The organism is Azospirillum halopraeferens DSM 3675 (assembly GCF_000429625.1).
Taxonomy (GTDB): Bacteria; Pseudomonadota; Alphaproteobacteria; order Azospirillales; family Azospirillaceae; genus Azospirillum; species Azospirillum halopraeferens.
In genome coordinates this window covers 340543-571228 of sequence record NZ_AUCF01000004.1, presented here as the reverse complement: position 1 = coordinate 571228, position 230686 = coordinate 340543, and the positions used below count along the sequence as shown (strand labels likewise).

Below are 230686 nucleotides of genomic sequence, written 5' to 3'. Positions count from 1 at the left end.
ACCTTCAGGGAGTTCGGGCCGGCGAAGGCGGCCAGGGTCACCGCGACGCCGCCCCCGGCGGTGATGGCGGCCACCACGTCGGGGTCGCGGAACGCCGCGGCGTGCCCGCGCAACTGGAATTCCAGCGCGCCCGTGGAGATGCTGGCCGAGCCGTCGACCAGCATCACCAGCTCCAGCGCCACCGTCGGGGCGGGCGCGGCCCTGCGAGGCGTATCGGCCACCGCCGTCCAAGCCGGAAGGAAAAGGAACACGAGGGCGAGGACGGCGGAACGCAGGAGCATGGCAGGCACCGGAAGGTTGGGTCAGGCGTGGGCCAGCGCGTGCCGGACGACCTTGCGCATGACCGACGGCAGCGCCTGCTCGCCCAGCCGGTCGAGCGGCACCCAGAATCCATCGGCTGCCCGCCAGTCCGCTCCGGTGCGCGCCGCCATCACCTCAAGTTCCAGGTGAAAATGGCTGAAAGTGTGGCGAACCGCACCCGGAAGGCAGCGCCAGCCGGTGGCCTGCGGCGCCGTGCCGCCGTCCCAGCCGGTGGACGGGATCTCGGCCATGCCGCCCAGCAGCCCCGACTCGGCACGGCGGCGCAGCAGCACCGCCCCCTCCGGATTGAGCAGCCAGTAGGCGGTGCCGCGCCGCGTCGGCTTGTCGGCCTTGGGGGCTTTGCGCGGCAGTCCCTCGGCGATACCGGCCGCCCGGGCGGCGCAGCCCGCGGCCAGGGGGCAGAGCATGCACCGCGGCTTGCGCGGCGTGCAGACGCCGGAGCCGAGGTCCATCATCGCCTGGGCATAGTCGCCGGGCCGCTGCGGCGGCGTTAGCGTGGCGGCCAGCCGGCGCAGCGTCGCCTTGGCGCCGGGCAGCGGCTCCTCCACCGCGAAGAGGCGGGCGACGACCCGTTCCACGTTGCCATCCACCACCGTGGCGGGGCGGCCGAAGGCGATGGCGGCGATGGCCGCCGCGGTGTAGGCGCCGACTCCCGGCAGGTCGAGGAGGGCCGACTCGGTGTCGGGAAACCGCCCGCCGTGTTCCGCCGCCACCGCACGGGCGCATTTCAGCAGGTTGCGGGCGCGGGCGTAGTAGCCGAGCCCGGCCCATGCCGCCATCACCGCGTCGGTATCGGCGGCGGCCAGGTCCTCCACCCGCGGCCAGCGCTCCACGAAGGCGCGGAAGTAGGGGGCGGCGGCGGGCACTGTCGTCTGCTGGAGCATGATCTCCGACAGCCAGACGCGGTAGGGGTCGGCGCGCTCTCCCGGCGGGCTGCGCCAGGGCAGGTCGCGGCGATGGCGGTCGTACCAGGCAAGCAGGCGGTCGGCGACGGGGCTGTCTTTGGTCATGGCCGCATTGACATAGGGCGCCTCGGCCGTTGACGGAAGTGTGATGCGCACCCCCCTGGCGGGCGGCGCGCCGACTGCGCTAACGTCCCGCCACATTTGCCGGGGAGAGTGTACGCCATGGCAGGACCGCGACTCATCGGCCGCACCGTGCCGGAGGTTGCCGGCAAGGCACTGGGCAAGAAGGGGCTGGCCTTCGGCGCGCTCATCACCGAGTGGCCGAGCGTCGTCGGCCACCAGCTCGCTCAGCGCACCCAGCCCGACCGGCTGAGCTTCCCCCGCGGCAAGCGCGAGGACGCCACCCTGCACATCCGCGCCATGGGCGCCATCGCCCTGGAACTGCAGCATCTGGAACCGCTGATCATCGAGAAGATCAACGGCTTCTTCGGCTACCGCGCGGTGGCCCGCATCAAGCTGGTGCACGCGGCCCCGGCGGTCCCGCCGCCGCGCCGGCCGCCGCCGCCGCGCCCCTTGTCGATGGACGAGGAGATCGCCGTCATCAACGCCACCGCCGCCGTCGAAGACGCCGACCTGCGCGCCGTGCTGGAGCGCTTCGGCCGTTCGCTGCTGGCCCGTCCGGCACCGTCGACCCGGCGACGTCCGGGCTGAGGAACCGGGCCGGGAGGGCCGATTCCGGGCCCTTGCCCGCACCGCAGCGGCACCGCTATAGTAACAACATCTAGGTAGGAGGGGTTCGTGAACCGCAATCTTTTGGGAATCATCGTCGTCGCGGTCGCGGCGTTGGCAGCCGTGGTGTGGATCTCCACCGCGCAGGCGGCCGAGTCGACCGCGGACCGCGCCGCCGAGCGGGTGCTCGGCCGGGCCGACGCGCCGGTGACCATCGTCGACTACTCGTCCCTCACCTGCCCGCACTGCGCCACCTTCCACGTGGAAACGCTGCCGCGGATCAAGGAGCAGTACATCGACACCGGCAAGGCCAAGCTGGTGTTCCGCGACTTCCCCTTCGACCAGTGGGCCCTGCGCGCCTCCATGCTGGCCCGCTGCGCCCCGGCGGAGCGCTACTTCGCCGTGCTCGACGTGCTGTTCAAGACGCAGGCCCAGTGGTCGCGCGCCGCCGACCCGGCCAAGGCCCTGACCCAGATCGGCAAGCTGGCCGGCCTGAGCGATGAGACCATCACCGCCTGCTGGAACGACCAGCAGCTTGCCGACGCCATCCTGTCCATGCGCCTGAAGGGCCAGAACGAGGACAACATCCAGTCCACGCCGACCTTCGTCCTCAACGACGGCGCCGCCCGCATCGAGGGCGCCCAGCCGTTCGAGCGCTTCGCCGAGGCCATCGAGAAGCTGGCCCGGTAACGCCGGCGCCGCCACGACCGGGAGTCGTCCGTTGCACTTCACGCGCCTCCGCCTGTCCGGCTTCAAGTCGTTCGTCGATCCGACCGACCTGGTGATCGAGCCCGGTGTCACCGGCATCGTCGGCCCCAACGGCTGCGGCAAGTCGAACCTGGTGGAGGCGCTGCGCTGGGTGATGGGCGAGACGTCCGCCCGCAAGCTGCGCGGCGGCGACATGGACGACGTCATCTTCGGCGGCACGTCCAGCCGGCCGGCGCGCAACCTGGCCGAGGTGGCCATGGTGGTGGACAACCGCGCCCGCACAGCCCCGGCCGGCTTCAACGAGGCGGACGAGCTGGAGATCGTCCGGCGGATCGAACGGGGCTCCGGCTCCGACTACCGCATCAACGGCAAGCCGGTGCGGGCCCGCGACGTCCAGCTCCTGTTCGCCGACAACGCGTCGGGCGCCAACTCCCCGGCCCTGGTCAGCCAGGGCAAGGTGGGGCAGATCATCGCCGCCAAGCCGCAGGACCGCCGCGTCCTGCTGGAGGAGGCGGCGGGGATCACCGGCCTGCACTCCCGCCGCCACGAGGCGGAGCTGCGCCTGAAGGCCGCGGAAGGCAACCTGACGCGGCTGGAGGACGTCATCGGGGCGATGGACACCCAGCTCCAGAGCCTGAAGAAGCAGGCGCGCCAGGCGGCGCGCTACCGGTCCCTGTCGGAACACATCCGCCGCGCCGAGGCCATCCTGTGGCACCTGCGCTGGATCGCCGCGGAGCGCGACGTCGCTCGCGCCCGCGCCGCCCACGCCGCCGCGGAGGAAACGGTGCGCTCCCTGATGCTCGCGGTGCAGGGGTTCGAGCGCAAGCGCACCGCCGATGCCGCCGGCCTGCCCGCCCTGCGCCAGGCGGAGGCCGCGGCCGCGGCGGCCCTGCAACGGCTCGTCCTGGCGCGCGAGCAGCTCGACGCCGAGGAGCGGCGCGTCGCCGAGCAGCAGCGCGCCCTCGCCGCCCGGCTTCAGCAGGTGGCCGGCGACCTCGGCCGTGAACAGGCGCTGGCCGCCGACGCCGACGCCGCCCTGGACCGCCTGCGGGCCGAGCGCGACCGCCTGCGGGCCGAACAGGATGACGAGGAGATCCTGGAGGAGGCGGCCCGCGAGGCGCTGGTGGAGGCGCGCGACGCCGTCGACGAGCTGGACCGCGCCCTCACCCGCCTCACCGAACAGGTGGCCGCCGACGACGCCCGCCGCACCGCCCTGCAACGCCAGGTGCAGGAGATCGAGGGGCGGGCCGCCGGCCTGACCCGGCGCATCGCCGAACAGCAGGCGCAGCGCGCCCGGCTGGAGCAGGAGATCGCCGCCTGCGGCGACGTGGCCGACGCCGAACTGGCCGTGGCCATGGCCGAACAGCGCCTGGACGACGCCCGCGAGGCAGCGGAGGAGGCGGAACGCGCCAGGGCCGACGCCGAGCCCGCCCAGGCCCGCGCCCGCGACGCCCTGCACGGGGCGGAGGCGGCGCGCACCCGCCTGAAGGCGGAGGAGAAGGCGCTGGCGGAACTGCTGGCCGCCGGCTCCGGCGACCTGTTCCCGCCGCTGATCGACGCCGTCACCGTGACCCCCGGCTATGAAGGGGCGCTGGCGGCGGCGCTGGGCGACCACCTCACCGCCCCGCTGGACGAGGCGGCCCCCGTGCACTGGCGCACCCTGCCCGCCCTGGACGGCGCCACCCGGCCGCCCGACGGTGCGGAGCCGCTGGCCGCCGCGGTCCGCGGGCCGCAGGCGCTGGACCGGGCACTGGCCCACATCGCCGTGGTCGGGGACGCCGACACCGGCGCCGCCCTGGCGCCGGCGCTGGGCCCCGGGCAGATCCTGGTGAGCCTCGACGGAGGGGCGTGGCGCTGGGACGGGCTGACCGTCCGGGCCGGCGCCCCCACCGCGGCGGCCGTCCGCCTGAAGCAGCGCAACCGGCTGCGCGAGGTGCAGGCCGAACTGGAGGAGGCGGAGGACCGGGTGGAGCTGGCGCGGGCCGCGCTGGACGAGGCGCGCCGCGCCGCCGAGGAGGCGTCCGCCCGCGACCGTCGGGCCCGCGACGCGGTGCGGGAGGCGTTCGCCGCCACCAACGCCGCCCGCGACCGCCACGCCCGGCTCGCCCGCGAAGCCGACGCCGCCCGCTCCCGCCTCGCCGCCCTGCTGGAAGGGGTGGAGCGGCTGGAGGCCGACCGCCGCGAGACCGAAGCCGGTCTCGGCGCGGTCCGCGAGGCGCTGGACGCCCTGCCCGACCCGCGCGACGGCCATGACCGCCGCAACGAGCTGCGGGCGGCGGTGGCCGAGCGGCGCAGCGTGCTGGCGGAGAAGCAGAACGCCGTCGATCGGCTGCTGCGCGAAGCGCAGAGCCGCCGCCAGCGCATCGCCGCCATCGACCGGGAGGAGGCGTCCTGGTCCACCCGCCAGCAAGGCGCCGGCGGACGGGTCGAGGAGCTGCAGGCGCGCGCCGCCGAGGCGGAGGCCGAACTGGAGCGGCTGGCGTCGCGCCCCGCCGCCATCGCCGAAGACCGCCGCGACCTGCTGGATCGCATCGCCGGGGCGGAGCGGGAGCGCACGCGCGCCGCCGCGGCGCTGGCCGCCGGCGAGGCGACGGTGGCGGAGGCGGAGGCGCAGCTTCGCGACGCCGAAGCCGGCCTGGCCGACGCGCGCGAGGCCCGCGCCCGCGCCGAGGCGGCGGTGGGCGCCGCGGTGCAGCAGGAGCGCACGCTGGCCGAACGCATCGGCGAACGTCTGTCCTGCCGCCCCGACCAATGCCTGGAGGCGGCCGGCATCGCCGCCGACGAGGAACTACCCGACGCCGCCGCGGTGGAATCGCGCCTGGACAAGCTGACGCGGGAGCGCGAGGCCATGGGCCCGGTCAACCTGCGTGCCGAGATCGAGGTGGCTGAGCTGGAGCAGCAGATCACGTCGTTGCAGGGCGAGCGCGAGGACCTGATCGCCGCCATCGCCCGCCTGCGCCAGGGCATCGCCTCCCTGAACCGGGAGGCGCGGGAGCGGCTGGTGGCGTCCTTCGAAACGGTGAACCGCAACTTCCAGGAGCTGTTCCAGCGCCTGTTCGGCGGCGGCAAGGCCCATCTGGAGCTGGTGAACGCCGAGGACCCGCTGAACGCCGGCCTGGAGATCTACGCCAGCCCGCCGGGCAAGAAGCTGCAGAACCTGTCGCTGCTGTCGGGCGGGGAGCAGGCGCTGACCGCCCTGGCCCTGCTGTTCGCCGTCTTCCGGTCCAACCCCGCGCCGGTTTGCGTGCTGGACGAGGTGGACGCGCCGCTGGACGAGGCCAACGTCGGCCGCTTCTGCGATCTGGTGGAGGATATGGCGCGCGACGGCGGCACGCGCTTCCTGATCGTCACCCACCACCGCCTGACCATGGCCCGCGTCGACCGCCTGTTCGGCGTCACCATGGCCGAGCGCGGCGTGTCCCGGCTGGTCAGCGTCGACCTGCGCGGGGTGGAGGAGCTGCGCGGGGTGGCGTAAGCACCCCGCGCGCCGCCCTGGGGTCAGGCGGGGATTCGCCCGCCGATGGCGAAGGGCCGGGCGGCCTGAGACGCATAGCGCTCCAGCCCCAACCCTTCGGTGTCGATGTCCGCGGTGCGGCCGCAGACGAGGTCGGCCAGCACCCGGCCCGATCCGACCGCCATGGTCCAGCCCAGCGTGCCGTGACCGGTGTTCAGGAACAGGTTGGCGATGGGCGTCCCGCCGACCACCGGCGGGCCGTCGGGAGTCATCGGCCGCAGCCCGGTCCAGAACTCGGCCCGCGCCACGTCGCCGCCGTGCGGGAACAGGTCGGTGACCACATGCTCCAGCGTGCGCCGCCGGGCCGGCCGCAGGGTCAGGTCGTAGCCGGCCAGCTCGGCGGTGCCGCCGACGCGGATGCGGTCGCCCAGGCGCGTGATCGCCACCTTGTGGGTCTCGTCCATCACAGTGGATTCCGGTGCACCCGTGGCGTCGGTGATGGGCACGGTGATCGAATAGCCCTTGACCGGGTAGATCGGCAGGCCGAGTCCCAGCGGCTTCAGCAGATGGGGCGAATAGCTCCCCAGCGCCACCACGTAGGCGTCCGCGGTCATCTCTCCGGCGTCGGTCACCACGGCGGTGATGCGCCGCCCGTCGTGGGCAAGGTGCCGGATGCCCGTACCGTAGCGGAACTCGACGCCGGCTTCGGCGGCCAGCTTTGCCAGCGCCCCGGTGAACAGGAAGCAGTCGCCGGTCTCGTCGCCGGGCAGCCGCAGGCCGCCGGCGATCTTGTCGCGCACCGCCGCCAGGCCGGGTTCGGCGCCGATGCAGCCGTCGCGATCGAGGAGTTCGTACACCACGCCGAAGCGGTCGAGCACCGCCGTGTCGCTGCCCACCGCGTCCAGTTGCGCCTGCTTGCGGAAGAGCTGCAAGGTGCCGCGGGCCCGCTCGTCATAGGCGATGCCGGTGGCCGCGCGCAGGTCGCGCAGGCAGTCGCGGCTGTACTCGGCCAGCCGGACCATGCGGCCCTTGTTGATCTCATAGCGTTCGGCGGTGGCGTTGGCGAGAAGGCGCAGAGCCCACGCCCACATGGCGGGGTCGAGCCGCGGACGGATCACCAGCGGCCGATGGGTCATGGCCAGCCACTTCACGGCCTTCAGCAGCAGGCCGGGCGCCGCCCACGGCGCGGAGTATCCGGGCGACACCTCGCCGGCGTTGGCGTAACTGGTTTCCAGCGCCGGACCCGGCTGGCGGTCGATGACGGTAACCTCGTGCCCCGCCCGCGCCAGGTAATAGGCCGACGACACGCCGATCACGCCACTGCCCAGAACGATGACTTTCACAAGGGATCTCCCGCCATTCGGTCCACGCCCGTTCCCCTGATCGCAAGGCCCGTGCCAGCCTCCGGAAAGGGCGCGAATCCACGTTCCCGCGCGTCTGCCACTGTAAACGATTGTGTACGGCCACCCGGCGGGACGCCTCCGGAAGCGGATAAAACCCCGTTCCGACAAGTCGTTGGCCGATGTGTACACGATCGTGTACGCTGTAACGGATAACGTACAGCCCCGTCGGGAGATCCCGTCCCCATGCGCATCGCCATCGTCTTCGCCGACCGGGTCGGCATCGCCCACGAGGTATTGGCCGTCCTGGCCCGCCGGCGGCTGAACGTGGTGGCGGTGGAGGTGGAGCCGCCGCACATGTACGTCGACGCGCCGGAGCTGGACCCGGCGTCGCTCGCGCCCTTGCGCGCGGATCTCACCGGGGTGCCCGGCGTGCGGGACGCGGTGGCCATCGACCTGCTTCCGGGGGCGCGGCGGCGGCTCCACCTCGACGCCGTTCTGGCCGCCCTGGCCGACCCGGTGCTGGCCGTCGATGCGCAAGGCGCCATCGTGCTGGCCAACCCCGCCGCTGCCGCCGCCGCGGTCGGCAGTGGTGGTGGCGGTGCCGACCCGGCGGATCTGCGGGGGACGTGCGTCGGCACCCTGTTCGGCGACGCCGCGCTGCGGGCGGAGCTGATCGCCACCGGCTTCCGGGCGCCGGCGCGCGAGGTGGTGCTGGGGGGTCGGCCCTATCTTCTCGACGTCCGGCCGATCGCCGAATCCGCCGCCGGCGGGCCGGCCCGGGCGGCGGGTGGGGTGGTGATCCTGAACGCCCCCAGCCGGCTGGGTGAACGGCTGCACGCGCTGCGCAACTTCGACGAGGGCGGGTTCGAGCGCATCCTCGGCGACTCGCCGCCCATCCGCGAGTTGAAGGCGCGGGCGGCGCGGGTTGCGGCGGTCGACGCGCCGCTGCTGATCCTGGGCGAAACGGGGACGGGCAAGGAACTGATCGCCCATGCCTGCCACCGCGCCAGCGCGCGGGCGGAGCGGCCCTTCCTGGCGCTCAACTGCGCCGCCCTGCCGGAGAACCTGGCGGAAAGCGAACTGTTCGGCTACGCCCCCGGTGCCTTCACCGGCGCCCGGCGCGGCGGCAAGCCCGGCCTGCTGGAACTGGCCGACCGGGGCTCGGTGTTCCTCGACGAGATCGGCGAGATGTCCCCCTATCTCCAGGCGAAGCTGCTGCGCTTCCTGAACGACGGCAGCTTTCGCCGGGTCGGCGCCGAGGCGGAGCAGCGTGTCGACGTACGCATCATCAGCGCCACCCACCGCAACCTGGACCAGATGGTGGCCGAGCGCGCCTTCCGCGAGGACCTGTTCTACCGCCTCAACGTGCTGACCCTGCGCGTGCCCCCCTTGCGGGCGCGCGGCGACGACATCCTGCTGCTGGCCCGCCATTTCATCGACCGGGCCTGCGCCCAGACCCGCGGGCCGACCCGCCGGCTCACCGCGGGGGCCAGTGCCGCGCTGCTGGCCAACGCCTGGTCGGGCAACGTGCGCCAACTCGAGAACATGATCTTCCGCGCCGTCACCATGAGTGACGGTCCGGATCTGGACGTCGCGGATCTGGAGATCGCCACCTCCCGCATGGCCGCCGGCGAGCCCGGCGCCCTGGCCGACCGGTGGGAGGACGCGGTGGCCGAGTTCGAAAAGGCGCTGCTGAACCGGCTGTTCCCCGCCTATCCGTCCAGCCGGAAGCTGGCCGCCCGGCTGAAGACCTCCCACACGATGATTGCCAACAAGCTGCGCAAGTACGGCATCGCCCGCGGGTGAGGAGGGGCGGAAGACGGCACCGCGCCGGAGTCGTCCCACACATCTCCGGCGCGGTGCCGTTCCTGTCCCGCCCGTGCATGCCGCACACCGGCGGGACCGTCCACCACCACCCCGCCACACTGCCGCTCCCCCGTCATGGCCGCAACGGCGCGTTGGAGACGGGCCGACCGCCACGCAAGCGCACCGCCTGCCGCTTCCGGATGGAAGCATACCCCGTTGCGCGGCCCATCGGGTGCGCCCCGGCCGGGTGGCGAGGCCTCCGGGACGGCCGCAACCGGGGGCTGGACGCAGAGTTCCCGTGACAACGGGTGGTGTTTCGCGGCACTTCGCGTCGGTTCCCGGCCCGGTCGCCGCACTCCCTTCGGGTCACCCCTCCCAACGCCCTGCCCACCCGGATTTTCTTCCATCGGTCTTTTTATTCGAAGGAGTATCGCCAACGGATTTCCGTCCACCAAAGATTTCTTGATGGTTTTCCGCCCGCCTCCTAAGTCGCTGCCTGCACCGGGACTGCCACGCTCCCACAGCATCGGCCGGATTTATGCGGCCATGATTATGGAAGATGGCACGAGAGAGATGTTCCGGCACGACAAGTCGGCAAACGGATGCAGCCCGCCCGAAAGCGGACGCGGCGGCTGCGACGGAACCATGCGGGGCTAAGCGATGAGCAAATCGGATCCGGAAGTGGTCTACGATCTGGCAGCCGACCGGAGGTCGGCGCTGCCGTCGGTGGGGCTCGGGCTGCTCCTCGCCCTGGCCGACGGCACGGCCCTGGCGGTGATGGGCTGGCTGGTGCTGTACACCGGCGCCACCACCGCCCTGTCTGCGGACCATGACCTGGCGCAACGGGCCCTGCTGACGGGGCTGATGCTGGTGCCGCTCATCAAGTCGGTGTTCGGCATCTACGCTCTGGGGCGCTTCGACTATGCGGAGCGGGCCCGGCGCACCTTCCAGGCCGCCGTCCTGTGCACGGCGGTGCTGATCGTTCCCTTCATCGTGATGGAGGGCTTCCGGTCCTTCTTCGGCCTGTCGCTGGCGGTGGCGCTGGGCGGTTTCGCGCTGACCTTCGCGGTCGACATGCTGCTGGTCCACGGCGTGCTCGCCTTCGCCCACCAGTGGCGGGTACCGGTGGTGATCGTCGGCGCCGGCCCCCAGGGGGCGGCACTGGCCGAGAAGCTGCAGCGGCTGCCGTGGCTGGGTATGCGGCCGGTGTGCTTCGTCGACGAGGACGAGGCCCTGTGGCACCGCCGGGTCGCCGACCTGCCGGTGATCGGCCCGCCGTCCACCCTGCGCACGTTCCCGGCCTACGCCGCGCAGGCCCGGGCCGCCATCGTCGCCGACATCGGCCGGCACGGCTCCGACCTTACGGCGCTGATGCGCTCCCTGCCCTTCCGTCAGGTCTATTGCGTGCTGGGTGAAGGCAACGTCAGCAGCCTGGACGCCAGCTTCCACAACCTGCACGGCTCCCTGTCCCTGCGCGTCAGCCTGCGGCCGCGCACCACGTACCTGCGCATCCGCCGCACCATGGACATCGTGCTGGCCGGGCTGGCGCTGCTGGTCTTCGCCCCGCTGATGCTGGCGATCGGCATCCTGATCAAGCTGGACAGCCGCGGGCCGGTGCTGTTCCGGCAGGAGCGCTGGGCCGGCGGCAACCGGACCTTCAAGCTGCTGAAGTTCCGCACCATGCACGTGGACGCCGAGGAGCAGCTTCAACGCCTGCTGGAATCCGATCCCGAGGCCCGGCGGGAGTACGAGATCTTCCACAAGCTGACCTTCGACCCGCGCATCACCCCCTTCGGCCGCTTCCTGCGCAAAACGTCGCTGGACGAGCTGCCGCAGCTCTGGAACGTGCTGACCGGTGAAATGAGCCTTATCGGACCGCGCGCCTACATGCCCCGCGAACTGCCGGAGGTGGGTGAGTCCGCCGCCATCATCGGCACCGTCACCCCCGGCGTCACCGGGTACTGGCAGGTGTCGGGGCGCCATCGCACCAGCTTCCAGGAACGTGTGCGCATGGACGTCTTCTACGTCCGCAACTGCGGCCTGCTGTTCGACTTCTACATCCTGGTGAAGACCGTGTTCGTGGTGCTGCGCGGCGAAGGAAGCTGAGCGGTCCGCCATCGGCGGGCGGAATACCGGAGGCGGGCCGGCGCTGCGGCCCGCCTCATGCTTTCCAGAAGGGCTTCGCCGCCTCCGCCCGGGCGGTCGTTTCGTCCAGGCCGATGTCGGCCAGCAGATGGGCGTCCATGCGCGCCAGTGCACGCCGATAGGCGCTGCGCTCCCGCCACATCCGGGGCCGGTCCAGCCAGCGCGCCAGCCAGTGCCGGGACCGCTGCGGGGGCCCGGCCGGACGCTCCCGTGCGTGCGCTGTGCTCATGCAGGCCATGACACTCCCCCCTCGCCACCATCGCCGGTCGGGGGCCAGAATCAACCGCACGGCGCCTTGTCGACAAACCATGCTTTCTCATAGCATGGATGATCGACGCTCATTCATGACCACCCCATGCGCCGCCACCTTCCGCCGCTCCACGCCCTGCGCGCCTTCGAGGCGGCGGCGCGCCACCTCAGCTTCTCCCGGGCCGCGGACGAGTTGTGCGTGACCCAGGGTGCGATCAGCCGTCAGGTGCAAAGCCTGGAGGAATGGTTGGGCGCGCCCCTGTTCCGGCGGCTGACCCGGCGCGTCGAACTGACCGAGGAGGGCCGGTTGCTGCTGCCGGTGCTGTCCCGCTCCTTCGACCACATGGCCGAGACGATGGCGCGCCTGACCGCGCGGGGGCGGGACCTGCGCATCCGGGTGGCGTTCTCCTTCGGTATCCGCTGGCTGATGCCGCGCCTGGGCCATTTTCAGGCCCGCCACCCCGATGTGCAGGTGCGTGTCACGGTGGGCTGGACCAACCACACCGACGTCGACCCGCAGGAGTTCGATGCGGCCATCACCTTCAGCCCCGCGCAGCCCGGGGCGGCCGCGGTGGAGGTGCTGCCGGAGCGCCTCACGGTGATCTGCGCCCCCGCCCTGGCGGCCGGCCTGCGTACGCCCGCCGATCTTGCCGGGATCCCCCTGCTGCACGGCTGTTCGGAAGGGCGGGATTGGGACCTCTGGCTTGCCGCGGCCGGCCTGCCGACCCCCGACGCCCTGCGCCGGGGCGCGGTGTTTGACGCCATGGACCCGGCGTTGCAGGCCGCCGCCTCCGGTCTCGGAGCGACGGTCGCCGACCGTGTGCTGGCGGCGGCGGACGTGGCGGCGGGCCGGCTCGCCCTGCCGTTTCCCGGGATCGAGGCGACCTCGGGCAGTTACTGGTTCGTCTGCCCCGAAGGCACGGCGGACCGCCCGGCCATCGCTGCCTTTCGCGATTGGTTGCTGGCCGAGGCGCGCAACCGGCCGGAGTGATCGGAGGTCCGCATCCGGCCTCCCGGACGGAGCGGCGGCGCGGCCGTTGGCCGTACACCGTCCGCGCGGCTTACATCGCCTGTGTGTGCCTTGGCACTCTGTGCATCCGGCCGGAGCCGGCTCCGTGTCGGGTGTGGCACTCCCCTGGAAGGAAACATAATTCGCAAGTCATACATAAGCTTCAGTGTGTAACCCCCTCGCTCCGTTGCCGTCCTGACGCACCGTTCTTATCTCGGTTCCAAGTCTTACGGCGAGCAGAACGGAACTATTAGTACACTATTTAATCCGGCTTCACCAGCCGACCGGAGGGAGGACGGGAATGCGGAAGGATGCTCTGGGCGGGTTGGTTCGCTGGTCGGGACTCGGCTGGGGATTGCGCGCCCTGTTCGCCCGGCGGCGGGTCACCATCGTGGTCTACCACGATCCCGATCCGTCGGTGCTGGAAGAGCATCTCGCCTTCTACGCCCGCCATTACACCTTCACCACCATGGACGCCGTGGCGGATGCCCTGGAGAACGGTGACTGGGACGCCCTGCCCGCCTATCCACTGGTGCTGACCTTCGATGACGGCCACCGGGGCAACGCCGCCCTGGCCGACCTGTTCCGCACCTATGGGGTGCGGCCCACCATCTTCCTGTGCAGCCGCATCGTCGGAACCCACCGGCCCTACTGGTGGAAGACCGGGGCGGCGGCGCGCCTGGGCGCCGAGGCGTTGAAGCTGGTTCCCGATGCGGAGCGCCGCCGGCGCCTGGCCGAAGCCGGCGACGACCCCGACGCCGACGCGACCGCCCCGCAGGCCATGGGCTGGGACGACGTGCGCCGCCTGGCGGATTGCGCCGACTTCGGCGCCCACACCCGCACGCACCCGATCCTGCCCCGCTGCAACGACCAGCAGGCCGAAGAGGAGATCGCGCTGTGCCGGCAGGAGCTTGAGGAAGGGATGGGGGGCACGCCGTGCCGCCACTTCGCCTTCCCCAACGGTGACTACGGGGAGCGCGACCTGGCGATCCTGCGCCACGCCGGCTACCGCACCGCCCGCACCATCGAACCGGGCTGGAACGGCCCCGACACCGATCCCATGCGCCTGAAGGGCTTCATCGTCTCCGACGATGCGACCGTCCCGTGGCTGGAGGTGCAACTGACGGGGATACCCCGCCTGCTGCGTGTCCTGCGCCGGGCGTTGCGCGGCGCCCGGGCGGCGGCAACGGCCGGCACGCCGCCGCCGACCCGCACCGCCGGCGGACCGGCCAGCGCATGAACCGGTACGGCCGAAGCAACTCGCAAGTATTACCCAAACAAGGATGCCTACCCCTTCCTAGAGGATTTCAATATCCACGAATTTCGAGGGATTACCGTCCTTACGCCGTTTCAACGCTTCACCGGGACGTGCAATATAACCACAGACCACGTTCACCAATTTGCGGCTGTCCGCCCAGACGTCCGCGCCACCCAGTCCCCGAACGGAGGTGTCTTCGCAATGCTGACCGCCACCAACACCGAGCCGAAGGTCGACACCATGATCACTCAGCAGATCCGCTCCTTCATCGTCGAGAACTTCCTGCTGGGGAAGGACTCCGGCTTCGACAACGGCGATTCCCTGCTGGAGACGGGAATCATCGACTCCACCGGGATCATGCACGTGGTCGCGTTTCTTGAGGAGAACTTCGGCATCGCCATCGACGACGACGACCTCGTGGCCGACAACCTCGACTCCGTCGCGCGCATCGCCGCCTTCGTGCGCAGCAAGCAGGCGCTCAAGGACGCCGCCTGACCGGGGGATACGCCAACCCGGTCCGGGCCGCCCACGCCCGGACCGGCGCCCCTGCTCCACCGACGGGACATGCCCATGGCCTATCTGGTTCACCATTTCCTGCGCGACACCGCCCGGCGCCTGCCGGACAAGACCGCGCTGATCGCCGGCAAGGTCCGGCGCAGCTTCGCCGACCTGGACCGCGACAGCGACGCCATCGCCGTCGCGCTGCGCGAACGCGGGGTGCGGCGCGGCGACCGCGTGGCGATCATGCTGGAAAACTCCGCCGAGTACGTCACCGCCTTCTTCGGCGCCAGCAAGGCCGGCGCGGTCTATGTCCCCGTCAACCCCTCCACCAAGGCCGACAAGCTCGCCTACATCCTGAACGACTGCACGGTGACGGCGCTGGTCGCACCGACGGCGCTGGCCCGCACCGTCCTGCCGGCGCTGGCGGAGGCTCCTTCGGTCACCTCCACCCTGTGGGTCGGCCCGGTGGTGCCGGACTGCGCCGGGGCCGCCTCCTTCGCCGAGGCCCTGGCCGGAGCGGCCACCCCCGGTGACGCCGGCCTGATCGATCATGACCTGGCCGCCATCCTCTACACCTCCGGCACCACGGGCAAGCCCAAGGGGGTGATGCTCACCCACGCCAACCTCTGCGCCGTCAACCGGTCGATCGCCGAGTATCTCGCCAACACCGCCGACGATGTGGTGATGTGCGTTCTGCCCGTCACCTTCGGCTATGGCCTTTCCCAGGTGGTGACCTCGGCGCTGGTCGGCTTCACACTGGTGCTGGAACGCTCCTTCGCCTTCCCGGCCGACACGCTGGCGCGCATGGTGGAGCATCGGATCACCGGCCTGGCCGGGGTGCCGACGCTGTTTGCCACCCTGTTGCAGATGGAGACGGCGCGCACCGCCGACCTCTCCTCCCTGCGCTACCTGACCAACGCCGCGGCCCCCATGCCGGTGGCCCACATCCGGCGGGTGCGCGAACTGTTCCCGCACGCTGCCTTCTTCTCCATGTACGGCTGCACGGAATGCTCGACCCGGGTCGCCTATCTGGAGCCGGAGCGGCTGGACGACAAGATCGCCTCGGTCGGCCGCGCCATCCCCAACTGCGAGGCGATGGTGCTGGACGAGGACGGCAACCCCGCCGCCCCCGGCGTGGTGGGCGAACTGGTGGTGCGCGGCGCCAACGTCATGCGCGGCTACTGGAACCGGCCGGAGGCGACGGCGGACAAGCTGCGCGACGACCCGCGCGGCGGCAAGCGCTACCACACCGGCGACCTGTTCTACGCCGATGCCGAGGGATTCCTGCACTTCGTCGCCCGCAAGGACGACGTGTTCAAGTGCCGCGGCGAGAAGGTCAGTCCCAAGGAGGTGGAGGCGGTCCTGTGCGAGCTGGACTGCATCGCCGAGGCGGGCGTGGCCGGCGTCCCCGACCCGGTCGACGGCATGGCGGTCAAGGCGTTCCTGGTCCCGCGCGAGGGTGCGACGGTCAACGAGGCGGAGGTGCGCCAGCACTGCCGTGCCCGGCTGGAGAGCCACATGGTCCCCCGGTTCATCGAACTGCACGCCGAACTGCCGAAGACGGAGTCCGGCAAGCTCAAGCGGGCGGTGCTGGCGGGCACCGCCTGATCCGTTCCGGCACCGTCACCCAACGAGGAGTGCACCCCATGTGTGGTGTCGCTGGTATTCTCGCCGGCCCGCGCGCCGAGCCCCCCGACCTGGAAGAGCTGCGGCGGATGATCGCCATGCTGGGGCACCGCGGGCCCGACGGGTATGGCCTCTACCGCGACGACCGCGTCGGGCTGGCCCACGCCCGTCTCAGCATCGTCGGCCTGGCCGGCGGCTTCCAGCCCATCCGCAACGAGGACGGCAGCGTCTGGATCTCGTTCAACGGCGAGATCTTCAACCACGTCGAACTGCGGCGGGAACTTGAGGCGCGCGGCCACCGGTTCTACACCCGCACCGACACCGAGGTGATCGTCCACGCCTTCGAGGAGTGGGGACCCGCCGCCTGGGCCCGCCTGAACGGCCAGTACGCCTTCGCCCTGTGGGAGGCGGCGGAGCGCCGCCTGTGGCTGGTGCGCGACCGCATGGGCATCCTGCCCATGCATTACGCCCGCGTCGGCGACCACATCGTCTTCGGCTCGGAGGTCAAGGCGCTGGTGGCCGGCGGCCGGGTGGCGCCGCGGTTCGACGGGTCGCGCCTGGCGCGGGTCTTCGCCCACTGGTCGGTGGCCCCCCACGGCAGCGTCTTCGCCGGGGTCGAGGCGGTGCCGGCGGCGACCGCCCTGTGCATCGACGAGACGCTCGCCATCCGGGCCGAGCGCTACTGGACGCCCCGGGTGGAATGCGATCCCGCCCTGGCCGGGCTGTCGGTGGACGAGGCGGCGGACGCGCTGGGCGAACGGCTCGGCGAGGCGGTCCGCCTGCGCCTGCGCGCCGACGTGCCGGTCGGCGTCTACATCTCCGGCGGCCTGGACAGCTCGGTCATCGCCGGGCTGGTGCGCCGGGGCAAAGACGGCGGCGTGCACAGCTTCGGCGTCCGCTTCGCCGACCCCGCCTTCGACGAGACCGAACAGCAGCGCAGGGTCGCCGGCTTCGTCGGGACCGAGCACCACGAGATCCTCGTCGGCCCCCGCGAGATCCAGGAGGCCCTGCCCGACGTGGTGTGGCACGCCGAGACGCCGCTGCTGCGCACGGCCCCGGCCCCCATGTTCATGCTGTCCCGCCTGGTGCAGGACAACGGCATCCGCGTCGTCCTGTCCGGCGAGGGAGCGGACGAGCTGCTGTCGGGCTACGACGTCTTCAAGGAGGACCGGGTGCGCCGCTTCTGGGCGCGCCGACCGGACTCGGCGGCGCGTGCCCGGCTGATGAGCCGCGTCCACGCCTTCACCGCCATGGGCGGCAACAAGGCGAGCCCGCTGTGGCAGAGCTTCTTCCGCCGTGGCCTTCAGGACACGGATGACCCCTTCTACGGCCACCGCATCCGCTGGACCAACACGGCATGGACGCAGCGCCTGCTGTCGCCCGACGTGCGCGCCGCCTTCGACGGGCCGGCGGCCGAGCGGGCCATCCTCGACCGCCTGCCCGAGGGCTACGCCGGCTGGTCGCCGCTGGCCCGGGCGCAGGCGGTGGAGATGGACACCTTCCTCACCCCCTATCTGCTGGCCAGCCAGGGCGACCGCGTCGCCATGGCCAACAGCATCGAGGTCCGCTACCCCTTCCTCGATCCCGACGTGGTGGAGCTGTGCAATGCCCTGCCGGACCGGGTGAAGATGCTGGGGCTGCGCGACAAGCTGGCCCTGCGCCGGCTGGCCGGCCGACTCCTGCCGCGGGAGGTCGGTCATCGTCCCAAGCGCCCATACCGGGCGCCCATGACCACCTCCCTGTTCGGGCCGCAGGCGCCGGACTATGTCCACGAGCTTCTCAGCGAACGGGCGCTCGACGGGTTCGGCCTGGTGGACGCCGCCGGGGTCGCCCAACTGGCGGCCCGCGCCCACCGGCAGGAAGGCCGCATGGCCGGCGAGCGCGAGGAGATGGCGCTGGTCGGCGTGCTGACCCTGCAGATGCTCGCCCACGCCTACCGGGAGGATTTCCGCGACCGCGCCACGCGCGCGCGGGGTCGGCTGGAAGCCGCCACCCTGCACGTTCTGGAAGACCACGCCGGTGCCCGGCCCGCCGTTCGGCACGCCGTACGCGCCGGCTGATCCGCACTGACGACACCACACACACCACCGCACACGCGAACCGGGGAACCACACCACATGCTGAACGACCTGCATCCGTTCGATAGCCGCGTGCTCGACCTCGACTGCGCCGCCGCGGCCCGCGAGATCGAGCAATCCATCCGCGACACCGTTGCGGTCGACCTGCGCCGCCAGGGCATCGTGCTGGGCGTGTCCGGCGGCATCGACTCCTCGGTCTGCGCCGCACTGGCGGTCCGCGCGCTGGGGCCGGATCGGGTGCGCCTGCTGCTGATGCCGGAAAAGGAGTCCTCCGACAGCAGCACGCAGCGCGGCCGCCTGCTGTGCCACCAGCTCGGCGTCGAGCCGGTTATGGAGAACATCACCGCCCCGCTCACCGCGCTGGGCTGCTACGAGCGCCGCGACGCGGCGATCCGCCGTCTGATCCCCGGCTTCGGGCCGGGCTGGAAGCAGAAGATCGGCCTGGCCGGCGGCCTGCTCGACCATGACCGGGTCAACTACTTCACGATCACCGTGCAGTCGCCGGACGGCGACATGAAAACGGTGCGCATGCCGGTCGACGTCTATCTGGAGGTGGTCGCCGCCACCAACCTGAAGCAGCGCGTTCGCAAGACCATGGAATACACCCACGCCGATGCGCTGAACTACGCCGTGCTGGGAACGCCCAACCGGCTGGAGTACGAACTGGGCTTCTTCGTGCGCGGCGGTGACGGCCTGGCCGACCTCAAGCCGATCGCCCACCTCTACAAGACGCAGGTCTACCGGATGGCCGCCTGGCTGGGCCTGCCGGACGAAATCCGGAACCAGACCCCCAGCACCGACACCTACACGCTGCCGCAGACGCAGGAGGAGTTCTACTACGCCCTGCCCTACGACAAGCTGGACCTTGCCCTGTTCGCCTTCGGCAACGGCGTCTCGGACGAGGCGGCCGCGCGCGGCCTGGGGATCGAGCCGGCGCAGGTGCGCCGCGTCTACCAGGACATTGTGCGCAAGCGCCGCACCTCCGCCCGCATCCTGCGCGACGCCATCCTGGTGCAGAAGGTCGACATGGAAGGGGCCACGGCATGAGTGTGGTCGCCTGGGCCCAGAGGGGCATCGGGCGGTTCGAACCGGACGACGGCCCGGCGCTCGCGGCGTTCCACCGGGAGTTCTTCGGCGCGGACTCCATCCAGGCGGATCCGGCGTACTTCCGCTGGATCTACCGGGAGGTGCCCCACCCCGATCCGGAGGGGCTCCAGCTCTGGCTGTGCAAGCGCAACGGCGCCATCGTCGGCCAGCAGTCGGGCATCCCGTTCCGCCTGAAGACGGGAGACCGGACGGTCGCCGCCTCGTGGGGGATCGACCTGATGGTGGCTCCGGAATGGCGCCTGCGCGGAGTCGGCCCGGCGCTGACCGAGACGCACGCCAACACCGGCGCGGTGACGGTGTCGCTGGGCATGACGGATCCGGCGTACAAGTCCTACATCCGCTCGGGCTGGTGCGACCTAGGCTCCATGCCGACCTTCGTGCGGGTGATCGACCCGGCCGCCAGCCTGCGGGCGGCCGGCCGGGGCGGTACGGCGGTGCGGCTGGCCGCCGGTGCTGCCCGCCCGGTGCTGACCGCCGCCGCCATGGCCATGGCGGCGGCGGCCAGCCTGCGCGGCGCCCGCCCGGTGGAGGTGGACGGCTTCGACGGCCGGTCCGACGCCTTGTGGGAGGCGGCGGCGCCCCAATACCCGGTGCTTGCGCGGCGTGACCGGGCGTTCCTGAACTGGCGCTTCGACCGCTGCCCGGCCGCCGCCCGCTTCCGGCGCTTCTACGTAATGCGCCGGGGCGAGCCGATGGCCTACGCGGTGGTACGCCTGGACCGCTGGAAGGGCGCCACGGTGGCGGTCGTGGTGGATTATCTGGCCCGTCCCGGCTGGCTGCGGCCGACCTTCGCGCTGCTGGTCGACCAGGCGCGCCACGACGGGGCGGCGGCCCTGCTCTGCCGCACCATGAACCGGGACGCCGCCGGGGCGCTGACCCCGCTGGGCTTCCTGTGCCTGAAGAACGGGCTGAACAAGGCGACCCGCGTGGTCGCCCGTCCCGGCCCCGGCTACGAGGAGCTGAAGCCCCTCCTGGCCGATCCGCGGAACTGGTTCCTCACCACGGCCGACAGCGACATCGGCTTCCGCGAACTGGCTGACGGATAGAACGGAGGGCCCCTTGCGCCGCAACGGCGGGAGGGGCACCCCCGTTGCGCCGCCTGTCCGGACGGCGGCGCCGAATGCGGCAGAACCTCAACCTTCAGAAAGAATACGTCTCTTCCGCGAAAGCATACTCCCGCGCCGTGGCCGGCTCCGCTTGCGCTTTTTAGATTGGTCGAGGGTTCGCCCGAGACGCGACGAGCCCGCGGAGCGAACCATTGCGCCCGGCGCGGGGCCTGGACATTGCAACATGGCGGTGAATCCGATGACGACACGTGCGCCCGACTCTCTCACCATCTATTCGACATGCCCGCAGTCGAAGGACGTGCCGCAGGCCGAGTACCTGCGCACGGCCGTCCGGCACGCGCAGTGGAGCGAGGAGGCGGGCTGTGCCGGCATGCTGCTCTACACCGACAACGGTCTGGTCGATCCCTGGCACCTGGCCCATGCGGTGATGGCACACACCGACCGGCTGGCGCCGCTGGTGGCGGTGCAGCCGATCTACATGCACCCCTACTGGGTGGCCAAGCAGATCGCCTCGCTGGCCTTCCTGCACGGCCGCAAGGTCGCGCTGAACATGCTGGCCGGCGGCTTCCGCAACGACCTGCTGGCCCTGGGCGACGACACGCCCCACGACGACCGCTACGTCCGCACCGCCGAATACACCCGCATCATCACCGGCCTGCTGGAAGGGCGCGCGCCGGTGACGCTGGACGGTCGCTACTACCGCGTCACCAACCTGACGCTGGCGCCGGCTCTGCCGGAGTCGCTGTTCCCGGACATCCTGATCTCCGGCTCCTCCGACGCCGGGCTGGAGGCGGCCCGCACCATCGGCGCCACCGCCATCCGCTATCCCAAGCCGGCGGAGCAGGAGGTCGGCGAGGCCGATCTGGCCGGAGTGGCCTGTGGGGTACGGGTGGGCATCATCGCCCGCGACACCGCCGACCGCGCCTGGCGCGTCGCGGCGGAGCGCTTTCCCGCCACCCGCCAGGGGGCGGTCCTGCACCGGCTGGCCACCGCCGTGTCCGACAGCGTGTGGCACCGCCAGCTCTCCGACCTGGAGGAGCGGCCGGCCGGCCCCGACAGCCCCTACTGGCTGGGTCCGTTCCGCAACTACAAGACCTTCTGCCCCTATCTGGTCGGTACCTACGAGGATGTGGCCACTGAACTGGCGCGCTACATCGCCAAGGGGCACCGCACCGTCATCCTCGACATCTCGCCCTCCGCGGCGGAGTTCGAACACATCAACACCGCCTTCGATCTCGCACTCAACAAGGTGAGCCATGCCCAAGCTGCTGCATGACCTGGTCAGCGCCAGCGCCGACCGCCACCCGACGGCCACCGCCGTCGTCATGCGCGACCGGCGGCTGACCTACCGCCAGCTCGACGACGCCGCGACGCGGCTGGCGCACTGCCTGCGCGACGCCGGCTGCCGCGACGGCGACCGGGTCGGCCTGATGCTGCCCAAGTCACCCGACGCGGTGGTCGCCATGCTGGGCGTGCTCAAGGCCCGCTGCCTGTACGTCCCCATCGACGTGCAGAACCCGGCGCCGCGCGCCGCGCGCATCGTCGACGCCTGCCGTCCCCGCGTGCTGCTGGCCGCCAAGCCGGCCGGCACGCTGCTGGAGAACGTCCGCGCCGTCAGCGAGGCCGCCCGGGCGGCGGCCGTGGGCTGGCTGGAGGGCGACGCGCCGGCGGAGATCGCCCCGGCGTTCGGCCGGGACGACGTGGACGCCCGGCCGGCGACGCCGCTCGACCTCCCCGGCGCGCCGCAGGCCAACGCCCACATCCTGTTCACCTCGGGCTCCACCGGGCTGCCCAAGGGCGTGGTGATCCCCCACGCCGCCGCCGTCACCTTCGTGGAGTGGGCGACCGACTACTTCGGCTACCAGCCGGGCGACCGGGTGTCGGGGCACGCCCCCTTCCATTTCGACCTCTCCACCTTCGACATCTACGGCGCGCTCAGCACCGGCGCGGAGCTGCACCTGGTGCCGCCGGAGCTGAACCTGCTCCCGGCCAAGCTGGCCGCCTTCATCCGCGAGCACGAGCTGACCCAGTGGTTCTCCGTGCCGTCGGTGATGAACTTCATGGCGCGCATGGACGCGGTAAAGCCGAACGACTTCCCGTCCCTGACCCGCGTCCTGTGGTGCGGCGAGGTGCTGCCGACGCCGGCGCTGATCCACTGGATGGAACGGCTGCCCCACGTGCGCTTCACCAACCTTTATGGTCCCACCGAGGCGACCATCGCCTCCAGCTTCTACACCGTGCCGTCGGTTCCCGCCGACCCGGCGCTGCCCATCCCCATCGGCACGCCCTGCGCGGGGGAGCGGATGTTCGTCCTGGACGACGCCGGCCGGCCGGCACCGGCCGGCGAGATCGGGCACCTGTTCATCGCCGGGGCCGGCCTCGCCGACGGTTACTGGGAAGACCCGGAGAAGACCGCCGCCGCCTTCGTGCCGGCGGCGGACGGGGACGGGCTGATGTACCGCACCGGCGACCTGGCCAAGCGAGGGGAGGATGGGCTGATCCACTTCGTCGGCCGCGCCGACACCCAGATCAAGAGCCGCGGCTACCGCATCGAGCTGGGCGAGATCGAAGCCGCCCTGGGCGCCGTCGAGCGGCTGAAGGAATACGCCGTGGTCGCCGTGGATCGCGACGCCTTCGAAGGTGCCACCATCTGCTGCGCCTACGCCCCGAACGAGGGCACGGAGCTGCCGCCGGCCGAGCTGCGCACCCTGCTGGCGGCCCGCCTGCCCGGCTACATGCTGCCGACCCGCTGGGCGGTGATGGACCCGCTGCCGAAGAACGCCAACGGCAAGATCGACCGGCGCCGTCTTCAGGACGAGACGTTCGCCACCCCGGCGGCCGGGCGGGGTGCCGCATGACGGCGCCCGCCAAACCGCTGTCGATCCTGCTGGCCGGCGAGGAGGCGGCCGGGCTCCAGCTTCTCCAGGCGCTGGCGAAAACCGGCCACCGCATCGTCGGCGTGCTGGCCTCGCCCGACGGCACCCCGTCGGGCGGTCCCGGCGTGTGGCAGGCGGCGCAGCGCCTCGGCCTGGCCACCTGGCCGGCCGATTTCGTGCGACGGCCGGAGTTCGCCGAGGCGATCCGGGCGGCCGGGGTGGACCTGCTGCTGAACGCCCATTCCCTGCACATCATCTGTCCCGAGGTGCTGGACGCGCCGCGGCTGGGCGCCTTCAACCTGCATCCCGGCCCGCTGCCCCGCTACGCCGGGCTGAACGCGCCGAGTTGGGCCATCGTCAACGGCGAAACCGAACACGCGGTGACGGTCCATCGCATGGTCCCGCGCGTCGACGCCGGCCCGGTCGCCTACACCCACCGTTTCCCGATCGCCCCCGGCGACAGCGCGCTGAACCTGTACGTGAAATGCACCCGCTACGGCGTGCCGCTGATGCTGCGGGTGGCCGAGACACTGGCCACCGACCCCGCCTCGCTGCCGGCCGTGCCGCCGGGCGACGCGGGCCGGCGGGTCTACGGCCGCCGGCCGCCCGACGACGGCTGGGTCGATTGGAGCGGTCCGGCGGCCCGCATCGCCGCACTGGTGCGCGCCTGCGACTTCGGCCCCTTCCCCAGCCCGTGGGGGACGGCCCGGGCGTCGCTGGCCAGCCGCGTCCTGGCGCTGATCCGGGTGCGCACGACCGGCCGGCCGGCCGGGGCGCCGCCCGGCAGCGTCGTGTGGGTGGACGGCAGCGGTGCCCGCGTCGCCTGCGGCGACGAGGAGCTGTTGATCGAGAAGCTGTCCGTCGATGGCCGCCGCATGGCCGCCGCCGACCGTCTGGCACCGGGCGATCTTCTGTCGGGCAAGCCCGCCGACCTCACCCTTCCTTCCCAGGCTGCATAGGTGTCGACGATGACCTCGCCGAACTCCTTCGAAACCACGCTGATGAACATCTTCGCGACGGATCTGAACGTCGCGGTTCCGGATCCGGAGACCGACCTGATCGAAACCGGGCTGATCAACTCCGTCACCTTCGTGGAACTGGTGATGATCCTGGAAGAGCGATTCCAGGTCACCGTCCCGCTGGACGAGATGGAGCTGGACCAGCTCCGGACCGTGGATCGGATCGCCGCCCTGGTGGCCGATCTCGCCCGCAAGCCGGACACGGCGGCGGCCTGAGCCGGCCGCCACCGGCACCATGCGCCCGCCCCGGACGGGGCGGGCGGCGGTGCCTATTCGCCGCCGGGGATCACCGGCTTGGCGCCCCAGATCTCCTCGGCGTACTCGCGGATCGTGCGGTCGGACGAGAACCAGCCCATCCCGGCGGTGTTGAGCACGGCCTTGCGCGCCCATTCCTCCTGATCGCGGTAGAGGGCGGTGGCCGCCTCGTGGGCCCGGCAGTAGTCGGCGAAATCGGCGGTCACCAGGAAATGGTCGCCGCCGTCGGTCAGCGCCTGGATGATCGGGTGGTAGCGGTGGGGATCGTCGGGTGAGAAGACGCCGGTGGAGATCATGTCCAGCGCCCGCTTCAGGCTGGGGTTGGCGGCAATCACCTGGCGGGGATTGTAGGCACCGCCCTGGCGCAGGGCGTTCGCCTCGTCCACCGTCAGGCCGAAGATGAAGATGTTCTCGTCGCCGACCGCGTCCTTGATCTCCACGTTGGCGCCGTCGAGCGTGCCGATGGTCAGCGCCCCGTTCAGCGACAGCTTCATGTTGCCGGTGCCCGACGCCTCCATGCCGGCGGTGGAGATCTGCTCCGACAGGTCGGCCGCGGGCATGATGATCTCGGCGGCGGTGACGTTGTAGTTGGGCAGGTAGACCACCTTCAGCAGGTCGTGCAGCGCCGGGTCGTGGTTCACCACCTTGCCGACGTCGTTGATCAACTTGATGATCAGCTTCGCCATCTGGTAGGCCGGAGCGGCCTTGCCGGCGAAGATCTTGGTCACCGGCACCCAGGTGACGGTGGGGTTGTCGCGCATCTCGTTGTAGAGCGCCACCGTCTGGAGGATGTTGAGGAGTTGGCGCTTGTACTCGTGCATGCGCTTGACCTGCACGTCGAACAGGCTGTCCACCGGCACCTCGACACCGGTCTGGCGCGCGATGTAGGCGGCCAGGCGCTTCTTGTTGGCGCGCTTGGCGCGGCGGAACTCCTCGCGGAAGACCGGGTCGTCCGCCTTCGGCGCGATGGCTTCGATCAGGCTGAGGTCGGACACCCAGCCCTTGCCGATCCGGCTGGTGATCAGTTCGGCCAGGGGGCGGTTCGCCTGGTGCAGCCAGCGCCGCGGCGTGATGCCGTTGGTCTTGTTGTTGATGCGGTCCGGGAACTCGGCGTGCATGTCGGCGAACACCGTCTGCTTCATCAGATCGGTGTGGAGGGCGGACACGCCGTTCACCTTGTGCGAGCCGACGAAGGCGAGATTGCCCATGCGCACGCGGCGCTCGCCCCGCTCGTCGATCAGCGACAGGCGCGACAGGCGGGCGTTGTCGCCGGAGGAGCGGGCGCGCGAGCGGTTCAGGAAGCGGGCGTTGATCTCGTAGATGATCTGCATGTGGCGGGGCAGCACACGCTCCACCATGCGCACCGGCCAGGCTTCCAGCGCCTCGGGCAGCAGGGTGTGGTTGGTGTAGGAGAAGCAGCCCCGCGTCAGCTCCCAGGCCTTTTCCCACTGGACCGCGTGCTGATCCACCAGCAGGCGCATCATTTCGGCAATGCCGATGGACGGGTGGGTATCGTTGAGCTGGATCGCCGCCTTGTCCGGCAGGCTGTCGAAGTCGGAATGGTGCTGCAGGTACCGGCGCAGAATGTCCTGCAACGAGGCGGACGTGAAGAAATACTCCTGCTTCAGGCGCAGCTCGCGCCCGGTCTCGGTCGCGTCGTTGGGGTAGAGGACGCGGCTGAGGTTCTCCGACATCACCTTCTGCTCGACCGCCTTCATGTAGGCGCCGTCGTTGAAGTGGCCGAAGTTGAAGTCGCGGGTGGCGCGCGCCGACCACAGGCGCAGCGTGTTGATGGTCCGGCCGCCGTAGCCGACCACCGGCGTGTCGTAGGCCATGGCCAGCACGCGGTCGGCGTCCACCCAGCGGTAGGCCCGTTCACCCACCGAGTCGCGGAACTCCTCGACCCGGCCGTAGAACTGCACGGGGTACAGGACTTCCGGCCGCGGGAATTCCCAGGGGTTGCCGAACTGGAGCCATTGCTCGGGATACTCGACCTGCCAGCCGTTTTCGAAGCGCTGCTCGAACAGGCCGAACTCGTACCGGATGCCGTAGCCGTAGCCCGGATAGCCCTGCGACGCCATGCTGTCGAGGAAGCAGGCGGCCAGCCGCCCCAGGCCGCCGTTGCCCAGCGCGGCGTCCGGCTCGGCGTCGACCACGTCCTCCAGGGTCAGGCCGATGCGGTCCAGCGCCTCCCGGCAACTGTCCATGATGCCGAGATTCGCCAGGCTGTTCGTCAGCAGCCGGCCGATCAGGAACTCCAGCGACATGTAGTAGACGCGCTTGGCATCCTCGTCGTAATAGGTGCGCGTGGTGTCCATCCACCGGTCGACCAGGCGGTCGCGCACGGCCAGAGCCACGGTGTGAAACCAGTCGCGCCGGGTCGCCGAGCGCGGGTCCTTGCCGACGGAATAGGTGAGCCACTCCAGAAAGGACCGCTGCAACCCGTCGACGTCGAGGCTGCGCCGTTCGATTTCGCGGGTCTTGAAACGAGCGTCCATGCGTCTTGACTTCCTTGCTCAGGCCGGCCGGCAGATGGGGGAGTGGGAACCGAAGGTTTCCCGAACCGGGCCAGTTTCGATCGCTGTTGGTTAAGCATGATTTAAGGCTTGCCGATCAACGATGCGGCTGCCCCTTAATTGCAGTCAAGTATATTGCCGCTGTGACCGACGGGCGACGGTGGCTGCCACCTCTTTCCCACCGCGGCGAAGCGCGTATGATGGCGCCGCCGCTTCCGCCCGGATCCGCTCCATGCCGAATGACGCCGACATTCTGACCGCCGCCGGTAGCGTGGAGCAGCGCCGGGCCGACCCCGCGGACATACCGGCGCTGCTGGCCATCGAGCAGCGCTGCTTCACCACCGACCGGCTGACGCGGCGCAGCTTCAACTACCTGCTGACCCGCGCCAACGCCGCCGCCCTGGTGGAGGTGCAAACGGGTACCGTCGCCGGCTATGCGCTCGTCCTGTTCCATGCCGGCACCTCGCTTGCCCGGCTCTATTCCTTTGCCGTGGACCCGGCCTTCCGCGGCCGGGGGGTCGGCCGGCGGCTGCTGGCCGCCGCGGAACGGGAAGCGCGCGCCCACGACTGCCTTTATGTACGCCTTGAGGTGCGTCGCGACAACGCCGCCGCCATCGCCCTGTACAAAAGTGCAGGCTACCGTGAGTTCGGCGTCTACGACGACTACTACGAAGACCACATGGAGGCGCTGCGGCTGGAAAAGCGCCTGGGCACCGGCGGCACGGTGGTCCCGCCGGTGCCTCACCCGGTTCCCTACTACCAGCAGACCACCGATTTCACCTGCGGTGCCGCCTCGCTGATGATGGCGATGAAGGCGCTGGACCCGGCGGTGGAGCTGACACGGCGGCTGGAGGTGCGGATCTGGCGCGAGGCGACCACGGTGTTCATGACCTCCGGCCATGGCGGCTGCGGCCCTTACGGCCTGGCCCTGTCGGCATGGCGGCGCGGCTTCGCGGTGGAGATCTTCGTCAAGGACGAGGGCGTGCCGTTCGTGGACAGCGTGCGCGACGCCGACAAGAAGGAGGTGATGCGCGTCGTCCATGAGGACTTCCTGGACGAGCTGGCGCACACCGACATCGCCCTGCACCAGCGCACCCTGTCGGCGGCGGACATGGCGCAGGCGGTGCACGACGGGGCGATCCCCATCGTGCTGATCAGCAGCTATCGCATCTATCGGGAGAAGTTTCCCCACTGGGTGGTGGTGTCGGGCGCCGACGACCGCTTCCTCTACGTCCACGATCCTCTGGTCTACGACCGTCACCACGCCGAGCTGGACCGCACCGCCATGCCCATCCCCAAACACGACTTCGAGCGCATGGCCCGCTACGGCAAGGCCCAGCTCAAGGCGACGGTGCTGCTGCGCGCCCGTCCCGCCCACACCCCAACCCGGCCGGGGGCCTGATGCCCGCGTATCTCGTCGTCGTCGACCGCCGCTCCGCCTTTCCCTGGACGAAGCCGAACCTGCACGTGGTGACGGCGCGGGACTTTGTCACCAACGCCATACCCGCCAAGCTGCGCGACCCGCGGATCATCAATCTCAGCCGCAGCCACGAATACCTCGGCACCGGCTATTACTGCTCGCTGCTGGCCGAGGCGCGGGGCGACCGGGTGATCCCCACCGTCAAGACGATCCTCGACCTCAGCCGCCGCACCCTCTACCGCGCCGCCCTGCCGGAAGTGGAGGAGGCCCTGCGCCGCAAGATCAAACGCCTCGCCGACCCGCCGGAGACGTCCTTCAACCTCACCGTCTTCTTCGGGCGAGCTGACGACCGCCGGTTCCAGGACATCGCCCGGCAGATCTTCGACCTGTTCCGCTGCCCCATCCTGAAGGTGCAGGTCCGCCTGAAGGAGACCTGGGTCGTCCACGCGGTGGAGCCCCTGGCGCTGGAGGACCTGAAGGAGGACCAGAAGCCGCAGTTCGAGGCGGCGCTCGACGCCTACACCCGCACCACCTGGCGCGAGCCGACGGCACGGCCGGGCATGCGCTGGTCGCTGGCGATCCTGCACGACCCGAAGGAGGCGCTGCCTCCGTCCGGTCCGCGGGCTTTGCAGAAGTTCATCCGGGCCGGCGAGAGCCTGGGCGTCGAGGTGGATCTGATCGAGAAGCGGGACTTCCTGCGGCTGGCGGAATACGACGCCCTGTTCATCCGCGAGGGCACGGCGCTGGACAACCACACCTACCGTTTCGCCACCAAGGCGGAGGCGGAGGGCATGCCGGTGATCGACGATCCCAACTCGATCCTGAAGTGCACCAACAAGGTCTATCTGGCGGAACTGCTGAAGGCCAACCGGATTCCCGCCCCCCGCACGGTGATCCTGGACAAGCGCGGCCTGGCCGGGCTGGAGCGCGAGATCCCCTTCCCCATCGTGCTGAAGATCCCCGACGGCTCGTTCTCCCGCGGCATCTTCAAGGTGGGGACGCGCGCCGAACTGGAAGCCACCGCCGAGGGTCTGTTCGAGGAATCGGACCTGATCCTGGCCCAGGAGTTCATGTACACCGAGTTCGACTGGCGGGTGGGCGTGCTGAACCGCAAGCCGATCTACGTCTGCCAGTACCTGATGGCGCGCAAGCACTGGCAGATCGTCAAGCACGGCCAGAACGGCCGGGCCGAGCAGGGTGCCTCGCGCACCCTGCTGGTCGAGGAGGCCCCGCCGGAGGTGGTGGAGACGGCGGTGAAGGCGGCGGCGCTGATCGGCGACGGCCTCTACGGCGTCGACCTCAAGCAGAACGACCGCGGCATCCACGTCATCGAAATCAACGACAACCCCTCCCTCGACCAGGGCGTCGAGGACGCGCGGCTGAAGGACGAGCTGTACCTCACCGTCATGCGCGAGTTCCTGCGCCGGCTGGAGGGCCGTTGAGCGCCGTTTTTCCCGTTACGGCCAAGCCTATGCCGGCGGCGGCCTGACCTAGGCCGTAATAGGCGTCTCTCTGCCCGATGGCCGATCTTCGCATCGGCCGCGGCGGAACAACCCCCCGTGCCTCGCGTTATGACCCACGACGTCACTTCGAACGGGAGCACTCCGGAAGATAACCCGTCCCGGAATGCTTGCCTCTTTGAGGAAACGGGGAGACGAGCGATGACGAGAACCGTACACCCGCCCGAAGCCGACAGGGCCGGACCGGCCGAATAGCAGCGACACGACCAAAACCGACATTCCGACGATCAAGTTCTTGCCGGAGCCGCGCCGTTCGGCGCGCCGGAAGGAATTCGTCGTCTTCAGACCGGGCGGTCGGCGCCACATCCGGGCAGCCGCCGCCGAATGGAACCGCGGAGGAAAAGAGACCATGGCGTATTCGTTCGAGGCCGAGCTTGTCCGCTGCATGCCGAACCTTCAGCGCTATGCGTGCAAGCTGACGCGCGACGCGTCCGCCGCCGAAGACCTCACCCAGGACTGCCTCGCCCGCGCCCTCTCGCGCTCCCACCGCTTCGAGCCGGGCACCAACATGCAGGCGTGGCTCACCACCATGCTCAAGAACCTTCATTTCAACAATTTGCAGCGCGACAAGCACGTCACCAAGGTGGAACTGTGGGACGGGGCCATGTCGGTCGAGGCGTCCCAGCTCTCCCGCCTGGTCTTCCGCGACGTCGACCGCGCCTTCGGCGCCCTCACCCCCAGCCAGCGCAAGGTCGTGAAGCTGGTCGCCATCGAGGGCCGCCCCTATCAGGAAGCCGCGGAGAAGCTGAACGTGTCCATCGGCACCATCCGGTCCCGCCTGTGCCGCGCCCGTGAACGCCTCAACAACCTGATGGCCGCCTGACCGATCCTCCGCATTCCGATTGCGGCGCAAAGGCCGGGGCATCACTGCCCCGGCCTTTGCGTTGTTCGGGTCACCCGTTGATGACGCTGCCGCCGTTGGGATGCAGGACCTGGCCGCTCATGTAGCTGGAATCGTTCCCGGCCAGGAAGACGTAGGCGGGCGCCACCTCGTCGGGCTGACCGGGACGCCCCAGCGGCACGTCGGTCCCGAAGCTCTCCACCTTCTCCGGAGGAAAGGTGGAGGGGATCAGCGGCGTCCAGATCGGCCCCGGCGCCACGGCGTTGACGCGGATGCCCCGTTCGGCAAGCTGGAGCGCCAGCGACCGGGTGAAGGCCACGATGGCGCCCTTGGTCGAGGAATAGTCGACCAGCGTCGGGTTTCCCTTGTACGCCGTCACCGACGTGGTGTTGACGATCGTTGCGCCTTCCTTCATGTGCGGCAGTGCCGCCCGGGTCAGGTAGAAATAGGCGAAGATGTTGGTGCGGAAGGTGCGTTCGAGCTGTTCGGCGGTGATGTCCTCGAACCGCTCCTGCGGGTGCTGCTCGGCGGCGTTGTTCACCAGGATGTCGAGGCGGCCGTGCTCTTCGATCATCTGCGCCACGGCCCGGCGGCAGATGTCCTCGTTTCCGACGTCGCCGCGGATCAGGGTGCAGGTTTGCCCCTCTGCCCGGACCAGCTCCGCCGTGTCCCGGGCGTCCTCGTCCTCCTCCAGGTAGACGATGCCCACCCGCGCTCCTTCGCGGGCGAACAGCACCGCCACCGCACGGCCGATACCGCTGTCGCCGCCGGTGATCAGCGCCACCTTGCCCTCCAGCTTGCCGCTGCCGCGATAGCCGGGTCGGGTTTCCGACGGGTGAGGCCTCATCGGGCCTTCGCGGCCGGGCTGCACGTCCTGATGCTGGGCCGGCTGCCCGCCCTCCTGCTGCGCCATGGAGATCTCCTTGTGATTCCAACGGGTGTGGCCGGCGCGGCACGGTGCCGCGCCACGCGCCATCCTCTGGAACAAGCGATCCGAGCCGCTGTTACATCGGGCGACACGAAAGCACGGCGGCGGGGCGGGAAAATCGACGGCAGGCACGTCGGCGGGTGGAACCGGGACCGTACCCAACCGTTGTTCGAATGCACCTCATAATAAGGGGTACGGGCACTCCCGCCCCCTTACGGGATGGATTATAGTGCCGGACGGGTCGCCGACCGCTAAAGCCGGTCTTGGCAAGGGCTTGGAGACGCTCCGGGATCGTATGGACATGAAGCGCGTGACCATGAGCCACATCAACGCTTACCTGGACGGCGCCCTCAGCGAGCAGGAACGCCGCGACTTCGAAGACCGCGTCGAATCCGACGCGGACGCCAAGGCGCTGCTGGCCCTGCACCGCCAGCACGTGCAGGAACTGCACCGGCTCTATGATCCCGTGCTGGAAGAGCCGGTGCCCGAACGGATGCTGGAGGTGCTGCGCAAGCGGCGACCCAAGGGGTGATCCCCCGCCGCGCGGGGGAAAACCGGTGCCTAACCGGCGGGTGTCTCCAGCACGAACACCCAGCCGGCGACGGGAACCTGCTTTTCGCGGCGCGGTGAGCAGGGCTCCAGGAGACGCACCGTGAGGCCGGCCGCCGCGGCCGCCTGCTCGATGTGGCCGCGGGTGTGGGCGTAGCGACGCGCCGGTCCCAGCGCGAAACCCTCCGCCCCGTCCAGCCGTTCCGCCGTGGCGGCGAACCGGCCGCCCGGGCGCAGCGCGGCGGCGGCGGCGGCGAACAGCGGCGTCAGGTCGCCCACATAGACCAGCACGTCGGCCGCGGCCAGCACGTCCCAGGAGCCGGGCGTCGCCCACAGCGCGGCGCCGATGTCGCAGACCCGCACCTCGTCGTAGAGGCCCCGCGCGGCGGCCTTCTCCACCATGCGCGGCGCCAGGTCGACGCCGGCCAGCCAGTCCGCCCACGGCCGCAGTTCCACCCCTGCCAGGCCGGTGCCGCAGCCGAGGTCGAGGATGCGCAGCCCCGACGGGGTGCCCCCGACGCGCTCCAGCGCCTCGCGCACCAGCGCCGGACCCCGGTAGTCCAGCTTCCCCACGAGATCGGCATCGAACCGGTCGGCGTAACGGTCGAACAGGGCGCGCACGTAGGCCGGCGTCAGGTCCGCCAGCGCCCCGCCCTCCAGCGCCGCGATCAGCTCCGCGGCACCGCAGACGTCCGCCTCGTCCAGCGCGCGGGCCCGGCGCAGGGCGGCCAACGCCTTGCCGGCCTCCCGCAGTTCGATCCAGGCACGCCCCACCTCCAGGTGCAGGCGGGCCTCATCCGGACAGCGGCGGACCAGCGGTTGCAGCAGCTCCAGGGCGGCCGGCGCCTCGCCGGCGGCAGTCAGCAGGGCGCCCAGCTCAATGGCCGTCGCCACGTCGTCGGGGCGCAGGAACACAGCCTCCCGGTACTCCCCCACCGCCTCCGCCGGACGGCCGGCGCGGACCAGCGCGCGGGCCAGTCCGCGGCGCACCGCCGCGGCGTCGGGCCGCTCGGCCGCAAGGTCTCGGAACGCCGCCACCGCCGCATCGGGCGCGCCGGCTTCGGCCAGCGCCTCGGCACGGCCGAATCGCCAGGGCCAGGGGGACGAATCGCGGGCCAGAGCCTCGGCGAAGGCTTGCGCCGCCTCGCCGGGGCGGCCGGCCGCGCTCAGCGCCTCCGCCAGGGCGGCGCGGGCCTCGGCGCTGTCGGGGGCAAGCGCCACGGCGGTACGGAACGCCGCCTCGGCCGCCGCGGAATCGCCGGCGTAGAGCCGCTGGAATCCGGTCTCGAAACAGGCCTCCAGGGTGGTCGCCCCGGCGTCGCCGCCGGCCGGCGGGCTATCACCAAAGCCATAGAGTGAGGGAGCGATGGACACCGTGTCGCACGTCCGGATCCGGAGAAAGAGCAATGCTCTGCACTGCCGCGCCGCAAAAATCAAGATCCCTTTGAAAACAGGTGTCTATTGTGGATTTTTCGCCACGCACCGCCGCACCTGCACAAAACTGCAACACAGCCGGCCCGCGACAAGGGAATCCCGGTGAATCAAGGCGCTGCCGCACCCGGTCGAAAGTTTTAGTGCGAAGGAGATGAGTGGGCGCCGAACCGGCCGGAATCGGCGATTGTGGTATTACCGGGAATCAATTGGGTTGACGCTGGTACAAATTTCGGAAAATGATCGGCCCGCGTCCGATTGGGAGACGCGGTCATTCTTGTAGGAGGCGGTCGCCGTACAGAGACTCGGCGGCCGGGAGTCAAATCCGTGCCACGGCACGGTCCCCGCGGGCAGGCGGGACAGCAAAAGGGGGACGGAGAGATGCGTGGTCGGGTTCGACGCATGCGCAGAACGCTCGGAGGGCTTGCGGCCCTCGCCATCGGCATGGCCCTGGCACCCCTCGACGCAAAGCCCGCAGCCGCAGGCCAGGACGCCTGCGTATCCCACGCCGTGGAGGCGGAGCGGGCGCTGAACATCCCCGCCGGTCTTCTGGTCTCGATCGCCCTGGTGGAAAGCGGCGTCGGCGGCACCCCCCATCCCTATGCCATGAGCGTCAACGGCCGGGCGGTTTTCGCCAAGGGCACCGAGGACGCCGCCCGGCATCTGCGCGATGCCAAGGGCCGCCTGCGCGACAACGTCTACGTCGGCTGCATGCAGGTGTCGCTGAGCGTCCACCGCGGCAAGTTCCAGCCGCTGGAACGCATCGTCGACCCGCGGGACAACGTCTGGTTCGCCGGCCGCCTGCTGGTCCGCCTGCACGGTGAGTTCGGAAGCTGGCGCTCCGCCGTCGCCCGCTACAACGGCGGCTCCCTGCGCCGGGCGGAGGGGTACGTCTGCAAGGTGTGGCAGCACCTGGCCGCCCTCGACACCGACAGCGCGAAGCTGCTGGAGTCCTCCGCCTGCGACGACGAGCGCACACCGGCCATCGCGCCGCGCACCCGCCGCACCTTCCACAACAGCCAGGTCGCCGCAATCAACTGATCGGGCCGGGGCCGCACCGGACGGGATGACGGCGGCCCCACGGGTGCGCTACACCGCGGGTCATGAATTACCGTCACGCCTTTCACGCCGGCAACTTCGCCGACGTCCTGAAGCACGCCGTGGTCGCGGCGATCCTCGACCGGCTGCGGGCCAAGCCGGCGCCCTTCTGCGTGCTGGACACGCACGCCGGCATCGGCCGCTATGACCTGGCCTCGGACCCGGCGCAGCGCACCGGGGAGTATGTCGGCGGCATCGCCGCGCTGTTCGGCCGGCCGCCGCCGCACCCGGCCCTCGCCCCCTATCTGGACGCGGTGCAGGACCTCAACCCCGACGGCTCCTTGCGCTGGTATCCCGGCTCACCACTGCTGGCGCGCGCCCTGATGCGGCCACAGGACCGGCTGGTGGCGGTGGAACTGCACCCGGAGGACGCCGGGACCCTGAAGCGGGAGTTCGCCGGCGACCCCGCGGTGGCGGTGCACCGCGGCGACGCCTACGCCGCGCTGAAAGCCCATCTGCCGCCGCGCGAGCGCCGCGGTCTCGTCCTCATGGACCCGCCGTTCGAGGAGCCGGACGAGTTCACCCGCCTCGCCGACGGCCTGGCCCGCGCCCACCGGCGCTGGCCGACCGGCATCTACGCCCTGTGGTACCCGATCAAGGAGCGCCCGGCGGTCTGGCGCTTCCACGAGGCGCTGGAGGCCACCGGCATCCGCCGCATCCTGCTGGCCGAACTGACCATCCACCCCGAGGACACGCACCTGCGGCTCAACGGCTGCGGGATGGCGATCGTCAATCCGCCCTGGACACTCGACACCGCGCTCGGCGAGGCGCTGCCGGCGCTGCACGCCGCCCTGCCCGCCACCGGCGGCGGTGCGGGCGTGAGCTGGCTCGTGCCCGAGTGACGGCGCCCGCCGCACCCCCTACATTATTGCAGCGGGTGCTCGGGCCCCATCGCAGCGGAGGTGTTTCGATGCTCATCGGCGTGCCACGGGAAATCAAGAATCACGAGTACCGGGTGGGGCTGACACCGGCCTCGGTCCGCGAACTGGTCCATCACGGCCACCGCGTCGTCGTGGAAGCCGGGGCCGGCGCCGCCATCGGTCTCGACGACGACCGCTACGCCGCCGCCGGGGCGGAGATCCTGCCCGACGCCCCGTCCGTGTTCGCGCAGGCGGAGATGATCGTCAAGGTCAAGGAGCCGCAGCCGGCGGAATGCCGCATGCTGCGCGAGGGGCAGGTGCTGTTCACCTATCTCCACCTCGCCCCCGATCCGCAGCAGACGGCGCTGCTCGTGGACTCCGGCGCGGTGGCCATCGCCTACGAGACGGTGACCGACCGGTTCGGCGGCCTGCCTCTCCTCGCCCCCATGAGCGAGGTGGCCGGCCGCATGGCCGTGCAGGCGGGCGCCCACTGCCTGGAAAAGGCGCAGGGCGGGCGCGGCGTGCTGCTGGGCGGCGTGCCGGGAGTGGTGGCCGCCAAGGTGGTGGTGCTGGGCGGCGGCGTCGTCGGCACCAACGCCGCCCGCATGGCCATGGGTCTGGAAGCGAAGGTGATCGTCCTCGACCGCTCGCTGCCGCGCCTGAAGGAACTCGACCTTCAGTTCGGCGCCAAGCTGCAGACCATCTACTCCACCGTCGACGCCATCGAGGAGCATGTGCTGGAAGCCGACCTGGTGATCGGCGCGGTGCTGCTGCCGGGTGCCGCCGCTCCCAAGCTGGTGACCCGCGACATGGTCGCCCGCATGCAGCGCGGCGCCGTGGTCGTCGACGTGGCCATCGACCAGGGCGGCTGCTTCGAGACGTCCCGCCCCACCACCCACGCCGATCCCACCTATGTGGTCGACGACGTGGTGCATTACTGCGTCGCCAACATGCCCGGCGGCGTCGCACGCACCTCCACCTTCGCGCTGAACAACGCCACCCTGCCCTTCGTGCTGGCGCTGGCCGACCGGGGCTACCGCGCGGCCCTGGCCGAGGACCCGCACCTGCGCGCCGGCCTGAACGTCCATCACGGCCGCGTCACCTTCAAGGCGGTGGCGGAGGCGCAGAGCCTGGACTACCAGCCGGCCGAGGACGCGCTGCGGCTGTAGTCCGCGGCCGCGGAGCCGGGGTCGCCTTGCATGAGGTCAACCATGAATGTGCGTGGCATTCTGTACCGTCCCGGCCGAAAGGCGGTGTCCTTGCAAGAGATGCAGGATGTCGTTGAGAAGGGCGAGTATCCGTGAGGATTGCTGCCGACACGATCCGCCGGGCCATTTCCGATCCCGGTTGATGCCGTCCGGAAGGACTTGGCCTCAGCCGGCATCCGGGTAGCGGATCTCCACCACCTCGATGGTTTCGGGTCCGGCGGGGGTGCGCAGGATCACCTCGTCGCCCTCCTGCGCCTTGAGCAGGGCGCGGGCGATGGGGGAGATCCAGCTCACCCGGCCGCAGTCGGTATCCACCTCGTCGACGCCGACGATGGTGACGGTGTTCTCCTCGCCGCCGGCACGGGCGTAGGTGACGGTGGCTCCGAAGAAGACGCGGTCGCGGGTCTTCTGCTGCGCGGGGTCCACCACCTCGGCGCTTTCCAGGCGCTTGTTCAGGAACCGGATGCGCCGATCGATCTCGCGCAGCCGCTTCTTGCCGTACAGGTAGTCCCCGTTTTCCGAGCGGTCGCCGTTGCCGGCGGCCCAGGCGACGACCTCCACCACCTTCGGCCGTTCCACCCGCAGCAGGTGGCGCAGCTCCTCGCGCATGCGCTCGAACCCGGCCGGTGTCATGTAATTCTTGGTGCCGCGCGGCAGGCGTGCGCCTTCCGGCGCGTCGTCCTCGTCGTCGCCGTCGCTTTCCCTGACGAATGCCTTGCTCATGCTCGGGGACCCCATGGGCGTGGTGCCGGAGCGGCCCGTTATCCCGGATCGGACCGCCGCTTGGCAACCCCCGGACGCACCCCGTCGTCAGAGGCCGAGCTTTCCCCGCGTCCAGGACACCAGCGCGTTGGCGGGCATGGCGCCGCTGGTGCGCGCCACCTCCTGTCCGCGGTGCAGCAGGACCAGCGTCGGGATCCCCTGGATGCGGAAGCGGCCGGCGAGGCGCTGTTCCTCGTCGGTGTTCACCTTGACGAGACGGACGTGCGGCTCCAGCGCCCGCGCCGCCTGCTCGAAGGCCGGCGCCATCATGCGACAGGGGCCGCACCATTCCGCCCAGAAGTCGATCAGCAGCGGCAGGTCGCCCTTCTCCGCATGATGGGCGAAGCGCTCGGCGGTCAGCGCCACGGGATGGCCCTCGAACAGGGCGGCGTGACAGTGGCCGCACTTGCCCGCCAGTGCCGGCTTGTCCGGCGGCAGGCGGTTGACGGTGTCGCAACGGGGGCAGACGACGTGCATGGGCGTGGCTCCGTTGGGGGTCATTCCGGAACGAACAGGTGGTCGTCGATCAGCGCCTTCACCGTGCGGCCACTGACCACCGCGACGATCACCGTGGCGGCGGCCAGGAACAGGCCGGCCATGACCGCGCTCACCGTCCCGCCCACCGCCTGGTGGTAGCCGATGGCGGCGATCGCCATGGCCGCCGAGGGGAAGGTGAAGGCCCACCACGACACAGCGAACGGCACCTTGAGGAACAGTCCGGACAGGCGCACCAGCAGCAGCGCCGTGAACAGGGCCGTGAAGAACAGGAGCCGCGCCCCCGCATCCAGAACCCCGCCGTTGAGCTGCATCCACGACAGGAACCCGACGGCGGGCGGAGCCAGGAAGATCACCAGCGTCGGAACCAGCCGGGCCGGCATCATGTCATGGAAGATGACGCGGTAGAGAAGTATGGGAAACAGCGCCAGCCAGAACACCAGGCCGACGGAGAAGAAGAACCAGGACACCTCGACGTGGCCGAGCTTCACCCCGACCAGCGGCGCCAGCACGTTCCCCACCACGGGGATGAACCAGGCGGGGTTGAAGGCGTGCAGTTCCAGGTTCCGGCTGATCCAGCGCCCCATGATGGCCAGCGCGAACCCCAGGTGCAGGGCCACCGCCGCCACCCACAGCACCTCCGCCGCAGCCGGTGCGTGGGGCAGCGCGCCGCCGGCCAGGATCATCAGGCCGATCGACATGGCCGGGAAGAAGTTGGTGCGGACGGGATGGTCGAACTCGTGCCGCACGGCAGCGGGATGCTTCACCGCCTTCGTCAGGTACAGGGCGGCGACGGCGACGAAGGCCAGGGCCGCCAGCGCCAGGATCGCCTCGCCCGCCGCCGCCGGCAGGCCCAGCACCTCATGGGCCCGCCGCCACGCCAGCCCCAGGCCGCCGATGCCCATGACCGTGGCGAACAGCGGGACCGGCACATGCATCAGCCACGTTCCGGGTTCGGCTGCTTTCGCCGCATCGGGTCCCGCCGCGGCCGGGGTGCCCACAGGAAGGTTCACAGCCATGCCGTCACTCCCGTCTCATTTTAGAGCTTGCTTATGTACACCCGCGCCGCAGCGCCGTTCAAGACAGGGGATGGAGCATCGGCGTCATGCCGGGCATGCATTCACGGTACCGCGCGGCCCTCCCTTTGCCGGCGGTGGCAACTCCGCCGCCGAGCATCGTGATCGACGAAGAATACAAACAACGGAGACGGAGCATGATCTTCGACACATGGACCGGACTGCTGCGGGTGGTCCTCGTCGGCGTACCGGCCTATGCGGCACTGGTGCTGCTGCTGCGCGCATCGGGAAAGCGGACGCTGTCCAAGATGAACGCGTTCGACTTCATCGTCACGGTGGCGCTGGGATCCACCCTGGCGACGGTGCTGCTGTCCCGGGACGTGGCGCTGGTCGAGGGGGTCGCGGCGTTCGCGGTGCTGATCGGCCTGCAATACGCCATCACCTGGCTGTCGGTTCGCTCCGACCGGGTACGGCGAATCGTCAAGGCGGAGCCGAGCCTGCTCCTGCACGACGGCCGTCCCCTGGACGGCGCCCTGAAGGCGGCGCGGGTTACCCGCGAGGAACTGGAAGCGGCCGTCCGGTCCGGCGGCTACACCGACCTCGACGGGGTCGGCGCGGTGGTCCTGGAAACCGACGGGACTTTCACCGTCCTGCAGCGCCCGGGGCCCGTCGGCGTCGACCGACGGCCGGAAACCTGAGAAGATCGGGGTGGCAGCTCAGGGCGCCCGGTTGAAATGGGCCATGACCGCGGCACGGGCGAGCTGCTCCAGGTCCACCGGGCGCCGCAGGACGAAAAAGCTGTAGGCGCTGCCCAGCCGGTCCGCGGCATCGTCGGCGGCGTCCCCCAGCAGGGCCATGGGCACGCCGAGAAAGTGACGGTAGAGGGTCTCCACGGCCTCGGTTCCGGTCGGGCCGCGGGAAAAGCTGCAGCTTGCGATCACCAGATGCACATCGCCAACCTTTGATGGCGGATATTGAAGCGCCTGATCGCAGTCAGAGTAGCGGATGACGGAGAAGCCCATGGACGTCAAGCCTTCCTCCACATTGCGGGGCTCTCGTCCGTTTTCGTCGCAAACAAACACGACCAGGCTGCGAGAGAACACCGCCGCCATCATGAGATCGTCCTCCTTACCCCACATAGGGTAAGATTTCATAAGGCACGCCTAATCAGTCAATCAAAAATTGGTTCTAGTTCCGAGGGCGTGCAGCGCAGCCGGAGAGCACCGAACGGGCTAGACAACCAACGTTGTTATCGTGTCTGTGATAAAAATCAGACCGCACCGCACACATTGTTTTTATCTGACTTCCTCTGAATTTTCCATTTTTTGGCCAGGTTTCGGCCTTCGCCGGGCACCGCTTCGGCAGCGGAGCCCGGCCGGCCGCCGATCATTCCGCGGCGGCGAGATAGTACCGCGTGGCGCTGCGGTCCGGCTCCCCGGTGCCGGCGCCGACGCCGAGCGTGCGCCCGACCTCCTCGATCGTCGGGTGGCGGCGGTAGGAGGCGGCGTAGCGGTCCAGCGCCGCGAGGCAGCCGGCCAGGTCGCCGGAGCCGACGGCCCGGCAGTCCTCGAACGCCAGCGGCTCCGGGCGGAACCAATGGGTGATGTAGCAGTCCTCGCGCCCGTCGAGCGTGAGGGTGAGGGCGAAGCGGCCCTCGTGCCCGATGCGGGCGTGCGCCGCCCGCAGCCGGGCCTGGACCTCCTCGATGGTCATGATGCTGTGTTCCTTCACGGGTGAATTGCTTCAATCAGGCAGCCGCATCCATGGCGGTACCGGGCGGCGGCCGGTCGGCGATGCGCCGGGCCCAGGCGACGTCGCGGGCCAGCACCCCGATCAGGGTGCGGGCCGGCCCGGCCACCTCGGCGGCGGTGTCACCGCGCAGATGCCGGCCCAACTGCATGGCCAGCCCCTCGGCTTCCGCCTCGACCCACAGGGCGAAGCGGCGGGCCCGTTCCGCATCGTTCCGGTACCAGCGCGGCAGGTGCGCGTGGCTGCGCTCCATGTCGCCTTCCCAGACGCTCATACGGAACAGGCCGCTGGGCGAGCGTTCCGCGGCCATGGCGCTCAGGCGGCCTCCCGCCCGTCCGTGTCCTCCCGCCGCAGGATTTCCGCCTTCTTGCGGGCGAACAGGCCGGTGATCCGGTTGCGGGCCGCGGGGTCCACGGTGCCGATCTCGCGCAGCCGGACGCCCACTCCGGCCCGCCACACCTCCTCCAGATCGTCCAGGTCGAGGCAGCCGGCGAGCCGGGTCGTCACCTCCGCCTCGAACGCCTCGATGGCGGCCGGCTGCAGGTCCGGGTTGGCCTTCGCGGCGAAGAACGCCTCCGATTCCTCCCGGTACTTGCTGTCGTCGAACTTCCCCATATAGACGTCGGCGGCCAGGCCGAGCTGGAGCAGGCATTTGCCCACGGCGTCGGTCATCGACATCTTGAAGCACTCGTCATCCGGCGCCTCGATGCCGTTGCGCCGGCGCACCATCTCGGTGCCTCCCCACTGCGGGCCGGTCCAACACCGTTCGCCCGTTTCCGGGTCCAGGTACCAGACGCGGGCGCAGATGAAAATCATGCGCTCGGCGATGGTCCAGTCCATCTGCTCGTACCCCCAACCCTTGCCGATGGGACCGAAGACCTCGGTCATCATCTGGAAGCGCCAGGTCGGGTCGATCTGGGTGCCGCGGAAGCCGCCGCCGCGGGTGAAGGGCTTGGTCGCTCCGGGATCCGTCCGCTTCAGCCGGTTCCACAGGTGCAGATGGTCCATCGCCGCCGCCGCGGGCTTGGTCTCGGCGGCCCTGGTTTCCGGCGCGGCGGTCTCGGCGACGGTGTCGGTCTTGCTCATGCGTCCCATAGTCGGGTCCTTTACACCAGCGTTTCGTTTCTCCCCGCTCCCCAGCCTGCTGCCAGCACGGCGTGCAGATCGGGCTCCGGACCGGGGTCAGGAGGGGGAGCGGGCTCCCAGGGTTCCGCGCACTCCAGCGCCCGGCGCGGCGGCGGGCCATAGTTGAGGCTGAGGCGTCCGTCGCGGCTGCGGGCCACATAAACCCCCTGACCGGCGCCGGCTACGAAAGCGACGCGCGCATCGGCGGGCATCAGGGCCTTCAGCGCCGCCTCGGCCTCGCGCACCGCCAGGGCCGCCGGCCGCCGCTCCGCCAGCTCCGCCGCCAGCGCGGCGAACCGATTGTGGCGCGCCATATCGACGACCCGGCGGGATTCAAGGCGTGGCGCCGGCACCGGTATGCCGTCGCCCGGCTCCACATCGTTGGCGACATGCCACTGGAACGCCTCCAGCGTCGCCAGCAGCCGCGCCGCGTCGGCCGGACGGGCTTCGACCCGCAGCAGGGAATGACCGCCCGGCCGCAGGATCGACAACACGCCACGGTGCAGGCCGGTGACCAGGAACTGGTGCTGGAGCTGCCAGTGGTAGCGCTCCGCCAGCTCCGCATCCGATGCGAAGCCGCCGGAAAACTTCGCCTCCACCAGGGTGTCCGGGTCCCCGACCGCCGACGCGTCGCTCCACGTCAGGAAGTCGGGGTGGGCGATCAGCCAGGGGTGGCGGGGGTGCACCCGGGTGTCCCCGGCGGCCACGCAGGCAATACCGGTGGCACGCGTGACGAAGCGGGGGTGCAGCGGCTCCGTGGCAATGCCGATCTGCACCGCCGCGATATGGTCCAGATCCGCCGGCGCCGCCCGGCCGGTCTTCTCCCGCCACAGCGCCGTCCAGTCGCCGGCCATCACCCGCCCGGCATCCGAAGAGCCCAGCCGCCCCGCCCGAAAGTCCCTCTGTTCCCGCGTGATCGCCATCCGCCCACAGTCCTGATGCGGTTTCGCACCATTGACCGCCGCAACACCGCGACGGCCCTAACATATGGGTGCGAACCTGCACAATTCAAGAACAAAAAGAGAACCTTGGACGTAGCCATAAGCAACGGCGGACCGCTGTTGCAGGGATTTGCAGAAAACACCGGGTATCGCGCCGGGCTTCGTGAGGGGAACAGCGCCCGATTACGCGGCGGCGGCCGTCATCACCTTTTTCAGATCATTGGGGAACACCGGCTTGTGCAGGACGCGGAAGCCGTTGCGCTCCGCTTCGGCGAGACGCTCGGGCGTGGTGTCGCCGGTGAGGATGATGCCGGGCACCTCGCGGCCGACCACGCCCTGGATGGCGACCAATGCCTGGGGTCCCGTCCGGCCGTGCTGGAGCTGGTAGTCGGCGAGCAGCAACCGGGGCCGCCGCCCGTCCTTGCGCAGCATGGCCATGGCCTGATCGCCGGAGCACGCGGCGATCACATCGTAGCCCCAGCCCTCCAGCATGGCCTTGAGGCCGAGCAGCACGATCGCCTCGTCGTCGATGACCAGCACCATGCCCTTGGCGGGATCGTCGGCGGCGACCGCGCGAACCTCGCGCGGGTTGGCCGGGGCCGCCAGGCTTGGCAGCGTCACCGCGAAGGTGGAGCCGCGGCCGGGAACGGAGCGCACGGTCACCGGATGGCCCAGCAGGCGGGCCAGCCGCTTGACGATGGCCAGCCCCAGGCCGAGACCGCGCTCGTTGCGCGATTCGTCGAGCTGGGTGAACTCCTCGAAGATGCGGTCGATCTGGTGGGCGGGAATGCCCACGCCGGTGTCCCACACCTCCAGCCGCACCGTGCCCTTGCCGCGGCGCGCCCCCACCAGGACGCGGCCCGCGGGGGTGTAGCGCAGGGCATTCTCGATGAGGTTGCGCAGGATGCGCTCCAGCAGGGCCGGGTCGCTGCGGACCCAGGCGCCGGTGCGCACGGCGCGCAGCTCCAGACCCTTCTCCCGGGCCCGCGGCGCGTACTCCGCCGCCAGCCGGCCCAGCACGTCATCCAGCCGCACCGCCGCCGGCGTCGCGACAATCTTGCCGGATTCCAGGCGCGACATGTCCAGCAGGCTGTCGAGCAGCGTCTTCAACGTGCCCAGCGCCTCGCGCAGGTTCTCCAGCAGCGGCATCGACGGATGGTCGCGCAGCCGATCGCCCAGCGCCGCCGCGAACAGCAGCAGCGACTGGACCGGCTGGCGCAGGTCATGGCTGGCGGCGGCCAGGAACTTGGACTTGGCGATGTTGGCGGCGTCCGCCTCCTCGCGGGCGGCGCGCACGGCGTCCGCGTCGCGGCGGCGGTCGGTGACGTCGACGGCGGCGCAGGTGATGCCGACCACCGCACCCGCGGGGTCGCGCAGCGGCTCCACCGTCAGGTCATAGTAGCGGTGTTCACCCCCCACCCGAGCGCACACCTCGCCGCTCTCGCCCTCGCCGGTGGCCAGGACACGCCGCTTCATGGCGATGATGCGCTTCACGTCCTCGGGCGGGCTGCCGCCCAGGACCTCACGGTCGGTCCGTCCGATCACCGCCGCGGCGTCGGCCGGGCCGTTGTGGATCCAGGTGTAACGCAGGTCGCGGTCCTGGTTGGAGACGATGACACCGGAGTTCTTGAGGGCCGTGCGGAAGCGCGCTTCGGCGACGCGCAGGGCCTCTTCGGTGCGCGTCCGCTCGGTGATGTCGATGCCCGATGCGATGAGGTGGGTGATCCGGCCGGCGCCGTCGGTCATCGGTGCCAGGGTGAAGTCGATGATCCGCAGGCCACCGGCGGCGCCGCACAGGGCGGTGTCGAAGCGCGAAGGCCGGCCGCGCGCCGCCGATTCCACGGCGTTGCGCAGGCGGGCGCGGTCGGCGTCGCCGCACCACCAGGCGATGGCGTCGAAACGCTGCCCGAGAGCGTCGGCGATGGCCAGCCCGGACATGTCCAGGGCCGCGCGGTTGGACTGGAGCACGACGCCCTCGGGGTTCAGCACGACGGTGAAGGCCGGCAGGGAGTCGAGCACGTCGGCGAGGTGGCGCTCCTTGGCCCGCAGCTCCCGCTCGCGCGCCTCCAGCGCCTCGGCCATGCTGTCGAAGGCCTGGCCCAGCAGGGTGATCTCCGACCGGCGGTCGCCCAGTCCGGCGCGGGCCGACCAACGGCCGTCGCGCCAGTCGCGCGCGGCGTCCACCAGCGCCTGCACCGGCCGGCGGATGAACAGGGTGCCGCCGATCCACGCCGCCAGTGCCGCCACCACCAGACCCAGCAGCGTCATCGCCAGGCCGCGCAGGGTGGTCTCCTCCACCTCGGCCATGGCCCGCGCATGGTCGAGCCCGACGCTGATGAACAGTTGGTGGTCGTTGTCGGCCGCCGGCGTGAAGGCCAGAACGCGCATGGTCCCGTCGAGGCCGGGGGCAACGGTTACCCCGGTGCGCGGATAGCGCTTGTCGCCCTGCCGCAAGGCCGTGTCGAGATCGAGATCGAGGCGCAGATGACTCTCGGGGAGGCGCGTCCCCACACCGCCGGCGTTGTCCGGCAGACGCACCAGGATGATCCCGTTGCGGTCGGCCACGGTCAGGCTGGCCCCTTCGGGCAGCGTGCGGTCCGACAGGATGTCGGCCAACCACGGAAGGTCGAGCGTCACCGCCACGACGCCGGCCCGCTTGCCGTCCGGCCCGGCATAGGGAACGGCGAACGGCAGCACGGGCCGCCCGTCGGGCGGCCAGCGGGTGAAGGCGCCGATGGTGAAGGCACCGGTCTCCATGGCGCGCGCGAACAGCGCGCCGTCGACCGGGCTTCCCACCGCGTCCGGCGCACCGCTGCACAGGATGCGGCCGTGGGCGTCGGACACGTACACCGTCTGGTGTCCCGGAGTCAGCGCGGCCAGCCGCTCCAGGTAGACCTGGCAGCGATCCAGCTCCGCCGCCCGCAGGAAGGAGGACTCGGCAACCACCGTCGCCGCCTGCCGCGCCCCTTCGATCAGGCGCGCCTGCTCACCCTCCACCAGGCGCAGAAGCCGTTCCGCCTGGTCGGCGACCACCGACTCACGCTGCTCGCGCAGTTCGGCGACGCCGTAGGCCTGGATCGCCAGCGCCGGCAGCACGGCCAGCAGGATCAGAAGGAAAAGGCGCGTCAGCAGGGTCATGTGCGGGTGCGACCTGTCGCGGTAAGAACGGCGAAATCCTCGCTAACGCCCGCATGCTCACGTACGCATGGTTAATTCGCAGTTAATAGTGCTGACGAAATAGCATCGACTTCGGAGTAGTACCAGAAGTTCGCCAATCGAAAGAGGTATGTCTTGCGCCGGGGCGTTTCGTCATTATTTCGGCATTTGGAAGATTTTTTAAATAAACATTTTGAAGAATGGCGATCCTCCGGTGGCGCTCCGAACGGCGCGACGGCGGACGAAACGGTGCAGCCGCGTATGGGGAGACCGGCACTCGACGGTTGCCGGTGTCTGCCACCCCTTCTATGATGCGCCGCCCGGCGCCGGTGCACGGCGGCGGGTGTATCGCATTTTCCGAACCTCGGGTCCCATGCTCCAGTCCATCCGCAGCTTCGCCGGTTCGTGGGTCATCAAGATCCTGTTCGCGCTCCTGATCGCCAGCTTCGCCGTGTGGGGCATCGGCGACGTGTTCCGGGGGGCCGGGCCGTCCGAAACCGTCGTCTCCATCGGACCGGTCGACATCGGCCGGGGCGAGCTGGACCGCGAGGTGCGCCGCCAGATGGAACGGCTGCGCCCGCTGTTCGGCGGCTCCCTGACGCTGGGGCAGGCACAGCAGTTCGGCCTGGTCGACCAGGCGGTGTCCGGACTGGTCCAGCGCACCCTCTACGATCTGGCGGCGCGCGACGCCGGCATCCACGTGGGAACCGACGTGGTGCGCCGGCGAATCGCCGAGGAACCGGCCTTCCGCAACGAATTCGGCCAGTTCGACCCCAACGTCTTCCGTGCCGTGCTGCGCCAGAACAATCTGGGCGAGGACGAGTACATCGCCATCCTGCGCCAGGAGATCGCCCGCGGGCTGGTGGCCGGCGCGGTGGCCGGCGGCGCCGTCGCCCCGCAGCCTCTGGTCGCCGACCTGTACCGCCACCGCGAGGAGCGGCGGGTGGCCGAGGTGATCACCCTGCCCAACGCCGTGGCCGGTGACGTCGGCCAGCCCGACGAGGCGGCGGTGCAGGCTTATTACGAGGCCCATCCCGTCCGCTTCACCGCGCCGGAGTACCGGGCCATCACCATCGCCCGCCTGGAGCTGGACGACCTGGCGCGCGAGATCACCGTCTCCGACAACGACCTGCGCGCCGAGTACGAAGACCAGGCCCACGAGTTCCGGACGCCCGAACGCCGGTCGCTGGAGATCGTCCTGCTGGAGGACGAGGCGGCCGCCACCGCCATGGCGGAAGCCGTGGCCGCCGGCACCCCGTTCGACGAAGCGGCCCGCGCCGCCGGTACGGAGCCGCTGCCGCTTGACGGCGTGACGCGGGACGAGCTGCCGGAGATCGGTGACGCCGCGTTCGCCCTGGCCGAAGGCGCGGTGAGCGCCCCGGTGCGCAGCGGTCTGGGCTGGCACCTCATCCGGGTCACCGGTGTGCGCGAAGGCAGCACCCGCTCCTTCGAGGAGGTGCGCGAGGAGCTTCTCACCCGCATCCGGCGCGAGCGCGCGGCCGACCTGATGTTCGAGGTGTCCAACCGGCTTGAGGACGCGCTCGCCGGCGGCCGCCCGCTGGAGGAGACGGCCCGCGCCGAAGGGCTGACGCTGACGCGCGTTGAGGCGGTGGACGCCACCGGCCGGTCCCCGGCCGGGGAGCCGGTCGGCGGGATCGACGAGTTGCAGGACATCCTGCAGGTCGCCTTCCGCCAGCCGGCCGGCCAGACCTCCGGCCTGACCGAGACGCGCAGCCGCAACTTCTTCGCGGTGCGGACCGACAGCGTGACCCCGCCGGCCCTGCGGCCCCTGGACGCCGTGCGCGACGAGGTGGTGGCCGGCTGGCAGGCCGAGGAGCAGGCCCGCCGCGCCGCCGCCATCGCCGACGGCATCGCGGAGCAACTGCGGGCCGGAACCGGCGCGGACGTCCGCCAACTGGCCGAAGAGGCCGGTGGCAGCGTCGCCGTGACCGCGCCCTTTACCCGCCAGGCGCAGTCAGTGGAAGGGTTGACCCCCAACCTGATCGCCCAGCTCTTCACCGTCGATCCCGGCGCGGTGGTGGTGGGCACGGCGGACGACGCCCGGGTCGTGGCCCGCCTCACCGGGGTGACGCCGGCGGATCCGGCCGCTGCGGGCACCGCGCTGGCCCCGGTGGAGGACGACGTGGCCCGCGCCATCGAAGGCGACCTGATGGTCCAGTTCGCCGAGGCTCTGCGCGTCGATTACCCCGTCTCGATGTTCCCCGACCGCATCCGTCAGATGTACCCCGCGGACTGATCCCGCCCCACACCCCTGCCCCTTGCCCCGCCCGCCACGACCGAGAGCCGGAGTTGACCCCGTGAAGGTTCTGCCCGACGCCGCCGCCTTCGCCGCCGCTTACGAGGAAGGCCGTCCGCGGGTGGTCTGGACCACCCTGGTGAGCGACCTGGAGACACCCGTCTCGGCCTACCTGAAGCTGGCGGAGGGGCGGCCCTTCGGCTTCCTGCTGGAGTCGGCGGAGCGTGGGGCCGGGTCCCGCCGCGACCGGTATTCCATCATCGGCTTCAAGCCCGACCTGGTGTGGCGCTGCCGGCGCGACCGGGCGGAGGTGAACCGCCGCGCCCTCTCCGACGCCGGCGCGTACGAGCCGTGCGACGGCACGCCGCTGGCCTCCCTGAAGGCGCTGCTGGCCGAAAGCCGCATCGATCTGCCGGCGGAGCTGCCGCCCATGGCGGCCGGCCTGTTCGGCTACCTCACCTACGACATGGTGCGGCTGATGGAGCGGCTGCCCGACGCCAACCCGGACGAGCTGGGCATCCCCGACGCCATCCTGACCCGCCCGTCCATCGTCGCCATCTTCGACAGCGTGACCGACTCGGTGACGCTGGTGACCCCGGTGTGGCCGGCGGCCGGCGTCAGCGCCACCGCGGCCTATGACCGTGCGTGCGAGCGTCTGGCCGACGCGGTGGCCGATCTGGAGCGGCCCCTGCCCTACCGCCGCGAGCCGCGGGCCGAAGCCGGGCTGCCGCTGGAGTGGACCAGCAACACCACGCGCGCGGAGTATCACGCCATCGTCGAGCGGGCGAAGGAATACATCCGCGCCGGCGACATCTTCCAGGTCGTGCCGTCCCAGCGCATCCGCATCCCGTTCCGCCTGTCACCGCTGGCCCTCTACCGGGCATTGCGCCGTCTCAACCCGTCGCCCTTCCTGTTCCACCTGGATTTCGGCGAACTGGCCATCGTCGGGTCAAGCCCGGAGGTGCTGGTGCGGGTGCGCGACGGCAAGATCACCATCCGGCCCATCGCCGGCACCCGCAAGCGCGGCGCCACGGCGGCGGAGGACGCGGCCCTGGCCGAGGACCTTCTGTCGGACCCCAAGGAGCTGGCCGAGCACCTGATGCTGCTGGATCTCGGCCGCAACGACGTGGGCCGGGTCGCCCGCACCGGCACCGTGCGCGTCACCCAGAAGATGATCGTCGAACTGTACAGCCACGTCATGCACATCGTCTCCAACGTGGAGGGTGAGCTGGACCCCGGCTGCGACGCGCTGGACTCGCTGATCGCCGGCTTCCCCGCCGGCACCGTTTCCGGCGCCCCCAAAGTGCGCGCCATGGAGATCATCGACGAGCTGGAGAAGGCCCGGCGCGGCGTCTACGCCGGGTGCGTCGGCTATTTCGGCGCGTCCGGCGCCATGGACACCTGCATCGCCCTGCGCACGGCGGTGGTCAAGGATGGTACCGTCTATGTGCAGGCCGGTGGCGGCGTCGTCGCCGACAGCGACCCGGAGGCGGAGTACCAGGAGACGGTCAACAAGGCGCAGGCGCTGATCCGCGCCGCCGAGGAAGCGGTGCGCGAATCGGCGCGCCGCTGATCCCGGACTGCCCACCCCCATGTCCGCACTGCCCGTCTGGCTGCCGCTGCTGACCAAGGCGACGGCGACCGCCCTGATCGTCGTGATCGCGGCGCGCGCCGCGGAACGGGTCGGCCCGTTCTTCGGCGGTCTGATTGCCAGCCTGCCCCTGTCGGCCGGACCGGCCTACCTGTTCGTGGCCCTGGCCAACGACGACCGCTTCGTCGCGGCCAGCGCCCTGTCCAGCATCGTTACCAACGCCGCCACCATCGCCTTCCTGGCCCTGCTGGTGCTGCTGGCTCCGCGCGTCCGCCTGACAGTCGCCTTCGGCACGGCGCTGGCAGTGTGGCTGGGCACGTCGGTGGGACTGTCGGGGGTCGCCTGGACCGCGCCGCAGGCCCTGGCCCTGAACGCCGCCGTGTTCGCCGCGGCCGGCCTGGCGGTGTGGCGGGTGCGGCCACCGGAGCGGGTGCCGCCGGCCCGGTCGCGCTGGTACGACACGCCGGTGCGCGCCGCGCTGGTGGCGGGGCTGGTGGCGGTGGTCGCCACGCTCAGCGGCCTGATCGGGCCGGCGGCCACGGGCATCGCCGCGGTGTTTCCCGTCGTGTTGTGCAGCGTCGGCGTCATCGTCCACCGCCGCCAGGGCGGCGCCACGGCGGCAGCGGCCATGAAGGGAGCCCTGGCTGCCAACCCCGGCTTCCTCCTGGGCGTGCTGACCGTGCACGCGCTGGCGGAACCGGCCGGGCGGGGGCTGGCGCTGATCGCGGCGCTGGCGGTTATGCTGGCGTGGTCGGCCGGTTTGCTGGTATGGCGGTGGCGGACATCGTAACGAAGCATTCCGCTGGCTGTTCATTGCGCAAGCGGTCCGAAATCCGACGTGACTCCGCCATGGACATCCATGTCATGGGGGTCGGCGACGCCGCCGATCCGGACCATTCCAACACCGCCATCGCCGCTGCCGCCGCGGGTTACCGGGTGCTGGTCGACTGCGGTCATTCGGTGCCGCCGGTGCTGTGGCGCAAGATGCCGGCGCCCGACGCGGTCGATGCCATCATTCTCACCGCTCCGCAGCCGGACCGTTGTTTCGGCCTCGTACCGATCCTTCTGCGCTGGGCCGAGGACGGACGCCGCAAACCCGTGGACCTGGCGGTCCCCGCAGCCGCGGCGGACGTGCCGGCGGGGATGCTGGCGGCCGGCGGGGTGCCGGAGGGGCGCGGCCTGCCCTTCCCGCTGCGCCTGCATGACCTTGCCGCCCTCCCCCGCCTCGGCCCCTTCGCGTTGGCCGCCACCCCCGGCGGGGCGGTCGGACTGGAGTGGGGCGGCCGTCGCTGCGTTTATGGCACGTCCGGCACCCCGGGTCCGGCGATGACGACCCTCGCGGCCGGCTGCGATCTGCTGTTCCACGCCTGCAATGGCGGCCGGGATGCGGCGGACGAACTGGAGGCGCTGTCCGCCTTTGCGGTGGAGCGGCAAATTGCCGCGGTCCGGCTCGTCCGCGTCCATTGCGACCGGCACGACGCTGTCGCCGCCCTTGCCGCACGCCATCCCCGCCTGTCCCTGGCCCTCCCGGGCCAGCTCATCCGGCTCGATCGAATGGTCGAGGGGGCTGATCATCGGTGATGGCAGCGTTTCAACGTGGACGCCGCTGTGATATAAGCATTTCCTAATGAAAGACGGACGAAGGTCCAGTGTTCCGCTATGGTCCGGGTGCGGTACGATGGGGCTGCCGTTCGGCCGGACACACCCCCGGCGCGCCGTCCCGGAGGAGGATGCCACCCCACCTATGAAGACGATCGACATCGTTGTTGCCGACAAGAGTCCGCTGGTGCTGCGGGCGATGGTCAAGCTGTTCGAGGACGACGAACGCTTCAACCTGCTCGCCACGGCGAGCGACGGGGAGCGGTTCCTGGAGGCTGTGCGCCGTTTCCCCTTCGACGTCGGCGTGATCGGCTGGGAGATGCCGTTCCTGAGCGGCCGCGGCGCGCTGGAGCGGCTGAAGGGGCGCCCCGGCGCGCCGCGCATCGTGGTCTACACCGGGTCCAGCGATCCCACGGCGTCGCGCTCCGCGATGATGCTGGGGGCCGCCGGCTTCTGCAACAAGTCGGAACCGCCGGAACGCCTGCTGGACATCTGCGCCGCCGTCGCCGCCGGCCGCATGGCCTTTCCCTTCGTGGACGTCTCCAGCCTGTCCGACGACCCCTTGGGCCGCCTGACCGCGCGCGAGCGCACGCTGCTGGAATCCCTCACCACCGGGCGCACCAACGCCCAGCTTGCCCGCGAGCTGGGAATCTCCGTCCACACCGTGAAGTTCCACCTGAAGAACCTCTACGACAAGCTGGGCGTCGGCAACCGCGCCCAGGCCGTGGCCCTGTCCATGTCCCGCCGGCGCGCGGTCTGAACCGTCCCGCCGGCCCTTCTGCCGGCCGGTCCACGGCCGTCCTTCCTACCGGCCGGTCCACGGCCGTTCGCCCCGACGGGCCCGCACCGAGTCGACCCGCACCCCGTCGGGCGTGAGGTAGAGAGCGTGTGCACCGTTTCGCCACCGGTCCCATCGGTCGACGACCACCGGCGCCGCACACCGCCCGGCCGGCTCCACGCTCACCACCGCGTCGGCGCGCGCGCAATCCTCCGCCAGCGCCTCGGGCGCCCGCACCAGGGCGACCGTCCGTTCCGCGGTGCGGTAGACGCAGCCCAGGGCGTCGCAGGCCAGGCGGCCGTCGGCGCTGCGCCCGGCGGCGGGCCAGACGCCGTCGCGCTCCGGCCGGCCGTCGCGCCGCATCCAGACCCCGGCCGTGAAGCGCTGGCTGCGCGCCGACGACAGCAGCAGGCCGCCGTCGGCCGTGCGCACCGCCATCAACTCACCCTCTCCCGAAACGAGCACGTCCGGCCGCCGCTCCAGCGCCGGCGAGGCGAGGCCGGCGGCGACGGCGACGACGCCGGCGAAGCGCCACGGCCGGCGCCACAGGGACAGCCACAGCCCGCCCAAAGTCACCGCCGCCAGCCCCCACACGGGCATGGCCGGCACCGGCGCGGTGGCGCCGGGCAGCGCGCTGACCGCCTGCGCCGTCCACAGGATGACCGAAACGCCCCACCCCATGACCGTCAGCGCCGGACCGTCCAGCCCGACCGGCATCAGGGCATAGGCGACCAGCCCCGCCGGCATGACCCAGAAGGCGGTCACCGGCACCGCCAGCATGTTGGCCAGCACGCCGTAGAAGGCGACGGTCTGGAAATGGAACAGCGCGTAGGGAGTCGTCGCGGCGGACGCCACGACGCTGGTCAGTGCGACACCGCCCGCGTAGAGCGCCACCCGACCCGCCCACCCCTGGCCGCTGCGCCAGCGGGCGATCACCGGCGCGGCCACCTCGTAGACGGCGATCAGCGCCACCACGGCGGCGAAGGACATCTGAAAGCTGGGGCCCAGCATGCCGTCCGGCAGCGCCAGCAGCACCGCCACCGCCGCAAAGGCAACCAGCCGCATGCTGAGCGGATCCCGGTCGAGCATGATGGCCACCATCACCACGCCGGTCATCAGCAGGGCGCGCAGCGTCGGCACCGGCGCCCCGACCATCAGGGTGTAGGCGACCGCCGCCAGAAGGCCGCACAGGGCCGCCATCTTCTTGATGGGCAGGCGCAGGGCCACCGGCTCCGCCAGGGCCAGAAGGGCGCGCACGGCGAAGAAGACCAGCCCCGCCACCAGCCCGATGTGCAGGCCGGAGATCGACAGCAGGTGGGCCAGACCGCTGTCGCGCATGGCCTGCAGGGCCGCCTCGGGCGTGCCGCTGCGCTCTCCGTTCAGCAGGGCGGCGGTGATGCCGCCCTCCGCCCCGCCACCCACCACCACCGCGACGCGGGCGGCGATGGCGTCCCGCGCCGCCTCCAGGGCCACCTCCACCGCCCGGAGCCCGCCGGGCGGCGGGGCCTCGACGATGGCCGTCGCCCCCACGGCGAAGCCGACGCCGCCGATCCCGTCGAAGAAGGCATGGCGGCGGAAATCGAAGGCTCCCGGTTCGGCGGGGGCCGGTGTCGGGCTGAGGGAGGCACGCAGACGCACCACCGCTCCCGGCAGCGGCAGGGGGGTGCGGGCGGCGATGCGCACCCGCACGCGCCGCGGCGTCGCCGCGGGGGCCAGCCGCTCGATCACCGGATCGGCCAGCACCACCCGGCCGCCGCCGCGGTCCTGCCGCTCCAGCCCGACCACGCGGCCGGTCACCGTGACCATGCCGGTCGGACGCTCCAGCGCCGGTGCCGCGACGAGGGCGGTGCGCGCCTGCCCGGCGGCGAAACCCACCGCCGGCGCCAGCAGCGCCAGCACGGCGAGCAGGACCGCCGGCCGGCGGCGGACCGCCGCGGCGAGCACCGCGCACAGGATCGCCGCCACCGCACCGGCCCAGCCCGGCGGCTCCGCCGGCAGGGCGAAATAGGCGGCGATGCCGCACCCGATGCCCACCGGTGTCCACAGCGGCCAGCGTTCGCGATCCGCCGCCGCCGCATCGCGCAGCCGCTCCGCCACCGCCGCCCCGCCGCCCCGCATGGAAAGGCTCCCTCCGACCACCGAATGTGATACAGAACCCGGATTACCTTAGCAGGGCCACTGAGCGGAATTGAATCAGCGATGAGCGTCGTCACCCGGTTCGCCCCCTCCCCCACCGGCTTTCTCCATATCGGCGGTGCCCGCACGGCCCTGTTCAACTGGCTGTTCGCCCGCCACCACGGCGGCCAATTCCTGTTGCGCATCGAGGACACCGACCGCGCGCGGTCCACGCAGGCGGCGGTCGACGCCATCCTGGACGGCCTATCGTGGCTGGGGCTGACCTGGGACGGCGACGCCGTGTCCCAGTTCGGGCGCAAGGAGCGCCATGCCGAGGTGGCGCAGCGGATGCTGGAGGCCGGCAAGGCCTATTACTGCTACGCCAGCCCGGCGGAGCTGGAGGAGATGCGGGCCGCCCAGAAGGCGGCCGGGCAGCCCGTGCGCTATGACGGCCGCTGGCGCGACCGCGACCCGTCGGACGCACCGGCCGGTGTGCCGCCGGTGATCCGCCTGAAGGCCCCGCAGGAGGGCGAGACCCTGCTGAAGGACCGCGTCCAGGGCGAAGTGCGGGTGCAGAACGCCCAGCTCGACGACCTGATCCTGCTGCGCGCCGACGGCACCCCCACCTATCTGCTGGCGGTCGTGGTGGACGATCACGACATGGGCGTGACCCACGTGGTGCGCGGCGACGACCATCTGACCAACACCTTCCGCCAGATCCAGATCTACAACGCCATGGGCTGGGACCTGCCGGAGTTCGCGCACATCCCCCTGATCCACGGCCCCGACGGCGCCAAGCTGTCGAAGCGTCACGGGGCGCTGGGCGTCGACGCCTACCGCGACATGGGCTACCTGCCCGAAGCGGTGCGCAACTATCTGCTGCGGCTGGGCTGGGCCCACGGCGACGACGAGATCATCTCCACCGAGCAGGCCATCGCGTGGTTCGGCCTGGAGGGCATCGGCCGCTCCCCGTCCCGCTTCGACTTCGCCAAGCTGGAGAGCCTGAACGCCCACTATCTGCGCCAGGCCGACGACGCCCGCCTGGCCGACCTGGTCGTCCCCCGGCTGGCGGAAGCCGTCGGCCGCCCCCTCGCCGCGGCGGAGCGCGACCTGCTGGTGCGTGCCATGCCCGGTCTGAAGGCGCGGGCGCGCACGCTGGTCGACCTGGCCGACAGCGCGCGATTCTACGTGGCGACTCGCCCTATGGTGTATGACGCAAAGGCAGGAGGCTTGCTGGATGCCGGGGCGCGCGCCATGCTGAAGGATCTGGCCGCCGTGTTCGCCGCGGAACCGGAGTGGACCGCGGCGGCGCTGGAAGATCGGGTGAGGGGCTTTGCGGAATCGCGCGGCGAGAAGCTGGGAAAGGTGGCACAGCCGCTGCGCGCGGCGCTCAGCGGGTCGACCGTGTCGCCCCCCATCTTCGAAGTGGCCGAACTTCTGGGCCGGGAGGAGGCGCTGGCCCGCATCGCGGATGCAGCAAACGGTTCACCCGGATAACTTCAGTGCGTTGCACTCCGTCTCCCGTGGAACTATGCTGCGCCGATTCTTGAAGGGCGCGAAGGCCCCCAACCCATAAAAAGGACGTGCCGAGATGACCCAGACTGCGTCGTCCGCCAGCGACACCGTCACCCTGATCGACAATCGGACGGGCAAGCAGATCACCCTGCCCGTGATGCATGGCTCGACGGGCCCGAGCGTGATCGACATCCGCAAGCTCTACGCGGAAACCGATTATTTCACGTACGATCCGGGCTTCACCTCGACGGGGAGCTGCGAGTCCAAGATCACCTACATCGACGGCGACCAGGGCGTTCTCCTGCATCGCGGCTACGCCATCGACGACCTCGCGGAAAATTGCGACTTCCCCGAGGTGTGCTTCCTGCTGCTCAACAACCACCTGCCCAACGCGGCCGAGAAGCAGGAATTCGAGAGCATCATCCGCCGTCACACCATGGTGCATGAGCAGCTGACCCGCTTCTACAGCGGCTTCCGGCGCGATGCGCACCCCATGGCGGTGCTGTGCGGCGTCACCGGCGCCCTCTCGGCCTTCTATCACGACTCCACCGACATCGACGATCCGGTGCAGCGCAAGATCGCCGCGCACCGTCTGGTCGCCAAGATGCCGACCATCGCCGCCATGGCGTACAAGTATTCGGTGGGCCAGCCCTTCATGTATCCGCGCAACGACCTGTCGTACGCGGAGAACTTCCTGTACATGACCTTCGGTACGCCGTGCGAGCCGTTCAAGGTCAACCCGGTCCTGTCCAAGGCCATGGACAAGATCTTCATCCTGCACGCCGACCACGAGCAGAACGCCTCGACCTCGACGGTCCGCCTGGCCGGCTCCTCGGGCGCCAACCCGTTCGCCTGCATCGCCGCCGGCATCGCGTCCCTGTGGGGTCCGGCCCACGGCGGCGCCAACGAGGCGGTGCTGAAGATGCTCCAGGAGATCGGCTCGGTCGATCGCATCCCGGAGATCGTCCGCCGCGCCAAGGACAAGAACGACAACTTCCGCCTGATGGGCTTCGGCCACCGGGTCTACAAGAACTACGACCCGCGCGCCCAGGTCATGCGCCAGACCTGCCACGAGGTTCTCGCCGAACTGGGCATCAAGGACGAGCCGCTTCTCGACATCGCCATGGAGCTGGAGAAGATCGCCCTTGAGGATGAGTACTTCATCGAGAAGAAGCTGTACCCGAACGTCGACTTCTACTCGGGCATCATCCTGAAGGCGATGGGCTTCCCGACCAGCATGTTCACCGTGCTGTTCGCCGTGGCGCGCACCGTCGGCTGGATCTCCCAGTGGAAGGAGATGATCGAGGATCCCGTCCAGAAGATCGGCCGGCCGCGCCAGCTCTACACCGGCGAGACGAAGCGGGCCTTCATCCCGCTGGCCGAGCGTGGCTAACGGAACGACACCACAAGTCGGAACGGGTGGCTCCGGGGGAGCCACCCGCCCTCCGTCTGCATCCATACAGCCGGCCCGCCGGCTGCGCCTCCCCCCCGCCGTCAACGACAACCGGGCGCCGCTGCGGCACCGGTTGATTCGCGCGGCAATGACGACCGCCCTGCTGGCCGCCTTCGGCGCCGCCGGGCTCTGGTTCTTCGGCTGATCGCTCCGGCCTCACCCGCGGGTGATGGGAATATGGCGATCCAGGTCGGTGATGCGGTCGATCCAGGCACGCACCCGCGGATAGCCGCCCAGGTCGAACCCCCCTTCATGGGCCACATGGGTGTAGGCGTAGAGCGCCACGTCGGCGATCGTCATCCCGCCGCCCACGAAGTAATCCCGCCCTTCCAGGTGCCCCTCCATGACACCCAGGGCGTCGTAGCCCTGCTTGCGCTTGGTGGGAAGGGCCAGCGTGCGCTCCTCCGTCATCGGCACGTGATGGGTGATCCAGAAGCGCACGGTGGCGATGTTGGGCTCGTGGCTGTACTGCTCGAAGAACATCCATTGCAGGACTTGCGCCCGGCCCAGCCGGTCATCGGGCAGAAACGGCGTCCCTTCCGCCAGGTACCACAGGATGGCGTTGGATTCGGGCAGCACCGTGCCGTCCTCCAGTTCCAGCGCCGGGATGCGGCCGTTGGGATTGCGGGCCAGGAAGGCCGGAGTGCGCGTCTCCCCGCGGTCGATGTCCAGTTCGATCCGCTCGTAGGGAATATCCAGCTTGTGAAGCAGCAGGCGGCACTTATAACCGTTTCCCGAAGACAGGTTGTCGTAGAGACGCAGCATCGCGGTCGCTCCGGTGATTCATCCGACAGCGGATGAGACCATGGATCGGCGTGCCGCGCCAGACCGATTGCAGAGGACGGTGGATGACGGAACGCCCGGCCGATTTCCTGGCTCCCTTCTGGCGGAGGCTCGACGCGGCACCGGTGGTGGATACGGTGGCCGCCGCGGACTTGCCGGCCGGCTTCCGTGCCCTGCTCGACCACACCGCCGGCATGACCGGCACTCTGGCGGACCATTGGGGCGTCCCCTTGCGGGTGCGGCGCCTGGCCCAGTGGGAGGAGGACCGGCGCCTCGCCCGGCTGGTGGCACTGGAAAGCGGAGCGGTGACCGCCGCCATCGCGGCGATCCGCGTCGAGCTGGACGCCCTGCCCGCCAGCGTCCACGCGGGCATGGTCGGCTCCACGGCACCCTTCGGCCGTCTGCTCGACGAGGCCGGTGTGCGTCACCGGGCGGAGCCCCTGGCCTTCCTGCGCGCCGACGCCGATGCCGCGCTGGCCGGTGTGGCGGGGGTGGCGGCGGGGGCCGTGCTGTGGGGCCGCTACGGCAGCCTGCTGGGCGAGGACGGGCGCGTGCTGTGCCGGGCCCTCGAACTGCTGCCGCGGGCATGACGCCGGGCGGCTTCGCCGTCCCTCACCCTGGCCCGCCGCCGGAGCGCTGCGCCAGGAACTCCTGAAAGTTGGCGCAGAGGCCGGCGCGGAAGGCGTCGTCGTAGGCGGCGTTGAGCGCCCGCTTGCGGTCGATGGCGGCGGCGAACCGTTGGCGCAGGCCGGCATCCGCGATCCCCAGCCCGTCGCCGGCCAGTCGCGCCAGGACGTGGCGGTAGCAGCGCTCCGCCCGCTCTCCGGCGTCGGCGGCAAAGGTGATGGAGCCCTCGCGCTGGCGGTACTCGTAGAGGGGTCGACGCACCAGCGCCATCGGCCCGGCGCGGTCGAGGACCTGCACGTTGAACACCACGTCGTCGCAGAAGGTGACGTCCTCCGCCCAGCCGGGACAAAGAGCGCGGCGGACCACGGGAAACATGGGAACCGACGTGGCCAGGAATGCGTCGGCGTCCAGCGCCCCCACCCCGTCGCACCGGGGAAACAGGGTCGACAGCGGCGCGCCGTCGGCGTCACGGACGACGGCCACGTTGTCCACCGCGGCCCCCCGCGCCGCGGCGAGGGGGGCCAGGACGGCCAGCCGCTCCGGTTCGTAGCGGTCGTCGGCGTCCAGGGGCGCGATGAGGGTGCCGGTGGCCGCCCGGAGTCCGGCGTTGCGCGCCGCCGGTGCACCCGAGCCGACGCGCCCGGTGGCGGTGAAGCGCAGGCGCGGGTCGGCGAGTCCCCCGGCGCGCAGCACGGCGGCGTAATCGGTGCCGTCGTCGGACACGACCACCGCCTCCCAGCCGGCCAGGGTCTGGTCCAGCAGGCTGCGCACGGCGCGACCGATCGTCGCCTCCGCCCGGAAGGCCGGCACGATCACCGAAACCGTATCCATGAAAAACCGTCCCTGCCGTTTCGCCGGCCGGCATCAGGCGGCAGCGGAGGATGGCTTGTCAACGCTTCCGCCCCGCCGAATGATCCGGCAGCCGTTGAACACGGGGGCAATACGGGCTATGTGGAGAAGCGACGTGCGTTCGCCGCACGAGACTGATACCAGGGAGTTCGACAACGATGGCGCACGCCGGACACTACCGGTTCGACGACGAGGACCCGAACGAACCGGGCACCGAGGAAAAGAAGGAAAGCGCCCCGCCCCCCTTCGCCGCGATCCAGCAGAGCCTGTTCAAGTCGCGCACCGTGCTGATCTTCGGCCAGATCGACATGAAGCTGGCGCAGGGCATCACCGCGCAGCTCCTGGCGCTGGCCCATGAGAGCGACGATCCCATCCGGGTGGTCGTCAACTCGCCGGGCGGCCACGTCGAGGCGGGCGACACCATCCACGACATGATCCGCTTCGTGAAGGCCCCGGTGAAGATGCTGGGGACGGGCTGGGTTGCGTCGGCCGGCTGCCACATCTTCCTGGCCGCCAAGCGGGAGAACCGCTACTGCCTGCCCAACACCCGCTTCCTGATCCACCAGCCGCTGGGCGGCGCCGGCGGCCGCGCCACCGACATCGCCATCGAGGCGAAGGAGATCATCCAGATGCGGGAGCGCCTGAACCGCATCATCGCCCGCGAGACCGGCCAGCCCTACGAGCGGGTGGCCAAGGACACCGACCGGAACTTCTGGATGCAGGCCGAGGCCGCGCGTGAGTACGGCATCGTCACCCACATCACCGAGGACTGGTCGGCCATCTACTGATGCGGCCGGAAAAAATCCATTCCATTGGTTTCCGGCCGTAAAACCCGACAGATCAATGCTTTGCATTGATCGATAGGGTCATACCGACAGCATCATTCTGATGCTGTCGGTATGACCGTCCGTCCCGCCGTCGCATCGGCCCCTCCTCCCCGCCCGCGGGAGGAGGGGCTTTTTTGTTGCGGTTGCGTCGGCCATATTCCGGGACACCCCACCCCAGAGGATCGCATGACCGAGAACCCGTTCTTCGAGACCTGGACCACCCCCCACGGCCTGCCCCCCTTCGACCGCATCCGTCCCGAGCATTTCCCGCCCGCCTTCGAGCGCGGCATGGCCGAACACACCGCCGAGGTCGAGGCGATCGCGCGCAGCGCCGAGGTGCCGACCTTCGCCAACACGGTGGAGGCGATGGAGCGCAGCGGGCGGCTGCTGAACCGGGTCTCACGGGTCTTCTACAACCTGAATTCCAGCCACACCAACGACGCGCTGGAGGCGGTGGCGCGGGACATGGCGCCGCGGCTGGCGCAGCATTACATGCGCATCGCCCTGGACGCCGACCTGTTCGCCCGCATCGACGCCCTCTACGAACGCCGCGCCGCGCTGGGACTCGATCCCGACCGGATGCGCCTGCTGGAGCGCGAGCACCTGGGCTTCGTGCGCAGCGGCGCGCGCCTGTCCTCCGATGCCAAGGCCCGCATGTCCGCCATCTCGGAACGGCTGGCCACGCTGCACACGCTGTTCGGGCAGAACGTCCTGCACGACGAGAAGGAGTGGCAGCTCGTGCTGGACGAGGGCGACCTGGACGGTCTGCCCGACTTCGCCCGTGCGGCGGCAGCACAGGCGGCGCGCGAGCGCGGGCTGGAGGGACGCTATGTCATCACCCTCGCCCGCTCCTCGGTCGAGCCGTTCCTGACCTTCTCCGCCCGCCGCGATCTCCGCCGCGCCGCCTTCGAGGCGTGGACCGAGCGCGGCGGCAATCCGGGCGAGCACGACAACACCCCCCTGATCCGCGAGATCGTCGCCCTGCGCGCCGAGCAGGCGCGGCTGCTGGGCTACGCCACCTACGCCGACTACCGCCTGGACGACACCATGGCGAAGACCACCGAGGCGGTCGCCGGCCTGCTGCACCGGGTGTGGGAGCCGGCCACGCGCAAGGCCGCGGCGGAACGGGCGGAGCTTCAGGAGGCCGCCCGCGCCGAGGGGATGAACGAGGCCATCGCCCCCTGGGACTGGCGCTATTATGCGGAAAAGGTCCGCAAGGCCCGCTACGACCTGGACGAAGCGGAGGTGAAGCCGTACTTCGTGCTGGAGAACATGGTGCAGGCCGCCTTCGACTGCGCCGGCCGGCTGTTCGGCATCACCTTCACCGAACGCACCGACCTGCCGCTCTACCACCCGGACGTGCGCGCCTACGAGGTGCGCGAGACCGACGGCGGGCGCCTGGTGGGGCTGTTCCTGCACGACAATTTCGCCCGGCCCGCCAAGCGCTCCGGCGCCTGGATGAGCAGCTACCGCGACCAGGAATCCTTCGACGGCGAGGTCACCCCCATCGTCGTCAACAACAACAACTTCGCGCGCGGCGAACCGACCCTGCTGTCTTTCGACGACGCCGAGACACTGTTCCACGAGTTCGGCCACGGCCTGCACGGTCTGCTGAGCCGGGCGCGCTATCCGTCCCAGTCCGGCACGGCGGTGCGCCGCGACTTCGTGGAGTTCCCGTCGCAGGTGTTCGAGCACTGGCTGGCGGCGCCGGAGACCCTGCGCACCTACGCCCGCCATCACGCGACCGGCGAGCCGATCCCGGACGCCCTGCTGGAGCGGCTGCTGGCGGCCCGCACCTTCAACCAGGGCTTCGCCACGGTGGAATACACCGCCGCCGCCCTGCTGGACCTGGAGTTCCACACGGTGCCCGACGGTCAGGTCCCGGACGTGGCGGCGTTCGAGCGCGACGTCCTGGAGCGCATCGGCATGCCGCCCGAGATCGTGGTGCGCCACCGCCCCGCCCATTTCCAGCACCTGTTCGCCGGCAGCGGCTACGCCGCGGGCTATTACGCCTATCTATGGGCGGAGGTGCTGGACGCCGACGGGTTCGCGGCGTTCACGCAGGCCGGCGACGTGTTCGAGCCGACGCTGGCCGCCGGCCTGAAGGCGATCTATTCCGCCGGGGACACCCGCGATCCCATGGAGCTGTACGTCGCTTTCCGGGGCCGCGAGCCGACCACCGATGCGCTCCTGGAGCAGCGGGGACTCGTGGCCGCCTGACCCCGGGGAACTCTTCGCAGGTGCAGCATGTTGACGGGGGAGAACCATCGCAGGGGCTCCCCCATGAAACCGACCCCCGCCGGCCTGTGGCTGTCCTGGGCCAACCGCGCCGCAGCCATCTGGATGCAGACCGCCATGGCGGTCGCCCGCCAGCAGCAGGCTGCGTTCCTCACCGCGGCGCGCAAGCCGCCGCCGGGCAAGGCGCGCCCGGCGGCGCGGCGCAAGCGCCCGTCCTGACGACCGGCGCCCGTCCTAACCGCGAGCGGTCCCCGACCGCTGGGCTTCCTGGTCCTCGATCTTCATGTGCGCGACCAGGCGCGTCTCCACCCAGCGTTCCAGGGCATCGGCCGCTTGCGCCGGCCGGTCCGCGACGTCGTCGGCCGCCAGGGCGTTCAGCTCCCGCAGAAGAGTGCCGTGCTCGCGCCGGTGCGCATCGAGAAGCGGGCTACCGATCTGCGCGAAGTGGGCTTCCTCGTCGCGGAAATGAGTGTTGGTGTAGAGACGCAGGGCGTTGAAGGCGTTCATCACCACCGCCCGGCCCTTCCCCCGGCGGATCGCGTCGCACAGGAGATTGGCGAGGTCGAGCAGCATGCGGTGCTGCCCGTCGATGCGCTCGTCCCCCAATCCATACTCGGGCTTCCAGGGAAATCGCACCGGCACGCCCGGCGACGCGACGGGAGCCGGGGAGGCCGGTGCGGCCGGGGGTGCAGCCGCCGGTCCCGGTGCAGCCGCCCGCGGCGCCAGACGAGCCCCGCGGGGCAGTGGTGTACGGACACCGTTCGTGTCGTTCGATCCCATGCTTCGGCTCTTGCCATTCCACCCGGGGCCAATCCTTCCGGGAAATTGAATCGCACCTTCACGTTAAGAAACGGTAATCATCCGCCCCCGAGCTGATACCGCCTCTCCGGCAAGCAGAAATTTTCTGAACAATCCGCGATCATTGCTTTCGTCTCCGTAATTTCCCCGGGGGCGTGGGGAAGCAAGCCGAAATATTCTCCGGCCTTGCAAAGACTCTCTTAACCGGCATTCGCCAATAATGCAGCGGATTGGACTTCGGTCCATATGACATTTCCATCGGTGGTGCGGGGATGAGCAACCCAGCGGAGAAGCCGGATACCGCTGCGGCTCCGGCAACAACGGGCCAGGGGTCCGAGGGGATCGGTGCCGCCATCCCGACGTCGGACGCCGACCAGCGGCTGATCCGCATGTCCTATTTCGACCCGGTAACAGGGCTGTACAACCGCCAGCTTCTGGCCGGTATCCTGACGGAAGCGGTCCGCCGCTGCCATTCCGAGGGGGCGCCGCTGACCGTCGTTGCGCTGGACATCGACCGGTTCCGCATGATCAACGAGGCCTTCGGGCAGCCGTTCGGCGACGATGTGCTGCGCGAGGTGGCGCGACGGCTGTCGGAGTGTCTGCGTCCGCAGGATTCCCTGGCGCGGGTGGCCAGCGACGAGTTCGCGGTGATCCTGCCGGGGGTCAACGGCGAGCACCCCGTCCATGTAGACCGTCTGCTGCGCGCCGTGGATCGCCCGTTCGATGGCGGCGACGTGCGCATCAGCCTGTCCGCCAGCGCGGGCACCGCCAGCTTTCCCGACGCCGGAGACACGGCGGAGGATCTGCTGGAGCATGCCGGCTCCGTGCTGGCCCGCGTGAAGGCCCGCCATCTTCGCAGGATCGACCGCCAGCCCTACAGCGGGCGCGACGGCGCGCGCGAACGGCTGTTGCTGGAAGGCCGGCTGCGCGACGCTCTGGAGCGGCGCGACCTGGTCATTCACCTGCAACCCCAGGTCTGCCTGGAGTCCGGCCGCCTGTGCGGGGCAGAGGCGCTGGTGCGCTGGACCGACCCCGATGACGGGCCGGTGCCCCCCGACCGCTTCGTGCCGCTGGCCGAGGAGTCCGGACTGATCGGCGTTCTCGGCGAACAGGTGCTGCGGGCCGTGGTGGAAACGGCCGCCCATTGGCAGATGTGCGACGGCCAGCCGGTGCCGCTGGCGGTCAACCTGTCGGCGGTCCAGATGGCCGGCTTCGACGTCGAGACCCTGCTGACCCGGCTGCTGGCCGAACACGCGCTCGACCCCGCCTGGCTCAAGCTGGAGCTGACCGAAACGGCGCTGCTCGACAGCACCGATCACACCCGGACCCTGATGGAACGGCTGCGCCGCCACGGGCTCAGCTTCTCGCTGGACGATTTCGGCACCGGCTTCTCGTCGCTCAGCCATCTCCACCAGTTCCCGATCGACGAGATCAAGATCGACCGGTCCTTCGTCACCCTCATCACCACCAGCGAGACCCATCGCCGGATCGTGCGGGCCGTCATCAACCTCGCCCACGAACTGGGCAAGACGGTGGTCGCCGAAGGCATCGAAACGCCGCAGCAGCGCGACGACCTCCGGTCCTTCGGCTGCGACTTCGGCCAGGGCTACCTGTTCGACCGCGCCCTGCCCCCGGCCCAATTCGCCGAGCGCTGGCTGGCCGGCAATGGAAGGGGAGCGGCGGTCTGATCCGGCTTCCGGCAGATCCGTAGGATCTGTTGGAAGCCGTCGAACCGGACAGATGAAGGCCGCAGGCCTTCATTGAAAGGGGCATGCGGTTGAAGCCGTCAGGCGGAAACCGTATGACTCAGTGCCCGCCTTCGAACGAGGGGGCCTTGAGGCCGGATCGTTCGAGCTGTTCGACGACCATGCCCTTCAGGCGCTCCAGCCCCTCCTCGTCGCGCGCCTCGCAGCGGGCCACCAGGACGTCCTGGGTGTTTGAGGCGCGCAGCAGCCACCAGCCGTCCGGCGTCGAGACCCGCACGCCGTCGATGGCGTTGACGTCCGCTCCGGCGGCGGCAAGACGCTCCCGCACTTCGGTGATCACGGCGAACTTACGCTCCTCGTCCACCTGGAATCGCGTCTCCGGGGTGTTGACGAACTGCGGCAGCCGGTCGCGCAGATCGGCCAGCGTGACGCCGGAGCGCGACACCAGCCCCAGCAGCCGGATCGCGCAATAGAGCGCGTCGTCGAAGCCGTACCAGCGGTCGGCGAAGAAGATGTGGCCCGACATCTCGCCGGCCAGGGGGGAGCCGACCTCCGCCATCTTGGCCTTCAGCAGCGAATGGCCGGTCTTCCACATCAGGGGCGTGCCGCCGTGGCGGGCGATCTCGTCGAACAGGGCCTGGCTGGCCTTGACGTCGGCGATGATGGTGGCGCCGGGATGGGCGGGCAGCACATCGGCGGCGTAGATGGCGACGAGCTGGTCGCCCCACACCACCCGGCCCTTGTGGTCGATGGCGCCGATGCGGTCGCCGTCGCCGTCGAAGCCGATCCCCAGGTCGCAGCCCTTCTCCGCGACCGTCCGCTTCAGGTCGATCAGGTTGGCCTCGACGGTCGGATCGGGGTGGTGGTTGGGGAAATCGCCGTCGATGGTGTCGAACAGCCGATGGTGCGTGCCCGGCAGGCGGGCGGTAAGGCGGCGCAGGATCTCGCCGGTGGCGCCGTTGCCGGCGTCCCAGGCCACCGTCAGGTCCCGGGCGCCGTCATAGTCCCGGAACAGGCGGTCCACGTACGCGTCACGCACGTCCACGCCCTCGTGCCCGCCGGTCCCGTCGGCGTACGCCCCGGCGGCGGCGATGCGGCCGATCTCCTGAATGGCGTCGCCGTACACCGGGCCTTTGCCCAGCACCATCTTGATCCCGTTGTACTCCGGCGGGTTGTGGGAGCCGGTGATCATCACGCCGGCGTCGGCGTTCAGGTGGCGCGCCGCGAAGTACAGCATGGGCGTCGGCCCCAGCCCGACGCGCAGCACGTGCAGGCCGGTGGCGGCCAGTCCCTCGACCATCGCCGCCTCCAGGGCGGGCGAGCTGTGGCGGCCATCATAGCCGACGCAGGCGCTGGTGCCGCCGGACCGCACCACCATGGTGCCGAAGGCGCGGCCGACGGCGCGGGCATCGTCCTCGGACAGGGTCCGCCCGACGATGCCGCGGATGTCGTACTCGCGCAGGACGGTGGAATGGAAACGATGGGCCCGGGACATGGGGCGCTCCGGCCTTGGGTTGGTGGTGCGGGGCGGGACGCGCACGGGCCGGACCGCCCCGAGGCGGCCCGGCCCGTGCGGTCAAATCGGATCAGAGGAGCTTCTTCAGGGCGTCCCTGACCGTGTCGGCCATGTCCGGCCGCGTCAGCGCGTGGGCCACCGTCGCCTCGATGAAGCCGACCTTGTCGCCGCAGTCGAACCGCCGCCCCTCGAATCGCAGGCCGTGGAACGGCTGCCGACCGATCAGGGTCGCCATGGCGTCGGTGAGCTGGATCTCGTTGCCGGCCCCGCGCACGCCGCGCTCCAGGTGGTCGAACACCTCGGGCTGCAGGATATAGCGGCCGATGATGGACAGGGTGGACGGCGCATCCTCGGGCTTCGGCTTCTCCACCAGGCCGCGGACGGTGGCCAGACGGCCGTCGTCCTTCTCCACGTCCAGGATGCCGTAACGGCGTGTGTGCTCGCGCGGGACGTCGACGACGGCGACGACATTGCCGCCCACCTCGTCGTACGCCTCCACCATCTGCTTCAGGCAGGGCTTGTCGGCCAGCACGAAATCATCGGGCAGGATGATGGCGAAGGGGTCGTTGCCGATCACCGCGCGGGCGCACCACACCGCGTGGCCAAGGCCCAGCGGCTGCTGCTGGCGGGTGTAGAAGCAGCGCCCGGGCGCCAATTCGCTGTGCCGTACCTCTTCCAGGGCGGCGGCGTTGCCGCGCTCTTCCAGCGTCCGGTTCAGCTCCGTATCGGCGTCGAAATGATCCTCGATGGCGCGCTTGCTGCGGCCCGTAACGAAAACGAAATCCTCGATCCCCGCGGCGCGCGCCTCCTCGACCGCGTGCTGGAGCAGGGGGCGGTCGACCAGCGGCAGCATTTCCTTGGGAATGGCTTTGGTGGCCGGCAGGAAGCGCGTACCCAGACCAGCGACGGGGAACACCACCTTGCGCACGGGTTTCCGCATTGGGCTCTCTTTTCTTCGTTCGGATCGGACGTTCCGGGCCGGCCGCGGATCGGTCGGCCCCTGAGCGGCGTTTCTGCCACAGGCATCTTCGGTAAGCAACTCGCCCTTACGGTGCGCTGCGAAAGGTCATGCGTGTAATAACAAGTCTTTCGCTTGATTGATCTTCGCGGCCAGATAGGTCGAACCGCCATGGTCGGGATGGACCTTCATCATCAGCCGTCGGTGGGCTTCCTTGATCTGCTCGGCCGTGGCGCCGGGAGATACCCCCAGAATCTCATAAGCCTCCTCGACGGACATGCCGGATCCGGGCGGCGGACGACGCCGGCGGTCGTCGGTGCGGTTTTCCGCCCCGGCTCCGGCCCGCGCCTCCGGCTCCGCCTCGCGCCAGTCCGCATGGGTGCGGTCGAGCCAGGCTTCCAGCACGGCCGCCGATTTCGGATCGTCGCGCCGGCATTCGTCCAGCAGGTCCAGCGCCTCGTCGCGGGTCAGCGTCTCCAACTCCCGGCCGCGCAGGGTGCCGTGCAGCACCGTGCCGGTCATGGCGCCGCTGTCGTGGTCCAGCGTCATGCGCACGAAGAGCGTTTCCACGGTCGACGTGCGGCCTGCCGTCGGCCCCTGTGCCGCCTTCGCCTGGCGCCGGGCCGTGCGCCAGTAGTGGATGATGGGAAAGAGGAATCCGGCGATGGCCATGGCGATGCCGAGCCGGCCGAGCAGCGTGAGGATCACCAGCACGACCCCGGCCAGGGCCACGCCGCCGTAGCGCACGGTCTGCGCCAGGGTGCGCGGGTCGGCCGCGACGAAGCCGCGCACGGCGAGGAACAGCCCGACCGCCAGCGCGATCCCCAGCAGAACGAGAGGCACCATCCCGATCCCTCCCTCAGGCGCCGGAGCGCGCCCGGCCGACCTGCGAGGTCAGCAGGCGGACCGACTCGCTGCCGGTGCGGCTGTAGTCCTCCAGCGCCGCCCGCCCGCCCGCCGCGAACACGGCGACCGCGTTCAGCAGGTCGCGAAGCTGGCCGGCCGACGACCGGTCGAAGGAACAGTAGGCGCCGCCGGTCAGGCGTGCGATCGTCTGGAAAGCCCGCCGCGCCGCGGGATCGCCGCCCTCGTGGAAGATGAAGGCGGGAACGCCCAGCAGCCCCAGCTCCCCGGCCAGGTTCGCCAGGTGGTCGATGTCCTCTTCCATGGAGTCGCCGACGAAGACCAGGGCGTTGACCCGATTGGCCGTCGCCTCCTTCAGGCAGTGCTTCAGCACGCGGCCGATCTGCGTTTGCCCGGCCAGGCAGCGCACCGCCGTCATCCGCGCCAGCAGGTCGCGGGCGCTGCCCACCCAGGGGCTCGCCTTGCACTCCCGGAAGCCGCGGTAGAACACGAGCTGGACGTCGATGCCGCCCAACGCCGCCGCCGTCTCGAACATCTCGCCCTGAAGCTGGCAGGCGCGGTCCCAGGTGGGCTCGCGGCTGGCCGTGGCGTCCATGGCGAAGACCAGCCGCCCCCGCCGACCCGCTTCCCGGCGCGGCGGCGGCACTACGGCCACCTGCCGCAGGAAGGCGTCCACATCCGCCTGCGACGACCGCTGCACCGGCAGGTGATCGTCGTCCGCCATCGCAAGTCTCCCTGTCCATCGTCCCGGTCTTGTGGAGATAGGACGACAGGGCGCCACCAACCAGTGCGGCGCGGGGACACAATGCCCGATGACCGCGCCGCTCAGGTCGCCGGTGGCAGGATCACCCGGACGCGGAAGCCCCGGCCTTCCCGGTTCTCGGCATGGATGGAGCCGCCCAGCGCCTCGACGTTGCGGCGCACGATCCACAGGCCGATGCCGAAATGGGTGCCCTCCGCCGTCCGCCCGTCAGGGTCGGTGTCCGGCATGCCGTGGCCGGGCTGGCGCTGGGAGAAATAGCGCTCGAAAATGCGCGGCAGGTTGGCGGGGTCCACCCCCGGCCCCTCGTCCTCGATCGTCAATACCGCGCGGCCATCGTGCCGCGCCAGGCGGACGTGCACGGTGCCACCGGCCGGGGAGAAGCTGACGGCGTTCTCCACCAGGTTCTCGACCACCGTCTCCAGGATGTCGTCGCTGGCCCGCACCACCACGCCGGGATCGATGGAGGAGCGCACGTGCAGCCGCCGTTCGGTCAGCAGGCCGGTGTAGCCGCCGGCCATGCGGTCCACCAGCGCCGACAGGTCGACGCGGCGGCGCGGCGGGGCCAGCAGGTCGGCCGTCGCCTCGTCCATGCGCCGGGCAAAGGACACCAGCCCGTCCAGCTTGTCCAGCGACGCCTCGATCATGGTCAGGGCGCGCCGGCAGCGCGCGTCCTCCGCCGGCAGGGAGCGGCGCAGCGGCTCCACCGACTGGCGGATGACGGCAATGGGCGTCTTGAAGGCGTGGGCGTTGTCCTCCGCCGCCCGGCGCAGCACCGCCGACGATCGGCGCAGGGTGTCGACGAGGCGGTCGAAATCCTCGGCCACACCGGCCAGTTCCGGCACCGCGTTGCGCTCGGCGAAGGACTCCGCCGGGGCTTCGCCGCCGACGATGTCGCGGGCCAGGGCCCGGAAGCGGTGCAGGTTGCGCCACAGCTCGACGAACACCGCCAGCACCAGCAGGGCCATCACCACATAGATGGCCGCGGCGGCCTGCACCGAGGCGGTGCGCCAGTAGGGCTGTCCCAGGGAGCTGCCGACGTAGGCGTCGGTGTTGTGGCTGGTCACCAGCGCCCAGCAGCCGAAGCGGGTGTGGACGGGGGTGACGGAGGTCACCACCTCCTCCCCGCCCGACGAGCGCGGCACGCGCGTCGCCAGCGGCAGGCCACCGGCGCAGCTCCGCCCGAGTTGGTCGAGCACCCCCTGCTCCAGGAGCTGGCGCCGCTCGTTGTCGAGATAGGCGGTGGACACCGCCGGGGCGGCGCCCACATAGAAGAACCCGTCCTCACCACCCATGGCGCTGGGACGGACCAGCAGGCGCAGCCGCACCCCGTCGCCGGCGAAGCGATCGAGAAGCCCGCCGACCTGCGGCAGGTCACCGCGGCCGGCCTCCGCCAGGTCCGGTTCCAGGGCGCGGGCGATCAGGGACCCTCGCTGCTGCGCGCTTTGCAGCAGCAGGGCCCGGTTCGCCTCGTCCGCCCGCTGAAGCTGGTCGTAGATCAGCACCGGCACCGCGAGGAAGACGAGGGTCAGCAGCACCAGCCGGCCGGCCAGCGAACGCCACAGCCATCGCCCGCGGCCCTCACTGCGCCGCAGCGGCAGCGCCATCGTCCGGGCCAACGCCATCATCCTCCGTCCGGCCCGCCGGATTTGCCCCGTTGCCCCAGCGGTAGCCGAAGCCCGGATAGTTCTCGATGCAATCGAACGCTTCGTCGATGGCGCGGAACTTCTGCCGGATGCGCTTGATGAAGGCGCGGACGTTGGCGCGATAGCCCGACGGACCGTAGCCGGCCATGAAGCCCTTGCCGTGCACCAGGTCGTAGATGTCGCGGTAGGACACGTCCTCGTCGGGGCGGGTCGCCATCAGGCGGACGATGTTGAACTCGGTGAGCGTCAGGTCGACCCGGACACCGTCCCACAGGGCACGGCTGTTCTCCAGGCGCAGCTCCAGCTTGCCCAGGCGGTAGACCGTGGCCGCGGCGGCCGTGTCGGCGGCGGCCTCCGCCGTCTCCTCGTTGGCGCCCTTGGCGCCGTCCAGGATCAGGCTCATGCGGCGCAGCAGGATGGGCAGGCTGCGCGACTTCTCCACGAAGTCCAGGGCGCCGCCGGCCAGGGCCGCCTCCTCATAGATCTGGTCGGACAGGACGGTGAGGAAGATCACCGGCAGGTCGATGCCGCGGGCCCGCATCTGGCGCAGCACCTCGATGCCGTCCATCTTGGGCATGCGCCAGTCCAGCAGGACGATGTCGACGCTGCCGCCGCGGGCGAAGAAGTCGAGCGCCGGTTCGCCGCGGTCAAAGGAGACGACGTCGAATCCCTCGTCCGTCAGGTTGAGGCCGAGCGACTCCCGGAACAGGTCGTCGTCATCGACGAGAGCCACGCGCACGGCCGGCGTGCCGAGGGCGGTGTCGTCAGCGGGAATCGCCCCAGGCCTGGGCGAGGATGCGGGCGAAGCATCGGTCATCAGCATCACGGACATTGTCGCTGCTCTTCATGTCGTAGGAGAGGGCACGGAAGTCCTGGGAATTGACATCCATGTAGAAGAACACCCGCAGCGTGCAGCTTGCGTCGGCATACCGCCAGACGCGGGCGGGTGTTTCCTCCTCGGTCGATGAGGGGGCTCCCAGAAGACGCCGGGTCTGGCCCTGGTCCAGGCCGACGATGGCGTCGGGTGCGACGGCCCCCGCGGCCGCCATGGCGACAGCGGGGACCGGACGGACAGGGGCTTCCGCCGCCTTGGCCGCCGGCTTGACGGATGGCTTGGGCGCTTCCCGCGTCGCGGTGCGGGCCGGCGGCGGCGGACTGGCCGCCTGCAGGGTCCGGCCGTCGGGGCCGGTCACCGTTCCGGGGCATCCGGTCAGCAGAAGCATGCCGAGAACGAGCCCCAACCCGCGTCCCCCGACGCGCGGCCACAGTCCATTCGCGGTGCGGGTGCAACCCGTCATGGTCATGGAAACGGACATGGCCCAGGGCCCTTCAAAGAATTTCTTCCGCCCCGGTCGCGGGAGCCTGCGAAGCGCTGTTCGCCACCCCCGCGACCGGTCGGCCAAAAGTCAGTCTTTCCTGGTTAATGTCGGGTTAAATGCCGTGGCCTTACCACCTTTTTGCGGGCGTTTGGGGACATTTTTCTGTCAGAAGCCGGACCACGAGCGGACATAGAAGAGACATTGCGTAATTTAGATTGGCTTTTTGCCTTCGAAGACAACCGAATTTATGTGAGTTTTGTCTTATATCCCGCGTCCGGCGAACCCCTGCGACCATCTGCGCACGCCCTGCACAAGGGGGTGAAGACCGCGCGGGCACGGACGATCACGACCGATCCGACCATCGTCTTAGGGGGAAAAAGCATTCGGCGGCGGAACCACCCGGGTATGGTTCCGCCGCCGCGCAGTCGGATGGGCAACGTCTATGGTGGCCGTCGGCGAAGGGTGTACCGCCAGGGGCGGGTCCCCGTGCCTGTAACGGCCGGGCGGTTGCCGCGAGCAATCCGACCGGTCATCCGGCCGGCCCTACGGCCGGTCGGCGTGGTGTGTCCGATGCTGTCTGTGCACCGTCTTCACACGCAAAATCATGCGCCCGCCGCGCCCCCTCGTCAAGACGGTAATGGCGCAAAAAACGGCAGGTGACGCTTGCCGGAGCACTCCGGACGGGCGTATGTCCACCCCATCGGAGCGCAGCGCCCGCCGGCAGCCCGACAACAACAAAATGAACGCCCGAGGACGATCTTGACCAGCCCTGTGACCGCACGGGACGTCGCCATACGGGACGTCGGTGTGCCCCAACGCATCCTGACGGTTTTCCTGCCGTTCGCGCTGGGGTACTTCCTGTCCTATCTCTACCGGACGGTGAACGCCGTCATCGCGGACGAGCTGACGGCCACCCTCGGCCTGACGGCCGCCGGCCTCGGGCTGCTGACCAGCGCCTATTTCATCGCCTTCGGTCTGTTCCAGGCGCCCCTGGGCATTCTGCTCGACCGCTACGGCCCGCGGCGGGTGGAGGCGGCCCTGCTGCTGGTCGCCGCGGCCGGTGCGGCGATTTTCGCGGCGGGCGAGAGCATCGCGGTTCTGGCGGTCGGGCGCACGCTGATCGGGCTCGGCGTGTCCGCCTGCCTGATGGCCGCCCTGACGGCGAACGTGGCGTGGTGGCCGGCCGACCGGCTGCCGCTGGTCAACGGCCTGTTCATGGCCTGCGGCGGCCTGGGGGCGGTGTTCGCCACGACGCCGGTCCAGGCCCTGCTGACGCTGACCGACTGGCGGGGCGTCTTCCTCGGCCTGGCGGTGGCGACGGTGGCGGTGGCGGCGGTGATCCTGCTGGTGGTTCCCGACCGTCCCCGTCCCGGCGCCCCCGGTCCGGCGGCATCATGGGGGGCGCTGCTGCGGGGCACCGCGGCGGTGTTCGCCAGCCCCGCCTTCCGGCGCTACGCGCCGCTGACGGTCGCCGTGCAGGCGGGATTCATGTCCTACATCAGTCTGTGGGCCGGCCCGTGGCTGCGCGACGTCGAGGGGCTGGACCGTGCCGCCGTAGCCACGCATCTGCAATACGCGGCGATGGCCATGGCCGCCGGATTCGCCGGCATCGGCGTGATCGCCGACACCCTGGCCCGGCGCGGCGTGCCGCCCATCGTCGTGGCCACCACCGGCATGACCGTGGCCATGGCCATGCAGGCGGTGCTGGTGAGCGGCCTTCCGGTGCCGCCGGCGGTGGCCTGGACGCTGTATGCGTTCTCGACCGCCGGGTCGATGATCGTCTACGCCGTCCTCGCCCGGTCCTTCGCGCCGGACATGGCCGGGCGCGTCAACACCGCCGTCAACCTGCTGGTGTTCGCCGCCGCCTTCACCCTGCAGGCCGGCATCGGCGCCGTCATCGCCTGGTTCCCGCCGGTCGGTGACGGCTTCGCACCGCAGGGGCACCGCATGGCCCTGGCGGGGGTGCTGGCGCTCCAGCTCGCTGCCCTGGCCTGGCAGGTGCGGCCGCGCCGGTAGCCCGTAGCGTCGGCATTCCCGACAAAGCCATGCGAAAGTCCAATATCGCCATGCCTTCGGCTCCGCCACACTTCCCCTGAATGAATCAACGAACAACAACCGTCCGGGGGAGGACACCATGCGGGAGCGAGCGTTGGTTCGCCGCCTTCTCGGCGCCCTCGCGGCGTGCGCGGCCCTGCTGGCCGGCACGCTGATCGCCGCGCTGCCGGCGGCGGCCGATCCGTCCACGGTGCGCATCGGTCTTCTGAAGTTCGGCACCGTATCGTGGGAGATCGAGACCCTGCGGGCGCACGGCATGGATCGTGCCCGCGGCTTCACGCTGGAGGTCGTCGACCTCGCCAACCCGGAGGCGGGCAAGATCGGCCTCCTCGGCAACAGCGTCGACGTGATCGTCAGCGATTGGCTGTGGACCGCGCGCCAGCGCGCCGACGGCGAGGCGCTGGCCTTCCTGCCCTATTCCTCCGCCGTCGGCTCGGTGATGGTGCCGGCGGACTCGCCCGTGCGCACGCTGGCCGACCTGAAGGGCCGCAAACTGGGGGTTGCCGGCGGGCCGTTGGACAAGGGCTGGCTGCTGATCCGCGCCCTGGCCCTGCGCGACCACGGCATCGACCTGCCGTCCGCCGCCACACCGGTGTTCGCCGCCCCGCCGCTGCTGAACCAGCAGGCCCTGACGGGCGGGCTGGACGCCGTGCTCACCTACTGGCACTTCGCCGCCCGGCTGGAGGCGCGCGGTTTCCGCTCCATCGCCGGGGTGGAGCAGGCGGCCACCGCCCTGACCGACGGGGCCGTGGCGGTGCCGTCCATCGGCTTCGTCTTTCGCGAAGCGTGGGCGCAGCGCAACCCGGCGCTGGTCGACGCCTTTTTCGCTGCGAGCCTGGAGGCGAAGGCCCTGCTGCAAACCTCCGACACCGCGTGGGACGCGGTGCGGCCGCTGATGCGGGCCGAGGACGAGGCGACCTTCGAGGCGCTGCGCGCCGGCTACCGGGCCGGCATCCCGCAGCGCTGGGGCGCGGCGGAAAAGGCGGCGGCGGCAAAGGTGTTCGCGCTGATGGCCGATCTCGGCGGCAAGGACCTCGTGGGTCCGGCCGTCGATCTGCCGGACGGTACCTTCTGGCCGGGGCCCACCGTTCCGCCCGGCAGCCGGTAGGCGGCGGCGATGATCGTGCGGCTGTGGCAGCACGGGGTGTCGCTGGCCCTGCTGATCGCCGTGTGGCAGCTCGCGGCGAGCTTCGCGGATCTGCGCGAACTGCCGCCGCCGCTGTCGGTCGCCCGTGCCATGGTCGACGGGCTCGCCGCCGGGGAGATGCTGCACCACGTGGCCGTGACGCTGGCAAGGGTCGCCGCCAGCTTCGCCCTGGCCATGGTCGTCGGCACCGCGGTCGGGCTGGCGCTCGGCCGCTCCGCCCTGCTCGACCGGCTGTTCGGCGGCTGGCTGCTGTTCTTCCTGAACCTGCCGGCGCTGGTGGTGATCATCCTGTGCTACGTGTGGTTCGGGCTGGGGGAGACGGCGGCGCTGACCGCGGTGGCCGCCAGCAAGATCCCCAACGTGGCGGTGGTGATGCGCGAAGGAGCGCGCACCCTCGACGAGGATCTGCGCGACATGGCCCGGGTGTTCCGCTTCGGGCCGTGGCGCCTGTTCCGCCACGTCGTGATGCCGCAGCTCGCCCCCTTCCTGCTGGCGGCCGCCCGGTCCGGCCTGTCGCTGATCTGGAAAATCGTCCTGGTGGTCGAGTTGCTCGGCCGCAGCAACGGCGTTGGGTTCCAGCTCCATGTCTATTTCCAGCTATTCGACGTCACTGCGATCCTGGCCTATGCGATGGCCTTCATCCTGGTGGTCCAGGCGATCGAGTGGGGCATCCTCCAGCCCGCCGAACGGCGCCTTGCCCGCTGGCGGCGATAGCCTGCGCATCGCGGTGGACGCCAAGGACTATCCCGGCCGGCCGCCGAAGGCGGTGCTCCGCGCCATCCGGCTGGAGGTGCCGCGCCACCAGGTGGTCGCCCTGGTCGGGCCGTCCGGATGCGGCAAGACGACGCTGCTGAACCTGGTCGCGGGCCTGGACGACCGGTTCACCGGCACCATCCACCGCCCGCCGGGGCGCCTGGCCGTGGTGTTCCAGAACCCGCGCCTGCTGCCCTGGCGCACGGTGGCGCAGAATCTGGCCCTGGCCCTGCCGCCCGACACCCCGGACCTCGACGGCCGCATCGACGCCATGCTGGAGGCGGTGGGGCTGGCCGGCCAGCGCGACGTCTTCCCCAACCACCTGTCGGTGGGCATGCAGCGCCGCGTGGCGGTGGCCCGCGCCTTTCTGGTGGAACCGGCGCTGCTGCTGCTGGACGAACCCTTCGTGTCCCTGGACGCCGCGACGGCGGAACGGCTGCGCGACCTGCTGCGCGACCTGCTGGCCCGCCGGCCGGCCACCGTGCTGCTGGTCACCCATGATCTGCGGGAGGCGATTGCGCTGGCCGACCGGCTCGTCTTCCTGGGGGGAAGCCCGGCGGGCATCATCCGCGACGTTGCGGTGGACCTGCCCCGCCGCGACGCGGCGGCGGTCGAGGCGTTTCACCGCAGCATGGCCTGAAGCCGGTGGCGCAGCGCAGTCCCCAGCACGCGGGTCAGCCGGACGCCGTAGTAGAGCCCGCCCAGCCCGGCCGGCAGAGCCAGCAGGGCCCGGTCGGTATCGGTCGGCCGCAGCCGCTCCACCAGCAGCCCGCGCCGCGCGGACCAGCGCCGGCACAGCGCGAGCTCGGCGCGCAGCACGCGCACGCTGCCGGCGCGGCGGACTCCCTCCCGGTCATCGACGGGCGGCAGGGCCAGGATCGCCGGCAGGATGGCCTCCGCCCGGCGGAGTGCGGCGGCGGTGGGCGCGTCCGGCGGCGGGGCGGCGGCCGGCGCGCGGCCCAGCAGCACCGTCGACAGGCGCGCCGCCAGGGCCAGGTGCCGTTCGGTGCCGGTGCGCCGCGCCAGGTCCGCGGCCTCCCGCCAGTCGACGGCGGGGTGGTCCGCCGCCGCCGCCACGTCGGCCAGCCAGTAGAGGCGCGACCAGTGGTGCTTAGCCCCGTGCCACGCGCCATAGACCAGGGCCGCGGCGGGCGACAGGGTGCGCACGGGCATCCCGCCGACGGTGACGGTGACGGCCGTCCCGAAGGGGTCGACCGCCGCCATCGGCAGCAGGCGGTCGTCGTCGGCCAACCGGTCGTGCAATTCCACCGGAGCGGCGGCGGCGGCGGCGTGATGCAAGGTCAGGGCGTTGGGGCCGGCCGCCACCATGTCCGGCGCGACGCCATAGCCGAGCGCTGCCAGCGCCGCGCGCGCCGCGGCGGCCGCCTCCGGCCGCACCAGCAGGTCGATGTCGCGGCACGACCGGCGCGTCGGGTCACCGTGGAGCTGCACCGCCAGCGCCGGCCCTTTGAGCACCAGCACCTCCACGCCCGCCGCTTCCAGCGCCGGCACGATGCGCGCCACCTCCGCCGTCAGCCGCAGGGCGCGCATCGCGGCCTGCCGCCGCAGGTCGGACAGGTGCCGCCGCGCGTCCCCGGGAACGGGCAGATCGGGCGCAAGGGCGGGTCCCAGCCACGGCTCCAGCCGGTGGTGCCGCACCGCTGCCACCACGTCGGCCCGGTTCATCCCCGGCTCCGGCCGCGGCGGCTGCCCGCCGAATCCGGCCGCGACGACGCCGAGCAGGAAGCGGACCTCGGCCGGCAGCACGGCGGGGGTGAACGGTTCGGTCACGGCAGGATTCGGTCCGGTGGTGATCGGCGCAAGCGGGGCAACCTTACCCGGGAACACGCGCCGGCGGGAACGGAAAACGATGCATCGGGCGGGGGCCGGGACGGAGGGGAGTGCCTCCGTCATCCCACCGCAAATCCCCGCGGCGGTTCGCCGGCGGTATGACGGGTCCACATGGTGGCGTAGGCGCGTTCCAGGCCGCGGGCGAAGCGGTCGGTGTCGAACAGGGGCGCGGAGGTGCGCGCGGTCGCCAGGCGGGCGCGCAGGGCGGCCGTGGCGGCGGGGTCGGCGGAAAGGTGCAGCGCCGCCGCCTCGTAGGCGGCCGGGCTCCCGGTCACCAGTTCGGGCAGGCCCACGGCGTGCAGCAGGCTGGCCCCGACCCGCCCGGCGAAGGAGCGGCCGGTCAGCGTCAGCACCGGCAGGCCCGCCCACAGGGCGTCGCTGGCCGTGGTGTGGGCGCCCACCGGTGCGGTGTCCAGGAACAGATCGGCCAGGCGGTGGCGCGCCAGGTGCTGCGGCAACGGGGCACGGGGTGCGAAGACCAGGCGGGCAGGATCGACCCCGGACCCTGCCGCGGCGCGGCGCAGGTTGCTCGCGGCCTCCGGCCGGCCCTCCAGCAGCCACAGCACGCTGGCCGGGCGGGCGGCCAGCAGGCGCATCCACACGGCGAACAGGGCCGGCGTGATCTTGTAGGCGGCGTTGAAGCAGCAGAACACGAACCCGGCCTCCGGCAGGCCGCACCCGGCACGGGACGGGGTGTCCGGGGCGATGGGGCGCATCCGGTCGTTGGGTTGGTAGCAGCCGGGCAGGTGGACGATGCGTTCGGCGTACCATGGCTGGTGGCCGGCGGGCGCGACCACCGCGTCGGCGAGGATGTAGTCGATGAAGCCGGCGCCCATGGTGCCGGGATAGCCCAGCCATTGCGCCTGCACCGGGGCCGGCCGGCGGGCCGCGATCTCCGGCCGCGCCCCGCGGGTGTGGCCCTTGAGGTCCACCAGGATGTCGACGCCGTCGGCGCGGATGCGGTCCGCCGCCGCCGCGTGGTCCAGGGCGGCCAGATCGACGAAGCGGTCGAACCCCCGCGTCAGCCGGGCGCGCAGCGGTCCTCCGTCGTCGGGGCCGTAGGAATAGCCGGTCACATGCACCGCGGTACGGTCATGGCGCTCGATCAGTTCGGCGATCAGCACGGCGGTGGCGTGCTCGTGGAAGTCGGCGGAGAGATAGCCGATGCGCACGGGGTCGCCGGCCGCGCGCGGGGCCGCCGGCGGCAGCGGGTGCAGCCCTTGCGTGCGCCACGCGGTGTAGGCGGCGGCGCAACGCCCCTCCAGTTCAGGCCCGGCGTCCTCGCCCAGGAAGATCCAGGGGTTGGCCTGGCGGGTGGCACCGTCGCGCACAAGGGCGGTGAGGCGTTCGGACAGGGGGGCCAGCCCCTCCCACCGGCACAGGTGGCGGTGCTCCTGGACCAACTGCGACAGCACGCCGCCGGCATCCGGCAGGCCGAGGCGCAGGGCGCGGACGAGGCCGGGCAGGGCCGCCGGGTCCTCCCCCACCTCCTTCAGCGTCAGGGAGAGGTTGGCGTACGCCTCCGCCAGGTCGGGGCCGAGCGCCACCGCGGTGCGGAAGCAGCGCAGGGCCGCCTCCGCCCCCCCGCGCTCCTTCAGCACGGCGCCCAGGTTGAGGCGGGCGGCGGCCAGGTCGGGGGCGAGGCGTACGGCTGTGCGCAGGGCCGCCTCGGCTTCCGCCAGCCGACCCAGGGCGCGGCGCAGGGCGCCGAGGTTGCTGTGGGCCGGGGCGAAGGCGGGCATCAGCCGGGCGGCCTCGGCGTACGCGTCCGCCGCCTCGGCCGTACGTCCGTGCGCCTGAAGGAAGACACCCCAGTTGAACCACACGCCGCCGAACCCGGGCAGCCACGCCAGGGCGGCGCGGTGAGCGGCCTCCGCCGCCTCCGGATGGCCACGGCGGCGCAGCGCCTCGCCAAGGTTCGAGCGGGCCACCGCCTCCTCCGGCGTGCCCGGCCGGCCCAGCGCGTCGAGTGCCGCGAACAGCCCGTCCAGCGCCCCGCCATGGCCGGGGGCGAGCGCCAGCGCACGGCGGAAGCCCGCCACCGCCGCCTCGTTCCGGCCGGCGCGGCGGTCGGATTCGGCCGCCGCCAGCAGGTCGGCGAGGGCGGTCATGGGCAGGGCCCTACTTGCGCGCCCAGGCGCCGCCGGGCGTCATGATGAACTGGCCGGGCGGGGTGCGGCCGATCAGTTCCTGCCCCGCGATGGCCTGCACCTTGTCGACCGAGGTGCCGTTGGCCCGGGCGATCTGGTTGTAGCGGTCCATGCGCTGGGCGTTCACTTGCTGCACCAGCGCCTGGACATCGCCGGGGGCACCGGGCAGCGCGCCGACCAGCCCGTCCGGCCGCTCCCCCGCCTGCCCCGCCGCCTTGGCCGCGGCCAGGGGGTCCTGCGCCAGGGCGGTGAAGGGCATGGCCGCCGGCAGGGCCAGCGCCAGGGCCAGCATGAGAATCGTGAGCCGACGCGTCATGACGCACCTCCCTTCGCCGGCGGCAGGGATGCCGGCGGCAGACCGAACAGGGACGGATCCTCCAGGATCGCCCGCTCCAGGTCGCGTTCGACCCTCACCCTCACCTCCTGTTCGATACGGATGTTCAGGTTGATCTCGATCGGCCGGTCGGGCGCCTCGATCTTCACGGTCGGGGCGCAGGCCGCAACCACGAGGGCCAGGACAACCACCGCCGGCCGCCATCTCACCGATGCCATGGTGCTCCTACTGGTCGAACTGCAACATGCGGTCGCGCACCGCATCGGGGATGCGGTAGGCGTCGAGACTCTGGCGCAGGATGCGGTCCAGCGCACCGCTCACCTTAAGATTAAGCGCCACCGGATATCCATCGTAGAATCCGGGGTTGGAGCCGCGGATCGCCAGCCCGACCGTCAGCTCGCCGCCGGCCAGGCCGTTGATGGTCATGGTCAGGCTGTCGTAGCGGAAGTCGGTCAGCGCCCCCATCAGCAGCGCCGTCGGGCTGCCGGCGTCGCCGTCGCGCAGGAAATCCGGCGGAGTCGCCGGGTCGTAGCGCAGGGTGCCGCCCCCCTCCGCCGCCAGTTCCGCCCCCGCGATTCGCACCGCCGTTCCCGCCAGCCACACGGGGATGGTCCCCGACAGGCGGCCGGTGGCCGCCAGCCCTTCCAGTTCCACGAGGTCGAGCACGGCGCCGAGGTCCAGCCCCGCCGCCTCCAGCTCCAGCACGCCGTGGGGATCGGCCAGGGACAGGCGGAAGGGCCTGGCGCTCACGCGCCCGCCGGCCCAGCGCCACTCCGCCCGCTCGACCCCGATGACGCCGGCCGAATCGAGGCCGAAGCGCAGCACCCCGTCGGTCAGCGGCAGCCCGACGTCCAGCAGCTTGACCGCCACCTCCTGCCCCGGCGCCACCGCCGGCGGCAGCAGGCTCGCCAGCCGCAGCACCCCGTTCACCCCGGCCACCGCCACCGGCCCCGCCGTGGCCGCCAGGTCGGTCAGCAGCAACCGCCCGCCGGTGGTCAGCCCCTTTGCTCCCCACGCGAGGTCACCGCGCACCGCCACCGTGCCGGCCACCGCACCGACCAGGCCGGACAGGCGCGGCGACAGGGCGCCCGGCTGCGCCCCGGCGGGACTGAACGTCACCGGGCGCAGGCGCAGCTCCGCCCGGCCCTCGCCGCTGGCCACATCGTGGCGTCCGGTGGCGTCGATGCGCAGCCCCTGCCCGCCCTGCACCGTGGCCGACAGGGCCAACGCGCCGCCCGCCGGCCCCTCGGCCCGCGCCGTCAGCGCCGCCGGTGCGAACAGGGCCGGTGCGGCGGTGCTGCGCAGCCGCCCGGCCGTCAGCGCGGCGACCAGCCGCCCGCCCTCCAACGTGGCGTCGACGCGCACCCCGTCCAGCGCCAGCTCCTGCCCCGGCACGGTCAGGCGCGGCGCCTCCGCCGCCAGCCGGACGGCCGGGGGACCGCCGGCCAGCGGCAGGACCAGCGCATCCCCTTGCGCCGGGGCACCGAGGCAGAGACCTTCGGGCAGATCGGTGCGCTCGCCCGCCGGCGCCAACCCCTGCGCGGTGACGGCCAGGCACCCGTCGGGCGAGAGGCGCAACACCCCCTCGGCCAGCCGCCCCGACACCGGCCCGTCGATCCGCAGCCGCCCGGCCACGGCCGGCGCGAGTCGCCCCACGTCGTCGATCCCGCCGGCGACGGTGGCGGTGAACCGGCCGTCCCCCAGCGGCCGGACCACGGCGCCGAAGTCGGCCCCCGCCTCCTCTCCCCGCAGGTCGGCCCGCAGCTCCGGCTCCGGGCCGCCGGTGTAGGTCATGGCGACGGAGAGCGTCTGCACCCCGCCGGCCCCGATCAGGGTCAGCCGCGACCCGGTGACCGCCAGCGCCCCAACCGGCGGCACCGGAATCTCCCCCCATTCCGCAGCACCGCCACCGTCGCCGTCCGGGCCGGGCGTCAGGTCCAGGGTCAGGGCGGCGCCGCTCACCACCACCCGTTCGATGTGGCCGTCCAGCAGACTTCGCCAGGGGTGCAGCACGGTGACGATGCCCAGGTCCAGCGCCTCGTCCAGGCGCACCGCGGCGCGCGTCCAGTCGACGCCGGCGCGCACCACGGTCACCCGCGCGTCGGGATAGCCGGCACGGCGCAGCGCCAGCGTCGCCCCGCCCTCCAGCAGGTCCGACCACGTGGCGGCCACCAGCCCCGCCCCCGCCGCCAGGATCACCAGCCACGCAACCAGCCGCCGCACCCCGCCCTCCTCCTTCATCCGCGCGGTTTGCTTCGGCGCGCGTTTCCCCTAAGGTCGGGCCCTGCGGACTCGACACATCGGAGCACTTCGAATGTTGCGGTTTACGCGCATGCTGGCAACGGCGCTGCTGGGCGCCCTCTTTTTCATTGGGGAGGCAATGGCCTTGGATCCGGAAAACACCCTCTATCTCGACCTCAAGGACGGCCGCGTCGTCATCGAGCTGCGCCCCGACCTCGCCCCCAACCACGTGGCGCGAATCAAGGAACTGACCCGCCAGGGCTTCTACGACGGCATCGTCTTCCACCGGGTGATCGACGGCTTCATGGCCCAGACCGGCGACCCCACCGGTACCGGCGCCGGCGGCTCCGGGCAGAAGCTGAAGGCCGAGTTTTCGGCCGAGCCGCACGTGCGCGGCACTCTGTCCATGGCCCGCGCCGCTGATCCCAACAGCGCCGACAGCCAGTTCTTCATCGTCTTCCAGGAAGCCCCGCACCTGAACCGCCAGTACACCGTCTGGGGCAAGGTGGTGGAAGGCATGGAGCACGTGGACGCCATCAAGAAGGGCAGCTCCGCCCGCAACGGCCAGGTCAACGATCCCGACCGCATCGTGAAGATGCAGGTGGCGGCGGACGCGCAGTAAGGCGTCGGCAACGGCTCCCACCCGACCCTCCCCTGGCGTCGACGGGGGAGGGTTCAGGTTGGCTGACGGTTGATCCGCCCCACCGCTTCCAGCGCCACCGCGGCGTGGTCGGCCTTGTCGGCGCGGACCAGCAGGTAGTCGGTGTCGTAGGTGGACAGGGCAAAGACGGGTATCGCCGCCTCGGCCAGCGGTGCGGTCAGGCGGGCGAGGATGCCGGTCAGGGCGAAGTCCAGCGGCCCTTCCACCTTGAAGGCGCGCCAGCCGCGCTCGGCCTGCACCCCGTCGGGCACGCGGGCGTCGGCGCAGACCACCGACACTTCGTCCGCCGTCCGGATTACCGCCACCAGCGGGTCGCCCCAGTTCACCCAGGCGGGCACGCCGCCGCCGGGCGGCAGCCGGCAGACGGCCAGCGTGCCGGGCAGCAGCGTCAGGGTCAGCGGCATCGGCGGCTCCGCCGGCTTCAGCACGGCGTCGAGCATCTGCCGGTCCACCCGCAGCGGCTTGAGGATGCGCCGCGCCCGCGCCGCCAGGGACGGCACCCCCGAATCGAGCGCCCGGCGCATCATCTCCGCCGCCACGTCGCGCAAGGGGCCGTAGCCGTCCGCCAGGTCCACCATGGCCTGCAGAGCCGAGGTCCGCACGATCCGGCTCTCCGCCCGCTCGAACCATTGCGTCATCAGGCCGGCGGCGCGCCAGCGCCGCGCCTCGTCCAGGGTCAGGCGCGGCAGGATCTGCGCCAGATGCCAGCGCACCTCCGCCTGCTCCGCCACCGCCGCCTCGTCCAGCAGGCGGTCGACGAAGGGGTCGACGGCGCGGGGATCGGTGCGCGTCACCCGCTCCAGCGCGTCGGCGGCCCGCATGCGCACACCCGCGTCGGGATGGACGAGGCACTCCACCAGTTCCGGCAACAGGGCGGGCTCGGCGGCGACGTCGTCGGCCACCGTGGGCGAATCGCCGACGGTGCGGCGGTCGCCGCGCAGCAGCCGCGCCGCGAGATCGCTCACCGCCGGCCCGGGCGGCCGGGAATGTGCCGCCCGAACTTCGAGCCGGCCTTGAGCGCGGAGGGCCGCGGCGGCGGCGGTGGCGGCGGGGGCGGTGGTGCCTCCCCCTTCACGTCGGCGCCCGCGGCCATGTCGGCCAGGTCCTTCATCAGGCGTTTCACGCCGGTGACGCGCAGGCTCTCGTCGTCCCACATCCGGGTGTGGACCAGCTTATGGTCGGGGCGCAGCTTCATCAGCCCGCCCTGCCCGGCGATGTAAGCGATCAGCTTGTCGGGCCGGGCGAAGACGTTGCCGCGGAAGGTGAGAACGGCGCCCTTCGGCCCGGCGTCCACCCGCTCCACCCCCGCCTGGCGGCACATCTGCTTGATGGTGACCACATCCAACAGGTTTTCCACCTCGGCCGGCAGCTTGCCGAAGCGGTCGATCAGCTCGGCCGCGAAGCCCTCCACCTCCGGCCGGTCGACCAGTTCGGCGATGCGGCGGTAGAGCGTCAGGCGGACGGTGAGGTCGGCCACGTAGCTTTCCGGGATCAGCACGGGGGTGCCCAGGTTGATCTGCGGCGTCCACTCCGCCGCGTCCGCCCCGCCGCCATCGTCCCGGCCGAGACCGGCGCGGGCGTTGGCCACCGCCTCCTCCAGCATGTGCTGGTACAGCTCGACGCCGACTTCGCGGACGTGGCCCGACTGCTCCTCGCCCAGCAGGTTGCCGGCGCCGCGGATGTCCATGTCGTGGCTGGCGAGCTGGAAGCCGGCGCCCAGGCTGTCCAGCGTCTCGATCACGTGCAGGCGCTGCTGCGCCGTGGCGGTCAGTGTCTTGTTCGGCGTGTAGGTCAGGTAGGCGTAGCCGCGCACCTTGGACCGGCCGACGCGGCCGCGGATCTGGTAGAGCTGGGCCAGGCCGAACAGGTCGGCGCGGTGGACGATCATCGTGTTGGCCGTGGGGATGTCGAGGCCGCTCTCGATGATGTTGGTGGCCAGAAGCACCTCGTACCGGCCTTCGTCGAAGGCGGTCATGACGTCCTCCAGCTCCGACGCCGCCATCTGGCCGTGCGCCGTGATCACCTTGACCTCCGGCACCAGCTCACGCAGGCGCTCGGCCACCCTGGGCAGGTCCTCCAGGCGCGGGCAGACGTAGAAGGTCTGGCCGCCGCGGTAATGCTCGCGCAGGATCGCCTCGCGGATCACCACGGGGTCGTAGGGCAGGACGAAGGTCCGCACCGCCAGCCGGTCGACCGGCGGGGTGGCGATCAGCGACAGCTCCCGCACGCCCGACAGGGCCATCTGGAGCGTGCGCGGGATCGGCGTGGCGGTCAGGGTCAGCACATGCACGTCGGCGCGCAGTTCCTTCAGCCGCTCCTTCTGCTTGACGCCGAAGTGCTGCTCCTCGTCGACGATGACCATGCCCAGGCGCCGGAAGTCGATGCCCTTGCCCAGCAGCGCGTGGGTGCCGATGATGATGTCGGCGGTGCCCTCCGACACCTCCCGCTTGACCTTCGTCGCCTCCTTCGCCGTCACCAGGCGGGACAACTGGACGATGCGCAGCGGCAGGCCGGCGAAGCGGGCGGAGAAGGTCCTGAAGTGCTGGCGGGCCAGCAGCGTGGTGGGCACCACCACGGCCACCTGCTTGCCGGTCATCGCCACGGCGAAGGCGGCGCGCAGCGCCACCTCGGTCTTGCCGAAACCGACGTCGCCGCACACCAGCCGGTCCATGGGCCGGCCGGAGCCGAGGTCGGTGAACACCTCCTCGATCGCCTTGAGCTGGTCGTCGGTCTCCGGGAAGGGGAAGCGGGCGGCGAACTCCTGATACAGCCCTTCCGGCGCCGTCACCGCCTCGGCGCGTTTCAGCTCGCGCTCGGCGGCGATCCTCAGCAGCGCCTCCGCCATGTCCTTCAGGCGCTTCTTGACGCGCGCCTTGCGGCCCTGCCATCCCGCCCCGCCCAGCTTGTCGAGCTGGGCGCCCGCCTCTTCGCTGCCGTAGCGGGACAGCACCTCGATGTTCTCGACCGGCACGTACAGCTTGTCGCCGCCCTCGTACACCAGGCGCAGGCAGTCGTGCGGTGCGCCGGAAACGGTCAGCGTCTCCAGCCCGTCGTAGCGGCCGATGCCATGGTCCATATGGACGACCAGGTCACCCTCGTTCAGCGCCGTGTACTCGGCGATGAAGTTGGCGGCCTTGCGCTTGCGTTTGGCGCCGGGGCGGACCAGCCGGTCGCCCAGGATGTCCTGCTCGGTGATGACGGCCAGGTCGGGGGCGGTGAAGCCGTGCTCTATCCCCAGCACCATCATGCCGGTGACGTTGCGGTCGAAGCGGCGCGTGTCCTCGATCGTGTCCACCGGCTCCAGCCCCTGGATGCCGTGGTCGGCCAGCACGCTCATCAACCGGTCGCGGGAGCCCGCGGAGTAGCCGGCCACCAGCACCCGCCGCCCGTCGCCGCGCAGGCGCCCGATGAGGTCGCGCACGGCGTCGAAGACATTGACGTCGGGCCGCGCCCGCTCCTCGGCGAAATCGTGACCGCGCCGCCCGCCGGCGTCCAGGGTGCCCATGATGCCGGGCGGCGTGGCAAAGGGCTGGAGCTGCACCACCGCGTGCACCCCCAGCAGCGCGCCCCATTGGGACTTGTCCAGGAACAGCAGCCCCGGCGGGATCGGCTTGTAGACGGGCTGGCCCGCCTTCTTCTCCACCGACGCCATGGTGGCGCGGGCGGTGTGGAAGTCGTCGATCTGCGCCAGGCGGCCGTCGCGCGACTCCTCCGCCTGGTGGTCCAGCGACACGATTGCCCGGGGCATGTAGGACAGCACGCTGTCCATGCCCTCATGGAACAGGGGCAGCCAATGTTCCATGCCGCCGTACTTGCGCCCGGCACTGATCGCCTCGTACAGCGGATCGTCGTCGGTGACGGCCCCGAACAGCTCCCGGTAGCCGGAGCGGAAGCGGGCGATGGCCGGCTCGTCCAGGAAGACCTCGGACACCGGCTTCAGCACCACGCCGTCGCGCTTCTCGGTGGTGCGCTGGGTCATCGGATCGAAGGCGCGCACGCCGTCCAGCTCGTCGCCGAACAGGTCCAGGCGCAGCGGCTCCTCGGTGCCCGGCGGGAACAGGTCGACGATGCCGCCGCGCACCGCGAACTCGCCGGGCTCGCGCACGGTCTGGGCGCGGGTGTAGCCGTTCTGCGCCAGATAGCGCTGCAGCCTCTCCAGGTCGATGCGGTCGCCGATGCGGGCGGTGAAGGTGGCGTGGCGGAAGGCGCCGCGCGCCGGCACCTTCTGAAGCAGGGCGTTGACCGTGGTGATGACCACCAGGGGTGCCGCACCGTCCCGCCGGTCCAGCAGCCGCGTCAGGGTGTCGATGCGTCGCGCCACGATCTCGCCGTTGGGCGACACGCGGTCGTAGGGCAGGCAGTCCCAGGCGGGGAAGGTCAGCACCTCCAGCCCCGGCGCGAAGAAGGCCAGCGCCTCGGCCAGGCGCGCCGTGCGCGTGTCGTCCAGGGCCACGTGCAGCACGCCGGCGGCACCGGCGCGGCGGGCGAGGTCTGCGAGGATGCGGGCGTCGTGCCCCTCGGGAGCGCCGCCGACCAGCAGGCGCGCCGCCCGGCCGGGCTGAAGGTCGAACTTGATCAAGGCGGTACGGAAACTCAGGAGCCCTGGCGGGGCGTGAAACGGAACCGGGTGAGCAGGCGCATCACATCGGACTCGTGCTCCGCCGGCACCGGCTCGCGGCCGTTCATCCAGTTATAGAGATCCGGGTCGCTGAGTTCCAGGAGCGCCTCGAAGCGGTCGAGCTGCGGCGTGTCGAACTCCGGCACGTGGGCATCGGCGAAGCTACCCATCAGCAGATCCATCTCGCGCGTGCCGCGGTGCCAGGCGCGGAAGCGCAGCCGCCGGCGCCGGACCTCGATGGTTTCGGTTGAGGTGGTCAAGACCCTGGCTCCCTGCCCGCACATTCCCGATGGGCGAGACCTAGCGCAACCCCGCCGCCGCGGCAAGGACCCTGTCCCTGCGCCGCGTCCCACAGGCCCCGCCCCGACGGACAGGCGGGGGAACCGAACGGCATGCCTCCATGTTGGTCCGCCCGGACATCGTTCAACCAAAGCGGAGGAGGGACATATGCCGGGGTATCGGCTGTCGGTCGTGGCGGGGCTCGCCGGAGTGTTGATCATTGCGAATGCCGCCCCATCCGGCGCTACCCCCATCGACCCCGGCGACTGCCCCGACACGGCGCAGGACTGCTCCGCCGACGCCCGGCCCTTCATCGACACGGGCATCGCCTCGTGGTACGGCCCCGGCTTCCACGGACGCAAGACCGCCAGCGGCGAGGTGTTCGACCAGAACGCCATGACCGCGGCCCACAAGACACTGCCCCTGGGCACCCGCGTGCGCGTCGTGCGCATCGAGGACGGCCGCTCGGTCGAGGTGGACATCAACGACCGCGGTCCCTTCATCGACGGCCGCGTCATCGACCTGTCGCGCCGCGCCGCCGAACGGCTGGGCATGAAGGAGGAGGGGATCGTCCCCGTCCGCGTCTTCGTGGTGGGCGACCCGCCCCTGCTCATCGCCGACAACGACGCCCTGCCCGCCCCCGTGGGCGCCGACCCGGAGCCGGCGCCTCTGCCGGTGACGGACGTCCTGCTGGTCGCCGAAACGCCGGCCGACGATGCGGGGGACGAGGACATGGCCGAGGCGGAGACGACGGTGCTGCCGTGACACCGTGATCCCATGCCGGGGTGGGCGTCAGAACTGGGCGATGCCCACCGCGGCGTGGATGAACAGGGTGATCGACACGCCGGCGACGATGGATTCGGCGACGGCATAGTTGATGGCCACGACCGAGGTCTTCTTGCGCAGGCCGATCAGCACGCCGGCCAGCCCGGCGAACCCGGCGCTGAGCACCGTCTTGATCAGCACGTACATCAGGTCGCGGTAGACCTGCGCCTCGCCCGACAGGAAGGTGCGGAAGAAGTTCTCCCGCCACAGCTCCGATGCCTGTCCGGGGAACAGCAGGTGCCAGGTCTGCAGCGACGCCCAGCCCGCCGTGGCCATGGCCACCGCCATCAGCACCACCGAGCCCAGCACCATGTTCAGCAGCACCGAGCCGATGAGATAGACGTTGGACGGGACGCGCAGGTTGTGCATCGCCCGGAACTGGCTGGACAGCACGCGGTTGCCCAGGTCGGCGGCGATGATGGCGTTGTTGCGCGCCACCACCAGGATCGAGGTGATGAGCGGCACCGCCACCGTCACCTGGATGAAGCCCAGCCCCACCAGCGTCTCGTCGTGCAGCAGCGACTTCAGATAGCCGCCGAACGAGTGGTAGTTGAAGCCGAACCAGATCTCCACGAAGCCGACGATGGCGCCGCCGAGCGCCACGTACATCAGCATCAGCGGCGAGGCGCACAGCACCCAGAAATACTCGCCGAAGTACCGGGCGAACCAGTGCAGCCGGCCGGCGCGCGGCAGCCGGCCGGCCCACGCGCCATCGGGTTCCTCGTCCCCCTCGGCAACGGAGCGCGCGGCACCGGGCGCCAGCCCCATCATCTCGCGCTGGATCACGTCCGCATCGGGCGCCACGGCGCGCAGCTCCCGCGTGCGGGTGTCCAGCAGCAGCACACGGTCGGCCATGGGAAGCAGGTCTTCCACATGGTGGGCGACGATCACCGCCGGCTTGCCCATGCGCCGGCAGATGTCGCGCACCATGCTGGCCAGGGCGCGGGACGACCGGATGTCCAGGCCGGAGTTGGGCTCGTCCAGGAACAGCACCGGCCGGTTGGCCAGCAGCGTGCGCGCGATGGCAACGCGCTGGCGCTGGCCGCCGCTGCACGAACTCACCAGCTTGTCCGGCCCCACGTCGGGCAGCAGGGAGACGGCGCAGTCGCGCATCTCCGTGTCCTGCGGCGGCGCGTGGTCGGCGGCGATGCGCAGGTTCTCACCGGTGGACAGGTCGTCGAACAGGGCGTTCTGCTGGAACACCAGACCGCCGATCTCGCTGCGGTCGGACGCCAGGTCGAAGTCGCGCCCCTCGCACCGCATGGTGCCGGTGACCTTCCAACCACCCGACAGGGCGTCGGGCAGCCCGCTCAACAGGTTGATGATGGTGGTCTTGCCCGACCCCGACGGGCCGACCAGCAGCACAATCTCCCCCGGACCGATGTCGAAGCTGGCATCCTCGACCAGCACCGCACCGCCCGGCGCGGTGATGGTGAGGTTGCGGATCGACAGCGTCGGCTCGACGGGCGGGGCCGACGGGGCGTCGACGGCGGCAACGGCGCTCACGACGCACCTCCCGCGGCGGCGGGGGTGACGGTGCCCAGGGTGACGGGCGCCAGCGGGTCGATGGCGGCGATGCGGTCGCGCTGCTCGGGGGTCATGTAGATGATCACGTATCCGCTGAGGCCGCGCGCCTGGGACTTGAAGATGTCGGCGGCGAGAGAGTTGAGATCGGCCTTCTCCTCCAGCCGGGCCAGCGTGCGGGGGGCGGCCCGCGCAAGCTGCAGGGCCGGCGGACCGACCGGCGCCAGATAGGCGGAGAACCGGCTGTCGCCGAACAGGTTGCCCAGCGTGGTGGTGAACAGGTCGTCGGTGCGCAGGCGGTGCACCAATTCGGTCGCCATCACCTCGGCCAGGTGCCGGGCCTGGGGTGTGGCGGCGAGGGCGGCCACCGCATCGGTCGCGCCCTTGCGCACCCGCTCGTCCGCCAGCGCGCCGGCCACCGCCTCCTCCAGCGGAACGAGGTCCAGGGTGAAGCCGCGTGAGAAGACCTCCAGCAGGTTGGCGGCGCTACCCCGCGCCGCCTCCCAGATCGCCGGGGTCAGGCGTTCCAGCAGCGCCGGACGCAAATCATCCGCGACCACGCCGCGGAACATCGGCTGGCCGATGCGCAGCACCGCCGCCGCCGCGTCGCGGGTCGCCGGGGCGTTCCACGCCTCGCTGAAGGCGCGGGCGACGGAATCCTCCAGCACCGGCTTGTACTCCCGCGCGAAGACCGGGGACGCCAGGGCTCCCTCGATCGCCACGCGGGCCGCCGCGACGAACTCGGCCGCGGTTTCCCGCAGTTCCGCCCGGTCGGCGTCGGTGGCCAGCACCCACAGGGTGCGCACGTTGGCGGCCAGCAGCACCGGTTCCGGCCGGTCGGCCGGCGTTTCGGTGCGGTCGTAGCGGGCGACGCGGATGTATCCGCCCTCATCCATGCTGGCGATGCCGCTGCGCCGCGTGCGCACCTCGCCCAGCAGATCGTAGACGGGGATTCCCTTGTCGGGCAGCAGGCCGGTGACCGGCTGCGGCGGACGATAGACGCCGGTGTTCTCCGGCATGCCCGTGGCGAAGGGAAACACGGAAGCCCCGGCGGCGCCGAAAGCGACCAGGAGGGCGGCCGACGCGCCGTAGGCGAGCGCGCGGGAACGGGCGAGACGGTTCAGCGCCGAAAGGGTCACGAGGGGTCCGTCCATCGGTTCGGGCCGGGTGGTGGGCGGTGCACAACGGCACCGCGGCCGCCGCAGAGGAAACCGAAGCCCTCCACGGCTGTCCAGAGAAAATGCGGCTGCGGCGCGCTCAGCGCTTCCATTCCCGGCTCGACTTGATGAAGTCGGTCAGGGTGACGCCGATCTTGTCGTCGACGATCACCACCTCGCCGCGGGCGACCAGCACCCCTTCGACGTACACGTCGGTCGGGTCCTTGAGATGGCGGTCCAGCTCCACCACGGCGCCGCGGCCCAGCTTCAGCAGGTCACGCACGCGCAGCATGGCGGTGCCGATCACCACCTTGATCTCCACCGGCGCGTCGCCGATGGCGAACTGGTCGGGATCGTCCCCGTCGGAGCCGGAGGAACCCAGCAGATCGTCGATGTTGGCCATGGCGTGTCGTTCGCCCTCGTCGCTTCTGCAATAGGTGTACCCCGACCGGGAACGGTTCGGCAACGCCAACGGCCGCCGCGGCCCGGGACAACGGGTGGTCAGGTCGGCCCGGCACCCCCGCCCCGCCGCCGCAGCCGCGTCAGGTCGCTGCGCCGCAGCAGGCCCAGCAGGACCGCCAGCCCGCCGTAGCCCGCCGCCCCCGCCAGGACCAGCAACGCCAGCCCGCCGACGCGCGACACCAGGTCGCCGGCGAACAGCCAGGGCGCCAGCACCTCCTGCAAGCCCCGGAGCCCGGCCCCCAGGAGCACCGCGGCCGCGGCCATGCGCGGCAGGTTGCGGCGCAGCCGCGCGTCGGCGGCGAACAGGGCGCGCCGGTGCAGCATCCACGCCAGCAGCCCGGCGTTGACCCAGGCGGAGGCGGAGGTGGCGAGCGCCAGCCCGACCACGCCCAGCGGCGCCATCAGCGCCACCTTCAGCCCGACGTTGACCAGCATGGCCGCCACGGCGAGGCGCACCGGCGTCGCCGTGTCCTGGCGGGCGTGGAAGCCGGCCACCAGGCTGCGGATCACCACGAAGGCCGGCAGCCCCACGGCGTAGGCTTGCAGCACGGCCGCCGCCGCCGCCGCGTCCTCCGGCCCGAAGCGGCCGTGCTGGAACAGCACGGAGATCAGCGGCAGGCCGGCGATGAGAAAGGCCGCGGCGGCCGGCAGGGTCAGCACCAGCGCCAGCTCGATCGCCCGGTTCTGGCTTTCCACCGCGCCGGGCTCGTCACCGCCTTTGATGCGCCGCGCCATCTCGGGCAGCAGCACGGTGCCGACCGCAATGCCGATGACCCCCAGCGGCAACTGGTTCAGCCGGTCGGCGTAGTAAAGGTACGACACCGACCCCGTGGGCAGCAGCGAGGCGATGAGGGTGTCGACGAACAGGTTGATCTGCACCAACCCGGCCCCCAGCGCCGCCGGCCCCAGCACGGTGAGGAAGCGCTTCACGCCCGCCGTCCAGCGGGGCGCCACCAGGCGCAGCCCCATGCCGGCGCGCTCCGCCTCGCGGGCGAGGTAGAGGAACTGGAGGACGCCCGCGGCGAACACGCCCCAGGCCAGTGCGTGGCCTGCGGTCGGCAGGAAGGGGGCGGCGGCCAGCAGCGCGGTGATCAGGCAGAGGTTCAGCAGGATCGGCGCCGCCGCCGCCGCGCCGAACCGCCCCACGCTGTTGAGCACGCCCGCCAGCAGCGATTCCAGCGCCATGAACAGCAGGTAGGGGAAGGTGATGCGGGTGAACAGCACCGCCAGGTCGAAGCGTTCGGGATCGTCGGCGAAGCCGGGGGCGAAGACCAGCATGAACCACGGCATCACCGCCAGGAACGCCACGAGCATCACCGCCTGCACCGCCAGCAGCAGGGCCATGACCTCTTCGGCGAAGCGCCGCGCCGACTCCTGCCCGTCGCGCACCAGCCGCTCCGAGAACAGCGGCACGAACGCCGAGGCGAAGGCGCCTTCGGCGAACAGGGCGCGGAAGTGGTTGGGCAGGCGCAGGGCGACGAAGAAGGCATCGGCCACCGGCCCCGCGCCGAGGATCGCCGCGGTGAGGATGTCGCGCACGAAGCCGAGCGCACGGCTGACCAGCGTCAGCCCGCCGACGGACAGGATGTTGCGAAGCACGGTGGAGGATCCCCGGGACAACGAGCGGCGCGCATCCTACGGACAAGCACCGGCGGGCGCCAGTTCGGCGACGCCGCCGCCGTCGGGCGGCGTCGGGGCACCGCCGCGGCACCTTGCACCCCGCGGCGGCGTTGCGTTAGATGCGCCGTGCCCTTGCGGCTGCGACGAAACGAACAGGCGGACCAGGACCATGCCCTCCGACGCGGAGCCCCGGGGACTTCCCCTCACCTATCTCGAAGCCGGCGAGCAGGTCGGCGGCACGCCGCTTCTCGTGCTGCACGGGCTGTTCGGCTCGGCGCGCAACTGGCAGACCATCGCGCGCCGGCTGGGCGAGCGCCACCACGTCTACGCGCTCGACCTGCGCAACCATGGCGGCTCGCCCTGGGCGCCGACCATGAGCTATCCGGAGATGGCGGCCGACCTGCTGCGCTTTCTCGACGACCGCGGCTTCGCGCGGGCCGCGGTGGTCGGCCACAGCATGGGCGGCAAGGCGGCGATGATGCTGGCCCTGGCCCACCCGGGGCGGGTGGAGCGGCTGGTGGTCGCCGACATCGCCCCCGTCGCCTACACCCACTCCCACGCCCCCTATGTGGCGGCCATGAAGGCGGCGCGGCTGGAGGGGTGCAGCCGCCGGTCGGAGGTGGACGCCCAGCTCGCCGCCGGCGTCCCCGACCCGTCGCTGCGCGCCTTCCTGATGCAGAACCTGGTGCAGGAGAACGGCCGCTTCCACTGGCGCATCAACCTGGACGCCCTGGCCGCCGGCATGGACGCGTTGATCGGGTTCCCGGACGTCGGCACCGCGCGCTACGACGGCCCCACCCTGTTCATCGGCGGCGGGCGGTCCGACTACATCACCCCGGACCACGCGCCGGCCATCGCCCGCCACTTCCCGTCTGCGCGCACCGAGATGGTCGCCGACGCCGGCCACTGGGTTCACGCCGAACGGCCGGAGGCGTTCGTGACGCTCCTGGAAGGCTTCCTCTGATCGCGCGTTGCCGGTCGGCCGGACCGGCGGCATCGCGCATGATGGTGCCGACGGGGAGCCCCGGACGGCGTTGGGATTATGCGGAGATCATCGTGTTTGCCCTCCCCCCGGGGAGAGGGGAGAGTTCGGCAGGCACCGGCCCCCTCTCCCCGATGGGGAGAGGGTAACGGTTCTTGCTGCTTACGGGCGTCGCGACACCCCCTCACCCGGTGCTGCGCACCGCCCTCTCCCCGAGAGAAGAGGTGAGTTGGCAAGGACGATCTGTGATCAGCGCACCGGCGCGGCGGTCTTGCCGCCGGCGGGTGCGGTCTGGCGGAAGGCGTCGACCAGATAGGGCGCCAGCGCCTGACGCATGGTGCGCAGCCATTCGTGGATCACGATCAGCGAGCGCGACGCCACCGGCGGCGTCATGCCGAGCTTGGCCAGGTCCTCGCGCGTCATGGTGGCCACCTGGTCCAGACGGTGACCCGTCAGGCGGGCCCAGGCCGGCGCCGTGCAGGGCGGCATGGAGAGCACCTGAACCCCCTCGCGCTCCACCAGTTCGGCCTTGCGGCGGCCGTACTGGGAATCCTCGAGCTGGCTGAAGGGGCCGGACACGCCGTTCTCCACCAGCACGCGCTTGGCGCGGGGGGCGATGGCGGCGATGCGGTCCAGCGTGGCCATGCCGGTGGACAGGGACGCCAGATCGACGGTCACCGGCACCATGAAGGTCAGCCGCTCGCCGTCGCCGACGTAATAGTCGAAGCCCGACACCTCGGCCCAGTTGAAGAACCACTGGCTGATGTTGCCGCCGAAGTCGAAGAGGCGGCCGCCCCGCTGCAGCTCCGGACCGATCTGGTCCCAGAACTCGTAGAAGCCGTCGCCCGACCCCATCAGGTTCATGAAGTCCTGCGAGATGCGGCGGTGCTCGACGATCTCCGGGCCGAACAGGCGGGCCAAGCGCTCGTTGACTTCATACTCGACGACCCGGAGTTGGAGGCCCTCAAGCATGGCGGTCGCCATCAGGTGGTGCGACAGCAGCGTCTTGCCGACGCCGCCGCGGTCATTGAGGACGAAGATCGTACCCAGCATGAAATCGCCTTTCCAAAGCTCGTTCGTCGTAACGGGTGGGGTCGGTTGCGGTGCGGCAGGTGTTGGTGGGGCAGCGGCCGGGACGGGCGCCGGCGGGTCCGCGGGCGGCAGCGACTCGCCTGGTGCCGGCCCGGCAGGCTCCGGCTCCGGAGCGGGAGGTTCGGGTTGCACCGGTTCGGGAGGCGGCGCCGGGGCGAGCAGGGATACGGGGGCGGCGGGCGCTTCGGCGACCGGGGCGGCCACCGCTGCGGCCCTGTCGCCGCCGGCGGGCGGTGACGGGGCGGCAGGCTGGCCGGCGGCCAGGGCGGCGCGGTGGACGGCCGCCAGCGTCGCCGCGTCGGCCGTGCCGTCCGCGGTGGCATCGTCAGGCTCCCCGCCCCCCTGGCGCATTTCCGCGCCGACCAGGAAGAACGCCGACCGCAGCGTCACCGGCGCGATGGGCTGGGAGTCGCGGGCGGTGATGCCGAGCTTCGCCAGCACATCGGAAATGTCGGCCCAGGACAGGCCGCGTTCCCGCATGAGGCTGATGTCGTCATAACTGTCCCTGACCGCCTGCATCGCGCTGCGGTTGCCGGTCGGACGATCGGCAAGGAGCCGTTCGAGTTCCGTGCGATCAATCGTCACCGTGACAACTCGGAAGGAAAGCGTTGCGAAACCGGCTGAGGTGCCCGTGCACAGCCGAAGGAATCCATTTCACCGGCGGGCAAAAAATAGTACAAGCCATATCAGGGCGCAAACGGTTTCCAACGGCACACAACGACGCCTAACGTGCGAAAGGTGTGACCGGGCGCCTCACGTATTCGAAGGTTGGCGACGATGCCCCAGGACTTCCGGTCGCTGCGCGATGCGGCGCAGACCATCGGCTTCCATGAGTTGCGCCAGGCTTGCGAGATCTCCACCCTGCGCCAGGACCTGGAGCGGGCGCAGCGGCAGGCCGACGCGCTGCGCGGCCACATCGACGCCACGGTGGAGCAGGTGCGGGCCCGTGTCGCGTCCCTCACCACAGCGGATCTCGCGGACGCCGCCACCATGGCACCGCTGCTCCAGTACGCGGTATCCCAGCTCATCGGCATCCGCGACGCCGCCCGGCGGCCGGAATCGGTTCCGGCCGCCGGCGCGGCGCCGATCACCGGGGACCCTGCCGCCCCCCCGTCCCCCGCCGCCGATCCGTTCGCACCGCCGCCGCCGCCCCCGCCCGCCATGGCCCCGCCCCCCGTTCCCCCTCTCACGGCGGCACCGGCGGCACCGGTCGTGCCGGCCCCGTCCTGGCTGCTGCCGCCCGGGGAAACCCGGCCACCCCGTCCGGCCCTGACGGCCCGGCCCGCCGCCAACACCCCCGGCTCCATCGACTGGCTGAAGCCGGCACGCCGCTGACCCCGGTGCCGGGGCAGCCTGCTCCCCTCCCCCGCAACGGAGGCGGCCATCGGCATGCCTGCGTTGTCTTTCGGCTAAATTGTCACTTGATTTCCACAGGAGCGCCCGCTACCTCTATCGATAGGTAACCAATCGTTAACCACGCCACATCCCGAGGTGCCCGATGGTGGTGCGGAGCGTTCAACATGACCGGAACGGCGACCGCGCGGAGCACGGGCGCCGGGGGCCGCGGGTCCTGCGGGTGATCGTCGTCGAGGACGACGCCCGCATGGCCCTGGCGATCCGCGACACGGTCGAGGATCTCGGCCATACGGTCTGCGGGGTCGCCGGCACGGAGGCGGAAGCCTTTGCCCTCGCCGGTCGGGAGCGCCCCGACGTGGCCCTGATGGACGTTCGGCTGGGCGGCGACGGCGACGGGATCGCCACGGCGCGGCATCTGTCCGCCGGTTTCGGGGTGCGCTCCATCTTCCTGTCCGGCTCCGCCGATCACGCCACCATGCGGCGGATCACCGAAACCTATCCGCTGGGCATCATCCACAAACCGTTCTCGACCGCCCGACTCAAGGCCGTTCTGGATCTGGCCGCCCGCCGCGTCCGGCCGGCCATCGCCTGAACGCGGCCGGCGATCCGGGGCTCCGTCACGCCATCTCCTCGGCGTAGTGGCAGGCGACGAGGCGCTCGTCGACCGGCCGCAGCGCCGGAACGTCGACCGCGCAGTTCTCGCGTGCAGCGGGGCAGCGCTTGTGGAACGGGCAGCCCGGCGGCGGGTTCAGGGGCGACGGCAGCTCTCCTTTGGGCACGATGCGCTCGGCCCGCTCCGCCGCCCTGACGCGCGGAGTCGCGGCCAGCAGAATGCGGGTGTAGGGGTGGCGCGGGCGGGCGAAGACCACGTCCTTGGGCCCGTGCTCCACCGGACGCCCCAGATACATGACCATCACCGCGTCGGCGATGTGGCGCACCACGCTGAGGTCGTGGGAGATGAAGAGGTAGGCGAGGTTCAGCTCCTCCTGAAGGTCCATCATCAGGTTGAGCACCTGCGCCTGGATCGAGATGTCCAGGGCCGACACCGGCTCGTCCGCCACCACCACGCGGGGGTTCAGCATCAGGGCGCGGGCGATGGCGATGCGCTGGCGCTGGCCGCCGGAGAACATGTGCGGGTAGCGGTCGATCTGGTCGGACCGCAGCCCCACCTTCGCCATCATGGCCAGCGCCCGCTCCCGCCGCTCGGCACGACTCGCCTTGGTGTTGATGACCAGCGGTTCGCCGAGGATGGCGTTCACGGTCTTGCGCGGGTTGAGGGAGCCGTAGGGATTCTGGAACACCATCTGGACGGTGCGCCGCAGTTCCTTCAGCTCGGCCCGGCTGTGCCCGGCAACGTCGCGGCCGTCGTAGAACAGGTGCCCGGCGCTGGGCGGCTCGATCAATGTGACCGCGCGGGCCAGCGTCGACTTGCCGCAGCCGGACTCGCCGACCACCGCCAGGGTGCGCCCGGCCGGCAGTTGGAACGAGACGCCGTCCAGCGCCCGCACCGTCGCCGCCCCCCGCAGGAAGCCGCGGCTGACGGAATAGCGCTTCTCAAGCCCGCGGGCTTCCAGAACGATGGCTTCGTCGGTCACGGCGTCACCTCCCGGTGGGCGGGCAGCGGGAAGAAACAGCGGGTGGCGCCGGTGTCGTCCGGCTCCAGCTCCGGGCGCAGGCCGCAGCAGCGCGTCGCGGTGAAGCGGCAGCGCGGGTTGAACAGGCAGCCCCCCGGCCGGTCGGCGATGCCGGGAACCACGCCGGGGATGGTCGGCAGGCGCCGCCGCCCGACGGCCCGCTCCGGCAGGGCGTCCAGCAGGGCGGCGGTATAAGGGTGGCGGGGCCGCTCGAACAGGTCGGCGGCGGGCCGCGTCTCCACCACCTGGCCGGCGTACATGACGGCGACGCGCCGGGCGGTTTCCGCCACCACCCCCATGTCGTGGGTGATGAGGATCAGGGCCATGCCGCGCTCGCGCTGGAGACGGGCCAGAAGGTCCAGGATCTGCTTCTGGATGGTGACGTCCAGCGCGGTCGTCGGCTCGTCGGCGATCAGCAGGCGCGGGTTGCAGGCGATGGCCATGGCGATCATCACCCGCTGGTTCATGCCGCCCGAAAGCTGGTGCGGGAAGGCGCGCAGCCGGCTTTCCGGCGCGGGGATGCCGACCTGGTCCAGCAGCTCCACCGTGCGGTCGCGCAGCGCCCGTCCCGTCAGCCCCTCGTGCACCTTCAGCGCCTCCATGATCTGGAAGCCCACGGTGAAGCACGGGTTGAGGGAGGTCATCGGCTCCTGGAACACCATGGCGATGTCCTTGCCGACGATGCGGCGGCGCTCGCTGCCGCTGATCGACCGCAGGTCGCGGCCGGCGAAGCTCAGGCGGTCGGCGACGACGCGGCCGGGCTCGGGGATCAGCCCCATGACGGCCAGCGACGTCACCGACTTGCCCGACCCGGACTCGCCGACGATGCCGACGACCTCGCCCTCGTCCACGGTGAGGTCGATGCCGTCCACGGCGCGGAAGGTGCCGGCGCGGGTCGTGAACTCGACCGACAGGTTGCGGATGTCGAGAAGGGCCATGGCGGCTACCGCTTCAGCTTCGGGTCCAGCGCGTCGCGCAGCCCGTCGCCCAACAGGTTGAAGGCAAGCACGGTGACCAGGATCGCCACGCCCGGCCAGGTGACCACCCAAGGGGCGCGCTGCAGGAATTGCAGCGACGAGGCGAGCATGGTTCCCCATTCCGGCGTCGGCGGCTGCGCCCCCAGGCCCAGGAAGCCCAGGGCGGCGGCGTCGAGGATGGCGGTGGAGAAACCCAGCGTCGCCTGCACGATCAGCGGCGCCATGCAGTTGGGCAGGATGGTGACCAGCATCAGCCGCAGCGGTCCGGCGCCGGCCACGCGCGAGGCGATCACATAGTCCTTCGACACCTCGGCCAGCACGGCGGCGCGGATCAGGCGGGCGTAGTGCGGCACCACCACGATGGCCACCGACAGCATGGCGTTGAACAGGCCCGGCCCCAGGATGGCCGCGACCACCACCGCCAGCAGCAGGCTGGGCATGGCCAGCATGATGTCGATCAGGCGCATGATGGCGACGTCGACGACACCGCCGAAGAAGCCGGACACCATGCCCAGCGTCAGCCCCACCGCCAGCGACAGCGTCACCACGATCAGGCCGACCAGCATCGACAGGCGCGCCCCGTGGATGACGCGGGACAGGATGTCGCGGCCGATGTCGTCGGTGCCCAGGACGTAGCTCCAGCTCCCGCCGTCGTGCCAGACGGGCGGCTGAAGGATGGCGGCGCGGTTCTGGACGAGGGGATCGTGGGGGGCGATCCACGGCGCCAGCACCGCCACCGTGGCGATGATCAGGATGACGGCAAGGCCGGCGACGGCGCCCTTGTTGCGCCGGAAATGATACCAGAATTCCACCAGCGGCCGGGGCGGCCGGGAGGCGTCCGCCGGCCCGCCGGGAATGGCGCGCACGTCCATGCTCATGTCACACCTATCGCGCGTGCCGGATGCGGGGGTTCAGCACCCCGTACAGCAGGTCGACCAGCAGGTTCACCGCGATCACCGTGGTGGCGATCAGCAGGATGCCGCCCTGGAGCGCCGGGTAGTCGCGCCGGTTGATGGATTCCACCAGCCATTTGCCGATGCCGGGCCAGGAGAAGATCGTCTCGGTCAGAATGGCGCCACCCAGCAGCGTGCCCGCCTGCAAGCCGATGACCGTGACCACGGGGATCAGGGCGTTGCGCAGGGCGTGCAGGCCGATCACCCGCTTCTCGCGCAGGCCCTTGGCGCGGGCGGTGCGGATGTAGTCCTCGCCCAGCACCTCCAGCATGGCGGAGCGCGTCATGCGCGCGATCACCGCCAGCGGAATCGTGCCCAGCACCACCGCCGGCAGCACCAGATGGCGCAGGGCGGAGCGGAAGGCGTCGGTATCGCCGGCCAGCAGCGTGTCGATCAGCATGAAGCCGGTCTCCGGCTCCACGTAATACAGCAGGTCGAGGCGCCCCGATACCGGCGTCCAGCCGAGGTTGACCGAGAACAGCAGGATCAGCAGCAGGCCCCACCAGAAGATTGGCATGGAATAGCCGGTCAGGCTCAGCCCCATCACGGTGTGGTCGACCACGCTGCCCCGCCGCACCGCCGCCAGCACGCCGGCCGGCAGCCCGACAACGACGGCGAACAGGATGGCGGCGGCCGCCAGTTCGATGGTGGCGGGGAAGAGCGACAGGAACTCGTCGATGACGGCGTTGCGGGTGACCAGGGACACGCCGAAGTCGCCGGTCAGCACGTTGCCGAGGTAATCGGCGTACTGCTTCCACAGGGGCTGGTCCAGCCCCATGGCGTGGCGCAGTTCGGCCAGCCGTTCGGGGGCGATGCCGCGCTCGCCCACGCGCACCTCGATGGGGTCGCCGGGCACCAGCCGGATCAGAAAGAAGGCAAGCACGGTGATGCCGAGGAACGTCGGCACCACCAGACCCGCCCGGGTCAGCAGAAATCGCAGCATCGGGGGATACGGTATCGGAAACGGAAGGCGGATCGCCGCCGCCCCGCAGCGGGGCGGCGGCGGCACCTTACTCCTTCATGTCCACGCCGTGGAAGCGGTGGATGCCGAACGGGTCCATCTTGTAGCCGACGACCTTCGGGCTCAGCGCCATGTGGACCAGGGAATGGGCGACCGGCAGCCAGGGCGCCTCCTCCTTGAAGATCACCTGAGCCTGCTGGTACAGCTTGGTGCGCGCGGCGATGTCGGTGGTCCGCTTGGCCTGCAGGACGAGGTTGTTGAATTCCTCGTTGCACCATTTCGCGACGTTGGAGCCGCCGGCCCGCGCCGCCTCGCAGCCCAGCAGGACGTGCAGGAAGTTGTCGGGATCGCCGTTGTCGCCGGTCCAGCCGAACAGGGCGGTCTGGTGGTCGCCCTGCTGCAGGCGCTTGCGGTACTCACCCCACTCCATGGTGACGATCTTCGCCCGCACGCCGACCTTGGCCAGGTCGGCCTGGATCATCTCCGCCATGCGCTTGGCGTTGGGGTTGTAGGGCCGCTGCACCGGCATCGCCCACAGGTCGGTCTCGAAGCCGTTGGGGAATCCGGCCTCGGCCAGCAGACGCTTCGCCTTCTCGGGATCGTAGGGATAGTCCTGGATGGTGTCGTTGTAGGACCACATGGTCGGCGGGATCGGGTTCTTGGCCGGCTTGCCCGCCCCCTGGAACACCGCCTCGATGATCGCCTTCTTGTCCACCGCCATGTTCAGGGCACGGCGCACGCGGACGTCGTCGTAGGGCGCCTTCGTGGTGTTGAAGGCGAAGTAGCCGACGTTCAGCCCCTCCTGCTCCATCACCGTGATGGCGGGATCCTGCTGCATGGCCGCGATGTCGGCGGGGTTCGGATAAGGCACCACATGGCACTCGCCCGCCTTCAGCTTGGCGTAGCGGACGGCGGCATCGGGGGTGATGGCGAACACCAGGTTGTCGATGGGCTGCTTGCCGTCCCAATACTGCTCGAACGCCTTGTAGCGGATCACCGCATCCTTCTGGTAGGCGACGAACTGGAACGGGCCGGTGCCGATCGGGGCGTGATCCAGACGCTCCGGCGTGCCCTTCTTCAGCAGGGCGTCAGCGTACTCGGCCGAGAAGATCGCCGCGAACGGCATGGCCAGGTTGGCGATGAAGGGCGCCTCGACCGTGTTCAGCGTGATGCGGATCGTCAGGTCATCGACCTTTTCGATCGACTTCAGCAGCTCCGGCATGGCCATGTCGTTGAAATAATCGTACTCGCCGCCGGAGACGGCGTGGTACGGGTGGTCCTTCAGCCACATGCGGTTGAAGGAAAAGAGCACGTCGTCGGCGTTGAAGTCACGGCTCGGGCTGAAATCCCTCCCGGCGTGGAACTTGACACCGGACCGCAGCTTGAAAGTATAGACAAGGCCGTCGTCGGACACCGTCCAGGATTCCGCCAGGGCGGGAATCACCTTGGTGCCGCCGCGCTCGAACTGCACCAGGTTGTTGTAGACCGGCAGAGCCACGTCGAAGCTGGTGCCCGTCGTGTTCATCTGCGGATTGAAATTCTCCGGGCTGCCCTCCGAGCAGTAGACCAGCGTCTTGGCCGCGTTCGCCGGGGCGGCCATCACCATGGCCGCAACCAACCCCAGCCCGGCACCCAGAAGGATGCGCTTCATTCCCAAAAGCCTCCCGCAATCCGGTTGCTTGAATCGCCGCACGCACCATCGCGCCGCAGCTAAGACTCTGATCCCATTAGGCGCGCGCCACCCATGCGAGTCAATCCGGTTCGCACGCCCCTGCCCCTGCCGCAGGGCACCTCACCGAAGGCGAGCCCTGCGTCCGGCGCGGGGCCCGTCTGTTCCGGCAGCCTGCCGTGCCCGCGCCCGGACGTGATAAGGTCACGCGTCCTTCCGTTTTTTCCCCTTGTCCCGGATGACCATGACCGCAGCCCCGCACCGGGGCCCCTATGCCGGCTATGCGCTGTTCTTCCTCGCTTCCGCCTTCATGGCCTCCAACGTGGTGCTCGGCCGTGCCGCGGCCGATACGGTTCCGCCGGTGGGGCTGGCCTTCTGGCGCTGGCTGGTGGCGTTCGCGCTGATTCTGCCCTTCGCCCTGCCCGGCCTGCGCGAACACCGTCGGAACCTGCTGGCGGACTGGCGCCGGCTGCTGGTGCTGGGGGCGCTGGGCATGGGCGTGTGCGGCGCCTTCGTCTATGTCGGGCTGGAGCGGACGACGGCGACCAACGCCGGCCTGATCTACGCGTCCAGCCCGGTGCTGATCCTGCTGATCGCGGCGGTGACGACGGGCGAACGGGTGCGGCCCGTGCAGGTCGCGGGCATCGCGCTGGCCATGGCGGGTGTGCTGACGATCCTGGCACGGGGCGATCCCGGCGTGCTGCTGGGCCTGTCGTTCAACACCGGCGACGTGTGGATCCTGGCCGCCGCCACGGCCTGGGCGGTTTACACCATCCTGCTGCGGCGTTCGCGCACGCCCTTTCCGGTGGTCACCCTGTTCGCCGCCAACGCCCTGTCCGGCGTGCTGATCCTGGCCCCGTTCTACGCCTGGGAAACCCTGTCCGGCCGCCCCGTGGTGCCGACGGCGGAGGCCGCCCTCAGCGTGCTCGGCGTGGCGGTGATCGCGTCGGTCCTGGCCTTCCTAACCTACCAGATGACCATCGCCCGCATCGGTCCGGCGCGGGCGGGAACCACGCTGTACGTGATGCCCCTGTGGGCGGCGCTGCTGGCCTGGGCGACGCTGGGCGAGACGTTGCAGAGCTTCCACCTCGCCGGGGCCGCCCTGATCCTGCCCGGTGTGCTGATGGCGACGCGCCCGGCGCGCTGAGCACCGTTGCGCCCGCCGGCGGGTTGGGCTTAAGTCGCGCCATGCCCCACCGCCGCCCAACCGCCTCCGTCATCCTGTGCGCCGACGATTACGGGCTGGCCCCCGGCGTCGGCGTCGCCATCCGCGACCTGATCGGGCGGGGCCGGCTGACGGCAACGTCCTGCATGACCGTCTGCCCCTTCTGGCCGGAGGAGGCGGAGCGGCTGAAGCCGCTGGCCGGGCTGGCCGACGTCGGGCTGCACCTGACGCTGACCGACCAGGCGCCGCTGGGCCCGATGCCGGTGCTGGCGCCGCGGGGCCGACTGCCGCCGCTGGCGGTGCTGATGCGCCGGGCGTTCGCCGGCCGGCTCGACGCGGCGGAGATCGCGGCCGAGGTCGACCGCCAGGTCGCCGCCTTCACCGCCGCCTTCGGCGCCCCACCCGCCTACATCGACGGGCACCAGCACGTCCACCAGCTTCCCGTGGTGCGGGAGGCGGTGGTGGCGGCCCTGGCCCGCCTGCCCGGCGCCTATGTGCGCCTGTGCCGGGAGCCCCGCACGGCGGTGGTACGCCGCGGCGTGGCGGTGGCGAAGACGCTGCTGATCTCGGAACTGGGCGGCGGTCTGGCGGCCCTGGCGCGCGCCGCGGGCATTCCCGCCAACGATGGTTTCCGCGGCGTCTACGATTTCGGCGGGCGCGCCGGCCTGGCGGAGCTGATGCCGCGGTTCCTGGATCGTCCGCAGGGCCGCACCCTGGTCATGGTGCATCCCGGCATCCCCGACGACGCCCTGCGCGCCGCCGACACCCTGGTCGAGCCGCGGGCCGCGGAGTACGACTATCTCGGCGGTTCCGCGTTCGGTGCGCTGCTGGACGGGGCGGGCATCCGGCCGGCACGGTTCGCCTGACAGCCGGTCCCCCGGCCCCTCGTACGGTCGGCAATTGATCACTTCCATCAATTGCCGACCATAAAACCCGGCAGATCAATGCCTTGGCATTGATCGAGAGGATGATACCGGCGGCATCCTTCAGATGCCGCCGGTATCATCCCACGCGCGATGCCTCCTCCAGGCGGGCGTCCTCCTGGATGCGGCGGCATTCCCGGTCGCGCAGCTTGTAGCGCTGGATCTTGCCCGTCTCGGTGCGCGGCAACGCCTCCAGGAACTCCACCGCGCGGGGGTACTTGTAGGGGGCGATGCGGCGCTTGACGAACTCCTGCAGGTCCTCGGTCAGGCCGGGGCCCGGATGCACGCCGTGGCGGATGACCACGAACGCCTTCGGGATGGTGCCGCGCATGGGGTCCGGTGCGGCGACGACGGCGCATTCCTCCACCGCGTCGTGGTGGAGCAGCACGTCCTCGATCTCCAGGCCGGAGATCTTGTAGCCGCCCGACACGATCAGGTCGTCGGTGCGGCCGTGGTACCAGAAATACCCGTCCTCATCCATGTGGAAGGCGTCGCCGGTGAGATTCCAGCCGTCCTGGACGTAGGCGCGCTGGCGCGGGTCGTCGAGGTAGCGGCAGCCGGTGGGGCCGCGCACCGCCAGGCGTCCGATCTGGCCGGCCGGCACGGGGTGTCCGTCCTCGTCGACCACCCGGCATTCATAGCCGGCGACCGGCTTGCCGGTGGCGCCGGGGCGGACGGCGTCCGGCGGCGTGGCGAGGACGCAGTTGAGCATCTCCGTGGTGCCCAGCGTGTCCAGGATGGTCAGGCCGGTGAACCGGTACCAGGCGTCGAAGGCGGTCACCGGCAGCGGCTCGCCGGCGGAGATGCAGGCGCGCAGCGACGCGAAGCTGGCGGCTTCCAGCGTTCCCTCGTCCAGGCGCGCCAGCATGGCGCGGTAGACGGTGGGAACGGTGAAACACAGGGTGGCCCGGTGGCGGACGATGGCGGTGGCCAGCCGCTCCGGCGTCGGACGGTCCAGCAGCACCGTCGCCGCCCCCACCCGCAGCGGGAACAGCAGCAGCCCGCCCAGCCCGTAGGCGAAGGCGATGGAGGGCGTGCCGCAGAACACGTCGTCGCCGGTGGTGGACAGTTGCGACCGCGGCGACAGGTCGGCCACGGCCAGAAGGTCGCGGTGGAAATGGGCGGTGGCTTTGGGGTGCCCGGTGGTGCCGGACGTGAAGGCGATCACCGCCACGTCGTCGGCCGCGGTGTCCACCGCGGTGAAGCCCGGCTCCTTGGCGGCGATGCGCGCCTCCAGCCCCTGCGGGTCGTCGGCGCGGTTGAACGGCACCACGGTCAGCGGCCCGTTCACGTCCTCCGCCGCCCGCTCCATGTCCTCCAGATAGGCGCCGTCACACAGGGCGATGCGGATCCTGACGCGGTCGACGATGAACGCCAGCTCGGCCGAGCGCAGCAGCGGCATGGTCGCCACCGCGATGCCGCCGGCCTTGATTACGGCCAGCCAGCACGCCGCCAGCATCGGCGTGTTGGGGCCGCGCAGCAGCACCCGGTTGCCGGGAACCAGCCCGTGATCCTCGGTGAGCAGCCGGGCGATGCGGTCCACCGTGTCGGCCAGGCGGGCGTAGCTCCAGTCCCCGTCCCGGTGCAGCAGGCAGGGACGCTCGCCGCGTCCCGCGGCAATCCAGGTGTCCACCAACTCGGCCGCCGCATTGAGACGGGCGGGGTAGCTGATCTCCGGCCGGTTCAGGAGAAACTCCGGCCACAGCCCCGACGGCGGCAGCCGGTCGCGGGCGAAGGTGTCGATATGTGCGGTCCCGACCATCCTGTCACTCCTCCCCGACGCCGGCCCGAGCGGAGCGCTTGAGGCGATCCAGCAGCGCCAGCAGCGCCGCCATCTCCTCCCGCCCCAGCCCCTTGAAGAGGTCTGTAAGCCAGCGTTCATGCGACTGCGCCATGGCGCGGTAAGCGTCTGCCCCTTCGGGCGTGAGACGGACGTACCCGGTGCGGCGATCGTTGGGGGCGGTGCGGCGCACCGCCAGCCCGTCGCGCACCAGACGCTCGACGATTCCCGTCACGTTTCCGTTGGTGACCATCAGACGTTTCGACAACTCACCCATCGTCAGCCCCCCTTCGGGAGCCTTGTCCAAAATCGCCATCACATCGAAGCGGGCCGGCGTGACGCCATGCGCCGCGTTGAGGCGACTGCGCAATCGTGCATTGACGATCCCCGTGGTCGCCTGCAAGCGCAACCACAGCCTGACTTCCGCCGGGGCCGCCAGATCGGCCGCAGCCTCGACATCGACCGGAACGCCGTCGGGCGCGGCGGCCATTTCGTCGGTCACAGCACTGACGGCTGCTTTCACCGATTGTCTCCATTTCGCCCGAAATCGGGCGTCCAACCCTGAAGACAGCCTACAGGTTGGGCAGGGTGGCGGGGAAGGACCGGCCCATGCGCCCAGCGAATGGTGGGATGGCCATCAATCGACGTTTCCGGAGGGGCTCGGTGCAAAAGTGGTAGAACAAGCCCTTTACGCGCTGCCAAGGTACAGGTCGATCTCGTCCTGCTCCATGACATGCGCCGTGCCATGGATGATTCCGTTTGCCACCTGAATGATCCGATGGATCATCTGTACGGACTGCTGACAATCCAGACGCAGCCGCTCGGGATCGCCACCGTCCATGTTGGCGGCGATGCGGTCCAGCGTGTGGTGGACCACCTGGTTCATCTGCTGGATGGTGTCCTCGAACGGCCGGCGGAATTTCGACGGCACATGCTCGTACGCCTCGATGGCGAGGTCGCGGTCGGAAAAGCCGCTGTTGCGGAAATGCTCCTGATACGACTTGGGTTGCCAGGCCCGGCAGTCCTCCAGCATGTCCGGCATGTCCGGGATCATCTCGATCAACATGACGATTTCGTTGAAGTGATTGAGATAATCGGTCGCCAGCAGGGTCTTGTCCGAGATGTTCGTTCCCCGTACCCGCTGCCGCCATTCCCGGAAATCGTCCAGCTCCCGCGGCGGGACGCCGTCGGTGAGCACCTGTTCCTGATCGTTCTCGTCCATTGCCGAGCCGGCACTCCTCCCGGGGCGCCGCGATCTGGCGGCGGATGGCGGCCACTCTACGCGGGGAAGCCGACGCGTGTCACCAGGGATCCCGGAGCAAAACCGGAGACCAAAAAAAGGGCCGTCGGCAAAGCCGACGGCGCCCGAGTGACTGGCGGTTCAGGGAGGAATCACACCATTGCCCGTCACAACACGCCCAATGCCCGATTGTTCCGCGCCGGCATCCCCGTTGTTGCGCAGCGGCGCGACGCGGGTCCCGCCGGCGGCCACGGGAGACCGCGCCCCTTAGGGGTAACACGGCGAGCCTATCTCCAGTAAACCGGTCGAACTCCCCACGAAACTCCCCAGATAATGCCTTATCCCCGGTTCCATTGTGCACGGGGAAAGCCGACATTCGTCCGCAGACATGGCTGAGGCGGGGCCGTTGCCCCGCCCCTGAGGAGAACGGGGAAGAACATGGAGGAACGCACCCGGCACCTGATGGCCCAGCTGCCCTACCTGCGCCGATACGCCCGGGCGCTGGCGGGCTCTCCGGCCGACGGCGACGCCCTGGTGACGCGTGCCCTGGAGTGGTACCTCGACCGGGAGGGAGAGGACGCCGGGGAGCACGGCGGAACGGTGCCGTTGCGCATGACGCTGTACCGTCACCTCAACACCCTGCAGGATGACCGCGACGCGCCCGCTGCGACCTCCGCCCACCCGGTGGAGGCGGCGCTCGGTGCCCTGGGGGAGACCGACCGCAGGCTGTACCTGCTCGTCAACCTCGAGGATCTCGCCGCCGCCGACGCCGCCGCCGTCCTGGACCTGCCGGCCGGCGAGGGGGTGGAACGGCTGGCGCGGGCGCGTGAAGCGGTGCGGGCGCGCCTGGCCGCGACCATCCTGATCGTCGAGGATGACGCCATCATCGCCTTCGACCTGGCCGAGACCGTGCGTTCCATGGGACACATCGTCTGCGGCACCGCCGCCACCATGGACGAGGCGCTGGGCCTGGCGGCGGAACACACGCCGACCCTGGCCCTGATGGACATCCGGCTGGCCGAAGGCGACAACGGCATCGAAGTGGCGCGCGAGTTGCGCCGCCAGCGCTTCCTGCCGGTCATCTTCGTGACGGCCTTTCCAGAAGACGTGGTCCGGCGGGGGGTGGAGTATCTGGGTCCGGTGATCCCGAAACCCTTCACCCGCGAACAGATCGAACAGGCGATCACCCGCGCCGTGTTTACGCCGGCCCCGGAAGAGGGACGCGCCATGGTGCCCCCGGTCGCCTGATCGGGGCACCGCCTGCGCTCTCGGCAGATCGCCCGCTCAGTGGGCAAATCCGTGAATTGTGCGTTGCAGCAATCGCCTATGAGATAGGCTGCCCCCGGAACGGCGCCGGTGGCAGCCTATTTTTTAGGCAATGACGTCCGCGAATCTGCGTTTTGTTTGATTTAAGGCAATGGCCACCGGCGTGAGCGTGGCCATGATGCCGACGGCACGCCGCATGCCAGCGCATCGCGGAATCCGCCGACAACGCACCGAACGGAGCGGCGGCGGGCACGCCACGGGAAGGGAACGGGACGAATCGGCGGAGCGCTGGCACGGCCTTTGCGTCGAGTCGGCTGCGTACCGCCTCCCCCCTTCCACCCGTGGAGTGTCGTCCATGACCGACGTTGCCGCCGACGCCTTCGCCGCCCACCGTGGTACCATTCCCACCGTCCTGCGCAGCCACCCCCGCGATGCCGCCGGGCGGCTGTCGCTCGCCTCCCAGCGCTATCTGCTGCTGCTGCGTTTCTCGGTGGTCAACGGGGCCGGCTTCGCGCTGCTGGCCGCGGCGTGGGCGGAGGGGTTGATCGATCCGATCATCGCGGCCGACACGACACGCCTGTGCCTGCTGATCTTCCTGGTGTTCCTGGCCGGGCTCGGGCTGTCGGCGGACCGCATCCGGCGCATCAGCCGCGAGATGAACCTGGCCAAGGAGTATGATCCCGCCCTGCCCTCGCGCGCCGCCCGGTATCTGGCGGAGGTTCAGGGGCGCGACTCCGGTGCCCGCGCCATCGCCGCCTCGGCGCTGAAGTTCAAGCTGTCGGCGCGGGTGGGCACGGTCCGCCACATCTCCTCCGCCCTGGTGGTGCTGGGGCTGATCGGCACGGTGATCGGCTTCATCATGGCCCTGTCGGGCGTCGATCCCGAGAACGCCGGCGACGTCGCCGCCATCACGCCGATGGTGTCGAAGCTGATCGAGGGTATGGCCGTCGCCCTCTACACCACGCTGGTCGGCGGGGTCCTGAACATCTGGCTGAACATCAATGCCGCTATGCTGGCCGGCGCCACCGTGAACCTGATCACCGAGATCGTCGCCCTGGGAGAGCGCCATGCAGTCGCTTGACCATTTCGACGAGGACGACGCCGGCACCGTCTTCCGCGACGTCATCACGCTGGCCCTGTGCGGCTTCGTGGCGGTGGTGATCCTGATCCTTCCCCACGTGCGGCCGGAGGCCCGGCAGACCGCCGAGTCCGAGACGGTCGCCCCCGGCAACGTCATGGTTGAGGCGCGCTGGCCCGACGAGCTGGACGCCGACGTCGACCTGTGGGTGCGCGCGCCCGGCGACGTGCCGGTCGGTTACTCCAACAAGGCGGGGGTGATCTTCAACCTGCTGCGCGACGACCTCGGCCGCAACGCCGACCCGACGAAGCTGAACTACGAGGTCACCTACTCGCGCGGCATCCCGCCCGGCGAGTACGTGGTGAACCTTCACCTGTACCGCAACAAGTCGCTGGTCACGCCGGTGCCCGTGACCGTCGTCACCTCGGTCAAGTCACCGACCGGCGACGTGACGCGCCAGATTCTGTCCACCACCGTCGACCTGTCGCGCGAGGGGCAGGAGACGACCGTCTACCGCTTCAAGCTGTCCGAAGCCGGCGCGCTGGAGGAAGGCAGCGTGCACAGCCTGCCGGCGGCCCTGCGCAGTTGGAGGAAAAAGTGATGTCCCAGCTTCTCGAACTCCAGGCGGTCGCCGTGGTTCTGGCCGGCGCGCTCGCCACCATCGCCATCTGGTCGCCGCGCCGGGCCCTGATCAAGACCGCGGCGGTGGTCGTCTCCATCGGCTTCATGCCCGTCGCCTACGCCGGCATGGCCGACCTGCTGAGCAAGCCCAAACCGATCCGGCTGGAATGGTACAACGCCAACGCCGAAGAGGCGCTGGTGCTGGCCGCCCAACTGCGCGAGAAGGAAGGGGTCTACCTCTGGCTTCAGCTCGAAGGTTCGCCGGAGCCGCGCTACTACAAGCTTCCCTGGGACGAGGAGCTGGCCAAGGAATTGCAAAAAGCCATGCAGGATGCGGAGAAAAACAAGTCCGGCCTGGCCATGAAGCTGCCCTTCGAGGACTCCCTGGACACCGACGGCCCGCGCTTCTACCCGCTGCCCCAGCCGAAGATGCCGGACAAGGGCGGCGCCCCCGTCGACCAGCCCATGCAGTACCGGCATCCGGGAATGGACGCCTGACCGGACGCCCTCCGTCGCCGCCCTCCTCGCCACCGCCGGCGGTGACGGAGGGCGACGCACCGGCCGGCCCTCACAGGTCCGCCACCTCCACCACCCCCGGCACCGCCTTCAGCGCCGCGCGGCTCTGTGCGTTGATGAAGTAGGAACCGGGGAGCTGGATCTCGATCTCCTTCAGCGGCTCCACCTCCACCAGCACATGGACGCGGCCGCGGCCCTTGGAGAAGCGCTCCAGCGTGCCCTTGAGGCCGGGCAGCGGGCGGTCGTCGCGCAGCACCACCCGCAGCCCGTCGGAGACGGAAGCCACCGCCTCCTCCAGGGGTTTCACCTCCTGGCAGGTCAGGCGCACCTCTTCGCCGTTCATCTGGGCGTCGACGGTCAGCAGCACCGGCGTGCCCGGCTCCAGCAGGTCCCGCGACGACGACAGCACTTCGGAGAAGCAGGTCACCTCGTAGCCGCCGCCGGCATCGGACAGTTCGACGAAGGCAAAGCGGCTGCCGGACTTGGCCGTCTTCTCCTTCTTCGACACGACGATGCCGGCCATCTTGTAGCGGGTCGAGCCGCCCCTGGCGACGGCCCCGGCAATCTCGGCCGAGCGCAGCACCTTCATGCGCCCCAGGGCGCGGGCGAAGGCGTCCAGCGGGTGGGCGGAGAGGTAGAAGCCGATGGCCTGGAACTCGTGCTTCAGCTTCTCCAGCGGCTCCCAGTCCGCCACCTTGGGCAGGTTGGGCTCGCTGAGCCCGCCGCCGCCGCCGCCGAACAGGTTGCCGATGCCGCTCTGGCGCTCCGCCGCCTCGGCCCTGGCGTAGCGGATCAGCGTCTCCAGCGCGCCGTGAACGCGGGCGCGGTTGGCGTCGATGCCGTCGAAGGCGCCGGCGCAGGTCAGGTTCTCCAACTGGCGCTTGTTGATGGTCTCCAGGTCCAGGCGGCGGGCGAAGTCGAACAGGCTGCGGAACGGGCCGTTCTTCCGGCGCTCATCCACCACTGCCTTCATGGCCTGAAGGCCCACGCCCTTGACCGCGGCCAGGGCGTAGCGGATGGCCTTGGTGCCGTCGGGCAGCACCTCCACCCCGAAGATGGAATCGGACCGGTTGATGTCCGGCGTCAGCAGACGGATGCCCAGCCGGCTCAACTCCTGCCGGAAGACGTTCAGCTTGTCCGTGTTGCCCAGGTCCAGCGTCATCGACGCGGCCATGAACTCCACGGGGTAGTTGGCCTTGAGATAGGCGGTGTGATAGGCGACCAGGGCGTAGGCGGCAGCGTGGCTCTTGTTGAAGCCGTAGCCCGCGAACTTCATGACCTGGTCGAAGATCAGGCTGGCCTGGCCGGCGTCGACGCCGCGCCCTTCGGCCCCCTTGCAGAAAATGGCGCGCTGGGCGTCCATCTCCTCCTTGATCTTCTTGCCCATGGCGCGGCGCAGCAGATCGGCGCCGCCCAGCGTGTAGCCGGACAGCACCTGCGCGATCTGCATCACCTGTTCCTGGTAGATCATGATCCCGAAGGTTTCCTTAAGGATTCCCTCCAGGGACGGGTGCATGTAGTCGGGGGGCTCGTCACCGTTCTTGACCCGGATGTACTTGGGGATGTTGTCCATCGGGCCGGGACGGTAGAGCGACACCAGGGCGATGATGTCCTCCAGCCGGTTGGGCTTGAGGCGGCGCAGGACGTCACGCATGCCCGAACTTTCGAGCTGGAACACGCCGGTCGATTCCGCCCGGCCCAGCATCTGGTAGCTCTTCTCGTCGTCCAGGGATACCCGCGACAGGTCGGGCTTCTCCGGGATCAGGTTGACCGCGGTCTGCAGAACCGTCAGCGTCTTCAGGCCGAGGAAGTCGAACTTCACCAGCCCGGCCTGCTCCACGAACTTCATGTTGAACTGGGTGACCGGCATGTCGGAGCGCGGGTCGCGGTAGAGCGGCACCAGCTCGTCCAGGCGCCGGTCGCCGATCACCACGCCGGCGGCGTGGGTCGAGGCATGGCGGTAGAGGCCTTCCAGCTTCAGCGCGATGTCCACCAGGCGGGCCACCGTCTCGTCGCCGTCGCGGGCCTGGCGCAGCGGCTCCTCGCTGTCCAGCGCCTGCTGCAGGGTGACCGGGTTGGCCGGGTTGTTGGGCACCATCTTGCAGATCTTGTCGACCTGCCCGTAGGGCATTTGCAGCACGCGCCCGACGTCGCGCAGCACGGCGCGCGCCTGCAGCTTACCGAAGGTGATGATCTGGGCGACGCGGTCGTAGCCGTACTTGTCCTGGACGTAGCGGATCACCTCTTCGCGGCGGTCCTGGCAGAAGTCGATGTCGAAGTCGGGCATCGACACGCGCTCGGGGTTCAGGAACCGCTCGAACAGCAGACCGAAGCGCAGCGGGTCCAGGTCGGTGATGGTCAGCGCCCAGGCGACGACCGAGCCGGCCCCCGACCCGCGCCCCGGCCCCACGGGGATGCCCTGCGCCTTGGCCCACTTGATGAAGTCCGACACGATCAGGAAGTAGCCGGGGAACTTCATGGAGACGATGACGTCCAGCTCGAACTCCAGCCGGTCGCCGTACTCCTTGCGCACCTCGGCGCGGCGCGCCTCGTCCATGTCGGGGGTGAAGACGACGGTCTCCAGGCGCATCTCCAGCCCGGCGCGGGACTGGGCGCGCAGTTCGTCGTCCTCGCTGCGGCCCGCCTCGGTGGGGAAGGCCGGCAGGATCGGCTTGATGGGCTTCAGCAGGAAGGAGCAGCGCCGGGCGATGACCAGCGTGTTGTCCACCGCCTCCGGCAGGTCGGCGAACAGCTCGCGCATCTCCGCCGCCGACTTGAAGCGGTGGTCGGGCGTGAGGCGGCGCCGCTCCTCCTGGCTGATGTAGGCGCCCTCGGCGATGCACAGCAGGGCGTCGTGCGCCTCGTACATGTCGGCGGTGGCGAAATAGCAGTCGTTGGTGGCGACCAGCGGCAGGTCGTGGGCATAGGCCAGATCGACCAGCGCCGGTTCGATGGCGTCCTCGATGGCGGTGAAGCGGCCGCCGTGGCGCTGGAGTTCCACATAGAGGCGGCCGGGGAACAGGGCTTTCAGCCGCTCCAGCACCTCCAGGGCATGGGCTCCCTGCCCTTCGCCCAGCAGCCGGCCCACCGTCCCCTGCGGCCCGCCGGTCAGCGCGATCAGGCCGGCGGTGTGCCCCTCCAGCGCGTCCAGGGGCACCTGCGGCCCGGCCATGGGGTCGGATTCCAGGAAGGCCCTGGACACCAGCTTCATCAGGTTGCGGTAGCCTTCCGCGGTCTGGCAGAGCAGGACGAGCTGGTCGGGCTGTGTCGCCGCCTTGCCCGGCAGGCCGGGCCGGACCGCCGCCGGCGCCACCCGGGTGATGCCCAGCACGGTGCCGATGATCGGCTGCACGCCGGCGTCCGACGCGGCCAGGGCGAACTCCAGCGCGCCGAACAGGTTGCCGGTGTCGGTGACGGCCACCGCCGGCATCCCCTGCTTCTGGCAGAGCTTCACCAGTTCCTTGACCTTGATGGCGCCCTCCGACAGGGAATAGGCGGAGTGCACGCGCAGGTGGATGAAATCGGCGTGGGGCATGATGTCTGCGTTCGGCGGCGGGAGCCCTATAGGTGGCCCGGGAGGCGCCCCCCGATCAAGCCGGACCTTCGGCAAGCCGCCGTCAGGGCGAGGAGCGCCGGTGCGGGCGCAGGGGCACCGGGCCGGTGCCCTCGCCGCCGCGGGTGGTGTCGGCCAGCAGCACCTTCAGCGGCACGCCGAGGATCTCCTGCTGGTTGGCCTCGGCCGCCTCCAGAAGCTGGGCGGTGCGTTCCTGCCAGGGCAGTTCCAGGCCGCCGAGCCCGCGGACCGAACCGCGCAGGCCGATCCCCAGCGCCTTCATCAGGTCGTACAGCGTCGACTCGCCGAGATCGCGGGTCACCACCCACGACTCGCGCGTGGTGTGGGCGGCCCAGTGGGCGTCGCGAAGCTGCTCCAGGATGCCGTCGATCAGCACCGCGCCCACCGGTACCCGCTGCACCAGCGTGCGCCGGCGCAGGCCCACACCCAGGCGGCTGGCGTCCATCAGTTCGTGCAGCACCGCCAGCGCCAGCGCCAGGCGCTGGGCCGGCAGCAGCCCCTCCGGCCCGTGGCGGGTGATCCGGCCGGCCCGCCATTCCGGCAGGGCGGCGGTGACCACCGCGCCGAACAGCACCGTCGACCAGGCGATGTACAGCCAGAACAGGAAGATGGGGATGGTCGACATGGCGCCGTAGATCGTCTGGTACGCCGGGTAGGTCCGCAGGTACCAGCCGAATCCGGCCTTGGACAGTTCCAGCAGCAGCGACCCCACGGCCCCGCCACAGGCGGCGTCCAGCCAGCTCACCGGCCGGTTGGGAATGGCCAGATAGAGGAAGGTGCAGCCCGCCATCTGGAGCACGTAAGGCAGGATCGCCCCGAAGCCGACCAGGGGATAGGCGAAGTCCTCCAGATGCGCGACCTGGAGCGTCGTCCAAAGGGTGCTGGACAGGGACAGGCTGGCCCCGAAGAACAGCGGCGCCAGCGTCAGGATGGCCCAGAAGGACAGGATGCGGGTGACCATCGAGCGCGGTTCATAGATGCGCCAGATCGCGGCGAACGACCCCTCGATGGTCCACATCAGCAAGATCGCCGAGAACGCCAGGCCGATCACGCCGAACACCGTCATCTGCCCGGCATTGGCCATGAAATGGCCGAGGTACTCCAGGATGGCGTCGCCGATCTCCGGCACCATGTTGCGGAAGATCACCTCCTGCACGCGCGTTTGCAGCGCCCCGAAGGCGGGGAACGCCGTGAAGATGGCGAACCCGATGGTCATCAGCGGCACGATGGCCAGCAGCGTCGTGTAGGTCAGCGACGCCGCGGTCTGGAAACAGTTGTCGTTGTAGAAGCGCATGGCGGAGTGGGCGGTGAAGGCACTCACCTCGCTCACCGCGGACCGCGCCCGCCGCCAGGCTCCGACAACGCCCTTCAGGGCCGGCATGGGGACCTCCCGCTCCGGTTTGACCGGGCACGTCTTTGGTGTAGGATGCGCCCCACTTTTTTCATGTCCCGAAGAACACTATGGATAACGAGGTCCGGATGTCCAACCCGAAGCCGCTGATGGAAGGCAAGCGCGGCCTGATCATGGGCGTGGCCAACGATCGGTCGATCGCCTGGGGCATCGCCACCGCGCTGGCGCAGCACGGTGCCGAGCTTGCCTTCACCTACCAGGGCGACGCGCTCGCCAAGCGCGTGCGGCCGCTGGCGGATTCGGTCGGCGCGCGCCTCGTGGTGCCCTGCGACGTCAGCGACGAGGCGAGCATCGACGCTGCGTTCGCGGCGATCGAGGCGGAATGGGGCAAGATCGACTTCGTGGTCCATGCCATTGCCTTTTCCGACAAGAACGAGCTGGACGGCAAGTACCTCAACACATCGCGCGACAATTTCCTCCGCACGATGGACATCTCCTGCTACTCGTTCACCGCGGTGGCCCGGCGCGCCGTGCCGCTGATGCGGGAGGGCGGCAGCCTGCTGACCCTATCCTATTATGGCGCGGAGCGCGTCATGCCCCACTACAATGTGATGGGCGTGGCCAAGGCGGCGCTGGAGGCCAGCGTGCGCTACCTGGCCGTCGACCTGGGCGGCGACAACATCCGCGTCAACGCCATCTCCGCCGGCCCCATCAAGACCCTGGCGGCCAGCGGCATCGGCGATTTCCGCTACATTCTGAAGTGGAATGAGCTGAACGCCCCGCTGAAGCGCAACGTCACCATCGGCGAAGTCGGCAACGCCGGCCTGTTCCTGCTGAGCGATCTCGGCACCGGCGTCACCGGCGAGGTGATGCACGTGGACAGCGGCTATCACACCGTCGGCATGGTGGCGGTGGACGCCGCCCCGCAGGTGGCCCAGCTCCTCAACGGCCTGAGCGGCGGCGCCAAGGCGGATTGATCGTTCCGCCCCTCCCCCGCCGGCAGCGGGGGAGGGTGCGGGACCCGGCGACGTTCGAAGGGAATCCATCATGGCCGGCAACAGCTTCGGCACCGCCTTCCGTTTCACCACCTGGGGCGAGAGCCACGGGCCGGCCATCGGCGTCGTGGTGGACGGCTGCCCGTCGCTGCTGGACCTGAGCGAGGAGGACATCCAGCCCTGGCTGGACAAGCGGCGGCCCGGCCAGTCGCGCTACACCACCCAGCGTCAGGAGCCCGACCGGGTCCGCATCCTGTCGGGCGTGTTCGAGGGCAAAACGACGGGCACGCCGCTGTCGCTGATGATCGAGAACACCGACCAGCGCTCCAAGGACTACGGCGACATCGTCGGCAAGTTCCGGCCGGGCCACGCGGACTACGCGTACGAGCGCAAGTACGGCATCCGCGATCACCGCGGCGGCGGCCGCTCCTCGGCGCGCGAGACCGCATGCCGGGTCGCCGCCGGCGCCGTTGCGCGCAAGGTGCTGGGCGACACCATCACGGTCCGCGGCGCGCTGGTGCAGATCGGCCCCCACGCGGTGGACCGCTCCCGCTGGGACTGGGACGCGGTGCACGCCAACCCCTTCTTCTGCCCCGACCCGGAAGCGGCCGCGCGGTGGGCCGACTACCTCGACGGCATCCGCAAGGCCGGATCGTCGGTGGGTGCGGTGGTGGAGGTGGTGGCGTCCGGGGTGCCGGCCGGCCTGGGCGAACCGCTGTACGACAAGCTGGACGGCGACCTCGCACGGGCGATGATGACCATCAACGCCGTCAAGGGCGTGGAGATCGGCGACGGATTCGCCGCCGCCGCCCTGACCGGCGAGGAGAATGCCGACGAGATGCGCCGGGGGCCCGACGGCCGGCCGCTGTTCCTGGCCAATCACGCCGGCGGCATCCTCGGCGGCATCTCCACCGGGCAGGACGTGGTGGTGCGTTTCGCCGTGAAGCCCACCAGCTCCATCCTGGTGCCGCGCCGCACCATCGACCGGGACGGCAACGACACGGAGATCGTCACCAGGGGCCGCCACGACCCCTGCGTCGGCATCCGCGCCGTGCCGGTCGGCGAGGCGATGATGGCCTGCGTGCTGGCCGATCACCTGCTGCGGCAGCGCGCCTACACCGTACGTTGAACGACCGGCCGGCGGCGGCCGGCCGATTCGTTGCTCCCGGCACCCGCATTGGGGTATCGTCCGGTCGCGTACGAGGACAGCGGGACGGACGGACATGACGCGACGCCGACGCTCGGGAGCCCTTGCCGGCGGCCTGTTGACGGCGCTGGCCGCGGCCGGCTTCGCCGGCACCGTGTCCGCCGGTGACCCCGCGGCGAGCAGCGCCACCCTCCTGTCCAGGATGGCCGCGGCGCCGGCGTTCCGGGAATACGCGGAAACCCATCAGAACTGGAAACTCTACTGCCAGGTGTGGAGCGAGCCGCGCCGGGTGGAGTGCGAACTGGGCACACGCCGCGCCTCCGGTCCGCGCAAGGCGTCGCGCCTGGTGTGGCTGCGCTCCAGCGAACGCTGGATGGAAGGGCTGCGATTCCGCCTGGAGGACCAGTCGATCGACATCGACAAGGGCGTACGCCTGTGGGTCGACCAATCGCTGTTCCGCCCCGAATTCCCCTGCACCCGCTTTCCCTACGAACCCGGCACCTGCGCCGTCAGCGACCGGGCGGTCAACGACCGTCTGGTGGAGCGCATGCGCAGCGCCGACAAGGTCTCGGCGGTGGGCCTGTCGCCGGCCGGTGAGAAGGTAGAAATCTTCTTCTATCTCAAAGGTTTCCGGGCCGCTCTGGAGCGCATGGAGGAACTGCGCCGGCAGGCCGGCGTCGACGCCTGGATGTAGCGGCGCCCGCCCGATGGTGGGGCTTGCGCCGGCCGCCGGTGCCGCTACCCTGGGCGCCCGATCCCGGAGGACACCCACCATGCCGCAACCCGATCACATCATGGCCCTGCCCGTTCCCGATCCGGAAACGCTGGACGAGGACCTGCAGGCCTATTTCGCCAAATGCACGGAGAAGCTGGGGTTCGTCCCCAATGTCCTGCGCGCCTACGCCGCCCGCCCGAAGAAGCTGCGCACCTTCGCCGCCTTCTACAACGAACTGATGCTGGGCGAGAGCGGCCTGAGCAAGCTGGAGCGGGAGATGATCGCGGTCGTCGTCTCCTCGGCCAACCATTGCTATTACTGCCTGGTGGCCCACGGGCAGGCTGTGCGCAAGCTGTCGGGCGATCCCGAACTGGGCGAGATGCTGGCCGCCAATTACCGGGTGGCGCCGCTGGAGCCGCGCCACCGCGCCATGCTCGACTTCGCCTGGAAGCTGACGACGCAGCCCATGGCCATCGGCGAGGCGGACCGCCGGGCCCTGCGCGACGCCGGCTTCACGGCGGAGGAGATCTTCGACATCGCCGATGTCGCCGGCTTCTACAACATGTCGAACCGCGTCGCCTCCGCGGTGGACATGATCCCCAACCGCGAGTACCACGCTCTGGACCGCTGACCGCCCGCCCTGCCCCGCAACCGCCGGAGACCCGCCGGGATGATCACCTTCATCGTGCGTCTGTTCGCCCTGGTCGGTTTCCTGGTGATCGCCGGGATCGCGGTACTGGTGTACGTGCTGCTGAACCGCGGCGCGCCCGCCCTGCCCGACACCGTGGTGCTGGAGTTGAACCTCGACCGGCCGCTGGCCGACGCGCCGCCGACGGGATCGCTGGCCTTCCTGGAGGAGAGCACGACCCTGCGCGACGTGCTGGCGACGCTGGAGCGGGCGCGCACGGATCCCCGCGTGAAGGGCCTGGTCGCCCGCATGGGCAGCGACGACCTCGGCTTTGCGCAGGTGCAGGAACTGCGCACCGCCGTGCAGCGCTTCCGGGAGAGCGGGCGCTTCGCGTACGCCTTCGCCACCAGCTTCGGCGGCGGCGGGCCGGGCAACCGCGCCTATCTGCTGGCGACCGCTTTCGACGAGGTGTGGCTGCAACCGCTCGGCGTCGTCGGGCTGACCGGCCTGTCGGCCGAGGTGCCCTTCGCCGGCAAGGCGCTGGAGGATCTGGGCATCCGGCCCCAGGTGGTGCAGCGCGAGGCGTACAAGACCCTGGCCGAGAGCTTCACCCGCACCGACTTCTCCCCCGCCCACCGGGAGATGATGGAAAGCTTGGTCGCCGACCTGTCGGGGCAGCTCGTGTCCGGCGTCGCTGAGGGCCGCGGTCTGGCACCGGACATGGTGCGGGCGCTGATCGACCGCGCGCCCCTGCTGGACGCGGAGGCGCTGGACAACGGCCTGGTCGACCGGCTGGGCTACCGGGACGAGGCGATGGCGGCGGCGCTGGCTCAGGCCGGACCGGGTGCGCACCCGGTGGAGGTGCCCGATTACCGCGACTCCGCCGGCGACGCCCACGAACAGGGGCCGACGGTGGCGCTGATCCATGTGCAGGGCACCATCGTCGACGGCCGCAGCGAGGTCGACCCGCTGATGGGCAGCCTGACCGCCGGATCGGAAACCGTGGTGAAGGCGTTCGAGGATGCGCTGGAAGACCCGGACGTGGTGGCCATCGTGCTGCGCGTCGACAGCGGTGGCGGCTCGGTCACCGCGTCGGAGGCGATCCGGCGCGCCGTGGTCAACGCCCGCACCACGGGCGGGCGCCCGGTGATCGTGTCCATGGGCGACGCCGCCGCGTCCGGCGGCTATTGGGTCGCCATGGACGCCGACCGCATCGTCACCGGCCCGGCGACGCTCACCGGCTCCATCGGCGTCGTCGCGGGCAAGCCGGTGGCGGAGGAACTGTCGCGCCGCATCGGCGTGTCCTGGGGGGTGGTGCAATCCGGCCGCAACGCCGGCATGTGGTCGCCCGTGCGCCCGTTCGACGACAGCGGGCTGGAACGGCTGAACGCGCTGGTCGACCGCTCCTACACCACGTTCCTCGAGCGGGTGGCCGCGGCACGCCGCATGACGCCGGAGGCGGTGCGGGCCGCGGCGCAGGGGCGGGTGTGGACCGGCGCGGAGGCCGCCGCCCTGGGTCTGGTCGACGAGTTGGGCGGGCTGGAGCAGGCGCTGATCCGCGCCCGCGAGGCGGCCGGGCTGGCCGCCGACGCGGCGATCACCGTGGCCGTCTTCCCCCGTCCCAAGTCTCCTCTGGAACGGGCCATGGACTTCGTCTCCGGCCGCGGCGAGATCGTGGAGAGCGGTGCCGCCCTGGCCGCTCTGCGCGACGCCCTGCCCCTGGCAACCCACCTGCGCCCGCTGGTGGAAGCGTCCCGCCCCGGCGTCCTGGCCGTGATGCCCCCCACCGGCCTGCTGCCGCCGCGCTAGATGGCAAGAACAAAGCCATGGAGCCACAGGCGTTCGCCAGAGCAACATGCATTTTATGTGAAATGCATGTTGCTCTGGCATTTTGGGAAGCGATCGGACTCACGCGTCAAATCGGTTCCGATTTAACCCGATCCGATCTAACGACGCCTGTGGCTCCCGGGACGCGGATCACTCGGTGATGACCACCCTGCCCATCGGGCTCTTTTCCAGTTCCTTCAGGCGCAGGATGAAGGCATCCGGATCGGACAGCGACGTAGCCAGTTCGGCAACCTTCTTTGCCTTGTACTCCGCCGCCCTGGTCTTCGCCGCGTCGGAGTACTGATAGCCGTCTTTTTCACTGTAACTGACGTCGCCCATCTCGATCTTGGTTCCGTCGTACTTGTCTTCCAGGCCGCAGATGGTGATGACCTGGACGTCACCGGAAACGTAACGGTTGTAAGAGCGGACGACGGTCGGAAACTCGACCTTGTTCTCCCGATCGGTCTTGATGAGCGGCCAGGTTTTCTCGATGTGGGCTGCATATTTCCGCACGGCGGCGGGAATGCTGTCCGTGACGTAGCCCGATTTGGTCGGGTCGAACAGGCCCGACACCGGGTCGCGCGGGCCGGTGGGATCGACCATCGCCATTTCCTGGTACAGCGCCAGCTTCTGGGTCACGCCCAGCATGAACACCGGCAGGGCTGCCTTGGCAACGTCCTCACGCATGAGGTATTCGATGCCGCCGTTCTGCGACTGGATGTCCTCATACCCCTTCAGGAGGTCGAACAGGAGCTTGCGATTGTCGAGTTTCTGCACCTGCGGGTCGGTGTCCGCCGCCCCGGTCAGCCCCATGAATTCCTTTCTCTTCGCGATATACTCGACCGCGATGTTGGTGTTCACCTGGCTGATGGCGCTGGATATCTGATCGACCGTATTCTGGCGGACCGTCTGCTCGACGATCTTCTGGAACATCTCCTCCAGATCTTTGAGGTAATCCTCATCATCGGACGAGAAGATCAGGTCGACGACCCCGCCGAGAATTGCGCCGAGGATGCCGCCGGCGATGCCGCCCGCCAGGGTCGACAGCCCAGACACCAGATACCCCGCCAGCTTCGCCTCAAGCTGCTGCTTGACCAGTTCCTCCACCATGGAGGAGGCCGCGTCGGTGGCGACGCTGACCCATTCGCTGTCGGCGCGCAGCAGCGGCGGCTGCGCCGGCACCGCGGCGAAGACCGGCGTGGTGACCACCCGGCCACCGGCGGTGACCCGCACCCCCGGAAGGAGAAAGTACGTGTCGGCAAGACCGGTGCGCTGGACGTACACCGCCGTTCCCGCGGGATGGTCACCGACGTCGGCGGTCAGGAGGCTGAAGTGGGCGCTTTCCAGGGTCTCGCCGTCCGTCAGCAGGTTGTAACCCGACAGCGTGCCGAGGGCGCACCCCTTGCGGATGCCCAGCACGGTGCGCGCCGCGGCGGTGTAGCTGTCCTCCAGAGCCGGATCGGCGAGGGGCAGCGTGTCCCCGCCGTCGGCGATGAAGCGATCGTGCCACTCCTCTTGCGGCGCACCGTCCCCCACGATGCGCGCCAGCTTGGCACGCCGGTAATCCTCCTCCGAACCGGGACCGCGGTAGCGCCCGATCCGAATGGAAACCGAAACCCTGCAATTCGACGTCATGTCTGGCCCCCGCTCCATTTCCGGCTGCACCACGCCATACCGGACGCTTCGGGCCTATAACAGACAACATGCGGGCGTCTACAGGATCGTATCCGTACGTCCGAATTAAACCATAGAGTGTCTTTCGTTAATGATGATCAACCGGATTGCGTGATTCAGAGTGTCCGCCGGAACAGGCCGGGATAGGTGACGACGAGGCCCTGTCCGTCCACGTCGATGTCGGCGGCGAAATCGCTTCCGAGGGACTCGAAGCGGTAGCGGGCGTCGGTGTCAGGGCGGGTGTAGCGCTGCCGCGCGCACTCCACACTCAGGTCGGGGACGTGAACGTAGGCCACGGCGATCTCGGTGCCCGCCCCGGCGGCCAGGTCGAGACGGCGGATGGGCAACGTGTTGGTGAAGGGGCTCACCGACAGATCGACGTCGATCGCGCCGGCCAGTCCCGGCAGGGGCTCACCCGCGGCGGTGGCCCAGGATCCGGCACCGTCGGCGACCAGCACCAGACCGCACCCCGCACCGACGACGTCCACCGACAGGGACCGCACCCGCCAACCACCGTCGCAGGTCAGCCGGTACCGGGCGGCGAAGGGCAGACCGTCGTCGGTGGCGCCGACGACCACCCCGTCGGCCGTGACCGCGTCGGCGGTGACGTTCAGCTCCAGGTGTTCCAGCCCTTCGCCCGACCATGGACCCCAGCGTGCAACGATCATCTCCATCTCCCTGTGCGCGTCTATCCTTCCCGCACCGCGCCGATCAGGAATTCCGTGTTCCCCTCCGGCCCCTTGATGGGGCTCTCCTCGACGCCCAGCACGCGCCAGCCCGGCAAGCCGGCCAGCCAGGCGCGGATGCGCTCGCACACCTCGGCGTGCAGGGCGGGGTCGCGGACGACACCCCCCTTGCCGACGCGGCCCTTGCCCACCTCGAACTGCGGCTTGATCAGGGCGACCAGGCGTGCCCCCGGCACGGTGAGGGCGAGAGCGGCCGGCAGCACCACCTCCAACCCGATGAAGCTGGCGTCGCACACCACCAGGTCGACGGGATCGGGGATCTCGGCGCGGGTCAGGCGGCGGGCGTTGGTCTTTTCCAGCACCACCACCCGCGGGTCCCCGCGCAGCTTCCAGGCGAGTTGCCCGTGCCCCACGTCGACGGCGTAGACACGCGCCGCGCCGCGGCTCAGCAGCACGTCGGTGAAACCACCGGTCGATGCGCCCACGTCCACCGCCGTCAGGCCGGCAGGGTCGATGGCGAAGCTGTCCAGCCCCTTGACCAGCTTCAGCCCGCCGCGCGACACCCAGGGATGATCCTGTCCCTTGACCGACAGGGGCGCCTCTTCGGCGATCTGATCGCCCGCCTTGTCGATGCGCCGCGTGTCGGAATAGACCAGCCCCGCAAGGATCAACGCCTGCGCCCTGGCCCGGCTTTCCGCGAGGCCCCGTTCCACCAGCGCCACATCGACCCGTACCCGTGCCATCCCCGCACCCTCGCCCTGCTCCGTCCCGCCCCCAGGAGTGCCCCGGATCGGGGGCACGGGGCAAGCGGAAGCGGTCAGAGGGTCGGCAGATCGAGGACGAAGCGCGCGCCGGAGCCGGTCGGCTCGGTGTGCAGCTTGCCTCGGAGCTGGCCGGAAAAGGCCCGCACCACCTTCATGCCGAGTCCATCGGCCCGCGCCACGTCGAAGCCGGCGGGAAGCCCGCGGCCGCGGTCGGTGACGGTGAGACGATAGCCGCCTTCCGGCAGCGCCCGGAAGGTGACCACGACATCGCCGGGTTCCCCCGGCCCGTAGGCGTACTTCAGGGCGTTGGTCACCAGTTCGTTGACGATGAGGGCCAGGGGGACGACGCAGTCCGCCGGCAGTTCGGCGTCTTCGGCGTCGACCAGAACGGTGCGGCCCTGCCCGCCCCCCACCGGGCCGGCTGCCAGTTCGGTGCACAGGTCGCGCAGATAGCCGGCGATCGATAGCACGCGGAACCGGCTGCCGGCGTGCAGCCGATGGTGGACCTGCGCCACCGCGCCGACGCGCCCGCAGGCGTCCTGGAACTGCGCCCGCACACCGGGGTCCTTGTTGGTCAGGCCCTGCAGCGTCAGCAGGCTGGACACCAACTGCAAGCTGTTCTTGACCCGGTGGTTGACCTCCTTCAGCAGGCTGTCCTTCTCCTGCAACGCCTCCGCCAGGGCCGACTCCGACTGCCGGCGCCGCGTGATGTCGACGGCCAGCCCGACGGCGCCGATCACCGTGCCGTCGTCCCGGCGCATCGGTTCCACGCGGGTCTCGAACACGCATCCGTGCCGATCGATCTCGAAGCGGACGCTTTCACCGCCCAGAGCCCGGCGGACCGCCGCGATCGGCGGGAAGGAATCGTCGGTGGTCTCGAACCGCTCGAACAGGGTTCGGCCGATCAGGGCCGCAGGATCGAGGTCGAGCATCCCCAGCCCTCCACCCCGCACCGCGGTGATCCGCAGGTCACAGTCCACCGACCACAGGATGGCGGGCATGGCATCCACCAGAGCGTCCGCCGCCGGTCGGCGATGATTGATGCACTCCTCATCGACCTTTTCACATTCCACCCGTATCGCCGACATGATGGCCCGATCCTGTACTTTCCAACCGGGAAGAAGCTTGCTTGAACAAAGTAATCGACTCGTCCCCGTCCATCCACCGAAACCGGCCTTTCGACCGGCCACCAATTCGGTCTATGCTCTTGGATACTTGTTGGGATTACAGATAAAAAAAAGAGCCGCCTCCCCCTTCGGAAGGCGGCCCCATGGCAGCGTTCGGCGTAAGCCGTTTTCCTCAGGCGCGGGCGGCGGCGGTCTCCATACCCAGCGCGGTCAGGGCGGTGGCCACGATGTGGCGGGCGGACAGGCCGGCCGTCTCGTACTGGCGGGCCGGGGAGTCATGATCCAGAAAGCGATCGGGCAGCACCATCGGCCGCACCTTCAGCCCGTGGTCGAGCAGGCCGGCGGTGGCCAGATGGTGCAACACGAAGCTGCCGAACCCGCCGACCGAGCCCTCCTCGATGGTGATCAGCACCTCGTGGTTCAGGGCCAGGCGGCGCACCAGATCCTCGTCCAGCGGTTTGGCGAAGCGGGCGTCGGCCACGGTGGTGGACAGGCCGCGCGCCGCCAGGTCCTGGGCCGCGCGACGGGCCTCCTCCAGGCGGGCGCCGTAGCTGAGGATGGCGACCTTGGTGCCCTCCTGCACGATGCGGCCCTTGCCCAGCGGCAGCACGGTGCCGCGCTCCGGCAGGGACATGCCGACGCCTTCGCCGCGGGGGTAGCGCAGGGCCGACGCGCGGTCGTCGATGGCCGCCTGGGTGGCGACCATGTGCATCAGGTCCTCTTCGTCGGCGGCGGCCATCAGCACGATGTCGGGCAGGCAGCCCAGATAGGCGACGTCGAAGGACCCGGCGTGGGTCGCTCCGTCGGCGCCCACCAGGCCCGCGCGGTCCAGCGCGAAGCGCACCGGCAGGTGCTGGAGCACCACGTCGTGCACCACCTGATCGTAGGCCCGCTGGAGGAAGGTGGAATAGATGGCACAGAAGGGCTTGAACCCCTCGGTCGCCAGGCCGGCGGCGAATGTCACGGCGTGCTGCTCGGCAATGCCCACATCGAAGCAGCGGTCGGGGAACCGCCGGGCGAACAGGTCCAGACCGGTCCCCGACGGCATGGCCGCGTTGATCGCCACCACCCGCTCGTCGGCCTCCGCCTCGCGGATCAGGGCGTCGGCGAAGACGCGGGTGTAGGTGGGGGCGTTGGACTTGGCCTTGGTCTGGGTCCCGGTGATGACGTCGAAGCGGGCCACGGCGTGCAGCTTGTCGGCCGACGCCTCCGCCGGCGGGTAACCGTGGCCCTTGCGGGTGACCACGTGCACCAGCACGGGCTTCGCGTCTTCGGCGTCGCGCACGTTCTGGAGCACCGGCAGCAGGTGGTCCAGATTGTGCCCGTCGATGGGACCGACGTAGTAGAACCCCAGCTCCTCGAACAGGGTGCCGCCGGTGACCAGGCCGCGGGCGTACTCCTCCGCCTTGCGGGCGGCGTCGCGCAGGGGGCGCGGCAACTGTTCGGCGATGTCCTTGGCGAGGTGACGCAGCGACAGGTAGGGCTTGGACGAGATCAGCCGCGACAGGTAGGCGCTCATGGCCCCCACCGGCGGGGCGATGGACATGTCGTTGTCGTTGAGGACGACGATCAGCTTGCTGTCGGTGGACCCTGCGTTGTTCATGGCCTCATAGGCCATGCCGGCGCTCATGGCGCCGTCGCCGATGACGCAGACCACGTGGTTGGAGCCGCCCTTCAGGTCGCGGGCCACCGCCATGCCCAGCCCGGCCGAGATGGAGGTGGAGCTGTGGCCGGCGCCGAAGGGGTCGTAGACACTCTCCGTCCGCTTGGTGAAGCCGGACAGCCCGCCGCCCTGGCGCAGGGTGCGGATGCGGTCGCGCCGCCCGGTGAGGATCTTGTGCGGGTAGCACTGGTGCCCGACGTCCCAGATCAGCCGGTCGGCGGGCGTTTCGAAGACATAGTGCAACGCCACCGTCAGCTCCACCACGCCGAGCCCGGCGCCGAGATGGCCGCCGGTGACGGATACGGCGTCGATGGTCTCGGTCCGCAGCTCGTCGGCCACCTGGCGGAGCTGGTCGGGCCGCAGGCCGCGGAGGTCGGCCGGCACGCGCACCCGGTCGAGAAGCGGAGTCTTGCTGGTGGATGTCACGTCTCAGCGTCCTTCCTTCACACGCGCCGCTCAACCACGAACGCCGCCACGGCCGCAAGCATGTCGGCGCGACCGTCGAAGATGTCCAGATGCGCCACGCACTGGCGGGCCAGCATCTCGGCCTGGGCGCGGGCGCGCTGGCGGCCGAGGATAGAGACGAAGGTGGCCTTGCCCGCGGCGGCGTCCCGCCCGACGGTCTTGCCCGTCTCGGCCTCCGACCCCTCGACGTCCAGAAGGTCGTCGACGATCTGGAACGCCAGCCCCAGGTCGTGGGCGTAGGCACGCAGCGCCTGATGCTGCGGCGCCCCGGCCTTGCCGAGAATGGCACCGGCCTCGCATGCAAACGCGATCATGTCACCCGTCTTCATGCGCTGCAAACGGGTGATCGTGCCGATGTCGAAGGTTTCGTGCTCGGCGATGAGGTCCAGCATCTGGCCGCCGACCATGCCGTGCCCGCCCGCTGCCTTCGCCAGCGCCGCCACGAGCTGGCAGCGCACCTTGGGGTCCTCGTGGGTGGCCGGGTCGGCCAGCACCTCGAAGGCCAGGGTCAGCAGGGCGTCGCCGGCCAGGATGGCGGTCGCCTCGTCGAACTGCCGGTGCACCGTCGGTCGGCCGCGGCGCAGCGCGCCGTCGTCCATGGCCGGCAGGTCGTCGTGGATCAGCGAGTAGCAGTGGACGAACTCCACCGCCACGGCGGTGCGCAGCGCGCACTCCAGGTTGACGCCGAACAGGCGGGCGGCCGACAGCACCAGGAAGGGGCGCAGCCGCTTGCCGCCGCCCAGGCAGCCGTAGCGCATCGCCTCGAACAGCCGGGCCTCGGCAAGGTCGGTGGAGGGGATGAGGGCGTTGATGGCCTGCTCGACCATCTCGGCGGACTCCGCCATGGCGGACTTCAGCGCGTCGTTCACGTCAGTCGATCCGGGCCGGTTCGGTGGTGATGCCGCCATCGGCGGTGATGGTGATGCGGTCGACCTTGGCCCGGGCCTCCCGCAGCTTGGCCTCGCAGTGGCACTTGAGGGCCGTGCCGCGCTCGTACGAGGCGATGGCGTCGTCCAGCTTGCCGCGCCCCTCCTCCAGTTGGCGAACGATGCGCTCCAGCTCCGCCAGCGCATCCTCGAAGCTCATGGCGGCGATGTCGGGCGGCAGGGGCGAGGCAGGGGTATTCGGTGAATCGGACATTATGAATCCGTGGTGTGATACGGCCGGAAAACGATCATTTCCATCTCCTTCCGGCCGTGAAACCCGACAGATCAATGCCGCAGCATTGATCGAGAGGGTCACGCCGGCGCCATCGGGGTGATGCCGCCGGCGTGACCCGTCCCCGAAAGTAGGGCCGTCCCGGGGTCGGGTGCAAGCGCCGACGGCATGCCTATGTCGGCATGCCGCCATCCCGGGACGTTGGGGGTACCAACTCAGGCTGCCATCAGTTCGCGCACATGGGCGGCACAGGCCGAGGCCAGAGCGCGCAGGTTGTACCCTCCCTCCAGCACCGACACGATGCGCGCGCCGCAGTGGGTGCGCGCCAGATCCCCCAGCTTGCGGGTGGCCCAGACGAAATCGTCGTCGGTCAGGTGCAGGCCGGCCAGCGGATCGCGCGAATGGGCGTCGAAGCCGGCGGAGATCATGATCAGGTCGGGCTTGAAATGGTCGATCGCCGGCAGGATGGTGTGGGTCATGGCGTGGCGGAACTCCGGGCTGCCGGCCATGGCGGGCAGCGTGGCGTTCACGCAGTTGCCGTATTCCCCCTTCTCCGCCGGATCACCCGTGCCGGGATAGAGCGGCGACTGGTGGGTCGAGCAATAGAGCATGTCCGGGTCGGACTGGAAGATGTCCTGGGTACCGTTGCCGTGGTGGACGTCGAAGTCCATCACCGCCACCCGTTGCAGCCCGTGCACCGCGCGGGCGTGATAGGCACCCACCGCCACGTTGTTGAACAGACAGAAGCCCATGGCACGCGCCCGTTCGGCGTGGTGCCCCGGCGGCCGCACGGCACAGAAGGCGTTGCGCGACTCCCCGCGGGCGACGGCGTCCACCGCGGCCACCACGGCACCGGCCGCGTACAGCGCCGCATCGCCCGAACCGGGGGACAGCACGGTGTCGGCGTCCACCCCGGCGTGGCCACTCTGCGGCACCATGGCCAGCACGTTTTCGATATGGGACAGCGGGTGGACGCGCGCGATCTGGGCGATTTCGGCGCGCGGCGCCTCCTGCCGGTCCAGCAGAAAGAAATCCTCCGACTCCATGGCCGCAAGAACCGCCTTCAGGCGGTCGGAACATTCGGGGTGGCCGAGCCCGGTGTCGTGCTCCAGGCAGGCGGGGTGCGTGAACAGGGAGGTGTGCATTGTTTTGTATCGTTATCGTTGGAATCGGGTCGTTTCCGCCTGCCATTGTTCCCGGATCGACCCGCAAAGTACAGGCCGATTGCAGGCCGAATGGTCACACCCGGGCGGGGCCGGTTCAGGCCGTCCGCTCGATCTCCAGACGGAAGACGCCGCCCTCTTCACCGCTCGCCAGCAGTCGGTTGCCGGTGGTTTCGCAGAACGCGGCGAAGTCCTTCGGAGCGGCGGGATCCGTCGCCTCCACCTCCAGCACGTCGCCTGGAGCCAGCGCCCTGAGCGCCTTGCGTGCACGCAATACGGGCAGCGGGCAGACGAGCCCGCGTGCGTCGAGCCGATGTCGGGCCATGGCAATACCTCCAAGTCGCTCCTGACAATTCACAGCACCGTTGATCAGCGGCACCGGGATATCCACCATGGTAGAAGTCGCCGGTTCTATGTACAATGGGTGAGCTTCCACAGTGGACAAACCGGCAAATTTCCCCATAATCATTGCGACGGCCCGCATCCCCACGAGAAGGCCGGCCCTTCCAGCGCATCCGGGCCCCCGACAGGGGCGGTAGAGACGGTGAAGACGAACCCCATGGAAATCGCGGACCTCCAGGCGAATGCCCGCAAGGCGAGTACCTTGCTGAAGGCCATGAGCAACGAGCGCCGCCTTCTCATCCTGTGCCATCTGTCGATGGGCGAGAAGTCGGTCGGTGAACTCGAGGATCTGGTGGGATTGAGCCAGTCGGCCCTGTCCCAGCACCTGGCGCGGCTGCGCCGGGACAAGCTCGTGCGGACCCGGCGCAGCGCCCAGAACATCTACTATTCGCTGAGCGGCGGCGAGGCCAAGGCGATCATGGGCACGCTGCACAGCCTCTACTGCGCGGTGCCGGCCTCCGCCAACACCCATGCCGGTGCCCACGCCAACGGCGCCGACAGCGACGGGCACGCCGCCCCGCCGTCGGCCGCCTGACCCCGCCACCCTCCGCCTCCCGCCCCGGCGTCAGCGGACGCCGGCGCCGGACGGTTCTTCCGGCCGGTGCCAGCCCGGCAGCACCGCGGCCAGCGCCGCCGCCAGCCAGCCGAGAATGAGGGCGCTGCCGCCCAGCGGCGCCGTCATCGGCACCGGCAGCGGACCGACGAACGCCTGTAGATAGAGCGTCCCGCAGAACAGCAGCGTCCCGGCCACCACCAGCCAGCCGAAGGTGCGCACCGCCAGCCCCGCCGGTCCGCTGCCGCGCGCCTCCAGCACCGCCGCGCCGACCAGCGCCAGGGCGTGCCAGAGCTGGTACTGACCGGCCAACTCCACCCATTGCTGCGCCCGCGCCAGTTCCGGCGCGGCCATGCCGTGGCTGGCGTAGGCGCCCGCCGCCACCGCCACCGCACCGTTGAGCCCGGCCAGCACCAGCCAGATCCGTCCGACGTTCCCCATCATTCCACCCGATCGTTCCTGTCACCCTTGAGATGATCGGGACATTCTAGACGCTCCGCCCCGGCTTGTTGAGAGGTGATGCTTCGCAGGCGCAACATCGGACACTGGCCCGTGAATTGCTGGACAGCAAACGGCAGGACATCTGCGGCGTCCGACCGGTCCCGGCCACCGGACGATATGCAAGTTGCTTTGCATTCTGCATCGCCAACCACAGCGACTCGAGCCATGATTGTCCTTTCGCACGGTGCACCGCAGCGGACTGCCATGGCAGCCGCGGCGGCCAAAACGGATCCGGAGGCCGGCCCCGGACCGGAGTGCCTGCGCTGGGCGGGCGCATTCCACCATTCTCCCTTCCCGGTCGGCGTCTATGCCATGGACGGCGGGTGCATGCTGCAGAATCCCGCGTCGCGGCGGGACCGCGGCCCGGACCCCGCCCTGCTCGGCCATATGGAGGATGCCGGGGAAGCCGCGCGGGCGCGGGCAGCCCTGGCCGACGGCAAGGCGCTGTCGCTGACGGCCCGTGTGGTCACCAGCCATGGCCGCCGCTGGCACGACATCCACCTGCAGCCCTTCCCCGATCCGGCCAGCGGCCACACCGTCGCCCTGGTGCAGGAGGTCGACGTGACCGAACGGCACCGCATGGAAGGTGACCTTCACGCCGCCAGGGAGGCGGCCGGAGCGGCGACCCGGGCGAAGTCGGAGTTCCTGGCGACGGCGAGTCACGAGCTGCGCACCCCCCTGCACGGCATCCTCAGCGGTCTCGACCTGTTGCGCGAATGGGTCACGGGGGACGAACAGGCCGGCGTCGTCACCGCCGTCCGCCGGTCCGCCGAGTCCCTGGCGGAACTGATCGACGGCATCCTGGACCTGGCCGCCCTCGACGCACCGCCAGCCGGACCGGCGGCGGAGTCCTTCGATCCCGCCGGGCTGACGCGGCGGATCGCCACGGATCTGGCCGAACGGGCCGCCGAGAAGGGGGTGCGGCTCCACTGCGCCACCGGGCCGGAGGTCCCGCCGCTGGTGCACGGCGACGAGCGCCGGATCGCGCGCATCCTCAACGCCCTGGCGGTCCACGCCCTGTTGCGGACCGACGGCGGCCCTCTCGCCCTGTCGGTGGAGGGGAGCGCCGCGGATCCCGGGCGCACGACGCTGACCTTCGCGGTGCGCAGCACCGGTGCCGCCGCCTTCGCGGCAACGGAGGACGGCCTGCGTCTGGCGCTCGCCCGTCACCTGGCCGCCGCCGTCGGCGGCCGGATCGGCGACGATCCGCCACCGGCCGGGCGACTGTGGTTCGCCGTCGATGTCACGGTGCCGGCGGTCGCCCCGCCCGCTCCCGCGCCCGCCGCCGTCCCCGGTGACGGGGCCGAGGCGGGGCCGCTGCGCGACGCGCGGCTTCAGGCTTGGGCCCGGCGCCGCGGCGGGCGCATCCTGGTGGTTGATGACAGCGCGACCAACCGGCTCGTCCTGGCCGCGGTCCTGCGCAAAGCGGGGTTCACCGTCTTCCTCGCCGGTGACGGGATCGAGGCGGTGCAGCTCATCGCCCGCGCCACGGAACCGCCGGAGCTGGTGCTGATGGACCTGTCCATGCCGGACATGGACGGGTTTGCCGCCACCGCCGCCATCCGCGCGCTGCCCGACGGTCGCGGCGGCCTGCCGGTTGTCGCCCTGACCGCCCACGCCTATCCGGAAGACCGCAGCCGCTGTCTCGCCGCCGGCATGAACGACCATGTGCCCAAACCGGTGCGCAAGCCCGACCTGCTGGCCGCCCTGGCCCGCTGGCTGCCCTGAACGGACCGCGTCACCGGGCGACGTAACGATCCGCTCCGCCGTCGTCCGGGCGGTGCCGGTGCAACGCGCCGCGGTGGACCAGGTGGTTCAGGTGGGCCAGCGTCTCGCCCACCGCGAAGCGCATCTGGTGGGGGTCGAGATCGCGGGTGAACAGGGCCCGTGTCACCTCCCAGGCGGTGTGCGGCCGGTCGCACGCGGCGCGGCAGGTGTTCAGGCGTTCGGCGTGGTGGGCGGCCAGCGCCGCCAGGCGGGCGTGCAGGCCGGTGAACGGCACACCGTGGGAGGGCAGGATCAGCACGTCGTCGGGGATCGTCGCCGTCAGCGCGGCGATGCTGTCGAGAAAGTCGCCCAGCGGGTCGGCGTCCGGCTCGTTCGGCCAGACGCTGACATTGGGGCTGATGCGTTCCAGCACCTGGTCGCCGGCGATCAACACGCGGCGGTCGGCAGCGTGCAGGCAGACTTGCTCCGGCGCATGGCCGCGCCCCACCACGACGCGCCAGGGCACCCCGCCGATCATCGGGCGGTCGCCGTCCCGCAGACGGTGCAGCACGGCCGGGATCGGCGAGACGCTGGCCCGATAGGCGGTGGCCCACACCGCCAGCCGCTCCATCACCGCCTCCGGCGCGCCGGCGCGGCGGTAGAAGGACAGGGTCGGCGGCACCGCCAGCTCCGACGTGTCCAGGCTCAGCGCCCGGCCATAGAGCCATTCGGTCAGGCTCGTGGCAAAGGTGGCGCCGGTGCGCCCCACCAGCCAGCCGGCCAGCCCCATGTGGTCGGGATGGAAATGGGTGCACAGCACCCGATGCACCGGCCGGCCGGCCAGGACGCCGTCGAACAGCCGCAGCCAGAGGGCGCGCGTCGCCTCGCTGTTGTAGCCGGTGTCGGCGATCGTCCAGCCGTCCCCGTCCTCCAGCAACCACAGATTGATGTGGTCGAGCGCGAACGGCAGCGGCATCCGCACCCAATGCACCCCCGGCGCCACCGCGACGGCGCCGCCTTCGGGCGGCAGCGCGACACGGGCGGCGGCGGGCGACGGGTCGGCGGGCATGGCGGCGGGCCTTCATACGGTGGCGTATCGTCGGCCAGCCTAACGGTCCCGCGGCGCGAACGGAAGCCCCGCAGCCCGGTCAGGACCGTCCGGCCGCCGCAGGGCGCGGTGCGACGCCGTCGTAACCGGCGGCGGCATCGCCCACCCGCAGGTCGTCGATGTAGAGGGTCCGGCTGGAGGGGCCGGTGTCGCGGCGATCCTTCCAGTCGAACTTGTAGAGGCCCAGCTTCAGATAGGGTCCGGTGCGGTCGTTGAAGCTGTTGCCGCCGGCCACGTCGGCGACCAGCCGGCCGTTGCGGTAGAGGCGCAGGAAGCCGTTGCCGTCGTGGTTCCAGCGGATGTTCCACACCCAGTCGGTCCAGGTCCCGACGGCGGAGTCGATGGGGCCGAGGTCGATGGAGTCGGAGCGGTCGTAGCGCGCCTCGCCGGAGCCCGTGGTATAGCGGCTGGAATCGGAGCGGACGTGCAGCATGAAGTGGGTGCGCCCGTCCCTGAGCGCGGTGCGCAGGGAGACGGGCGGGTTGCGCCACGCCTCCCCCGGGTCGGGCGCGGAGTGGAACTGCACCAGGATGGTGGTGCTGCGGTCGCGCACCCGCCAGTCCTCCGGCATGTAGAGACGCATGCCGTACCAGTATTCCTTGCCGATCCGGGCGAACATGCCCTGGTCGAACGCCGGCGCCGGCAGCGCCACCGGCTGGATCTCGCTGCGGTAGCCGTTGCCGCCCGCCGCCAGCCGGTCGAGGTGGACGCGCACCGCCCGCTCGCCCGCCACGCGGGCGATGGCGGAAGGGTTGCCGGAATGGCGGAACCCCAGGGCGGCGAGGTCGGAGCCGCGCTCGAAGTCGGCTTCGAACAGAAGGCCCCGTCGGTCGCCGGCGGCGGCCACACTGCACTCCACCAGGATCGCCAGCACCGGCAGGGTGGCCAGCATGGCCTTTCGCATGGATGTGCGGCGGTTGCTCATGGGCGCGGTCTCCCCCTAAGGACGGCGGCGGATGCGGTGATGCTAACCGCTACCGCCGCCGCGCGAGACAGGGGCAAGCCGGCGACCCCGATTGGCCCGTCCCGGCACCCGACGGGCGACCCCGCGCAGCAGCCGGAGGATACGCCGTTGGTGGAGGGCGGCCACCGCCGCGGCACCGGCCCCGGCGGCCACGCCCAGCAGACTGGCCAGGCCGTCGGTGAGCGACGGCGACCGTCCCGGCACCAGGGCCTGCGCCCCCTCGATCCCGAAGGACATCAGGGCCAGCAGCAGCCACCCCGCGAAAAGCTGGCGGCGGCTGCCGGCGGCAAGCGCCACCCCGAACGCCAGGGCGGCGAAGGCGCCGGCGTGGAACAGCTTGTCGATGCCCCGCGTGCCCGGCGGTGCGAGCTGGGGCACGATGGCACCGGCCACCACGACCACCAGCAGCGGCACCAGCAGGCGGCGGGCGGTGCGGCGCAACGCCGGGGTGAACGCCGTCACCGGCGCCCCAACAGCACCGCCAGGGCCGACAGCACCCCCGTCGCCGCCCACAGCAGGGCACCCGGCCCCACCCACAGGCCGAAGAAGACCGCCGCGGCGGCCAGCGACGCCGCCAGCAGCAGCACCCGCAGCGGCAGCGAGCGGACGGCCAGCGCCCCCACCGGCGGCACCATCAGGCTCGCGGCCGCGATCAGCGCACGTTGCATGTCCTCTCTCCTCGCTCAACGGCCGCTTCAGGTCTTCGCCAGCCCGGCCGGGCCCTTCAGGTGGTCGGCCAGACGCATGGTCAGGGCGATCAGCATCATCGTCGGCCCGGAATAGCCGGCGGTCGGAAAGACGGAGCTTCCCGTCACGTACAGGTTGTCGATCCCGTGCACCCTGAGATCCGCGTCCACCACGCCGTCTTCGGGCCGTTCGCTCATGCGCGTCGTGCCGATGTGGTGGAAGTGGCCGCGCACCCCGCGCTCGACGATCTCGGGCGTGAAGGGCTCCAACTGGAAGCGGCCGAGCCCCAGGGCGCTCATCTCCGCCGCGACCACCTCCGCCCCCTCGCGGAAGGTGCGGTAGTCCAGGTCGTTGAGGCGCCAGTCCAGGTGGGCCGGCCGGTTGCCCAGGGCATCGCGGCGCTCCGACAGCACGATGCGGGAGTCCGGGTTCGGGGCCTGCTCGATGCGGTGGTCCAGCACGTAATAGGGGGCGTCGCCCCGCGGCGGCCGCAGCTTGCCGACCACGGCGTCGACCGCGCTCGGCAGGTTGGCCATGACCTCGGCCAGATCCTCCAGGAAGTCGGGATCGAACGGCTCCCAGAAGGCGTCCTTGATGCGGCCCATGGCGGCGCGCACCGCCTCGTTGTCCTCCGGCGTGCGGAATCGGCAGTAGTATTGCAGGATGCCGCGCTCGCGCATCGCCTCGGCGGTCAGGCTGATGTTGGCGTTGACATTGATGGAGCCCATGTAGCCGGCGTCGTAGATCGCCGGGAACCGCCCCTTCGCCGGGATGAAGACGCCGGAGATGACGTGGGCGTGCTCCATGAAGTAGCGGCCCACGTGCCCGTGGGCGTTGCCCACGCCCTGCGGCATGACGTCGTCGGAATCGAGCAGCAGGCGCGCGTTCTCGATGGCGTGGCAGGCCAGCACGATGACGCGGGCCCGCACCTCGGCGGTCGCCCCGCCCAGGGTCTTCACGGTCAGGCGCTCTACCCGGCGCCCGTCGGGGCCGAGGCCGACGTTGGTGACGTTGGCGTTGAGCACCACCTCCAGATTGGCCTGGCCGGCCAGGGCGTCGCGGAACAGCGAGCGGAAGCGCACCTGCTGGCTGATCTGGAACACCTTGGTTTCCAGGCGGCGGGAATGGCGCTCGATCAGCGCGTCATCGGGCAGGCCGCGGGCGCGGAGCTGGTGGGCGGGGTCCCAGCCCTCCGGCTTCAGGCCCAGCATGGCGGCGGCGCGCGCGATGTGGGGACCCAGCGCGTCGAGGCTGACCGGCCAGGCGGGAACACCCAGGTCGGGCCGCCCCTCGTGGTCGATGGGGTCGTTGGCCCGGCAGTACCCGCCCCAATGGTTGGTGGTGCCGCCGAAGTAGCGCAGCCGGCAGGACGTCAGGTCGAAGTACGGCAGCCCCAGGTTGGAGCCGCGGTACAGACCCTGGGTCTGGCCGTCGATATCCATGCCGCCGCTTTCCAGCAGAAGGACCCGCACGTCGGCATCGGCGAGCTGCATGGCCAGCGTCATTCCGGAGGCACCGGCGCCGACGATGCAGACGTCGGCGTCCAGGGTCTCGGGCAGGCCGTCGGTCAGGGCGTCGCGGAACGGGCTCATGCGATGGGCACCTCGGTCACGGTCCGGGAGTCGGGGCGGTGGACGGCGTCGGGCCAGCGCAGGGCGGCGGCCAGGCACAGGGCGCTCTCCAGCTCCGACAGGCGCAGCCCGTCCACGTTGACGGTGCGGGCGGCGAAGAAGTCCTCGGCGATGAGAAGGCGCACCGCCTCCGCCGGGTTGCCGAGGCGCTGCGCCGTCAGCCGCGCCAGACGGCCTTCCTGGGCGTCCATCAGCGCGTCGGCGGCGGCGGCACCCATGCGGGTGCGCAGCCACGCCCCGAACGAGGCGAAGGCACGCCCACCGCCCAGGGCGGCGGCGGTGGAGGGTAGCCGCGCGCCCACGGCGAAGGCCACCCGCGGCCGCACGCCGCACAGCACGACACCGGCCGCCGCGCCCACCAGGGACGTCAGCAGGCGCCGGCGCGACAGGGTCGGGTCATCGGTCATGCGCCTCACTCCCGGCTGATGAGATACTGGACGAGGGCTTCGGCATCTTCGGGCCGGTAACCTTCGATGGCCATGTTGGTGCCCGGCAGGAACGCCTCCGGGTCGTGCAGGAAACGGCGCAGGGCCTCGGCATCCCACCGCAGATCGGCCTCGGCCAGGGCCTCGGAGTAGGGATAGCCACGGGCGCGCCCGGCCTCGCGCCCGACGATGCGCACCAGGTGCGGCCCGACGCCGTTGGTGCGCTTGCGGATGTCGTGGCACGCCGCGCAGGAATGGAAGAGGTTGCGTCCCCTTTCGATCTTTGCCGGGTCGAGCGCCACCTCCGGCTCGCGGGAGCAGGCGGCGGCGCCCAGCAGCAGCGCGCCCAGCAGCACCGCCCGGCGCAGGGGACCGGTGCGGCGCCGCGCGGATGAGGTGTTCGGCATGGTCGGTCGGTCCTTCGTGTCGGCATGGGTTTCCCCGCACCGTCAGGTTCTGGGAACCCGCGGGCCGGGCATCAACGAAGCGGAGAGGGTGCCCCGCCGGTGCGGCCGGGGTACGCCGGCCGGGCGCGACCCGGCCGGCCGAACGGTCAGGCGGCGGCCGGCAGCGCGCCGGCCGCCCCCGGGGCGCCGGGCCGGGAGGCGCCGGCCATGGCCTCGTAGCGGCCGCGGCAGCGGTAGTACCAGGCGAGGTAGAAGACGAAGGCGCCGAAATGGATCGACGTGCTCATGGTGAAGGCGTTGAGCTGCACCGGCACGCACATCCATCCCAGGAAATAGGCGCCCAGCAGCGCCGGCATCCACGCCTCGTCCTGTGGCAGCCGGCGTGCGGTGCGCAGGCTGTAGTAGATCACGAAGCCGGTCAGCAGCACCGCCAGCGAGCCGCCGACGATGCCGAACTGCATGAACGAGCCGTAGAGGCCGAGGTCGGTGATGTTGACGTGCATGGACAGGCTTTCCGCCAGCACGTTGTTGCGCGTCCCCGTCGCCGACATCATCCCGAAGCCCAGCCCGTGCGTGACGTGGAAGTAGTGGGAATAGTGGTCGAAGGTGTGGAAGCGCACGGCGACGTTCAGCTCGCGGGAATCGAGCAGGTCGTCGCGGAACAGCATCTCCACGTAATCCCACATCAGCAGCGGCACGACCATGGCGCCGATGACCAGCATGGTGGCGCGCACCAGGAAGGGTTTGGTGTGGAAGCTGCGGCGGTCCACAGCCAGCATCACCAGCATCCCCACGCCGGTCGCCAGCATGCCCTGGCGGCTCTGCACCACCTCGATCTGCAGGGCCATGCAGACGGCCAGGGCGACGGCGGCGGCCACCTTGCCCGCGAAGGGCACCGACGGCGCCAGCAGGACCGCGAACATCGCCAGCGACGCGAAGAAGAACTCGTGCTTCATGATGACGATGCGCGACACGTCCAGGCCGAAGATCGACCGCCGGGCGTAGTGGGACAGGACATCCCACAGACCGAAGCGGTAGACGACCATGAGCACCGCGGCCACCAGCCCGGCGAACGCCAATCCCCAGATGACCTCCCGGTCGGTGAAGCGCAGCGCCATCAGGATGTAGAGCTGCATCACCGGCAGATACACATAGTGAGCCGGCAGCCAGTCCTTGAGCGGCTTGGGAAAGAAGATGGTGTTGGAGAACAGCGACACCATCAGCATCACCGCAACCAGCACCAGCGGCCACAGAGCGAAGGGATGGCGGAACAGCTCCCCCCGCCAGGCCAGCCAGCCGATGCTGGCAAAGCCCGCCCCGCCCACCGACAGCGCCACGAGCTGGCGGAACAGGATGTCGTCCATCCCGATGATCACCGCGATCAGCTCGGCGTAGAGGAAGGCCATGCCGGCGACCAAGGCAACCCGCCAGAGGGTCACCCGCTCCCGGTCGAAGCGGCGCGGCGGCCCGGCGGCGGCCGGCCCGCCGACGGCGGTGGCCAGAGGCACGGCGGGAGTCCCGTCGGCAGGAGGCAGCGGCGGCAGCGGCATCGGATGCCCTCCCCGTCAGACCGGCGCCGGAGCGGGCCGGCCGCCGATCTGGCGGATGTCGTAGCGGACGGACGGACGCGGCGGCACCAGCAGGCCGGCCAGCACCAGCCAGGGCGCGAACAGCCGGGTGCCGGCCCATTGCTGGCCCTTGCCGCGCAGCAGGTTGCGTGCGGCGTCGGCGCCGAACAGGGCGAGTGCGCCGACGGCCAGCAGCGGCTGCCCGGCCGCCAGCGCCAGCAGGGCCAGCCATTGCAGGGCGCCGCCCATGAACACCCCGCGCTCCCGGTTCACCACGGCCAGCAGGCCCGCCGGGCTGCCCAGGTGCTTGCGCACCATGCGCCCCAGGGCGCGCGGCCGCATGTCCCGGTAGAAGTCAAGTCGGCGCTGCGGCGAGAAGTAGTGATGGGTCAGGTGCAGCGCCATGCAGTCGGGCACCCGCAGCAGGCGGCGGCGGCGGCTGAGGCGCAGGGCGAAGTCCCAGTCCTCGCAGATCCGCTGCCCCTCGTCATAGCGCAGCGCCATCTCGCGGGCCGGCGGCCCCAGCAGGATGGCGCCGCCGGCCAGGCGCACCAATGCCGGCCCGCCGGGCGGATGGCGCCACACCTCCTCGCCGTCCGGCCGGTTGTCGGCGTCGAAATGCTGCTCGCGCAGGGCACCCACCACCGCATCGGCCTCGCCGTTGCGGATGCGGCCGACGGCGGCGGCGACGAAGGCCGGGTTGAGCACCATGTCGCCGTCCAGCAGCATCAGAAAGCCGGCGGGGGCGTGCTCCAGCACGACGTTGCGCGCGGCGGCGGCGTTGACCGATCCCTCGATGCGGTAGACGCGGGCGTCGCGCCGCGCCGCGGCGAAGGCGGTCATGGTCTCGGTGGTGCCGTCGCTGGAGTCGCTGTCGACCAGCACGATCGCCAGTTCCCCGGCGAACGTCCCCTCCGGCGGCAGGGAGGCGAGGCAGGCCCGCAGGAACGGCAGGCCATTGCGGGCGATCACGCCGATGGTCAGGCGCGCCCCGGCGGGAACGCTGGCCGACACCGCCGCCCATTCGACCTCCGGTCCGGCGGTCCAGCGGCCCGCATCCCAATCTCCGCTGCCGCCGGTTGCGGAGGCGGCTGCGGCGGCCCCGGGGGTGGCCCCGGGGGCGACCTCGCGGATGCCGTTCACGCGGTCTTTCACTGCGTTCATGGTCTTCCCTGTCGGATTGTCCCTGGTCGGGCCGTCAGCTCGTGTAGTAGCGGTAGGACGTGCGGTGCGAGACGGCGGAGTCGCCGTAGCCGTACAGGGCGTGCCGCTTCGCCTCGACCTGCGACAGGACGACGCCGGTGACCCGGGCGCCCGCGTCGTGGAGCTGGTCCAGAGCGAAGCGCACGATCCGCGGCGCCGTCTTGCGCCAGCGCACGACGAACACGCAATGGTCGACCACCATCGCCAGCGCCCGCGCGTCGGCCACGGGAACGACCGGCGGCGTGTCGATGAGGATCAGGTCGTAGTGCTGCTGCACCGTCGCCAGCATGGAGGTGAGGACGTTCGGCCGCAGGATGTACGGCGCCTGGTTCATCTCCTTCAGCATGGCCGACAGGCGGGAGGCGGACACGATGTGGGCGCCCGACGCGCTGTCCTCCTGCACCACCGGCGCCAGCGGGTTGTCCTCGGGCAGCGGATGGCTCTTCGGATCGATCAGATAGCGGTGGCCGACCAGCGTCTCCACGTTCGGCCGCCGCAGGTCCGCGTCGATCACCAGCACCCGCTGCCCCTGGGCGGCCACCTGGCGGGCCAGCGAGACGACCAGGGTCGACTTGCCTTCCTTGGGCACCGAGGACGTGATCATGACCGACTTGCCGTCGCCGGTGCGCTGCTGTTCGATCTGCAGGGCGGTGTAGATGCTGCGCAGGGACTCGGCAAAGGCCGATACCGGTTTGTCCACCACGTAGCGGGCACGGGCCGCCGGCCCCGCCAGCTTGCCCGGCACGCGCGGCACCAGCCCCAGCGGCACGGCGTTGAGCGAGGACTTCACCTCGTCGGTGCTCATGACGCCGTTTTCCAGCAGTTCGGCGATCACCACCATGACCAGCCACAGGGCGCCGACCAGAACCAGGGTGCCGACACCCAGCAGCTTGCGGTTGGGGCCCGACGGCATGGACGGCACCGCCGCCTTCGACAGCACCCAGGCGTCCGGCTGCTCGACCGCCATGCGCTCCTGGGCGTTGAGCTGCTCCAGGTACTGGGCCAGCAGCGCGGTGTCGGCTTCCGCCTGGCGCTGCATGCCGCGCATCTCCACCTCGGCGTTCTTCATGCGCGCCAGCTCACCCTGCAACTCGTTCAGGGAGCCGGCCAGCGTCGCCGCCCGGCGGGCCGCCACCTCGGCCTCGCTGCGCGCCGCCGACACCGCATTGGCGGCGTCGCTGCGGATGCGGCCGGCCAGTTCGTTCACCTCGGCGCGGCGGTTGACCACCGTCGGGTGCTGGTCGCCGTAGTTGCCGCGCGCCTCGGCCAGACGCTGGCGGGCGCCGTTATCCCGCTCCAGCAGGCCGGCGCTGGCACCGCCCAACATCTCCAGCACGGCGCGGGGGCCGCGCTCGTTCATGGCCCGCTCGAACTCGCGCAGGCGCGCAGCCGCGGTCTCGGCCTCGGCGCGGGCGGAGATCAGCTCGGTGCTGACGGTGGAAATCTGTTCGGCCACCAGGGACGCGGTGCGGGCCTCAATGATGCCGGAACCGGCGCGGTACTCCTCGATCTGGTGCTCCAGGCCGGCGACGCGGTCGCGCAGTTCGGTCACCCGGTCGCGCAGCCAGGCGGTGGCGAGGTCCTTCGCCTCCATCTTCGATTCAAGCTGCTGGGTCAGGTAGAGCGCCGACAGCTCGTTGACCACGTTGGCCGCCACCGTCGGGCTTTCGGAGCGGAACTGCACCGTCAGCACCCGCGACTCCCGCAACGGCGCCACCATCAGGCGCTGCTGGAAGTTGGGCAGCACCTCCGCCTCCATGACGTCGGCGGCCCCCGCCGCCGGCGCCTCCGCCGCGGTGAGCGGGGCGAAGCCCAGCATCTCCGCCACGGGCGAGGCGAGCGCGCGCCAGTCCGGCAGGCTCGGCAGATCGAAAGGAAGGATGCCGGAGGTCTCGGTCGCCATGGCCGGGTTGAACTCCGGCAGCTCGGCCAGGCCCAGATTGCCGATCGCCCGGCGGGCCAGACGGTCGGACGTCAGGATCTGCATCTCCGTCTGCAGCGTCTGGACGTCCGTCATCACGTTCATCGCCGTCTCGACGGGCTTGACGACGATCGTGCCCTGGGCGGTGTAGTGGGGCTTCATGCCGGCGATCATCAGGATGGCCGGCACCAGGACGAACAGGACGGGAATGATCGCCAGCCACAGCCGGCGGCGCAGGATCAGCAGCAGTTCGCGGAACGTGATGGTGCGGGACCCGCTCCACAGCCAGGGCTCCTGGCTGTCGGTGTAGGTCGCGGTGCGACGTGTCACGTGGTTCATATTCAGATTCCCATCCGATGGGTCGAATGAAGCTCGGCGCCGCGGCAATGCGGTAGCGTGCCCGTAGCGGCACAATGGGGACGCGGCGGGTCGGTGCCGAGTGCGCTGACGGCTACCCGCTCTCCCGGGGTGGGCGCACTCCGGAGGGGGTATCCCGCAGCGCAGCGGACACCCCCTCCGGGTGCGCCGGCGGCCGGCGGCGCCATGGTCACACCCCTCCCGACGCGCGCGGCCGGCGGCCGATCATGCGGACGATCGCCTCGCGCTCGACCACGCTGAACGGCCACAGGAGCAGGGCCAGCACCCCGAACAGCAGCACCGGCACCGCCGCGGCGGCGATCTCCTCCAGCGTCGTCTCGCCGAAGCCGGGGAGAATCACCAGCGTCGCCACCAGCGTCAGCCCGGCCGCCGCGAACAGGCGGGCGAAGCCGCCGACGTCGAACCGGTACGGGTAACCGCGGCGGTAGAGGGCGGCGATGATGACCGCGTGGGAGAGCACTTCGCCCACCAGCAGTGCCACCACCAGCCCGTTGGCACCGAAGCCGAAGGCCAGCAGAATGAAGGCCAGCGGCAGCGCCACCGTGCTGGCGACGGAGCCGACGGTGGTCAGTTCCGGGCAGCCGAGGATGTTGGTGACCAGCGACAGCACCACCCGGTGGCTCTGGGCCACCAGGAACAGGGCGAAGCCCACGGCCACGCCCCAGGAGTCGCCGTACTTGCCGCCGGAGATCAGCTCCAGGATGGCGTCGCCGTAGGCGATGGTGAGGATCACCACCGGCAGCAGCACGATGAGGTTGGCCTTGTAGAGGAACTGCACCCGCTCCAGCAGGCGGTCGAACCGGTTGTCCATGCTGTAGGCCGCCACGATCGACGGCCGCGCCACGGTGAACAGCAGGGCGATCGGCAGGTAACGGCGGATCTGCTCGGCGAAGGTGCGGCAGAAGCCGAAGCCCGCCACCGCCGCCGGGTTCAGCATCGAGGTGCCGATCAGCATCAGCGTGTTGGCGCTGGCCAGGCTGGAGACGAGCTGGGCGGCGTAGTTGTGGCCGGCGATGGCGAACACCTCGCGCAGGGGCGGCGGCGTCCACCCCTCGGCCGCGGCATGGGTGCCGAGATGGCGCACCGCGTAGGCGGCGAGCTGGACCAGCGCCAGCCCCAGCGCCACCGCCGAGGCGACGATCTCGACCATCACCACCTCGTGCAGGGTGAGGCCGTCCTGCATGGTGTAGAGGACCAGCCCGCAGAACAGGGCGCCGCGCACCGCGGCGTTGACCTGCGAATGGCCCTGGAGCAGCAGCGGCTCGAAGATCTCGCCGCGCAGGGAGCGCACCAGCCCCTCCATGAAGAGGACCAGCAGGTACAGCTCCAGGATGTCGATCCATTCGGGGATGCCCAGCAGGTCGGCTTCCAGCCCCAGCAGCGCATAGCCCGCCAGCACCAGGACGGCGAACGACAGCGCCCGCCCGCCCAGCAGCGCCAGGATCAGCCGGCCGAGGTCGCGGGCCCCGGCGTGGATGCGGAACTCCGGCAGGTACTTGGCGCTCACCCAGTCGAGCCCCAGGCTGGTGTAGGTGATGGCCAGGCTGAGGGCCGACAGCAGCAGGGCGTACACGCCGAACTCCGCCACCCCCAGACCGCGGGCGATCAGGATCATCGCCGCCATGGTCAATCCGGCGGACACGAACCGCCCGCACACCAGGGATACGAATCCCCGGCGCACCGCCTTCAGCGAATAGAACTCAGCGCGCACCGTTGCCTCGTCTTGCCGTGGATCCGAAAACCGCCCCCGCCCCCCGGTTCAGTGGGCGATCAGAACCTCCTCCAGCGGCTTGCGCAGGGAATGCGCGACCGACAGGGTTTCGGGCAGGTGGCCGACGGCGATCATCATGATCACCACCTCGTTGTCAGGGATGCCGGCGGTCGCGCGCATGGCGCGGTCGGTCTCCTTCACAACGCTCCAGTTCAGCATGCAGGTGCCGAGTCCCAGGGCGTGCAGCGCATAGACCAGCGACATGGCGAACAGCCCGCCGTCGATCCAGCACTGGAACCGCTCGCCGACGCTGGTGAAGTGCTGCAGGTCGGAGGTCACCACCAGAACCTTCGACGCCTGGTCGCCGAAGCCGCGGTTGCCGTTCTGGAAGGACAGCACCCGGCGCTTCTGCTCGGCGTCCGAGAAGACGTGCACCTTCCAGGACTGGCGGTTGCACACGGACGGCGTGCGCTGCGCCATGCGGACCGCGCGGGCGATGGTGTCCATGTCCACCTCCGCGTCGGCGAACTGGCGCACGCTGTGGCGGGTCGCGAAGAAGGCCTCGGGATCGGCGGGGGCCGCGGCGGCCACCGTCGCCCGGTCGACCGGAATGGTGCCGCCGCACGGCGGTACCCCGTCCGCCCGGCTGCCGCCCAGCCGGGCGATGGCGGCGTCCACCTCGGGATGGTTCAGGCCGTGGGTCCGGCCGAAGGCGCGGTAGGCGTCCAGCGTGTCGATGCCCGCCCGCGCGGTGTCGTCGACGCCGTAGCGCGCGACGTAGCGGTCGAGCAGCGACATCAGCAGCCGCACCGCGTCCTGCCCGAAGCCGGGCCGCGGCGTCTTCAGCGCCAGGCCCTTCTCCAGCCGGTGGTAATTGAGGGTGACCAGCGCCGCAAGCTGGGCCTGCGACAGCTCCTCCCGCCCGGCCGAGGACCAGCGCAGGTAGCGGCGCAGGTCGTACAGGCCGTTGCCGGCCAGCGCCAGGATGGTGCGGGTGCGGCGGTGGGTCTCGATCAGGCGCCGCAGCACCCCGGCGGGCAGCACGCGGGAGAGCGCCGCCCGCTTCCGGGACATCGGCGGCGACAGCGCGGTCACGGTGACGACGTTCTGCGACATGGGCTCCTCGAACGGGACGGAAAACGGCAGCCGGACCGGGATGCGCAAAGCGGCGGCGGGCCCGCGGCCCCGCGGCGCCTCCGCCCGCGTCCGCCGGTCCCGGCTCGTGGAAGAGGATAGGGATTGCGGCCCGCCGGCGGCGGACGGCTTCGGTGGTAGCGCGGGCGATCATGGGCGGTAGCGGGGCGCCCCGTTCGGCTGCCCCTCGGCCGCATCGCCACGAACGATCGGTCGGTATCCCCCCACCAATGGGCGGGAGGTTCGCCGTTCCGGCGGTGGAGCGACCCATGGGGTGATGCTTCTTCCGGGCGCTTCGTAGAGGGGTTCCCGTTGGCTACGCTGCCCGCCACGTTCACCGGCGACCCACCACCAGCGAAGAGGAAGACGGGTGACTGCTCCCACGCCGTTCCGCATCTATCTGACCGGCCACCGCTCCTTCGCCAACCACGGGTGCGAGGCGCTGGTGCGCTCCGCCGTGGCGCTGTTCCGGACGGCCCTCGGCCCGGTCGAATTCCTTGTCCCGTCGGTCGATCCGGCGCAGGACGCCCGCTTCTGGCCCGACGCCGCGGCGTCGGGCGTGCGCTTCGTGCCGGTGGTCGACCCGCCGTCGCTGTTCCGCTGGTGGCACCGCGCCGCCCGCGTGGCGCCGGGATGGAACCGGCTGCCCTGGCCGGCGATGCCGATCCCGCCGGCCGGCCGCGACGCGCTGGCCGCGGCGGACCTGGTGATCTCCACCGGCGGCGACAACTACACCCTCGACTACGGGCCGGTGTCGCTCTACGCCCAGTCGGGACTGGACGGTGCCGCCATGGACCGCGGTATTCCCGCCGTGCTGTGGGGCGCCTCCGTCGGGCCGTTCGACGGCTATCCCGGCGCCGCCGAGGCCATGCGGCGCCACCTCAACCGCTTCGACGCGGTGGTGGTGCGCGAGACGGTCACCCGCGACTACCTGCACCGGCTGGGTGTGCAGGAGCGGCTGTCGCTCAGCGTCGACCCCGCCTTCCTGATGACGCCCGAACCGGTGGCGGTAACCGACTTCTGGCCCAAGGAAGGCGAGAGCGGCACCGTGGCGCTGAACCTCAGCCCGATCATCCGGCGCTACCATGCAGAGCGCAACCCCGGCGTCTCCATGGAGGAGGACGTCGGCGCCTTCGTCCACGACCTGGTGGCCAGGGGCTACGGGGTGCTGCTGCTGCCCCATGTGGTCAGCCCCGACGGCAGCAACCCCGCCAAGTGCGACCATGCCTTCCTGGCCAAGCTGCTGGAGCACACCGGGACCCGGGGCGGGCGCATCGCGCTGGCGCCGCGCACCCTGAACGCGCCGCAGCTCAAGCACGTACTGTCGCGCTGCCGCTTCATGATGGGCGGGCGGACCCACGCCACCATCGGCGCCCTGTCCACGGGCGTGCCCACCATCTCCATCGCCTATTCGGTGAAGGCCAAGGGCATCAACCGCGACCTGTTCGGCGACGAGCGCTACGTGCTCGACGGCGCCGACCTCGGCCGCACCAGCCTGCACGCGGCGTTCGCCCGCCTGGTGGACGAGGAGGGCGAGATCCGCCGCACGCTTGCGGCGCGCAAGCCGCACTGGCCCGAGGCGCTGGAGCAGGCGGTGGCGCGGGTGTGCGCGGCGGTGGAACGCCGCCGCCCGTCGGTGGCTGTGGCGGCGGAGTAAGGCGGCCCGGTCCTGCCCGGTTCCGCTCCCGGTCGTCGGCGGACGGCCGGGAGGGGGCCGGTTGTGCCCGCTTCCGGCCGATCTCCGCAAGCATTACCCCGCTCAAACCACCGCAGCAGTACTTTTAAGTTCATCGTTTTTCTTTCGATAGCGGACGTCACCTTCGACATCTCCGAAGATGCATTGCAGTGTCATTGGCACCTCCCAAGTACGGTGACGCCGACGGCGCCTGCGATCGAACCGGCGACGGACTCAACCGCGGCAACGGTCGCCACAACCGGTGGAGAGCTTGGATGAAAGTGTTGATCGTCTTCGGCACCCGGCCGGAGGCCATCAAGATGGCCCCCCTTCTGAAGCGGATCGAACGCGAACCGGGGGTCGAACCGCTGGTCTGCGTGACGGCACAGCACCGCCAGATGCTCGATCAGGTGCTGGCCCTGTTCGACATCAAGCCGCACTACGACCTGGACGTCATGCGCGACGGCCAGGGGCTCGGCTACATCACTTCCGCGGTCCTGAACGGCATCGGCGATGTGATCCGGGACTGCGCGCCCGACCGGGTGCTGGTCCAGGGCGACACCACCACGACCATGGCCGCGGCACTGGGCGCCTTCTATGCCCGCGTGCCCGTGGGGCACGTGGAGGCGGGGCTGCGCACCGGCAACCTGATGTCGCCCTGGCCGGAGGAGCTGAACCGCAAGCTGGCCAGCAACATCGCCGATCTTCATTTCGCCCCCACCACCGTGTCGCGCGACAACCTGCTGCGCGAGGGCATCGACCCCGGGCGGGTGGAAGTCACGGGCAACACGGTGATCGACGCCCTGCTCTACGCCGTCGACCTGATCAAGGGCGACGCGGCCCTGCGCGCCGACCTGGACGCCCGCTTCCCCTTCCTCAACGAGGCGGAGGCGCAGGGGCGGCGCATCGTGCTGACCACCGGCCACCGCCGCGAGAACTTCGACGGCGGGCTGGAGCAGGTGTTCACCGCCCTGTCCTGGCTGGCGGAGCGGCCGGACGTCTCGGTCGTCTTCCCGGTGCACCTGAACCCCAACGTCCAGAAGGCGGCGCAGGCCGTTCTGAAGGGCCGCGACAACGTGCACCTGATCCCGCCGCAGGAATACCTGCCCTTCGTCTACCTGATGATGCGCTCCCACCTGATCGTCACCGACAGCGGCGGCGTGCAGGAGGAGGCCCCGTCGCTGGGCAAGCCGGTGCTGGTCACCCGCGACACCACCGAGCGGCCGGAGGCGGTGACCGCCGGCACGGTCGAGCTGGTCGGCCCCGACGCCGAGGCCGTGGTGTCCCGCGCCACGCGCCTGCTCGACGATGCCGAGGCGTACCGCCGCATGAGCCGCGCCCACAATCCCTATGGCGATGGTCGCGCCTGCGACCGCATCGTTGCGAGGTTGCTCCATGAAGTCCGTCAATAAGGTCTCCGTCATCGGTCTCGGCTACATCGGCCTGCCCACGGCTGCGGTGTTCGCCGACCGCGGTGTCGAGGTCACCGGCACCGACGTCAACCCGTCCGTGGTGGACAGCATCAACGCCGGCGAGCCCCACATCGTCGAGCCGAACCTGGGCGCCCTGCTGCGCCGCGTCGTCGAGGCCGGCAAGCTGAAGGCGTCCACCGCGGTGGAGGCGGCCGATGCCTTCATCATCGCCGTCCCCACCCCGTTCCAGGAGGTGGAGGGCAAGCACTGGCCCGACCTGACCTACGTGGAGCAGGCGGCGCGCGCGGTCGCCCGGGTGCTGAAGGCCGGCGACCTGGTGATCCTGGAATCCACCTCCCCCGTCGGCACCACCGAGCGCATGTGCACGTGGATGTCGGAGGAGCGCCCCGACCTCTCCTTCCCGACCCAGAAGGGGGAGATGTCGGACATCCGCGTCGCCCACTGCCCGGAGCGCGTGCTGCCCGGCAAGATCCTGGACGAGGTGGTGAACAACGCCCGCGTCATCGGCGGCATCACCCGCAAGTGCGCCCAGCAGGCGCTCCAGCTCTACAAGATCATCTGCGAGGGCGAGTGCCGGCCGACCAACGCCCGCACGGCCGAGCTGGCGAAGCTGACCGAGAACGCCTACCGCGACGTCAACATCGCCTTCGCCAACGAGCTGTCGATCATCTGCGACAGCCTGAAGATCAACGTGTGGGAGCTGATCAAGCTGGCCAACCTGCACCCGCGCGTCGACATCCTGCGCCCCGGCCCCGGCGTCGGCGGCCACTGCATCGCCGTCGATCCCTGGTTCATCGTCGACAGCGCCCCCGATCGCACGCCGCTGATCCAGGCCGCCCGCAAGGTCAACGACGGCAAGCCCGACTTCGTCTGCGCCAAGGTGGCCGAGCGCGCCCGCCTGCTGAAGGAGCCGGTCATCGCCTGCCTCGGCCTGTCCTACAAGAAGGACGTGGACGACCTGCGCGAAAGCCCGGCGGTGCACATCGTCGAATGCCTGGCCAGGGAGAAGGTCGGCAAGCTGCTGGTGGTGGAGCCGCACATCTCCAAACTGCCCCCGCACCTGGCCGAGCTGGGGCTGGAGCTGACCGACTTCGATGCGGCGCTGGAGCAGGCCAACCTGGTGGTGCTGCTGGTCGACCACATGAGCTTCACCTACGTCGACCGCGACCTGCTGAAGGACAAGTTCGTCATCGACACGGTCGGCGTGTGGTGACGGACGCACGAAGGAAGCGAGGTTGAGCATGGCGAACGACAGCGGGTGCCGGACGCTCCTGGAGCGCCACGGGGTGTATGACCGGCGCGTCGAGTTCCTCGGCGTGCCCATGGACCCCCTCGACATGGACGAGACGGTGCGCATCATCGACGCGGCGATCGCCGAGGGCGTCTGCCTGAAGCACGTCGTCGTCAACGTCTCCAAGCTGGTGCAGATGCGCTCCGACGCGGGGCTGCACGCCGACGTCGTCGACAGCGACCTCATCAACATCGACGGCATGGGCGTGGTGTGGGGGGCGCGGCTGGCCGGCCGCACCGTCCCCGCCCGCGTCGCCGGCATCGACCTGATGGACCGGGTGCTGGCGCTGTGTGCGAAGCGCGGCTACCGCCCCTACATCCTGGGGGCGAAGCAGGAGGTGCTGGAGCGCGCCGTTGCCAACATCCGGGCGCGCTACCCGGACCTCACGTTCGCCGGCTTCCGCAACGGCTACTTCAAGCGCGAGGACGAGCCGGCGATCGTCGAGGAGATCCGGGCGTCGGGAGCCGATTGCCTGTTCGTTGCCATCTCCAGCCCCACCAAGGAGCGCTTCACCCAGCAGTACCGCGATCGGCTGGGGGTGAAGTTCCTGATGGGGGTCGGCGGGTCGGTCGACGTGATGGCCGGCATCACCCGCCGCGCCCCGGACTGGATGCAGCGGGCCGGGCTGGAATGGCTCTACCGCGTGCTTCAGGAGCCGCGGCGGATGTGGAAGCGCTATCTCATCACCAACTGCCTGTACGCCGGGCTGCTGGCCCGCGAACTGGCCCGGCCCCGGCGTCCCGCCGCCCGGCCGGGGGTGGACGCGGGGCGGGCCTGACGCGGACGGTCAGGCCGTCCGGCCCGTCAGCCGCTTCAGTTCGTCCAGCGCCTTGCTGATGAGGATGGCACCGGGATCGGTGCGTGCGCCGTCGACCACCGCCTGAAGCCCGACGGAGGCGGCGGCGACGGCCGCCGTCGCCCGGGCGAGATCGGCGGTGTTGATCTGCGCCTTGCTGTCCTGCAGATCGGACAGGGCCTGCTCCAGCGACGCCCGGCGGTCGGGGTCCGTGGTGGCGGCGATCGTCTGCGCCAGCCCCTGCATGGCCCGGCTGACGGCGGCGGCGGCGGCGTTGACGTCCGGGCCGGTCAGCGCCGGGACGGCCGGCGTCGATGCCGGGTTGGCGGCGGGCGTGTCGTTGCTCATGTCCTTGGTCTCCGGCAATGGTGTCAGCGGCCGTCGCGGCGCAGGGCGGCGTAGGCGCGCCGCCAGGCGCGGGCATCGGCGCCCAGGGTTGCCGATCGCTGCGCCAGGTTGGACAGGGTGGCGGGGGCGGCCGGCGTGCGGTAGCCGGCCACCAGCGCGTCCAGGGCCTCCGACACCCGGTCGAGCAGCACGACATAATCGGACAGCGCCACGCGCAGGCCGTCGATGCGCGCCGCGGCGGTGGCGGCCGCGGCGCGGTCGGTGGCGATGTCGAAGGCGTTCGACGCATCGTAGGACAGGGTGCGGAACATGGCGGCGGAGCCGTCGCGCAGGGCGGCGATCACCGCCTTGACCTGCGGGGCGCCGTCCAGCACCAGCCGCTGCAACTCCTCGGCGTTGGCCGCGCCCAGCGCCGCGTCGATGACCCCCTTCAGTTCGGCGAAGGCGGCGCTCACGCCGGTCAGCGCGGGGGTGCCGACCCCGGCCAGACCGAGCAGGCCGGTGCCGATCGTCGCCAGTTCCCCCCGCGCCTCGTCGACGTTGCCGTCCTCGGCCAGCAGCCTGAGCACCCCGGCGTAGGAACGCACCGCCGAGAGGCCGCCGCGCAGGGCCAGCACCGCCTGCGTGTCGCTGAGGGTGGAGAAGTAATAGGCGGAATTCGCGTCAAACCCCTCCACCCGGCTGGCCCCGTAGCCGGTCAGCAGCAGGTTGCGCGCCTTCGCGTCGGCCCGGTAGGCCCGCTGCCCCTGCACCTTGTCAGCGGCCGACAGGTCGTCCAGCAGCGGCTCGCTGGCGGTCTCCAGCGCCTCCACCGCCTGCGCGAACATCCTCACCTCCGCCACCGGCCGGTCGGTAGCGCACCCCGCCACGACCAGGCTCATCCCCAGGGCCGCCCCGGCGGCCCATCGCCTCGCATTCATTGCATTCCCCCGGTGACCTGTCCCTCACAGGCCTGATCATTGGAGGAAAAGCAACCGATAAGAGCAAATCTTTTCTGAATAGTTCGTATAACGCATGCATCTGCATGCGTTTCGCCGCAGCCGTAGACCTGCATGCCCGCCGCGCCTACGAAAAAGCCCCCCGGCGGGCGCCGGGGGGCACAGTTCGTTTCCGAACTCACATCGGAGACCCGATAGCGTCGGCTGTCCGGGCTGACCGAATGAAGTCAACGCCATTCTACCCGAACCATCGTTATGCGCAAGTACACATAACGACCGTGGGTGATCCCGGCGAACGCGTCAGCCCGTGAGGAACCAGGTGTCGGCGACGTCGCGGGCGGCGATGCCGGTGAGCGTCACCGTGTCACCGGAGCTGAAGGTGACCACCGCCCCGGCACCGCCGTCGGCCACTGTCCAGGTGAGGCCGTCCACCACCCGCATGCGGTCGCCCTCGGCCGCGCTGAAATCGCCGATGACGTCATGCCCGCCGCCGATGCCGAACACGAAGGTGTCGGCGCCCTCGCCGCCGAAGAGGGTGTCGTTGCCGCGGTTGCCCGCCAGCACGTCGTTGCCGATGTTGCCGTACAGGACGTCATCGCCCTGGCCGCCGAACATGGTGTCGTCGCCCTGTCCGCCGAACAGCGTGTCGTCGCCCAACTGGCCGTAGACCAGGTCGTTGCCGATCTGGCCGTACAGCAGATCGCGGTCCTGCCCGCCGAACAGGGTGTCGTCGTCCTGCCCGCCGAACAGCGTGTCGTTGCCCTGGTTGCCGTACAGCAGGTCGGCACCGCGGTTGCCGAACACCTGATCATGCTCGGACCCGGCATAGACCGTGTCGTTGCCCAGCCCGCCGACGATGGTGTCGTTACCCTGGTGCCCGATCAGCAGGTCGTCGCCGGAACCGCCGAAGAGCTTGTCGTCACCGTGGTTGCCCAGCAGGGTGTCGTTGCCCCAGTGGCCGTAGAGGTGGTCGTCCTCGCTGCCGCCGTCGATCCAGTCGGCGCCCTCGCCCCCTTCCAGGGTGTCTGCGCCGGGCCCGCCGTACAGCGTGTCGTCGCCGCCGTGGCCCCAGAAGAAGTCGTTGCCGGTTTCCCCTTCGGCCAGGGTCGTCTTGCCGATGAAGAGGTCGTTGCCCTCGCTGCCCTCGATCAGGTCGACGCGGACGATCACGTCGCCGGCGGCATGCCCCCGGCTGTTGGCCGGGTTCTCCAGATCGAGCACGATCCCTTCCAGCCCCGCCGAGGCGTAGGTCACCCGGTCGAAGGCGTTGTCGAAGCCGCCGTCCATGTAGTCGGCGCCCGGACCGCCGTCCAGGGTGTCGGACCCTTCGCCACCATAGAGCGTGTCGTTGCCCGCACCGCCGTACAGATAGTCCGCCCCCAGCAGGCCATAGAGAACGTTGTCGCCGTCGTCGCCGATCAGCGTGTCGTCGCCGTTGGACGGCGTGCCGCTGATCGCCAGCAGGTGGGGCCAGCCCTCATGCCCTGTGAACGGCGCGGCGGTCGCGACCGGCCCGGTGGCGCGGTCGAGCGTCCAGGACCCGCCCTGCGCCGCATCACCCACCGGCCCCGACGACGCGGCGACGGTCGCCCCGGTCGCCGCCGCCAGCCGATCGAGGAACAGCCGGCCGGCCGCGCCATCGCCGGTGCGGCAGGCGTGGATCAGAAGTTCGGTCCCCGGCGCCAACGGCCAGTGACGGTCCAGGATGGAGGCGGAGTCGATGGCGGCCGCGCCGATGCGCACAGCGCCCGGGGCGCCATGGCCCAGCAGGTGGATGGCGCCCGGGCGGGCGGCCAGCGCACCGGACAGTGCGGCGAACGCATCCCCGTCCCGCGGCACCAGGACCGTCCGGATGCCGTCCCTTTGCCGTTCGAGAAGATAGGCCAGATCCTCGAGTGCGGCGTCCGCAATCAAAATCTCTCGCACCGCTTGCCCCCTGCCTTTCATGTTGCCGCTTCCCGGCCGTCAACTCCGTCACCGCGCCGGGCGGACCCGCACGCCGACAGGCGGACCCTCCTCGAACGACGGCCATGACCGGGACAGACAGGAGTGTGGCGGGCCGGGGCGCGGCGCAAAACCCGGAATAGGGGGTATACCCCTGAAGCTTCCGGTGAGCCGTCCAACGGATCGTTCACCCGATTTTTGGTTCTATGACGCTCCGTTGCGGGATCGGGGGCAATCCGACCGTTTCGTTTCGCGGGATGGTCGATCTCGACACTGGACGTGAGGCGTACGGAGGATCATCATCCCGCGCAACGGGCGAGAGCCCGGTTGGGGCTGGGAACGCAGCGGGGGACCGGATCGCATGACGAAATCGGAGATGGCATTCGCCGAACGCAAGCTGTTCGTCGAACGGTGGGTCAAGTCACCGCTGAAGGTGGCATCGGTAACGCCGAGCGGCGCCGATCTCTGCCGCGCCATGGCCGAGGGTGCCGGCGCCGCGGCCGGCCGCCGCGTGATCGAACTGGGTCCGGGCACCGGTCCGATCACCGCCGCCCTCCTCCACGCCGGCGTAGCGCCCTCCGACCTGCTGCTGCTGGAACTGGACGACGTCTTCGCCCACCACCTGCGCACCCGTCATCCCGGCGTCACGGTGGTGGAGGGCGACGCCCGCCGAATCGGCCGCGCCGCGGCCGCACACGGCTGGACCGGGTGCGACGCCGTTGTATCGGGCCTGCCGCTGATCGCCATGCCCCTATCGGCGCAGGTGCGCATCGCCGGCGGCGCGTTCGAGGCGATGGGGCCGGGGGGCGTGTTCGTCCAGCTCACCTACGGCCCGTTCTCGCCGCTGAACCCGGCGCTGGTGCGTCGCCTCGGCCTCGTCGGGCGACGGTTCCGCTGGATCGCCCGCAACCTGCCGCCGGCCTCCGTGTGGGTCTACCGTCGCCGCACCGCGGTGAACTGATACGACCGCGATCCGCCGCGCCGCTGCACCGCCGCCACTGCGATCGATCAATGGCGCAGGCGGCGGAACGGGGCACACTGCTGCGGTCCGCGACACTGTGCGACGGCCGACCGAGCGACAACCGATGCAGCCCTACGCCCGCCCTGCCCTGCTCTTCCTCGCCCGCCATCTCGCCGCCGGCCTGCTGGCGGGCCTGAGCTTCTGCACGGGCATGCTGTGGTTCGACGTCGCCGGCCTGGGCACCCTGCTGCTGGAGTCGGAGCACATGGCCGTCGGCCTCTACCTGTTCTTCGGGTCGGTCTGCGGCACCTTCGGCGGGGTCGCCATGGCGGTGGGCGTGATGAACCTGGGCGATCACGCCGACCGTCCCGACCGCAAACACTGATGGCCTAAAGCGGCCGGCCGGGCTCCCAGCCCTCCGGGGCCAGGCGGAAGCCCTCGAACCGGAAGGCCGGGGCGACGGTGCAGCCCACCAGCGTCCAGGCGCCGAGCGGCCGGGCCGCCTGCCAGGCGCCCTCGGGCACCACGGCCTGCGGGCGCTCGCCCGCCGCCAGGTCCATGCCCAGGCGCAGCGTGCGCACCGTCGCGCCGTCGTGATCGGCGATGGCCAGTTCCAGCGGGCCGCCGCCGTACCAGTGCCACATCTCCACCGCGTCGACCGTGTGCCAGTGGGACCGCTCGCCTGCCCGCAGCAGGAAATAGATACCGGTCATGACGCCCCGCCCGCCGTCCGCGACGGTGCCGGCGTGCCGGTAGGTCTCGACGAAATGGCCGCCCTCGGGGTGCGGCTGCATGCCCAGCAGGGCGATGATGCGATCCGGATCCATGGTGTCCTCCCTGCGACCGGTGGCGCTCATGGCCGGAAGCAGCGGGCCATGGTGCGGTCCTTGTCGATGTACTGGCAGGTGTAGCCGTTGTTGAAGTTGAATCGGGTGCCCCGGCTGTCCATCCGGCGGACCGACACCAACACCGTATCCCCCTGCTTGAAATGGGCCCAGGCTGACGAATCCAGGTGAATGCGAATACCGTTGGAGAACACCACGTCGCGCGATGGCGTGACGGTGACGGTGACCCCGTTGTTGAAGGCCATGCCGCCGCCCTTCGTCGGGACGGCGGCCATTCCGCTGGTGCAGTTCACGCCTTCCGGCTGCACCGCGACGCACTCGAACGCCCGGGGCTGGGCCGCGGTCAGGACCATCGCGTAGACGGCAACCTCGAGAACGCTGAGAGCCATGGCACACCTCCTGCCGCTCTATCCCGGTGCTACGCCCGAAACGTTGCCAAAAGGATAATTCGCAGACGTTTGAAACCTCCGCATCGCCCATCCGTGCATCCGCGCGGAACTCTGCCGCGGCAACCCGTGTTGCCGCATCGCAAACCGCTGGTGGGTGCCCCATGGACAAACCGCTCCCTTCCCGGACGTCCGACACGGCGGCGGGTCCGGTGCCGAAGATCCTGGATGCCGTCGGCATGCTGGCTGCGGCCGGCGGCGGGTTGGGCGCGGTGCTCCTGCTGGTGGAGGCGCCGTTCGATGGCCCGTGGGCGGTGATCGCGGCGGTGGCGGCGGTGTTCGCCGGCATCTACGCCGGTTTCCTGATGATGGGGTTCGCCGCCACCCTCCGCCTGCCCGGCCCCATTCGCCGGCGGCTCGACCAACCCACGGAACCCGAATGATCCCTCCTCCCCTGGACTGCGTGGTGGTCGGCGGCGGCCCGGCCGGCCTGACCGCGGCCATCTACCTGGCACGCTACCGCCGCCGTTTCCTGGTCGTCGATGCCGGCGAGAGTCGGGCCGCCTGGATTCCCGTGTCCCACAACCACGCGGGCTTTCCCGAGGGCATCGCCGGCACCGACCTGCTGGCCCGCATGCGCGACCAGGCCCGCCGCTACGGCGCCCGCATCGAGCGCGGCCGGGTGGAATCCCTGCACCGCAACGACGACGGCACCTTCACGGTGCACCGCGAGGGCGCCGGCGCCCTGTCCGCCCGCACCGTGTTGATGGCCACCGGCGTCATCGACGTGGAGCCGGTGCTGCCGGACGTCCACCGCGCGGTGCAGCGCGGCCTCGTCCGGCATTGCCCGATCTGCGACGGCTACGAGGTCATCGGGCAGAGCATCGGCGTCATCGGCCACGGCGCCGCCGGGCTGGGCGAGGCGCTGTTCCTGCGCACCTGGAGCGACCGCATCACCCTGCTGACGCTGGGCGAGACCATGGGGCTGCGCGACGCCGACCGGCATCGCCTGGCCGCCGCCGGCATCCGTTCGGTGGAGGAGCCCGTGGTGGAGGTCCACACCGAGAACGACCGCATCGCCGCGCTCACCACGGCGTCGGGGGAACGGTTGACCTTCGACACCCTCTACTCCGCCCTGGGGGCGGTGCCGCGCGCCGATGCCGCCAAGCCGCTGCACCCGGACCGCGCCGCCGACGGCCGGCTGCGCATCGGTGAACGCCAGGCCACCAGCGTCGACGGGCTGTACGCCGCGGGCGACGTGGCGGACGGGCTGAACCAGATCGCCGTCGCCATGGGTGACGCCGCCCGGGCGGCGACCGCCATCCACCGCCGCCTGCTGGTGGCAGACGGGCAACTCTACACGGCGCAACCGGAGGGCGGGGCTCGCCCTGCGGAATGAGCCCGCCCGGCGTATTCCCCTTGCATCCTTGCCCAGAACTGCGACCTTAGCAAGAGTCCATCCCGGAGCTTCGACGACCTTTCGTTGTCGATCCGCTCGCTTTTCAAGCAGCGTCCGAGGGAGGACCGAATGCGCGACGCCCATCCCGCCGATGGCGACACCACCAACCCGGCCGCGCCGACCGTCATCGTCATCAACCACGGCACCCATATGGAGTACCGCGGCACCGACGGCGACGACCTGATCATCGGCACCAACGGCCCCGACGTCCTGTACGGTGGTCCCGGCAATGACACCCTCTCCGGCGGCGACGACGACGACACCCTGGAAGGCGGACCCGGCGCCGACCGTCTGGACGGCGGCGACGGCTTCGACGAGGTGTCCTACAGCGGTGCCGCGGCGGGGGTAGTGGTCGACCTGGCCACGCCGGCGAACAACACCGGCGACGCCGCGGGCGACACCCTGGTGTCGATCGAGGTGGTCAGCGGCTCGCGCCACGCCGACCGGCTGATCGGTGACGACGGCGCCAACATCTTCCTGGCCGACGAAGGCGACGACCTGGTGAGCGGCGGCGGCGGCGATGACTTCCTGGTCGGCGACCTCGGCAGCGACACCCTCTACGGCGGCGACGGTGACGACGAACTGGACGGTCACCGCCCGGGAGACACCGGTCGGGACCTGCTGATCGGCGGTGCCGGTAACGACACGCTGAACGGTGGCGACGGCGCCGACACGATGATCGGCGGCTCCGGGGCCGACGTGTTCCGCCTGCTCGTCTCCGGCGGGCAGACGGGCACGCCGCTGATCGCCGACTTCGGCGACGGGGATGACCGGATCGTCATCGGCTGGGTCCCGCTGAGCGGTCCGGTGACGGCGGGAGACGGAAGCGGCCTCGGCTACGGCAGCATCGCCGCGCAGGCCGGTCCGGGCGGCACCACGCTGCTGCACATCGGCACCGACACGGTGCCCGGCGCCGACTACACCGTCGCCCTGACCGGCTCCCTGCCCGCCTCCCGCTTTGTGGTGGAGGGGATGGAGATCCGCCTTGCCCCCGACACCGGCGCCGACCCCGGCACGCCTCCCCCTGCCACCGGCACCGGTACCGGCACCGTCGACGACACGGGTGGCGGATCGGACGGCGGGTCGAACGGTGGCTCGGATGGTGGCTCGGATGGTGGCTCGGACCGCGATACGCCCCCGCCGGCCGTCTCGGCGACGCCGGGTGACGATGACCTGCGCGGGACCGACGGGGACGACGTCCTGAGCGGGGGCGACGGCAACGACACGCTGTGGGGCGACGCCGGTGCCGACGCGCTGTACGGCAACCGCGGGGCGGACGTCCTCTATGGCAACGTCGGCGACGACAGCCTGTTCGGCGGCCAGGACGAGGACAGCCTGTTCGGCGGGCAGGGCGACGACCAGCTCTACGGCCAGATCGCGGCCGACGTGCTGTACGGCCAGATGGGCGCCGACAGCCTGTTCGGCGGTCAGGGGGCGGACACCCTGTTCGGCGGGCAGGGCGACGACGTGCTGTACGGCAACCGCGGCGATGACGTGTTGGCCGGCAACCTGGGCAACGACACGCTGTTCGGCGGTGAGGGCGCCGACACCTTCGTCTTCGGGGCCGGCGGCGGGCACGACGTGATCGGTGACTTCAATGCGGCCGCGGGCGACCGCATGCAGGTGGCGGGCGGCCTGACCTGGACGGTGGCCGACGGCGGTGCCGGGGCGGTGGTCACCTTCACCTCCGGCGATACGGTGACGCTGGCCGGAATCGCCGCCCGCGACGTGGCCGACGGCTGGTTCCAGACCTGACCGACGGACCGGAACGGCGACGAGACGGAAACTTTGCCGCAGCCGTTGAACTTTCCTGCACGTCGCGTGTTGCACCCGGCAAAGGCAAGGGTTCCGTCCCGACCGGAACCCGGCCGCCGGAGGCATAAGGGGGAATCCATGAAACACGCGAAGGCGACCGCGCTCGCCTGTCTCGCGGCGCTTTGTTCGCCATTCACCGCTCTGGCCCAGACGGGAGACGGACCGATCGTCGACGAACCGGCGTGGCAATTGTGGCATCCGCCGGCCGTCACGCCGGTGATGGAGCAGATGGACGCCTTCCACCAGCTTCTTCTGTGGATCATGGTTGCGGTCTGTCTGCTGGTGGTGGCGCTGCTCGCCTATGTCACGATCCGCTTCCGCGCGAGCGCCAACCCGACGCCGTCGCGCACCTCGCACAACACGCTGATCGAGGTGATCTGGACCACCGTCCCGGTGATCATCCTGGTCATCATCGCGGTGCCGTCGTTCCGTGTCCTCTACTTCGCCGACCGGGCGGTGGAAGCGGACATGACCATCAAGGCGACGGGGCGGCAGTGGTACTGGGATTACACCTATCCCGACCACGGCGACTTCACCTTCAGCTCCATCATGATCCCGGAGGATGAGATCCAGCCGGGCCAGAAGCGGCTGCTGGAGGTCGACAACCGGGTGGTCGTGCCGGTGAACAGCACCGTGCGCCTGCTCACCACCGGCGGCGACGTCATCCATTCCTGGACGATCCCGGCCTTCGGCATCAAGAAGGACTCCATTCCCGGCCGCATCAACGAGACCTGGTTCCGGGCCGAGGTCGAAGGGGTCTACTACGGCCAGTGCTCGGAAATCTGCGGCACCGGCCATGCCTACATGCCCATCGCCGTGGAGGTCGTCTCCCCCGAACGCTTCGAAGCCTGGGTCGAGCAGGCCCGGCAGGAGTTCGCCGCCTCCGCTCCCGCGCCGGAGGCCGGGGCCACCCGCGTCGCCGCCCGCTGATCAGCCCGTTCGAGTGAGGTTCCATCCGATGGCCGAACAGAGCACGCCCGCCCACGACGGGGCGGACCATCACGACCACACGCCGGGCTTCGTCCAGCGCTGGTTCTTTTCCACCAACCACAAGGACATCGGGACGCTGTACATGATCTTCGCCGTGGTCGCGGCGTTGATCGGCATCGGCTTCTCCGCCATCATGCGGGCGGAGTTGCACAGCCCCGGTCTCCAGGTCGTCGAGGACGGCCAGTTCTGGAACGTCATCATCACGGCCCATGGCCTGATCATGGTGTTCTTCGTCGTCATGCCCGCACTGATCGGCGGCTTCGGCAACTGGTTCGTGCCGATCATGATCGGCGCCCCCGACATGGCCTTCCCGCGGCTCAACAACATCAGCTTCTGGCTGCTGGTGCCGGCCTTCCTGCTGCTGCTGGCCTCACCCTTCGTCGGGCAAGGGGCGGGAACGGGCTGGACCATCTACCCGCCGCTGTCCAACCAATCCCATCCGGGGCCGGCGGTGGACCTGGCGATCTTCTCCCTGCACCTGGCAGGCGCCTCGTCGATCCTGGGTGCCGCGAACTTCATCACCACCATCTTCAACATGCGCGCGCCGGGCATGACGCTGCACAAGATGCCGCTGTTCGTGTGGGGCATGCTGGTGACCGCATTCCTGCTGCTGCTGGCCGTGCCGGTGCTGGGCGGCGCCATCACCATGCTGCTGACCGACCGCAACTTCGGCACCTCCTTCTTCGACCCGGAGGGCGGCGGCGACCCGGTGCTGTTCCAGCACCTGTTCTGGTTCTTCGGCCACCCCGAAGTCTACATCATGATCCTGCCGGGGTTCGGCATCATCTCGCAGGTGGTGTCCACCTTCTCGCGCAAGCCGGTGTTCGGCTATCTCGGCATGGCCTACGCCATGGTGGCCATCGGCGTGGTCGGCTTCGTGGTGTGGGCGCACCACATGTACACGGTGGGCCTGGACGTCGACACCCGCGCCTATTTCACCGCCGCCACCATGATCATCGCGGTGCCCACGGGCATCAAGATCTTCTCGTGGATCGCCACCATGTGGGGCGGCTCCATCGAGTTCAAGACGCCGATGCTGTTCGCCATCGGCTTCATCTTCCTGTTCACCGTCGGCGGTGTCAGCGGCGTGGTGCTCGCCAACGGCGGCCTCGACCAGACGCTGCACGACACCTACTATGTCGTCGCCCACTTCCACTACGTGCTGTCGCTGGGCGCGGTGTTTTCGATCTTCGCCGGCTGGTACTACTGGATCGGCAAGATGTCGGGGCGCCAGTACCCGGAGTTCTGGGGCAAGGTGCACTTCTGGATGACCTTCGTCGGCGCCAACCTCACCTTCTTCCCGCAACACTTCCTGGGCACCGCCGGGATGCCGCGCCGGATCCCCGATTACCCGGACATGTACGCGGGGTGGAACATGGTGTCCTCGTTCGGCTCGTACCTGGCGTTCAGCGGCCACCTCGTGTTCATCGCGCTGGCCATCTACACGGTGTTCCGCGGCGCCCGGGTGGGGGCCAACTACTGGGGGCCCGGCGCCACGACCCTGGAATGGACCCTCAGCTCGCCGCCGCCCTACCACCAGTTCGAACGGCTGCCGACGGTGAAGTGACGGGCTGAACCGGCAACCGATCTAACGGCGGCGCCGCAGCACGTCCCCGCTGGCGAGCACGGCACCGCCCACGATCAGGGCACAGGCGGCCCAGACGGTCCAGCCGCCGATGGCATGGCCGATCAGGATCAGCAGCAACGTCGACATCAGCGGCGCGGCGTAGCTCATCGCCCCCAGCGCCCGGATGTCGCCGTGCTTCACCCCGTGGTCCCAGGTGAAGAAGGATAGGCCCACCGGGGCCAGGCCCATCAGCAGCACCGCCAGCCACTCGCCCCCCGCGGGCACCACGGTCTCCTCGAAGAGCAGGTGACACACCGCCGCCAGGAGGGACGTGGCCAGGCAGAACCAGCCCACCGCCTCGGTCGGGACATGGCCGAAGCGGCGCGACGCCACGGAATAACCGCCCCATGTCAACGCCGCGGCGATCGCCGCGAGATAGCCCGGCAGATTGGCCGCCTCCAGCGTCACCCCGCCCGCCGATCCGCGCCCGGTGACCAGGATCGCCGTGCCGGCCAGCCCGGCCAAAGCGCCCAGCACATGGGTGCGGCGCAGGCTCTCCCCCGGAAGCAGGGCCGAGAACAGGACGATCAGCAGCGGCCACAGATAGTTCAGCAGGTTCACCTCGACCGCCGCATCGGGCGCCAGGCGGAAGGCGAGGAAGTAGAAGAAGTGATAGCCGAACAGCCCGCCGACGCCGAGCGCCCACACCGGCCATGGCTGGCGCAGCACCCCCACCGCGTCGCGGCCGAGCGCCAGGGCGCCGCCCGTGCCCACGAGAAAGGCGATGAGGAAGGCCATGGCGACGAGCTGGAACGGCGGAATCACCCCCGACAGCGTCGTCAGCGGCGCCAGCGTCGCCCACATCACGATGGCCGTGCCGCCGATCGCGGTGGCACGGCGGACGTCGTGGCCGGGGCGGCCGGGAAGAGCGGCGGAGGTCATCGGGGCTCCGATTGGATTGGCGTCGGGACCCGCCGTGCATACCGCACCCGCGGGGTCGGACTCAACGCTGCCGGCCCGGACGCCCGGATCAGAATGACGACCCCGGCTCCTTAAGGAACGCCTCCTCCTCCGGTGTGCTCGGCCGGCCGAGGACGGCGTTGCGGTGAGGGAAGCGGCCGAAGCGCTCGATGATCGCCAGGTGGCGTTCGGCATAGTCCACCGCCTCCGCCAGGCCGACCCGTTCGCGGAACAGGGCCACCGCCAGACGCTGGTCCTCCATGTCCTCGCTGTGCTCCAGCGGCAGGTAGAGGAACATGCGCTCGTCGGCGGTGCACTCCAGGTCGAAGCCTTCGGCCAGCGCATGGCGGGTGACGGCGCGCGCCGCGGCGTCGGTGGCGAAGGACCGCGGGCTGCCGCGGAACACGTTGCGCGGCACCTGGTCCAGCAGGATGCACAGGGCCAGACAGCCGTCCACGTCCTCCTTCCAATGATCAAGGCGCCCGGCGGCGGCGGCCTCGTGGTGCTCCAGCAGCGTGTCGCGGACCGCCCGGTCGAAGCTGTCGGAGCGGCGGAACCAATAGGACTTCACCGCGTCGTCGAACCAGAAGTCCACGATCTCGTCGATCAGCGTGTCGGCCATCGGTCCCCCCTGCCATTCGTTCCGGGCCTTCGGTTCACCGGGCCCGAAAACAGAACAGGGCGCCCGGAGGCGCCCTGTCCAGCGAAAACGTCAGGCCGCCACCGGATCAATGGTGGACGTTGCTCCAGAGCTGGCGCTTCACCGCGTACATCATGCCGGCGAAGACGATCAGGAACAGGATCACCTTAACGCCCGTCTGCTTGCGGGTGTCCATGTGGGGTTCCGCCACGAAGGTCAGGAACGTGGACACGTCGCGCGCCTGCTGCTCCACCGTCGCCTCCGTGCCGTCGGCGTAGGTGACGCCATCCGGCATCAGGATGTTGGGCATGCCGACCTGATGGCCGGGGAAGTACTCGTTGTAGTACATGCCGTCCATCAGGGTGACGCCCTCGGGCGGCTCCTTGAAGCCGGTGAGGAAGGCGTAGAGGTAGTCTTCGCCGCCGACCCGGGCCTTGGCCATCAGCGACAGGTCCGGCGGCAGGGCGCCGTTGTTGGACGCGCGGGCCGCCTGGTCGTTGGGGAACGGGCTGGGGAAGCGGTCGGCCGGGATGCCCGGGCGGTCGAACATGTCGCCCGCGTCGTTCGGCCCGTCCTCGATGGTATAATCGGCAGCGATCGCCCGGATCTGGTCCTCGTTGTAACCGATGCCGACCAGCGTGCGGATCGGCACCAGCTCCAGCGAGTGGCAGCTCGCGCAGACGTCACGGTAGACCTGGAAGCCGCGCTGGGCGGCCGCCCGGTCGATCGTCCCAAAGACGCCCGAATGGGGCCAGCTCTGCGCCGGGATAGCCACGCCCTCGGCCGCCACGGCCGTGCCGGCCAGCCCCAGCGCCAGGGCCGCGGAGAGGAAAGCAGTCTTCAGCGCGCGCATTAGGCCTTCTCCATCGGGCTGGCGTGGGCGCCGGCAGCGACGCGGCCACCGCCCTTGAGAACCGGTTCGCTGATGCTGGCCGGCAGCGGAAGCGGACGCTCCAGCTTGCCCAGGACCGGCAGCAGGATCAGGAAGTGGAAGAAGTAGTAGGCAGTGGCGATGCGGCCGATGGTCAGCCAGATGCCTTCGGCCGGCATGGCGCCGGCGTAGCCCAGCACCAGGCAGCAGAGCACCAGGACCCAGAAGAACTGGCGGTAGATCGGACGGAACTTGCAGCTCCGCACCTTCGAGGTGTCGAGCCAGGGCAGGACGAACAGCACGGCGATGGCGCCGAACATCGCGATGACGCCGCCCAGCTTGTCCGGAATGGCGCGCAGGATGGCGTAGAACGGCAGGAAGTACCACTCCGGCACGATGTGCGCCGGCGTCACCAGCGGGTTGGCCGGGATGTAGTTGTCCGGGTGGCCCAGGTAGTTCGGCATGAAGAAGACGAACGCGCAGTAGAAGATCAGGAAGACCACCACCGCGAACAGGTCCTTCACCGTGACGTAGGGGTTGAACGGAACGGTGTCCTGCGGACCCTTGGCGTCGATGCCCAGCGGGTTGTTGGAGCCGGAGACGTGCAGGGCGGCGGTGTGGAGGATGACCACCGCGAAGATCACGAACGGCAGCAGGAAGTGCAGAGCAAAGAAGCGGTTCAGCGTCGGGTTGTCGACCGAGAAGCCGCCCCACAGCCAGGTCACGATCGGGTCGCCGACGATCGGGAAGGCCGAGAACAGGTTGGTGATGACGGTGGCACCCCAGAAGCTCATCTGGCCCCACGGCAGCACGTAGCCCATGAAGGCGGTGGCCATCATCAGAAGCAGGATCACCACCCCCAGCATCCACAGGATCTCGCGCGGGGCCTTGTACGAGCCGTAGTAAAGGCCGCGGAACATGTGGATGTAGACGGCGATGAAGAACATCGACGCGCCGTTGGCGTGCATGTAGCGCAGCAGCCAGCCGTAGTTCACGTCACGCATGATGCGCTCGACCGATTCGAAGGCGATCGAGGTGTGCGCGGCGTACTGCATGGCCAGCACCAGGCCGGTCGCGATCATGATCACGAGCATGACACCCGCGATGGCACCGAACGCCCACAGATAGTTGACGTTCCGGGGCATCGGGTATTCGTTGTACTCGTGATGCATCATCGTGAAGATCGGTAGACGGCTGTCGACCCACTTCACGACGGGATTCTTGAATGTAGAGGCGTGTCCCTGAGCCATATCGTCTGGTCTCCCGATACCGAGGGCCGCTTAGCCGAGCTTGACCGCGGTGTCACTGATGAAGGCGTATTCCGGCACGACCAGGTTGGCCGGCGCCGGGCCCCTGCGGATGCGGCCCGAGGTGTCGTAGTGCGACCCGTGGCACGGGCAGAACCAGCCGTCGAAGTCGCCGCGCGGGTCGGTCGGCTTCTGCCCCAGCGGCACGCAGCCCAGGTGCGTGCAGACGCCGATCACCACCAGCCACTGGGCCCGCTGCACGCGGGCGTCGTCGGCCTGCGGATCCGGAAGCTCGCGGATGTTGACCTGGGTCGCCTCGGCGATCTCCCGTTCGGTGCGGTAGCGGATGAACACCGGCTTGCCGCGCCAGGTGACGGTGATCGCCTGGCCTTCCTGGATGGGGGAGAGATCCACCTCGATCGAGGCGAGCGCCAGGGTGTCGGCCGCCGGATTCATGCTGTCGATGAACGGCCAGGCAGCCGCCGCGACACCGACGGCACCCACGGCACCGGTGGCGAGATAGAGGAAATCACGGCGGGAAGTCCCCTCGCCGCCGGGGGCCGCGTGGGCACCCGTGCCGGACGGATGCGTGGTCTCAGCCATAAGCGTCATTCTCCTCAGAACTGCACAGCGCGCGAGGGCCGCTGGGGGAAGCGTCGGACGTTCTTAGCATGACTCGGCTGTCCTTCTCCGCCGGTCGGGTAAGACCCGGTCATGCGGCTTCGACCGGAAGGGGGGTAAGCAGCCATTGGGGTGCGGTATAGCGTCGCGTCGCGCCGTTGAAAAGTCCTATCCTCCGGACATTATGTCGCGCGCATATAACGAACATTAGAAGCCACGAACGGATTGAGGGCATGCGGCTGGTCCTTTTCGAACCCGACATCCCCCAGAACGCGGGAACCCTGATGCGGCTGTGCGCCGCGTTGGGCGTCCCGCTGGACGTGATCGAGCCCTGCGGCTTCCTGTTCGACGACCGCAAGCTGCGGCGCGCCGGCATGGATTACCTGACCCACCTGGATCTGACCCGCCACATCTCGTGGAACGCGTACCGCGCAACGCCCGCGGCGGGGCGACTCGTGCTGTTGACGACCCGCGCCGCCCTGCCCTACACCGCCTTCGCCTTCCGCCCGGACGACCGGATCATGGTCGGTCGCGAGAGCGAGGGCGTGCCCGACGCGGTGCACGACGCGGCCGACGCGCGCCTGCTGATCCCCCTGAAGCCTCCCGCGCGCTCCCTCAACGTTGCCCTGGCGGCGGCGATGGTGTTGGGTGAGGCCATGCGACAGACCGCCGCACCTTCCGGAGCCCCCCGATGACGCCGACACCCCCGCCGACCCCGACCGTGCCGACCGAGGATCAGAAGGCCCGTGCCGCCGCCTGGTTCGCCACGTTGCGCGACCGCATCTGCGCCGCCTTCGAGGCGCTGGAGGACGAACTGGAGGGCGGCCCGCACGCCGCACTGCCGCCCGGGCGATTCGAGCGGCGGAACTGGCAGCGCCCCGACCACGGCGGTGACGAGGGTGGCGGCGGCACCATGGCGATCATGCGCGGGCGCGTGTTCGAAAAGGTGGGGGTCAACATTTCCACCGTGCACGGCACCTTCAGCCCGGAGTTCCGCGACAACATTCCCGGTGCGGCCGGCGACGGCCGGTTCTGGGCAGCGGGGATCAGCCTGGTGGCGCACATGCGCTCGCCGCTGGTGCCGGCGACGCACATGAACACCCGCCACATCGCCACCCGCTTCGGCTGGTTCGGCGGCGGCGCCGACCTCACCCCCACCGTCCCCGACGACGCGGACACCGCCGCCTTCCACGGGGCCCTGAAGGCCGCCTGCGATCGCCACGACCCGGCCTACTATCCGAAGTACAAGGAGTGGTGCGACCGCTACTTCTTCCTGCCCCACCGCAACGAGACGCGCGGTGTCGGCGGCATCTTCTACGACGGCCTGGACAGCGGCGACTGGGAGGCCGACTTCGCCTTCACCCGCGACGTCGGCCTGGCCTTTCTGGAGGTCTATCCCGCGCTGGTCCGCCGCCACATGCACACGCCCTGGACCGCCGAACAGCGCGAGGCCCTGCTGGTCAAGCGCGGCCGCTACGTGGAGTTCAACCTGCTCTACGACCGCGGCACCACTTTCGGGCTGAAGACCGGCGGCAACACCGAGGCCATCCTGATGAGCCTGCCGCCCGAGGTGAAATGGCCCTGAGGACGCGGCCGGCGCCGCGCCGTCAGACCCGCCGCCGCAGTTCCTCCAGGCACTCCGCGCGGCCCGGCCGGAAGTCCGCGGCGATCCACCACGCCTCGACCTGCCGGAGCAGGGCGCCGACACGCGGCCCGTGCGGCACGCCCAGCGCCAGCGCATCGCGGCCGGCCAGCGGAAAGCGCAGATCCTCCAGGTCGCCGGCGCTGGCCAGCGCCCTGCGGACGGTGGCCAGCGGCAGCGGGCCCGGCGCCTGCACCGCCACCAGGCGCACCAGGTCGCACCAGCGCCCGGCATCCCCCAGGCGGTAGAGGGCCCGCCGCCACGCCGCCGGATCGTCGCCGGGCGGCATCGCCACCGGCGGTTCGGCCATGGCGGCCAGACGGTCGCGGTCGGCGTTGGACAGGCGCAGCCGATCCGCCACCGCCCGGGTCCCCTCCGGCCCGCCGTTGAGCACCGCCCCCAGCCGCAGCAGGGAGTCCGGCGCCTCTCCCAGGGCGTGCTGCAACCGGACCATGCGATCCAGCCGGTCCCCGTCGGTGGGTGACGGCAGCAGGGGTGCGAGCACGCCGTGCGTCTCCATCAGCCGCCACACCGCCGCCGGATCGGGGGCCGACAGCAGCCGGAACAGCTCCCCCTGCACCCGCTCGCCGGACAGGGCGGGCAGCAGCGGCGCCAGTTCGGCGGCGGCCTCCAGCGCCTCGGCGTCGGGGGCGCCGCGGCCGTAGTGGGCGTAGAAGCGGAAGAAGCGCAGCAGCCGCAGCACGTCCTCGCGGATGCGCAGGCGGGCCGCTCCAACGAAGCGCACCCGCCCCGCCGCCATGTCCGCCAGCCCGCCGAAGGGATCATAGACCGCGCCGTCCGGGGTGCAGGACAGCGCGTTCATGGTCAGGTCGCGGCGCGCCGCGTCCTCCTTCCAGTCGTCGGTGAACTCCACCCGGGCGTGGCGGCCGAACGTCTCCACGTCGCGCCGCAGCGTCGTGATCTCGTAATGCTGCCGGTTCACCACCGCCGTCACGGTGCCGTGGGCGATGCCCGTGGGCACCGCGGTGAGGCCGGCCGCCCGCAGCACCTCCATCACCCGCTCCGGCGGGGCATGGGTGGCGATGTCGATGTCCTTGACCGGCCGCCCCAGCCAGGCGTCCCGCACGCAGCCACCGACGAACCGCGCGTCGACGCCGCCCGCCGCCAGCGCGTCGAGCACCGCCCGCGTTTCCGGCGCGGTCATCCAGGGCTGCGGCGCCAGCCGGGCGGCGGGGGATTGCATGGGATGGAGAACTCCGTCTTGCCGCCCGGCACGGGAACGACGCAGGGCGGCGGCTGCCCGCATCATACGGCTTGCCGGCGCGGCGTCCATCCCCGCTCAGCGCGGGTCCACCGCCTCCCCGCCGATGACGCGTCCGCCCTCCATGCGGGCCGGGACGTAGGCGGTGCCGGGCGGCGCACCGCCGGACAGGGCCCAGGCCCCCAGCACGAGCACCAGCAGGGCCACGCCGCTGCCCGCGAGCCACGGCCAGGGAAGCCGGGACAGATCGAGCGGCGGACCGCCGTTGCGCGCCCGCCAGGCCAGCCAGGCGACGAACAGGACGGTGGGCAGCAGCAGCGGCAGGACGAACGTCAGGAAGGCCCTCACGGCGACTCGCCCAGCACGTCGCGGAGGTTGACCAGCATGCCCGCGGTGGCGCCCCAGATGTAACGCTCCCCGTAGGGGAAGGCGTAGAAGAAGCGCTGGGCACCCATGAACATGCGGCTGTGGCGCTGCGGGTTGGTGGGGTCGAGGATCACGGTCAGCGGCACCTCGAACACCTCCGCCACCTCAGTCGGGTCGGGTACGATGGCGAAGGGAGGGCGCACGCACCCGACGATCGGCGTGACGCGGAAACCGGTGCGGGTGACGTAGGTGTCCAGCCGGCCGACGATCTCCACCAGGTCACGGTCCAGGCCGATCTCCTCCTGCGTCTCGCGCAGGGCGGTGTCCTCGGGCGAGCGGTCCTCCGGCTCCCGCCGGCCGCCGGGGAAGCTGATCTGTCCCGCATGGGCCGACAGGTGGGCGGTGCGCTGGGTGAAGATCACCGTGGCGCCGCCCGGCCGGTCGACCAGGGGAATCAGCACCGCCGCCTCGCGCAGGGCGGACGGCGGCCCGAATCCGGGATTCAGGTCATGGTCGCCGCGCACCTTCAGGGGCCGCAGCGAGGCCGCCGCGCTGCCCGGAAAGCGCCGGCGGACGTCATCCAGCGTCACTCGCCAGGCCACCTGCCCAGCACGAAGAAGACTCCTTTGCTCCATAGGCCGACCTCGCCCTCCCTGGCCTGGCCGATCGACACGCACCGTTCCACCAGTTCGTAATACACGGACCGGGCTATGCGCGCCTCCAGCCGGTTTCTTATGACAACGTAAGGCACGGACTCGTCCGTTTCCCGGCTCTGCTCCACCCGGATCGGGTGTTCGGGTCCGGCCTCCACCCATTCGTCCAGGTTGGTGCGGAACGACAGCACCTGATCGGTGCCGCTTCCGCTTACCGACATCTCCACCGCGACGAACGGAGCATCCTCGACAACTATGCGCCCTCTCTCGACGGGGGTGATCAGCCAATAATCACCCGCGTCATCCCGCCGCAACACGCTGGCAAACAGCTTCACCAGCTCCATGCGCCGGATGGGACCGTCATTGTGGTACCAGGTGCCGTCCCTGGCAATGCGTATGCCGAACTCCTCTTCCTTTTGGAGAGGTGCTCCGCCGTCGGGGGCATGCGCGGTCATCGCATTCCCCCGCTTGTTTTCGGCGGCCGCGGAGCCGACTTTGTTCATCGCGTCCTGCGCAACCTATTTTCGCCACACTCGTCACATAGGTCTGCCGACCGGGAATGTGAACAGGGAGACACGATTTGAGCGCCCCGAACGCCCTGCCAGCCTCCGCCGGTCCCGAAAACCCCCATCAGCTGCTGGCCGAGGTTGAGACGCTGGGCGTCCGGCTGGCCATGGTACGCGACCGCATCGGCCGCGTCATCTTCGGCCAGCGGGAGGTGGTGGACCTGACCCTGATCACCCTGCTGGCCGGCGGCCACGTGCTGCTGATCGGCGTGCCCGGCCTGGCCAAGACGCGCCTGGTGGAAACCCTGGGCACCGTTCTGGGCCTGGAGGAGAAGCGCATCCAGTGCACGCCGGACCTGATGCCGGCGGACATTCTGGGCTCCGAGGTGCTGGAGGAGTCCGAGGACGGGCGCCGCTCCTTCCGCTTCGTCCCCGGCCCGGTGTTCAGCCAGTTGCTGATGGCCGACGAGATCAACCGCGCCAGCCCGCGCACCCAGTCGGCCCTGTTGCAGGCCATGCAGGAGCGCCGGGTGTCGGTGGCCGGCCACTATCACCCCCTGCCCGCCCCCTTCCACGTCCTGGCCACCCAGAACCCGCTGGAGCAGGAGGGCACCTATCCGCTGCCCGAGGCGCAGCTCGACCGCTTCCTGATGCAGGTCGACGTCACCTATCCCGATCGGGAGGCGGAGCGGCGCATGGTCGTCGCCACCACCGGCGTGGAGCAGGAGAGTGCCGTCACCGTCATCACCCCGACCGAGCTGCAGGCCGCCCAGCGGCTGGTCCGTCGCATCCCCGTGGGCGAAAGCGTGGTGGAGGGCATCCTGGACCTGGTGCGCGCCGGCCGTCCGGAGACCTCCGACGTGGCCGAGGTGACGCGCCACGTCGCCTGGGGCCCCGGCCCCCGCGCCTCGCAGGCGCTGATGCTGGCGGCGCGCGCGCGGGCCGTCCTGGACGGCCGCCTGGCGCCGTCCCTGGACGACGTGGTGGCGCTGGCCAAGCCGGTGCTGCGCCACCGCATGGCGCTGAGCTTCGCGGCGCGCGCCGACGGCGTCACCCTGGATGCGGTCATCGACCGTCTCTGCGAACCGCTGCTCTAGGGCCGCCGCCGTGGCCGCCGCGCCCCCCACCCTCGGCGCCGACGCCCTGCGCGCCCAGCAGCGGGCGGAGACGCTGGCCGCCCGCCTGCCGCCCCTGCTGGTGGAGGCGGAGCGGGTCGCCGCCACCGTCGCCCAGGGCGTCCACGGCCGCCGCCGCGTCGGTCCGGGCGAAACCTTCTGGCAGTTCCGCCGCTACATGCCCGGCGATTCCCCGCAGATGATCGACTGGCGCCAGTCGGCGCGCACACAGCCCGTCTACGTGCGCGAGAACGAGTGGGAGGCGGCGCAGACCGTCTGGCTGTGGCACGACCGCACGCCCAGCATGGGCTACCGCTCCGCCCCCGCCCTGCCGCTCAAGCGCGAGCGGGCGGAGCTGCTGCTGCTGGCGCTGACCGTCCTGCTGATCCGCGGCGGCGAGCGGGTGGCGCTGCTCAACACCGGCCAGCGCCCCGACCACGGGCGCGGCGCCCTGAACCGCATGGCGTCGCGCCTGGCCGATCCCCGGGCGTGGAGCGACGCGCCGGCCGGCCTGCCCCGCATCGAACCCCTGCCCCGGCACGCCCGCGTCGTCCTGTTCGGCGATCTGCTGTCACCGCTGGACGAAATCCACGCCACCGTCGCCGGGCTGACCGGACGGGGGGTGCGCGGCCACCTCATGCAGGTGCTGGACCCCGCGGAGGAGACGCTGCCCTTCGCCGGCCGCGTCGAGTTCGAGGGGCTGGAGGGCGAGGAGGAGCTGCTGGTGCCGCGGGTGGAGGGGGTGCGCGACGCCTATCTGGCGCGCCTGAAGGCCCACCGGGAAGGGCTGGCGGCGCTCGCCCGCACCGCCGGATGGACCTTCGCCGTCCACCGCACCGACCATCCGCCGACGGCCGCCCTCCTGTCGCTGTGGGGCGCCCTGGCGCAGGAGCCTGTCTGAGGCCGCGGCCATCCCCGCGGGAGTGAGAGAACGCAGAGCATGCTGGGTTTCGGGTCCCTCGCCTTCGCCGCCCCCTGGGCGCTCGCCGCCCTGGTGACGCTGCCCGTCCTGTGGTGGCTCCTGCGGGTCACGCCGCCGGCGCCGCGGGTGGTGCGCTTTCCGGCCATCCGCCTGCTGCGCGACCTGGCCGCGCGGGAGGAGACGCCGGCGCGCACGCCCTGGTGGCTTCTGCTGCTGCGCCTGCTGGTCGCCGCCCTGATCATCCTGGCGCTGGCCGGGCCGCTGCTGAACCCGCGCGCGGCCCTGCCCGGCGGCGGCCCCCTGGTGCTGCTGGTCGACAACGGCTGGGCCGCCGGCCGCGACTGGCCGGCCCGGCGCGCGGCGCTGGACGGGCTGGTCACGCAGGCCGAGCGCCAGGACCGCCCGGTGGTGGTGCTGGCCACCGCCCCCGGCCCCGGCGGCGAGGCGCCGGCCGCCACCGCCCCCCTGCCGCCGGTGGAGGCGCGGCGCGCCGTGCAGGCGCTGGAGCCGCGCCCCTGGCCGGCGGATCGCGCCGCGGCGCTGGAGGCGGTGCGTCGCCTGTCCTTCGCCGGCTCCGCCCACAGCGTCTGGCTGAGCGACGGCGTGGCCGCCGCCGAGGGCGTCGACCGGGCGCTGGCCTCGGCGCTCCAGCGCCTGGGCTCCCTGGAGGTGCGCGACGACGGCGCGGCCCGGCCACCCTACCTGCTGATGCCACCGACATCCGACGGGGCGGCCCTGGTGGCCGAGGTGGTGCGCGGCGCCGCCGACCGGCCGGACGTGGTGACCGTGCGCATGACCGCCGCCGACGGCCGCCTGCTGCACCGGGAAACCGTCGCCTTCGAGGCGGGGCAGGCGCGCCGGTCCGTGCGGTTCGACGTGCCGGGCGAGCTGCGCAACGAGGCCGCGGCCCTGCGCATCGAGAACCAGACCACCGCCGCCGCCACCGTTCTGCTGGACGAGCGCTGGCGCCGCCGCCCGGTCGGCCTGGTGTCCGGCCGGCCGGAGGGCGAGAACCAGCCGCTGCTGTCCGACCTGCACTATCTCAGCCGGGCGCTGGAGCCCTACAACGAGGTGCGCCGCGGCGACACGGCGGAGCTGATGCGGCGCGACCTGGCGGTGCTGATCCTGTCCGACGTCGGCGCGCTCACCGGGTCGGAAGCGGAATCCCTGGAGCGGTGGGTGGGCGACGGCGGGGTGCTGGTGCGCTTCGCCGGGCCGCGGCTGGCGCAGAACGCCGACCGCCTGGTGCCGGTGCGCCTGCGCCTGGGCGATCGGGCGCTGGGCGGCGCGCTGTCCTGGTCGGAGCCGGCGACCCTTCAGCCCTTCGCCGCCACAGGACCGTTCCACGGCCTGGCCATCCCGCGCGACGTGGTGGTCAACCGGCAGGTGCTGGCGGAGCCATCGGTCGACCTGGCCGACCGGACCTGGGCGCGCCTGGCCGACGGCACCCCCCTGGTCACCGCCGAGAAGCGCGGCGACGGCTGGGTGGTGCTGGTGCACACCACGGCCAGCCCCGACTGGTCCAACCTGTCCCTGTCCGGCCTGTTCGTCGACATGCTCCGGCGCATCGTGGCGCTGAGCGAGGGCGTCGCCGGCACCGGGCCCGGCGGCACGCTGGAGCCGCAGGAGGTGCTGGACGGCTACGGCCGGCTGCTGGCGCCGGGCGCCACGGTCTTTCCCGTGGAGGCGGAAGCGTTCGGCGCCGCCGCCATCGGCCCGCGCCACCCGCCGGGCCTGTACGGCCGGGAGGACGCGCGCGTCGCCCTGAACCTGACCACCGCGGTCACCGCCCTGGCGCCGCCGGGGGCGCTGCCGCCCGGCGTCGGCCGCGGCGGCTTCGGCGACGGTGGCGAGGTGGCGCTGAAGCCCTATCTGCTGGCGGCGGCGCTGGCGCTGGGCATCCTCGACCTGCTGGTGGCGCTGGCCCTGCGCGGGCTGCTGGGCCGCCGCATCCGACCGCGCCGGGCCGCGGCGACGGCGGCGCTGGCGGCGCTGCTGGCGGCGGGTGTGCCGGTCGCCGGGACGCCCCGGCCGGCGGCGGCGCTGGACGTGGAACGCGCCGTGCGGGCGACGGAGGAGACCTTCCTCGCCCATGTGCGCACCGGCGACGGCGGTGTCGACGCGACGGCGCGCGCCGGGCTGGAGGGGCTGGTGGAGGTGCTGGGCCGCCGCACCGCCGCGGAGGCGGCGGGCGCCATGGCCGTCGATGTGGAGACGGACGAGCTGGCCTTCTTCCCGCTGCTGTACTGGCCGGTCACGCCGACCCAGCCGGCCCTGTCGGACACGGCGCGGGCGCGGGTGAACGATTACCTGCGCAACGGCGGCGTCATCCTGTTCGACACCCGCGACCAGGCGCGCTCGCTGATGCCCGGGGCCGGTCCGGGGGCGCAGGCGCTGCGGCGGCTGACCGACGGGCTGGACATCCCGGCGCTGGCCCCCGTGCCGCCCGACCATGTGCTGACCAAGGCGTTCTACCTGCTCCAGGACTTCCCCGGCCGCTACACCGGCGGCGAGGTTTGGGTGGAGGCGCGCGAGGGCCGCCTGAACGACGGCGTCTCCTCGGTCGTCATCGGCGCCAATGACTGGGCGTCGGCCTGGGCGGTGGAGCCCAACACCGGCCAGCCCCTCTACCCCGCGGTGCCCGGCGGCGAGCGCCAGCGGGAGATGGCCTACCGCTTCGGGGTCAACGTCGTGATGTACGCCCTGACCGGCAACTACAAGGCCGATCAGGTCCATGTGCCCGCCATTCTGGAAAGGCTCGGTCAATGACGACCGGCGGTTTCGTCGACGCCACCTCCATCGCCTTCGATCCGCTGCTGCCGTGGGAGGCTCTGGCCGTCCTGTTCGGTGCGGCGGCCCTGGTGCTGCTGCTGGGCCTGGTCCGGCGCGCCCGCGGCATCGCCTGGCGGCTGCTGGCCTTTGCCGTGCTGGCCGCGGCGCTGCTCAACCCGTCACTGGTGCACGAGGAGCGCGAGCCCATCCGGGACGTCGCCGTCATCGTCGTCGACGATTCCCCCAGCCAGGCGGTCGGCGACCGGCGGGCGCGGGCGGAGCGGGCACTGAGCGACCTGACGGAGCGGCTGGAGCGCTTCGACGACCTGGAGGTGCGCGTGGTGCGGGCCGGCCACGGTGCCGGCGGCGAGGGGGCGATCAACGAGACGCGCCTGTTCGAGGCGCTGAACGGCGCCGTCGCCGACGTGCCGCGCCGCCGCCTGGCGGGGGCGGTGCTGATCACCGACGGGCAGGTGCACGACATTCCCGACTCCCCGGGCCGGCTGGCCGAAGGCGGCCCGATCCACACCCTGCTGACCGGCGACCGGGACGAGCGCGACCGCCGCCTCACGATCGTTCAGGCGCCGGGCTACGGCATCGTCGGCCGGCCGGTGGAGGTGACGATCCGGGTGGACGACCTGCCGCAGCGCCAGTCCGCCACCGCGGCGGTGACGCTGCGCCGCGACGGCGGGCCGCCGCGGGTGGTGCAGGTGCCGGTGGGCCGCGACCACGTGCTGGAGATGCCGGTCGACCACGGCGGCCAGAACGTGCTGGAGCTGGAGGTGGCGGCGGCACGCGAGGAGCTGACGCTGGCCAACAACCGGGCCGCGGTGGTGGTGAACGGCGTGCGCGACCGGCTGCGGGTGCTGCTGGTGTCGGGCGAGCCCCACGCGGGCGAGCGGACGTGGCGCAACCTGCTGAAGGCCGACCCCTCGGTGGACCTGGTGCACTTCACCATCCTGCGCCCGCCGGAGAAGCAGGACGGCACGCCGATCCGCGAGCTGTCGCTGATCGCCTTCCCCATCCGCGAGCTGTTCGAGATCAAGCTGGACGAGTTCGACCTGATCATCTTCGACCGCTACCGGCGGCGCGGCGTGCTGCCGCAGATGTACCTGGAGAACATCGCCCGCTACGTGCAGGAGGGCGGCGCGCTGCTGGAAACCAGCGGACAGGGCTATGCCACGCCCCTGTCGCTGTTCCGCACGCCGCTGGGCGAGGTGCTGCCGGCGGAGCCGACCGGCCGCACCATCGGCCAGCCCTTCCGCCCGGTGGTGACCGAGTTGGGCCGCCGCCACCCGGTGACCGCGGGGCTGCCCGGTGACCGCGCCGACGGCGAGCCGGAGTGGGGTCGCTGGTTCCACCAGGTGGAGGTGCAGCCGGCCGGCGGATCGGTGGTGATGACCGGCGCCGAGGACCGTCCGCTGCTGATCCTGGACCGCGTCGGCGAAGGCCGGGTGGCGCAGCTCGCGTCCGACCAGATCTGGTTGTGGAGCCGCGGCTTCGAGGGCGGCGGCCCGCAGGCGGAGCTGCTGCGCCGGCTCGCCCACTGGCTGATGAAGGAGCCGGAGCTGGAGGAGAACGACCTGCGCACCATCGTCGACGGCAACCGCATCACGGTGGAGCGCCGCTCCCTGGAGCCCGACCCGCGCTCGGTGACGCTGACGGCGCCCTCGGACGAGACGCGCACCCTGGACATGCAGGCCGCCCCCGGCGGGCGCACGGTGGCGACGGTGGTGGCGGACGCGCCCGGCATCTACCGCGTCACCGACGGCGAGCGCACGGCCCTGGCGGTGGTGGGCACCGTCAACCCGCCGGAACTGGCCGACCTGCGCTCCACCGGCGAGCGGCTGGCTCCGGTGGCCGAAGCGACGGGGGGCGGCATCCACTGGATCGCCGATCAGGGCCAGGGCGGCATCCCCGTGCGCCGCACCCGCCCCGACCGCGACCAGTCCGGCGACGACTGGATCGGCCTGCGCGCCAACGGCGACCACGTGGTGACCGGCGTCACCGACGTGCCCCTGCTGCCCGTCGCCGCGGTGCTGGCCCTGGCGCTCGCCACCCTGCTGCTGGCCTGGCGCCGCGAGGGCCGCTGAGGACGGGTTCGGACGCGAAACACCCTGTTGCACCGGGGCCGGATTGCCGTTATGGTGCCGGCCCTTCCCGACGCGTTGGGGCGTCGCCAAGCGGTAAGGCAGCGGTTTTTGGTACCGCCATTCCCAGGTTCGAATCCTGGCGCCCCAGCCATTCCCAGCTGCATCCCCGCGGAAATCCTTGGCTTTTCGGGCCCCCGTCCACCGACCGGCCGGTCGGCGACGGGCGCTGTCATCCGGCGTGTCGCCCCGCTGTCGCACAGACTGTGCACCGGAGCGCGTCGACCGGGGCGCCGCCCCCGTCGCCCGGCCAAGCGAGGGAAGATGTCCGCGAGCCCGCATCTCTACCGCCGCGGCACCGCCTACTGGTGGCGCCGGCGCGTTCCCAAACGCGTCCAGGCGGCCTTCAGCCGCCGTGTTTTTGCTTTTTCGCTACGAACCCACATCCCCTGCGAGGCGCGGAGCCGCGCCGCCCGACTGCGGGCGGCCACCGATGCGCTGTTCGACGGGGTTTGGCAGGCGATGGCACTCGGACTGGCGCTGACCAGGGAGCAAATGGACGCGGTCATCGTCGATCTCATCCGCCATGAGATCGACGCGGCCGAGTACGCCCGTGCCCTGTCCCAGGCCCGCACCCCCGAGGAGGCCGATGCCGCGGCGGCCCGCGCCCGCGCCATGCGCGCCGAACTGCAGACCGCCCTGCGCCTCAACCAACTCGAGGGCGTGCGCGGTCCCCTCGATGCCGCCCTGGGCCGATTCCAGCTGACGCTGCCGCCGGAGACCCCGGACTATCGCGTGCTCCTGCGGCAGGCGGCCTGGGGCCTGACTCGGGTGGCCACGGTCAACGAGCAGCGCGAGAAGGGCCTCTATGAGGAGGACGCTTTCTTCACCATGCCGCCGAACGGGGGTGGTCCGTCCCGGATCGATCCGCCGATGGGCGGGATGGCAGGAGTGGCCGCGCCGCCGCCCGCCACCGTGCCCACGCCGCCGTCCGGTGACAGCCCCGCCCCGTCGGCGGGCGCGATCGGCACATCGGGCGGAGCGCGGACGACCGTGGGACCGGCTCCGCAGGGCGGGGGTATCACGGTGAAGCAGGCCTTCGAGCGGCTGATCGCTGAGAAGTCATCCAGCTCTTCCTGGGTGAAGAACATGCGCCGCAAGGTCGAGGCCTCCTGCCGCCTGGTGCTGGAGACGATGGGGGACATCCCGCTCTCCGCGGTGAGCAAGGACCAAGTCGAGGAGTTCCGGACGCTGGTGGCACAGCTCCCCGCCGATCACGGCAAGCGCCCCCGCGACACCCGCACAATCCGAGAGCTTGTGGACGACATCAATGCCGAGGAACAGGACCGCCTCGACGAACTGCGGGAGCGGGTGGATCTCGGTCTGTTGAGCCGCACCGATTTCGTCGATCTCCGCGAGCGTACGGGCGTCCGACGCCTGACATCGACAACGATCAACCTGCACATGGACCGTCTGTCGAGCGTCTTCCAATGGGCGATCGACAACGACCTGTTCTTCGGCCGCAATCCCTGCAGCGGCAAGCGCCTCGACGCCGGGGAATGCGACGCGCGCGACCGCGAGGTGCCCCGCACCGAGCGCATGGCGTGGGGGCGGGAAGGCTTGCGGGCGCTGTTCACCTCGCCGGCCTTCCGTGGCGAGGGCCTGCGCACGGACGCTCTGTTCTGGGCTCCTCTGATCGCCGCCCATGCCGGCCTCCGGTCGGAGGAAGTGCTGCAACTTCAGTTGGAGGACATCCGTCAACGCGACGGAGTCTGGTGCCTGCGGATTTGGGACGGCCCGGGCCGGACCGTCAAGAACAAGGCTTCCGTCCGGGAGGTGCCGCTCCACGCCACGCTGATCGCGCTGGGGATACTGGATTTGGTCGCAATACGGCGCCGGGAGGGTTGCAAGCGCCTGTTCGCCGACCTGGAACGGGGGGCGGTGACCGAGACCTTCACCGAGCTTTTCTCCAAGCGCTTCGGGCGCTACACGCGTGAACACGGGCTGTGGGCGCCCGAACATGACTTCCATTCGCTGCGCAAGGACTTCAACGTCCGGCTGCGCGAGGGAAAAGTGCCGGTGGGCGCCCGCAAACGCCTGATCGGCCATGTCATCAAGGACATGACCGATGGCACGTACGACCCCTTGGGCGAGTCGATGATCACGCTTCGCGAGTATGTCGACAGGATCGACCACGGTATCCGCGTCGGGCCCAACCGCGAGCTCCTGCTGGACGCCGGCGCGAGCAGTCCCGTCGCCCAAGCCCAAACCGGCGTCGAGACCTTCGCCATCAAGGTCAGGGCCTAAGACCGCGGGGGCGCCCCGTCGAAACGACCGACGGGGTGCCGACACCGCCGCGTTGGTGGCCTCAGGCCGCCCTGCCCCAAAGGCGTCGCCTCCGATCGTCCGATCCGAGCGGGGATCCACACCGGCCGTCTGCGTTTCCGAAATGGACACACGATCCATGCTGTGACTTTAGTCACATTTCGGTGTTGCGCTCTGGCTTCTGATCACATAAAGTAAATGCGTCGAGCAACCACCTGACGCTCTACGCGACGCTCGCGTGCAGAGGCAAATGAACTCTCGTGGAGATCTGCGCCAACACGGCCGCCCGCAGTGTGAATTCAGATACTGAATTTCATCGCCCCGTTTATGATCAAGACGAGCGTTGTTACCACGGATGCGGTGATGCTGACTGTTTTTGCTTTGTATCCTGGCCTTCGCCAGCGGTGCCCGCATGAGCTCGGGGCGTCATCGCGTCGGGCCGAAGCCCTCCGCTCCAGACTGCGCGATGGGGGCAGGAGCTCAAGAGCACTGCCCTCGGTTGTTGTGCGTGGTCGTCGTCCCGGGGGGCCGCAGGCATCCGGCCGGCAGGTCCTAGGATCTTGGTCCGCTGCACCACCCCTATGACGCGGAAAGGCCGCCTCCGAAGCGGTCATCACATTCGCCTCGTGGCGGCATGGGCCAGCCCGGGCAAACCACGTTCACAAGTGCCCTGCTGTCGACACCCATTGGAAAACAGGAGAATACAGTGACTGAGGTGGAGCAATTGCTGCGCGATCTGGTGGAAGCCGATGGCCTTGGGCCCTACGCGTACTCCAGATTTCAGCAGTACCAGGACGAGGTCGACCGCCTGCGGGCGCGCCTGGCCTCCGCACCGGACGATGTCCGCTTCGGTGATTACCGGACGGCTATTCTGCAGGCCGGGCCGGCCGGCAGCCCCTTGTACAACGTCGTGTTGGAGGCCGTTGGACACGCCCTGAGGGAGGACGAGGCCGACAGAAGCGCGAAGCCGTGAAGGCATTGTCCGCTCCCGCGGGCGCTGCCGACGCGGCACGGCGGGCGCCGCGCCGCCATCACCGCGGTTCGGTCGGCCGCCGCCTGCTCCTGCAGACCGTGCGCGAGAGGGGCGGGGCCGGTTGCCCCCCAACCGTTGTTGACGCTCGGTTCAGCCGTGCTCACGCGCTCGGCACGCCGGAGCGGCCGATGTCGATGCCACGCGGATGCGCCCCCGCAACGCCCGCAGGTCCGGTCGCCGTGGCCGTGGCGCTGGTGTCCTCCCCTTCGGGAGGCACGCGGCGCGGCACCGCTCTCCCGCACCGACAGCCCAGCGGAACTCCCTTGCCTGAACCGCAGGTCATGCGAACCCAGGAGTCAAACTGCGCCATGCCCCGTATTGCCGTGTTTTCGGACTTGCATCTGGAGTTCGGAGATCTCCCCAACCCGAACGTGACTGCCGACGTCGTCGTTTTGGCAGGCGATGTCTACACCAAGAATCGCGCCTGGAAGGGGGACAGCGCCGAGGCCTTCTTTGGCTGCCCGGTCGTCGCCGTGGCCGGCAACCATGAGTTTTACTCAGGGCACATCGACACGGCGCTTGCCAAGACCAAAGCGGCGGCCGCCGCCAAAGGCATCACGCTCCTCGAGCGCGAGGAACTGGTCCTCGCCGGCACGCGGTTCCTGGGCTGCACCTTGTGGAGCGACTTTCGACTTTTCGCCGCCGACGACCTGACGCGTGTGAAGGCCGACGCCAGCCTGTGCGTCGGCGACCGGTACAGTGGCGGGCTAAATGACTTCCGTTGCATCCGCGTCGCCAAGGACGGCTACCGGCGCTTCCGCCCCCTGGACGCCGCGACGTTGCACGCGGCTTCGGTGGCGTGGCTGGACGCCCGCTTGGCCGAGCCGTTCGACGGCCCCACGGTGGTGGTCACCCACCACGCGCCATCGCTCAAGTGCGTGCCGGAGGCGTGGCTGGATGATTGCCGCACGGCGGCCTACGCCTCCGATCTCGGCTGGCTCATCGACAAGCACCAGCCCGCGGCATGGTGTTACGGGCACATCCACGAAAACGTACCGGCCTTCCAGTTGGGAAAAACCGTTATGGTGTCAAACCCACGGGGCTATTACCCGCGCCATTTGAACCCGAATTTCAGACCGGATCTTGTGATCGAGGTGTCGTAATGCGCCGCCGTGCGCATGAAACGACCAGGGCACCGATGACGGATACAACCTTTTATCTGCGCGTCCGGGATGGCCGCCACGATCATGAATGTGACTGAAGTCACATTACCCTGTTGCGTCCAGGCTCGGGATCGCCTATTCTCAATGTGTCGCGCCACGCCTCCACATCCGGGAGACGTTCGCTTGTCCGGGCGAAACGCCCGCTTGAAGGACTGAGACCAATCCGCTGTCCGCAGCATGACTTTGGTCCTATCCCTCACCATGCCTCGGCATGGGCAAGACGAACCTCGGTTGTATGGAGGCCACGATGCCCGATACCAACAGCAAGGCCCTACTTCTGGCGCAATGCGCCCGCGTCGGACTGGATCTCACCGTTGAGCGCGGTGGCTTCGGTTTTCCGAAGGTGTCGTTCTGTTTCCTCCGCAAGATGCAGGAAAGCTATTTCGGCCTGCGCGAGGCCGGAAAATGCGTCGCCTCCCCCCGAACGCATCCCAACGATCCGGTCCGGGTTGCCGAGGAGCAGCAGGACTTCGAGCTCGACGCAGCCGCGTCGCTCGCGCCCATAATCGACGCTGTGGAGGCGTGCGGTGTGACCCTGCACGTCCGGGTCGCGACGAACCGGTCCACAGGAGCCAACGTCGCGCGAGTCACGATCGCCGGCCCGCATCAGCGGATCGTCTGAGCAGACCCGCCGAGGGGGGCCTCGCGCCCCCTCATCTGCCATCTCCCATAGGACCGGTCCATCATGAGCATTCCCGTCTGCATGCGGAAGGCCGCCGGCTTGGGGGCGCTGCCGACCGAAGCCCTGGACTCCGGCGCATCTGAAGCCCCCCTGTCCGAGCCGCTCCGGCGTCTGCAGGAACACGCCGCCGCCGCCCGCGGCGCCTTCGCCCCAGCCACGGAGCGCGCCGTCCGCAGCGACATCAGCGCCTTCCGACGCTGGTGCGTCGGCATGGGCGCCGCGTTCTTCCCGGCGGCCCCGGCCACCGTCGCGGCCTACGTGGACGCCACGGCCCCCCGGTACGCCGTCGCGACGCTGCGGCGACACCTGTCCAGCGTCGCCCGGTTGCACCGGGCCGGCGGGCTCGACGATCCGACCAAGGCGGAAGCCGTCCGGCTGGCCCTACGACGAGCCGCCCGCGCCAAGCGGACCCGACCACGACAGGCGGCCGCGATCACCGAACGGGTTCTGGACAGGCTGTTCGAGGCCATTCCCATGGCAACCCTGGCGGACCTGCGCGACCGCGCCCTGCTGCTGGCAGGCCGCGATCTCCTGGCCCGCCGCTCCGAACTGGTGTCCCTCGACGTCGAGAACGTGCAGCCGCAGGACGACGGCAGCGCGCTGGTGCTCATCGCCCGCTCGAAGACCGACCAGGAGGGCCAGGGCGTCCTGCTCTGGCTGTCGCCGCCCACCGTGGAGGCTCTGTTCACCTGGTTGGAAGCCGCCGGCATCACCTCCGGCGCCCTCTTCCGCCGGGTGCACAAAGGCGGCCGGTCCGTGGGCAACCGGCTGTCGGGCGACGCCGTCGCCGCGATCTGCAAGCGACGGGCTCGGGCGGCTGGCCTCGATCCCGGCGGCTTCTCAGGCCATAGCTGTCGCGTCGGCATGGCGCACGACCTCGCCGCCGCCGGCGTCGAGTTGCCGGCTTTGATGCAGGCGGGCCGTTGGCGCAGCCCGGACATGCCCGCCCGCTACATCGAACGGGTCACCGCGGGACGGGGGGCGGTGGCCCGCTACCACCGCCAGCAGCCCCCGAGCGCTCGAACCGCGCGGCCAACTCCGCCATGAGGGCCTCGCTCAGGGTGTCGCCGACCCGCAGGGAACGCAGCACCGACACCAGCGGGTCCGATCCGCGGGATGGCGGCGGGCCGGCTACCGTGGGCCGGTTGGCCAACGCATGGCCCGCCAGCGCGGCACAGCACTCGTTGTGGGTGCGGATGCCCACCCGGTGAAGAACCCGCAACCGAAACTGTTCGAACATGCCGCTGCGTTCACCGAAACCGCGCGCCTCCGCGTAGATCGCGTTGATCTCCCGGTTCAAGGCCTCCGTGGCGGCGTTGGTGGGCCGCCGTCCGCCGTCCTTCCGGACGTCCGCGTGGAAATAGGCGACCACGTCCGGCAGGCGGCTCTCCACATGCCTGGCACTCGGGCCGTACACCTCCCGGGTCACCGCCGGCGCCCCGGGGCTGGACACCCAGGTGTGGATCCAGCTTTTGATCGCCTCGGCTGCCTCCTCGGGATCGCTGCAGGTCTGGAACAGGCCGTACCAAGCCTCCTTCGCCCAATAGACGCTGCGCAGCCCGCCGTGGTCGAGGATCTGTTCAAGCCGCACGCGCTCCTCTTCGGAAAGCTGCCCCTCGCGCTGGTTCATCAAGTGGAAGGCGTTGGCAAGCGGATCGCCACCGTCGCGTCGGCGCTCGCGCTTGACCGTGTTCATGTAGGCCAGCATGCGCTGGCGAAAGGGTTCCAGGACGTGGCGTTTGTCCACCACGATCCTTGCCTGGGGCAGACAGCGCCGCACGGCGCTCGCATAGGCGTTGGCGTAGTCGAGAGAGACGACGCGCACGCGCTCTCGTCCGCGGAATCCCATCAGGCATTCGACGACGGCTTCGGCCGTAAGGCCCGGAAAGATTTCGACCACCGCCCCTCGATCGAGATCGGTCAGCTGCGTGAAGTGGCGCCCGCCCACCTTCACGTCATCCAGTCCCAGACGCTCGGGCAGGACCCGGGGGAGAGCCGCATCGACACGCTGTGCGTAGTTGCAGAACATCGCGGCAACCGTGCGTTCGCTCGCTCCCGTCTCCCGGGCAATCTCCGCAAACGAACGCCGATGGCTCTGACGCTCGATCCAGCGGACGAGCCGGCGCGTCATGCGGCGGTGTGGATCGATCGCGCGATTGCGAAGGGTTTCGGTCCTCGTACCGTTCTTGCGCCGGCCGCCGTCCCGCTTTCCCGGTTCCCCAACCGACACCGATGGGTCGGATGGCGCCTCCGGCGCGACACGGTACGTCGCCCGGGTCAGGACCAACTCCACGGGCCCTCTGGCGTTCGGAACGTCCAGCAGGCGGACGTCGTAGAACCGCACCGGTGAACGCCCCGCCGGCACCGCTTCCTCCGCGTGAACCACCGTCCAGCGCTGACCGGCTCCCAAGACGTCATCGAACTGGCCGTAGTCGAAGCCATCCACCTCATTCACGTCGAGATCGCCCGGCTCGATCGCCACCTCACCGTCGCTCCCCCGGTCGTGCGGTCGCCGCCAGCCGCCCGGACGGGTGATCTCGTGAATCGCCGTGCAGATGGTGCCGGGCAGCGGCGCCCACCCGGACACGGCGCAGGAACGCTCTTCCGAGGTCCGCCGCATGTGGGGCCCCTCTACAGATCGAACAGCGTCGGCTGCGCCAACGGTGGTCGGGGCGGCGACCGCCGACCCGATGACCTGCTTCTCACCCCGGACAGGGTGTCGAACTCGGTGCGGAGTTGCTCCAGCGTGTCGCTGATTCGCCGCAGCTCGGAAAACACCTCCGCGGAAACTCCGCCCTCGGCGTCCGTTGGGGATGGCAGCCAGGCAGGTTCGCCCCGGCGCACCCTTTCGGCCGCCTGCCTGAACGCCGCCTTGTGCTCCGGCGGTATCCAGAGGTTGCATTGCTCATATTTTTTTCTGCTGGTCTGTCGTGCCATGTCGGAGCCCACTTGCTGGTTCGGGCCGAAAGTGGACACGAGAGCAGCGCTCACAAGCGCGAACGGCCCAGATTATCTCCCGAAATGGACCGAAGCAAATCAACGTTCCGAGCAAGGGAACTCTGCCTCGAAGCTGCGCGTCCTAGACCCGGACCGCCAATGCTACCTGGCATCACGGGGTCTATGCGCTTCTAGGTTACGCCCGGCTATCCGCATTCCAATGTGATCCGTGGCGGATGTCGCTGCCGATTACCTCGGATAAGCGGAATTATCCGAGGTAATTTCCCTTGCCGATCAGGCCCCGTCCGCGGCATGAGCGAGATTGTCAGCAGTCGACGCTCGGAGTGGTTCACATTGTTTCGCGGATAGCCGGGCGCCGCCTAGGTTTTCCTAGACCGCCCCCAGACCGGTGTACCGGTGGACAACAGGGGTCTAGATCCAGAGCCCGAGAAAACTACTTTGGATAGAACTCTTGGAGTTTACAGTGTGAAGCTGCGCGACTCAATGACCCTCCAGCAGCAGGGGGCCTCCGCCCCAAGCTACTGCATTCCAAAGGGAATCGCTAATCGAGGAGGGGTCAAACGGACGCCGATAGGGGGTCCGAATCGATGCTGATTCGCAAAGCAACCGCACGGGTGTGTCGGTGGGCGCTCGAGCATCCGTGGATCGGAGGGCTCTGGCCCCCTCAACCGGCAACTTCAGGGACGCCGGCTTGGCGCAGCAGCTCGTACAGGGCATCCACCTTCCGGCGCGCCCCACGCCCGGCGCAGTACGTGAAGAAGACGCGCTGCTTCGCCCGGGACAGCGCGACGAAGAACGTCGCCAAGCCCTCAGGGTTGGTGGGGCTGTAGCTCCACCACTGGTCATCGTCCAGGCCGAGGAAAAGGACCGTGTGGTACTCGAGCCCCTTGCTCTTGTGAATGGTCAGGAGCGGGACCTGATTGAGCCCTTCGCACCGGTTCAACACCGAAACCCAGTCGGCGGCCCCGTCAGCCGACTCCGAGAAATGCACTCTCAGCGCCTCAATGGCAATCGCGAGCGCCTCCCCCTGGCCGTACTGTGGGATGGCCCGCGCCAGGGCCGCCGGATCGAGAAACTGAACGACGGCATCCATGATGCCGCCGGCGGCGTCAGGCGAGGGCGGCACGCTCGCCAAGCGCCGGCGCAGCGCCGACACGAACTCGTCCAGTCCCCGTTCCGCCCTGCGGCAGGACGCCTCGTCGTCGGGAGCGGCGGCGCGCAGGAGCATGGCCGCCTCGCTGGCGGTTTCCCATGCGCCCGGGGCCTGCCTCTCGGCCGCCAGGCGGAGCACGGCCACCGCCATCCGGGTCAGATCCTCCGCGAGAAGATCCTGCAGCGAGGTGCGGCCAACCGCCCTGCTCTCGTTGCGCAGTTGCAGTCCGTTTGCGGCGAACGCGTGCTGCAGCGCCGGCTCCATCTTATCGGCGCGCTGGCGCACCAGGAGGCCGTAGTCGCGGGGCGACAGTCCGTTGCACGCCTGATCCTGCGCGATCCAGGCCGCAATCGCATTGGCCTCCCTGACCTCGTTGCTGAACTGCCAGATTTGGGCAAGATCCCCGTCAATCCTGCGCTCCGCCCTGGCCACCACCTCGGCGGCGTCCGGTTCGAGCGCAAGTGCCACTACGTGCTGGATGCGCACGAGGTCTGGAGAGGAGCGGTAGTTGCACAGCAGCGGGATGCCATCCGCCCGAAAATCCTCTTGGAAGCGCTTGAACGCGTCCGGACGCGCTCCCGCCCACAGCATGATGCGCTGCTTGTCATCACCGACGGCCGTCAGCACCGCCTCACTTCCCCCGAACGCTGTGCTCAGCAGCCCATACTGGGCGTACGTGACGTCCTGGAACTCATCCAGGAACACGAACCGGTAGGTGAGGCGCAGCGCTTTGCGGATTTGGGGGTTGGCCCGCAGCAGCAGGTCTGCGAGGCGGTTGATCATGACGAACGTCAGCCGGCTGCCTCCGGGCGCGTCAAGACTTGCCCTCCACCAGCGCTCGACCGCCCATTCAATCCCGTTGGACGGTTCGGCTTCTCCGAGCGGCAAGCTCGAACAGCCAAGGCAGCGCGCCTCGAACTGGTCTGCGCCAATTCCGGCGATCTCATCGCGCCATTCACGCCGCGGGGCCTGCTCCGCCGCCTCCCGAATGAAGCCGTTTACATCGGCGTGTGTCGCAATAACGACATGGTAGGGCCGCGTCGGCCGCCAGCTCTCCGGAATTGCGGAACCGAAGCGGTCAACCATCCCCTTGGCAAACGCGTCGAACGTCATGGAGACGAACCGGCGGGTGGGCTCGGACGGACAGCGGAGGGCGACACGGGCGGCCAGGGTGGCCGCCGCATCCTTCTTAAAGCTGATGGCGAGGATGCGTGCGGGGTCGGGACAACGCGCCGTTTCCAGGAGGAAGACGGCCCGCTGGGCGAGGAACTCGGTCTTGCCGGCCCCAGGTCCGGCGACGACAGCCGTGTTCCGTTCCGCCTTGAGCGCCCGCCAAGCGGCATCCTCAAGTTGCTCCACGCCCCTGGGATGCCATGCGTCTTCTGCTATTGCCGGCATCGCACCGTCACCTCTCCCCGTCTTGCGGCGGTATCGGCGCTATGCTGCGCGCCACGTGCTCCAGCAGCGCCTTGATCTCCACCGGAGCCGTGTTGGCGAGGCTCCGGGCGTCGATGTCACCCAGGGCCCGCAGGTGAGTGGTCGGCTTGCCGCGGCCGAGGAACAGGTACCGGTACCAGCGGAAGTCGTCGTCGTAGGAGGGGTCGTACAGGTCGGCGCGGCCATCCTGACCCAGCGTGGTTTCCTTGGCTTTTGCGGCATCACCCTGCGGTCCCCGCCCACCTTCGGCCGGGCGGCGGTACTGTGGGGGAAAGGCACGCAGCATGGACAGGTCGATGTCCAGCGGCTCCGAAAAGAAGACGCCAAGCGCGCGAAGATGGTCGATCCAGCCGCGTAAGCTGGCGAGATCCGGCGGGCCAGCAGCAATTTCGGCAAGCTTTGCCTCGGCCTCCTTGGCCGCCACGCCGAGGACCTGCTCGGGTGCGTGGCCGTATTTGATGAGCTGCGCGCACGCGGTGTGGATACGGCCCCACCCGCCCCCGTCGCGTCCGAAATCGAGGTCAAGCAGCGTCGCGTGCGGAATTTCGAGATCGTTCAGCAGGCGCCAGAGGTGGTTCACGTGCCGTCCGCCGAGCGGTACCACGGCGACGAACGAGCGGTCGATGTGGAGTCCCATCGCATCGGCGATGCGCGGCAGCACGATCTGCTCGGAGCTTCCCTCCCCCAAGATGACGAAGCGCGCGAAGTAGAGTTCGGGATAGGCATGCACCGCCTCGCGCACGAACTTCCCGGCCTCGTCGGCATCGGGCGGCAGCCGGATCTCGTTGACCGCGGCGCAGCGGGTCGCCGTGTCCAGTCGAAAATGGCGCACGTCCTCCGGCCGGACCCGTCCCAGAATGCCGGCCGAATGGCTGGACACGACTGCCTGTGCGGCCTGCGTTCCCGCGAGCTCCTGCAGTTGCCCAACAATCCGCGAGAGGTAGAACGGGGAGAGGCAGTTCTCCGGCTCTTCCAGCAGGAGGATGGTGAGAACGGGAAGAGCGATGTCGTCGGCGCGAAAGCCGCTGCCCGCCCGGCGAAGCCCGGCTTCCACATCGAGCGTTGCCGCGGTTACCGCAATGTGGAACAGCGAGCGCTGGCCGTCGCTGAGGCTGTCGAGGCCGCGTTCCAGCCCGGCACCGTCGGGCCGGAACAGCACCTCGACCTTTCTGACGAATTCTTCGAACCGCTGGTCGATGGGACGGAAGGCCGGAGTGGCGAAGGTGCCACCGCCGTGGACCTCGTGCCACCGCTTGGTGACCGCCTCGGTGATGGCGGCCACCGCGGGCTCACCGGTGAAGGCCGCCTCCAAAACCCGGCCGGCTTCGGCGAGGGCGTCACGCGTGTTCCGCGACCACTCAACCGCACGCCACAGCCGTCCCCGGACCAGTGCGTTCACCTGCGAGGCGGCGTCACGCGTCGCCGGGACATAGACGACCTGGATGCGTCCACGATCCCTGGGTGAGACGTCCCGGCAGTCATCGGCCGAGTACTCCGGTGCCAGTGTGCCGATGGCCAACAGCTTGGCTTCGATGGCTCCCTCCGCCGTACCGTCCTCCTCCCAGGCCGCTTCGAGACGCAGGCGGCATTTCAGCACGCCACCTTCGTCGGCAGCCATGTGATGGAAGAATTGCGGAACGGCGGCTGTGCTGCTGGCGGCATCCTCCAACTCCGGAAATGCCAGGATCACCTCGATGGCAAGGGAGCGCCGGGTGGGCGGCGTGGCTTCCCCTGCGGGCACGTGAAAGTCACCGCGGACCAGACGCCGCTGCTCCTCGGTGACGCCGAACATGCGCCTGAGGGCGTGCATGAGGGCAGTCTTCCCGGCACCGTTGGCACCAACCAGCGCGGTCATGCCGTGCGCTAAGCGAACGGTCAGCGGCTTAGGCCCGAAGCAGCGGAAATTGTGGAGCGTGATGCTTTCGATCTTCATTGCGCGCCTCCGTACCTTGCCCCGTCGCCCCAACCGCCAGCGTGCATGCAATTGATTCTGTATGCCTGTGAAGTGTTAAAAAGTCCCTGACAGCAACCGGGCGTTCCGCAGCGGTACGGCAGCGCAGCGTCAATATGAGCAAACGCAGGGGTTGTCACATCCGACGGAATATGGAGGATGGGGGCTGGCGTACAGCCACGCCACACAACGAAACGTCGGGGCCGGCATGAGCGAAGACATCTACCTCATCGCGGAGGGGGGAACGCTGGTGCGACTGTCGCCGCGCCCCTACGAGAACGAGGATCTCCTGCAGCGGCTTCTCGCCTCGCACCCCGAGGTCCTTGGATTCGGCGACTCCGGCACCGAGCGGCGGCTCATGCTGATCGCCCGCGAGCAGGGCGTGCCGGATACGGACGGCGGCGACGCGCGCTGGTCACTCGATCACCTGTTCCTCGACCAGGATGCCGTGCCGGTGCTCGTGGAAGCCAAGCGGGGGTCCGATCCCCGCGCCCGCCGCGAGGTGGTGGCCCAGATGCTGGACTATGCGGCGAACGGCGTCGTCTACTGGCCGATGGCCGAGCTGCGCTCCGCCTGGGAACGGACGTGCGAGCAGCAGGCGCGCGCGCCCGGCGACGTGCTGGCCGAGCTCATCGGCCCCGAGGCAGACCAGGACGAGTTCTGGCGGCGCACCGAAGCCAACCTGCGCTCCGGCCGGGTCCGGCTGGTCTTCGTGGCCGACCGCATCCCGCCCGAGCTGCGGCGCATCATCGAGTTCCTCAACGAGCAGATGCGCCCGGCCGTCGTCATCGGCATCGAGATCAAGCAGTATGTCTCCGACACCGGCCTGCGGTCCCTGGTGCCGCGCGTGGTCGGGCAGACCGCGGCGTCGGAAGCGGCGAAGTCCGAAAGGCCGGCGCGCGAGCCGATCACCGACGAGCAGTGGTGGGCCGCGTTCGAGGCGCAGCACGGCGCGGCGATGCGACAGCTTGGCCAAGCCGTCGTGCAGTCGTGGGCGGAGCTGTACGACACCGTCGCGATCACCAGCGCGCAGGACTCGTACTTCGCGGCCAAGCGCATCGGCAACAAGCTGCGCTATGCCCTGTTCCTCGAGCGCGCGGGACGCATCAGCCTCGCGACACGATGGCTCAGCTACACGCCCGGCTTCACCTCGGAAGCCGCGCGGCGCCAAGCCATGGACACGCTGGAGGGGCTGCTCGGCGAACCGTTGTCCACACAGAACACCAGCGGCTTTCCCGCCTTCCGCCTCGACCGCTTGACCGACCCGGCGGTGAGAACCGCGTTCCTGGAATATTCACGCTGGCTATCCGAGGCGATGGCAACGCCCGAGGACGCGCGCGCGGACGCCGGCCCGGCTGACCCGTGAAAGGGCGACGGCGCGGTCAGCCTTTCGGAACGATACGCCGCCATGGCGCCGCTGACCATCGAGGTCCCGCGCGGCGGGCGCCGTATCGTCGCAGCCCTGGTGATCGGCCGGAAGGGCATTGCGTTCGCCGACGACGGTTGGAGCAACGGGCCATCCTACCACCCCATGCACGTCGTCGAGGGTCAGGTTGCGGGCGACGGACCCTGGATCATCGGGGCCGCTCAGATCCGAGAGATCGGGGCCGGTGATTCAGGGGTGCAACTGCACTGGAACGACTGGCGGCGTTCGGCCGAGCCATCCAAGCGCGGCCGCGCCGAGGCACTCCTGAGGGAGATGCTGGCGGCAGGCGGACTGCTGTAATGGTGCCGCGACAACAGGGATAGGCGCGCTTCCCGGGTCCCGCTCCATCGTGCGGGCGTTTGCCATGCGGGAAGGACGGGACGGCGCGCCGAAGCGCCGGCATGCGGCCCTGGGCGCGGTCATCGGCGATTTGCCGGCGCGGCAGTCCCAAGCGGAAACGGGATGCGCACCAGCGATCACGCGGTGGTCGTCACCATGCCTTCGGCAGCCGCCCCCTCCCACGCGGTTTCCGGCGGCACGCGCATGCGGGGCGGCAACGCCCCGGTCACCTCCTCCCTGTTGCGGACGACCAGCGGCTCCTGGTGTGGCGCCTTGCGCGTGCTCTTCTCCTCGATCTGGTAGCGCTTGAGGAAGTAGACGATCATCGAGCGCCGCATCGGCACGCAAAGCATGCCGTCCCTCATCCCGTACTGCTCGGCGATGTGCCGCCGCTGCTCATCGTCGAGGTCGGGGTTGGGCTCCAGTTCGACGACGAACTCTTCGTGCCACTCGGCGTCGTCCCTGGCCTTCAGCGTGGTGTCGTGCATCCCCGCCATCACGTCAACGACGCGGTCGAGGACCAAGTCGCCGAACCGTTCATGGTCGCGGCGGTAGCAGCGGCACGCCCACCGGAAGCCGTCGTGGCACAGGGCGTGCGGGAAGATCCGGACGGCGTCAGCGTCGTCCCGGTGCGGGGACTTGTAGAGGATGTCGATTTCCTTTCCCGCCCGGATGGCCTGCATGATCGCCCGCAGGCATATCGGGTCGATCCGCTTCCGTTCGAGGGTTTCCACAAGCTTGATCTCGATGCCGCTGGCGTTGGCGCGCTCGGCGGCCGTGAACATGGCGGGGGTTGCTTCGCCGCTGATGCAGAAGCGAAGGTAGTCCTCCGCATCGGGCTCAATGATCTTCGTGCGGAACTCGTCCTCGGCGACGTAGCGGTTGACAGCCTTTTCGAACCGCATTCCTCCCCCGATGTCTTCTATATACACCTTGAAATCATGAGCCACGGTGTTTTCTGAAACATCGAAGAAATCTGCCATCTTGGACTTGTTGATAACCTCCTCCCAGAACAGCATGAACTCAATGTATTGCAGGCGTTCGCGTCGTTCCCGGTTCTGCGAGGTGTACTTGGCGGGCAGGTTCTTGGCGTCCTTTACCTTCATGCTCCCGACTCCCCATTGACCGTGAGGCGCAACCCTCAGAATTGAGGGGGCCTACTGCCCTGCAACAGTTACTGATGCTGGTCCGACGTGTCCATGCCATTGTCTCACCAGGCGCCGCGGCCGCCAACCTCGAATGAACGGTGAGTGCAATGCTGACATACACCAAGCATGCGCAGAAACGCGCGAAGGGGCGGGCAATCCCGGAGACGGCCATCGAACTGGTCTCCGACTTCGGCAAGTGGAGACGGCGCGGCCAGGTGGACGTGGTCTTCCTGGACCGAAAGAGCCGCGCGCGATTGCGGCGGCACATCGGCGGTGCGGCGTACAAGGACATTGAGCGGAAGCTCCGGTCCTACGTCGTTTACCTGGACGACGGCTCGATCAAGACGGTGGCGTACCGCCTTGGCCGCATGAAGACGGCGTGAGGAGGCCGGAACCATGCTGATGACCACGTGGACTGGCCGGCAGGTCGATCCCTTCGCGCTGCGCCCTGAGGACGTCGATCTGCGGGATATCGCGCACGCGCTGTCGCTGCAGTGCCGCTTTGCCGGGCACACCAGCGCCTTCTACTCGGTCGCCGAGCACAGCGTGCTCGTGTCGATGGCGTGCCCGCACGAGCATGCGCTGTGGGGCCTGCTGCACGACGCGGCGGAAGCCTACCTCTCGGACCTCCCGTCGCCAGTGAAGCGCCGGCTGCCGGCCTTCGCCGAGGCCGAGAGCGCGGTTCTGGCGGTGATCGCCGAACGTGCCGGGCTGCCCCTGCCCGTTCCCGACGCCGTGTGGGAGGCCGACCGCCGCATGCTCGTGGCGGAGCAGCAAACGCTCATGCGACCGGCGGCAGACAGGGACGCCGTTCGAAGCGGCATCCTCGGGCTGGCGCCCGCGGCGGCGCAGGGGCGCTTTCTCGCCCGTCTGGCCGAGCTCGCCGTGAACACCGCATTAGGGAGGCAGTCATGATCGTGCTCGGATACGATCCCGGCGGAGCCGACAGCGCTAACGGCGTTGCGCTCCTCGACGCGACCGGTGAGCGCGTTACGCACGCCACGCAGTCCGTGTGCAGCGTGGACGAGGCGGTGGCGTGGTTCGAGGGGAAAGTCGACGGCCGAGCCCCCGACGCGGCCGGCATCGACACGCTGCTGTACTGGGAAACCGGGCGGTGCGGCTGGCGCCAAGCCGACCGCTGGCTGAAGCAGCGCTATCCCGACGTGCGGGGCAGCGTCTTCTCGGCCAACTCCGCGCTCGGCTGCATGGCGGTGCAGGGCATGGCGTTGGCCATGCGGCTGCGGGAACGATGGCCGGGGATCGCGCTCAGCGAAGCGCACCCCAAGGTGCTCTATCGCGCGCTCTCGGGGCGGCGGTACGCCTGGGGAGCTGCGATGGACGCGTGGCTCGGCACGCATCTCGGGCGTCCCGCGGGAACCGGCTGCGCCAACGACCACGAGTGGGATGCCCTCATCTCCGCCTGGGCCGCCTGGATGGGGAGCACCGGGCGGTGGACGCTCGACCTCCGGAGCCTGTCGGCAGCCCCCATTGAGCCGGTTCGTGACGTCACGTACTGGTGGCCCCCGGACGTGTGATGCCGGCGACGCAGGGCCTTGAGCTGAAAGGCTGATGCGTGGTGGTGCCGGCGCGCTTCCATCAAGTGGCATGCGCGCCGGTAACTGCCCGGCGTTCCAAGTCCATCCATATACACGGCGCACAGCAGGTGCCACGCCATCAGGTCCGGCGACCCAGCATGCAGGAGAGGGCCGCCGGCCGCGCATCGCTGCGCGCGCCGTGCCCCCGCGCGCAAGCCGCCACCGCACGACGCGCCGTATGAAAAAGTGCTGGATCCCGCACCGCCTATTTGCTACCATAGGAAGTATATAGCGTGCCGCGCGCTACCAAGACGCCGCGGTGCCGGCTCGGCTTCCCCTCCCGCAGACGCCGCCCGCGGGTGGCCGAGCGGCTGTCGATGCCGCCGCGCGCCGGCGTGCGGCCGCGGCGCGGCAGCGCCCTCCCATCATCATAGCCCGAGGACTTCCCATGACCGACGACCGGGTTCATGGCCGCCACGGCGCGCGCCCGTCGCTCGCGCCACCTCCCGCCTCCCGCGTGGTCTGGCTGGTGAGCGGCCTGCTCGCCGTCACCGACCGCGACCTGCCGGCGGCGCTGCACAAGCTCGCCGACCACGCCGACGACTGCCTCCCCGGCTTTCCCACCGCCAACATCGGCGGCATCATTATGCACGGCCGGCTGAAGCTGACGTGGAGCATCGGCGTGCCGCGCGAGGAGGTGCTGCCGGCGCTGCTCGATGAGCCCGACCCGAAGGCCAGCTACCGGCTGCTGACGCTCACCGTCACCACATTCGCCGACTGACGCCGCCCGCGCGGCCCGCCGCCGTCTCCCCCGTCCCGTCCCCCGCACGCCCCCGTCCCGCGGCCGGTTCCTCGCGGGCGCGCGGCGCGTTGCGCGCGTGGTGTTATCCAGCTGGCAAACAGTGTTCGTTTCCGTTGACACGAGGTGCCGTGATGGGGCGCTCCTCCCAACGGACGGCCGTCACAATCCCCCAGTTGCCGACCGCATTGGGACGCCGCCAGCACGCCTTGGGCATGGCGCGCAGCTCCCGCAAGGCTTGGTAATAGTCACCAACCTTCCGCTCCGCTCCCTTGGGGCCGATGGTGTAGCCGCTGCCGTTGCCGAGCTCCGGCACGAAGGCAGTGCCGTCGCGCGCCACGGGCACCGCCAGGGTCGGCGTGCCGGCGCTGGCCGGCGCCAGCCCCGCAGGCGGCATCGTGCCGGCTGTGGTCGGCCCTATTCCACAGCCGGCTGCAAAGGGACCGCGCTGTCCCCGGCGGGGGCGGGAGCAGGCGCCGCATCGCCGAAGATGCTGTAAAGCCGCAGGCGTTTGCGGATCAGGTCCTCGCGCGCCGCGACGAACTCCGGCAGGGCCTCCGGTACCCACAGGTGGGGTTCAGGTGGGATCAGGTGCGCATCCAAGAAACCGCCGTCGCGCGTGCGTATCCAGTCCCCGAACGGCATGCCGGCCTTTTCGGAGTTCTCCCGGCCCAGCAAAAGCTGCAGGTTGCCGATCCGGTCGACGCAGTCCAGGATCTCGACGATGCGGCTTTCCGGAACGCCGCGCCCCTGAAGGCTGCGGCGGGTGCAGAGTGTGCGCGGGATGATGTGGTCGATGTGGTAGATCGACGACGACCAGTTCTGCTCGTCGTAGAGAGTGGACAGGGCAAGGAAACTCGTGCGCTGTCCGTAGGTTGTCTCCAGCAGGGCCGCCACGTTCGCCTCCTCGTCGAAGGCAACGACCCGTCCGCGGCGCTTACGCAGCCCATCGGTCAGGGCATGAAACGGGAAGTCGCGCTCCGTTTCCATCGCCTCGCGGAGCAGGGTGCGAGAGGTGCCGATGGTCTGGTCCGACGTCCCGCCGAACACGCTGTTCAACAGCGCGCCGAGGAGCCATCGCCGGATCCGCAGCCGGTTCTGGACCTCGAAGGGCGTCGTCCCGTCGAGCATCACGCCATTGCCAAGCTTGAACAGGTAGTAGGCGATCGGCAGCAAGGCGTTGGCGCTGGTCAGGGTGTCGCGGTCGATGCCGAAGCGGTTGACGAGCCGCAGCGTCGCCTCCAGCGCCCGCTTGATCTCCGGCCAGTTTCGCTGGATGACGGTCAGGTTCGCCGTGGTGAAATTGTTGACCTTGTAGACATGATCCAGATCGGACAGCACGAGACATGCCCGCATCACGAAGTCCTTGTTGAGGTCGTTCTTGCGGTCGAGTTCGTCGTTCAGGCGGTCGACGAAGTTGAAGATCTCCTCACGGGCATTCACCCCATCCCACTTGGAGGTGATCATCGACAGCAGAAGGTCGGACTTGCTGAGCTTCGTACCGCCATCGTTGGCGCGGATGAAGATGTCGAGCACACGATCGTAGCTCTGGCTCTTCTCCGTGTAGTAGGCAATCACATCGTCCTTCCAGATCGTGCGGTAGAGGCGGTCCAGGTTCCGTTCGACGATCCGGATCTCACCACGGGTCACCGTGTCGGGGAGGCCGTCGACGACGGCCTCCTTCAGCGCGTCGAACCGGTCGTCGTCGCGGCAGTCCAGAATGCGCCCGACCTTGAACCACAGGTGCTCGCCATCATCGGCGGGCGGCTCTTCGAAGAACCGCAGGCCGTAGGTGATGCCGACCTCGTCCTCTTCCCCCGCGTCATCTTTTCCCGGGTCCTTCAGAAGGTTCAGGTAGAGGCGCTGCTTCGACCAGGCCAACGGATTGTCCCAGCGCTTGTGCTTCAGCTTGACCGTGTAGCTGCCGCGCAGCCCGATCAGCAGGGAGGTCAGGCGCTGCTGCCCGTCGAGCACGAGAACGACGTCACGGCCGTCGGTCTCGGCCGGTTCGTTGTGCACCTGGCCGTATCGGAAGTTCTCGACGAACTGATAGATGTCCCAATTGCCGCGGTTCTCCGGCTGCAGCTCCCAGAACAGGAAAGAGCTGATCGGGTAGCCCTTCAGCAAACTGTCGAACAGCGCCACAACCTGCGAGGCTTCCCACACATAGGGGCGCTGGATGGCCGGCAGGAAGTAGGACCGGTTGATCTGGTCGAGAACGTCGGCAATGGTCGTGGATGCGTAGGACATGGCAACCTGAGCAATCGATGACGTGAATCACATCGGCGAAAGAGGCGGTCACCCGCACTCCACCACCAGCAGCCACTGGCGCGCCCGCGTCGCGGCGACATAGCGTTCCAGGCGGCGGCGGTCGTCGAACTGGCCGTCGACGACCATGGCGACGGCTTTGAACTCCAGGCCTTTGATGCGCCGCATGGCGCCCAGGCGCACGCCGGGCTCGACCGGTCCGGGGTCGGCCTTGTTGGCCTGCAGCTCCAGGCTGGGAATGTTCAATGCGTTCAGGGCCGAGCGCACCTCGCCGAACACCGGGGCGACGCAGATCTCATGCGTGCCGACCTGATGCGTGCCGCACAGGCCCTTGACCCATTCAGCAATCGCAGTCCCCGCCTCTTCCCAGGTGGTGACCTTGACCGCGACCGGCTCCGACGCCCGGAAGACCGAACGGTCGCCGGTGGTGTCGGCGTGGCCACCGTCCAGGTCGTTGATGTCCATGCCGCTGAGCAACGAATGGGCCCAGCGGCGGATCTGCTCGCTGGTGCGGTAGTTGATCTTGAGCCGACGGGAGCGCCCGACGACGTTGATGCCGGCGCGCGACAGCGGGATCTTGGCCTGCCGGTTGATGCGCTGGTGGCCATCGCCGAAGACGCACAGGGGATTGCTCGCGTCCTCCTCAGTCCGGCTGAGCGCCGCGATCAGCCGCAGCCCTTCCAGTCCGAAGTCCTGGAGTTCGTCCACAAGCACATGCCGGTAGCGGGGGAACCCGCCTCGCTCGACGATCAGGCGTGCCTGATGGACCGTCCCCTCGAAGGTCAACAGACCGCGCTTTTGCAGAAGCCGGTTGAAGGCCTGGAACCAAGTCCACAGCCGGCGGCGCTGCTGGCGCGACAGCCGTGAGCGGCCGGTGCGGGCGGCGGTGAGATACTCCTCCTCGCTGTCGATGCCCATGGCATCGACGACCTCGTCGTATTCCTGCCGGATGAAGTCGCGATCGAACGCACCATCTCCCTCGGACGCCGGGTCGCGCTCGGCGAACACCGCCGACCACAGGGCACTCAGGTCCTGCTCGTCGGCGACGCGACCCTGCCATCCGGCGCGCAGGCAGATCGTGCGGGCCAGTTGGTGCAGATTCGTCACCTCGATCCGCTTTGCCGCGGTCGGGTTGAGCTTGCGGATCAGATCCTCGATGGTCACCGACAGGTTGGCCGAGAAGGTGGTGACCAGCACCTTGTCCTTGCCGTCCGGCAGCCGTTCGGCCAAGTGCACGGCCCGGTGCATCAGCACCACCGTCTTGCCCGTACCGGCCGCCCCACTGATCTTGACGGGGCCCTTGACGTCCCATTCCTTGAGCTTGCGCTGGTAGGGGTGCAGGAAGACGCGCCACGCCTCGATGTCCTCGGCGAGGATGCGGCGAAGCTCCTCCTCCCCTTCCACCAGCACCAGGTCGGCGCTCGCGACCTGGGCCAGCTTGGAGAAGTCGCCGGGACCTTCCGGTCGCGCCGCACCGGCATCGACCGCCCCCAGCGTTTCCTCCAGCGCCTCCTCCAGGGAACGGCCAGCTGCCACCCAGAACAGCACCTGTCCCGCCTCGGGCGGCAGGTATCCGACCACCTCCTCAAAGGCGGCATCGTTGCGGATGGCGCGCACCGCCGGGATCAAGGCGCGGGGCACGCCGGCCTGGAACAGCTCGTCGTCGGACAGCCGGTCCAGCGGGTATTCCTCCGGTGATTCGTCAGACGGCGGCTCGGCCGAGCGGCTGCGCTCCGCCGCCTCCTCGGCCATCTCGATATCGAAGACCTGCAAAACGCCCAACGTGCCATGCGCCTCGAACCGCTTGTTGCGGCACCAGCGGTAGGCCTCGTCGTGGTGGTCCACGTGCATCAGGAGGAACGTGTCGCCCCGCTGCGGCGCGATGACGATGGCGCGCCAGTCGTCGCCGACGCGGGCACTGCGGACCTTGTCGTCGACGGTCTGCTCCACCGTCTCCAGGTGGATGCTGGCCTGGGTGCTGTCCTCCTGGAACTTGCGGATCAGTTCCGACACCTTCTTCTGGACCTTGGCGGGAAGGCGCCCGAAGTCCTTCAGCACGTCCCGGTGCAGCATCAACGTTGCCATCAGACAGTCTCCTTGCTGGCGGCCAGAATCGACGCCATCCACCCGATCCCGTTGGCCTGGATCGCATCCGGCGTGACGACGGTCCAGCCGGCCCCCTCCCAGGCGGCGGCGAACGTCGACTGATCGCCGACCAGCAGACACACCGGTGGGCCGGCGCCCGGCCACGCCATTTCGGCGAAGCAGTCGTCCGGGGCGCCATCGAGATAGACCTCGATCTCCGGCATGAGGATGCCGGCCGCGGCCATCCGCTCGGCCAGCGGCCGCAGCGAGGGAAGGATGTTGTCCAGCACCGCGGACCAGTCGGCGGGGTCCGCCGCGTCACCGGCCAGCTCCAGATCCGGCGCCGTGCCCGCCGCCACCTCCGACACGCAGCACCAGTGGAAGCCGGCGGCGAACTGGAACAGGTTCGCCAGTCCCAGCCAGCGGCGCCAGCGCTCCAGGTACGTCGCCCCGGCGCGCTCCTCGGCGCTGTCGCCCAGGCGCAGGCGCGCCAGCACCCGCTGCCGCGCGCCGGCGGCAACATCCTCCTGGCGCCCCATCACCAGCAGGTCGCCACCCGGTGCCAGCCGCGTCGCATGGAACCAGGGACCGCTGCCCCCGGCCGCGGTCATGTCGGCGACCGGCAGTCCGGCCCGCCAGGCATCGTGCAGGTCCAGCATCTCCGAGGCCAAAGCGCCCCCGGCGTGCTTGCTGGCGAGGATGGTCAGGGGAATCAGCGCCATCTGCCCGGCCAGGTTCATCCAGCCGTCCGTATCGGGCCGGGCGAGGAAGGCGCAAAGCTGGGTCAACCCGTTGCCCAACGCGTCGGAGGCCGGTGGGCACACGACGCCGCCGGACTTCAGGATGGCAAGCTGCCCGTGCAGCACGTCGCGGATCTTGGCCGGCACCAACGCCAGCTCCGCCTCGGGCCCGTCCAGCAGGTCGTGCCAGGTGATGCTCCACACCCAGCAGCGGCCGCTGGCCAGGATGGCGCGGCGCTTGGCGGCGTCGTCGGGCAAGCGGCTGGTCGGCTTGTCCGGTTCGGCGTGGTACTCGAACCCATCGGTAAAGACGGCAATCGGCCGGATGGCGGCATCATCGCAGGACAGCAGGAAGTCGGGCTGGCAGGGGATGGCTACCCCTTGGGTCGGCCCAAGCTTGGGTTGAAGCTGGACGTCCCAGACGCGGGTGTCCGCGCCCAGCCGGAAGCGGAAGCCCGCCGTTCCCTTGACCAGGGCCTTGTCCCATGATCCGCCGCCCGCCAGCACGATGGCCTGGAGACGGTCGATGAACTTCTTCTCCAGCACACTGCCATACTGGGAGGACACGGTGATGTCGTCGAGTGCCGCGATCTCCGTCCGTCGCTCGCCGGCCTCGATCATGGCGCGCAACAGGACGATGCCACGCTCGCGGCTGATCTCCTCCGCCTTGTATTGCAGGTGATAGGCACGGATGCAGCGGTAGCAGCCGTCGGTGTCGTCCTGCCCCAGCGCCGGCCCCAGCACGCGGCAGTCGCAGGATTCGAGCGCGTTCAGGGCAAGGCGCAGCACCGTCATGATGCCTTCGCCGGAGCGCTCCCCCTCCTGCTTGGGCACGAACAGGGACTTCAGGAAGCCGGTGCCGCCCGGCACCGCGTCCATCAGCACGAGGTACTGGCGGCGCACGTCCTGCCGGTGGTCGGGCAGCACCTGCGGTTCGATCAGCAGGTGGCCGGGGAAGCCGCGGAAGTGCAGCCGCAGGCCGAGGAAAAGGCAGGCCCGCAGCGTCGACACGTCGGCCGCCTCCAGGTCCGGCGGCAACAGGATGCGGATCGCCTCCGACTTCAGCTCGCGATAAAGATAGACGCGCTGCCATTTGTAGCCCGACGCCGAGCGCCCCTCGCGCTGCAGCTTCTCGGTGCGCTTGCGCCCCTGGCAACTCTTGCGATGGGACACGTGGTCGAGGTTGCCGTCGCCGTAGGCGACCACGCCGCAGTCCTGGCAGACGGGAAAGCCAAGCTCCGGAATCTTCTGGTCGGGCCCGAAGTCGAAGCTGGCGGGGGCATCGCCGGGGCCGCCGTTCACTTGGCGCAGCACCAGCGCGCTGCGGTACTCCAGGCCGAAGGCTTCCCCCTCGGTGCCGACCGCGCCGTTCACGCCTCCGGCGGTCTGGTCGAAGCTGGTGACTAGGCGATAGAATTTCCTGTCGCGCTCCTCGGCGCGGTCACCCGACAAGCTGTCGTAATACTCCATGTACGAAATGGCGCCGGATTGGGCGAAGTGCAGGAACGGTTTGTGCTGCGCCTTGTCCATCTGCGACTGCTGCTGCCGGTCGTAGCCACATTGGGGGCAGGCCGGCTTGGCGCCGGGGCGCTCCACCTCCTCCGCCGGCCGCATGTGGCCGCACTTGCCGCACACCGCCCAGGTCTGCACCAGCGGCTGCGTCTGGGTGCCAATGGAAAGCTGCTGGATGGCGAACTGGTGGCCGTGGGTGTAGAAGGTGTTGCCCGGCGCCAGTTCCCGGATCGCCACCGCGGCGGCGCGGGTGACGTCGATGGTGAGCGCGGTGCTCTCCTCCGCTGCCGGCCCCTCGCGGTCCCGGTAGACCGTCCCGGCCAACCGCACGCCCCGCTCGGGGAAGGCGTAGTTGGGCAGAAGTCCGTGCTCGGTCAACACCTCGAGCGCCGCCGTACGGTTCAGCGTCGCCAGGCGCGCCTTGAGAATGCGCAGCTCGCGCTCGACATCGCGCAGGCCGGCCTCGTCGCTGCCGTCGGCCAGCTCCCGCTTCTCGTCGTTGAGCCGGCGCCGCGCCGCCTCGATGGTGCGGACCTGCACCCCGAACTCGGCGGCCGCGTCGCGGATGCGCTGGTAGAGCCGCTCCATCGTCGCCTCCTGGCGGAAGCGGTCGCGCGTGTCATCGCCTATCTCGGTCCCGAAGCGGGACAGGAACGCCTGCTGCAAGACCGCCTCGTGCGCGGCGATCCAGCCGAGCAGCTCGATGATCGGCCCCTGCCCGCTGTCCATTTCCTCCACCAGCCGCTTGCCGCTGGCCGGCAGTTGGTCGACCACTCCCTCCTTGACCGCGCGGTCGATGCAGAAGGCGAGATACTGGCGCGCCAGCATGGCGCTGGCGTCCAGCCAGCAGCCCGGCGGCTGGACGGTGCCGGCGAGCATCTCCTCCGGCCGGGCGAAGAAGAACAGGTCGTGGGGACGCTGGTTCACCACCGACACCACCAGCGCCGTGCCGGTGGTCCGCCCGGCGCGGCCGATGCGCTGGAGGTAGCTGGCCGTGGTCGGTGGCACCGAGCACAGCATGGTGGTGGAGAGGTCGCCGATGTCGATGCCCATTTCCAGCGTCGAGGTGGCGGTGATGACGTTGGGATCGTCGGCGTGGGCGGCAGCGTTGAAGCGCCGCTCCAGGTCCTCCCGCTCGCTGGTGGTCAGCAGGCCGGTGTGCTCCTGCGCGAAGACGCGGCGCAGCGCCCCCTTGCGGTAGCGGGCGCGGTAGTAGTTCTGCCGTTCCGACAGTGGGGCGAGGCGGTAGCGGCCGTGCGGCGTGCTGCGGACCAGACTGGGCGCCCCCTCCCACACCGCGGCCTCGCCGGCCGGCCGGAACAGGGCGTGGCCACTGCCGTCGCAGCGCAAGAGATAGCCGTCCTCGAACAGGCGGGCGGCCGACGCGGCGATGGCGTATAGCGGCCCCTTGCCGTCCGCGCGGTCCAGGCGGGCGAACAGCCCGGCCGTCACCCCCTCGTCCAGCAGGACACGGTGCAGGTCGGCGATGGCGGTCTCGCTCACGCCCGCCAGGCGCGTCATCCCACCGAGGGCACGCCTAGCCCACAGGGTCGGCCAGGGCGCCCGGGCGCCCTTCTTCATGGTGGCGAGAAGAAAGGTGTGCTTCTGGTCGGGCTTGTCGGCCAACAGGCGCGGAACGTACTTCCCGTGCAGCGGATAGGTCTCCCGCCCCGGAACGATCCGCCCGTATTTCTTCTTTCCCCACAGCCCGCCGCGGGCGAAGGCGGCAACGAACTGGTGCGAAAGCCCCCCCTGCTCGCGCTGGCGCTGCAGGATGCCGTAGATCCACAGGCGCAGGGCCTCCGGCGTCACGCCGGCCAGCGCCGGATCGACGGCCGCCAGCCGTGCGTGCACGGCAGCCACCACGGCCGCGATCACGGCCGGGTCCCAGCCCAGGCAGGCGCTGGCGTTCTGTTCCAGAGTGCGCCCGTGGGTCAGCATCAGCCCGAACTCGCTGACCGCCTCCCAGGTCAGCCGGCGCGTCACCTCGGCCACCAGCCCGGCGGGCGGCGGCACGCCGGCGCCGTCGCGGTAGGCGACATAGGGGCCGTACTCGCGCAGGTCCGGCGGCAGCAGAGTGCCCATGGCCTCGACCGGGCTGCCGGGCCGGCCAGGAACGGCTTGTGCCCAGTACTCCAGCAGCCGTTCCCCGGCCTCCACCAGAGGCACACCGTCGCGCCCGGCCTCCCCGACGATGCGCTGGAGCGCCGTGCGGAAGGTGAAATGGTAGGTGCGGGCGGAGAAGAAGCCGGCGCGGTGGCTGGCGTCCTGGACGCTGTCGGTGAAGGCCAGCAGCTTGGGATCGCTGTTGAGGACCGAGCCGAACATCTCGTCGATGGCGACACTGGACACGGTGGCGGCGCGGCTGCCGATGAACATCAGGCTGTCGACGGCGCCGCAGTGCGGGCAGACCTTGCGCCCGGTCACCCTGCCGTCGTCCTTGCGCTTGCGCTCGTTGAGGAGCTTGACGCGGAAGCTGCGGGCCCCCGTCAGCGGGCACGATCCCTCGCCCTGGCGGGCGATCAGGCTCTCCGGGGCTAGATACCAGTTCATCATCGGCAGGGCCGGTGCGTCCGGGTCGCGCTCCCCCTCGTCGTCGGGGTGCCAGGGACTCATCACCACCAGCTCGGGCGAGGGAGCGCTGTCGATGCCGGAGCCCTGGTAGATCAAGGTGGGCTCGTCGATCAGCCGGAACCCGGTCACCCCCTGCGCACCAAGCGCCGAGCGGCTGTCGGGGTCGATCAGCGCCATCCAGGCGGACTCCCCGCACTCGCTGCAATGGGCGACGGGCAGGATGGGGGTGTCGGCGCGGCGCTCGTCCAGCCAGCCGAACTTCGGCTCCGGCATCACGAAGCGGCCGAGCCGGCGCAGTTCGCGCACCCACACCTGCACCTGCGTGGGCACCAGCGGCAGGGCGCGCCCGCTGCGGAGCTGGCGGGCCTGGGCGACTAGCGCGAAGAAGGCCGCGACGACCATGTCGCGGGCAGCGCGGTCGCCGACGGCGCGCAGCGCGAAGAAGCGGTCGGACAGCCCGTCCACCAGCGCGTCCCAGGTCAGCACCGGGCTCGCCGTCAGGTCGAGCAGCGCCTTGAACAGCTCCTGCCCGCGCAGCCATTGCCCCAGCTCCAAGCCCCAATATTTCTCGTCATCGGGCTTGTGCGTCACCCGGTCGGCCCAGCGGTTCTCCGCCGGGGACAGCGGGTAGGCCGGGGCGCCGAACAGCGGTGCGACGCGCCGGGCGAAGGCGGCGGCGGTCTCGTCGTCGGCCGGCGTGCAGTCGGCGGCCGACGGCAGCCGGTCGGGGGTGATGCGGCAGTTCAGGTCCACCATCTCCCAGATGTCGAGCCGGTTGCCTTCCTCGCTGACGATCATCGCCGGCGTGAAGTCTTCCTCGAACAGCGTCCCGGCGAACTCGGCCAGCCGCTGCAGCGGGTCCATCTCCTCCTCGGTGCGGCCGCCGGCGATGGTGGCGCTGGTGCCGACGCAGCAGAGATCCCCCTTGGCGATGTCCAGCCGGTCCTTCAGGCGGCGGATCAGGCAACCGACGTCGGCGCCCTGGGCACCGTCGTAGGTGTGCAGCTCGTCCAGCACCAGATAGCCGAGCCGGCCGGGCGCGTTGTGGCGCCAGACGGGCCGGTACTTCGGCTTCATCAGCAGGTAGTCGAGCATCTTGTAGTTGGTCAGCAGGATGTCCGGCGGGTCGTCCAGCATGGCGGCACGGTCGGTGATGTGCCGGCACTGCTCCCGCCCGTTCTCCACGACCACGGTCATGCGGGAAACGGCGCCGTCCCGCGGCCGTTCCCCGCCGCCGCCTTCGTCCTCCGCGTCGTCGTCGCGGCCGGTGAACAGGCCGACGCGGACCCGCGCCCGGCGGTCCGGCCCCGCCCCCTCGTGCAGTTCGGGACGGTTGAAGATCTCCTCGGCGAAGCGGCCGGCCTGGTCGGAGGCCAGCGCGTTCATGGGGTAGAGGATGATCGCCTTGATTCCCGCCTCGCCCCGCTGCACCGCGCGCAGAGCGTGGTCGAGCACGGGGTACATGAAGCACTCCGTCTTGCCCGAGCCGGTGCCGGTGGTAACGATGGTGCTCTCCGGCGCCCGCCCCTTGGACGAGAGCCGCTGCCACGCCTGCCACTGGTGGCGGAAGGGGTGGAAGGGCGGCGTCAGGTCGAACAGGGCCGCTGGATCGTAGGTGTCCGGCGCCGGACGGAATGGCCGGCTGAGCCGCACCCATGGCCCCTTGAACAGCCCGCCCGCGGGGTCGTTGACGAAGGCGGCGAAGGCCTCCTCCTCCTCCGGCCGGCGGAAGTTGAAGGTGGCTTCCAGATAGTGGCGGATCTGCCGCCGGACGTTCTGGGCGAGGGTGGCCGGCAGCATGGCGTCAGTCCTCCGCATCGGCGGCGGTTAAGGGTGCTTCGGACGTGGCGACGCCGAACCGGGCCTCGAAGGCGGCCCAGGCGCGGCGGTAATCGTCCTCCCGGTCCACCTTGGTGAAGGGCGGGTGGAAGGTCTTGGTCACCGTGGCGTTGCCGTTGTCCACGGGCCAGGAGACGGTGATCGGGCTCACCCCGTCGTGCCCCTGGCGGGCAGCGCGCAGTTCCTTGGCGCCGGCGTCCTTGCGCACGGTGTTGGGCAGGCGGCGCCCGCGCGCGTCGTACTCGTCGGCGTTCTCGTACTGGCGAATTTTTGGAAACTGAACACGGTAGATAGTCAAAAGATCGTCTACGGTTAGATCCAGCGCCTGCGCCACCAGCGCGTCGATCTCAAGCAGAGCCTGCCGCCGTGCATAGTCACTTCGCAATGCGCAGCCACGCTCCCATTGTGTCGGAAGGTCGGCCCAGCGAAGCTCATGCTCATGCACAAGGCGCGGTTCACCATAGGCCCAGCCATCCTCACGCATTCGCTCGCTGAAGTTGCGCTCCCAGAGCGGCGCATAGTGGACGGTTACCGCAGCAAGGCGAAGAGAACGAGCAAGAATTGCTTCAGCCGCGGAACCTGAAAGTAGCGGCAGGATCGAAACCACGTCGTGCCGAAAGTCCTCCTTGCCAGTTTGGCGGCATATCGCGTCGTAAATTATGGAGGTGCATCCACCATTGAAAATTAGGAGGTTTCTCTCATCGGAAAACGCGATGGAGTAAACCGAATCAACATGTGTCGGCCCAGGAGGTATAATTGTCGAAATGAATGTTCGAGAATCGGATGGCTTAGCCTTGCGACGGTTTACGTGTCGAAAATAGGTGGTTTTAGGTTTTGGCATGAGCGCAAAATCTTCGGACGTAGGGCGGCCCTGCTTCAGGCAAACGTCACCGAACCTGTTGCTGAACTCGATGGAAGTAGTTTTTTGACTGGAGTGCAAAAGCCAATTTATAGCCCCCAGCACATCCCCTTTTGCGACAGAGAAAAAGGCGTATTTGCGCGCTGACGCGGTGCCAGGTTGATTTCGATCCATCGAATGCAGGACAATTTCCTCTCCGCAGAGGTCCTCCCAGTAGGGAGCCTCACCCTCTTCAATTGGCCAAAACCCTGGAAGAGTTTGCTCAGGCCAGAATCCAATGCTTTGGTTGAAGACGGAACAATCTCCATCCTCATCGCCTGGCCTATATATCGTTCGCGGAATATAATCTTCTTCCAATTCTATTAAATCCACGTCGTCATAGTGACTCGGCTGGTTGCAGATCAGCCGCGGCGATTTGTTCCAAGGCCGCCCAATATGGAAGTGTGGACCCGCAACAACAAGCTGATCCAAAGTCGCTGGCGCCTTCGTGCCGTTCCTGCACGCATGAAGAATTCCAAGATTTTGGGCCTTACCTTCCTCAAACATTACAGTGGGATGATAGCCCCCGAAAATAGAGCCAAGCCTCCTTTCGCATTTCCCCACTTTCTCCAATACGGATAGCAGTGGCTTCCCATGCACCTGCGGAAGTCGGGCATGAGTCACCGGACTCCCAAACTCCTCGAACAGGGGGGCAATTTTCTTAAGAGCAGCCTCTGTGATAGTTATGACCCGAGCCGGATGGCCTTCTGTATTCCACCTATTCAGGTCATCTTTTATGCCCGGAAGAAGCGTGCCCACCTGTGAAGGTGCCCGACATTTTTCCAGCGTATGGGGATGAAAGAGATTGAATATGCAACTAAACTCAATTTCACCAGAAGCTCCAGAGAACACGTTTAGGCTAAACTTCATTCTTCCGTGGTCGTTCGTCCCTTCAAACAGATTCATTTGGTTCTCAAACTGATAATGCCCCCTTAACCGCCTATAGTAGGCTTCTCGAAATTTTCCGCCGTCGGGATCATCAAAAACACCTTCCTGATGGATAAGTCCGGCCACGCCCTCGTCGCCCAGCAGGTCCCAGCTCTTCTCGATGAAGTTCTTGTACAGGTTCGTCTGCACCCCGGCCAAATACGGGTAGAGCGTGCGGTCGTTCAGGAAGGCCGACACGCCTTCGCCCGCCTCAAACACGGCACGGTAATCGACCTTCCGCTCCTCGCTCTTCAGCAACTCCGGCCGGGCGCGCTTCAGCGCAGCGCTCTTGGCGCCGCTCACGCCCAGCGCCGGGTCGAATTCCTGGAGCAGCGGCGCGTCGTTCCACCCCACCTTGATCCAGGGCGGGTTGCCGGCCATCAGGTCGATGCCGCGCGGGACGGGCAGGCCCTCCACGGCCGGGCCCAGCAGTTCGGTGAAGATCAGTTCCCAGTGGTGGAAGTGCTGGCGCTCCGATAGGTCATGGCCCACCAGAAGGCAGGGCATGGCCTGACAAAGCTGCGCCACGTCGGGCAATTCGCCCTGGGCCGCCTCGAACAGCGCCTCCGGCGCTATCTGGAAGCCCAACTGGATCGCCAGCAGACCGCGGGCGTGCGCGTTGCCCACATCGACGCCGCAGAGGATCTTCAGGCCAGCCAGCCAGGCCTCGCGCGTCGGCAGCTCGTCGGTCTGCGCGATGGGCCAGAAATAGAAGGCGCACCACGTGTCCATGATCAGCCGCAGGCGCTGGAACGCGCCGGAGGTTTTCTCCAGGGTGCGGCGGATCTCCTCCTGCCGGTCCAGGGTCGGTCCGGGGCGCAGGGCCTCGTCGCTGTCGGACGGGGTGGGCCAGACGCTGGCGGTGCAGGCGGTGGCCTTCAGCGCGGCGGCGCGGTCGCGCGCGTACTGCGCCCACAGATCGTCGATGGCGGCGCTGATCGCCTTGGCGGCGGCGATGTCCACCTCGTTCCACGTCTTCTTGACCTGTTTCTTCGTCCAGTCGGTGCCCAGCTTGCACTCGGCCGGCCAGAAGGACTTCATCAGCTTGTCCCGGCAGGCCGGAACCATGTCCTCGTCCCAGACCAGGAAGTGGTAGATCTCGTTGGCCGCGCGGGCCTCGCCGGGCTTGAGCGTGCGCGGGGCCGCGGCGTCCTTGCCGTAGTGGTCGCCGTCGCGGAGCTGATCGCTGGTCCACACAGCGCGCCGGGCGCCGATCAGGCTGTTGCCGGTGCGCAGGCGCAGGCCGAACCAGGGAACGGCGCCGACGCGGTAGACGTCGGGTTGGGCGCCCTCCCCCTTGCGGACCAGCAGGCGGTGCATGCTGCCCAGCCACAGGGACAGGCCGCCCAGTTCCACCGCCGTGGGGTTCAGGTCGACGCCGTAGACGTTGCGGGTGGCGATGTAGTGCTTCACCCGCCGCAGTTCGTCGTCGTAGCGGCCAGGCTCGATGGTGCGGCCGGTCTGCTCCTGCTTCAGGCGCAGGTAGGCGTGGGCGAGCTGGTCGCACATCTCGTTGATGAAGGCGGCGGAGCCCATGGCGGGCTCGCACACCGTCAGCTCCAGGATGCGGTCGGCGTCGGCCGGGCCGAAGCCCTTCAGCCGCTCGTTCAGCACCTCGCGCACAAGGCAGCGGGTCAGCACCTCCGGCGTGTAGTAGGAGGCGGAGTTGGCGCGGTCCACGCCCGTCAGGCGCAGGATGAACTCGCCGGGCAGATAGACGCGCGGGCGGCGGCTGCGCCGCTCCACCACGATCTCGCCCTCGCGGAACTCGCCGGCGCGCGATTCCGGGACGAACCAGGTCTGGACGTCGGCGGGGATGTCGTCGTCGTAGACGACCTTGGTGCCGCCGTCCGCGGCGCGGGCCAGGGTGCCGGCGGCCTCTCCGGCGGCGGCGTCCGCCGCATCATCCCCGGTCTCCTCCTCGGCCCAGTCCTCGCTGGTGTCGTCGAGGGCCTCGGCGTCCTCCGTCTCCTCCGCATCGCCCCCCTCATCGTCGGCGGGTCCGGCGGCGCGCTTCTTGTCCAGCGCGCGGTGCACCTGGATCAATCGTTCGGTCGCGAAGAAGCCGCTGTAGGACAGCAGCCCTTCATAGACGGCGCCGAGCTGGACGATGCCCAGCTCCGCGTAGTTGATGCGGCCGATGGACTTGCCCTTCTCGTCGGCGCCGAGGCTGAGTTCACGGATCACCCGCTGCAGGCGGATGTTCGGCAGTTCGGCGCGGTCCAGCAGCGGCGTGGCGCCGGGGTCGAACAGGGTGGCGGTCAGGGGCCGGACGACGAAGGCGCCGGCCAGCCCCTCGTCGCTCTCCATCACCTTGCGCCCGGCCTGATCGAGGCGGAGCTGGCGGGGAGCCGCCGGACCGTTGGTGAACATCTGGAGCTGTTCCGGTTTCACCGGCGCCCACGGCTGGGCCGCGTCGACCGCCGCCGGTGCGCGGTTCGGCTGGAAGCCCTGGTGGATCAGGCGGAACAGCGTCTTCAGGTGCGTGTGGTAATAGGTGCCGTTCTCAGCCTGCATCGGCATCTCGCCGGCGTCGGCAAGATCGCGCAGCGCCTCCAGGCTGTAGCCCAGACGGTAGACGTCGTCGTTGATGGGCAGGATGCCCAGTTCGCCGCCGCGCGCCTCGGCGTAGAGGCAGAACAGGATGCGGTAGACGAAGACCAGCGCCTCGTCGCGGAGCTGGTCGGCCGTCACCTCGCGCACGCCGCCGGGCAGGTCCGGCTCGCCCTGTGCCAGGGTCTTGTAGGACAGCTTGCGCGCCCGGCGGTGGTCGACCCAGCCGTTGCACACCTCCTCGATGGCGCGGCGCACGGCACCCTGCAGCTTGGCAGAGACGCCGTGGGTGAACTTGTGGCTCTGCCCCTCCAGCGTGTCGTGCAGGACAGTGGCGGATTCGGAGTTCGGGCACAGGGTCTCGGCCGACAGCAGTGCGGCGATGGCCTCGAACGAAGCGGCCTCCTTGCGGCCGAAGGCATCGTCCAGGTCGACGCGCAGCCAGCGCCCCTGGGCGAAGGTGGAGCGGTCGAACAGGTGGATCAGCGACCCCGACAGAAGCAGCACCCAGCGGGGGCTGTCCTCCTCCCGCAGCAGGCGGCCGACCGCCTCGCCCCAGGCGGCCTCCAGGTGGCGCGTGCCGTCCGGGGCGGCGCCCGCGGGCACCGCTTCCTCCAGCGGGTCCTCGCTGCCCCAGTCCGCCGGCAGGGCGGCGTCGGGCAGGCAGAAGGGCGTCTCGGCCGCCACCAGCCACGGCTTGCCATAGCGGGTCAGCCGGCACAGCACGGGCAGCGCCGCCCGTTCCGCCACCAGGACGAGGGACTCCGGTGCCGGGGCATAGCCCAGCGCGCGCAGCAGGGCGTCGTGCCACCCGGCCAGTTCCGGCTCCGCCGCGGCGGCGCGGTGTTCGGTTTGATCGTAGTCGAGAGCCTGCGCCTTGGCCTTGAAATAGGTGTCACCCAACGCCTGGAGCCGCTTCGGCACACCGCGGCTGCCCAGTTCCCGCCACGCCTTGACCGGACCGGCGATGTCCTTGACGAACTGGTGCTCCAGGTAATGGGCGGCGTAGTACTCGCCCACATTGTTGACGGCAGTGTCGAGCGGCATCAGCGGACCCCCTCGATGGCGAGGATCAGGCGGGTGGTGGGGTGGTCGGCGGCCTCGAAATGGGCCTGCCTCCAGTTCCGGGCCCGGTCCTTCACGTACTTCTCGCTCTCTTCCAGGTCCTGGCGCTTCTTGATGGCGGTCGCGCTGGTGGGGCTCAGCTCCGCCAGCTCCTCCTCGATCCGATCGCGCCGCAGCGTCAGCCAGCGGTTCAGGCGCTGCTCCTCCCGCTCCAGCAGGGGCTTCACCTCGGCCTGACGCTCCCGCCGGCGGTCGGACAGGTACTCCAGGCTTCGCTCGACCGCGCCTTTGACGAACCCGCGCAGCAGTGGCTCGGGCATGGACCCGCGCTTGCCGGTATCGGCCAAGTCGTGGAAACCGGCGGCATCAAGGGCGGCGCGCAGGGGGCGAACGGTCATACCGCCACCTTTGGACATGGACACGGCGTGGGCGTCGACGATCAAGGGCGTTCCGGCGCGAGAGCTGACCTGGCCGATGAAGCAGAAGCACATGTCCCCCTGCGGCAGGTAGGGGGAGGCGATCATCGGCGCCTCGCCGCGGGGCATCAACATCATCAGCCGCTCGGCCAGCCAGCGGGAGACCGGGTGCAGTTCGGTCAGCAGCAGCTCCTCGCTCCACTGGCCGCGCAGGTTGCGGGCGGCGCGGATGGCGAGATCGACGCGGTCGGGATCGACGGTCAGGCGGAAGCGGCGGTCGTCGGTCCACGCCTCCTCGGGGATGGCGGTCGCGCCGAAGATCACGGCGCGATCCGCCTCCGGGTCTCCCAGGCGGCGACGCAGGTCGGCCGGCGGGATCAGGACGATCTGCTTGCCCGTCTTTTCGATGGGGTGGTAGGTGCGGTCGTCGCTCTGCTGGTCCAGGAAGGCGTAGCCTTCCTCCAGGAACGCGGCCTCGTCATAGAGGCGGATGCGCGAGGCATCACCGGGGCTGGCCGACGCCGGAACCGGTTCCGGCACCGCGGTCGGTGCGGGCTCGCCATCGCCGTCGTCATCGCCGAACAGGTCCGCCAGCTCGTCCATGGCGTCGAGGGAGGCCTTTCGCAGCAGCGCCTCCATGGACTGGGCCTCGGCCGCCTCGGTGTTGGCGCCAGCCGGCGGCTCCCGGTCGAAGACGCCGGCGTCGCCGGCCAGCAGGCCGCGTTCGGCCACGAAGGTCTCTTCCTGGTCGGCGTCGTAGAGCTTCAGCACGCTCTCGCCGCTGCGCGCCGTGCGGTTGATCTCCTCCACTTTCTCGATCAGGCGCTGGAAGATGGCGCCGTCGCCCTGCAACTCGCCGGCCTGCGTGCGGACCATGAGGTAGCGGATTTCCGGCCTGTGCGTCTGGCCGAAGCGGTCGATACGGCCGTTGCGCTGGATCAGCGTGATGATCGACCACGGCAGGTCGTAGTGGATGATGTGCCAGCAGTGGTGGTGCAGGTTGACGCCTTCCGACGCGACGTTGGTGGCGACGAGGAGGCGCATCGCGGCGTTGCCCGTGCCGAAGGCCTCCACCGTCCGGCCCAGCCACACGTCGGACATGCCGCCGTGGATGGCGGCCATCACTTGGCCGGGCTGCTCCTCCTGCCGGTCGGACCAGGACAGGCCGAACGCGGCGGCGAGCGCGCGGGTCAGCGCCTCCTGCGTCACCCGGCTTTCTGTGAACAGAAGGACGCGGGGGCTGGCCGGACCGCCGTCCCAGCCGACGCGGCGGAGCTGGTCGAGCAGCAGGCGGAAGCGGGTGGAGTCCGTGATGGACAGTGTCTCCAGTGCCCCCCGCAGCCCGTCCAGCGCCGCGATGTCCGCCTCCTCACCCCGCTTGCGCTGGAGCGTGCGCAGGCTGGTCTCGACCATCGAGCGGCAGGCCTCGGGGCTCGACAGGAAGCTCTTGTACAGCCCCCAGCGGACGATGGCGTTGCGGTCGCCTTCCGCCGCTTCGCGCCGCAGGCCGGCGAGGCGGGTGTACACCGCTTCCTCCCGCCCGTCGGCATCGGCGGTGGTCTCGGCCAGCGGAACGACGTGGCGGGCGGCGAAATTGTCCCCGGCCTCGTGCCGGATGTCCTCCTTGAAGCGCATCAGGAAGAAGGGCTTGATGTCCTCGGCCGTGTATTGCCGGTACTTCGGGTCCGGAATGGCCGAGGGGTCGAGCAGCGCGATCAGCCGGCCGAACGTCTCCTTGCGGCCGTTGTGGGGCGTGGCGGTGGTCAGGATCATGCTGTCGGCGCGGCGCGACAGCAGGCGGGCCAGCCGGTAGCTGTAGTTGCGGTCCGGGTTGGTGGCGCCGGCGACGTTGTGCGCCTCGTCGATCACCACCACGTCCCAGCGGGTGTTCTCCAGGAAGTGGCGGTAGCGCCCCACGTCCTTCAGCGTGTCCATGGAGATGATGACGCGGTGGTAGACCTCGAACGGGTTCTTCGAGGCGGGGATGCGCAGCCGCAGCCGGGCCAGGCCGGTGGAATCCAGGCGAACCAGCGGGATGGCGAAGCGGTTCCACAGCTCCGCCTGGAACTGGGTCAGCATCGACTTCTTGGCCAGCACCAGGATGCGCGCGGCGCGGCCGCGGCGGATCAGCTCCGCCAGGATCATGCCGACCTGGATCGTCTTGCCCAGGCCCACCGCGTCGGCCAGCAGCAGCCGCGGCCGCATCTGCCGCAGCGCCTTCTCCACCGCCTTGACCTGGAACGGCATCGGTCGGAAGGCGCCGATGCCGTCCACGTCGGGATGGGCGGCCGTCAGCGGCATCTGGCGCAACTGCGCCTCCAGGAACAGCTTGGCCTTCTGGAAGCCATGGCTGGTGTCGCGGGTCAGGCGGGTGTCCCGCGGGTCGATGGGGACGATGTCGTCGAGATCGGTGACGAACGCCGCCTCGTGCCCGCGCACCATCTCGTCCGCGCCCAGGCAGTAGGCGATCTGCGACCCCGTCGCGGCATCCAGGCTCTCCGCCTTGGTGACCAGCCACTCGGCATCACGGCACAGCACCCGCATTCCGGGCGTCAACAGGGGGGCGAGTCCAGCGGCCATGGGAGTCCTGAGGTGGCGGGAACGCTGCAGGGCGGGGCCGCAAGCGTGCCAAACTCAAGCCGGCAATGCAACCGACAGTGATTGCATCGCCGGCTTCCCTTGCCGGGCTCAGGCCCCGGCGGGCAGTGCTGCCGGAGTCGCGGCCGCCTCTTGCGCGAGACCCGGTCCACCGAGGAGTTCATCGCGCAACGCCGTGCAGCGGCGCCTCAGGGCAGCGATCTCCTGCTGCAGTTCCTTCCGCTCGCTGCGCTGGCAGGCGATCCGCTCCGCCTCCGCGTCCAGTTCCTCGATCCCGGCCCGCACCGGCCCTTGGGACACTGTGAGGACCACCGCCTCCAACGCTTCGGCCTCGACCTTCGCCTGATCGGCAAAGGCGTTCCTCAGGGTGACCCGCAGGCTGGCGGCGTAGCGTGCCCGCTCCTCCTTGGCCTTTTCCTCGGAGTACTGGAGATAGAAGTCGAGCGCCACCATCAGGAAAGGCACCGCTTTGCCCGCTGCGCCGGCAACCTTCGCCAGGGTCTTGCCGGCATTCACCGCCCCATAGGGGCGGAATCTCACGCCCAGCGTCTTGCCGACCTGATAGACGATGTCCCGAAGCCCGGAAGCGTTCTTGGCCATAGCGTTCAGCCCCTGCTCCAGCGGCTTTCCCACGTTCTTGGCGAATCGCAGAACATAGTCCTTTTGCGACGGCAGGGTGCCATCAAAGCTGACGCCGGCCCGCGCTTGGCCGCGCGCGTCGAGACGGGCCACATCCTGCGCCAGCGGGCTTTCACCGATCTCCGCAAGGTCATCGCTGGCCTCGCGCAGCGCGTCCCTCATTTCGCGTTCAACCCCGTCGTACAGGGTGTCGACCTGGCCCGCGGCCTCTTTCATGCCCAGTTCGAACAGTGCCTCGAGATCCTCCGCATTGGAGATGTCCGACAACTGCTTGACCGCACGGTCGCCGGCGGACATGACCGCCGAATATGCCTCCTGTTTCCAGGTCTTGCGGATGTTGGCCAGTTGTCCTTGCAGCGTGTCGAGCACGCGCCGGCGGCGGCGGATCAGTTCCAGCCGTTTCTGATCGTCCTCCGATATGCCGAGATCCGATTGCAGCCTGTCCAAAATGTCGGACGCGACGGAAAGAGGTGTGGACAGGCGCCCGACGGTGCCGGAATCGGCAATGAAGCGGTCCAGGGCGGCGATCATCTCGTCCATCCGACTCTGCCTGAGGAACCGCCCCCGCAAGGCATCTGGGGCGTCTGCCGCCTGCAGGTACTTCGATGCAGCGCAGAGATGCACGGGAACGTCCGGATAAGGTCCAAGCACCTTGCCGACCTCGCTCAGGATCACCTCGTCCGGATTGGACTCGCGGTCCATCTTGTTCACCACAATGCAGGTTTTCCCCGCCAGTCCCAGCCCTTGACCCGCCAGGATGTAGCTGAGGTGGTCGGCGAGACGGGGATTGAACAGTTCGTTGGTGATCACGAAGAGGACGAGGTCGGCTCCCACCGTCGCCTCTCGGGCGATGGCGTCGTGGTCGGTGTCGGACACCTGGGCCTGGACGCCCGGCGTGTCCACCAGGACGAGGCCGCGCCACGGATACTCGGCGATGCTGTCGGTGGCAACGTCGGCATCGATCTTCAGATGTGCGCCGGTCAGGGCCGCAATGATGGACGACTTTCCGGCGCTGAACTCACCGATCAGGACGATGCGCAGCGGCGCATGCGTGTCGAGACGGGCACGCTGTTCCGCCAGGCGCTGCCGCAGGTCGACGGCATCCGCTGCGGCCGACCGACTGATCATGACATCGGCGTCCCCCAGAAGGTGGCGCAACGCATCGTGATACCGGGCGTAGGCGAGACTCATCGGCGATCTCCAATACGGATGTCCAAATCGAGCAGTTGGGAGGCGAGCCGCACGTTGACGCCGTGGTGGCCGATGGCCTGACCAATCACAGTGGAAGGCAGGTGAACCCGTGCCATCCCATCAGCTATCTCGACTGCGTCCGAAGGGACGCGGTGAAGACCAAGAGCCTGCACCACCTGCTGGGCAAGCGGCGCTGCGGCATCGACGAAGGTAAGGCGCTCCTGGCCGTCGGTGTCCAGGAATGCGCTCACCTGCCGTATCCGGCTGCCGCCCGCGCCGATGCAAACGGCCACGGGATCGGTAGTGCCGTCCTCCGACACGACCAGCACCTTGGTGGCGGCGCCGGCCTCACGCACCACCCGCTTCACGACGACCCGACCGTCCGCAACAGCCGGGACGACGTCGTGAAGGATCTCCGCGACCAGTCCGGACTCGACCTTTTCGGCGACGGCATCAAGGCCTCGGATCACCTCCACACTGGCGCGGTGGAGCATCTCCGCAGACCGCCGGGCCGGCCGTACGGTCAGTTGCGCGGTATTCAGCCAGTGCTCCTTTGTCTCGTCCAACCACGTATCGCAGCGTTGACGAGCGGAGCGGTAGTCCGCCCAGAGTCGGTCCTGCAGTTTCCGCGTGATCTCGCTTCGATGCGTGTACAGATCCTTTTTGGAAGACCGTTCCCAAGCGTCGGTAGCCGTCCGGGCGACTGACTCGGCTACCAGCCCGGCGCCCACCACAACGGCAGCGCCGATTAATGCAACCCAGCCCGTCGGATTCCACAAGTTCGCCACGCCCCATGTGGCCAACGCCGCCCCGCCAACCCCCGCCCCCGTCCGGACGGCTGCACGGGCGTACTTATTACGCCTCTCGTCTTCGTCCTTCTGATGATAACCGGACAACAAGTCATCGAGCCCGTCGGCGCGCGACACCTGGAAATCCGTGGCCGCCACGCGCATCTCTTCGCCGACTTCAGCGATGAAATCCTTCTGTCCCGCCTCAACGAACCATTCCACGCAGGTCGACACGCCATGGTCGGAGAGCAGCGCCGCCCAGCGTTGATCGAGTTGCCGTCCGTCGCCACGTGCGGCGACGAGTTCGTCAACCATGCCGGGAACGGCATCGCTGGCCTTCTGGAACCGGGCTCGCAAAAGTGGAAAGCGCTTTGCGATTCGGCGCCGCGCCTTCTCTGTCCCACGCTCCAACCGGCGGCCGAGTTCTTCAAAGGACCGCATACGATCCCGGAACCCTTGGGCGTATGGAAGGAGCTCTTCTCTCAGCGCTCCCAAATGGCTTAGGACCAGATCTCGGGGCTGGCGCATGCGAGCCGGGATTGCCTCCTGCGTGATGAAACGGAGAATGCGCGCCTCGACGTCGGCGATCCGGCTGGCGCGGGCCAGACCTTCCCGATCCGATAGGCCCGCGGGAAGATCTTTGCCCGACCGGCTCTTCCAGGCCGCATCAGCATGGAACGGAATCACCTCGGGCGCGGCAATCTGGTGGTTTGCCTGCAGATAGCCGCTGATCCGCCGAATGTGCCCATCCAGCTCATCGGCTTTGAAGACGTACTGAGGATAATCAAGCAACAATTCAAGATCGTTTGCTTTGACGTTCAGAAGGACCGTAACCCCCTTCCCTTGGGTTCTTATTTCTCCGAAACGCTTCAGTTCGTTGGCCGTTGCCTTGTCGTCCGTCAATAGAAAGAGGATATGATCGGCGCGTTCAACGAACGTGTCGGCTACGCGGGCCAACTCATCGCCGTCGAATCCTTCGATCCCCGGCGTGTCGACGATACGCAGGCTGGGACGGTCCGGAACGCCGCCATCGGCAGACGGAGGGAAATAGTAGGCCCGGATGTCCTTGGTCGTATGCTGCCGCCCCACACCGATCGATGCACCGTCCCCACCGGTCAGCGCCTCCATCGTCGTGCTCTTGCCCGCGCGTGTCCGACCGAAAAGCATAACCGTCACAAAACGGGTGTCGCGTGCCAGATCGGCATAGGCCTCCTTGAGTGCGTCCGCCGTCCGCTCAGCGAGTCCATCGAGCTTGGCGCGGAGATCTTCGTAGTCCCCGGCAAAGCTGTGCAATGCGGCACGTACGGCGTCTGCCTCCACCGGTTCGGATTCGATCCTGGCCAGCGCGACCGCCGCCTCGAATCGGCTGATCACCTCCAGCATGGCCGCGCAATCCCCATTTACAGCGGCGATTGCCCGCGATGCCGCTGTGGCTGCGCGCTTCAGTTGGTGCGAGAGCTGCCCGACACGTTCTTGACCGCCGAGGAAGCCTTCGCGCTTCTGGCCCGATACGGCCGGTGTGGCTCCCGCACACGCCGAGCCCAATCCGCCCCCCTCTCGAATGTCAGAGGCTCGCGGATGCGTGTACCGGTCCTCCGTGCGCCGGCGCTCTGCGGCAGGACTTCCGACTCGATCCGACACCACTACCCTCCGATCCCGTCTGCCCCCTGCTTCGTGCATCCAAGGCGGCCCTGGAGAAGGTGAGCACGAGGCGCCACGAGTCTGCGCACGACAACCATCGAAATGCAACCATTTGGTGCCTGCAGGCGCTCTCTGCCAGCGTCCCGACCCAGAATCATTCAGGCCTCGCGCACCGAGCGGTATATGCCACAGGGGCGCCGCGTCAATGCTGTTGGCCCTATTCGTCAGGCATCTGGAAAGCTGGCCGATCGCTTGCAACTCGGACGTTGCACGCTGCGGGGCGGAAGGCCTGCGGCGGCGATTGTTATCTGTACAGGCCACTTTTAGTTTGTCGCTGCGCACTCCTGGAATTTTAGGTAGAGTTTCAGCCTCCACATCGGCCGAAGCGGCCATCTCCGAGCGGACGGATTATCGATGCAGGCGTTGAGCGAGTATCTGAACCACTTCCTGCATACGCCGTGGGCGCTCTTTGGCATCCAGATTGGCATTCCGCCCCGGATCATCCTTGCGACGATTGCCGTTCTGGCACTGTGGTTCATGTTCCGGTACCTGCTCCCGGGCCTCTGGTTCCGATTTGTGATGGGGCGGCTTCCGGGCCGCATCGAGCGTCTGAAGCGGCAGCAGGGGAACAACGTCGCGCCGGAAGACGTCGCCGCACTCATGCGCCAGTCGCGCACGCTCATACATCTATGGTCCGAATACGCGGACACCCTCCACGAGCAGTACCAGGTCATTGATGGAGAACGGCGGCGCATCGCGGTGCGAGCAACGGTCCCCGCCGAGGCGTACTTCAACACCCAGGTGCTCGTTGATACACCGCTGCGGACCGAATTCTTCAAGCACCTTCCCGGGATTCTGACAGGAATCGGGATCATCGGCACCTTCTACGGGCTGGTCACCGGGCTTGCGCAGTTCAACGTCCAGCTCGAGCCGGAAAGGCTGCAGGACAGCATCAGCCACCTCATGGACGCGGTGAAGGAAGCCTTCGTCGCGTCCGGCGCCGCCATTCTCGTCGCCATGCTCATCACCGGCATCGAGAAGCTCCTGCTGGCCGGCTGCTACCGCGTGGTGGAGCACATCGCGCAGTCGATCGATGCCCTGTACGCCGCCGGCGCCGGAGAGGAGTACCTGGCCCGCTTGGTGCAATCGGCGGAAGAAAGCGCGGTGCAGACGCGTCACCTCAAGGACAGTCTGGTCGACGACCTCCGGCAACTCCTCACCGAACTGACCGATCGTCAGATCGAAGCCGGCCGGCAGCATGGGGAGAGCGTGGCCGGAAGCGTCGGCGGTGCCATCCGCGAAAGCTTGCACGAACCCATTCAAGCCCTCACCGCCGCCGTCGGCAAGGCGCAAACCGAGGCCGGCGAGGCGAGTCACAAGATCCTCGGTGATCTGATGGCCGCCTTCATGGAGAAGCTGGACGGCACGGTCGGCGGCCAGATGATGGAGCTGCAGCGGCTGATGGCCGGCACCACCGGCGCGATCGATGGCATGCAGCGGAACTTCGCCGACCTGCTGGCGCGTATGGAGAAGACGAGCGGTGACGCCGGCGAGAAGATGACCGAGCAGATGGCCCGCATGATGGCGGAGGCGGAACAGCGCCAACGCCAGATGAACGAGGCGCTGATCAGCGCGGTGCGCGACATGCGCCAGCAGGTGACCGGGGGACAACAGGACCTTCATGCGCAGATGGCGACGACGCTCGACACTCTGCGGCAGACCCTGCAGGAAATGCTCGTTGAGATCCGCCGACAGCGCGAGGAGGCGTCGCAGGCGACGGAGCGCGACCTCGCCACCGTCCGCGAGAGCCTGACCGCCGCCGCCGAGGCCATGCGCGAAGCCACCCGCGAGATCGGCCAGTCGGCCTCCGACCAGGTGATCAGGCTTCTTCAGGAGGCGGAGGCGCGGCAGGCAAGCCTGTCCGAAACGCTGACACGGGCGCTAGACGAGATGGGCCGGCGCGTGAGCGACAGCAACGGAGCCGTGCAGGAACAGACGACCGGCGCCCTTTCGGCGATCCAGACCGCCATGGGCGCGATGCTCGACGAAATCCGTCGCCAGCGCGAGGAAACCACCAAGGCCACGCAGGACGACATGGCCGCCCTGCGCGAGAACCTTGCGGCCGCCGCCGACGCGATGCGCAAGGCCTCCGAAGAGATTGGTCAGTCGGCGTCCGACCAGGCCATCAGGCTGCTCGAGGACGCCGAAAAGCGGCAGGCCGCGCTGGCCGAGACGCTCGGCCAACTGGCCGCCGACGTCAACGCCAATGCCCGCGTGGCGAATGAGGAGAACGCAAGCCGTGTCCGCGAGCTGTTCACTCATGCCGAACAATGGCAGCAGGCGAGCGACGAAAAGGCCCGAGCTGCGCAGAAACGTGCCGACGAGGAGTTGCGGACGACTCTCGCCCTCATGTCCGAACGGTTCGGCGAATTCCTTAACGGAACACAGGAGCGCGAAAAGCAGCAAGCCGAGGCCGTTGGAACGCAGCTTAAGACCACCCTCGACACCATGAGCCAGCGTCTGGGCGAGTTCCTCCGTGCCTCGGAGGAGCGGGAGAAACGCCAAGCCCAAGCGATGGACGAGCAGCAGGCCGCCCTCTCCCGGCGCACGGCCGAGGTTCTGGAGGCGCTGGACCGTCGCCTGTCTGAACTGGCGGCCGGTTCCAGCCGCGCCGTGCAGGCGATGCAAAACGCCATCGAGTCCCTGAACGGTGCCACCGGACGCGCTATCGACGGCATGAACCGAGGCGCGGAGACGATGCGCTCGGCCGCCGATGGTTTCACCCGCGCGGGCGAGCGGATGGAGGCGACCGTCGACCGCTCCGGCGACCTACTCAACCGGATCGTCGATGCATCGAGCAGCCTCGATGCATCCGTCCGCGCAGTGGAAAGCGTCGTCGCGTCCTACAACGGTACCCGCGATGCTCTGCAGGGACTGGCCGCGACCCTTCAGGGGCTGGTGCAGGATGCCGACCAACGTGCCGGCGTTAGCCGAGAGCTCGTCGCGACGATGCAGCGGATCGTCACCGACTTCGAGCAGGTGCAGCAGGAGACTGGCGAGTATCTGGAGAACGTCAACGAGGTCTTGCGAAAGGGCTTCGATTCCTTCGCCGACGCCGTCTCAACCAACATGCGCCGGTCACACGGGGAGTTCCATGCCTCCCTGGCCGACGCGGTTCAGATGATCTCCGGTCAGATCCAGGAGCTGGAATCGGTCCTGACAGGCTTCACCACCCGCATGAAGGCGCTCGCATAAACCATGATCGGCAGCCCCATCGTCATCGGCAAGCGCAAGGCGGACGAGGCTGAGAAGCCTTTCTGGATCTCCTTCTCCGACCTCATGTCGGCCCTCATGGTGCTGTTCCTTGTGGTGATGACCGTGGCCCTGTTGACGGTGACGCAGCACCTTCGGGACGTCCAGAAAGCGGCCGGACAACGTCAGCAGGAGATCAACGAAATCCTCGAACGGCTGAAGGACAGCGCTCGCGACTTTCCCCAGGTCCATATCAGCACCGAGCGCATGACCATCGACTTCGGCGAGGTCGGCCGCTTTGCCAGCGGCAGCGACGCCCTGACTCCGGAGGCTCTCGACCTCCTGCGCGGCTTCATCCCCCGTGTGCTGGCCGAAGCGCGCAGCGCGCTCGGCCAGAAGTGGTTCAAGCGCGTGATCGTCGAGGGTTTCACCGACACAGACGGCAGTTATCTCTTCAACCTTGATCTCAGCCTCCGCAGGGCCCAGCGCGTGGTCTGCACGCTGCTGACGCCCGGCGCCGAGGGACGAGCAAGCCTAACCGACGACGAAATGGCTCATGTCCGGCGCCTGTTCTCGGTCGGCGGTTTCTCGTTCAACTCGTCCAAGGAGTCCAAGGAGGAAAGCCGGCGCATTGAGCTGCGCCTGGACTTCCGCGCGTTGCACGAATCCAATCAGCCCGGCGCCGGGCCGACGATGGGGCGCGATCTCGCCACCATCGAGGTCGGCCGGTGCCAGCTCAGGTGAGGCCGCGGTCGTGTCCACACTCGACAGCCTTCAACATCACATGGTGCACGTCCGGGATGTCACGACGACGGACGGAGCGCCGTTCGGTCGACCCGAGGCCATGGTCCGCGCGGTCGTCGAGATTCGCCGGAGGGTGAACGGGGCTTCCGGCACGCTGGTGCAACGCAACCGCATCCAGGAGGCTCTCGACCTGCTCTCGACCAGGGGGTTGCGGGTGGCCTGCGCCACGCATCTGCGTTTTCTGTGCTGGGCCTTGGGGGAGCCGCACAAGGACACCCCGGCGCTGCTGCAACGCACCGACGGTGTTGTCGCCGGCCTCTTGAGCGCAGTCGATGGTGCTCTGTCGGAACGGACGCTCCCGCTGTCGGCGTGGCGAGGCCTGCTCGCCGCCTATTTCGGCCCGGAGCAGCGCCCAACCCGTGAGGCCGAAGCCGCCAACTGGCAGGCCCTACGTGGCTTTCTCGCGCGCAGCCTCCCCGTCATAGAGGAGCAGTCGCGCTACAAGCCGGACTGGCTGCGAACCCTTGTCGAGCACGACAACGTTCTGACGGAGCGCCCCTGCGACCGCTACGCCGCCGCGGTGTTCGCCGGTCAAGAAGATGCACTCGCACCGTTACGCGACCAGATCGGTGTCGCCCAGACAAGCTGGTTCTGGGAAGAGTTGATCCTCTCCCAAGTCCGCCACCTGTGTGGACTGGCGGATGGCGAGTATCTGGGCGCTCTGGACCGTTTCCTGGCGGTGCTTCGCCGTCACCCGCTGCTGGCCGACGATGCTCTCATCCTGGTGCTGAACCGGCACCATCGCTCGCTGACAAACGTTCCGCACCTCACCCTTCAGGACTTCGCAACGGAACATTGGGGCAGTCCTCACATTCACGCGCAGGCAAAATGGTCGCTGGTCGCCCCCCCGGTCAAGCAGATGGTCCGCGAATGGATCGTTCGGGAAGACCTGAAACTCTTCTTCGACCTGCTCAGCGCCGACGGTGCCGCCGACCAGCGGCGTCTCGACTTCTGGCTGCGCTTCGCCAAGCAGATCGACTTCGCGCATTTTGCACTGGGGCCAGCCGTGTTCGACAGTCCGCGGCCCGACTACGTAGATATGCGCAAGCGTCGCCGGCAGCGCATAAGCCGGCTGGTCAATCCAGGCAACCCGGATAACAATGCATTCATCCTGAAGCTCGGCGCTTACTTCTTCGTTGAGTTCGGCCAGACCGGCAATGCCGCATACGGCTACCGCGCGGACGACTTGCCGTTCTGCCTGCCGGCCGCCGAGGTCGACCTCCACCAAGCGAAGAACAGGCGCCGCTGCATCTTCCGCCAATCGCACCACAGCGACTGGGAGTATAAGTTCCTGGTGGCACTGGAGGCGTTAGGTATTCATCCAGACGACGACCGCCGCTGCGGACGGACGCCCGGCGCATTGATAGCGGCACAGAAGCCAAGCACTCCCCCACGTCCGCCCCAGTCGTATTCGCCGCCGATACGACGCCCAGCTCCCGTTCCACCGGCGCACCGGTACACCGAGCCCCAGGGTTCGAATGCATCGCAAGTGCAGACCACCGACGACGATCCGCTTTGGCTGCTTCCCACGCTCACTCTCGCCCAGAAGCACGACCTTAAAGTGCTCGACCAGCGACCGAAGTCCGGCTGCCTGTGGCTGCTGACCGACAACGCCGCCCACCCCGCGCGCGGGGACCTGGAGAGGCTCGGTTTCCGCTTCACTGAGGGGCGCGGCTTCTGGCGCAAGAAATAGGACGAGGATCGACTATGCTCGGGCTCTTTTGGGGCAGAACGAAACGGACCCGCAGGGGGGAGACCTGCCTGAGCATCTCGTACGACCGCGGCGGCATCGTCTTCCGTGGTATCGGACGTTTCGCGGAACTCCCGGCATCCGAATGGCTGGCGCGTGGGCATGAAGTCCGGGGACGCCATGGAGACGCGGTCCTTTATCTCGCCCAATTGGAGCAGGACGGCATCGTCCCTACGCTGGGCGACGAGTGCATCCTGGGCTGGCGTGAGTTTCACGACCTGAAGAATCACCCGGACCATGCCGACGGACTGGCCCTGCTCGATCTTCCGCCCACCTGCACCTTGACCCCGGAGCTGACCTCCACCGGTGCTCTGTCCGATCCGACCTTCGTGATCGCCCTGGCGTGGCTCGATGGCAGCGGGAGACCGGTGCAGGTTGAGCGTAAGGGCGGCGCGATCGTGGAACGCGGGGCGCCGTCGCTTTTGCCCGGACCGGCTTGGCGCCTCGCGGAGGCGGTGACGGCCTTTTCACAGCGCGACGACAGCGCCCGCACCCGCACGGAGCAGGAACGTGCCTGGGGCCGTATCAGGCTCTTGGCGCGAGAGGCCGGTGCCCGGTTCGACGGATTCCTGTCCCGAACGATCGTGCTTACGCCGGAGCGGCTGAACCTTTCGCTCCGGCCGACGTGGCAAGGCGACACCCAGGTGGTGGAACTCGTGCCCGGCCTGACGGACGTGCCATCGGACAAATGGCTGGCCGCCTACGATGCCCATAGCCGGGTCCAGGATCATTACGTTCTCACCACGGACGACGGCGGTCTGGTGCGCGTGATCCCCTCGCCGGCGGTCCTGCGCCTCCTCGCCGAGATCAAGCGCATGCCCGGGCGGCGCGTCGCCGGCCAACGTGCCAAGGCCTTTCTCCGGAACCCGTACGCCACCCTCGGCGAGGACATAGCCGAAGCGTTGCCGCCGGAGGTCTTCGAGGTGGTGCGCCGACAGGCAGGCCTGTCGTTCTATGCCTTCTCCAGCGAGGCCGTGCGTGATGCGATGGGCCGGATCGAGATGGTGCGCCTGCACATCCTGCCCGACAACGAACAAGAGTCCCCTCCCCCTCCCCAAGATCTGGCCGACAAGCAAGCCGTAAAGCAGTTCAGGGATCAACTCGCCAAAGCCCTGAAAGCGGACGAGCCATGCGTGACATGGCGTGGACGCGATCTCGACCTGCGCGGCGACGCGCGCGAGCAGCTTGCAACCTTGACGCTGTGGCTCGGGGAGAACTGGGCGGTCGCTCAGCCGTCGCTCAGCTACGACGAGGTGTACGACCTTGGCCGGTACGGCGAGCGGATCGCGGGCATCGGCATCGAGAAGCCGGTGCACGCGCCCTATCTGGCGGCGGCTGCGGGCGACGCCGGTTGGATGCCGGACGCGCTGGCCTGCGTCGTCACGTGGCAGCCTCCTGGGGCGGCAGAGCCGGTTCGCATTGCCCTCACAGAGAACGACTTCCACCGGCTCGCCGAACGCACACAGTCCGCCGAAGCGGCGGGAGAGGCGACCGTCGGCATGCCCGAGTGGCCGGCGCCTCTCAGCGTCGAGAACGCACAGGAACTGGTGCGCGCCATCGCACCAGCCTTCTCCGCGCCACCGTCACCCGCGCGCCCGGTACCTGAGGTGCAGGCAAGGCCTCCGGCTTCGGACCATGCGTCCCGCAGGGCGGGTAAGGAAACCTTGCTCCTGAAGAGCAACCTGGAGCAGGAGGAGTATGTCGAGCGGCGGGCCGAGAACCTGCGTTGGGAACCCCACGAGCAGCCCGTCCTGCCACAGTTGCTTCGTCCGGATATCGCGCTGAAACCCCACCAGTTGGCCGGCGTTGCTTGGCTACAGCATCTCTGGCGGAACATGCCTCGGGTGCGCGGCTGCATCTTCGCCGACGATATGGGGCTAGGTAAGACCCTGCAGATGCTCACCTTCATCGCTTGGTACCTGGAAACGACGCCGGAGCCGGCACCGGTGCTGGTGGTCGCCCCGGTGTCGCTCCTCGAGAACTGGGGCAATGAGATCCGGAAGTTTTTCAAGCCAGGGCTGCGTGTCCTCACGCTCTATGGTTCGGCGCTGAAGGAGGTTCGACTTACCCGCGACGCAGTCGACGAGCAGCTCATTGCGCGCGGACTGTGCAAGTTCCTCCGGTCCGACTGGCTAGGCGACGCGCAGGTCGTTCTGACCACATACGAGACCTTGCGCGACCAGGAGTTCTCTCTGTCCGCACAACGCTGGGGCATTATGGTCTGCGACGAAGCGCAGAAAATCAAGACGCCGACGTCGCTGGTGACGCGCGCCGCCAAGAAGCAGAACGCCCTGTTCCGCATCGCATGCACCGGAACCCCGGTGGAGAATCGGCTGGCGGACCTGTGGTGCCTGTTCGACTTCGTGCAGCCGGGCCTGCTCGGTCCCCTGGCCAATTTCTGCCGGACCTATTCGCGGCCGATCGAGGCGCGGACGGATGAGCAGCTGGCCGCCCTCGATCGTCTCCGCCGCCTCATTGAGCCGCAAGTCATGCGTCGCATGAAAGAGGACGTTGCGGAGCTGCCCCCCAAGATTTCCGACGATGGCTGCCGGGCTCTGCCGCTGTCGCCGCGTCAGACGGCCCTGTACACCCAAGCTCTGCAGGCCTACCGTGCCAAGGTCACCGAGGCGGATGGTAACGCGACGATGGTGGTGCTCGGAATGCTGCACACGCTGCGCAGCATTTGTGCGCACCCGGTGTCCGCTGAGGAGCTTGCCGCCCCGCCCCCCCTCGACGAGTTCCGCCGGCACAGCCCGAAGATGCGCTGGCTGATGGCCCAGCTCGAACGAATCCGCGCGTCCGGCGAAAAGGCTATTATCTTCACGGAGTTCCGTGAGATCCAGCGCGCCCTACAGCGCTATATCGGAGAGGCGTTCGACCTTTCGGTAACGGTGATCAACGGCGATACGACCGCCCAATCCGCATCCGGCCAAAGCCGGCAGGCCCGCATCGATGCATTCCAGGCAAGCCCCGGATTCAACGTGATCATCCTGTCGACGACAGCCGTTGGTTTCGGCGTCAACGTCCAGGCGGCCAACCACGTCATTCACTTTACCCGACCATGGAATCCGGCAAAGGAGGATCAGGCCACCGACCGCGCGTACCGCATAGGCCAGACAAAACCAGTGACCGTCTATTGCCCGACTGTCGTATCCAACGAATTTGTGTCTTTTGAAGCGAAGCTGGACCTCCTTCTCGAAGCCAAACGAGAACTAGCACGTGACATGCTTAATGGCTCTGAAGATATCAGCGAGGCAGATTGGCGAGATATATGACCGCCACCGACAGAAGACGCCTCATTATCGCATCGCACAGTGGGGAACTCATTTGGCCTTTCTAACAACTAAAGCCACACGCCTGTTATCCAGCTAGAAATATTGGGTTCTTCCAAGTTTCGTGTGATCAGCCGAGGCATCCATAGCCTTCGAGCATTCGCCTCAGGCTTGACCCAGGACCCGGCCGCGGAGCAGATCGAAGCCGGCGCGGCCGTATGTCGCGCTTGATGACCTTCAGCCGGTTGACCTGACCTTCGACTTGCCCGCTGCTCCAGGGCTCGCTCAAGGCGGCCCGCACCGCGTCCTCGTCGCGGCGGATCCCGGCGGCGAACGACGCCAGCAGCGCCGAGGCTTCCGCCTCACGCAACCAGTCCTCAAAGGCGTCGGGCGCCTTGTCCTTCACCATCGCCGCGAAGCGGCGGATGAGGTCAACGGCGGTGGCGAGGCTGG

189 protein-coding genes, 1 tRNA gene and 1 pseudogene (2 of these 191 running past the window's edge) are annotated in these 230686 nt (G+C 69.9%); 91 read left to right on the top strand and 100 right to left on the bottom strand.

Going from position 1 to position 230686, the window contains the following annotated elements; genetic code table 11:
- Together G472_RS31600 and mutY are read right to left on the bottom strand one after the other, a co-directional pair.
- A protein-coding gene (locus G472_RS31600) for a DUF1194 domain-containing protein (RefSeq protein ID WP_051340482.1) crosses the window boundary here: on the bottom strand, positions 1 to 281 show its 5' end (the start). 472 nt of this gene lie to the left of the window's left edge; 281 of the gene's 753 nt are visible here — the first part of the coding sequence; it begins with the start codon at positions 279 to 281; its stop codon lies off the left edge, out of view.
- Between the two features lie 21 nt (positions 282 to 302).
- On the bottom strand, positions 303 to 1331 hold the full coding sequence (gene mutY, locus G472_RS0106180) for an A/G-specific adenine glycosylase (protein WP_029007677.1): 1029 nt from the start codon (positions 1329 to 1331) through the stop codon (positions 303 to 305).
- A gap of 117 nt (positions 1332 to 1448) precedes the next feature.
- On the opposite strand from mutY, the gene G472_RS0106175 reads away from it, so the two are divergent.
- From G472_RS0106175 to smc, 3 genes are all read left to right on the top strand, one after another.
- A complete protein-coding gene (locus tag G472_RS0106175) occupies positions 1449 to 1937 on the top strand; it encodes a DUF721 domain-containing protein (protein ID WP_029007676.1) in 489 nt (162 codons plus the stop codon).
- An 87-nt stretch (positions 1938 to 2024) separates the two neighbouring features.
- A complete protein-coding gene (locus tag G472_RS0106170) occupies positions 2025 to 2645 on the top strand; it encodes a DsbA family protein (protein ID WP_084536476.1) in 621 nt (206 codons plus the stop codon).
- Positions 2646 to 2676: 31 nt separating this feature from the next.
- On the top strand, positions 2677 to 6138 hold the full coding sequence (smc, locus tag G472_RS0106165) for a chromosome segregation protein SMC (RefSeq protein ID WP_029007674.1): 3462 nt from the start codon (positions 2677 to 2679) through the stop codon (positions 6136 to 6138).
- A gap of 23 nt (positions 6139 to 6161) precedes the next feature.
- Here smc and G472_RS0106160 read toward each other — a convergent pair whose 3' ends face one another.
- Entirely contained in the window at positions 6162 to 7460 is a 1299-nt protein-coding gene (locus G472_RS0106160) for a D-amino acid dehydrogenase (RefSeq protein ID WP_029007673.1), read from the bottom strand.
- Between the two features lie 243 nt (positions 7461 to 7703).
- Between G472_RS0106160 and G472_RS0106155 the strand changes: the two genes are divergently transcribed.
- A complete protein-coding gene (locus G472_RS0106155) occupies positions 7704 to 9266 on the top strand; it encodes a sigma 54-interacting transcriptional regulator (RefSeq protein ID WP_029007672.1) in 1563 nt (520 codons plus the stop codon).
- A 660-nt stretch (positions 9267 to 9926) separates the two neighbouring features.
- Complete coding sequence (locus tag G472_RS0106150; protein ID WP_029007671.1) at positions 9927 to 11372, top strand: exopolysaccharide biosynthesis polyprenyl glycosylphosphotransferase; 1446 nt, start codon at positions 9927 to 9929, stop codon at positions 11370 to 11372.
- A 55-nt stretch (positions 11373 to 11427) separates the two neighbouring features.
- Here the strand turns inward: G472_RS0106150 and G472_RS0106145 are convergent, their stop codons facing one another.
- Positions 11428 to 11640, bottom strand: coding sequence for a DUF1127 domain-containing protein (locus G472_RS0106145; protein WP_035691369.1), 213 nt, complete (start codon positions 11638 to 11640; stop codon positions 11428 to 11430).
- Positions 11641 to 11766: 126 nt separating this feature from the next.
- Between G472_RS0106145 and gcvA the strand changes: the two genes are divergently transcribed.
- The 11 genes from gcvA to G472_RS31580 all read left to right on the top strand — a co-directional run bounded on the left by gcvA (position 11767) and on the right by G472_RS31580 (position 24417).
- Positions 11767 to 12651, top strand: a complete 885-nt coding sequence (gene gcvA / locus G472_RS0106140; protein WP_029007669.1) for a transcriptional regulator GcvA — start codon at positions 11767 to 11769, stop codon at positions 12649 to 12651.
- A 319-nt stretch (positions 12652 to 12970) separates the two neighbouring features.
- On the top strand, positions 12971 to 13909 hold the full coding sequence (locus G472_RS0106135; protein ID WP_029007668.1) for a polysaccharide deacetylase family protein: 939 nt from the start codon (positions 12971 to 12973) through the stop codon (positions 13907 to 13909).
- 219 nt (positions 13910 to 14128) lie between these two features.
- Positions 14129 to 14422: an acyl carrier protein gene (locus tag G472_RS0106130; protein ID WP_051340481.1), complete on the top strand. Its 294-nt coding sequence runs from the start codon at positions 14129 to 14131 to the stop codon at positions 14420 to 14422.
- 75 nt (positions 14423 to 14497) lie between these two features.
- On the top strand, positions 14498 to 16036 hold the full coding sequence (locus G472_RS0106125; protein WP_035691131.1) for a class I adenylate-forming enzyme family protein: 1539 nt from the start codon (positions 14498 to 14500) through the stop codon (positions 16034 to 16036).
- A gap of 38 nt (positions 16037 to 16074) precedes the next feature.
- On the top strand, positions 16075 to 18114 hold the full coding sequence (gene asnB / locus G472_RS31595) for an asparagine synthase (glutamine-hydrolyzing) (protein ID WP_051340480.1): 2040 nt from the start codon (positions 16075 to 16077) through the stop codon (positions 18112 to 18114).
- 57 nt (positions 18115 to 18171) lie between these two features.
- A complete protein-coding gene (gene nadE, locus G472_RS0106115; protein ID WP_029007665.1) occupies positions 18172 to 19179 on the top strand; it encodes an NAD(+) synthase in 1008 nt (335 codons plus the stop codon).
- Complete coding sequence (locus G472_RS0106110; protein ID WP_029007664.1) at positions 19176 to 20285, top strand: GNAT family N-acetyltransferase; 1110 nt, start codon at positions 19176 to 19178, stop codon at positions 20283 to 20285. The genes nadE and G472_RS0106110 overlap by 4 nt, the downstream gene beginning before the upstream one ends.
- A gap of 259 nt (positions 20286 to 20544) precedes the next feature.
- Positions 20545 to 21582 carry an LLM class flavin-dependent oxidoreductase gene (locus G472_RS31590; protein ID WP_051340508.1) on the top strand — a complete coding sequence of 346 codons (1038 nt, stop codon included), beginning with the start codon at positions 20545 to 20547 and terminating at the stop codon, positions 21580 to 21582.
- The gene (locus G472_RS31585; protein ID WP_051340479.1) at positions 21563 to 23164 is read left to right on the top strand and encodes an amino acid adenylation domain-containing protein; all 1602 of its coding nucleotides are present in this window, start codon (positions 21563 to 21565) and stop codon (positions 23162 to 23164) included. Before G472_RS31590 ends, G472_RS31585 begins: the two co-directional genes overlap by 20 nt.
- A complete protein-coding gene (locus tag G472_RS0106095; RefSeq protein WP_029007663.1) occupies positions 23161 to 24141 on the top strand; it encodes a methionyl-tRNA formyltransferase in 981 nt (326 codons plus the stop codon). The genes G472_RS31585 and G472_RS0106095 overlap by 4 nt, the downstream gene beginning before the upstream one ends.
- 9 nt (positions 24142 to 24150) lie before the next feature.
- The gene (locus G472_RS31580) at positions 24151 to 24417 is read left to right on the top strand and encodes an acyl carrier protein (protein WP_035691129.1); all 267 of its coding nucleotides are present in this window, start codon (positions 24151 to 24153) and stop codon (positions 24415 to 24417) included.
- Between the two features lie 53 nt (positions 24418 to 24470).
- Here the strand turns inward: G472_RS31580 and G472_RS0106085 are convergent, their stop codons facing one another.
- Positions 24471 to 26954, bottom strand: a complete 2484-nt coding sequence (locus G472_RS0106085; protein ID WP_029007662.1) for a glycogen/starch/alpha-glucan phosphorylase — start codon at positions 26952 to 26954, stop codon at positions 24471 to 24473.
- Between the two features lie 250 nt (positions 26955 to 27204).
- Between G472_RS0106085 and rimI the strand changes: the two genes are divergently transcribed.
- From rimI to G472_RS0106070, 3 genes are all read left to right on the top strand, one after another.
- Positions 27205 to 28374 (top strand): ribosomal protein S18-alanine N-acetyltransferase, encoded by a 1170-nt coding sequence (gene rimI / locus G472_RS0106080; protein WP_051340478.1) that lies wholly within the window; start codon positions 27205 to 27207, stop codon positions 28372 to 28374.
- Positions 28374 to 29834: a RimK family protein gene (locus G472_RS0106075; protein ID WP_029007660.1), complete on the top strand. Its 1461-nt coding sequence runs from the start codon at positions 28374 to 28376 to the stop codon at positions 29832 to 29834. The genes rimI and G472_RS0106075 overlap by 1 nt, the downstream gene beginning before the upstream one ends.
- A 427-nt stretch (positions 29835 to 30261) precedes the next feature.
- A complete protein-coding gene (locus G472_RS0106070) occupies positions 30262 to 30735 on the top strand; it encodes a sigma-70 family RNA polymerase sigma factor (RefSeq protein WP_029007659.1) in 474 nt (157 codons plus the stop codon).
- A 70-nt stretch (positions 30736 to 30805) separates the two neighbouring features.
- Here G472_RS0106070 and G472_RS0106065 read toward each other — a convergent pair whose 3' ends face one another.
- On the bottom strand, positions 30806 to 31666 hold the full coding sequence (locus G472_RS0106065; RefSeq protein ID WP_029007658.1) for an SDR family oxidoreductase: 861 nt from the start codon (positions 31664 to 31666) through the stop codon (positions 30806 to 30808).
- 316 nt (positions 31667 to 31982) lie between these two features.
- On the opposite strand from G472_RS0106065, the gene G472_RS0106060 reads away from it, so the two are divergent.
- Positions 31983 to 32213, top strand: a complete 231-nt coding sequence (locus tag G472_RS0106060) for an anti-sigma factor family protein (RefSeq protein ID WP_029007657.1) — start codon at positions 31983 to 31985, stop codon at positions 32211 to 32213.
- Between the two features lie 29 nt (positions 32214 to 32242).
- Here G472_RS0106060 and G472_RS31575 read toward each other — a convergent pair whose 3' ends face one another.
- Entirely contained in the window at positions 32243 to 33604 is a 1362-nt protein-coding gene (locus G472_RS31575) for a tetratricopeptide repeat protein (RefSeq protein WP_245593405.1), read from the bottom strand.
- Positions 33605 to 34063: 459 nt separating this feature from the next.
- Here G472_RS31575 and G472_RS0106050 point away from each other — a divergent pair, with 459 nt between their 5' ends.
- The 3 genes from G472_RS0106050 to ald all read left to right on the top strand — a co-directional run bounded on the left by G472_RS0106050 (position 34064) and on the right by ald (position 36788).
- The gene (locus G472_RS0106050) at positions 34064 to 34702 is read left to right on the top strand and encodes a transglycosylase SLT domain-containing protein (RefSeq protein ID WP_245593404.1); all 639 of its coding nucleotides are present in this window, start codon (positions 34064 to 34066) and stop codon (positions 34700 to 34702) included.
- Between the two features lie 62 nt (positions 34703 to 34764).
- Positions 34765 to 35601: a 23S rRNA (adenine(2030)-N(6))-methyltransferase RlmJ gene (locus G472_RS0106045; protein ID WP_029007655.1), complete on the top strand. Its 837-nt coding sequence runs from the start codon at positions 34765 to 34767 to the stop codon at positions 35599 to 35601.
- A gap of 68 nt (positions 35602 to 35669) precedes the next feature.
- Positions 35670 to 36788 carry an alanine dehydrogenase gene (gene ald, locus G472_RS0106040; RefSeq protein WP_029007654.1) on the top strand — a complete coding sequence of 373 codons (1119 nt, stop codon included), beginning with the start codon at positions 35670 to 35672 and terminating at the stop codon, positions 36786 to 36788.
- Positions 36789 to 36992: 204 nt separating this feature from the next.
- Here ald and greB read toward each other — a convergent pair whose 3' ends face one another.
- From greB to G472_RS0106025, 3 genes are all read right to left on the bottom strand, one after another.
- Positions 36993 to 37550, bottom strand: a complete 558-nt coding sequence (greB, locus tag G472_RS0106035) for a transcription elongation factor GreB (RefSeq protein WP_029007653.1) — start codon at positions 37548 to 37550, stop codon at positions 36993 to 36995.
- An 87-nt stretch (positions 37551 to 37637) separates the two neighbouring features.
- A complete protein-coding gene (gene trxC / locus G472_RS0106030; RefSeq protein ID WP_156927014.1) occupies positions 37638 to 38066 on the bottom strand; it encodes a thioredoxin TrxC in 429 nt (142 codons plus the stop codon).
- A gap of 20 nt (positions 38067 to 38086) precedes the next feature.
- On the bottom strand, positions 38087 to 39022 hold the full coding sequence (locus G472_RS0106025) for an SLAC1 anion channel family protein (RefSeq protein ID WP_035691127.1): 936 nt from the start codon (positions 39020 to 39022) through the stop codon (positions 38087 to 38089).
- A gap of 275 nt (positions 39023 to 39297) precedes the next feature.
- Here G472_RS0106025 and G472_RS31570 point away from each other — a divergent pair, with 275 nt between their 5' ends.
- Positions 39298 to 39798, top strand: coding sequence for a DUF421 domain-containing protein (locus tag G472_RS31570; RefSeq protein ID WP_035691126.1), 501 nt, complete (start codon positions 39298 to 39300; stop codon positions 39796 to 39798).
- A gap of 18 nt (positions 39799 to 39816) precedes the next feature.
- On the opposite strand, the gene G472_RS39690 is transcribed toward G472_RS31570, so the two are convergent.
- The 6 genes from G472_RS39690 to G472_RS0105990 form a co-directional block, all read right to left on the bottom strand.
- On the bottom strand, positions 39817 to 39993 hold the full coding sequence (locus G472_RS39690) for a hypothetical protein (RefSeq protein WP_156927013.1): 177 nt from the start codon (positions 39991 to 39993) through the stop codon (positions 39817 to 39819).
- Positions 39994 to 40486: 493 nt separating this feature from the next.
- Positions 40487 to 40813 carry a hypothetical protein gene (locus G472_RS40015; protein ID WP_245593403.1) on the bottom strand — a complete coding sequence of 109 codons (327 nt, stop codon included), beginning with the start codon at positions 40811 to 40813 and terminating at the stop codon, positions 40487 to 40489.
- Between the two features lie 34 nt (positions 40814 to 40847).
- Positions 40848 to 41159, bottom strand: coding sequence for a hypothetical protein (locus G472_RS31560; RefSeq protein WP_245593402.1), 312 nt, complete (start codon positions 41157 to 41159; stop codon positions 40848 to 40850).
- 5 nt (positions 41160 to 41164) lie between these two features.
- Positions 41165 to 41935, bottom strand: coding sequence for a hypothetical protein (locus G472_RS0106000; RefSeq protein ID WP_245593401.1), 771 nt, complete (start codon positions 41933 to 41935; stop codon positions 41165 to 41167).
- Positions 41936 to 41955: 20 nt separating this feature from the next.
- Positions 41956 to 42897 carry a YqaJ viral recombinase family protein gene (locus G472_RS0105995; protein WP_029007648.1) on the bottom strand — a complete coding sequence of 314 codons (942 nt, stop codon included), beginning with the start codon at positions 42895 to 42897 and terminating at the stop codon, positions 41956 to 41958.
- A 201-nt stretch (positions 42898 to 43098) separates the two neighbouring features.
- Positions 43099 to 46053 (bottom strand): PAS domain-containing protein, encoded by a 2955-nt coding sequence (locus G472_RS0105990; RefSeq protein ID WP_029007647.1) that lies wholly within the window; start codon positions 46051 to 46053, stop codon positions 43099 to 43101.
- 391 nt (positions 46054 to 46444) lie between these two features.
- Here G472_RS0105990 and G472_RS0105985 point away from each other — a divergent pair, with 391 nt between their 5' ends.
- From G472_RS0105985 to G472_RS0105965, 5 genes are all read left to right on the top strand, one after another.
- Positions 46445 to 48328 carry a peptidylprolyl isomerase gene (locus G472_RS0105985; RefSeq protein ID WP_029007646.1) on the top strand — a complete coding sequence of 628 codons (1884 nt, stop codon included), beginning with the start codon at positions 46445 to 46447 and terminating at the stop codon, positions 48326 to 48328.
- A 61-nt stretch (positions 48329 to 48389) separates the two neighbouring features.
- The gene (trpE, locus tag G472_RS0105980) at positions 48390 to 49901 is read left to right on the top strand and encodes an anthranilate synthase component I (protein ID WP_029007645.1); all 1512 of its coding nucleotides are present in this window, start codon (positions 48390 to 48392) and stop codon (positions 49899 to 49901) included.
- Between the two features lie 19 nt (positions 49902 to 49920).
- Positions 49921 to 50709 (top strand): hypothetical protein, encoded by a 789-nt coding sequence (locus tag G472_RS0105975; protein WP_029007644.1) that lies wholly within the window; start codon positions 49921 to 49923, stop codon positions 50707 to 50709.
- A 59-nt stretch (positions 50710 to 50768) separates the two neighbouring features.
- Complete coding sequence (locus tag G472_RS36830; protein ID WP_029007643.1) at positions 50769 to 51500, top strand: MBL fold metallo-hydrolase; 732 nt, start codon at positions 50769 to 50771, stop codon at positions 51498 to 51500.
- A 163-nt stretch (positions 51501 to 51663) separates the two neighbouring features.
- Positions 51664 to 52278, top strand: a complete 615-nt coding sequence (locus G472_RS0105965; RefSeq protein ID WP_029007642.1) for a response regulator transcription factor — start codon at positions 51664 to 51666, stop codon at positions 52276 to 52278.
- A gap of 45 nt (positions 52279 to 52323) precedes the next feature.
- On the opposite strand, the gene G472_RS0105960 is transcribed toward G472_RS0105965, so the two are convergent.
- Positions 52324 to 54414 carry a ComEC/Rec2 family competence protein gene (locus G472_RS0105960; RefSeq protein ID WP_051340477.1) on the bottom strand — a complete coding sequence of 697 codons (2091 nt, stop codon included), beginning with the start codon at positions 54412 to 54414 and terminating at the stop codon, positions 52324 to 52326.
- 81 nt (positions 54415 to 54495) lie between these two features.
- Here G472_RS0105960 and gltX point away from each other — a divergent pair, with 81 nt between their 5' ends.
- Positions 54496 to 55908 carry a glutamate--tRNA ligase gene (gene gltX, locus G472_RS0105955; RefSeq protein ID WP_029007640.1) on the top strand — a complete coding sequence of 471 codons (1413 nt, stop codon included), beginning with the start codon at positions 54496 to 54498 and terminating at the stop codon, positions 55906 to 55908.
- A gap of 94 nt (positions 55909 to 56002) precedes the next feature.
- Entirely contained in the window at positions 56003 to 57319 is a 1317-nt protein-coding gene (gltA, locus tag G472_RS0105950; protein ID WP_029007639.1) for a citrate synthase, read from the top strand.
- Positions 57320 to 57535: 216 nt separating this feature from the next.
- On the opposite strand, the gene G472_RS0105945 is transcribed toward gltA, so the two are convergent.
- Positions 57536 to 58144 carry a glutathione S-transferase family protein gene (locus G472_RS0105945; protein ID WP_029007638.1) on the bottom strand — a complete coding sequence of 203 codons (609 nt, stop codon included), beginning with the start codon at positions 58142 to 58144 and terminating at the stop codon, positions 57536 to 57538.
- An 83-nt stretch (positions 58145 to 58227) separates the two neighbouring features.
- Here G472_RS0105945 and G472_RS0105940 point away from each other — a divergent pair, with 83 nt between their 5' ends.
- Positions 58228 to 58752, top strand: coding sequence for a hypothetical protein (locus G472_RS0105940; RefSeq protein ID WP_029007637.1), 525 nt, complete (start codon positions 58228 to 58230; stop codon positions 58750 to 58752).
- A 22-nt stretch (positions 58753 to 58774) separates the two neighbouring features.
- Here the strand turns inward: G472_RS0105940 and G472_RS0105935 are convergent, their stop codons facing one another.
- Positions 58775 to 59620: a glycosyltransferase family 2 protein gene (locus G472_RS0105935; RefSeq protein ID WP_029007636.1), complete on the bottom strand. Its 846-nt coding sequence runs from the start codon at positions 59618 to 59620 to the stop codon at positions 58775 to 58777.
- Between the two features lie 176 nt (positions 59621 to 59796).
- Here G472_RS0105935 and G472_RS0105930 point away from each other — a divergent pair, with 176 nt between their 5' ends.
- The 3 genes from G472_RS0105930 to G472_RS38715 all read left to right on the top strand — a co-directional run bounded on the left by G472_RS0105930 (position 59797) and on the right by G472_RS38715 (position 62922).
- Complete coding sequence (locus G472_RS0105930) at positions 59797 to 60426, top strand: ATP-dependent Clp protease proteolytic subunit (protein WP_029007635.1); 630 nt, start codon at positions 59797 to 59799, stop codon at positions 60424 to 60426.
- Between the two features lie 225 nt (positions 60427 to 60651).
- A complete protein-coding gene (locus G472_RS0105925) occupies positions 60652 to 62685 on the top strand; it encodes a M3 family metallopeptidase (RefSeq protein WP_029007634.1) in 2034 nt (677 codons plus the stop codon).
- Positions 62686 to 62748: 63 nt separating this feature from the next.
- Positions 62749 to 62922 (top strand): hypothetical protein, encoded by a 174-nt coding sequence (locus G472_RS38715; RefSeq protein ID WP_156927012.1) that lies wholly within the window; start codon positions 62749 to 62751, stop codon positions 62920 to 62922.
- 15 nt (positions 62923 to 62937) lie between these two features.
- On the opposite strand, the gene G472_RS36825 is transcribed toward G472_RS38715, so the two are convergent.
- Positions 62938 to 63339: a bacteriohemerythrin gene (locus G472_RS36825; RefSeq protein WP_169732783.1), complete on the bottom strand. Its 402-nt coding sequence runs from the start codon at positions 63337 to 63339 to the stop codon at positions 62938 to 62940.
- A gap of 434 nt (positions 63340 to 63773) precedes the next feature.
- On the opposite strand from G472_RS36825, the gene G472_RS31545 reads away from it, so the two are divergent.
- The gene (locus G472_RS31545) at positions 63774 to 65189 is read left to right on the top strand and encodes a putative bifunctional diguanylate cyclase/phosphodiesterase (protein ID WP_051340475.1); all 1416 of its coding nucleotides are present in this window, start codon (positions 63774 to 63776) and stop codon (positions 65187 to 65189) included.
- A 118-nt stretch (positions 65190 to 65307) separates the two neighbouring features.
- Here G472_RS31545 and pgmG read toward each other — a convergent pair whose 3' ends face one another.
- The 7 genes from pgmG to G472_RS36820 all read right to left on the bottom strand — a co-directional run bounded on the left by pgmG (position 65308) and on the right by G472_RS36820 (position 72174).
- The gene (gene pgmG, locus G472_RS0105905) at positions 65308 to 66702 is read right to left on the bottom strand and encodes a phosphoglucomutase/phosphomannomutase PgmG (RefSeq protein WP_029007633.1); all 1395 of its coding nucleotides are present in this window, start codon (positions 66700 to 66702) and stop codon (positions 65308 to 65310) included.
- A gap of 91 nt (positions 66703 to 66793) precedes the next feature.
- Positions 66794 to 67663, bottom strand: coding sequence for a UTP--glucose-1-phosphate uridylyltransferase GalU (gene galU / locus G472_RS0105900; protein ID WP_029007632.1), 870 nt, complete (start codon positions 67661 to 67663; stop codon positions 66794 to 66796).
- A 126-nt stretch (positions 67664 to 67789) separates the two neighbouring features.
- Positions 67790 to 68527, bottom strand: a complete 738-nt coding sequence (locus G472_RS0105895; protein ID WP_029007631.1) for a DnaJ domain-containing protein — start codon at positions 68525 to 68527, stop codon at positions 67790 to 67792.
- Positions 68528 to 68540: 13 nt separating this feature from the next.
- Positions 68541 to 69269 carry a hypothetical protein gene (locus G472_RS0105890; RefSeq protein WP_029007630.1) on the bottom strand — a complete coding sequence of 243 codons (729 nt, stop codon included), beginning with the start codon at positions 69267 to 69269 and terminating at the stop codon, positions 68541 to 68543.
- A 101-nt stretch (positions 69270 to 69370) separates the two neighbouring features.
- Positions 69371 to 70933 (bottom strand): sensor histidine kinase, encoded by a 1563-nt coding sequence (locus tag G472_RS0105885; RefSeq protein WP_029007629.1) that lies wholly within the window; start codon positions 70931 to 70933, stop codon positions 69371 to 69373.
- Entirely contained in the window at positions 70887 to 71783 is an 897-nt protein-coding gene (locus G472_RS0105880; RefSeq protein ID WP_029007628.1) for a response regulator transcription factor, read from the bottom strand. The genes G472_RS0105885 and G472_RS0105880 overlap by 47 nt, the downstream gene beginning before the upstream one ends.
- On the bottom strand, positions 71716 to 72174 hold the full coding sequence (locus G472_RS36820; RefSeq protein WP_245593400.1) for a hypothetical protein: 459 nt from the start codon (positions 72172 to 72174) through the stop codon (positions 71716 to 71718). Before G472_RS36820 ends, G472_RS0105880 begins: the two co-directional genes overlap by 68 nt.
- 903 nt (positions 72175 to 73077) lie before the next feature.
- On the opposite strand from G472_RS36820, the gene G472_RS0105875 reads away from it, so the two are divergent.
- From G472_RS0105875 to G472_RS0105860, 4 genes are all read left to right on the top strand, one after another.
- Positions 73078 to 74286, top strand: coding sequence for an MFS transporter (locus G472_RS0105875; RefSeq protein ID WP_035691343.1), 1209 nt, complete (start codon positions 73078 to 73080; stop codon positions 74284 to 74286).
- A 118-nt stretch (positions 74287 to 74404) separates the two neighbouring features.
- Positions 74405 to 75433, top strand: coding sequence for an ABC transporter substrate-binding protein (locus tag G472_RS0105870; protein ID WP_084536473.1), 1029 nt, complete (start codon positions 74405 to 74407; stop codon positions 75431 to 75433).
- 9 nt (positions 75434 to 75442) lie between these two features.
- Positions 75443 to 76186, top strand: coding sequence for an ABC transporter permease (locus tag G472_RS0105865; RefSeq protein WP_035691115.1), 744 nt, complete (start codon positions 75443 to 75445; stop codon positions 76184 to 76186).
- Positions 76167 to 76865 carry an ABC transporter ATP-binding protein gene (locus G472_RS0105860; RefSeq protein ID WP_029007624.1) on the top strand — a complete coding sequence of 233 codons (699 nt, stop codon included), beginning with the start codon at positions 76167 to 76169 and terminating at the stop codon, positions 76863 to 76865. Before G472_RS0105865 ends, G472_RS0105860 begins: the two co-directional genes overlap by 20 nt.
- Here G472_RS0105860 and G472_RS31535 read toward each other — a convergent pair.
- The 5 genes from G472_RS31535 to G472_RS31530 form a co-directional block, all read right to left on the bottom strand.
- Positions 76847 to 78016 (bottom strand): nucleotidyltransferase domain-containing protein, encoded by a 1170-nt coding sequence (locus G472_RS31535; protein WP_051340473.1) that lies wholly within the window; start codon positions 78014 to 78016, stop codon positions 76847 to 76849. The genes G472_RS0105860 and G472_RS31535 overlap by 19 nt on opposite strands.
- A gap of 119 nt (positions 78017 to 78135) precedes the next feature.
- Entirely contained in the window at positions 78136 to 80187 is a 2052-nt protein-coding gene (locus G472_RS0105850) for an O-linked N-acetylglucosamine transferase, SPINDLY family protein (protein ID WP_084536470.1), read from the bottom strand.
- A gap of 10 nt (positions 80188 to 80197) precedes the next feature.
- The gene (locus G472_RS0105845; RefSeq protein WP_029007622.1) at positions 80198 to 80542 is read right to left on the bottom strand and encodes a YdbL family probable chaperone protein; all 345 of its coding nucleotides are present in this window, start codon (positions 80540 to 80542) and stop codon (positions 80198 to 80200) included.
- Positions 80539 to 80778 (bottom strand): YnbE family lipoprotein, encoded by a 240-nt coding sequence (locus G472_RS0105840; protein WP_035691112.1) that lies wholly within the window; start codon positions 80776 to 80778, stop codon positions 80539 to 80541. The genes G472_RS0105845 and G472_RS0105840 overlap by 4 nt, the downstream gene beginning before the upstream one ends.
- Positions 80779 to 80785: 7 nt before the next feature.
- On the bottom strand, positions 80786 to 82783 hold the full coding sequence (locus G472_RS31530) for an intermembrane phospholipid transport YdbH family protein (protein WP_156927011.1): 1998 nt from the start codon (positions 82781 to 82783) through the stop codon (positions 80786 to 80788).
- Positions 82784 to 82874: 91 nt separating this feature from the next.
- On the opposite strand from G472_RS31530, the gene G472_RS0105830 reads away from it, so the two are divergent.
- A complete protein-coding gene (locus G472_RS0105830) occupies positions 82875 to 83423 on the top strand; it encodes a peptidylprolyl isomerase (RefSeq protein ID WP_029007619.1) in 549 nt (182 codons plus the stop codon).
- Between the two features lie 53 nt (positions 83424 to 83476).
- On the opposite strand, the gene G472_RS40010 is transcribed toward G472_RS0105830, so the two are convergent.
- From G472_RS40010 to G472_RS0105815, 3 genes are read right to left on the bottom strand one after another with little or no spacing between them, the layout of a single operon-like run.
- Positions 83477 to 84427: an ACT domain-containing protein gene (locus G472_RS40010; protein ID WP_245593399.1), complete on the bottom strand. Its 951-nt coding sequence runs from the start codon at positions 84425 to 84427 to the stop codon at positions 83477 to 83479.
- A complete protein-coding gene (gene mfd / locus G472_RS0105820) occupies positions 84424 to 88041 on the bottom strand; it encodes a transcription-repair coupling factor (protein WP_029007617.1) in 3618 nt (1205 codons plus the stop codon). The genes G472_RS40010 and mfd overlap by 4 nt, the downstream gene beginning before the upstream one ends.
- A 14-nt stretch (positions 88042 to 88055) precedes the next feature.
- Entirely contained in the window at positions 88056 to 88340 is a 285-nt protein-coding gene (locus tag G472_RS0105815) for an FAD assembly factor SdhE (protein ID WP_245593398.1), read from the bottom strand.
- 187 nt (positions 88341 to 88527) lie between these two features.
- Here G472_RS0105815 and G472_RS31525 point away from each other — a divergent pair, with 187 nt between their 5' ends.
- Complete coding sequence (locus G472_RS31525; RefSeq protein WP_156927010.1) at positions 88528 to 89124, top strand: septal ring lytic transglycosylase RlpA family protein; 597 nt, start codon at positions 88528 to 88530, stop codon at positions 89122 to 89124.
- Between the two features lie 27 nt (positions 89125 to 89151).
- On the opposite strand, the gene G472_RS0105805 is transcribed toward G472_RS31525, so the two are convergent.
- The 4 genes from G472_RS0105805 to murJ form a co-directional block, all read right to left on the bottom strand.
- A complete protein-coding gene (locus G472_RS0105805) occupies positions 89152 to 90690 on the bottom strand; it encodes an ATP-binding cassette domain-containing protein (protein ID WP_029007615.1) in 1539 nt (512 codons plus the stop codon).
- Positions 90687 to 91862, bottom strand: coding sequence for a hypothetical protein (locus tag G472_RS0105800; protein ID WP_029007614.1), 1176 nt, complete (start codon positions 91860 to 91862; stop codon positions 90687 to 90689). The genes G472_RS0105805 and G472_RS0105800 overlap by 4 nt, the downstream gene beginning before the upstream one ends.
- A 103-nt stretch (positions 91863 to 91965) precedes the next feature.
- Complete coding sequence (fliN, locus tag G472_RS0105795) at positions 91966 to 92268, bottom strand: flagellar motor switch protein FliN (protein WP_029007613.1); 303 nt, start codon at positions 92266 to 92268, stop codon at positions 91966 to 91968.
- A 98-nt stretch (positions 92269 to 92366) separates the two neighbouring features.
- A complete protein-coding gene (gene murJ / locus G472_RS0105790; protein ID WP_029007612.1) occupies positions 92367 to 93926 on the bottom strand; it encodes a murein biosynthesis integral membrane protein MurJ in 1560 nt (519 codons plus the stop codon).
- A gap of 190 nt (positions 93927 to 94116) precedes the next feature.
- On the opposite strand from murJ, the gene G472_RS0105785 reads away from it, so the two are divergent.
- Entirely contained in the window at positions 94117 to 94911 is a 795-nt protein-coding gene (locus G472_RS0105785) for an alpha/beta fold hydrolase (RefSeq protein WP_029007611.1), read from the top strand.
- A gap of 267 nt (positions 94912 to 95178) precedes the next feature.
- On the opposite strand, the gene G472_RS38710 is transcribed toward G472_RS0105785, so the two are convergent.
- Positions 95179 to 96606, bottom strand: a complete 1428-nt coding sequence (locus G472_RS38710; protein WP_029007610.1) for a hypothetical protein — start codon at positions 96604 to 96606, stop codon at positions 95179 to 95181.
- A gap of 192 nt (positions 96607 to 96798) precedes the next feature.
- On the opposite strand from G472_RS38710, the gene G472_RS39685 reads away from it, so the two are divergent.
- Both G472_RS39685 and G472_RS31515 read left to right on the top strand, forming a co-directional pair.
- Positions 96799 to 97356, top strand: a complete 558-nt coding sequence (locus tag G472_RS39685) for a hypothetical protein (protein ID WP_029007609.1) — start codon at positions 96799 to 96801, stop codon at positions 97354 to 97356.
- Between the two features lie 163 nt (positions 97357 to 97519).
- A complete protein-coding gene (locus G472_RS31515) occupies positions 97520 to 97969 on the top strand; it encodes a response regulator (protein WP_084536466.1) in 450 nt (149 codons plus the stop codon).
- Positions 97970 to 97994: 25 nt separating this feature from the next.
- On the opposite strand, the gene G472_RS0105765 is transcribed toward G472_RS31515, so the two are convergent.
- The 5 genes from G472_RS0105765 to G472_RS0105745 form a co-directional block, all read right to left on the bottom strand.
- Complete coding sequence (locus G472_RS0105765) at positions 97995 to 98972, bottom strand: peptide ABC transporter ATP-binding protein (protein ID WP_029007608.1); 978 nt, start codon at positions 98970 to 98972, stop codon at positions 97995 to 97997.
- Positions 98969 to 99949: an ABC transporter ATP-binding protein gene (locus tag G472_RS0105760; protein ID WP_029007607.1), complete on the bottom strand. Its 981-nt coding sequence runs from the start codon at positions 99947 to 99949 to the stop codon at positions 98969 to 98971. Before G472_RS0105760 ends, G472_RS0105765 begins: the two co-directional genes overlap by 4 nt.
- A 5-nt stretch (positions 99950 to 99954) precedes the next feature.
- A complete protein-coding gene (locus G472_RS0105755) occupies positions 99955 to 100866 on the bottom strand; it encodes an ABC transporter permease subunit (protein ID WP_051340471.1) in 912 nt (303 codons plus the stop codon).
- Between the two features lie 7 nt (positions 100867 to 100873).
- Positions 100874 to 101884, bottom strand: coding sequence for an ABC transporter permease subunit (locus tag G472_RS0105750; protein WP_029007605.1), 1011 nt, complete (start codon positions 101882 to 101884; stop codon positions 100874 to 100876).
- A 67-nt stretch (positions 101885 to 101951) separates the two neighbouring features.
- Positions 101952 to 103553: an ABC transporter substrate-binding protein gene (locus G472_RS0105745; protein WP_029007604.1), complete on the bottom strand. Its 1602-nt coding sequence runs from the start codon at positions 103551 to 103553 to the stop codon at positions 101952 to 101954.
- Positions 103554 to 103815: 262 nt separating this feature from the next.
- Between G472_RS0105745 and G472_RS0105740 the strand changes: the two genes are divergently transcribed.
- The gene (locus tag G472_RS0105740) at positions 103816 to 104718 is read left to right on the top strand and encodes a DMT family transporter (protein ID WP_245593397.1); all 903 of its coding nucleotides are present in this window, start codon (positions 103816 to 103818) and stop codon (positions 104716 to 104718) included.
- Between the two features lie 41 nt (positions 104719 to 104759).
- On the top strand, positions 104760 to 105602 hold the full coding sequence (locus G472_RS0105735) for a ChbG/HpnK family deacetylase (protein ID WP_029007602.1): 843 nt from the start codon (positions 104760 to 104762) through the stop codon (positions 105600 to 105602).
- A 136-nt stretch (positions 105603 to 105738) separates the two neighbouring features.
- Here G472_RS0105735 and G472_RS31510 read toward each other — a convergent pair whose 3' ends face one another.
- From G472_RS31510 to G472_RS0105720, 3 genes are all read right to left on the bottom strand, one after another.
- Positions 105739 to 107421: a benzoate-CoA ligase family protein gene (locus G472_RS31510; RefSeq protein ID WP_035691106.1), complete on the bottom strand. Its 1683-nt coding sequence runs from the start codon at positions 107419 to 107421 to the stop codon at positions 105739 to 105741.
- Positions 107422 to 107425: 4 nt separating this feature from the next.
- A complete protein-coding gene (locus G472_RS0105725) occupies positions 107426 to 107962 on the bottom strand; it encodes a MarR family winged helix-turn-helix transcriptional regulator (protein ID WP_035691104.1) in 537 nt (178 codons plus the stop codon).
- A 165-nt stretch (positions 107963 to 108127) separates the two neighbouring features.
- Positions 108128 to 108661 (bottom strand): hypothetical protein, encoded by a 534-nt coding sequence (locus G472_RS0105720; protein WP_029007600.1) that lies wholly within the window; start codon positions 108659 to 108661, stop codon positions 108128 to 108130.
- Positions 108662 to 109117: 456 nt separating this feature from the next.
- On the opposite strand from G472_RS0105720, the gene G472_RS0105715 reads away from it, so the two are divergent.
- The 4 genes from G472_RS0105715 (at position 109118) to G472_RS0105695 (ending at position 112142) form a co-directional block, all read left to right on the top strand.
- Positions 109118 to 109927 carry a PhyR family response regulator anti-anti-sigma factor gene (locus tag G472_RS0105715; RefSeq protein WP_029007599.1) on the top strand — a complete coding sequence of 270 codons (810 nt, stop codon included), beginning with the start codon at positions 109118 to 109120 and terminating at the stop codon, positions 109925 to 109927.
- Between the two features lie 373 nt (positions 109928 to 110300).
- Positions 110301 to 111026 (top strand): MotA/TolQ/ExbB proton channel family protein, encoded by a 726-nt coding sequence (locus tag G472_RS40005; protein ID WP_029007598.1) that lies wholly within the window; start codon positions 110301 to 110303, stop codon positions 111024 to 111026.
- Positions 111013 to 111624, top strand: coding sequence for a hypothetical protein (locus G472_RS0105700; RefSeq protein ID WP_029007597.1), 612 nt, complete (start codon positions 111013 to 111015; stop codon positions 111622 to 111624). The genes G472_RS40005 and G472_RS0105700 overlap by 14 nt, the downstream gene beginning before the upstream one ends.
- Complete coding sequence (locus G472_RS0105695) at positions 111624 to 112142, top strand: hypothetical protein (RefSeq protein WP_029007596.1); 519 nt, start codon at positions 111624 to 111626, stop codon at positions 112140 to 112142. Before G472_RS0105700 ends, G472_RS0105695 begins: the two co-directional genes overlap by 1 nt.
- Positions 112143 to 112212: 70 nt before the next feature.
- Here G472_RS0105695 and dnaE read toward each other — a convergent pair whose 3' ends face one another.
- Together dnaE and G472_RS36810 are read right to left on the bottom strand one after the other, a co-directional pair.
- On the bottom strand, positions 112213 to 115695 hold the full coding sequence (gene dnaE / locus G472_RS0105690; protein WP_029007595.1) for a DNA polymerase III subunit alpha: 3483 nt from the start codon (positions 115693 to 115695) through the stop codon (positions 112213 to 112215).
- A gap of 82 nt (positions 115696 to 115777) precedes the next feature.
- Complete coding sequence (locus G472_RS36810; protein ID WP_084536465.1) at positions 115778 to 117115, bottom strand: YihY family inner membrane protein; 1338 nt, start codon at positions 117113 to 117115, stop codon at positions 115778 to 115780.
- A 98-nt stretch (positions 117116 to 117213) separates the two neighbouring features.
- Between G472_RS36810 and fabI the strand changes: the two genes are divergently transcribed.
- From fabI to sppA, 5 genes are all read left to right on the top strand, one after another.
- The gene (fabI, locus tag G472_RS0105680) at positions 117214 to 118062 is read left to right on the top strand and encodes an enoyl-ACP reductase FabI (RefSeq protein ID WP_029007594.1); all 849 of its coding nucleotides are present in this window, start codon (positions 117214 to 117216) and stop codon (positions 118060 to 118062) included.
- Positions 118063 to 118132: 70 nt separating this feature from the next.
- Complete coding sequence (aroC, locus tag G472_RS0105675) at positions 118133 to 119209, top strand: chorismate synthase (protein ID WP_029007593.1); 1077 nt, start codon at positions 118133 to 118135, stop codon at positions 119207 to 119209.
- Between the two features lie 94 nt (positions 119210 to 119303).
- Entirely contained in the window at positions 119304 to 119921 is a 618-nt protein-coding gene (locus G472_RS0105670) for an invasion associated locus B family protein (RefSeq protein ID WP_029007592.1), read from the top strand.
- 79 nt (positions 119922 to 120000) lie between these two features.
- Complete coding sequence (locus G472_RS0105665) at positions 120001 to 120573, top strand: peroxidase-related enzyme (RefSeq protein WP_029007591.1); 573 nt, start codon at positions 120001 to 120003, stop codon at positions 120571 to 120573.
- A 39-nt stretch (positions 120574 to 120612) separates the two neighbouring features.
- Entirely contained in the window at positions 120613 to 122379 is a 1767-nt protein-coding gene (gene sppA / locus G472_RS0105660; RefSeq protein WP_029007590.1) for a signal peptide peptidase SppA, read from the top strand.
- A gap of 168 nt (positions 122380 to 122547) precedes the next feature.
- Here sppA and G472_RS0105655 read toward each other — a convergent pair whose 3' ends face one another.
- The 9 genes from G472_RS0105655 to G472_RS0105615 form a co-directional block, all read right to left on the bottom strand.
- A complete protein-coding gene (locus tag G472_RS0105655) occupies positions 122548 to 124062 on the bottom strand; it encodes a hypothetical protein (RefSeq protein ID WP_211100145.1) in 1515 nt (504 codons plus the stop codon).
- 125 nt (positions 124063 to 124187) lie between these two features.
- Positions 124188 to 124739: a putative glycolipid-binding domain-containing protein gene (locus G472_RS39680; RefSeq protein WP_029007588.1), complete on the bottom strand. Its 552-nt coding sequence runs from the start codon at positions 124737 to 124739 to the stop codon at positions 124188 to 124190.
- Between the two features lie 20 nt (positions 124740 to 124759).
- Complete coding sequence (locus G472_RS39675; RefSeq protein WP_029007587.1) at positions 124760 to 125500, bottom strand: TlyA family RNA methyltransferase; 741 nt, start codon at positions 125498 to 125500, stop codon at positions 124760 to 124762.
- Positions 125501 to 125574: 74 nt separating this feature from the next.
- Positions 125575 to 126609, bottom strand: a complete 1035-nt coding sequence (locus tag G472_RS36805) for a sensor histidine kinase (protein WP_051340469.1) — start codon at positions 126607 to 126609, stop codon at positions 125575 to 125577.
- A gap of 211 nt (positions 126610 to 126820) precedes the next feature.
- Positions 126821 to 128737: a 1-deoxy-D-xylulose-5-phosphate synthase gene (dxs, locus tag G472_RS0105635; RefSeq protein WP_029007586.1), complete on the bottom strand. Its 1917-nt coding sequence runs from the start codon at positions 128735 to 128737 to the stop codon at positions 126821 to 126823.
- A 17-nt stretch (positions 128738 to 128754) separates the two neighbouring features.
- Positions 128755 to 129621, bottom strand: a complete 867-nt coding sequence (locus G472_RS0105630; protein ID WP_245593408.1) for a polyprenyl synthetase family protein — start codon at positions 129619 to 129621, stop codon at positions 128755 to 128757.
- A 25-nt stretch (positions 129622 to 129646) separates the two neighbouring features.
- Positions 129647 to 129916 (bottom strand): exodeoxyribonuclease VII small subunit, encoded by a 270-nt coding sequence (locus G472_RS0105625; RefSeq protein WP_029007584.1) that lies wholly within the window; start codon positions 129914 to 129916, stop codon positions 129647 to 129649.
- Between the two features lie 233 nt (positions 129917 to 130149).
- Positions 130150 to 131079, bottom strand: coding sequence for a histone deacetylase family protein (locus G472_RS0105620; RefSeq protein WP_029007583.1), 930 nt, complete (start codon positions 131077 to 131079; stop codon positions 130150 to 130152).
- Positions 131080 to 131194: 115 nt separating this feature from the next.
- Entirely contained in the window at positions 131195 to 131491 is a 297-nt protein-coding gene (locus G472_RS0105615) for a sulfurtransferase TusA family protein (RefSeq protein WP_342667909.1), read from the bottom strand.
- Between the two features lie 165 nt (positions 131492 to 131656).
- Between G472_RS0105615 and G472_RS31495 the strand changes: the two genes are divergently transcribed.
- Entirely contained in the window at positions 131657 to 132034 is a 378-nt protein-coding gene (locus G472_RS31495) for an ArsR/SmtB family transcription factor (protein ID WP_051340467.1), read from the top strand.
- Between the two features lie 30 nt (positions 132035 to 132064).
- Here G472_RS31495 and G472_RS31490 read toward each other — a convergent pair whose 3' ends face one another.
- A complete protein-coding gene (locus tag G472_RS31490; protein WP_245593396.1) occupies positions 132065 to 132496 on the bottom strand; it encodes a DUF423 domain-containing protein in 432 nt (143 codons plus the stop codon).
- Positions 132497 to 132880: 384 nt separating this feature from the next.
- Here G472_RS31490 and G472_RS36800 point away from each other — a divergent pair, with 384 nt between their 5' ends.
- Positions 132881 to 134281, top strand: coding sequence for a response regulator (locus G472_RS36800; protein WP_156927008.1), 1401 nt, complete (start codon positions 132881 to 132883; stop codon positions 134279 to 134281).
- 10 nt (positions 134282 to 134291) lie between these two features.
- Here the strand turns inward: G472_RS36800 and G472_RS31480 are convergent, their stop codons facing one another.
- The 12 genes from G472_RS31480 to G472_RS40000 form a co-directional block, all read right to left on the bottom strand.
- Positions 134292 to 135329, bottom strand: coding sequence for an MBL fold metallo-hydrolase (locus G472_RS31480; RefSeq protein WP_051340465.1), 1038 nt, complete (start codon positions 135327 to 135329; stop codon positions 134292 to 134294).
- A 79-nt stretch (positions 135330 to 135408) separates the two neighbouring features.
- Positions 135409 to 136293 (bottom strand): polysaccharide lyase family 20 protein, encoded by an 885-nt coding sequence (locus G472_RS0105590; protein WP_029007581.1) that lies wholly within the window; start codon positions 136291 to 136293, stop codon positions 135409 to 135411.
- Positions 136294 to 136335: 42 nt separating this feature from the next.
- The gene (locus tag G472_RS36795; protein WP_051340464.1) at positions 136336 to 136794 is read right to left on the bottom strand and encodes a VanZ family protein; all 459 of its coding nucleotides are present in this window, start codon (positions 136792 to 136794) and stop codon (positions 136336 to 136338) included.
- Positions 136791 to 137000 carry a hypothetical protein gene (locus tag G472_RS0105580; RefSeq protein WP_029007580.1) on the bottom strand — a complete coding sequence of 70 codons (210 nt, stop codon included), beginning with the start codon at positions 136998 to 137000 and terminating at the stop codon, positions 136791 to 136793. Before G472_RS0105580 ends, G472_RS36795 begins: the two co-directional genes overlap by 4 nt.
- A 27-nt stretch (positions 137001 to 137027) precedes the next feature.
- Complete coding sequence (locus G472_RS31470; RefSeq protein ID WP_051340463.1) at positions 137028 to 138611, bottom strand: FAD-dependent oxidoreductase; 1584 nt, start codon at positions 138609 to 138611, stop codon at positions 137028 to 137030.
- A complete protein-coding gene (locus G472_RS0105570; protein WP_029007579.1) occupies positions 138608 to 139057 on the bottom strand; it encodes a hypothetical protein in 450 nt (149 codons plus the stop codon). The genes G472_RS31470 and G472_RS0105570 overlap by 4 nt, the downstream gene beginning before the upstream one ends.
- Before the next feature lie 5 nt (positions 139058 to 139062).
- Positions 139063 to 139482, bottom strand: a complete 420-nt coding sequence (locus tag G472_RS31465; protein WP_051340462.1) for a c-type cytochrome — start codon at positions 139480 to 139482, stop codon at positions 139063 to 139065.
- Between the two features lie 146 nt (positions 139483 to 139628).
- Positions 139629 to 141032, bottom strand: coding sequence for a hypothetical protein (locus tag G472_RS0105560; protein ID WP_029007578.1), 1404 nt, complete (start codon positions 141030 to 141032; stop codon positions 139629 to 139631).
- Positions 141033 to 141047: 15 nt separating this feature from the next.
- Positions 141048 to 142214, bottom strand: a complete 1167-nt coding sequence (locus G472_RS0105555) for a glycosyltransferase family 2 protein (RefSeq protein WP_029007577.1) — start codon at positions 142212 to 142214, stop codon at positions 141048 to 141050.
- A gap of 34 nt (positions 142215 to 142248) precedes the next feature.
- Positions 142249 to 144513, bottom strand: a complete 2265-nt coding sequence (locus tag G472_RS0105550; protein WP_029007576.1) for a GumC family protein — start codon at positions 144511 to 144513, stop codon at positions 142249 to 142251.
- Between the two features lie 208 nt (positions 144514 to 144721).
- The gene (locus G472_RS0105545) at positions 144722 to 146263 is read right to left on the bottom strand and encodes a lipopolysaccharide biosynthesis protein (RefSeq protein ID WP_029007575.1); all 1542 of its coding nucleotides are present in this window, start codon (positions 146261 to 146263) and stop codon (positions 144722 to 144724) included.
- Between the two features lie 48 nt (positions 146264 to 146311).
- Entirely contained in the window at positions 146312 to 147379 is a 1068-nt protein-coding gene (locus tag G472_RS40000) for a nitroreductase family protein (RefSeq protein ID WP_029007574.1), read from the bottom strand.
- 388 nt (positions 147380 to 147767) lie between these two features.
- Here G472_RS40000 and G472_RS0105535 point away from each other — a divergent pair, with 388 nt between their 5' ends.
- The 4 genes from G472_RS0105535 (at position 147768) to G472_RS0105520 (ending at position 152574) form a co-directional block, all read left to right on the top strand.
- The gene (locus tag G472_RS0105535; protein ID WP_029007573.1) at positions 147768 to 149054 is read left to right on the top strand and encodes a polysaccharide pyruvyl transferase family protein; all 1287 of its coding nucleotides are present in this window, start codon (positions 147768 to 147770) and stop codon (positions 149052 to 149054) included.
- Between the two features lie 293 nt (positions 149055 to 149347).
- On the top strand, positions 149348 to 150484 hold the full coding sequence (wecB, locus tag G472_RS0105530; RefSeq protein WP_029007572.1) for a non-hydrolyzing UDP-N-acetylglucosamine 2-epimerase: 1137 nt from the start codon (positions 149348 to 149350) through the stop codon (positions 150482 to 150484).
- Complete coding sequence (gene wecC, locus G472_RS0105525; RefSeq protein ID WP_035691102.1) at positions 150468 to 151718, top strand: UDP-N-acetyl-D-mannosamine dehydrogenase; 1251 nt, start codon at positions 150468 to 150470, stop codon at positions 151716 to 151718. Before wecB ends, wecC begins: the two co-directional genes overlap by 17 nt.
- Positions 151719 to 151746: 28 nt before the next feature.
- On the top strand, positions 151747 to 152574 hold the full coding sequence (locus tag G472_RS0105520; RefSeq protein ID WP_051340461.1) for a WecB/TagA/CpsF family glycosyltransferase: 828 nt from the start codon (positions 151747 to 151749) through the stop codon (positions 152572 to 152574).
- Between the two features lie 9 nt (positions 152575 to 152583).
- Here the strand turns inward: G472_RS0105520 and G472_RS0105515 are convergent, their stop codons facing one another.
- The 3 genes from G472_RS0105515 to G472_RS36785 form a co-directional block, all read right to left on the bottom strand.
- Entirely contained in the window at positions 152584 to 152940 is a 357-nt protein-coding gene (locus G472_RS0105515) for a hypothetical protein (RefSeq protein WP_029007569.1), read from the bottom strand.
- A 23-nt stretch (positions 152941 to 152963) separates the two neighbouring features.
- Positions 152964 to 153860, bottom strand: a complete 897-nt coding sequence (locus G472_RS0105510; protein WP_156927007.1) for a hypothetical protein — start codon at positions 153858 to 153860, stop codon at positions 152964 to 152966.
- Positions 153861 to 154178: 318 nt separating this feature from the next.
- Positions 154179 to 155804 (bottom strand): DUF4347 domain-containing protein, encoded by a 1626-nt coding sequence (locus tag G472_RS36785; RefSeq protein ID WP_169732782.1) that lies wholly within the window; start codon positions 155802 to 155804, stop codon positions 154179 to 154181.
- Between the two features lie 394 nt (positions 155805 to 156198).
- On the opposite strand from G472_RS36785, the gene G472_RS0105500 reads away from it, so the two are divergent.
- Positions 156199 to 156783: a class I SAM-dependent methyltransferase gene (locus G472_RS0105500; RefSeq protein WP_029007567.1), complete on the top strand. Its 585-nt coding sequence runs from the start codon at positions 156199 to 156201 to the stop codon at positions 156781 to 156783.
- Between the two features lie 124 nt (positions 156784 to 156907).
- Entirely contained in the window at positions 156908 to 157168 is a 261-nt protein-coding gene (locus G472_RS0105495; protein ID WP_029007566.1) for a hypothetical protein, read from the top strand.
- A 4-nt stretch (positions 157169 to 157172) separates the two neighbouring features.
- Here G472_RS0105495 and G472_RS0105490 read toward each other — a convergent pair whose 3' ends face one another.
- Both G472_RS0105490 and G472_RS0105485 read right to left on the bottom strand, forming a co-directional pair.
- A complete protein-coding gene (locus G472_RS0105490) occupies positions 157173 to 157610 on the bottom strand; it encodes a cupin domain-containing protein (protein WP_035691099.1) in 438 nt (145 codons plus the stop codon).
- A 26-nt stretch (positions 157611 to 157636) separates the two neighbouring features.
- Positions 157637 to 158017 carry a hypothetical protein gene (locus G472_RS0105485; RefSeq protein WP_029007564.1) on the bottom strand — a complete coding sequence of 127 codons (381 nt, stop codon included), beginning with the start codon at positions 158015 to 158017 and terminating at the stop codon, positions 157637 to 157639.
- Positions 158018 to 158178: 161 nt separating this feature from the next.
- On the opposite strand from G472_RS0105485, the gene G472_RS0105480 reads away from it, so the two are divergent.
- From G472_RS0105480 to ctaD, 5 genes are all read left to right on the top strand, one after another.
- Entirely contained in the window at positions 158179 to 158457 is a 279-nt protein-coding gene (locus G472_RS0105480) for a hypothetical protein (RefSeq protein WP_029007563.1), read from the top strand.
- Positions 158454 to 159413 (top strand): NAD(P)/FAD-dependent oxidoreductase, encoded by a 960-nt coding sequence (locus tag G472_RS31455; RefSeq protein ID WP_051340459.1) that lies wholly within the window; start codon positions 158454 to 158456, stop codon positions 159411 to 159413. The genes G472_RS0105480 and G472_RS31455 overlap by 4 nt, the downstream gene beginning before the upstream one ends.
- A 129-nt stretch (positions 159414 to 159542) precedes the next feature.
- A complete protein-coding gene (locus G472_RS0105470) occupies positions 159543 to 161228 on the top strand; it encodes a calcium-binding protein (protein WP_029007562.1) in 1686 nt (561 codons plus the stop codon).
- A gap of 138 nt (positions 161229 to 161366) precedes the next feature.
- Positions 161367 to 162218 carry a cytochrome c oxidase subunit II gene (gene coxB, locus G472_RS31450; protein ID WP_084536461.1) on the top strand — a complete coding sequence of 284 codons (852 nt, stop codon included), beginning with the start codon at positions 161367 to 161369 and terminating at the stop codon, positions 162216 to 162218.
- Positions 162219 to 162246: 28 nt separating this feature from the next.
- Positions 162247 to 163845, top strand: coding sequence for a cytochrome c oxidase subunit I (gene ctaD / locus G472_RS0105460; RefSeq protein WP_029007561.1), 1599 nt, complete (start codon positions 162247 to 162249; stop codon positions 163843 to 163845).
- A gap of 21 nt (positions 163846 to 163866) precedes the next feature.
- On the opposite strand, the gene yddG is transcribed toward ctaD, so the two are convergent.
- From yddG to petA, 5 genes are all read right to left on the bottom strand, one after another.
- Positions 163867 to 164787 (bottom strand): aromatic amino acid exporter YddG, encoded by a 921-nt coding sequence (gene yddG, locus G472_RS0105455; protein ID WP_051340457.1) that lies wholly within the window; start codon positions 164785 to 164787, stop codon positions 163867 to 163869.
- Between the two features lie 88 nt (positions 164788 to 164875).
- Positions 164876 to 165427, bottom strand: coding sequence for a DUF924 family protein (locus G472_RS0105450; protein ID WP_029007559.1), 552 nt, complete (start codon positions 165425 to 165427; stop codon positions 164876 to 164878).
- 106 nt (positions 165428 to 165533) lie between these two features.
- On the bottom strand, positions 165534 to 166298 hold the full coding sequence (locus G472_RS0105445; RefSeq protein WP_029007558.1) for a cytochrome c1: 765 nt from the start codon (positions 166296 to 166298) through the stop codon (positions 165534 to 165536).
- Positions 166298 to 167566 (bottom strand): cytochrome b, encoded by a 1269-nt coding sequence (locus G472_RS0105440; RefSeq protein ID WP_029007557.1) that lies wholly within the window; start codon positions 167564 to 167566, stop codon positions 166298 to 166300. The genes G472_RS0105445 and G472_RS0105440 overlap by 1 nt, the downstream gene beginning before the upstream one ends.
- A gap of 30 nt (positions 167567 to 167596) precedes the next feature.
- On the bottom strand, positions 167597 to 168166 hold the full coding sequence (gene petA / locus G472_RS0105435; protein WP_029007556.1) for a ubiquinol-cytochrome c reductase iron-sulfur subunit: 570 nt from the start codon (positions 168164 to 168166) through the stop codon (positions 167597 to 167599).
- 251 nt (positions 168167 to 168417) lie between these two features.
- Between petA and G472_RS0105430 the strand changes: the two genes are divergently transcribed.
- Positions 168418 to 168879 carry a tRNA (cytidine(34)-2'-O)-methyltransferase gene (locus tag G472_RS0105430; RefSeq protein ID WP_029007555.1) on the top strand — a complete coding sequence of 154 codons (462 nt, stop codon included), beginning with the start codon at positions 168418 to 168420 and terminating at the stop codon, positions 168877 to 168879.
- A complete protein-coding gene (gene hemF, locus G472_RS0105425) occupies positions 168876 to 169769 on the top strand; it encodes an oxygen-dependent coproporphyrinogen oxidase (protein WP_035691098.1) in 894 nt (297 codons plus the stop codon). The genes G472_RS0105430 and hemF overlap by 4 nt, the downstream gene beginning before the upstream one ends.
- A gap of 22 nt (positions 169770 to 169791) precedes the next feature.
- On the opposite strand, the gene G472_RS0105420 is transcribed toward hemF, so the two are convergent.
- The 4 genes from G472_RS0105420 to G472_RS0105400 all read right to left on the bottom strand — a co-directional run bounded on the left by G472_RS0105420 (position 169792) and on the right by G472_RS0105400 (position 172570).
- A complete protein-coding gene (locus G472_RS0105420; RefSeq protein WP_029007553.1) occupies positions 169792 to 171030 on the bottom strand; it encodes a CCA tRNA nucleotidyltransferase in 1239 nt (412 codons plus the stop codon).
- 96 nt (positions 171031 to 171126) lie between these two features.
- Positions 171127 to 171396 carry a DUF6111 family protein gene (locus G472_RS31445; protein WP_035691097.1) on the bottom strand — a complete coding sequence of 90 codons (270 nt, stop codon included), beginning with the start codon at positions 171394 to 171396 and terminating at the stop codon, positions 171127 to 171129.
- Positions 171393 to 172004, bottom strand: a complete 612-nt coding sequence (locus G472_RS0105405; RefSeq protein WP_035691096.1) for a CoA pyrophosphatase — start codon at positions 172002 to 172004, stop codon at positions 171393 to 171395. Before G472_RS0105405 ends, G472_RS31445 begins: the two co-directional genes overlap by 4 nt.
- Positions 172001 to 172570, bottom strand: a complete 570-nt coding sequence (locus G472_RS0105400; protein ID WP_029007551.1) for a DUF1285 domain-containing protein — start codon at positions 172568 to 172570, stop codon at positions 172001 to 172003. Before G472_RS0105400 ends, G472_RS0105405 begins: the two co-directional genes overlap by 4 nt.
- A 170-nt stretch (positions 172571 to 172740) precedes the next feature.
- Between G472_RS0105400 and G472_RS0105395 the strand changes: the two genes are divergently transcribed.
- The 10 genes from G472_RS0105395 (at position 172741) to G472_RS31440 (ending at position 185722) form a co-directional block, all read left to right on the top strand.
- On the top strand, positions 172741 to 173670 hold the full coding sequence (locus tag G472_RS0105395) for an AAA family ATPase (RefSeq protein ID WP_156927022.1): 930 nt from the start codon (positions 172741 to 172743) through the stop codon (positions 173668 to 173670).
- A 10-nt stretch (positions 173671 to 173680) separates the two neighbouring features.
- Positions 173681 to 174589, top strand: coding sequence for a DUF58 domain-containing protein (locus G472_RS0105390; RefSeq protein ID WP_029007549.1), 909 nt, complete (start codon positions 173681 to 173683; stop codon positions 174587 to 174589).
- A 39-nt stretch (positions 174590 to 174628) separates the two neighbouring features.
- A complete protein-coding gene (locus G472_RS0105385; protein WP_029007548.1) occupies positions 174629 to 177379 on the top strand; it encodes a DUF4159 domain-containing protein in 2751 nt (916 codons plus the stop codon).
- Positions 177376 to 179475 carry a membrane protein gene (locus G472_RS0105380; RefSeq protein WP_029007547.1) on the top strand — a complete coding sequence of 700 codons (2100 nt, stop codon included), beginning with the start codon at positions 177376 to 177378 and terminating at the stop codon, positions 179473 to 179475. The genes G472_RS0105385 and G472_RS0105380 overlap by 4 nt, the downstream gene beginning before the upstream one ends.
- A 76-nt stretch (positions 179476 to 179551) precedes the next feature.
- A tRNA-Gln gene (locus tag G472_RS0105375) sits at positions 179552 to 179626 on the top strand.
- Between the two features lie 170 nt (positions 179627 to 179796).
- Positions 179797 to 181779: a site-specific integrase gene (locus G472_RS0105370; RefSeq protein ID WP_156927005.1), complete on the top strand. Its 1983-nt coding sequence runs from the start codon at positions 179797 to 179799 to the stop codon at positions 181777 to 181779.
- A gap of 724 nt (positions 181780 to 182503) precedes the next feature.
- Positions 182504 to 182770 (top strand): hypothetical protein, encoded by a 267-nt coding sequence (locus tag G472_RS0105365; protein WP_029007545.1) that lies wholly within the window; start codon positions 182504 to 182506, stop codon positions 182768 to 182770.
- A gap of 368 nt (positions 182771 to 183138) precedes the next feature.
- On the top strand, positions 183139 to 183933 hold the full coding sequence (locus G472_RS0105360; RefSeq protein WP_029007544.1) for a metallophosphoesterase: 795 nt from the start codon (positions 183139 to 183141) through the stop codon (positions 183931 to 183933).
- Between the two features lie 307 nt (positions 183934 to 184240).
- Positions 184241 to 184615, top strand: coding sequence for a hypothetical protein (locus G472_RS0105355; RefSeq protein WP_156927004.1), 375 nt, complete (start codon positions 184241 to 184243; stop codon positions 184613 to 184615).
- A gap of 63 nt (positions 184616 to 184678) precedes the next feature.
- Positions 184679 to 185722 (top strand): site-specific integrase, encoded by a 1044-nt coding sequence (locus G472_RS31440; RefSeq protein ID WP_051340455.1) that lies wholly within the window; start codon positions 184679 to 184681, stop codon positions 185720 to 185722.
- On the opposite strand, the gene G472_RS0105345 is transcribed toward G472_RS31440, so the two are convergent.
- The 4 genes from G472_RS0105345 to G472_RS0105335 all read right to left on the bottom strand — a co-directional run bounded on the left by G472_RS0105345 (position 185640) and on the right by G472_RS0105335 (position 192156).
- Positions 185640 to 187295 carry a transposase gene (locus tag G472_RS0105345; RefSeq protein WP_029007542.1) on the bottom strand — a complete coding sequence of 552 codons (1656 nt, stop codon included), beginning with the start codon at positions 187293 to 187295 and terminating at the stop codon, positions 185640 to 185642. The genes G472_RS31440 and G472_RS0105345 overlap by 83 nt on opposite strands.
- A gap of 11 nt (positions 187296 to 187306) precedes the next feature.
- Positions 187307 to 187612, bottom strand: coding sequence for a hypothetical protein (locus G472_RS39405; RefSeq protein WP_169732781.1), 306 nt, complete (start codon positions 187610 to 187612; stop codon positions 187307 to 187309).
- 685 nt (positions 187613 to 188297) lie between these two features.
- A complete protein-coding gene (locus G472_RS0105340; RefSeq protein ID WP_211100144.1) occupies positions 188298 to 190145 on the bottom strand; it encodes a UvrD-helicase domain-containing protein in 1848 nt (615 codons plus the stop codon).
- 46 nt (positions 190146 to 190191) lie between these two features.
- On the bottom strand, positions 190192 to 192156 hold the full coding sequence (locus G472_RS0105335) for an ATP-dependent nuclease (RefSeq protein ID WP_029007540.1): 1965 nt from the start codon (positions 192154 to 192156) through the stop codon (positions 190192 to 190194).
- 226 nt (positions 192157 to 192382) lie between these two features.
- On the opposite strand from G472_RS0105335, the gene G472_RS31435 reads away from it, so the two are divergent.
- Complete coding sequence (locus tag G472_RS31435) at positions 192383 to 193540, top strand: hypothetical protein (RefSeq protein WP_051340454.1); 1158 nt, start codon at positions 192383 to 192385, stop codon at positions 193538 to 193540.
- 42 nt (positions 193541 to 193582) lie between these two features.
- A complete protein-coding gene (locus G472_RS0105325; RefSeq protein ID WP_029007539.1) occupies positions 193583 to 193900 on the top strand; it encodes a hypothetical protein in 318 nt (105 codons plus the stop codon).
- Positions 193901 to 194076: 176 nt separating this feature from the next.
- Here G472_RS0105325 and G472_RS0105320 read toward each other — a convergent pair whose 3' ends face one another.
- Entirely contained in the window at positions 194077 to 195045 is a 969-nt protein-coding gene (locus G472_RS0105320) for a BrxR family transcriptional regulator (protein ID WP_029007538.1), read from the bottom strand.
- A 149-nt stretch (positions 195046 to 195194) separates the two neighbouring features.
- On the opposite strand from G472_RS0105320, the gene G472_RS0105315 reads away from it, so the two are divergent.
- The 4 genes from G472_RS0105315 (at position 195195) to G472_RS0105300 (ending at position 197403) form a co-directional block, all read left to right on the top strand.
- Positions 195195 to 195470, top strand: coding sequence for a hypothetical protein (locus G472_RS0105315; RefSeq protein ID WP_035691095.1), 276 nt, complete (start codon positions 195195 to 195197; stop codon positions 195468 to 195470).
- A 13-nt stretch (positions 195471 to 195483) separates the two neighbouring features.
- Complete coding sequence (locus G472_RS0105310; protein ID WP_029007536.1) at positions 195484 to 196002, top strand: hypothetical protein; 519 nt, start codon at positions 195484 to 195486, stop codon at positions 196000 to 196002.
- Positions 195999 to 196622 (top strand): DUF429 domain-containing protein, encoded by a 624-nt coding sequence (locus G472_RS0105305; RefSeq protein ID WP_029007535.1) that lies wholly within the window; start codon positions 195999 to 196001, stop codon positions 196620 to 196622. The genes G472_RS0105310 and G472_RS0105305 overlap by 4 nt, the downstream gene beginning before the upstream one ends.
- A gap of 448 nt (positions 196623 to 197070) precedes the next feature.
- A complete protein-coding gene (locus G472_RS0105300; RefSeq protein WP_029007534.1) occupies positions 197071 to 197403 on the top strand; it encodes a hypothetical protein in 333 nt (110 codons plus the stop codon).
- A gap of 103 nt (positions 197404 to 197506) precedes the next feature.
- Here G472_RS0105300 and G472_RS37945 read toward each other — a convergent pair whose 3' ends face one another.
- The 8 genes from G472_RS37945 to G472_RS0105265 all read right to left on the bottom strand — a co-directional run bounded on the left by G472_RS37945 (position 197507) and on the right by G472_RS0105265 (position 220897).
- Positions 197507 to 197761 (bottom strand): hypothetical protein, encoded by a 255-nt coding sequence (locus G472_RS37945; RefSeq protein ID WP_211100143.1) that lies wholly within the window; start codon positions 197759 to 197761, stop codon positions 197507 to 197509.
- 77 nt (positions 197762 to 197838) lie between these two features.
- Positions 197839 to 199671 (bottom strand): DUF262 domain-containing protein, encoded by a 1833-nt coding sequence (locus tag G472_RS31430; protein ID WP_035691094.1) that lies wholly within the window; start codon positions 199669 to 199671, stop codon positions 197839 to 197841.
- Between the two features lie 48 nt (positions 199672 to 199719).
- A complete protein-coding gene (locus tag G472_RS0105290) occupies positions 199720 to 201774 on the bottom strand; it encodes a UvrD-helicase domain-containing protein (RefSeq protein WP_029007533.1) in 2055 nt (684 codons plus the stop codon).
- Complete coding sequence (locus G472_RS31425) at positions 201774 to 208400, bottom strand: DEAD/DEAH box helicase (RefSeq protein ID WP_051340453.1); 6627 nt, start codon at positions 208398 to 208400, stop codon at positions 201774 to 201776. The genes G472_RS0105290 and G472_RS31425 overlap by 1 nt, the downstream gene beginning before the upstream one ends.
- Before the next feature lie 4 nt (positions 208401 to 208404).
- Positions 208405 to 213864: a DNA methyltransferase family protein gene (locus G472_RS31420; RefSeq protein ID WP_051340452.1), complete on the bottom strand. Its 5460-nt coding sequence runs from the start codon at positions 213862 to 213864 to the stop codon at positions 208405 to 208407.
- A complete protein-coding gene (locus G472_RS0105275) occupies positions 213864 to 216878 on the bottom strand; it encodes a DEAD/DEAH box helicase (protein WP_211100142.1) in 3015 nt (1004 codons plus the stop codon). Before G472_RS0105275 ends, G472_RS31420 begins: the two co-directional genes overlap by 1 nt.
- 108 nt (positions 216879 to 216986) lie before the next feature.
- Positions 216987 to 218726, bottom strand: coding sequence for a GTPase (locus G472_RS0105270; RefSeq protein WP_029007531.1), 1740 nt, complete (start codon positions 218724 to 218726; stop codon positions 216987 to 216989).
- On the bottom strand, positions 218723 to 220897 hold the full coding sequence (locus tag G472_RS0105265; RefSeq protein WP_029007530.1) for a GTPase: 2175 nt from the start codon (positions 220895 to 220897) through the stop codon (positions 218723 to 218725). Before G472_RS0105265 ends, G472_RS0105270 begins: the two co-directional genes overlap by 4 nt.
- 672 nt (positions 220898 to 221569) lie before the next feature.
- Between G472_RS0105265 and zorA the strand changes: the two genes are divergently transcribed.
- From zorA to G472_RS31405, 4 genes are read left to right on the top strand one after another with little or no spacing between them, the layout of a single operon-like run.
- Positions 221570 to 224410, top strand: a complete 2841-nt coding sequence (zorA, locus tag G472_RS36780; RefSeq protein ID WP_051340451.1) for an anti-phage ZorAB system protein ZorA — start codon at positions 221570 to 221572, stop codon at positions 224408 to 224410.
- A gap of 3 nt (positions 224411 to 224413) precedes the next feature.
- The gene (locus G472_RS0105250) at positions 224414 to 225151 is read left to right on the top strand and encodes an OmpA/MotB family protein (protein WP_029007529.1); all 738 of its coding nucleotides are present in this window, start codon (positions 224414 to 224416) and stop codon (positions 225149 to 225151) included.
- A 10-nt stretch (positions 225152 to 225161) separates the two neighbouring features.
- Entirely contained in the window at positions 225162 to 226904 is a 1743-nt protein-coding gene (locus G472_RS36775; protein WP_169732780.1) for an EH signature domain-containing protein, read from the top strand.
- A 14-nt stretch (positions 226905 to 226918) separates the two neighbouring features.
- Positions 226919 to 230236: a DEAD/DEAH box helicase gene (locus G472_RS31405; RefSeq protein ID WP_051340450.1), complete on the top strand. Its 3318-nt coding sequence runs from the start codon at positions 226919 to 226921 to the stop codon at positions 230234 to 230236.
- A gap of 162 nt (positions 230237 to 230398) precedes the next feature.
- Here G472_RS31405 and G472_RS31400 read toward each other — a convergent pair.
- Positions 230399 to 230686 (bottom strand): annotated as a pseudogene (locus G472_RS31400) (transposase); its annotated part runs 16 nt beyond the window's last position; the annotation flags it as partial.

Coding starts and splice junctions, on each gene's coding strand:
- G472_RS0105960 (WP_051340477.1), bottom strand. CDS start 54,414: ATGCGGGGCGGCGGGGCGGCGGTGGCGGAGCGGCTGCGCGATGCGGCG.
- G472_RS0106125 (WP_035691131.1), top strand. CDS start 14,498: ATGGCCTATCTGGTTCACCATTTCCTGCGCGACACCGCCCGGCGCCTG.
- aroC (WP_029007593.1), top strand. CDS start 118,133: ATGGCCGGCAACAGCTTCGGCACCGCCTTCCGTTTCACCACCTGGGGC.
- G472_RS0106095 (WP_029007663.1), top strand. CDS start 23,161: ATGACGGCGCCCGCCAAACCGCTGTCGATCCTGCTGGCCGGCGAGGAG.
- G472_RS0106135 (WP_029007668.1), top strand. CDS start 12,971: ATGCGGAAGGATGCTCTGGGCGGGTTGGTTCGCTGGTCGGGACTCGGC.
- G472_RS0105310 (WP_029007536.1), top strand. CDS start 195,484: ATGCTGATGACCACGTGGACTGGCCGGCAGGTCGATCCCTTCGCGCTG.
- G472_RS31420 (WP_051340452.1), bottom strand. CDS start 213,864: ATGCCGCTCGACACTGCCGTCAACAATGTGGGCGAGTACTACGCCGCC.
- G472_RS0105940 (WP_029007637.1), top strand. CDS start 58,228: ATGACGGAACGCCCGGCCGATTTCCTGGCTCCCTTCTGGCGGAGGCTC.
- asnB (WP_051340480.1), top strand. CDS start 16,075: ATGTGTGGTGTCGCTGGTATTCTCGCCGGCCCGCGCGCCGAGCCCCCC.
- G472_RS0105570 (WP_029007579.1), bottom strand. CDS start 139,057: ATGACCGATGACCCGACCCTGTCGCGCCGGCGCCTGCTGACGTCCCTG.
- G472_RS0106175 (WP_029007676.1), top strand. CDS start 1,449: ATGGCAGGACCGCGACTCATCGGCCGCACCGTGCCGGAGGTTGCCGGC.
- trxC (WP_156927014.1), bottom strand. CDS start 38,066: ATGCACGTCGTCTGCCCCCGTTGCGACACCGTCAACCGCCTGCCGCCG.
- G472_RS36830 (WP_029007643.1), top strand. CDS start 50,769: ATGGACATCCATGTCATGGGGGTCGGCGACGCCGCCGATCCGGACCAT.
- G472_RS0105380 (WP_029007547.1), top strand. CDS start 177,376: ATGACGACCGGCGGTTTCGTCGACGCCACCTCCATCGCCTTCGATCCG.
- gltA (WP_029007639.1), top strand. CDS start 56,003: ATGACCCAGACTGCGTCGTCCGCCAGCGACACCGTCACCCTGATCGAC.
- G472_RS39405 (WP_169732781.1), bottom strand. CDS start 187,612: ATGGCACGACAGACCAGCAGAAAAAAATATGAGCAATGCAACCTCTGG.
- G472_RS31525 (WP_156927010.1), top strand. CDS start 88,528: ATGCCGGGGTATCGGCTGTCGGTCGTGGCGGGGCTCGCCGGAGTGTTG.
- G472_RS36820 (WP_245593400.1), bottom strand. CDS start 72,174: ATGCTTCTGCTGACCGGATGCCCCGGAACGGTGACCGGCCCCGACGGC.
- G472_RS0105890 (WP_029007630.1), bottom strand. CDS start 69,269: ATGGCGGACGACGATCACCTGCCGGTGCAGCGGTCGTCGCAGGCGGAT.
- greB (WP_029007653.1), bottom strand. CDS start 37,550: ATGAGCAAGGCATTCGTCAGGGAAAGCGACGGCGACGACGAGGACGAC.
- G472_RS0105695 (WP_029007596.1), top strand. CDS start 111,624: ATGTCCCAGCTTCTCGAACTCCAGGCGGTCGCCGTGGTTCTGGCCGGC.
- G472_RS0105275 (WP_211100142.1), bottom strand. CDS start 216,878: ATGGCCGCTGGACTCGCCCCCCTGTTGACGCCCGGAATGCGGGTGCTG.
- G472_RS0105625 (WP_029007584.1), bottom strand. CDS start 129,916: ATGTCCGATTCACCGAATACCCCTGCCTCGCCCCTGCCGCCCGACATC.
- G472_RS31465 (WP_051340462.1), bottom strand. CDS start 139,482: ATGCCGAACACCTCATCCGCGCGGCGCCGCACCGGTCCCCTGCGCCGG.
- fliN (WP_029007613.1), bottom strand. CDS start 92,268: ATGGCCAACATCGACGATCTGCTGGGTTCCTCCGGCTCCGACGGGGAC.
- G472_RS0105420 (WP_029007553.1), bottom strand. CDS start 171,030: ATGCAATCCCCCGCCGCCCGGCTGGCGCCGCAGCCCTGGATGACCGCG.
- G472_RS0106025 (WP_035691127.1), bottom strand. CDS start 39,022: ATGCATGTGCCGGTCCCGCTGTTCGCCACGGTCATGGGCATCGGCGGC.
- nadE (WP_029007665.1), top strand. CDS start 18,172: ATGCTGAACGACCTGCATCCGTTCGATAGCCGCGTGCTCGACCTCGAC.
- G472_RS0105270 (WP_029007531.1), bottom strand. CDS start 218,726: ATGAGTCTCGCCTACGCCCGGTATCACGATGCGTTGCGCCACCTTCTG.
- G472_RS31545 (WP_051340475.1), top strand. CDS start 63,774: ATGAGCAACCCAGCGGAGAAGCCGGATACCGCTGCGGCTCCGGCAACA.
- G472_RS40000 (WP_029007574.1), bottom strand. CDS start 147,379: ATGTCGCAGAACGTCGTCACCGTGACCGCGCTGTCGCCGCCGATGTCC.
- G472_RS36810 (WP_084536465.1), bottom strand. CDS start 117,115: ATGCCGGCCCTGAAGGGCGTTGTCGGAGCCTGGCGGCGGGCGCGGTCC.
- G472_RS0105510 (WP_156927007.1), bottom strand. CDS start 153,860: ATGAATGCGAGGCGATGGGCCGCCGGGGCGGCCCTGGGGATGAGCCTG.
- G472_RS0105555 (WP_029007577.1), bottom strand. CDS start 142,214: ATGAACGCAGTGAAAGACCGCGTGAACGGCATCCGCGAGGTCGCCCCC.
- G472_RS0105500 (WP_029007567.1), top strand. CDS start 156,199: ATGGCATTCGCCGAACGCAAGCTGTTCGTCGAACGGTGGGTCAAGTCA.
- G472_RS0105840 (WP_035691112.1), bottom strand. CDS start 80,778: ATGGCATCGGTGAGATGGCGGCCGGCGGTGGTTGTCCTGGCCCTCGTG.
- mutY (WP_029007677.1), bottom strand. CDS start 1,331: ATGACCAAAGACAGCCCCGTCGCCGACCGCCTGCTTGCCTGGTACGAC.
- G472_RS31585 (WP_051340479.1), top strand. CDS start 21,563: ATGCCCAAGCTGCTGCATGACCTGGTCAGCGCCAGCGCCGACCGCCAC.
- rimI (WP_051340478.1), top strand. CDS start 27,205: ATGCCGAATGACGCCGACATTCTGACCGCCGCCGGTAGCGTGGAGCAG.
- G472_RS0105870 (WP_084536473.1), top strand. CDS start 74,405: ATGCGGGAGCGAGCGTTGGTTCGCCGCCTTCTCGGCGCCCTCGCGGCG.
- G472_RS0105300 (WP_029007534.1), top strand. CDS start 197,071: ATGACCGACGACCGGGTTCATGGCCGCCACGGCGCGCGCCCGTCGCTC.
- sppA (WP_029007590.1), top strand. CDS start 120,613: ATGATCACCTTCATCGTGCGTCTGTTCGCCCTGGTCGGTTTCCTGGTG.
- G472_RS0106065 (WP_029007658.1), bottom strand. CDS start 31,666: ATGGCGCAGCAGGAGGGCGGGCAGCCGGCCCAGCATCAGGACGTGCAG.
- G472_RS0105370 (WP_156927005.1), top strand. CDS start 179,797: ATGTCCGCGAGCCCGCATCTCTACCGCCGCGGCACCGCCTACTGGTGG.
- G472_RS0105320 (WP_029007538.1), bottom strand. CDS start 195,045: ATGAAGGTAAAGGACGCCAAGAACCTGCCCGCCAAGTACACCTCGCAG.
- G472_RS0106075 (WP_029007660.1), top strand. CDS start 28,374: ATGCCCGCGTATCTCGTCGTCGTCGACCGCCGCTCCGCCTTTCCCTGG.
- G472_RS31570 (WP_035691126.1), top strand. CDS start 39,298: ATGATCTTCGACACATGGACCGGACTGCTGCGGGTGGTCCTCGTCGGC.
- G472_RS40005 (WP_029007598.1), top strand. CDS start 110,301: ATGACCGACGTTGCCGCCGACGCCTTCGCCGCCCACCGTGGTACCATT.
- G472_RS0105925 (WP_029007634.1), top strand. CDS start 60,652: ATGACCGAGAACCCGTTCTTCGAGACCTGGACCACCCCCCACGGCCTG.
- G472_RS0105670 (WP_029007592.1), top strand. CDS start 119,304: ATGACGCGACGCCGACGCTCGGGAGCCCTTGCCGGCGGCCTGTTGACG.
- G472_RS0105440 (WP_029007557.1), bottom strand. CDS start 167,566: ATGGCTCAGGGACACGCCTCTACATTCAAGAATCCCGTCGTGAAGTGG.
- G472_RS0105480 (WP_029007563.1), top strand. CDS start 158,179: ATGGACAAACCGCTCCCTTCCCGGACGTCCGACACGGCGGCGGGTCCG.
- G472_RS0105745 (WP_029007604.1), bottom strand. CDS start 103,553: ATGAAGCGCATCCTTCTGGGTGCCGGGCTGGGGTTGGTTGCGGCCATG.
- G472_RS0105590 (WP_029007581.1), bottom strand. CDS start 136,293: ATGAGCAACCGCCGCACATCCATGCGAAAGGCCATGCTGGCCACCCTG.
- G472_RS0106155 (WP_029007672.1), top strand. CDS start 7,704: ATGCGCATCGCCATCGTCTTCGCCGACCGGGTCGGCATCGCCCACGAG.
- G472_RS0106145 (WP_035691369.1), bottom strand. CDS start 11,640: ATGAGCACAGCGCACGCACGGGAGCGTCCGGCCGGGCCCCCGCAGCGG.
- G472_RS31490 (WP_245593396.1), bottom strand. CDS start 132,496: ATGATGGGGAACGTCGGACGGATCTGGCTGGTGCTGGCCGGGCTCAAC.
- zorA (WP_051340451.1), top strand. CDS start 221,570: ATGCAGGCGTTGAGCGAGTATCTGAACCACTTCCTGCATACGCCGTGG.
- ald (WP_029007654.1), top strand. CDS start 35,670: ATGCTCATCGGCGTGCCACGGGAAATCAAGAATCACGAGTACCGGGTG.
- G472_RS0106110 (WP_029007664.1), top strand. CDS start 19,176: ATGAGTGTGGTCGCCTGGGCCCAGAGGGGCATCGGGCGGTTCGAACCG.
- G472_RS0105490 (WP_035691099.1), bottom strand. CDS start 157,610: ATGGATCCGGATCGCATCATCGCCCTGCTGGGCATGCAGCCGCACCCC.
- G472_RS0105470 (WP_029007562.1), top strand. CDS start 159,543: ATGCGCGACGCCCATCCCGCCGATGGCGACACCACCAACCCGGCCGCG.
- G472_RS0106060 (WP_029007657.1), top strand. CDS start 31,983: ATGAAGCGCGTGACCATGAGCCACATCAACGCTTACCTGGACGGCGCC.
- G472_RS0105515 (WP_029007569.1), bottom strand. CDS start 152,940: ATGAGCAACGACACGCCCGCCGCCAACCCGGCATCGACGCCGGCCGTC.
- G472_RS0105620 (WP_029007583.1), bottom strand. CDS start 131,079: ATGCACACCTCCCTGTTCACGCACCCCGCCTGCCTGGAGCACGACACC.
- G472_RS0105715 (WP_029007599.1), top strand. CDS start 109,118: ATGGAGGAACGCACCCGGCACCTGATGGCCCAGCTGCCCTACCTGCGC.
- G472_RS31580 (WP_035691129.1), top strand. CDS start 24,151: ATGACCTCGCCGAACTCCTTCGAAACCACGCTGATGAACATCTTCGCG.
- G472_RS0105865 (WP_035691115.1), top strand. CDS start 75,443: ATGATCGTGCGGCTGTGGCAGCACGGGGTGTCGCTGGCCCTGCTGATC.
- G472_RS0105965 (WP_029007642.1), top strand. CDS start 51,664: ATGAAGACGATCGACATCGTTGTTGCCGACAAGAGTCCGCTGGTGCTG.
- G472_RS31510 (WP_035691106.1), bottom strand. CDS start 107,421: ATGGTCGGGACCGCACATATCGACACCTTCGCCCGCGACCGGCTGCCG.
- G472_RS31495 (WP_051340467.1), top strand. CDS start 131,657: ATGGAAATCGCGGACCTCCAGGCGAATGCCCGCAAGGCGAGTACCTTG.
- G472_RS0105850 (WP_084536470.1), bottom strand. CDS start 80,187: ATGACCGCCCTCGCCGACCTGCTGGCGGCGGCCGAATCCGACCGCCGC.
- fabI (WP_029007594.1), top strand. CDS start 117,214: ATGTCCAACCCGAAGCCGCTGATGGAAGGCAAGCGCGGCCTGATCATG.
- coxB (WP_084536461.1), top strand. CDS start 161,367: ATGAAACACGCGAAGGCGACCGCGCTCGCCTGTCTCGCGGCGCTTTGT.
- G472_RS0105385 (WP_029007548.1), top strand. CDS start 174,629: ATGCTGGGTTTCGGGTCCCTCGCCTTCGCCGCCCCCTGGGCGCTCGCC.
- G472_RS39685 (WP_029007609.1), top strand. CDS start 96,799: ATGCCCCAGGACTTCCGGTCGCTGCGCGATGCGGCGCAGACCATCGGC.
- G472_RS31560 (WP_245593402.1), bottom strand. CDS start 41,159: ATGGCCGCGGAACGCTCGCCCAGCGGCCTGTTCCGTATGAGCGTCTGG.
- G472_RS0105265 (WP_029007530.1), bottom strand. CDS start 220,897: ATGCTGGAGGTGATCAGCCGATTCGAGGCGGCGGTCGCGCTGGCCAGG.
- G472_RS0105325 (WP_029007539.1), top strand. CDS start 193,583: ATGGCGCCGCTGACCATCGAGGTCCCGCGCGGCGGGCGCCGTATCGTC.
- gltX (WP_029007640.1), top strand. CDS start 54,496: ATGAGCGTCGTCACCCGGTTCGCCCCCTCCCCCACCGGCTTTCTCCAT.
- G472_RS0105630 (WP_245593408.1), bottom strand. CDS start 129,621: ATGGCGGAGTCCGCCGAGATGGTCGAGCAGGCCATCAACGCCCTCATC.
- G472_RS0105760 (WP_029007607.1), bottom strand. CDS start 99,949: ATGGCCCTTCTCGACATCCGCAACCTGTCGGTCGAGTTCACGACCCGC.
- G472_RS31515 (WP_084536466.1), top strand. CDS start 97,520: ATGGTGGTGCGGAGCGTTCAACATGACCGGAACGGCGACCGCGCGGAG.
- G472_RS0105885 (WP_029007629.1), bottom strand. CDS start 70,933: ATGATGGCGTTGGCCCGGACGATGGCGCTGCCGCTGCGGCGCAGTGAG.
- gcvA (WP_029007669.1), top strand. CDS start 11,767: ATGCGCCGCCACCTTCCGCCGCTCCACGCCCTGCGCGCCTTCGAGGCG.
- G472_RS0105520 (WP_051340461.1), top strand. CDS start 151,747: ATGGCGAACGACAGCGGGTGCCGGACGCTCCTGGAGCGCCACGGGGTG.
- G472_RS0105450 (WP_029007559.1), bottom strand. CDS start 165,427: ATGGCCGACACGCTGATCGACGAGATCGTGGACTTCTGGTTCGACGAC.
- G472_RS31430 (WP_035691094.1), bottom strand. CDS start 199,671: ATGTCCTACGCATCCACGACCATTGCCGACGTTCTCGACCAGATCAAC.
- G472_RS0105615 (WP_342667909.1), bottom strand. CDS start 131,491: ATGGTGGATATCCCGGTGCCGCTGATCAACGGTGCTGTGAATTGTCAG.
- G472_RS31435 (WP_051340454.1), top strand. CDS start 192,383: ATGAGCGAAGACATCTACCTCATCGCGGAGGGGGGAACGCTGGTGCGA.
- G472_RS0105485 (WP_029007564.1), bottom strand. CDS start 158,017: ATGGCTCTCAGCGTTCTCGAGGTTGCCGTCTACGCGATGGTCCTGACC.
- G472_RS0105800 (WP_029007614.1), bottom strand. CDS start 91,862: ATGGACGGACCCCTCGTGACCCTTTCGGCGCTGAACCGTCTCGCCCGT.
- ctaD (WP_029007561.1), top strand. CDS start 162,247: ATGGCCGAACAGAGCACGCCCGCCCACGACGGGGCGGACCATCACGAC.
- G472_RS31590 (WP_051340508.1), top strand. CDS start 20,545: ATGACGACACGTGCGCCCGACTCTCTCACCATCTATTCGACATGCCCG.
- G472_RS0105975 (WP_029007644.1), top strand. CDS start 49,921: ATGTCCGCACTGCCCGTCTGGCTGCCGCTGCTGACCAAGGCGACGGCG.
- G472_RS39675 (WP_029007587.1), bottom strand. CDS start 125,500: ATGGCACGGGTACGGGTCGATGTGGCGCTGGTGGAACGGGGCCTCGCG.
- G472_RS0106150 (WP_029007671.1), top strand. CDS start 9,927: ATGAGCAAATCGGATCCGGAAGTGGTCTACGATCTGGCAGCCGACCGG.
- G472_RS0105990 (WP_029007647.1), bottom strand. CDS start 46,053: ATGACCCTGCTGACGCGCCTTTTCCTTCTGATCCTGCTGGCCGTGCTG.
- G472_RS0105290 (WP_029007533.1), bottom strand. CDS start 201,774: ATGGCAACGTTGATGCTGCACCGGGACGTGCTGAAGGACTTCGGGCGC.
- G472_RS0105495 (WP_029007566.1), top strand. CDS start 156,908: ATGCAGCCCTACGCCCGCCCTGCCCTGCTCTTCCTCGCCCGCCATCTC.
- G472_RS31455 (WP_051340459.1), top strand. CDS start 158,454: ATGATCCCTCCTCCCCTGGACTGCGTGGTGGTCGGCGGCGGCCCGGCC.
- G472_RS0105755 (WP_051340471.1), bottom strand. CDS start 100,866: ATGAGCATGGACGTGCGCGCCATTCCCGGCGGGCCGGCGGACGCCTCC.
- G472_RS0105785 (WP_029007611.1), top strand. CDS start 94,117: ATGCCCTCCGACGCGGAGCCCCGGGGACTTCCCCTCACCTATCTCGAA.
- G472_RS0105345 (WP_029007542.1), bottom strand. CDS start 187,295: ATGCGGCGGACCTCGGAAGAGCGTTCCTGCGCCGTGTCCGGGTGGGCG.
- G472_RS0105935 (WP_029007636.1), bottom strand. CDS start 59,620: ATGGATACGGTTTCGGTGATCGTGCCGGCCTTCCGGGCGGAGGCGACG.
- G472_RS0106050 (WP_245593404.1), top strand. CDS start 34,064: ATGCGCAGAACGCTCGGAGGGCTTGCGGCCCTCGCCATCGGCATGGCC.
- G472_RS0105355 (WP_156927004.1), top strand. CDS start 184,241: ATGCCCGATACCAACAGCAAGGCCCTACTTCTGGCGCAATGCGCCCGC.
- G472_RS0105845 (WP_029007622.1), bottom strand. CDS start 80,542: ATGACGCGTCGGCTCACGATTCTCATGCTGGCCCTGGCGCTGGCCCTG.
- G472_RS0105250 (WP_029007529.1), top strand. CDS start 224,414: ATGATCGGCAGCCCCATCGTCATCGGCAAGCGCAAGGCGGACGAGGCT.
- petA (WP_029007556.1), bottom strand. CDS start 168,166: ATGGCTGAGACCACGCATCCGTCCGGCACGGGTGCCCACGCGGCCCCC.
- G472_RS0105315 (WP_035691095.1), top strand. CDS start 195,195: ATGCTGACATACACCAAGCATGCGCAGAAACGCGCGAAGGGGCGGGCA.
- G472_RS0105430 (WP_029007555.1), top strand. CDS start 168,418: ATGCGGCTGGTCCTTTTCGAACCCGACATCCCCCAGAACGCGGGAACC.
- G472_RS0105735 (WP_029007602.1), top strand. CDS start 104,760: ATGCCCCACCGCCGCCCAACCGCCTCCGTCATCCTGTGCGCCGACGAT.
- G472_RS0105335 (WP_029007540.1), bottom strand. CDS start 192,156: ATGAAGATCGAAAGCATCACGCTCCACAATTTCCGCTGCTTCGGGCCT.
- G472_RS0105995 (WP_029007648.1), bottom strand. CDS start 42,897: ATGGCGATCACGCGGGAACAGAGGGACTTTCGGGCGGGGCGGCTGGGC.
- G472_RS0105895 (WP_029007631.1), bottom strand. CDS start 68,527: ATGGTGCCTCTCGTTCTGCTGGGGATCGCGCTGGCGGTCGGGCTGTTC.
- G472_RS0105305 (WP_029007535.1), top strand. CDS start 195,999: ATGATCGTGCTCGGATACGATCCCGGCGGAGCCGACAGCGCTAACGGC.
- G472_RS0106045 (WP_029007655.1), top strand. CDS start 34,765: ATGAATTACCGTCACGCCTTTCACGCCGGCAACTTCGCCGACGTCCTG.
- G472_RS36800 (WP_156927008.1), top strand. CDS start 132,881: ATGCTGCAGAATCCCGCGTCGCGGCGGGACCGCGGCCCGGACCCCGCC.
- G472_RS0106070 (WP_029007659.1), top strand. CDS start 30,262: ATGGCGTATTCGTTCGAGGCCGAGCTTGTCCGCTGCATGCCGAACCTT.
- G472_RS0106085 (WP_029007662.1), bottom strand. CDS start 26,954: ATGGACGCTCGTTTCAAGACCCGCGAAATCGAACGGCGCAGCCTCGAC.
- G472_RS0105700 (WP_029007597.1), top strand. CDS start 111,013: ATGCAGTCGCTTGACCATTTCGACGAGGACGACGCCGGCACCGTCTTC.
- G472_RS0105665 (WP_029007591.1), top strand. CDS start 120,001: ATGCCGCAACCCGATCACATCATGGCCCTGCCCGTTCCCGATCCGGAA.
- G472_RS36805 (WP_051340469.1), bottom strand. CDS start 126,609: ATGTCGGCGATACGGGTGGAATGTGAAAAGGTCGATGAGGAGTGCATC.
- G472_RS0105880 (WP_029007628.1), bottom strand. CDS start 71,783: ATGTCCGTGATGCTGATGACCGATGCTTCGCCCGCATCCTCGCCCAGG.
- G472_RS0105930 (WP_029007635.1), top strand. CDS start 59,797: ATGGCGCACGCCGGACACTACCGGTTCGACGACGAGGACCCGAACGAA.
- G472_RS0105945 (WP_029007638.1), bottom strand. CDS start 58,144: ATGCTGCGTCTCTACGACAACCTGTCTTCGGGAAACGGTTATAAGTGC.
- G472_RS0105580 (WP_029007580.1), bottom strand. CDS start 137,000: ATGCAACGTGCGCTGATCGCGGCCGCGAGCCTGATGGTGCCGCCGGTG.
- G472_RS0106130 (WP_051340481.1), top strand. CDS start 14,129: ATGCTGACCGCCACCAACACCGAGCCGAAGGTCGACACCATGATCACT.
- G472_RS0105445 (WP_029007558.1), bottom strand. CDS start 166,298: ATGCGCGCGCTGAAGACTGCTTTCCTCTCCGCGGCCCTGGCGCTGGGG.
- hemF (WP_035691098.1), top strand. CDS start 168,876: ATGACGCCGACACCCCCGCCGACCCCGACCGTGCCGACCGAGGATCAG.
- G472_RS40015 (WP_245593403.1), bottom strand. CDS start 40,813: ATGACCATCGAGGAGGTCCAGGCCCGGCTGCGGGCGGCGCACGCCCGC.
- G472_RS0105830 (WP_029007619.1), top strand. CDS start 82,875: ATGTTGCGGTTTACGCGCATGCTGGCAACGGCGCTGCTGGGCGCCCTC.
- yddG (WP_051340457.1), bottom strand. CDS start 164,787: ATGACCTCCGCCGCTCTTCCCGGCCGCCCCGGCCACGACGTCCGCCGT.
- pgmG (WP_029007633.1), bottom strand. CDS start 66,702: ATGTCCCGGGCCCATCGTTTCCATTCCACCGTCCTGCGCGAGTACGAC.
- G472_RS39680 (WP_029007588.1), bottom strand. CDS start 124,739: ATGATCGTTGCACGCTGGGGTCCATGGTCGGGCGAAGGGCTGGAACAC.
- dnaE (WP_029007595.1), bottom strand. CDS start 115,695: ATGCCCCACGCCGATTTCATCCACCTGCGCGTGCACTCCGCCTATTCC.
- G472_RS31405 (WP_051340450.1), top strand. CDS start 226,919: ATGCTCGGGCTCTTTTGGGGCAGAACGAAACGGACCCGCAGGGGGGAG.
- G472_RS0105560 (WP_029007578.1), bottom strand. CDS start 141,032: ATGCCGCTGCCGCCGCTGCCTCCTGCCGACGGGACTCCCGCCGTGCCT.
- G472_RS0106000 (WP_245593401.1), bottom strand. CDS start 41,935: ATGAGCAAGACCGACACCGTCGCCGAGACCGCCGCGCCGGAAACCAGG.
- G472_RS31470 (WP_051340463.1), bottom strand. CDS start 138,611: ATGAGCCCGTTCCGCGACGCCCTGACCGACGGCCTGCCCGAGACCCTG.
- G472_RS31425 (WP_051340453.1), bottom strand. CDS start 208,400: ATGCTGCCGGCCACCCTCGCCCAGAACGTCCGGCGGCAGATCCGCCAC.
- wecC (WP_035691102.1), top strand. CDS start 150,468: ATGAAGTCCGTCAATAAGGTCTCCGTCATCGGTCTCGGCTACATCGGC.
- G472_RS0105400 (WP_029007551.1), bottom strand. CDS start 172,570: ATGAACAAAGTCGGCTCCGCGGCCGCCGAAAACAAGCGGGGGAATGCG.
- G472_RS0105740 (WP_245593397.1), top strand. CDS start 103,816: ATGACCGCAGCCCCGCACCGGGGCCCCTATGCCGGCTATGCGCTGTTC.
- G472_RS0105395 (WP_156927022.1), top strand. CDS start 172,741: ATGGTACGCGACCGCATCGGCCGCGTCATCTTCGGCCAGCGGGAGGTG.
- wecB (WP_029007572.1), top strand. CDS start 149,348: ATGAAAGTGTTGATCGTCTTCGGCACCCGGCCGGAGGCCATCAAGATG.
- G472_RS0105750 (WP_029007605.1), bottom strand. CDS start 101,884: ATGCTGCGATTTCTGCTGACCCGGGCGGGTCTGGTGGTGCCGACGTTC.
- galU (WP_029007632.1), bottom strand. CDS start 67,663: ATGCGGAAACCCGTGCGCAAGGTGGTGTTCCCCGTCGCTGGTCTGGGT.
- G472_RS31440 (WP_051340455.1), top strand. CDS start 184,679: ATGAGCATTCCCGTCTGCATGCGGAAGGCCGCCGGCTTGGGGGCGCTG.
- G472_RS0105360 (WP_029007544.1), top strand. CDS start 183,139: ATGCCCCGTATTGCCGTGTTTTCGGACTTGCATCTGGAGTTCGGAGAT.
- G472_RS31480 (WP_051340465.1), bottom strand. CDS start 135,329: ATGCCCGCCGACCCGTCGCCCGCCGCCGCCCGTGTCGCGCTGCCGCCC.
- G472_RS0105720 (WP_029007600.1), bottom strand. CDS start 108,661: ATGGACGAGAACGATCAGGAACAGGTGCTCACCGACGGCGTCCCGCCG.
- G472_RS38715 (WP_156927012.1), top strand. CDS start 62,749: ATGAAACCGACCCCCGCCGGCCTGTGGCTGTCCTGGGCCAACCGCGCC.
- G472_RS0105550 (WP_029007576.1), bottom strand. CDS start 144,513: ATGAACCACGTGACACGTCGCACCGCGACCTACACCGACAGCCAGGAG.
- G472_RS0105985 (WP_029007646.1), top strand. CDS start 46,445: ATGCTCCAGTCCATCCGCAGCTTCGCCGGTTCGTGGGTCATCAAGATC.